194 protein-coding genes, 5 tRNA genes, 3 rRNA genes and 14 pseudogenes (1 of these 216 only partly in view) are annotated in these 230,686 nt (G+C 58.4%); 112 read left to right on the top strand and 104 right to left on the bottom strand.

Annotation, left to right across the window (positions count from 1 at the left end; all coding sequences use genetic code 11):
* Nucleotides 1-2,456, bottom strand: partial view of a DUF3472 domain-containing protein gene (locus PVA48_RS03460; protein ID WP_180975220.1) — the 5' portion only. 919 nt of this gene lie to the left of the window's left edge; only the first 2,456 of its 3,375 coding nucleotides appear in the window; it begins with the start codon at nt 2,454-2,456; the stop codon falls past the left edge of the window.
* Nucleotides 2,457-2,639: 183 nt separating this feature from the next.
* Here PVA48_RS03460 and PVA48_RS03455 point away from each other — a divergent pair.
* The 3 genes and pseudogenes from PVA48_RS03455 to PVA48_RS03445 all read left to right on the top strand — a co-directional run bounded on the left by PVA48_RS03455 (nt 2,640) and on the right by PVA48_RS03445 (nt 5,388).
* Nucleotides 2,640-3,724: pseudogene (locus tag PVA48_RS03455) on the top strand (FAD:protein FMN transferase).
* 63 nt (nt 3,725-3,787) lie between these two features.
* Entirely contained in the window at nt 3,788-4,591 is an 804-nt protein-coding gene (locus tag PVA48_RS03450; protein WP_423232235.1) for a putative Ig domain-containing protein, read from the top strand.
* Entirely contained in the window at nt 4,564-5,388 is an 825-nt protein-coding gene (locus tag PVA48_RS03445; protein WP_423232234.1) for a glycoside hydrolase family 27 protein, read from the top strand. The genes PVA48_RS03450 and PVA48_RS03445 overlap by 28 nt, the downstream gene beginning before the upstream one ends.
* A gap of 334 nt (nt 5,389-5,722) precedes the next feature.
* On the opposite strand, the gene PVA48_RS03440 is transcribed toward PVA48_RS03445, so the two are convergent.
* Complete coding sequence (locus PVA48_RS03440; protein ID WP_012420228.1) at nt 5,723-5,947, bottom strand: hypothetical protein; 225 nt, start codon at nt 5,945-5,947, stop codon at nt 5,723-5,725.
* Nucleotides 5,948-6,147: 200 nt separating this feature from the next.
* Nucleotides 6,148-6,411: a 50S ribosomal protein L28 gene (gene rpmB / locus PVA48_RS03435; RefSeq protein ID WP_012420229.1), complete on the bottom strand. Its 264-nt coding sequence runs from the start codon at nt 6,409-6,411 to the stop codon at nt 6,148-6,150.
* Between the two features lie 258 nt (nt 6,412-6,669).
* Here rpmB and PVA48_RS03430 point away from each other — a divergent pair, with 258 nt between their 5' ends.
* Complete coding sequence (locus tag PVA48_RS03430) at nt 6,670-7,671, top strand: MDR family NADPH-dependent oxidoreductase (RefSeq protein WP_102728685.1); 1,002 nt, start codon at nt 6,670-6,672, stop codon at nt 7,669-7,671.
* Complete coding sequence (locus PVA48_RS03425) at nt 7,664-8,215, top strand: DUF3592 domain-containing protein (protein WP_423232233.1); 552 nt, start codon at nt 7,664-7,666, stop codon at nt 8,213-8,215. Before PVA48_RS03430 ends, PVA48_RS03425 begins: the two co-directional genes overlap by 8 nt.
* 38 nt (nt 8,216-8,253) lie before the next feature.
* Here the strand turns inward: PVA48_RS03425 and ruvX are convergent, their stop codons facing one another.
* From ruvX to PVA48_RS03400, 5 genes and pseudogenes are all read right to left on the bottom strand, one after another.
* The gene (gene ruvX / locus PVA48_RS03420; protein ID WP_102721270.1) at nt 8,254-8,679 is read right to left on the bottom strand and encodes a Holliday junction resolvase RuvX; all 426 of its coding nucleotides are present in this window, start codon (nt 8,677-8,679) and stop codon (nt 8,254-8,256) included.
* On the bottom strand, nt 8,676-8,801 hold the full coding sequence (locus PVA48_RS03415) for a hypothetical protein (RefSeq protein WP_423232232.1): 126 nt from the start codon (nt 8,799-8,801) through the stop codon (nt 8,676-8,678). Before PVA48_RS03415 ends, ruvX begins: the two co-directional genes overlap by 4 nt.
* Complete coding sequence (locus PVA48_RS03410; protein WP_423232231.1) at nt 8,774-9,733, bottom strand: mannose-1-phosphate guanylyltransferase; 960 nt, start codon at nt 9,731-9,733, stop codon at nt 8,774-8,776. Before PVA48_RS03410 ends, PVA48_RS03415 begins: the two co-directional genes overlap by 28 nt.
* A gap of 34 nt (nt 9,734-9,767) precedes the next feature.
* Entirely contained in the window at nt 9,768-10,484 is a 717-nt protein-coding gene (locus PVA48_RS03405; RefSeq protein ID WP_102721271.1) for an isoprenyl transferase, read from the bottom strand.
* A 22-nt stretch (nt 10,485-10,506) separates the two neighbouring features.
* Nucleotides 10,507-12,349, bottom strand: a pseudogene (locus PVA48_RS03400) (DNA topoisomerase IV subunit B).
* A 125-nt stretch (nt 12,350-12,474) separates the two neighbouring features.
* Between PVA48_RS03400 and ispE the strand changes: the two are divergent.
* The 3 genes from ispE to PVA48_RS03385 all read left to right on the top strand — a co-directional run bounded on the left by ispE (nt 12,475) and on the right by PVA48_RS03385 (nt 15,953).
* A complete protein-coding gene (ispE, locus tag PVA48_RS03395) occupies nt 12,475-13,323 on the top strand; it encodes a 4-(cytidine 5'-diphospho)-2-C-methyl-D-erythritol kinase (RefSeq protein ID WP_102728687.1) in 849 nt (282 codons plus the stop codon).
* A 63-nt stretch (nt 13,324-13,386) separates the two neighbouring features.
* Nucleotides 13,387-13,953, top strand: coding sequence for a hypothetical protein (locus PVA48_RS03390; protein ID WP_146018182.1), 567 nt, complete (start codon nt 13,387-13,389; stop codon nt 13,951-13,953).
* Between the two features lie 14 nt (nt 13,954-13,967).
* Nucleotides 13,968-15,953, top strand: coding sequence for an ATP-dependent DNA helicase (locus tag PVA48_RS03385; protein ID WP_102728688.1), 1,986 nt, complete (start codon nt 13,968-13,970; stop codon nt 15,951-15,953).
* Between the two features lie 13 nt (nt 15,954-15,966).
* Here PVA48_RS03385 and PVA48_RS03380 read toward each other — a convergent pair whose 3' ends face one another.
* The 4 genes and pseudogenes from PVA48_RS03380 to PVA48_RS03365 all read right to left on the bottom strand — a co-directional run bounded on the left by PVA48_RS03380 (nt 15,967) and on the right by PVA48_RS03365 (nt 18,597).
* On the bottom strand, nt 15,967-16,737 hold the full coding sequence (locus PVA48_RS03380; RefSeq protein ID WP_102728689.1) for an energy-coupling factor ABC transporter ATP-binding protein: 771 nt from the start codon (nt 16,735-16,737) through the stop codon (nt 15,967-15,969).
* Nucleotides 16,734-17,303, bottom strand: coding sequence for an energy-coupling factor transporter transmembrane component T (locus tag PVA48_RS03375; RefSeq protein ID WP_423232490.1), 570 nt, complete (start codon nt 17,301-17,303; stop codon nt 16,734-16,736). Before PVA48_RS03375 ends, PVA48_RS03380 begins: the two co-directional genes overlap by 4 nt.
* A gap of 14 nt (nt 17,304-17,317) precedes the next feature.
* Nucleotides 17,318-17,545, bottom strand: coding sequence for a hypothetical protein (locus PVA48_RS03370; RefSeq protein WP_423232230.1), 228 nt, complete (start codon nt 17,543-17,545; stop codon nt 17,318-17,320).
* Nucleotides 17,546-17,551: 6 nt separating this feature from the next.
* A pseudogene (locus tag PVA48_RS03365) lies at nt 17,552-18,597 on the bottom strand (energy-coupling factor ABC transporter permease).
* A gap of 339 nt (nt 18,598-18,936) precedes the next feature.
* On the opposite strand from PVA48_RS03365, the gene PVA48_RS03360 reads away from it, so the two are divergent.
* Nucleotides 18,937-19,221: a hypothetical protein gene (locus tag PVA48_RS03360; protein ID WP_022398122.1), complete on the top strand. Its 285-nt coding sequence runs from the start codon at nt 18,937-18,939 to the stop codon at nt 19,219-19,221.
* Nucleotides 19,222-19,239: 18 nt separating this feature from the next.
* Here the strand turns inward: PVA48_RS03360 and PVA48_RS03355 are convergent, their stop codons facing one another.
* From PVA48_RS03355 to rplI, 5 genes are all read right to left on the bottom strand, one after another.
* Nucleotides 19,240-19,605 carry a lipocalin family protein gene (locus PVA48_RS03355; protein ID WP_102728692.1) on the bottom strand — a complete coding sequence of 122 codons (366 nt, stop codon included), beginning with the start codon at nt 19,603-19,605 and terminating at the stop codon, nt 19,240-19,242.
* 12 nt (nt 19,606-19,617) lie between these two features.
* Nucleotides 19,618-19,944, bottom strand: a complete 327-nt coding sequence (locus tag PVA48_RS03350; RefSeq protein WP_423232229.1) for a hypothetical protein — start codon at nt 19,942-19,944, stop codon at nt 19,618-19,620.
* Nucleotides 19,941-20,519, bottom strand: a complete 579-nt coding sequence (locus tag PVA48_RS03345) for a hypothetical protein (protein ID WP_423232228.1) — start codon at nt 20,517-20,519, stop codon at nt 19,941-19,943. Before PVA48_RS03345 ends, PVA48_RS03350 begins: the two co-directional genes overlap by 4 nt.
* Nucleotides 20,520-20,575: 56 nt before the next feature.
* Nucleotides 20,576-21,568, bottom strand: coding sequence for a magnesium transporter CorA family protein (locus PVA48_RS03340; RefSeq protein WP_022398119.1), 993 nt, complete (start codon nt 21,566-21,568; stop codon nt 20,576-20,578).
* 173 nt (nt 21,569-21,741) lie between these two features.
* Nucleotides 21,742-22,197 (bottom strand): 50S ribosomal protein L9, encoded by a 456-nt coding sequence (gene rplI, locus PVA48_RS03335; protein ID WP_022398118.1) that lies wholly within the window; start codon nt 22,195-22,197, stop codon nt 21,742-21,744.
* A 245-nt stretch (nt 22,198-22,442) separates the two neighbouring features.
* On the opposite strand from rplI, the gene purH reads away from it, so the two are divergent.
* From purH to acpS, 3 genes are read left to right on the top strand one after another with little or no spacing between them, the layout of a single operon-like run.
* Nucleotides 22,443-23,990: a bifunctional phosphoribosylaminoimidazolecarboxamide formyltransferase/IMP cyclohydrolase gene (gene purH / locus PVA48_RS03330; protein ID WP_022398117.1), complete on the top strand. Its 1,548-nt coding sequence runs from the start codon at nt 22,443-22,445 to the stop codon at nt 23,988-23,990.
* Between the two features lie 39 nt (nt 23,991-24,029).
* Nucleotides 24,030-24,770 (top strand): pyridoxine 5'-phosphate synthase, encoded by a 741-nt coding sequence (locus PVA48_RS03325; protein WP_022398116.1) that lies wholly within the window; start codon nt 24,030-24,032, stop codon nt 24,768-24,770.
* 37 nt (nt 24,771-24,807) lie between these two features.
* Nucleotides 24,808-25,209 carry a holo-ACP synthase gene (gene acpS / locus PVA48_RS03320; protein WP_215442325.1) on the top strand — a complete coding sequence of 134 codons (402 nt, stop codon included), beginning with the start codon at nt 24,808-24,810 and terminating at the stop codon, nt 25,207-25,209.
* A 138-nt stretch (nt 25,210-25,347) separates the two neighbouring features.
* Here acpS and PVA48_RS03315 read toward each other — a convergent pair whose 3' ends face one another.
* The 4 genes and pseudogenes from PVA48_RS03315 to PVA48_RS03300 form a co-directional block, all read right to left on the bottom strand.
* Complete coding sequence (locus PVA48_RS03315; RefSeq protein WP_102728693.1) at nt 25,348-26,418, bottom strand: hypothetical protein; 1,071 nt, start codon at nt 26,416-26,418, stop codon at nt 25,348-25,350.
* 2 nt (nt 26,419-26,420) lie between these two features.
* Entirely contained in the window at nt 26,421-29,828 is a 3,408-nt protein-coding gene (locus PVA48_RS03310) for a hypothetical protein (protein WP_423232227.1), read from the bottom strand.
* A 24-nt stretch (nt 29,829-29,852) separates the two neighbouring features.
* Complete coding sequence (locus PVA48_RS03305; RefSeq protein ID WP_102728695.1) at nt 29,853-30,902, bottom strand: carbohydrate-binding family 9-like protein; 1,050 nt, start codon at nt 30,900-30,902, stop codon at nt 29,853-29,855.
* 686 nt (nt 30,903-31,588) lie between these two features.
* Nucleotides 31,589-33,414 (bottom strand): annotated as a pseudogene (locus PVA48_RS03300) (phosphoenolpyruvate carboxykinase (GTP)).
* A 383-nt stretch (nt 33,415-33,797) separates the two neighbouring features.
* Between PVA48_RS03300 and PVA48_RS03295 the strand changes: the two are divergent.
* The 4 genes from PVA48_RS03295 to PVA48_RS03280 all read left to right on the top strand — a co-directional run bounded on the left by PVA48_RS03295 (nt 33,798) and on the right by PVA48_RS03280 (nt 37,031).
* The gene (locus PVA48_RS03295) at nt 33,798-34,337 is read left to right on the top strand and encodes an N-acetylmuramoyl-L-alanine amidase family protein (protein ID WP_423232226.1); all 540 of its coding nucleotides are present in this window, start codon (nt 33,798-33,800) and stop codon (nt 34,335-34,337) included.
* A gap of 13 nt (nt 34,338-34,350) precedes the next feature.
* Nucleotides 34,351-35,001, top strand: a complete 651-nt coding sequence (locus PVA48_RS03290; protein WP_423232225.1) for a hypothetical protein — start codon at nt 34,351-34,353, stop codon at nt 34,999-35,001.
* Nucleotides 34,971-36,449, top strand: coding sequence for an ATP-dependent DNA helicase RecG (locus PVA48_RS03285; RefSeq protein WP_423232224.1), 1,479 nt, complete (start codon nt 34,971-34,973; stop codon nt 36,447-36,449). The genes PVA48_RS03290 and PVA48_RS03285 overlap by 31 nt, the downstream gene beginning before the upstream one ends.
* A gap of 138 nt (nt 36,450-36,587) precedes the next feature.
* Entirely contained in the window at nt 36,588-37,031 is a 444-nt protein-coding gene (locus PVA48_RS03280; protein ID WP_102721285.1) for a hypothetical protein, read from the top strand.
* 104 nt (nt 37,032-37,135) lie between these two features.
* Here the strand turns inward: PVA48_RS03280 and PVA48_RS03275 are convergent, their stop codons facing one another.
* From PVA48_RS03275 to PVA48_RS03255, 5 genes are all read right to left on the bottom strand, one after another.
* Nucleotides 37,136-37,879 (bottom strand): 4Fe-4S dicluster domain-containing protein, encoded by a 744-nt coding sequence (locus PVA48_RS03275; RefSeq protein ID WP_423232489.1) that lies wholly within the window; start codon nt 37,877-37,879, stop codon nt 37,136-37,138.
* A gap of 416 nt (nt 37,880-38,295) precedes the next feature.
* Nucleotides 38,296-40,104: a hypothetical protein gene (locus tag PVA48_RS03270; RefSeq protein WP_423232223.1), complete on the bottom strand. Its 1,809-nt coding sequence runs from the start codon at nt 40,102-40,104 to the stop codon at nt 38,296-38,298.
* Nucleotides 40,105-40,181: 77 nt separating this feature from the next.
* Nucleotides 40,182-40,760: a DUF6714 family protein gene (locus tag PVA48_RS03265; protein WP_102728700.1), complete on the bottom strand. Its 579-nt coding sequence runs from the start codon at nt 40,758-40,760 to the stop codon at nt 40,182-40,184.
* Nucleotides 40,761-40,862: 102 nt separating this feature from the next.
* On the bottom strand, nt 40,863-41,567 hold the full coding sequence (locus tag PVA48_RS03260; protein ID WP_102728701.1) for a cytochrome c3 family protein: 705 nt from the start codon (nt 41,565-41,567) through the stop codon (nt 40,863-40,865).
* A 32-nt stretch (nt 41,568-41,599) separates the two neighbouring features.
* Nucleotides 41,600-42,805 (bottom strand): Gfo/Idh/MocA family protein, encoded by a 1,206-nt coding sequence (locus PVA48_RS03255; RefSeq protein ID WP_180971644.1) that lies wholly within the window; start codon nt 42,803-42,805, stop codon nt 41,600-41,602.
* A 370-nt stretch (nt 42,806-43,175) separates the two neighbouring features.
* Here PVA48_RS03255 and PVA48_RS03250 point away from each other — a divergent pair, with 370 nt between their 5' ends.
* Nucleotides 43,176-43,598 carry a hypothetical protein gene (locus PVA48_RS03250; RefSeq protein WP_022398103.1) on the top strand — a complete coding sequence of 141 codons (423 nt, stop codon included), beginning with the start codon at nt 43,176-43,178 and terminating at the stop codon, nt 43,596-43,598.
* A 280-nt stretch (nt 43,599-43,878) separates the two neighbouring features.
* On the opposite strand, the gene aroB is transcribed toward PVA48_RS03250, so the two are convergent.
* Entirely contained in the window at nt 43,879-44,991 is a 1,113-nt protein-coding gene (gene aroB / locus PVA48_RS03245) for a 3-dehydroquinate synthase (protein WP_022398102.1), read from the bottom strand.
* Nucleotides 44,992-45,066: 75 nt separating this feature from the next.
* Nucleotides 45,067-45,630 carry a hypothetical protein gene (locus tag PVA48_RS03240; protein ID WP_022398101.1) on the bottom strand — a complete coding sequence of 188 codons (564 nt, stop codon included), beginning with the start codon at nt 45,628-45,630 and terminating at the stop codon, nt 45,067-45,069.
* A gap of 891 nt (nt 45,631-46,521) precedes the next feature.
* Here PVA48_RS03240 and PVA48_RS03235 point away from each other — a divergent pair.
* The 7 genes from PVA48_RS03235 to PVA48_RS03205 all read left to right on the top strand — a co-directional run bounded on the left by PVA48_RS03235 (nt 46,522) and on the right by PVA48_RS03205 (nt 54,649).
* Nucleotides 46,522-48,033, top strand: a 16S ribosomal RNA gene (locus tag PVA48_RS03235).
* 170 nt (nt 48,034-48,203) lie between these two features.
* Nucleotides 48,204-48,279 (top strand) — tRNA-Ala (locus PVA48_RS03230).
* Between the two features lie 82 nt (nt 48,280-48,361).
* Nucleotides 48,362-48,438, top strand: a tRNA-Ile gene (locus tag PVA48_RS03225).
* A 210-nt stretch (nt 48,439-48,648) separates the two neighbouring features.
* A 23S ribosomal RNA gene (locus tag PVA48_RS03220) occupies nt 48,649-51,484 on the top strand.
* A 237-nt stretch (nt 51,485-51,721) separates the two neighbouring features.
* Nucleotides 51,722-51,837 (top strand): 5S ribosomal RNA (gene rrf, locus PVA48_RS03215).
* Together the 16S, 23S and 5S rRNA genes with 2 tRNA genes alongside form the textbook arrangement of a ribosomal RNA operon.
* A gap of 300 nt (nt 51,838-52,137) precedes the next feature.
* Nucleotides 52,138-54,102, top strand: a complete 1,965-nt coding sequence (locus tag PVA48_RS03210) for an alpha-N-acetylglucosaminidase (protein WP_423232222.1) — start codon at nt 52,138-52,140, stop codon at nt 54,100-54,102.
* Between the two features lie 13 nt (nt 54,103-54,115).
* Nucleotides 54,116-54,649: a hypothetical protein gene (locus tag PVA48_RS03205; protein WP_423232221.1), complete on the top strand. Its 534-nt coding sequence runs from the start codon at nt 54,116-54,118 to the stop codon at nt 54,647-54,649.
* A 70-nt stretch (nt 54,650-54,719) separates the two neighbouring features.
* Here the strand turns inward: PVA48_RS03205 and PVA48_RS03200 are convergent, their stop codons facing one another.
* Nucleotides 54,720-56,588 carry an OPT family oligopeptide transporter gene (locus PVA48_RS03200; protein WP_180975178.1) on the bottom strand — a complete coding sequence of 623 codons (1,869 nt, stop codon included), beginning with the start codon at nt 56,586-56,588 and terminating at the stop codon, nt 54,720-54,722.
* Nucleotides 56,589-56,709: 121 nt separating this feature from the next.
* Here PVA48_RS03200 and pyrF point away from each other — a divergent pair, with 121 nt between their 5' ends.
* From pyrF to PVA48_RS03185, 3 genes are all read left to right on the top strand, one after another.
* Nucleotides 56,710-57,393, top strand: coding sequence for an orotidine-5'-phosphate decarboxylase (gene pyrF / locus PVA48_RS03195; RefSeq protein ID WP_309557220.1), 684 nt, complete (start codon nt 56,710-56,712; stop codon nt 57,391-57,393).
* Between the two features lie 226 nt (nt 57,394-57,619).
* Nucleotides 57,620-58,393, top strand: a complete 774-nt coding sequence (locus PVA48_RS03190) for an energy transducer TonB (RefSeq protein ID WP_022395974.1) — start codon at nt 57,620-57,622, stop codon at nt 58,391-58,393.
* Nucleotides 58,394-58,414: 21 nt separating this feature from the next.
* The gene (locus PVA48_RS03185) at nt 58,415-60,106 is read left to right on the top strand and encodes a putative manganese-dependent inorganic diphosphatase (protein WP_102722913.1); all 1,692 of its coding nucleotides are present in this window, start codon (nt 58,415-58,417) and stop codon (nt 60,104-60,106) included.
* A 110-nt stretch (nt 60,107-60,216) separates the two neighbouring features.
* Here the strand turns inward: PVA48_RS03185 and PVA48_RS03180 are convergent, their stop codons facing one another.
* The 4 genes from PVA48_RS03180 to dnaX form a co-directional block, all read right to left on the bottom strand.
* The gene (locus tag PVA48_RS03180; protein WP_022395972.1) at nt 60,217-61,257 is read right to left on the bottom strand and encodes an endonuclease/exonuclease/phosphatase family protein; all 1,041 of its coding nucleotides are present in this window, start codon (nt 61,255-61,257) and stop codon (nt 60,217-60,219) included.
* A gap of 12 nt (nt 61,258-61,269) precedes the next feature.
* Nucleotides 61,270-61,584, bottom strand: coding sequence for a YbaB/EbfC family nucleoid-associated protein (locus PVA48_RS03175; protein WP_102728367.1), 315 nt, complete (start codon nt 61,582-61,584; stop codon nt 61,270-61,272).
* Between the two features lie 110 nt (nt 61,585-61,694).
* On the bottom strand, nt 61,695-62,225 hold the full coding sequence (locus tag PVA48_RS03170) for a hypothetical protein (RefSeq protein ID WP_423232220.1): 531 nt from the start codon (nt 62,223-62,225) through the stop codon (nt 61,695-61,697).
* 313 nt (nt 62,226-62,538) lie between these two features.
* Nucleotides 62,539-63,828 (bottom strand): DNA polymerase III subunit gamma/tau, encoded by a 1,290-nt coding sequence (gene dnaX, locus PVA48_RS03165; RefSeq protein ID WP_423232219.1) that lies wholly within the window; start codon nt 63,826-63,828, stop codon nt 62,539-62,541.
* Between the two features lie 246 nt (nt 63,829-64,074).
* On the opposite strand from dnaX, the gene PVA48_RS03160 reads away from it, so the two are divergent.
* The 4 genes from PVA48_RS03160 to PVA48_RS03145 all read left to right on the top strand — a co-directional run bounded on the left by PVA48_RS03160 (nt 64,075) and on the right by PVA48_RS03145 (nt 66,142).
* Nucleotides 64,075-64,824, top strand: coding sequence for a hypothetical protein (locus PVA48_RS03160; RefSeq protein ID WP_102722916.1), 750 nt, complete (start codon nt 64,075-64,077; stop codon nt 64,822-64,824).
* A gap of 47 nt (nt 64,825-64,871) precedes the next feature.
* Nucleotides 64,872-65,687: a hypothetical protein gene (locus PVA48_RS03155; RefSeq protein ID WP_022395968.1), complete on the top strand. Its 816-nt coding sequence runs from the start codon at nt 64,872-64,874 to the stop codon at nt 65,685-65,687.
* Nucleotides 65,688-65,760: 73 nt separating this feature from the next.
* Entirely contained in the window at nt 65,761-65,967 is a 207-nt protein-coding gene (locus PVA48_RS03150) for a hypothetical protein (RefSeq protein WP_146018184.1), read from the top strand.
* Nucleotides 65,968-66,049: 82 nt separating this feature from the next.
* Nucleotides 66,050-66,142, top strand: a tRNA-Ser gene (locus tag PVA48_RS03145).
* An 87-nt stretch (nt 66,143-66,229) separates the two neighbouring features.
* Here PVA48_RS03145 and radC read toward each other — a convergent pair.
* From radC to infA, 3 genes are all read right to left on the bottom strand, one after another.
* Nucleotides 66,230-66,970, bottom strand: coding sequence for a RadC family protein (gene radC / locus PVA48_RS03140; protein WP_102728369.1), 741 nt, complete (start codon nt 66,968-66,970; stop codon nt 66,230-66,232).
* Nucleotide 66,971: 1 nt separating this feature from the next.
* Nucleotides 66,972-68,462, bottom strand: coding sequence for an NAD(P)H-hydrate dehydratase (locus PVA48_RS03135; RefSeq protein ID WP_102728370.1), 1,491 nt, complete (start codon nt 68,460-68,462; stop codon nt 66,972-66,974).
* A gap of 95 nt (nt 68,463-68,557) precedes the next feature.
* Nucleotides 68,558-68,758, bottom strand: coding sequence for a translation initiation factor IF-1 (gene infA, locus PVA48_RS03130; RefSeq protein WP_031930865.1), 201 nt, complete (start codon nt 68,756-68,758; stop codon nt 68,558-68,560).
* A gap of 584 nt (nt 68,759-69,342) precedes the next feature.
* On the opposite strand from infA, the gene rplM reads away from it, so the two are divergent.
* The 3 genes from rplM (at nt 69,343) to PVA48_RS03115 (ending at nt 70,734) form a co-directional block, all read left to right on the top strand.
* Nucleotides 69,343-69,771: a 50S ribosomal protein L13 gene (rplM, locus tag PVA48_RS03125; RefSeq protein WP_022396002.1), complete on the top strand. Its 429-nt coding sequence runs from the start codon at nt 69,343-69,345 to the stop codon at nt 69,769-69,771.
* A gap of 15 nt (nt 69,772-69,786) precedes the next feature.
* On the top strand, nt 69,787-70,182 hold the full coding sequence (gene rpsI, locus PVA48_RS03120) for a 30S ribosomal protein S9 (RefSeq protein WP_022396003.1): 396 nt from the start codon (nt 69,787-69,789) through the stop codon (nt 70,180-70,182).
* 291 nt (nt 70,183-70,473) lie between these two features.
* A complete protein-coding gene (locus PVA48_RS03115) occupies nt 70,474-70,734 on the top strand; it encodes a hypothetical protein (protein WP_146021118.1) in 261 nt (86 codons plus the stop codon).
* A 4-nt stretch (nt 70,735-70,738) separates the two neighbouring features.
* Here the strand turns inward: PVA48_RS03115 and PVA48_RS03110 are convergent, their stop codons facing one another.
* The 3 genes and pseudogenes from PVA48_RS03110 to PVA48_RS03100 form a co-directional block, all read right to left on the bottom strand.
* A complete protein-coding gene (locus PVA48_RS03110; RefSeq protein ID WP_022396005.1) occupies nt 70,739-71,176 on the bottom strand; it encodes a 23S rRNA (pseudouridine(1915)-N(3))-methyltransferase RlmH in 438 nt (145 codons plus the stop codon).
* 6 nt (nt 71,177-71,182) lie between these two features.
* Nucleotides 71,183-71,338 carry a hypothetical protein gene (locus tag PVA48_RS03105; RefSeq protein WP_423232488.1) on the bottom strand — a complete coding sequence of 52 codons (156 nt, stop codon included), beginning with the start codon at nt 71,336-71,338 and terminating at the stop codon, nt 71,183-71,185.
* Nucleotides 71,339-71,464: 126 nt separating this feature from the next.
* Nucleotides 71,465-72,678 (bottom strand): annotated as a pseudogene (locus PVA48_RS03100) (GIY-YIG nuclease family protein); the annotation flags it as partial.
* Between the two features lie 184 nt (nt 72,679-72,862).
* On the opposite strand from PVA48_RS03100, the gene PVA48_RS03095 reads away from it, so the two are divergent.
* Genes PVA48_RS03095 through ispF form a run of 9 tightly spaced genes read left to right on the top strand, consistent with a single transcriptional unit; the run spans nt 72,863 to nt 79,709 of the window.
* Nucleotides 72,863-73,654, top strand: a complete 792-nt coding sequence (locus PVA48_RS03095; RefSeq protein WP_022396007.1) for a MotA/TolQ/ExbB proton channel family protein — start codon at nt 72,863-72,865, stop codon at nt 73,652-73,654.
* Between the two features lie 36 nt (nt 73,655-73,690).
* Entirely contained in the window at nt 73,691-74,137 is a 447-nt protein-coding gene (locus PVA48_RS03090; RefSeq protein ID WP_022396008.1) for an ExbD/TolR family protein, read from the top strand.
* Nucleotides 74,134-76,566: a tetratricopeptide repeat protein gene (locus PVA48_RS03085; RefSeq protein ID WP_102728372.1), complete on the top strand. Its 2,433-nt coding sequence runs from the start codon at nt 74,134-74,136 to the stop codon at nt 76,564-76,566. The genes PVA48_RS03090 and PVA48_RS03085 overlap by 4 nt, the downstream gene beginning before the upstream one ends.
* Before the next feature lie 24 nt (nt 76,567-76,590).
* Entirely contained in the window at nt 76,591-77,073 is a 483-nt protein-coding gene (locus tag PVA48_RS03080; RefSeq protein WP_423232218.1) for a transglycosylase domain-containing protein, read from the top strand.
* Nucleotides 77,058-77,603, top strand: coding sequence for a transglycosylase domain-containing protein (locus PVA48_RS03075; protein ID WP_423232217.1), 546 nt, complete (start codon nt 77,058-77,060; stop codon nt 77,601-77,603). The genes PVA48_RS03080 and PVA48_RS03075 overlap by 16 nt, the downstream gene beginning before the upstream one ends.
* The gene (locus PVA48_RS03070) at nt 77,564-77,716 is read left to right on the top strand and encodes a hypothetical protein (RefSeq protein ID WP_423232216.1); all 153 of its coding nucleotides are present in this window, start codon (nt 77,564-77,566) and stop codon (nt 77,714-77,716) included. Before PVA48_RS03075 ends, PVA48_RS03070 begins: the two co-directional genes overlap by 40 nt.
* Nucleotides 77,692-78,378, top strand: coding sequence for a hypothetical protein (locus PVA48_RS03065; protein ID WP_215840627.1), 687 nt, complete (start codon nt 77,692-77,694; stop codon nt 78,376-78,378). Before PVA48_RS03070 ends, PVA48_RS03065 begins: the two co-directional genes overlap by 25 nt.
* A 30-nt stretch (nt 78,379-78,408) precedes the next feature.
* Entirely contained in the window at nt 78,409-79,173 is a 765-nt protein-coding gene (locus tag PVA48_RS03060) for an inositol monophosphatase family protein (RefSeq protein ID WP_102722791.1), read from the top strand.
* Nucleotides 79,174-79,199: 26 nt separating this feature from the next.
* A complete protein-coding gene (gene ispF, locus PVA48_RS03055; protein WP_102728374.1) occupies nt 79,200-79,709 on the top strand; it encodes a 2-C-methyl-D-erythritol 2,4-cyclodiphosphate synthase in 510 nt (169 codons plus the stop codon).
* An 865-nt stretch (nt 79,710-80,574) separates the two neighbouring features.
* On the opposite strand, the gene yidC is transcribed toward ispF, so the two are convergent.
* The 19 genes and pseudogenes from yidC to PVA48_RS02960 all read right to left on the bottom strand — a co-directional run bounded on the left by yidC (nt 80,575) and on the right by PVA48_RS02960 (nt 96,507).
* Entirely contained in the window at nt 80,575-82,470 is a 1,896-nt protein-coding gene (gene yidC / locus PVA48_RS03050; protein ID WP_102726372.1) for a membrane protein insertase YidC, read from the bottom strand.
* A 54-nt stretch (nt 82,471-82,524) separates the two neighbouring features.
* On the bottom strand, nt 82,525-82,773 hold the full coding sequence (gene yidD, locus PVA48_RS03045) for a membrane protein insertion efficiency factor YidD (RefSeq protein WP_022396015.1): 249 nt from the start codon (nt 82,771-82,773) through the stop codon (nt 82,525-82,527).
* Nucleotides 82,770-82,898, bottom strand: a complete 129-nt coding sequence (locus PVA48_RS03040) for a hypothetical protein (protein ID WP_423232215.1) — start codon at nt 82,896-82,898, stop codon at nt 82,770-82,772. The genes yidD and PVA48_RS03040 overlap by 4 nt, the downstream gene beginning before the upstream one ends.
* 20 nt (nt 82,899-82,918) lie before the next feature.
* Nucleotides 82,919-83,140, bottom strand: a pseudogene (locus tag PVA48_RS03035) (ribonuclease P protein component); the annotation flags it as partial.
* A gap of 62 nt (nt 83,141-83,202) precedes the next feature.
* A complete protein-coding gene (gene rpmH, locus PVA48_RS03030) occupies nt 83,203-83,388 on the bottom strand; it encodes a 50S ribosomal protein L34 (protein ID WP_012420297.1) in 186 nt (61 codons plus the stop codon).
* A gap of 210 nt (nt 83,389-83,598) precedes the next feature.
* Nucleotides 83,599-85,710: a glutamine synthetase III gene (locus tag PVA48_RS03025; protein WP_102728440.1), complete on the bottom strand. Its 2,112-nt coding sequence runs from the start codon at nt 85,708-85,710 to the stop codon at nt 83,599-83,601.
* Between the two features lie 283 nt (nt 85,711-85,993).
* The gene (locus PVA48_RS03020; RefSeq protein ID WP_102728375.1) at nt 85,994-86,830 is read right to left on the bottom strand and encodes a D-hexose-6-phosphate mutarotase; all 837 of its coding nucleotides are present in this window, start codon (nt 86,828-86,830) and stop codon (nt 85,994-85,996) included.
* Nucleotides 86,827-87,465 carry a pyridoxamine 5'-phosphate oxidase gene (gene pdxH, locus PVA48_RS03015; RefSeq protein ID WP_022396019.1) on the bottom strand — a complete coding sequence of 213 codons (639 nt, stop codon included), beginning with the start codon at nt 87,463-87,465 and terminating at the stop codon, nt 86,827-86,829. The genes PVA48_RS03020 and pdxH overlap by 4 nt, the downstream gene beginning before the upstream one ends.
* A gap of 20 nt (nt 87,466-87,485) precedes the next feature.
* Complete coding sequence (gene nadC / locus PVA48_RS03010) at nt 87,486-88,349, bottom strand: carboxylating nicotinate-nucleotide diphosphorylase (protein ID WP_102728376.1); 864 nt, start codon at nt 88,347-88,349, stop codon at nt 87,486-87,488.
* A gap of 15 nt (nt 88,350-88,364) precedes the next feature.
* The gene (locus PVA48_RS03005; RefSeq protein WP_022396021.1) at nt 88,365-89,261 is read right to left on the bottom strand and encodes a polyprenyl synthetase family protein; all 897 of its coding nucleotides are present in this window, start codon (nt 89,259-89,261) and stop codon (nt 88,365-88,367) included.
* 37 nt (nt 89,262-89,298) lie between these two features.
* On the bottom strand, nt 89,299-90,309 hold the full coding sequence (locus PVA48_RS03000) for an aspartate-semialdehyde dehydrogenase (RefSeq protein WP_022396022.1): 1,011 nt from the start codon (nt 90,307-90,309) through the stop codon (nt 89,299-89,301).
* A gap of 155 nt (nt 90,310-90,464) precedes the next feature.
* A complete protein-coding gene (locus tag PVA48_RS02995; protein ID WP_022396023.1) occupies nt 90,465-91,154 on the bottom strand; it encodes a hypothetical protein in 690 nt (229 codons plus the stop codon).
* A gap of 101 nt (nt 91,155-91,255) precedes the next feature.
* Nucleotides 91,256-92,635, bottom strand: a complete 1,380-nt coding sequence (locus PVA48_RS02990; RefSeq protein WP_022396024.1) for an L-serine ammonia-lyase — start codon at nt 92,633-92,635, stop codon at nt 91,256-91,258.
* Between the two features lie 69 nt (nt 92,636-92,704).
* A complete protein-coding gene (gene trxB, locus PVA48_RS02985; protein WP_022396025.1) occupies nt 92,705-93,634 on the bottom strand; it encodes a thioredoxin-disulfide reductase in 930 nt (309 codons plus the stop codon).
* An 87-nt stretch (nt 93,635-93,721) separates the two neighbouring features.
* Entirely contained in the window at nt 93,722-94,543 is an 822-nt protein-coding gene (locus PVA48_RS02980; protein WP_146021119.1) for an SGNH/GDSL hydrolase family protein, read from the bottom strand.
* A 131-nt stretch (nt 94,544-94,674) separates the two neighbouring features.
* Entirely contained in the window at nt 94,675-94,974 is a 300-nt protein-coding gene (locus PVA48_RS02975; RefSeq protein ID WP_423232214.1) for a hypothetical protein, read from the bottom strand.
* A 77-nt stretch (nt 94,975-95,051) separates the two neighbouring features.
* Nucleotides 95,052-95,258 (bottom strand): hypothetical protein, encoded by a 207-nt coding sequence (locus tag PVA48_RS02970; protein WP_423232213.1) that lies wholly within the window; start codon nt 95,256-95,258, stop codon nt 95,052-95,054.
* On the bottom strand, nt 95,255-95,503 hold the full coding sequence (locus PVA48_RS02965) for a hypothetical protein (RefSeq protein ID WP_102728378.1): 249 nt from the start codon (nt 95,501-95,503) through the stop codon (nt 95,255-95,257). The genes PVA48_RS02970 and PVA48_RS02965 overlap by 4 nt, the downstream gene beginning before the upstream one ends.
* Before the next feature lie 23 nt (nt 95,504-95,526).
* Entirely contained in the window at nt 95,527-96,507 is a 981-nt protein-coding gene (locus PVA48_RS02960; protein ID WP_102728379.1) for a hypothetical protein, read from the bottom strand.
* Nucleotides 96,508-96,707: 200 nt separating this feature from the next.
* On the opposite strand from PVA48_RS02960, the gene PVA48_RS02955 reads away from it, so the two are divergent.
* Nucleotides 96,708-97,253, top strand: a complete 546-nt coding sequence (locus PVA48_RS02955) for a GNAT family N-acetyltransferase (RefSeq protein WP_180973164.1) — start codon at nt 96,708-96,710, stop codon at nt 97,251-97,253.
* A 361-nt stretch (nt 97,254-97,614) separates the two neighbouring features.
* The gene (locus PVA48_RS02950; protein ID WP_102728381.1) at nt 97,615-98,415 is read left to right on the top strand and encodes a LamG-like jellyroll fold domain-containing protein; all 801 of its coding nucleotides are present in this window, start codon (nt 97,615-97,617) and stop codon (nt 98,413-98,415) included.
* A gap of 101 nt (nt 98,416-98,516) precedes the next feature.
* Here PVA48_RS02950 and PVA48_RS02945 read toward each other — a convergent pair whose 3' ends face one another.
* The 6 genes and pseudogenes from PVA48_RS02945 to PVA48_RS02920 form a co-directional block, all read right to left on the bottom strand.
* Nucleotides 98,517-99,353 (bottom strand): hypothetical protein, encoded by an 837-nt coding sequence (locus PVA48_RS02945; protein WP_102749493.1) that lies wholly within the window; start codon nt 99,351-99,353, stop codon nt 98,517-98,519.
* A 94-nt stretch (nt 99,354-99,447) separates the two neighbouring features.
* A complete protein-coding gene (locus PVA48_RS02940; protein ID WP_423232549.1) occupies nt 99,448-99,756 on the bottom strand; it encodes a hypothetical protein in 309 nt (102 codons plus the stop codon).
* Nucleotides 99,714-100,120 (bottom strand): annotated as a pseudogene (locus PVA48_RS02935) (TatD family hydrolase). Before PVA48_RS02935 ends, PVA48_RS02940 begins: the two are co-directional and overlap by 43 nt.
* 3 nt (nt 100,121-100,123) lie before the next feature.
* A complete protein-coding gene (locus PVA48_RS02930; protein WP_022396032.1) occupies nt 100,124-101,851 on the bottom strand; it encodes a cation:proton antiporter in 1,728 nt (575 codons plus the stop codon).
* Between the two features lie 18 nt (nt 101,852-101,869).
* Entirely contained in the window at nt 101,870-102,724 is an 855-nt protein-coding gene (yaeI, locus tag PVA48_RS02925; RefSeq protein WP_102722754.1) for a phosphodiesterase YaeI, read from the bottom strand.
* A complete protein-coding gene (locus PVA48_RS02920; RefSeq protein ID WP_022396034.1) occupies nt 102,721-103,830 on the bottom strand; it encodes an aminopeptidase in 1,110 nt (369 codons plus the stop codon). Before PVA48_RS02920 ends, yaeI begins: the two co-directional genes overlap by 4 nt.
* A gap of 81 nt (nt 103,831-103,911) precedes the next feature.
* Between PVA48_RS02920 and purN the strand changes: the two genes are divergently transcribed.
* The 13 genes from purN to PVA48_RS02855 all read left to right on the top strand — a co-directional run bounded on the left by purN (nt 103,912) and on the right by PVA48_RS02855 (nt 130,039).
* Complete coding sequence (gene purN, locus PVA48_RS02915) at nt 103,912-104,499, top strand: phosphoribosylglycinamide formyltransferase (RefSeq protein WP_102726386.1); 588 nt, start codon at nt 103,912-103,914, stop codon at nt 104,497-104,499.
* Between the two features lie 280 nt (nt 104,500-104,779).
* Nucleotides 104,780-105,472 (top strand): FKBP-type peptidyl-prolyl cis-trans isomerase N-terminal domain-containing protein, encoded by a 693-nt coding sequence (locus PVA48_RS02910; protein WP_423232212.1) that lies wholly within the window; start codon nt 104,780-104,782, stop codon nt 105,470-105,472.
* A 306-nt stretch (nt 105,473-105,778) separates the two neighbouring features.
* Nucleotides 105,779-107,071 carry a hypothetical protein gene (locus tag PVA48_RS02905; RefSeq protein ID WP_423232211.1) on the top strand — a complete coding sequence of 431 codons (1,293 nt, stop codon included), beginning with the start codon at nt 105,779-105,781 and terminating at the stop codon, nt 107,069-107,071.
* Nucleotides 107,072-107,094: 23 nt separating this feature from the next.
* Entirely contained in the window at nt 107,095-114,954 is a 7,860-nt protein-coding gene (locus PVA48_RS02900) for an autotransporter-associated beta strand repeat-containing protein (protein ID WP_423232210.1), read from the top strand.
* A 444-nt stretch (nt 114,955-115,398) separates the two neighbouring features.
* Entirely contained in the window at nt 115,399-117,957 is a 2,559-nt protein-coding gene (gene gyrB, locus PVA48_RS02895) for a DNA topoisomerase (ATP-hydrolyzing) subunit B (protein WP_423232209.1), read from the top strand.
* Nucleotides 117,958-117,980: 23 nt separating this feature from the next.
* Nucleotides 117,981-120,602, top strand: coding sequence for a DNA gyrase subunit A (gene gyrA, locus PVA48_RS02890; RefSeq protein ID WP_022397204.1), 2,622 nt, complete (start codon nt 117,981-117,983; stop codon nt 120,600-120,602).
* Nucleotides 120,603-120,661: 59 nt separating this feature from the next.
* Nucleotides 120,662-121,294: a lactate utilization protein gene (locus PVA48_RS02885; protein WP_102721756.1), complete on the top strand. Its 633-nt coding sequence runs from the start codon at nt 120,662-120,664 to the stop codon at nt 121,292-121,294.
* Nucleotides 121,295-121,305: 11 nt separating this feature from the next.
* Nucleotides 121,306-122,577: a peptidase U32 family protein gene (locus tag PVA48_RS02880; RefSeq protein WP_102726390.1), complete on the top strand. Its 1,272-nt coding sequence runs from the start codon at nt 121,306-121,308 to the stop codon at nt 122,575-122,577.
* A gap of 443 nt (nt 122,578-123,020) precedes the next feature.
* Nucleotides 123,021-123,965 (top strand): hypothetical protein, encoded by a 945-nt coding sequence (locus tag PVA48_RS02875; RefSeq protein ID WP_423232208.1) that lies wholly within the window; start codon nt 123,021-123,023, stop codon nt 123,963-123,965.
* Nucleotides 123,860-126,565, top strand: a complete 2,706-nt coding sequence (locus PVA48_RS02870; RefSeq protein ID WP_423232207.1) for an SUMF1/EgtB/PvdO family nonheme iron enzyme — start codon at nt 123,860-123,862, stop codon at nt 126,563-126,565. The genes PVA48_RS02875 and PVA48_RS02870 overlap by 106 nt, the downstream gene beginning before the upstream one ends.
* Before the next feature lie 13 nt (nt 126,566-126,578).
* A complete protein-coding gene (locus PVA48_RS02865; RefSeq protein ID WP_180975181.1) occupies nt 126,579-128,441 on the top strand; it encodes a c-type cytochrome in 1,863 nt (620 codons plus the stop codon).
* Nucleotides 128,442-128,452: 11 nt separating this feature from the next.
* Entirely contained in the window at nt 128,453-129,577 is a 1,125-nt protein-coding gene (locus tag PVA48_RS02860) for a Rid family hydrolase (RefSeq protein ID WP_102728391.1), read from the top strand.
* A 78-nt stretch (nt 129,578-129,655) separates the two neighbouring features.
* A complete protein-coding gene (locus tag PVA48_RS02855) occupies nt 129,656-130,039 on the top strand; it encodes a hypothetical protein (RefSeq protein ID WP_102728392.1) in 384 nt (127 codons plus the stop codon).
* 31 nt (nt 130,040-130,070) lie between these two features.
* Here PVA48_RS02855 and PVA48_RS02850 read toward each other — a convergent pair whose 3' ends face one another.
* From PVA48_RS02850 to PVA48_RS02825, 6 genes and pseudogenes are all read right to left on the bottom strand, one after another.
* Nucleotides 130,071-130,745, bottom strand: a complete 675-nt coding sequence (locus PVA48_RS02850; RefSeq protein ID WP_022397210.1) for a phosphate signaling complex PhoU family protein — start codon at nt 130,743-130,745, stop codon at nt 130,071-130,073.
* A 28-nt stretch (nt 130,746-130,773) separates the two neighbouring features.
* A complete protein-coding gene (gene pstB / locus PVA48_RS02845; RefSeq protein WP_022397211.1) occupies nt 130,774-131,553 on the bottom strand; it encodes a phosphate ABC transporter ATP-binding protein PstB in 780 nt (259 codons plus the stop codon).
* A gap of 22 nt (nt 131,554-131,575) precedes the next feature.
* On the bottom strand, nt 131,576-133,330 hold the full coding sequence (gene pstA, locus PVA48_RS02840; RefSeq protein WP_102728393.1) for a phosphate ABC transporter permease PstA: 1,755 nt from the start codon (nt 133,328-133,330) through the stop codon (nt 131,576-131,578).
* A 19-nt stretch (nt 133,331-133,349) separates the two neighbouring features.
* Nucleotides 133,350-134,252, bottom strand: a complete 903-nt coding sequence (locus tag PVA48_RS02835; protein ID WP_423232487.1) for an ABC transporter permease subunit — start codon at nt 134,250-134,252, stop codon at nt 133,350-133,352.
* 68 nt (nt 134,253-134,320) lie between these two features.
* On the bottom strand, nt 134,321-135,703 hold the full coding sequence (locus PVA48_RS02830) for a hypothetical protein (protein ID WP_423232206.1): 1,383 nt from the start codon (nt 135,701-135,703) through the stop codon (nt 134,321-134,323).
* A gap of 96 nt (nt 135,704-135,799) precedes the next feature.
* Nucleotides 135,800-136,761 (bottom strand): annotated as a pseudogene (locus tag PVA48_RS02825) (PstS family phosphate ABC transporter substrate-binding protein).
* Between the two features lie 90 nt (nt 136,762-136,851).
* On the opposite strand from PVA48_RS02825, the gene PVA48_RS02820 reads away from it, so the two are divergent.
* Nucleotides 136,852-137,037, top strand: a complete 186-nt coding sequence (locus tag PVA48_RS02820) for a hypothetical protein (protein ID WP_215458552.1) — start codon at nt 136,852-136,854, stop codon at nt 137,035-137,037.
* Between the two features lie 112 nt (nt 137,038-137,149).
* Here PVA48_RS02820 and PVA48_RS02815 read toward each other — a convergent pair whose 3' ends face one another.
* The gene (locus tag PVA48_RS02815; protein WP_423232205.1) at nt 137,150-139,831 is read right to left on the bottom strand and encodes a hypothetical protein; all 2,682 of its coding nucleotides are present in this window, start codon (nt 139,829-139,831) and stop codon (nt 137,150-137,152) included.
* Between the two features lie 23 nt (nt 139,832-139,854).
* On the bottom strand, nt 139,855-141,066 hold the full coding sequence (locus tag PVA48_RS02810) for a hypothetical protein (RefSeq protein WP_423232204.1): 1,212 nt from the start codon (nt 141,064-141,066) through the stop codon (nt 139,855-139,857).
* A gap of 360 nt (nt 141,067-141,426) precedes the next feature.
* Between PVA48_RS02810 and pstB (PVA48_RS02805) the strand changes: the two genes are divergently transcribed.
* Together pstB (PVA48_RS02805) and PVA48_RS02800 are read left to right on the top strand one after the other, a co-directional pair.
* Complete coding sequence (gene pstB, locus PVA48_RS02805) at nt 141,427-142,209, top strand: phosphate ABC transporter ATP-binding protein PstB (protein WP_102721019.1); 783 nt, start codon at nt 141,427-141,429, stop codon at nt 142,207-142,209.
* 185 nt (nt 142,210-142,394) lie between these two features.
* The gene (locus tag PVA48_RS02800; RefSeq protein ID WP_180970978.1) at nt 142,395-143,042 is read left to right on the top strand and encodes a phosphate signaling complex PhoU family protein; all 648 of its coding nucleotides are present in this window, start codon (nt 142,395-142,397) and stop codon (nt 143,040-143,042) included.
* Nucleotides 143,043-143,138: 96 nt separating this feature from the next.
* On the opposite strand, the gene PVA48_RS02795 is transcribed toward PVA48_RS02800, so the two are convergent.
* The 3 genes from PVA48_RS02795 to PVA48_RS02785 form a co-directional block, all read right to left on the bottom strand.
* Nucleotides 143,139-144,098, bottom strand: a complete 960-nt coding sequence (locus PVA48_RS02795) for an aldose epimerase family protein (RefSeq protein ID WP_022396304.1) — start codon at nt 144,096-144,098, stop codon at nt 143,139-143,141.
* Between the two features lie 34 nt (nt 144,099-144,132).
* On the bottom strand, nt 144,133-144,612 hold the full coding sequence (locus PVA48_RS02790; RefSeq protein WP_022396303.1) for a glycine zipper 2TM domain-containing protein: 480 nt from the start codon (nt 144,610-144,612) through the stop codon (nt 144,133-144,135).
* A 147-nt stretch (nt 144,613-144,759) separates the two neighbouring features.
* Nucleotides 144,760-145,002, bottom strand: coding sequence for a hypothetical protein (locus PVA48_RS02785; RefSeq protein WP_022396302.1), 243 nt, complete (start codon nt 145,000-145,002; stop codon nt 144,760-144,762).
* A 236-nt stretch (nt 145,003-145,238) separates the two neighbouring features.
* On the opposite strand from PVA48_RS02785, the gene PVA48_RS02780 reads away from it, so the two are divergent.
* A complete protein-coding gene (locus PVA48_RS02780) occupies nt 145,239-147,758 on the top strand; it encodes a M16 family metallopeptidase (RefSeq protein WP_102721017.1) in 2,520 nt (839 codons plus the stop codon).
* Nucleotides 147,759-148,126: 368 nt separating this feature from the next.
* On the opposite strand, the gene PVA48_RS02775 is transcribed toward PVA48_RS02780, so the two are convergent.
* The 6 genes and pseudogenes from PVA48_RS02775 to PVA48_RS02750 form a co-directional block, all read right to left on the bottom strand.
* Nucleotides 148,127-148,447 (bottom strand): bactofilin family protein, encoded by a 321-nt coding sequence (locus PVA48_RS02775; protein ID WP_012420356.1) that lies wholly within the window; start codon nt 148,445-148,447, stop codon nt 148,127-148,129.
* Between the two features lie 34 nt (nt 148,448-148,481).
* Complete coding sequence (frr, locus tag PVA48_RS02770) at nt 148,482-149,048, bottom strand: ribosome recycling factor (protein WP_022396300.1); 567 nt, start codon at nt 149,046-149,048, stop codon at nt 148,482-148,484.
* A gap of 55 nt (nt 149,049-149,103) precedes the next feature.
* On the bottom strand, nt 149,104-149,829 hold the full coding sequence (pyrH, locus tag PVA48_RS02765; RefSeq protein ID WP_022396299.1) for a UMP kinase: 726 nt from the start codon (nt 149,827-149,829) through the stop codon (nt 149,104-149,106).
* A gap of 66 nt (nt 149,830-149,895) precedes the next feature.
* Nucleotides 149,896-150,804, bottom strand: coding sequence for a mechanosensitive ion channel family protein (locus tag PVA48_RS02760; RefSeq protein WP_102721015.1), 909 nt, complete (start codon nt 150,802-150,804; stop codon nt 149,896-149,898).
* A gap of 144 nt (nt 150,805-150,948) precedes the next feature.
* Nucleotides 150,949-151,992, bottom strand: coding sequence for a hypothetical protein (locus PVA48_RS02755; RefSeq protein ID WP_102721014.1), 1,044 nt, complete (start codon nt 151,990-151,992; stop codon nt 150,949-150,951).
* A 112-nt stretch (nt 151,993-152,104) separates the two neighbouring features.
* A pseudogene (locus PVA48_RS02750) lies at nt 152,105-152,727 on the bottom strand (peroxiredoxin).
* Nucleotides 152,728-152,862: 135 nt separating this feature from the next.
* On the opposite strand from PVA48_RS02750, the gene PVA48_RS02745 reads away from it, so the two are divergent.
* The 3 genes from PVA48_RS02745 to PVA48_RS02735 all read left to right on the top strand — a co-directional run bounded on the left by PVA48_RS02745 (nt 152,863) and on the right by PVA48_RS02735 (nt 156,474).
* Entirely contained in the window at nt 152,863-154,572 is a 1,710-nt protein-coding gene (locus tag PVA48_RS02745) for a sodium:calcium symporter (protein WP_180971681.1), read from the top strand.
* 103 nt (nt 154,573-154,675) lie between these two features.
* Nucleotides 154,676-156,235, top strand: coding sequence for a hypothetical protein (locus PVA48_RS02740; RefSeq protein WP_102721012.1), 1,560 nt, complete (start codon nt 154,676-154,678; stop codon nt 156,233-156,235).
* Between the two features lie 14 nt (nt 156,236-156,249).
* The gene (locus PVA48_RS02735) at nt 156,250-156,474 is read left to right on the top strand and encodes a translation initiation factor IF-1 (protein ID WP_022396293.1); all 225 of its coding nucleotides are present in this window, start codon (nt 156,250-156,252) and stop codon (nt 156,472-156,474) included.
* Nucleotides 156,475-156,889: 415 nt separating this feature from the next.
* On the opposite strand, the gene PVA48_RS02730 is transcribed toward PVA48_RS02735, so the two are convergent.
* From PVA48_RS02730 to PVA48_RS02720, 3 genes are read right to left on the bottom strand one after another with little or no spacing between them, the layout of a single operon-like run.
* Nucleotides 156,890-157,744 carry an acyltransferase family protein gene (locus PVA48_RS02730; RefSeq protein WP_102749524.1) on the bottom strand — a complete coding sequence of 285 codons (855 nt, stop codon included), beginning with the start codon at nt 157,742-157,744 and terminating at the stop codon, nt 156,890-156,892.
* A gap of 30 nt (nt 157,745-157,774) precedes the next feature.
* Nucleotides 157,775-158,383: a recombination mediator RecR gene (recR, locus tag PVA48_RS02725; protein ID WP_102721010.1), complete on the bottom strand. Its 609-nt coding sequence runs from the start codon at nt 158,381-158,383 to the stop codon at nt 157,775-157,777.
* Nucleotides 158,376-158,663, bottom strand: a complete 288-nt coding sequence (locus PVA48_RS02720) for a hypothetical protein (RefSeq protein WP_423232203.1) — start codon at nt 158,661-158,663, stop codon at nt 158,376-158,378. The genes recR and PVA48_RS02720 overlap by 8 nt, the downstream gene beginning before the upstream one ends.
* Nucleotides 158,664-158,692: 29 nt before the next feature.
* On the opposite strand from PVA48_RS02720, the gene PVA48_RS02715 reads away from it, so the two are divergent.
* On the top strand, nt 158,693-158,839 hold the full coding sequence (locus PVA48_RS02715) for a hypothetical protein (protein ID WP_423232202.1): 147 nt from the start codon (nt 158,693-158,695) through the stop codon (nt 158,837-158,839).
* Between the two features lie 74 nt (nt 158,840-158,913).
* Here the strand turns inward: PVA48_RS02715 and fabF are convergent, their stop codons facing one another.
* The 5 genes and pseudogenes from fabF to dinB all read right to left on the bottom strand — a co-directional run bounded on the left by fabF (nt 158,914) and on the right by dinB (nt 163,769).
* A complete protein-coding gene (gene fabF / locus PVA48_RS02710) occupies nt 158,914-160,161 on the bottom strand; it encodes a beta-ketoacyl-ACP synthase II (RefSeq protein ID WP_423232201.1) in 1,248 nt (415 codons plus the stop codon).
* 64 nt (nt 160,162-160,225) lie between these two features.
* A complete protein-coding gene (locus PVA48_RS02705) occupies nt 160,226-160,873 on the bottom strand; it encodes a prolyl oligopeptidase family serine peptidase (RefSeq protein WP_423232486.1) in 648 nt (215 codons plus the stop codon).
* Between the two features lie 398 nt (nt 160,874-161,271).
* Nucleotides 161,272-161,934 carry a hypothetical protein gene (locus PVA48_RS02700; protein WP_423232200.1) on the bottom strand — a complete coding sequence of 221 codons (663 nt, stop codon included), beginning with the start codon at nt 161,932-161,934 and terminating at the stop codon, nt 161,272-161,274.
* A gap of 129 nt (nt 161,935-162,063) precedes the next feature.
* A complete protein-coding gene (locus PVA48_RS02695) occupies nt 162,064-162,579 on the bottom strand; it encodes a peptide-methionine (R)-S-oxide reductase (protein WP_022396287.1) in 516 nt (171 codons plus the stop codon).
* 111 nt (nt 162,580-162,690) lie between these two features.
* Nucleotides 162,691-163,769: pseudogene (dinB, locus tag PVA48_RS02690) on the bottom strand (DNA polymerase IV).
* Between the two features lie 131 nt (nt 163,770-163,900).
* Between dinB and PVA48_RS02685 the strand changes: the two are divergent.
* From PVA48_RS02685 to PVA48_RS02675, 3 genes are all read left to right on the top strand, one after another.
* On the top strand, nt 163,901-164,128 hold the full coding sequence (locus PVA48_RS02685) for a hypothetical protein (RefSeq protein WP_102721004.1): 228 nt from the start codon (nt 163,901-163,903) through the stop codon (nt 164,126-164,128).
* A 76-nt stretch (nt 164,129-164,204) separates the two neighbouring features.
* Entirely contained in the window at nt 164,205-164,408 is a 204-nt protein-coding gene (locus PVA48_RS02680; RefSeq protein ID WP_102721003.1) for a hypothetical protein, read from the top strand.
* A gap of 45 nt (nt 164,409-164,453) precedes the next feature.
* Complete coding sequence (locus PVA48_RS02675; protein WP_102729159.1) at nt 164,454-164,741, top strand: hypothetical protein; 288 nt, start codon at nt 164,454-164,456, stop codon at nt 164,739-164,741.
* A gap of 71 nt (nt 164,742-164,812) precedes the next feature.
* On the opposite strand, the gene PVA48_RS02670 is transcribed toward PVA48_RS02675, so the two are convergent.
* Complete coding sequence (locus PVA48_RS02670; RefSeq protein WP_102729186.1) at nt 164,813-165,766, bottom strand: bifunctional helix-turn-helix transcriptional regulator/GNAT family N-acetyltransferase; 954 nt, start codon at nt 165,764-165,766, stop codon at nt 164,813-164,815.
* Nucleotides 165,767-165,930: 164 nt separating this feature from the next.
* On the opposite strand from PVA48_RS02670, the gene PVA48_RS02665 reads away from it, so the two are divergent.
* The 3 genes and pseudogenes from PVA48_RS02665 to PVA48_RS02655 all read left to right on the top strand — a co-directional run bounded on the left by PVA48_RS02665 (nt 165,931) and on the right by PVA48_RS02655 (nt 167,956).
* Nucleotides 165,931-166,521 (top strand): bifunctional transcriptional activator/DNA repair enzyme AdaA, encoded by a 591-nt coding sequence (locus tag PVA48_RS02665; RefSeq protein WP_423232199.1) that lies wholly within the window; start codon nt 165,931-165,933, stop codon nt 166,519-166,521.
* Entirely contained in the window at nt 166,437-167,402 is a 966-nt protein-coding gene (locus PVA48_RS02660; protein WP_423232485.1) for a DNA-3-methyladenine glycosylase family protein, read from the top strand. Before PVA48_RS02665 ends, PVA48_RS02660 begins: the two co-directional genes overlap by 85 nt.
* A 15-nt stretch (nt 167,403-167,417) precedes the next feature.
* Nucleotides 167,418-167,956, top strand: a pseudogene (locus PVA48_RS02655) (methylated-DNA--[protein]-cysteine S-methyltransferase).
* A 144-nt stretch (nt 167,957-168,100) separates the two neighbouring features.
* Here the strand turns inward: PVA48_RS02655 and PVA48_RS02650 are convergent.
* The 5 genes from PVA48_RS02650 to PVA48_RS02630 all read right to left on the bottom strand — a co-directional run bounded on the left by PVA48_RS02650 (nt 168,101) and on the right by PVA48_RS02630 (nt 173,337).
* A tRNA-Arg gene (locus PVA48_RS02650) sits at nt 168,101-168,175 on the bottom strand.
* Nucleotides 168,176-168,334: 159 nt separating this feature from the next.
* Nucleotides 168,335-169,447, bottom strand: a complete 1,113-nt coding sequence (locus PVA48_RS02645; RefSeq protein WP_102729161.1) for an ABC transporter permease — start codon at nt 169,445-169,447, stop codon at nt 168,335-168,337.
* A 4-nt stretch (nt 169,448-169,451) separates the two neighbouring features.
* Nucleotides 169,452-170,558, bottom strand: a complete 1,107-nt coding sequence (locus PVA48_RS02640) for an ABC transporter permease (RefSeq protein ID WP_102729162.1) — start codon at nt 170,556-170,558, stop codon at nt 169,452-169,454.
* Nucleotides 170,555-172,318: an ATP-binding cassette domain-containing protein gene (locus tag PVA48_RS02635; protein WP_102729163.1), complete on the bottom strand. Its 1,764-nt coding sequence runs from the start codon at nt 172,316-172,318 to the stop codon at nt 170,555-170,557. Before PVA48_RS02635 ends, PVA48_RS02640 begins: the two co-directional genes overlap by 4 nt.
* Complete coding sequence (locus tag PVA48_RS02630) at nt 172,315-173,337, bottom strand: efflux RND transporter periplasmic adaptor subunit (protein WP_102729164.1); 1,023 nt, start codon at nt 173,335-173,337, stop codon at nt 172,315-172,317. The genes PVA48_RS02635 and PVA48_RS02630 overlap by 4 nt, the downstream gene beginning before the upstream one ends.
* Before the next feature lie 131 nt (nt 173,338-173,468).
* Between PVA48_RS02630 and alaS the strand changes: the two genes are divergently transcribed.
* The 3 genes from alaS to pssA are packed head-to-tail and all read left to right on the top strand — an operon-like array spanning nt 173,469 to nt 177,154.
* A complete protein-coding gene (alaS, locus tag PVA48_RS02625) occupies nt 173,469-175,094 on the top strand; it encodes an alanine--tRNA ligase (protein ID WP_423232198.1) in 1,626 nt (541 codons plus the stop codon).
* Nucleotides 175,094-176,296, top strand: a complete 1,203-nt coding sequence (locus PVA48_RS02620) for a DHHA1 domain-containing protein (RefSeq protein ID WP_423232484.1) — start codon at nt 175,094-175,096, stop codon at nt 176,294-176,296. The genes alaS and PVA48_RS02620 overlap by 1 nt, the downstream gene beginning before the upstream one ends.
* A 33-nt stretch (nt 176,297-176,329) precedes the next feature.
* Nucleotides 176,330-177,154, top strand: coding sequence for a CDP-diacylglycerol--serine O-phosphatidyltransferase (gene pssA / locus PVA48_RS02615; protein WP_102729166.1), 825 nt, complete (start codon nt 176,330-176,332; stop codon nt 177,152-177,154).
* Between the two features lie 279 nt (nt 177,155-177,433).
* Here pssA and PVA48_RS02610 read toward each other — a convergent pair whose 3' ends face one another.
* On the bottom strand, nt 177,434-177,949 hold the full coding sequence (locus tag PVA48_RS02610) for a hypothetical protein (RefSeq protein WP_102720996.1): 516 nt from the start codon (nt 177,947-177,949) through the stop codon (nt 177,434-177,436).
* A gap of 64 nt (nt 177,950-178,013) precedes the next feature.
* On the opposite strand from PVA48_RS02610, the pseudogene folP reads away from it, so the two are divergent.
* The 7 genes and pseudogenes from folP to PVA48_RS02575 all read left to right on the top strand — a co-directional run bounded on the left by folP (nt 178,014) and on the right by PVA48_RS02575 (nt 187,530).
* Nucleotides 178,014-178,852 (top strand): annotated as a pseudogene (folP, locus tag PVA48_RS02605) (dihydropteroate synthase).
* A 7-nt stretch (nt 178,853-178,859) separates the two neighbouring features.
* Entirely contained in the window at nt 178,860-181,451 is a 2,592-nt protein-coding gene (locus tag PVA48_RS02600) for a YfhO family protein (protein ID WP_102729167.1), read from the top strand.
* Between the two features lie 190 nt (nt 181,452-181,641).
* Nucleotides 181,642-181,866 carry a hypothetical protein gene (locus tag PVA48_RS02595; protein ID WP_102729168.1) on the top strand — a complete coding sequence of 75 codons (225 nt, stop codon included), beginning with the start codon at nt 181,642-181,644 and terminating at the stop codon, nt 181,864-181,866.
* A 339-nt stretch (nt 181,867-182,205) separates the two neighbouring features.
* Nucleotides 182,206-184,653, top strand: coding sequence for a ligand-binding sensor domain-containing protein (locus PVA48_RS02590; RefSeq protein WP_180973133.1), 2,448 nt, complete (start codon nt 182,206-182,208; stop codon nt 184,651-184,653).
* The gene (locus tag PVA48_RS02585; RefSeq protein WP_423232197.1) at nt 184,653-185,096 is read left to right on the top strand and encodes a hypothetical protein; all 444 of its coding nucleotides are present in this window, start codon (nt 184,653-184,655) and stop codon (nt 185,094-185,096) included. The genes PVA48_RS02590 and PVA48_RS02585 overlap by 1 nt, the downstream gene beginning before the upstream one ends.
* Nucleotides 185,069-186,097, top strand: a complete 1,029-nt coding sequence (locus PVA48_RS02580) for a hypothetical protein (protein ID WP_423232196.1) — start codon at nt 185,069-185,071, stop codon at nt 186,095-186,097. The genes PVA48_RS02585 and PVA48_RS02580 overlap by 28 nt, the downstream gene beginning before the upstream one ends.
* Nucleotides 186,098-186,120: 23 nt before the next feature.
* Nucleotides 186,121-187,530, top strand: a complete 1,410-nt coding sequence (locus PVA48_RS02575; RefSeq protein ID WP_423232195.1) for a hypothetical protein — start codon at nt 186,121-186,123, stop codon at nt 187,528-187,530.
* 364 nt (nt 187,531-187,894) lie between these two features.
* Here the strand turns inward: PVA48_RS02575 and PVA48_RS02570 are convergent, their stop codons facing one another.
* Entirely contained in the window at nt 187,895-188,047 is a 153-nt protein-coding gene (locus PVA48_RS02570) for a hypothetical protein (protein ID WP_180975283.1), read from the bottom strand.
* Nucleotides 188,048-188,209: 162 nt separating this feature from the next.
* Here PVA48_RS02570 and ispG point away from each other — a divergent pair, with 162 nt between their 5' ends.
* The 3 genes from ispG to PVA48_RS02555 all read left to right on the top strand — a co-directional run bounded on the left by ispG (nt 188,210) and on the right by PVA48_RS02555 (nt 192,165).
* Nucleotides 188,210-189,970, top strand: a complete 1,761-nt coding sequence (gene ispG / locus PVA48_RS02565) for a (E)-4-hydroxy-3-methylbut-2-enyl-diphosphate synthase (protein ID WP_102729171.1) — start codon at nt 188,210-188,212, stop codon at nt 189,968-189,970.
* 30 nt (nt 189,971-190,000) lie between these two features.
* Nucleotides 190,001-190,651 (top strand): SDR family NAD(P)-dependent oxidoreductase, encoded by a 651-nt coding sequence (locus PVA48_RS02560; protein WP_102729172.1) that lies wholly within the window; start codon nt 190,001-190,003, stop codon nt 190,649-190,651.
* A gap of 329 nt (nt 190,652-190,980) precedes the next feature.
* Complete coding sequence (locus tag PVA48_RS02555) at nt 190,981-192,165, top strand: acyltransferase (protein ID WP_102729173.1); 1,185 nt, start codon at nt 190,981-190,983, stop codon at nt 192,163-192,165.
* A gap of 68 nt (nt 192,166-192,233) precedes the next feature.
* Here PVA48_RS02555 and PVA48_RS02550 read toward each other — a convergent pair whose 3' ends face one another.
* Entirely contained in the window at nt 192,234-193,511 is a 1,278-nt protein-coding gene (locus PVA48_RS02550; RefSeq protein ID WP_102729174.1) for an alpha/beta hydrolase family protein, read from the bottom strand.
* A gap of 84 nt (nt 193,512-193,595) precedes the next feature.
* Here PVA48_RS02550 and PVA48_RS02545 point away from each other — a divergent pair, with 84 nt between their 5' ends.
* From PVA48_RS02545 to PVA48_RS02525, 5 genes are all read left to right on the top strand, one after another.
* Nucleotides 193,596-193,739: a hypothetical protein gene (locus PVA48_RS02545; RefSeq protein WP_423232194.1), complete on the top strand. Its 144-nt coding sequence runs from the start codon at nt 193,596-193,598 to the stop codon at nt 193,737-193,739.
* Nucleotides 193,709-194,809, top strand: coding sequence for a beta-ketoacyl synthase N-terminal-like domain-containing protein (locus PVA48_RS02540; protein ID WP_423232193.1), 1,101 nt, complete (start codon nt 193,709-193,711; stop codon nt 194,807-194,809). Before PVA48_RS02545 ends, PVA48_RS02540 begins: the two co-directional genes overlap by 31 nt.
* 24 nt (nt 194,810-194,833) lie before the next feature.
* Nucleotides 194,834-195,994, top strand: coding sequence for an aminotransferase class I/II-fold pyridoxal phosphate-dependent enzyme (locus PVA48_RS02535; protein WP_022396263.1), 1,161 nt, complete (start codon nt 194,834-194,836; stop codon nt 195,992-195,994).
* 19 nt (nt 195,995-196,013) lie between these two features.
* Nucleotides 196,014-196,547: a hypothetical protein gene (locus tag PVA48_RS02530; RefSeq protein ID WP_022396262.1), complete on the top strand. Its 534-nt coding sequence runs from the start codon at nt 196,014-196,016 to the stop codon at nt 196,545-196,547.
* A gap of 126 nt (nt 196,548-196,673) precedes the next feature.
* Nucleotides 196,674-197,135 (top strand): hypothetical protein, encoded by a 462-nt coding sequence (locus PVA48_RS02525; protein WP_423232192.1) that lies wholly within the window; start codon nt 196,674-196,676, stop codon nt 197,133-197,135.
* Nucleotides 197,136-197,142: 7 nt separating this feature from the next.
* Here the strand turns inward: PVA48_RS02525 and PVA48_RS02520 are convergent, their stop codons facing one another.
* Complete coding sequence (locus PVA48_RS02520) at nt 197,143-197,355, bottom strand: hypothetical protein (protein WP_180975284.1); 213 nt, start codon at nt 197,353-197,355, stop codon at nt 197,143-197,145.
* A 45-nt stretch (nt 197,356-197,400) separates the two neighbouring features.
* On the opposite strand from PVA48_RS02520, the gene PVA48_RS02515 reads away from it, so the two are divergent.
* The 8 genes from PVA48_RS02515 to PVA48_RS02480 all read left to right on the top strand — a co-directional run bounded on the left by PVA48_RS02515 (nt 197,401) and on the right by PVA48_RS02480 (nt 209,643).
* Complete coding sequence (locus PVA48_RS02515) at nt 197,401-197,625, top strand: hypothetical protein (protein WP_423232548.1); 225 nt, start codon at nt 197,401-197,403, stop codon at nt 197,623-197,625.
* 221 nt (nt 197,626-197,846) lie between these two features.
* The gene (locus PVA48_RS02510) at nt 197,847-198,398 is read left to right on the top strand and encodes a hypothetical protein (RefSeq protein ID WP_022396259.1); all 552 of its coding nucleotides are present in this window, start codon (nt 197,847-197,849) and stop codon (nt 198,396-198,398) included.
* A 577-nt stretch (nt 198,399-198,975) separates the two neighbouring features.
* Nucleotides 198,976-199,761 carry a hypothetical protein gene (locus PVA48_RS02505; RefSeq protein ID WP_102729178.1) on the top strand — a complete coding sequence of 262 codons (786 nt, stop codon included), beginning with the start codon at nt 198,976-198,978 and terminating at the stop codon, nt 199,759-199,761.
* 95 nt (nt 199,762-199,856) lie between these two features.
* The gene (locus PVA48_RS02500) at nt 199,857-201,308 is read left to right on the top strand and encodes a hypothetical protein (RefSeq protein ID WP_423232191.1); all 1,452 of its coding nucleotides are present in this window, start codon (nt 199,857-199,859) and stop codon (nt 201,306-201,308) included.
* The gene (locus tag PVA48_RS02495; RefSeq protein WP_423232190.1) at nt 201,194-205,450 is read left to right on the top strand and encodes an RHS repeat-associated core domain-containing protein; all 4,257 of its coding nucleotides are present in this window, start codon (nt 201,194-201,196) and stop codon (nt 205,448-205,450) included. Before PVA48_RS02500 ends, PVA48_RS02495 begins: the two co-directional genes overlap by 115 nt.
* A gap of 6 nt (nt 205,451-205,456) precedes the next feature.
* Nucleotides 205,457-206,005, top strand: a complete 549-nt coding sequence (locus PVA48_RS02490) for a hypothetical protein (protein WP_146021215.1) — start codon at nt 205,457-205,459, stop codon at nt 206,003-206,005.
* Between the two features lie 2,292 nt (nt 206,006-208,297).
* Nucleotides 208,298-208,864, top strand: coding sequence for a SufE family protein (locus PVA48_RS02485; protein WP_102729181.1), 567 nt, complete (start codon nt 208,298-208,300; stop codon nt 208,862-208,864).
* Between the two features lie 8 nt (nt 208,865-208,872).
* Nucleotides 208,873-209,643 carry a hypothetical protein gene (locus PVA48_RS02480; RefSeq protein ID WP_022396253.1) on the top strand — a complete coding sequence of 257 codons (771 nt, stop codon included), beginning with the start codon at nt 208,873-208,875 and terminating at the stop codon, nt 209,641-209,643.
* Between the two features lie 110 nt (nt 209,644-209,753).
* Here PVA48_RS02480 and aspS read toward each other — a convergent pair whose 3' ends face one another.
* The 3 genes from aspS to PVA48_RS02465 form a co-directional block, all read right to left on the bottom strand.
* On the bottom strand, nt 209,754-211,547 hold the full coding sequence (gene aspS / locus PVA48_RS02475; RefSeq protein WP_102720981.1) for an aspartate--tRNA ligase: 1,794 nt from the start codon (nt 211,545-211,547) through the stop codon (nt 209,754-209,756).
* A 33-nt stretch (nt 211,548-211,580) separates the two neighbouring features.
* The gene (locus PVA48_RS02470) at nt 211,581-212,744 is read right to left on the bottom strand and encodes a histidine--tRNA ligase (RefSeq protein ID WP_423232189.1); all 1,164 of its coding nucleotides are present in this window, start codon (nt 212,742-212,744) and stop codon (nt 211,581-211,583) included.
* A 353-nt stretch (nt 212,745-213,097) separates the two neighbouring features.
* Nucleotides 213,098-213,517: a pyridoxamine 5'-phosphate oxidase family protein gene (locus PVA48_RS02465; RefSeq protein ID WP_102729183.1), complete on the bottom strand. Its 420-nt coding sequence runs from the start codon at nt 213,515-213,517 to the stop codon at nt 213,098-213,100.
* A 292-nt stretch (nt 213,518-213,809) separates the two neighbouring features.
* Here PVA48_RS02465 and PVA48_RS02460 point away from each other — a divergent pair, with 292 nt between their 5' ends.
* From PVA48_RS02460 to hypE, 6 genes and pseudogenes are all read left to right on the top strand, one after another.
* Nucleotides 213,810-214,028: a hypothetical protein gene (locus tag PVA48_RS02460; RefSeq protein ID WP_423232188.1), complete on the top strand. Its 219-nt coding sequence runs from the start codon at nt 213,810-213,812 to the stop codon at nt 214,026-214,028.
* A 17-nt stretch (nt 214,029-214,045) separates the two neighbouring features.
* Nucleotides 214,046-214,492 carry a hydrogenase nickel incorporation protein HypB gene (gene hypB, locus PVA48_RS02455; protein WP_423232187.1) on the top strand — a complete coding sequence of 149 codons (447 nt, stop codon included), beginning with the start codon at nt 214,046-214,048 and terminating at the stop codon, nt 214,490-214,492.
* A pseudogene (gene hypF, locus PVA48_RS02450) lies at nt 214,473-216,799 on the top strand (carbamoyltransferase HypF). The gene hypB and the pseudogene hypF overlap by 20 nt, the downstream one beginning before the upstream one ends.
* A 4-nt stretch (nt 216,800-216,803) precedes the next feature.
* Nucleotides 216,804-217,046: a HypC/HybG/HupF family hydrogenase formation chaperone gene (locus PVA48_RS02445; protein WP_102729184.1), complete on the top strand. Its 243-nt coding sequence runs from the start codon at nt 216,804-216,806 to the stop codon at nt 217,044-217,046.
* Nucleotides 217,047-217,086: 40 nt separating this feature from the next.
* The gene (hypD, locus tag PVA48_RS02440) at nt 217,087-218,154 is read left to right on the top strand and encodes a hydrogenase formation protein HypD (protein WP_102729185.1); all 1,068 of its coding nucleotides are present in this window, start codon (nt 217,087-217,089) and stop codon (nt 218,152-218,154) included.
* 4 nt (nt 218,155-218,158) lie between these two features.
* Nucleotides 218,159-219,193, top strand: a complete 1,035-nt coding sequence (gene hypE / locus PVA48_RS02435; protein WP_102727363.1) for a hydrogenase expression/formation protein HypE — start codon at nt 218,159-218,161, stop codon at nt 219,191-219,193.
* 172 nt (nt 219,194-219,365) lie between these two features.
* Here hypE and PVA48_RS02430 read toward each other — a convergent pair whose 3' ends face one another.
* A complete protein-coding gene (locus tag PVA48_RS02430; RefSeq protein ID WP_022396244.1) occupies nt 219,366-220,487 on the bottom strand; it encodes a tetratricopeptide repeat protein in 1,122 nt (373 codons plus the stop codon).
* A 916-nt stretch (nt 220,488-221,403) separates the two neighbouring features.
* Here PVA48_RS02430 and PVA48_RS02425 point away from each other — a divergent pair.
* The 8 genes and pseudogenes from PVA48_RS02425 to PVA48_RS02390 all read left to right on the top strand — a co-directional run bounded on the left by PVA48_RS02425 (nt 221,404) and on the right by PVA48_RS02390 (nt 230,290).
* Nucleotides 221,404-222,645 carry a glycosyltransferase family 4 protein gene (locus PVA48_RS02425; RefSeq protein ID WP_423232186.1) on the top strand — a complete coding sequence of 414 codons (1,242 nt, stop codon included), beginning with the start codon at nt 221,404-221,406 and terminating at the stop codon, nt 222,643-222,645.
* Entirely contained in the window at nt 222,585-223,370 is a 786-nt protein-coding gene (locus tag PVA48_RS02420; RefSeq protein ID WP_423232185.1) for a UDP-2,3-diacylglucosamine diphosphatase, read from the top strand. The genes PVA48_RS02425 and PVA48_RS02420 overlap by 61 nt, the downstream gene beginning before the upstream one ends.
* A gap of 302 nt (nt 223,371-223,672) precedes the next feature.
* On the top strand, nt 223,673-225,601 hold the full coding sequence (gene dnaK, locus PVA48_RS02415; protein WP_423232184.1) for a molecular chaperone DnaK: 1,929 nt from the start codon (nt 223,673-223,675) through the stop codon (nt 225,599-225,601).
* A 92-nt stretch (nt 225,602-225,693) separates the two neighbouring features.
* On the top strand, nt 225,694-225,984 hold the full coding sequence (groES, locus tag PVA48_RS02410) for a co-chaperone GroES (RefSeq protein WP_022396241.1): 291 nt from the start codon (nt 225,694-225,696) through the stop codon (nt 225,982-225,984).
* A gap of 44 nt (nt 225,985-226,028) precedes the next feature.
* Nucleotides 226,029-227,683, top strand: a pseudogene (gene groL / locus PVA48_RS02405) (chaperonin GroEL).
* Between the two features lie 377 nt (nt 227,684-228,060).
* The gene (locus tag PVA48_RS02400) at nt 228,061-229,179 is read left to right on the top strand and encodes an inorganic phosphate transporter (RefSeq protein WP_423232183.1); all 1,119 of its coding nucleotides are present in this window, start codon (nt 228,061-228,063) and stop codon (nt 229,177-229,179) included.
* Nucleotides 229,158-229,703, top strand: coding sequence for a hypothetical protein (locus tag PVA48_RS02395; RefSeq protein ID WP_423232182.1), 546 nt, complete (start codon nt 229,158-229,160; stop codon nt 229,701-229,703). Before PVA48_RS02400 ends, PVA48_RS02395 begins: the two co-directional genes overlap by 22 nt.
* Complete coding sequence (locus tag PVA48_RS02390; RefSeq protein ID WP_423232181.1) at nt 229,643-230,290, top strand: hypothetical protein; 648 nt, start codon at nt 229,643-229,645, stop codon at nt 230,288-230,290. The genes PVA48_RS02395 and PVA48_RS02390 overlap by 61 nt, the downstream gene beginning before the upstream one ends.
* A gap of 215 nt (nt 230,291-230,505) precedes the next feature.
* On the opposite strand, the gene PVA48_RS02385 is transcribed toward PVA48_RS02390, so the two are convergent.
* A tRNA-Gly gene (locus PVA48_RS02385) sits at nt 230,506-230,579 on the bottom strand.
* Nucleotides 230,580-230,686: the final 107 nt, after the last annotated feature.

The following is a 230,686-nucleotide window of genomic DNA, read 5'->3' as shown; positions in this document are numbered from 1 at the left end:
AGCAGGGAATAGCCGATGATTTTTCCGGCAGGCATGGCGGCGGTTATCTTGTGCGGCTGGAGTTTGACGGGTTTGATGGAGATTCCGTCCATGGCGGCGGAGAAGATGCCCTTGCCCTTGCCCGGAATGGTCCTGAACGTGATGCCGGCGATGGCTTCCTCCTTCATCGGGATGATGCGCTGCATGCCCATTTCCCATTTTTTCATGTCCGGGGAGGTGAAGCAGGTGAATTCATTGCCGCGCCGCATGATGCGCACCCAGGAGTGGTCCTTGTTCAGGGTGAAGGTGGATTGGCGCCCCGTTCCGTAGTCGCTGAAGTCCGCGCTGCACCGGAGGCCGCGGCCCACAGTCCGGAAGACGGCGATTTCATCGTCGTAGTTGGTGGCTCCCGTGTCCTTGCGCACCATGATACCGGCCCAGCAGTCGTCCCCGGTGTCCAGCGCCTTGTCGCTGATGGAGCTGATGTGGGCTGTCAGCATGAAGTCACCCTTGATTTTTTTGCTGACCAGGTATTCCCCTTCCCCCACGAAGCGAAAGGCGTTTCCCGCGCCGCTGATGGAGTGGGGCAGCCCCGGTTCCCCGCGCAGCATGGCTTCCCAGCCGGGGGTGATGCGGCTCTGGGAATGGACGGGGACGACGGGGGTGTCCACCGTATGGGAACCGTTGTAGAAGACGCGCGCCCACAGTTTGTTTTCTCCGTCAAAGAGCATGAGGGGAGCGGTGAAGGGGGCTGCGTCCGCGGCGGCGGCCAGCTTGGCGCCGTTGTAGTATTCCACCTTGTTCACCCGTCCGGAGGAGATGGCTGTTTTCAGCACGCGTTCCGGTCCCTTGCCGCCCACTTCCAGCCTGGCTTCCGGTATGTCCGCCCGTTTGGGGCGCATGAGGCTGGCGAGCGGTATTTCCTCCATGGGGCGGTTGCCATACTGCCAGCCCACCCACGCCACGGTGAATTCGTGTTCCGGCTTTTTCTTGAAGTAGGTCAGCTTGATGGGAGTGACGCCTTTTTCCAGAAAGACGGAGGCGCGCTTTTCCGACGTGCTGTGCAGTCCGTCGTTGTCAATAACGGTTTTTCCGCCGACGTCCAGGCGGCTTCCGTCACAGGTTTGGAGGGCGAAGGTGTAGGCCCCCGTCTGGGGGACGACCAGGAAGCCTTCATATTCAAAGGCGAATCGTCCTTCCCTGGCTCCGCGCAGGGCCGTGTCAAATCCATGGGAGACGCCGGTCCGCAACGGCTTGGAGAAGTCCAGTTCCGCCAGTTTGGACCATCCGTCCTTGTTTTCCAGGTATTTGTATTCCAGTCCGCTGGACAGGTCTTTTTTGCCGGGCAGCCTTTTGAGGGGAGTTTCCGCAGCGGCCTTGGCGAGTTTCAGGGTTTTCTGCTGGTCAAAGATGTCCGTGATGGTGAGCCTGACGAAGCATTGGGGGATGTCCCGGGGGAGCGCGACAGCTTTGGTGCGTACGTGCGGGATTTGTTCCTCCACCGTGTAAATGGGAGTTCCGGAGTATTGCGGATTGTCAAAGACCTCTATCTTGTACCCGAACTGCGGGGAGGACGTTTCCGCCAGCGTCCAGTCCACGATCACCTGGCTGCCGTCGTGGCGCGCGTTGCCTTCCGCCGCGATGGCGTCCATCACGGGCTTGTCCGGCTGGTTCAGCTTGAACGTGTGCTTGCGGCCCGGCTCCAGGTTTCTGGGAAATTGCCTGTTTTCCGTATAGGACATGGTCAGGATGGAGTCGTTTTCCGTCTGGTGGACCGTCCAGCCGCTGTATTTCATGCCTCCTTCCTTGGGAACGTTGATGGAAACGGTATCACATTTTTCCCACGCGCCGTTGTGCCTGTAGAAGCCCTTGCCGCGCCACAGTTCCCTCTGCTTGCGGCCCCCGTGCCCGAAGTCCTCCAGAAAGCCGCCGTTCCCCTTGAAGCCGGTGGCCGCATAGGGAATGCGGAAGGTGGCGATGTGGTGCCACCGGTTGCCGGCCTGGTCTTTCATCCACCAGCCGGCGTAGCATTCCTTCCTGGCTTCGTCCGCGCCCCAGGTCCGCATGAGCATGGTGTACCACTGCTTGGTCTTGATCCACGGGACGTCGCGCCCCCCGGCCTTTCCGGAAGCTCCTTCACCCACGTATTGCTGGGCGTAGACGTGCGGATTGACGTACACGTTGCGCACCTGCCGCCCTTCGTAAACGGGAGCGGGCCAGAAGGACCATACGGTGGAGGGGCGGTAGGTTTCCAGGTTCGTGTTGTCGTTGGCGTTGGCCGCCACGCCGGCATAGAAGTAGCCGCCCTTGGGGAACATGTCCAGGTTCCAGCAGGAAAAGTAGGTGGATTCCGGCCAGTAGGGGTAGAGCAGGTCCACCATGATGATGTCGGAACCGGCTTTTACTTCGTCACCGTACCAGCTGGCGGAAACGGGAAGCGTTAAAAGAAGCCACAGGGAGAGCAGGAATCTGGTCATGACGATGAAGAGGGGAAAATTTGCAAAAACGTGGAACCGTTCCATTTATCATGAAAAGGGGGGCGTGCGCCAGCTTCAAATGAAATAACGTCATCCCGGTTTTGTCAGCGGATGGGATGACGGCGTCTCCATGGCGCACTCGGTCCTTGCTCCTGTTTGTTTGTGCGGAGTAGGTTTTGGAACATGATCCCGCAGGTGCGCATGAGTTCTTTTTTCCGGCTGGCCGTTGTTTCTGCGTGCTGTTCCTGCCTGCTGGCTGCTGCGGGGACAAGCCGGGGGCAGGAGAGGGAAACGGCTTCCGCCCCGCCGGAGCCGCTTTCCTGCGTTCATGCTCCGGATGGAAGGGTAACGGTGCGGGGTACGGCCATGGGAACGGTGTTTACGGTGCGCGCCTATCCCGGGCACGGGATGGATGCGGCGCAGACGGAGAAGGCCTGCATGGAGTCTCTTGCCTGCGCCGTCCGCTGGGAGAAGGTGATGTCCGCCATGGATGCGGGGAGCGGTCTGGCCCGGTTGAATGCCGCGGAAAACGGCGTTTCCGTCCCCGTTTCCCTGGAGCTGGAAAAGGCTCTTCTGCTGGCCCTGGATTATGCCCGGCTGACAAAGGGCGCCTTTGACCCCACGCTCGGTCCCTGTATCCGCCTGTGGAAGAAGAGCCGCCGCCACGGCGTTCTCCCGTCCGGCGGGGAACTGGAACGTGCGCGCCGGGCGTCCGGATGGGAAAAGCTGTACGTTGGCAAGGGGGCCGCGGTCAAAACGGTTCCCGGAATGAGGGTGGACCTGGGAGGCATGGGCAAGGGGTTTGCCGTGGACCGGATGGCGGAGATTTTGAGAAAAAGAGGAATCCGTTCCTTCTTTATTGACAGCACCAGCGACGTTATGGCCGGCGCCCCCCCACCGGGGAGCGGGGATGGCGGCTGCTGGTGGATGAAGGTAATGGGAAGAATACGGTGCTGCTGTTGAGCCATGCCGCCGTCTCCACCTCCGGGAGCGCCCGCCAGATGGCGAAGATCGGCGGTGCGGAGTATTCCCATGTGCTGGACCCCCGCACGGGGCTGGGCATGACGGAGGGCAGGCAGGTGAGCGTGCAGGCGCCTTCCGCGGCGCTGGCGGATGCCCTGGCGACGGCGGGGAACGTGATGCGTGAAGAGGATTTCCGCTCCCTGGCGGCACGGTTGCCGGGAGTGTCCGTCCCGGCTTTTTTCCGGAGTTCCTCACGTTTTGCGGAAGGAACGCAGGAACAGGATGGCGCACGGAGGCCGAGATAGACAGCATGATGAAAGAAACGGGGAGCGGACGCGTTTTTTAAGGTACACCTCCATAGACCATTTATGAAATTGTACCGTTTTTTCCTGCCTGCCGTGCTTGGCGCCGCCGTATCCTCCTCATTTGGCACGGAGTTCCCGAATCCTTATCCGGCTCCCCCTCCCGGCGTGCGCCTGACTCCTGAAACCCCGCTTTCCCCCTCCGTCAACGGCGCCCGCATTGTTGGCGCCACTCCCGGCGCGCGGGTGCTGTTCCAGGTTCCCGTTTCCGGGGAGCGTCCCATGAAGATTCAGGCGGCTGGGCTTCCCTCCGGCCTGAGGATGGATTCGCGCGGGCTGGTTACGGGTACCGCCCCGGCGAAGAAGGGGGAATACAAGGTGAAGATCCAGGCTTCCAACAGGCATGGAAAAGATGCGAAGGAGTGGATTCTGAAGGTGGGGGATGAGTTGTGCCTGACCCCGCCCATGGGTTGGAGCAGCTGGTATTCCTACAGTGAGGCCGTGGGGCAGGAGAATGTGCTGAAGACGGCCCGGCTTTTTGTGGAGCGGGGGCTTGTCAACCATGGCTGGACCTATATCAATATTGACGATTGCTGGCAGGGCGAGCGAGGCGGACGGAATTTCTCCATCCAGCCCAACAAGCGCTTTCCGGACATGAAGGCCATGTGCGATTCCATTCATGCCATGGGGATGAAGGCGGGCATTTATTCCACGCCCTGGATGGGGACGTATGCCGGGTTCATCGGAGGAAGCTCGCCCAATGCGAAGGCGGATTACGGGGAAATGGCCATTCCGGAGAAGGACCGCAAGCAGAAGAATCAAATTTTGGGAGTTACCCCGGCGTGCATCGCAGGAAGGCGGACCGTGTAGGCGCCGTCTGGCTGTTTGACCGTGACGCCAGGCAATGGGCGGACTGGGGGTTCGATTACGTGAAGGTGGACTGGAACCCCAATGACGTGCCGACGACGGAACGCATCCGCCAGGCTCTGGACGATTCCGGGCGGGATATTGTGCTCAGCATATCCAATGCCGCCCCGTATAAACAGGTGGAAGAGCTGGGGAAGCTGGCCAATTTGTGGAGGACGACGGGGGATATCCAGGACCACTGGGGCAGCGTCAGCGGCATCGGCTTTTCCCAGGAACGCTGGCAGAAGCACATGCGCCCGGGCCACTGGAATGATCCGGACATTCTCCAGATCGGGAAGCTGGGCAAGCCCAACCAGCCCAATACCACGTTTGTCCAGACGCAGCTGACGCCGGATGAACAGTACACCCATGTGACCCTGTGGTGCCTCCTGTCCGCTCCGCTCATCATTTCCTGTGACCTGGAGCATATTGATTCATTCACGATGGGGCTCCTGACCAACGACGAGGTGATTGCCGTGGACCAGGACCCTGCCGCCCGTCCCGCCCGCAAGGCGTGGCACCGAGGGGATTTCCAGGTCTGGACGAAGGAGCTGTCCGACGGTTCCCTAGCGGCGGGGTTTTTCAATACCGGGAAAGAGAAGGGCGTAGTGAAGGTGAACCTGAGGGAGCTGGGGCTCTCCGGCGCGTATGAAGCCAGGGACCTCTGGAAACGCGCCGACCAGGGAACGGTGAAGGGAGATATGGCCGTGGAGTTGAACAGCCATGGAGCGGCCATGTTCCGGTTCAGCAAAAAGAATTGACGGCAGGGGCAGGAATGGATGCTTTCAAGGACGGCATCCTTTTTTGCCGGCCAGCGGGTCCGTGAATGCCGCGTTTTACCGCCTGTCCATTATTATAGGAATAAAGGGTGAAATGGATAGCCGGCTTTGCAAGGATAGCCTGATGGGGCGGCGGCTTTAAGAAACGGGCTGTTTCAGCCTTGTTTGCAGGGGGCTTGTGTTGCGGCAAATCCGCTGCCGCCCTTTCCGAGTGAAAGTCTTTATTTTTTCCATAAAAAAGAACCGTTCCGGTTAACCGGAACGGTTCTTATAAAGAGATTGATGTGACTTGCCTTAATCTCTCCGTACAGCTTCCTTAAGCGGCGATGCCGAAGTGCTGCTGGATGGAGGCGAAAATCTTGTCGCGGCGGGCGCGGGCTTTTTCGATGTCACGGGTCTTCAGAGAGAATCTCAGGCGTTCCGCCGTGGAGTCAGGCTTGTGAACCGTGACGTGGCACCACCAAACCCCCCTGTTGTTCCACAGGTGATGGTTGGGGTTGTCATCATTAATTCTAAGAGCGATTTTGGTTTGGGCTTTCATCTGTGTGATCTTTTTCCAGTAGGGGACGTCTTATTTACGTCCGTTGGTATATTAATGTTTCAATAAAACCTTCAACTTGGAGGCGCCTCACTTAAGCAGATGATCCCTTGTCTTTTTGGACATCTTTTTCTGCCAGTTGCTCACCTCGTTGAAGCCTTAGAGTTCAAGTGGTGTAACAACGTTCAAAAAAAGAATCTTTTTTACAGGAGACCTACCTTTTTAAGAGTGTTGTAAGCACCGTTCTTGTTGATCGTACGCAGGGCCTTGGCGGAAATCTTCATTTTCACGAATTGACCGAGTTCGGGAACCCAGATGCGCTTTTCCTGAAGGTTGGGGAAAACGGTACGATTGACAGTCTTAGTGACGTGACGACCAATACCGCCCTTTTTCTTGGCAAGACCGGAGCGATGGATACGACGACCTTTGTGAGGCATGGTACCTCTGATGATGCAAATTCGGGACATGGCAATCGAAGTTATTTGTTAATGCGAGAGAGGTAGTCTAGCGTATTTTCGCCTAAGGTCAAGAACAACCGAACAAAAGACTCGGAATTTGTGCCGGCCCGGCGGAAGCGCTGCCGGGCTTTCCTGCGGTCTGGTTCCCTCCGTTCATGGCCGGGGGGCAGGCGCCGGGGAAAGGCGCGCGCGGCCGGATGGCTTGTTTGCCCGTGTAAAACGTATCCGGCGCTTGCACGGAGGGAGGCGGCGTGAGAGATTGAAAGCATGAGTGAGAATCATTATGCAGAGTTTTCCGAATGCAGCATGAAACCCCAGGACGTGCTGGAGTATGTTTCCGGTCCCATGCCGGTTCCGGCGGAGGGGGAGGTGCTGATCCGGATGAAGGCGGCCCCGATCAATCCGGCGGACATCAATTTTGTGCAGGGCGTTTACGGCGTGAAGCCCGTGCTGCCCCATTCACGCGCCGGACTGGAAGGCTGCGGCGTGGTGCAGGAGTCCCGCGCAGAAGGCTTCCGCAAGGACGATGAAGTGATTCTGCTGCGCGGCGTGGGTTCCTGGAGCGAGTATGTGGCGGTTCCCGCCGTGAACGTGATGAAGCTCCCCGTGAAGGTGGATCCCGTGCAGGCGGCCATGCTGAAGGTGAACCCCCTGACCGCCCTGCGCATGCTGGAAGGGTTCGTTTCCCTGACTCCGGGAGACTGGGTGGTGCAGAACGCCTCCAATTCCGGCGTGGGAAGGTGCATTATTCAACTGGCCCGGGAGATGGGCGTGAAGACGGTGAATTTTGTAAGAAGGCCGGATGAATTGAGGGATGAATTGACCGCGCTGGGCGCCGACCTGGTAGTGGGAGAGGATGACGAGGATGTGGTGAAGAATACCCTGGCCCGGCTGGACGGAAAGAGGCCCGTGCTGGCCTCCAACGCCGTGGGCGGGGAAAGCGCCCTGCGCCTGATGGACATGCTGGCTCCCGGCGGAAGCATGGTGACGTACGGCGCCATGAGCAGGAAGAGCATCAAGGTGCCGAACGGTTTCCTGATTTTCAAGGGCATTAAATTGGAAGGCCTGTGGGTGACGCAGTGGCTCAAGAATGCCCCCGTTCCGGAGATTGAGGCCGCTTATGACAAGCTGGCGCGCCTGATGGCGGACGGCAGGCTGAAGCAGGCCGTGGATACCGTTTATCCGTTGAGCGACGTGCGCCGGGCCGTGGAGAAGGCCCAGGAAGAGTTCCGCAGCGGCAAGGTGGTGCTGAGCATGGAGCGTGTCTGATGCATGGGGGAGAGAGTTTTTGTTTTCCCGGGCTGCGGAGCGCTGGAGGGATTTTTTCAGCGTTCCGTGGTTCGGTTGGTATTGGCTGCTGGCCTGGGTGATGGCGGGGCTGAGCCTTTATTCCATATGGCAGGCCGGTGATTTTTTTCTGGAAAAGAGCCGTTTTGCCCGGGAGGGCCTGTGTACGGAAGGGACGGTGCGGAACATCACGGAGGATACGGTGAAGTTGTGGAGCCGTTCGCGGGTCATGGGGACGTCCGGTCCCTCTCTGGACGTCTGGGCGCCGGAAGTGCGGTTCCTGCCGCAGACCGGGGAGAGGGAAGTGGTATTCCAGTCCCCCGCTTTTCTTTTCTGGTCTTCCTATTCCAGGGGGGACCGGGTGACGGTCTGCTACCCGCCGGAACGCCCGGAAGACGCCCGTGTGGCGGACAGCTTCATCTGGTGGCCGGAAACGCGCCGGGCCCTGTGGCTGATGGCGTTTCTGCTTGCCGGCGGAACGGTCCTGCTGAGGAAGAGGGAAGTGCGGAGTTCCGTAGGCGCGTAAAGCAGGGATTGCGCCGCGGCACGGCGCCGTTTGCCGTTTCAGCCCAGCGTGGAATCAAGCCACGTGTTGAGGATTTCCACGGCGGCCACCTGGTCGATGATGGGGCGGAAGCTTTTCTCCTTTTTGCCGGCGGCGTGCAGTTTTTCCTGGGCGATGACGGTGGTGAGGCATTCATCCATGAATACCATGGGAAGGCCGGGAAGGGCGGCGGCCAGTTCCCTGCCGAACGCGCGCACCTTGGCGGCGGCGGTTCCTTCCGTGCCGTCCATGCGGACAGGGATGCCCAGCACCAGGGTGCGTATCCCCCGCTCCTGGACGAGCTGGACGATGCGGGTGACGCCGTCCGTTTTGTGCCTGTGGATGGTTTCCACAGGGTGCGCCATGATGCCCACGGGGTCCGTGGCGGCGATGCCGATTCGGGCTTCTCCGTAGTCAATGCCCAGGGCCGGATGCTGGCTGGTCATCTGAGTTCGTCCGGAAGCTGGTTGACGATTTTTTTAATTTCGTCCGCCTTGTTTTTATCCGCAATCAGGATGGCGTCCGCCGTTTCCACCACGATCAGGTTTTCCACGCCCAGCAGGGCCACGTGCTTGTCCCCCGCTGGGAGAAGACGATGTTGCCGGAGGCGTCCTGCACGGTGATGTCCGTATTGGTGGTGTTTTTGTTGTGGGTTTCCAGATAGTTGGCTACGGATATCCAGGAGCCTACGTCGTCCCAGTCAAAGGTGGCTTCAATGTTCAGCACCCGGTCCGCGTTTTCCATCAGCGCGAAGTCGATGGAGATGGGCGTGAGCGCCGGGAATTCCTCCCGGATGGTTTCCTGCGGGTCCGGGGATTCCGCGATGTGCTCCACGAAGGAGGCCAGCTCCGGGCAGTGCTTGTCAAGCTGTTCGCACACGGTTGGAATGCTCCAGACGAACATGCCGGCGTTCCAGCAGAAGTTGCCCTGGCTCAGGTAGGCGGCGGCCGTGGCCGTGTCAGGCTTTTCGCGGAATTGGATGACTTCGCGGCAGGAGCAGCCCGGTGCGGAAGCGATTTCCTTCCCGCGTTCGATGTAGCCGTAGGAGGGGCAGGGCCAGGTGGGCTTGATGCCCACGGTGACGAGCGCCTTTTCCCGCGCCGCCGTGTCCATGGCGGCTTTCATCAGGGAGCGGAAGGACGCCTGGTCCTGGATGAGCTGGTCGGAAGGGATGACAAGCATGACCCCGTGCGGGTCCGCCGCCTTGATGAGGCCGATGCCCAGGGCGATGGCGGGCGCCGTGTCCCGGCGCACGGGTTCGGAGATGATGTTGTCCACGGGGATGTCGTGGGCCTGGCGGCGCACTTCCGCCTCCTGCAGGTGGTTGGTCAGGATGAAGATGTTCTGCCGGGGCACCAGGCCGTCCAGCCTGTCGATGGCCTGGCGGAGGAGGGTGCCTTCCCCGAACATGTTCAGGAGCTGCTTGGGACGGTGGTCGCGGGAGAGGGGCCAGAAACGGGTGCCGCTGCCGCCGGCCAGAATGAGAGCGTATTGGTTCATGGCGATTCCGTAGGAATGTGGTTTAAAAAAGGAGTCAAAGTGCGCCGAAGCGGCGTTTTCTGCGGGAGTAGTCCAGCAGCGCCGCTTCCATGTCACGGTCGCTGAAGTCCGGCCACAGCGTTTCCGTTACATAGAGTTCCGCATAGCTGATCTGCCACAGCAGGAAGTTGGAGACGCGCATTTCCCCGGAGGTGCGGATGAGCAGGTCCGGTTCCGGCATGCCGGCAGTGTCCAGATGCTGGTTGAAGAGGTCTTCCGTGACGGCGTCCGGGTGGAGTTCCCCGCGGGAGGCTTTCTCCGCGATTTTTCTGGCGGCGGCGGCGATTTCCGCCCTGCTTCCGTAGGAGAGGGCCAGAACCAGGTTGAGCCTGGTATTTCCCGCCGTGGCTTCCAGGCTGGATTGCAGCAGTTTCTGGGTTCGCTTGGGAAGGCGTGAAAGGTCGCCTATGGCGTGAAGGCGCACGCCTTTTTCCTGCATCTGGCTGAGGCGTTTTTTCAGGAATTCGTGCAGCAGCAGCATCAGCGCGTGCACCTCCGTCTTGGGGCGGTTCCAGTTTTCCGAGGAGAAGGCGTAAAGCGTGAGCCAGGGAATATCATGGTCAATGCAGAAGTCCACACAGCGCTCCACCGTATCCGCTCCCGCCCGGTGGCCGGCCTGGCGCGGCAGATGGCGGCTGTGCGCCCAGCGGCCGTTGCCGTCCATGATGCAGGCAATATGAACCGGCAGTTTTTCCTTGGGAATGGTAAGCATAGATAGATGGGGCTCCGCTACTCTAGTCCATGACCGGGTCCAGTTCAACACGCAAGTTTTTCAGGATGTATTCCTGTCTTTCCCTAGTGTTTTTGCCCATGTAGAAGGAGAGCAGGTCCTTCACCTTGTGTGAGTCTTCCAGGCGAACGCGGTCCAGGCGCATTCCTTCCCCGATGAAGGCCTTGAATTCCTGGGGGGAGATTTCGCCCAGGCCCTTGAACCGCGTTATTTCCGGGTTTTTGCCCAGCAGGGCGATGGCCGCTTCCCGCTCCGCGTCCGAGTAGCAGTAGATGGTCTGCTGCTTGTTGCGCACGCGGAAGAGGGGAGTTTGGAGGATGAAGAGGTGGCCCTCCCGGATCAGCTCCGGGAAGAACTGGATGAAGAAGGTCATCAGCAGGATGCGGATGTGCATGCCGTCGTCATCGGCGTCCGTGGCGATGACCACCTTGTCGTAGCGCAGGTCTTCCAGCCCGTTTTCAATGTTCAGGGCATGCTGGAGGAAGTTGAATTCCTCGTTTTCATAGACGACCTTGCGGCTCATGCCGAAGGAGTTCAGCGGCTTGCCGCGCAGGGAGAAGACCGCCTGGATTTCCGCATCCCGCGCCGTGGTGATGGAGCCGGAGGCGGAGATGCCTTCCGTGATGAAGAGGGTGGTTTCCCCCGCGCGGGCGTGCTTGGAGTTGTAGTGCACGCGGCAGTCCCGGAGGTTCTTGTTGTGGATTTTGGCCTTGCGGGCGTTTTCCTTCGCCAGCTTCTGGATGCCGGAGAGTTCCTTGCGGTCCCGCTCGGAGTCTTTGATCTCTGGCTTCCAGGGCTTTGGCCGTCTCCGGGTTTTTGTGCAGGTAGTTGTCCAGCTCCCTGGCGATGAAGTTGCCTACGAAGGTGCGGATGGTTTCCCCTTCCGGGCTGATGGTATTGGATCCCAGCTTGGTCTTGGTCTGGGATTCGAAGACGGGTTCCTTTACCTTGATGGAGATGGCGGCCACGAGGGAGGAACGGATGTCCCCGGCCTCATAGTTTTTCTTGAAAAAGTCCCTCAGGGTTTTGACGATGGCCTCCCGGAAGGCCGTCTGGTGGGTGCCCCCCTGCGTGGTGTGCTGCCCGTTGACGAAGGAGTAGTGCTCCTCCCCATACTGGCCGCCATGGGTGAAGGCCACCTCGATGTCGTGCCCTTCCAGATGGATGATGGGGTACAGCGGTTCCTCGCTCATTGCCTCCGTAAGCAGGTCCAGCAGGCCGTTTTTGGAGACGTAGCGGCGTCCGTTGAAGTGCAGGGCCAGCCCCTTGTTGAGGTAGGAGTAGTACCGGCACATTTTTTCAATGTATTCCGGACGGAACTGCGTGGTTACGGGGAAAATGTCCGGGTCTGCGTGGAACGCCGTGCGGGTGCCGTTGGGCTCCTCCGTGGCGCCGTCCTTCCGTCCTTTGGGGAGTTCCTTCCCGCGGCAGAACTGGTAGGAGCGCGTTTCCCCGTCGCGGTAGGCCTGGATTTCAAAAAAGTCGGAAAGGGCGTTCACCGCCTTGATGCCTACGCCGTTAAGCCCTACGGATTTCTTGAAGGCGTCGCTGTCGTACTTGGCTCCGGTATTGATTTTCGCGGCGCAGTCCAGCAGTTTGCCCAGCGGAATGCCGCGTCCGAAGTCGCGCACCTCGCACAGGCCGTCCGGAGTCACGTCAATGGTGATTTTTTTGCCGAAGCCCATGACGAATTCGTCAATCGAGTTGTCAATGACTTCCTTCAGCAGGACGTAAATGCCGTCATCCGGAGAGGTTCCGTCGCCCAGTTTGCCGATGTACATCCCCGGACGCATGCGGATATGCTCCCTCCAGTCCAGGGTTTTAATGCTGTTTTCGTCGTAGGCCATGTGCAGCGGGGTCGCGCCTATTATAGCGGAGCCCCCGGAATTTGCGAAGAAAAAATGCGTGCCCGTCCATTTGCGCCCAATGGGGGCTTGACCCGGAGGCCGTCCCTTGGTGGAATCCATGGCGTATGATCAGTTGCAAGGCTCCGTGCAAGGTGAACGTTTCCCTCCGCGTTCTGGGTAAGAGGGCGGACGGTTTCCATGAAGTGGATACCGTGATGGTTCCCCTGGAATTGTGCGACGTGCTGGAGTTTTTCCCGGCGGACGGCCTGGAAATGAGCTGCGACGCCCCGGGAGTTCCGCTGGATGAAAGCAACCTGGTCATGAAGGCGGGGCGGCTGATGGAGCGGGAGCTGGGACGGCCCATGCCGTGGCATGTGCGCCTGGTCAAGAACGTGCCCCATGGCGCGGGGCTGGGCGGCGGCAGCAGCGACGCCGCGTGCGTGCTGTCCGCCCTGAATGAGCTGGAACACGGCGGCCTGTCCCGGAGGCGTCTGGCGGAGCTGGCCGGGGAGATTGGTTCCGATGTGGGATTTTTCATTTATGGAATGGCGTGCCGCTGCACCGGACGCGGGGAAAAGGTGGAGCCCCTGCCGGAATGGAGGGAATGGCGCCCCTGGATCGTTCTGCTGAAGCCGTCGTTCGGCGTTTCCACGCCGGACGCCTACCGCCGCTGGGCGGGTTCACGGGAATTGCCGGGCATACCGTACGGGGAGCAGCGGGTGGACGGCCATGTGCTGGTGAATGATCTGGAAAGGCCCGTGTTTGAGAAGCATTTGTTCCTGGCGGAGATGAAGCGATGGCTGCTGGAGAGGCCCGGCGTGCGCGGCGCCATGATGTCCGGCTCCGGCTCCACCATGTTCGCCGTGGCGGAGGATGAAGAAGCGGCCTGCAAGTTGATGGAGGACGCCGCGCGGGAACTGGACCCCACGCTGTGGATGTGGTCCGGGCTTGTGATGCGGGAGGGCGCCCGGTAAAAACATGGTTGTGCAGGAGGCCTTGCCTTGACGGCGGGGGATGCATGCCGTTACACTCCGTCCATGATTAAAAGTTTGTTTGCAGGTGTGATGGTGGCGGCTGCGTGCGCCGTCCAGGCCGGTGAATACGGAGACAGCGCCGTCCAGGCCGCCCGGGAGCTTTCCGGAGCGGTGAAAACGGGGGACATGATGTGGATGATTGAGAAGATGTACGCTCCCATGAAGAAGCAGCTTGTTTCTTCCTTCCCGGGAGGGGAGGCCGCCTTCATGAAGACCATGAGGGAAAAGATGCAGGGAGCCGCCGCCGTGATGAAAGAGCGCGGCATGGTGGTGGAGACGTATGAAATAGGCCAGCCTACGGCGGAACATCTGGTGAAGAATGGAGACGAGGTGCTGGTGGTGCTCCCCACGCGGATGGTCATTTCCATGAAGCGTCCGGACGGGATGCCTGTAAAGATAGAGAATACAGGCGTTCTGGTGCTGGTGAAGGATTTGAAGGACAAGGGGCCCTGGACGTTCATTGATGCTTCCAAGATGAATGCGAATGCCCTGCGCTCCATGTTCTATGACCTGCCGGAAAAGGTGAATCTGCCGCCGGTTTCCTCCCGCCAGCTTCCCGTGGGCCAGTAGGGAAGCGTTCCCGTATGAATGGCGCCGGGGCAGATGACGTGGAAGGCGTTAGCGCCTTTGAGGCTTATGTCCACCGGGCATTTGCCCCGGACGGGTTGTTCTCCCGCGCCAGGGATTTTGAATACCGGGCGGAGCAGCAGAATATGGCCCTGGCCGTAGCGAGGGCTCTCCAGGTGGACGCCCCGCTGCTGGTGGAGGCCGGAACGGGCGTAGGCAAGTCCCTGGGCTATCTGCTGCCGGCCGTGAAGTTTGCGCTGGATTTTGACCGGAAAGCGGTCATTTCCACGCATACCATCAATTTGCAGGAGCAGTTGTTCAACAAGGATATTCCGCTGCTGCGCGCCGCCCTGGGGATTGATTTTTCCGCCGCCCTGCTGAAAGGCAGGCAGAATTACCTGTGCCATACCCGCCTGCGGCGCGCGCTGGCCCAGATGGATTCCCTGTTTACGCAGGGGGAAGCCGCGGAGCTGACGCGGATTCAGGACTGGGCGCTGAGAACGCAGGACGGCACCCTGAGCGACATGGCGTTCCGTCCGTCTCCCAAGGTATGGGCCATGGTGTGCAGTGAACCGCATGCGTGCAGTATGCGCCATTGCGGCCCCTCCTGTCCGTACCAGGTGGCCCGCAAGAGGGTGCTGGAGGCCAAGGTGGTGGTGCTGAACCATACCCTGTTTTTCGGCCTGATGGCCCAGGCGGAGGATTCCGAGGAGGCGGGGTTCGTTTTTCCCGGGGATTTTGTGGTTCTGGATGAGGCCCACATGATTGAGAACATCGCTGCCCGGCAGCTGGGCGTGCAGCTCTCGGAACCGCATCTCAATTATGAACTGCTGCGGATGTTCAATCCGCGCACGCACAAGGGCCTGCTGAAACCGCTGAACAATCCGGCCCTGTTCCAGCGGGTGCAGGACGTGATTGACGCTTCAGGCCTGTTTTTCCAGAATGCGCGGGATGACCTGGGGTTTGCGGGTTCCGGCAAGATTGTCCGCATTCTCCAGCCGGAATGGTCCCAGGACATTCTTTCCCTGCCTCTGGCGGAATTGATTGGAGAATTGAAGAGGGAGGGCGCGAAGCAGGAGGAAAACGTGGCCGTGAAGGATGAACTGGCGGACATGGCCGCCCGCATGGAGGAGGCGCAGGCCTCCCTGAAGGTGCTGATGGACATGACGGAGGAGGGGCACGTGTACTGGGCGGAGCGGTCCGGTCCGGAGGGAAGGAACATGAGCGTGTGCTCCGCCCCCGTGGAGGTGGGCGATATCCTGAGGGAGCGCCTGTTTTCCGCCGGGCGTTCCGCCATTCTGACCTCCGCTACGCTGGGGACGGGGGATGCGGACATGGGCTACTTTGCGGGGCGCGTGGGTGCGGAAAGCGTCCGGAAGCTCCAGATAGGCAGTCCGTTCAATTACCGGGAGCAGATGAGGCTGATCGTGGCCCGCTCCATGCCGGAGCCGGACCAGCCGGAGTATGCGGAAGTGCTGCCGGAATGGATTAAAAGGTATCTGGCGGAGTCCCGCGGCAGGGCCTTCGTGCTGTTCACCAGCTACCGGCTGATGGTGCAGGTGGCGGAAAAGGTGCGCCCGTTCTGTGAAGAACAGGGATGGTCCTTGTACGTGCAGGGGCAGGACATGCAGCGGCATGCCATGCTGGAGGCGTTCCGGAAGGATGTGAACAGCGTGCTCTTCGGCACGGACAGTTTCTGGACCGGGGTGGACGTGCCCGGAGAGGCCCTTTCCAATGTTATTGTGACGCGCCTGCCGTTTGAGGTGCCGGACCACCCGCTGGTGGAATCCCGCTTTGAGAGCATCAGGGCGCGCGGGGGGAACCCGTTTTACGAGTATTCCGTGCCCGTAGCCATTCTGAAGCTGCGGCAGGGGGTGGGGCGGCTGATCCGCACCAGGAGCGATTCCGGCATGGTGGTGATCCTGGACCCCCGCGTAGCCACCAAGAGGTACGGGGCGCGGTTCATCAAGTCCCTGCCGGATGCCCGTCTGGAGTTTGTGTAAGGAGTTTTCCTCCTTAAAATTGGCCGGAGTTCTCCCTCTCCCTGCCGTACTGCATCAGGCGGTAGCTGAGGGGTTGTTCCAGGCGCGCTTCTTCCAGCAAAGCGCAGTCGGCGAAAATGTCCGGAACGGGCGCGTCCGCCAGAATGGATCCATCCTTCATCACGATGCAGCGGGTGCACAGGTCCATGACCATGTCCAGGTCATGGGTGGCGATGATTTTGGTATGGGAGAATTGGCGCAGGAGGCTGATGAGGGTGCGGCGGGAGGCCGGGTCCAGGTTCGCGCTGGGTTCGTCCAGAACCAGGATGTCCGGGGTCATGGAGAGGACGGTGGCGATGGAGACGGCGCGTTTTTCCCCGCCGGAAAGGTGGTGGGTCATCTTGTCCGCCAGGGCTTCCGCATGGACGTCCCGCAGAGCCTGCCGCACGCGGCGGCTGACTTCTTCCGGAGGGAGGCCCATGTTGAGCGGGCCGAAGGCCACGTCCTCCCGGACGGTAGGCATGAAAAGCTGGTCGTCCGCCTGCTGGAATACCATTCCCACGCTTTCCCGGACGCGGGCGACGGTTTTGGGCGTGACGGGGATGTCCCCCACCCGCACCTGTCCGGAGGAGGGCTCCAGCAGGCCGTTGAGGTGCAGGAGCAGGGTGGATTTTCCCGCTCCGTTCCCGCCCACGACGGCAACGGATTCCCCGTGGGTGATGCGCAGGGAGACGCGGTTCAGCGCCGGAGGAGAATCGGGGTAGCTGAAGCACAGGTCGATGGTTTCTACAAGGTGGTGGCTCATGAGAGGAGGCTGCGGGCGCACTGGCCCGCCAGCATGGTGACGTTAAAGCAGCGGAACAGGATGACGAGGGCGCAGAAGAGAATGCCGCCCGCCACGCCGCGCATGGTGATGACGCCGGGGGCGCTGACGAATTCGGGGTCTTCCCCTCCCCGGCACAGGACGGCCTGGTAAATGCGTTCCGCGCGACCGAAGGTGCGCAGCAGGAGCTGGCCGGTCATGGCCCCCCAGGTGGAAAGGGGGACGGAACCGGAGCCTCCCCTCCGGGAGCGGAACGCCATCAGCATGTTCTGGAATTCATCCATCAGGATGAAGGCGTACCGGTACAGGAAGGCCAGGAGCGTGATCAGGATGCGCGGCGCGCCGAGCTGCCTCAGGCCCCGGCAGAGCGGAGCGAAGCCCGTGGAGGCCAGCAGCGTGAAGGCTCCCAGGATGGTGAGCATGCACCGCAGGATGATGGAGATGAAGGAGATGATGCCCTGTGTGACGGGAATGCCGAACCATTCTCCCGCCGGCGTCCTGTCCACCAGCGGGTTGAAGAGGCCGATCATGACGGCGACGGGCAGCAGCCACAGGGTGCGCTTCAGCAGGTAGCCCGGGGGAGCCCCGCCATGCGGATGACGCAGACCGGGAACAGGAAGAAGGGCAGCAGCCCCGTGATTTCCTGCGGCGGCCAGGAGAGCACGCAGATTTGAAAGACGAGGAAGGCCCCTATTTTAATACGGGCGTCCAGACGGTGGAATCCGGTGTTTCCGCAGGAAAACCGGTCCATCTGGCGGAATTGCCGCGCGGCGTCCGTGAACAGGGGCATGGGGGGTCAGCGGGGGCAGTGGCTGTGCGGTTTTCTGCCGAACAGGAAGCCGGCCGCAAAGACCAGGGCGGCAATGATGACGCTCCCCAGCACGCCGGCCAGGCTGGTTTCAGGGTTGACGATGGAGGAGGCTCTCTCCGTCTCTCCGGAGGAGGCTGTTTCCTCCGCGGCGGGGAGGGCGTAGTCCGGCATGATGGCGGTGGATGCCTGTACGGATTCCAGGCTGCGGTGGAGGGAGGAAGGCTCCGCCAGGCTGGTTTCTTCCGACCCGGTGACGCCGGCCACGGACCATTCCAGGCCGTCCGGGTAGGCGGAGGCGAACCAGGAAAGGGCCGCCCCGCAGAGCAGGGCCGCTACCGCAAAGATGCCCAGAACGGTGAAGGAGGCTTTTTTGACGGGGCCGGTTTCCAGATCAGCCGGGCGCAGCAGGGAGGGCTGGGCCTTGCTGATGAAGATGACGATGGCCGCCGTGGCGAGTCCTTCCACCACGCCGATGGCCAGATGGATGGGAAGCATCAGTTCCACGAACTGGGCGAAGGGCAGCGCGGAGATGCCGGAGGCCGTCGTTTCCAGCACGACGGAGAAGGCCCCCAGCTGGAGCCCGATGACGGCGGCGGTGATGCTGGCCAGCGTGATTCGGCCCGTGCCGGGGTTTTTCCGGCCAGGGGCCTGTAAATGAAGGGGTAGGCTACCAGGCAGGAGAAGAAGCCCATGTTGAAGATGTTGCAGCCCAGGGCCAGCAGCCCTCCGTCCGCAAAGAAAAGCGCCTGCACCGCCAGGATGGCCGCCATGACCAGGAAGCCCGCATACGGCCCCAGCAGGACCGCCAGGATGAGGCCGCCGCCCAGATGGCCGCTGGACCCGGTGCCCGGAATGGTGAAGTTCAGCATCTGGCAGGCGAAGATGAAGGCTCCCAGAACGCCCATGAGCGGGACGAGCCGCACTTCCTTTTCCTGCCTGACCTTGCGCGCGCAGAGCGCCGTGATCGCGGCGGAAGCCGCCCACATGGTGCAGCCTACCGCCGGTGAAATGAAGCCGTCCGCCATATGCATGATGTTTGTGTCTTTCTATTGGATGAAGTGAAGTATTGGTAAGAGCCCCGGACCGGGCAGATTGGCGCCACTTTAGCACAAACACCGCAAAGCCGAAGAAGGAAATGCGGCAACGGGTATAAGTATTTTCCCCGCGCCGCGCGGCCTTGCTCCCTGCGCGGGTCCGGTGGACCGTGTTCCCCGGCAATAGCGCCTTTCCGGGGGAGGGGGAGCGCGTTTTCTCCGAGTGTATCCGGCGGGAATTTGGCTGCCGCGCCGTGCCGCCCAGGCGTGCCGCGCGGCGGATGTGGACGGATTGGGCGTGATGCAGACGGGGAAGCGGTTTGCTAGACGGAACCCATGATGAATTTTTCCATAGCTAAGTGCTTGTTTTCCATAGGCGGGTGCACGACGATCCTGGGCAATATTTCCGCAGATACGGCCGTATCTTCCGCCGGAGCCATCGGCGGCCTGGGCGTTCTGACGATTGCCGTGAATTATACGCTGAACCTGCTCAAGAAGAAGGATGAGCAGTTGATGGCGAAGGACGCCCGCATTGAAGCCCTGATGGACCGCCTGATTGACAAATGCCCGAATTGCGAGCTGGCGAAAGCGGCCAACAAGTCCCTTCTGGAGGATGAATAGCGGAAGGCGCCGGGATGCTTACCTTCCGGCCGCGTCCGGCGTGCGGGTGTAGACCTCCCGGTTTCCGTCCGTGTTCAGAATCAGCGTGGTTCTGCTGAGTCTGTCAATGGTGGAGGTTGTGGTGAAGAGGGAGGAGTTCCCGTTGCCTATGCTTTTCCCCGTCAGGGTCAGGCGCTTGCCGTCCAGTTGCCAGCTCCGGTAGAGAAGCGTGCGCATGTTGATGGATCTCGCCCTGCCGTCCGGCAGGAGCTGCATTCCCTGCACGTGCCCCGGCTGTCCGGGGACGGGCTGGGTCCAGGAGCCGGAAAGGCTGGACGGAGTGGGCTGCATGGAGCAGGAGGCCGCCGCCAGTGAGAGGGCCGGAAGAAGGAGGAAAAGGCGCATGGCGGCGGGTGGTCAGCGCTGTTCCCTGATGACTTCCGTACCGATGCCGTCCGGAGTGAAGATTTCCAGCAGCAGGGTGTGGGGCAGGCGTCCGTCAATGAAGTGCACCTTGCGCACGCCCGCGTTCAGGGCGTCAATGGCGGAGTGGATTTTGGGAATCATGCCGCCGGAAACGGTGCCGTCTTCAATGAGGTCCAGGGCTTCCGTGCGCGTGACGGATTTGATGAGGGTGGACGGGTCCGCGGGGTCCTTCATGATGCCGGGAACGTCGGAAATGTAGATAAGCTTGACCGGCTTGAGCTCCTTGGCAAGGGCCGCCGCCGCCAGGTCCGCGTTCACGTTGAGCGGCTTGTGGGTGCCCAGCTCTTTCGCCAGGGGGAGACGATGGGGGTGATCTGGAGTTCCAGCGCTTCCGTGATGCGGTCTGTCAGGCAGCCGATGACGTTGCCTACTTCACCGATGTCCACGGGGTTGCCCTGTTCGTCCTTTTCCTGGATGCGTTCCCCCACGAAGATTTCCGTGCCGGGAATGCCTACGCCCTTGCCTCCGTAGTCGCGGAACATCTGGACGAGGCCGGGATTGATGGTTCCGGAGAGGGTGCGTTCCACGATGGAAATGGCTTCCGGCGTCGTGACGCGCAGACCGTTGATGAAGCGGGCCTCCAGCCCGGCTTCCGCCATGGCCTTGGAGATGGCCTTGCCGCCGCCGTGGACGATCACGGGGTTGAAGCCCAGGACTTCCAGCAGAACGATGTCGCGCATGAGCTTCTTGACCAGGCGGGCGTCGTCCATGGCGCTGCCGCCGAATTTGATGAGGAATGTCTTGTCCCGGTAGGCCTGGAGGTAGGGGAGGGCGCCGACAATGACGGAGGCCTGTTCAATCAGGCGGGTGATTTTGGAGTCCATATCAATCATGAAACGGTAGGAGTGGTTGACAAAAAGAGAGGGAGGGAGTCCGCGGCAGGGGCCGTTCAAAGCAGGCGCCTGCTCCTGAAATAAACCAGGGGAAGAATGATGGAAACGAGCATGACGACCAGGGAGATGTAATAGCCGTATTCGTTTTCCAGGCCGGGCATGTGGGAGAAGTTCATTCCGTAGATGCTGGCGATGAGGGTGGGGGGCATGAAGACCACGGCCGCCACGGTGAAGATTTTGACGATTTCGTTCTGCTCGATGTTGATGAGGCCCAGAACGGCGTCCAGCATGAAGTTCACGTTGCTGGAAAGAAAGTTGGCGTATTCCGAGAGGGACGTGACGTCGCGGCTCAGGGGGCGCAGCTTGATGTACAGGGTGGAGTTGGTGTCGTCCAGGGCCTCTTCATTGCTGGCGTACGTGAGCAGGCGCAGAAGGTTGACCAGGCAGTCCCGCTGGCGGGTGAGCAGGTCCCCCACGCGGCCCAGGTCCTGGAGCGTGAGGCGCAGGGCGCTGGAGACGGGTACGCGCTTGCTGGCCTTGCCTTCCGGTTCGTCCCTGCGGAAGATGTTTTTGGAAAGGCGGTCCAGTTCCGCGCCGAAGCGTTCCAGGACGTCCGCCTGGCGGTCCACGATGGTTTCCAGCAGTCCGGTGAAAACCTGGTCCCGGCTGATCTGCTTCTGGCGCAGGAGCTGGTGGGAGAAGACACGGAAGGAGTAGGAGTCCGAGTGGCGGATGGTGATGATCTTGGCCCCCATGAGGACGAAGGTGATTTCCGACAAGGAGGGGGATTCCGTATCCACGCGGCTGAGCACCGTGGTGGTCATGAAGCGGGCGCCGTCTTCCGTGTACAGGCGGCTGGTGGCCTCAATTTCCCTCATCTCGTCGTAGGTGGGCATCTCCAGCCCGCAGAGGCGTTCCACAAACTTGATTTCCGCCGGTTCAGGGGTAAGGAGGTCAATCCAGAAGACGGAGTCCAAGTTCTGTTCAGCCGCATCCACCTGGGTGGTGCGCTCAATGCCTTCCGGGGTTTGACGATAGAGTCGAATCATGCCGTTGATTTCGGTGGGGGGATGGAACGATGCCGTGCATGATGTCGAGTGACACCCAACGCGGGCATGATGCCTTGTTTGTACAGGGAAGGGAAGTAAAAAGGGTGACAAAAAGAGGCCCGGTTCCCAAGGTGGGAACCGGGCCTGCCGAAAAAGAAAGGGATGCGCGCCGCTTAGGCGTTTTCCTTGACGACCACCTTGAGCGTGGCTTCCACCTGGGGATGCACCTTGATGGCGACTTCGTGTTCGCCTTCGCTCTTGATCGGCTTTTCAAGCTCAATCGCGCGGCGGTCCACTTCCACTCCCTGAGCGGTCAGGGCATCGTGAATGTTCTGGTTGGTGATGGCGCCGAACGCCTTGCCGCCCTGACCCACTTCAAGGGTAAGGTCTACGGTCAATCCGTTGATTTTGGCGGCCACTTCCTGGGCGGCGCTGAGTTCTTCCGCTTCACGCTTGGCGCGGGCGGCCTGAAGATTGGCGATGAAACGGCGGTTGGAGGCCGTTGCTTCGTGGGCGAGACCCTGGGGGATGAGGTAGTTGCGGCCATAGCCAGCCTTAACGGTCACCAGGTCGGCTTCCGCGCCGAGTCCTTCAATTTTTGTTGCGAGAATTACTTCCATCGTTGCCATGGCTAAAAAGAAATGGTTATTTGTGAGCGGTTGAAGTAGTAAGTATTCGCCCGAATGTCAAGACAAGAGCGATAAAAAGGGCGTTTTTTTATGTTTTGGGAGGAAAAAATCCCCCCGGCTGTCATGATAGGTGACATTGCGCTTGCTTCACGGGGCGGTAGTATGTAGGGAAAGGAACCGCATTTGTCGCGTTCGCTCCCGGAGAGGAGGGTTCGCCCGCGGGTACATTACAGATATTTGATCTTATGGCTATTCAGCGCGCATTGATATCCGTTTCCGACAAGACCGGCCTGGAGGAGTTTGCCAAGGGCCTGCACGAGTTTGGAGTAGAGCTTATTTCCACCGGCGGCACCGCCGCTTTCCTGAAAGGCCTGGGCCTTCCGGTGATTGAAATTTCCGACTATACCGGGGAACCGGAATTGTTTGAAGGACGCCTGAAGACGCTTCACCCCATGGTGCACGGGGGCCTGCTGCACCGCCGCGACAATGAAGAGCATGTGCGCCAGGCGAAGGAAAACGGCATCAAGCCCATTGACCTGGTCTGCGTGAACCTGTACCCCTTTGAGGAAACCGTCGCCAAGCCGGACGTCACGCTGGAAGAAGCGATTGAAAAGATCGACATCGGCGGCCCGTCCATGCTCCGTTCCGCCGCCAAGAACTACGCCTCCGTCACCGTCGTGTCCGATCCCGCGGACTACGCGCGCATTCTGGATGAAATGCAGACCCACAAGGGAGACACGACCCTGAAAACCCGCGAAAACCTGGCAGTGAAGGTGTTCATGCGCACCTCCAATTACGACAACGCCATTACCAACTACCTGGGCCACCAAAGCGCGGAAAGCACCAAGGGCAGCTTCTGCATCTGCGCGCCCCTGTACCAGGAACTGCGCTACGGGGACAACCCCCACCAGGAAGCCAGCCTGTACGGCAGCTTCGGGGACATTTTCAACCAGCTCCAGGGCAAGGAGCTTTCCTACACGAACGTGCTGGACATCGAAGGCGCCGCCGAGCTGATCACCCAGTTCCGCCGCCCGACGGTGGGCATCCTGAAGCACACGAACCCCTGCGGCGTGGGCCAGGATGACGAGGACCTGCGCAACGCCTGGCAGAAAGCCTTTGAAACGGACACGCAGGCCCCCTTCGGCGGCGTGATCGTGGTCAACCGTCCGATGACGGAAGGCCTGGCCCGCGTGCTGAGCGCCATTTTCACGGACGTCATCATCGCCCCGGAATACGATGCGGAAGCCCGCGCCCTTCTCCAGAAGAAGAAAAACTGCCGCATCATCCGCATGAACACGGAAGCCTGGATGAAGGCGCGCCGCGAACCCATCATCCGCTCCGCTCCCGGCGGCTTCATGACCATGAAGCGGGATACGGACGTGATGGGCCTGGACAATCTGGAAGCCAAGGTTGTGACCAAGCGCCCCCCGACGGAAGAAGAACTTACCGCCATGCGCTTCAACTGGCGCGTCGTGAAGCAGGTGCACTCCAACGCCATCGTCTTCGGCGGCACGGACCGCACGCTCGGCATCGGCGCCGGGCAGATGAGCCGGGTGGATTCCGCCCGCATTGCCGTCTGGAAGGCCGGACAGGCCGGCCTGGACCTGAAGGGCAGCGTGGTGGCTTCCGACGCCATGTTCCCGTTTGCGGACGGCCTCCAGGTAGCCATTGACGCCGGGGCCACCGCCTGCATCCAGCCCGGCGGTTCCATCCGGGACGAGGAAGTGATCGCCGCTGCGGACGCCGCGGGGATTGCCATGGTGTTCACGGGGCACCGCCATTTCCTCCATTAATTTGAATGATCGGCCCCGTCCCCTTGTCTTAAAACCGATATGTTGCTAGGTGTAAATATAGACCACATCGCCACGCTGAGGCAGGCCCGCTATGCGACCATGCTTGATTCCTTCAACGTGGAGCCGAGCGTTTTGGACGCCGCCTACGCGGCGCAAAGGGGCGGGGCGGATTCCATCACCCTCCACGTCCGGGGGGACCGCCGCCACATGCAGGATGCGGACGCCCTGAGCGTCCGTGAGAGCGTGGCCCTTCCCCTGAACCTGGAAATGGGGAATACCCCGGAGATGGTGGACTTTGCCCTTCGGCTGAAACCGGACTATGTCTGCATGGTTCCGGAAAAGCGTGAGGAAATTACTACGGAAGGCGGCCTGGACGCCGTCTTTCATGAAAAGGAACTGGCCCCCACCATGGCAAGAATGGCTGACAACGGCATTCAGGTGAGCCTGTTCATTGATCCGGAGCTGGCCCAGGTGGACGCCGCCGCCCGTCTGGGAGCGCCCATGGTGGAGCTTCATACCGGATGCTTTGCCAACCACGCCGGGAAGGAACGCACGGCGGAGCTGGCCCGTTTGAAACGCGCCGCGGAGCTGGCCCACTCCCTGGGCATCCAGGTGAATGCAGGCCATGGCATCAACTACCAGAATCTGGAACAGCTGATGGACGGCGTGCCTTACCTGCATGAGCTGAACATAGGCCATACGATCGTAGCCCGCGCCCTCTTTGTGGGGATGGAGCAGGCCGTGAGGGAAATGCGCCAGGCGATCGACCGCCTGAGCTGATATTCCCGTTTCAACTTTAACCCCCGGTTGCAGGAACATGAGCCGTATTGCAGGATTGGGAATGGATTTGATCGACCTGGACCGCGTGCGCCAGGCCCTCCAGAAAAACGGGGAGGCATTTGCCCTGCGTATCTGCACCCCGGATGAATGGGCCTATTGCCGGAAGCATGCGGACCCCGTGCCGAGCCTGGCGGCCCGTTTTGCGGCCAAGGAGGCCGTGGCGAAGGCCCTGGGAACGGGAATAGGGGAAAAATGCGCTTTTACGGATGTGGAAGTGGTGCGCAATGATGCGGGCGCTCCCTCCATCCTGCTGCACGGCACAGCCGGAGTGACGGCCCGGGAGCAGGGCGTCACGGGCTGGTTCCTGACCATGACCCATTCCCGCCTGAGCGCCGCAGCCGCCGTCATCGCCCTTGCCGAAGCCCCGGAATTTTCCTGACGCTTCAGAATCGCCGCAAGCCTTGGCCGCTCCCGGGACCGTTTTCCCTGAACCAAAGCCGGCTGGAACATACCGGGTCCTGAGCCCAGGAAATTTCTACAGGATGCCTTGCCAGCGGCGCCGATGAATACCGTGTTCCTACAGGTTTTCAAGGTTCTTCTTGATGACTTCCCTATTCAGTTCGCGGAGGGCGGCCAGAGTTTCAAAACTCGGCGCTTCGGAAAAATCGGTTTCCAGTTCTTTCACTCTCTTTTCATAGTCCGCCGCATGGCCGCCATCCCTTTTCAGGATGGAGATGTTTTTCCGGGTTTCATCCGCAAGCTCTGAAAACGTCTTCCGGTCGGGGATCGGGCTCCAATTGATGGACTTCAGGAAGCTCTCCACCTCCGGAACCGTCACGTTGAAGAATTCCGGGCGCACCTCCTCCGGCTTCCGGTCTTTGAAATAACTTATGGCAAAACTGAAGCTGTCCGACTCCGGCTTCAGCTCAAATTTGATATCATCTCCATGAATCCGGATCTGGCGGAGGGATTCTTTTTCAAAAACGATGAACGTGCCGAACTCCTTGTAAGCATAGCGGTTGAAGTTCATTACCCCGTTTCCCCCGGTTGTTTTCGTCAGAACCCAGTCCGGCTTTCCGCATGGTTTTTCCCCGTCTCCTTCTTTCAGGGCGAATTGCGACTTCAGTTCCGGCTTCCCGTAACCGTGAACCGGCGACGCCCAGACTTCATACAGTTGTCCGGGATAACTGACCTTGACGAACAGCCAGTCCGGGCGATCCTTGAACTGCGCTATCCTGACGTCCAGAACACTGTTTTCCGGGCGGAACGTGAATACGGCCATTTCCATCTTGCCGTTTTCTACGGTGTCAATTTTTTCCGCGACTTTCCGGTCCAGCAGTGTTTTGCCGTCCTTGCCGATCACGGCAAGGAAATTGACGGGACTCCAGCTTCCGGGAGTATTGGGGTTCCTCCAATATTCGATGCCGAATCTGAAATCCCCCCATTCCTGCTGAACCGGCTTGTTGTCATTGGGATTGGTAACGGTGTGGTAATTGATTTTTCCGTTGCCAAGGTTGACGGTATGGCGGGTCACAAGGACGGGAGTTCCCTTGCGGTCAAATTTCTCTTCTTTCTTTTCAATGGAGGGGGCGGCGTACAGCAGTGTGGTGCACAATCCGGCCAGTACGGTCAGGGTGAGTTTCTGCATGATTATTTTACCTCTATTTCGTGTTGGGTATTCAAGCCTGTAGCCGCGTCTTCAATGGTGATGCGGTATGCGCCGGGAAGATCGTTAAAGGCGAAATCCAGCGGGTATTCCGTCTTGCCGTAAATGGTTTTGCTGCGGTGCAGAATTTCCCTGCCGTCCGGGGCCGTTACCGTAATCCGGTACGCGCGTTCCCGGGGATTGGCCGGTCCGGAAATCTTAAGCAGGGCCCGGGCGCCTTTGGCCACCTGGGCCGGAGCGGTTACCACGGGCGGCTGCTGCTCCCGGTCAAACAGGGCAAAGCAGCGGAACGGCGCATTGGAGAATTTAAAGACAAGCTTGTCTGATTTCCCCACCAGTCCTTTGCGGCACTCATAGATGTATTTTTCTTCCGGCAATTTGGCGGTGAATGATTTGCCGAGGTCCTTTTCCTGGCCGAGGGCGCCCAGCAGTTCGAATTCTCCGGCCTTCCGCGGACGGACCATCAGGGTGTCGCTGAAATCGGGGATGACGGCCAGAGGACGGACTCCGGCGTTTTTCACCACCTGGTCAAGGAACGTGTTCAGGGAGGAGCCGGGCAGGGAATTATTTTCCAGAACGGAGAGGGAGGCATTCAGCAGGATGGCGTTTCCTTTGCCGGCCTTGCGGAGCTGCAGGCCCGGATTGCCGTGGACTGCATGGGCCTTTTCTCCCGCCAGGGCCAGGGCTCCGCTTGTGCTTTCATAAGGCTGGATTTCGAGCTCTTTCGCCTGGCCGAACGTCAGGTTCCCGAAAAGTTCGCCCAGGGGGTTCACAGTGCGTTTTTTCAGGTTTTCGTTCAGGATGGCGATATTGGCGTCAGCCAGTACGGTGCCGCCGGATTTGACGAAATCCAGAATGGCCGCGCACTCTTTGTCGCTCAGGGAGGAAGCTTCGCAGAGGAAGAGGAGCCGTGCGTTTTTCAGGCGTTCCAGGGTATTGGGCGAGACGAAATTGAAGCCCAGCCCGCGCTGGTAGCAATACCGGAGCAGCGGATTCATGCTGGCGTCCGGCTTGACGCAGCGGCTGTCCGCCTGGGCGGCGGAATTGGAGGTGTGGCTGTAGTAGAACAGGATGCCGGTATCCGGAAACGGGGTTTTGATCAGCAGCTGTGCGAGGCCGTAGTTCAAGTCATCAAGATAGGGCATGTACTGGCGCAGGTATTCCGCCTCGGAGAGATCGCCGGAATGGCTGGTTTCTCCCAGGGCGGGGTTGATCAGGAACCAGGCGTGGCCGTTGATCGCTCCCTGCAGCAGGTGTTCCCAAAGTTTGTATGGATAGGATGAACGCTCCGAGCAATACCCGCCCCACCAGATGGTCCGGACCCGGTCCGCGCCGAATGCGCGCAATGCCTCGTTCTCCTGCATGCCGCTGTAAGGGCCCCAGAAGTCCAGCCCTTTAATCATTTCTTCAAGGTTGCCGGGAGGGGAGCCTTCCGCGCCTACCCGGGCTCCGGGATGAACCTTTTTGATTTCCGCCGCCAGGAAATGATGCATGTCCACGTACATTTTTTCAATATATTCCCGGTGGTCATTGTAAGCGACCAGATTTCCCGTTTTTTTGGCCGCGTCCAGCCGGAGGTGGGGCACTTCACCGAATCCGGCATAGGAGGCGCCGTATTCAAGGTTCAAGTTTTCCATGGTCTGGTACTTCTGCCGCAGGAAATCGGCGAACGGCTGTTTATCCGATTCTCCGAACCCGGCGTCGTAAGTGTAAAAATTTTCGTCGCCCAGGTTGTACAGCATGGGGCTCAGGTCTTTCAGGTATTCTGCCTGGCGTCGCAGATCGTCGCTCCAAAGTTTCCGGACCAATGGATGGTAGAATGATTCGTCACCGTTCAACGTACCCAGCTGCTCCATATTTTCTTTCTGTTCGGACCACAGCTTGCGCAATACCCTGGTTTCATTGTTCGGCCCGGCTTCCATCCCGATCCGGCAGATGTACGGACACAGTTTTTCGTTCCGCAGGGCGTTTTCAATATCTCCCTTGGTGAAAAATTGCAGGGATACGTTCCAGCCGAGGCGGTCAATGATCCGTTCCCCGAAGGCCGGGTTGAAGGTGCAGCCAACCTGGCCCCAGGTAAGCTGGAGATAATCCTCCAGGGAATAATCCGGGAAAATCACCGGATTTTCAGCATGTGCCGCATTGCCCCGGGCATCGTAAACGGTGCACCGCAGATAACCGCCGATGGTCGGCATCCGGTAATTTTCAAGGTCGAATGAAAGCTCTTTCTTTCCGGCTTCCAAAGGAAGGGTCTTGCTGAACCATACATTGCGGTAGGGAGCGTCCATCAGCTCCACTTTGGCGGAATAACCGTCCTGCGCGGGTGAAGCCAGTTTCAACGTGACGGAGAAGGGGCCGCGGTCCTGCACCAGCCTGGGCGTTTCCACTGATACGGCCCCGAAAGCGGATTCCACCGTAAAGGGAAAGGCGCCGAAGTTGACCAGCGCGCCATCCCGGCGGACCAATACGTCTGCGGTATATCTTCCCGCCGGAAGGTTCGTGAAATCAAGGCTGTTCCGGATGACGGAATTATCCGCCTGCCGGATACGGCCCACAGCAACGGTTTTTTCCGGAGGGGTTACGGCAAATTTGCCGTTGTCCTGCCGTACTGAGAATGCCGGCAGTTCCACTCCGCTGGCGTAATAGAGCACCTGGGCCAGAAAAGCCTGAGACGTTTCATAGAGGAAGAACCAGTCCGTGGTGTAGCTGAAATACGGCGTCAGCCCCACCCCTGGCCGGTAGCCCGCGCCGTAATCGACTTCAACGATCCGGCCATTGCCGAACTGCCAGGCGTTGAAAATACGCGATTCAAAGTTTTTAGGCCTGGTTCCGGGAAGGCTGTTGCTTCCGGCAACCCATTCCGGCCGGGGCAACGGCTTGGCGTACGGTTTTTTATAAGGCAGTTTCTTAAGTTCGGACCAGGGTTCGCCGGATTGAATCCGGACCAGGCCGGTTCCGTTCCGCACCATCGACATCAGGCGGAATTTCTGCTCATCCGGCAGGACCGCAAAATCGACGTTTGCCACGACCACCAGATCATAATCCTTTGCCAGTTTGGCGGCCAGTTCCTGGCGTTTGTCGGCGGTGCTCAGCCCCGCAATCGGATTGCTGTAAATATCGTCCGCTCCGATGCTATGTTCATTGGCTGTGAGAACCACTTCATATTCAAAGCCCGGGAAGCGCTGGACCAGCTCAATGATCTCGCGCGAGGCCGTCTGCTGCATGATAAAAAGTATTTTCTTATGGGGAAGCTCGCCTTTTTCATCCCATGCGGCATGGGGCGTTTTCAGGGTCATTCCGGCCTCATTAATGTAAGTGCCGTCCAGTTTGCCGAATACGGGAGCAACAAGGCCCGTCAGCAGGATGCAGAGCAATAGCGGTAACCGTTTCATCAATTGGTATCTTTCTTTTTTGAGTTAATTCAGGCTTTCTTCCAGGGCAATTTTCCATTTGAGCGCCCGGCAGCGCTCTTTCAGGACGTAAAGGCGCCTTAATCCGCTGACCGTGGTTTTTTCTTTCTCCAGAACACGGCATTCACGGTTGATCGCATCCAGTTCTTCCCGGTACTTTTTAAAAGCGGATTTCCCGCAGGCCCGTGCCAGTTCGGCTGATAGCTTTTCAATTTCCGCGAATTCATTGTTCTTCACCTGGCCGGGTTCCGTAAGGACACTTTTACCTTTATCTCGCAGGATCAGGGTGTCGCCAGCCATGGCGCACCATGGCTCTTCCGCGGAACGCGACAGCAGGGCGGATATCTTTTCCGGCGAGACGGTGTCATTTGCTCCCTGGAAGTAAATATAGCCGAAGTTGCGCGGGCTCGAATATCCGCCCAGCACCGAACTGGCGGCTCCGGCAAAATTTCCGCCGGAGTAGGCATAACGGACGTGGCAGAACATCCAGATATCGGACGTTTCCGCTTTGGCGGGCAGGTCGCTCCAGGGGAAAAACGCTTCAATCGTCCAGCGGTCCTTGCCGATGGAGGTCCGGGCGGTCCAGTCGGTGCCGCTCCAGTCATTCTGATAAACGGCGGCGTCCCGGCGGCGGAAATCGGCGCGCGTTCCGATGCAATTGACCTTGAAACAATGGTAGCTTATTCCATTGGCCCTGGCATCGAAAAAGATTTCGGCGCAGTCGTCGGTCCAAATGGCGGCGTTGTCAAAGTCGGTAATGATCTTCCTCAATTTTTCCGGATGCTCCTCGAAATTGATGATGCCCAGGTAGATTCCTTTTTCATCATACAGCATACGGAATTCCGTCTTGAGTTTTCCCGGAGTCGGCTCCGCGCAATTGTAAACATAATAATGACGGAATACGGCCGCTTTTTCCCAGGCTGCCTCGTTCAGGCAGCCGTCGACCACCGGCGCTTTTCCCTCAACCGGGCTGACGACATAAAAGGAAAGCTCGCGGGGAGGGGCGGAGAGCGCCAGTCCGCTGACCAGGCTCAGTATAATGAAGCTTAATTTCATCTCTTTAACATCCTTGAAATGCCGTTTCCTTATATATCATGACCCTATTGAACCGGGTACTATGCAAGCCGTCCCGGATGAATGCGGAGGGATAAGTGGCCGCGGCATCATGCCGGGAATGACCCAGCAACACATGCCGCGGCCATAAAATTCCATCAAAACACACGGTTGGACATATTCTTACTATACCCGTTTTTCGATTTCTTTCTTTCAGAAGAACCCGGAATAAAAATAGCGGCTCAAGTAAAAATAAAACTGCAACCCACAAGATTGCTGAATATTTTACTCAGGAAGAAAACGATTTTTGCTTTTCTATCCATGCAGTATCATTACAACTCTTTAAGCCCTTCATTTTCCACGTACCCATAACATGGAAAGGACACGGATTTCCACGATCTTTTAATCGGTATCCGATGGCTGTTGGAGATTTTTGACCATGCCGTAAGAGTGAGCTGGCTGCATGGGTGAATCCCCCGGCATCTTCCTGAGCTTCAGGATTCGTACGTGCAGCGTCCCGTCATTCAAATTCCACTTCTTTTTGTAAGCTCCCTGTTTATGCCAGTTGCCGCAAGGGCGCGCGGCGCTCCATGAGCGTGTTTGGAGAAGATGCGGGGGAATAAAAAAGAGGCTGTCCCGCGGATGGGACAGCCTCTGCTGTTGAGTTGACGCTCAGTCAGGAGTTCCGCTTAGGAGAAGCTCTTGATGAGGATCTGGCGCTGTTCTTCCAGTTCGGCCGGGAGCTTTTTGCCCACCTTGTCGAACAGTTCGGTCTGGCTTTCCAGTTCAGCCTTCCATTCGCTCGGGTTGAGAGCCATGTTGGCGTTGAACTGTTCTTCGCTGTAGTCGATGCCGGTCTTGTCCAGTTCGTCGTAGGTCGGGGAGACGCCCAGCACGGTCTTCTGGCCTTCCGCCTTGCCCTTGGCGCGGCGGAGGATCCAGTCGAGGACGCGCATGTTGTCGCCAAAGCCCGGCCAGATGAAGTTGCCGTCCTTGTCCTTGCGGAACCAGTTCACGTTGAAGATCAGCGGAGGATTGGCAACGGTCTTGCCCATGTCCAGCCAGTGCTGCCAGTAGTCGCCCACGTTGTAGCCGATGAAGGGAAGCATGGCCATCGGGTCGCGGCGGACCTGGCCGATGTTGCCGAAGGCGGCGGCGGTCATTTCGGAACCCATCGTAGCGCCGACGTATACGCCGTGCGTCCAGTCGCGGGACTGGAAGACGAGGGGCATGGTGGTGGCGCGGCGGCCGCCGAACAGGATCGCGGAGAGGGAAACGCCTTCCGGGTTCTGCCATTCGGGGTCGATTGTCGGGCACTGGGCGGCGGGAGCGGTGAAGCGTGCGTTCGGGTGAGCGCACTTGCGGCCACAGTCCGGGGTCCAGTCATTGCCCTGCCAGTCGATGGCGTGGGCGGGAGCGGGGCCGTCCATGCCTTCCCACCAGACGTCGCCGTCGTCGGTCAAGCCTACGTTGGTGAAGATGACATTTTCCTTGATGGTGTCCATGGCGATCGGGTTCGTCTTGTAGGACGTGCCGGGAGCCACGCCGAAGTAGCCGTTTTCCGGGTTGATGGCGTGGAAGGTGCCGTCTTCATGGGGCCAGATCCAGGCGATGTCGTCACCGATGATGGAGGTCTTCCAGCCGGCTTCACGGTAGGAGGCGGGGGGAACGAGCATGGCCAGGTTGGTCTTGCCGCAGGCGGACGGGAATGCGCCGCCCACATAGGCCTTCGTGCCGTCCGGGGATTCAATGCCCAGAAGGAGCATGTGTTCGGCCATCCACTTGTTCTTGCGGGCGATGGCGGAGGCGATGCGCAGGGCCAGGCACTTCTTGCCGAGCAGGGCGTTGCCGCCGTAACCGGAACCGAAGGACCAGATTTCTTCCGTTTCCGGGAAGTGGCAGATGTATTTTTCTTCGTTGCAGGGCCACGGCACGTCAATCTGGCCGTCTGCAAGCGGGGCGCCCACGGTGTGGAGGCAGGGAACGAAGGTTCCGTAGCCGTCGCGCTTCGGGTTGCCGCCGCCCTTGACTTCGTCTTCCAGACGCTTGAGAACGGTTTCGCCCATCTTGGTCATGATGCGCATGTTGACCACGACGTAGGGGGAGTCCGTGATTTCAATGCCGATCTTGGCCAGGGGGAGTCCAGGGGACCCATGCAGAAGGGGATCACGTACATGGTACGGCCCTTCATGCAGCCCTTGAAGAAGCCCTTCAGTTTGGCCTTCATTTCAACGGGGTCGGCCCAGTGGTTGGTCGGGCCTGCGTCTTCTTCCTTCTCGCTGCAGATGAACGTGCGGTCTTCCACACGGGCCACATCGGAAGGGGTGGAACGGGCGAGGAAGCATCCGGGGCGCTTCTCGGGGTTCAATTTGATAAAGGTGCCCTTTTCTACCATCATGTTGCAAAGCTCATCATTTTCTTCCTGAGAGCCGTTGCACCAATAGATGGAGTCGGGTTGGCAAAGCTGGGCGATTTCGTCGACCCACTTCTTAGCTGCTTCGTGAGTGGTACTCATGGTGGAAATAGTGTATGCACGGAAATGGCCGTTGGCAAGTCTCCCGTGCGGCTTTTTATGGGGCGGTTTGGTTGCTCCCGGAGGGGAAACCCCGTGCAGGGGAAGGCGTTGCCCTGATTCCGGCGGTGGCCGCTCCGGAGCGTTCCGCGGGGGCTCCCGTTTCCCCGCTGCTGTGCTCCGGGAAGGGTGAAAAAGCCTGTTTTGACTGGAAATCTGCTTGCCAGCTCGCGCCGGATAGTCTAGGGAAGAATCATGAATGTTAGAACGTTGATGGCAAATGCGGTGTTTCTGGTGCTGCCGGCCCTGCTGGCGGCGTGTTCGGACGCCTCGCGCCCGCCCGCCGTCAGCTTCAAGATTCAGAACGTTCCCCCGTGCCGCGCACCATGTCCCAGATGTCCCGGGAAGTGCACATCAGCCGCGATTTCATGTCCCCGCGCTCCCGCGCGCGGCGCGCCTCCCATTCCATGCATCCGCGCTTCATCACCATCCACAGCACGGCCAACCCCACGGGAGACGCCGCGGCGCATGCCCGTGCGCTGAAAAGGGGGGCCATGGGTTCCCTGAACTGGCATTTTACGGTGGACCAGTACCGGGCCATCCAGCATATTCCGCTGAACGAGACGGGGCGCCATGCGGACCGCGGCGGTCCCGGAGACATGTATTCCATCGGGATTGAGATGGGGGAGGTGAGGAGCCACAACCCCATCGTCACCTGGAACCGTTCCGCCAAGCTGACGGCGGTGCTGATGAAGCAGTACAACATTCCCCTCCGCAATGTGGTGCCCCATTATTACTGGACGGGCAAGAACTGCCCGGCCCCGCTGCTGACCAACGGCCGCCCGGGGCATAAATGGAGCTGGTTCGTCTCCCGCGTGGATTATTACAGGCGCTGTCTGGAAACCCGCCCCGCCGCCGCTCTCTGACGGGCGCGCAGGCATGATGCGATCTGTGAGGAATACGCCTGGACCCATGGCCGGAGAGCTGCTTTTAACGTCCCCCCTGGAGGAGTGCGCCTTCATCCGCCCCAGGGAGCTGGCGGCCATGCAGGCGGCGGGAATGGCCTCCGTGCGGGATTTGCTGTTCATGCTGCCGCGCAGGTATGAGGACCGCCGCATGTTTGACCGTTATGATTCCCTGTCATCCGGTGCGCCTGTCTGCCTGAGGGGGCGGGTGGTGGACGTGGGCTGGAAAGGCTGGGGAGGGAAGGGCGGCAAGGGCCGCGGGCGGTATGTGGAAGCCGTGCTGGTGGATGAGCAATCTTTGGGGCAGGCCCGTTTTTCCTGCCTGTGGTTCAGCATGCCGGGCATAGCCAGGATGCTGTGCGCCGGGCAGGAGATGATCGTGTACGGGCGCGTGAAGCCGTATGGGAAGAAGCTCAGCATCGTCCATCCGGATTTTGAGATCATCCGGGAAGGGGACGACCAGTCCATCCATTTGAACCGCATTGTTCCCGTTTACAGCGGCCGCATGGGGATTGCCGTGCGCAGGCTGCGGGAAATCGTGTGGGAGGCTCTGGCCCGGCTTTCCCGGCTCCGGAACCGGAGATTTACGAGTTTGTGCCGGACATCCCGTGCAAAACGGCGTTGAGGGACCTCCATTTTCCGGAGACCGCGGAAGTGCGCGACCGGACCAGGCGGCGGTTTGCGCTGGAGGAGTGCCTGGCGCAGCAGTTGAACGTGGCTTACAGGAGAAGGCGAGCGGATGAAGTGCCCGGCATGCAGACGGCAGGCTCCAGCCATCTGGTGAAGGATTTGGCGGATTCACTGCCGTTTGAGCTGACGGAGGCCCAGAAGCGCTGCGTGAGGGAGATTTACCGGGATATGAAGGCGCCCCGTTCCATGAACCGCCTGCTCCAGGGGGATGTAGGGTCCGGAAAGACGCTGGTGGCCCTGTGCGCGATGCTGCTGGCTGTGGAACACGGGTATTCCGCCGTGATGATGGCCCCCACCCAGATTCTGGCGGAACAGCATTATTTGAAGTTCCGGCAGATGCTGGACAAGCTGGACGTTCCCGTGTCCCTGGTGACGGCGGACAGGAAGGAGGAATCCCACGTATCCTTCGGGAAGCAGGGGGGGATTGTGGTCGGAACGCATGCCCTGCTGTACGGGAAGAACGTGCCGGAACGTGTGGGCCTGGTCGTGATTGACGAGCAGCACAAATTCGGCGTGAACCAGCGGGAAAAGCTGATTGACCGCGAAGAGCGCCCCGACGTGCTGGTGATGACCGCCACCCCCATTCCCCGCACGCTGACGCTGACTTTTTACGGGGAGCTGGACGTTTCCATCCTGGACGGCGTTCCCGGAGGCCGTGGCGCGGTGGTTACGGCCATCCGCACGGAGAAGGACCAGGAAAAGGTATTGAAGTTCGTCCGGAGCCAGTTGGAGGAAGGCAGGCAGGTTTACGTGGTTTCCCCTCTCATTGACGGGGAGGATTCCCGGAAAGGGAAAGCCGTGACAAAGGAGCTGGACGAGTGGAAGGCGCTGCTGCCGCATGTGGATGTGGGACTGCTGCACGGCAGGATGTCCTCCGAGGAAAAGGAGGCGGTGATGAAGGACTTCCGCGCCAACCGCATCAGCGTGCTGGTAGCTACCACGGTGGTGGAGGTGGGGGTGGATGTGCCGAATGCTACGGTCATGATTATCAATAATGCGGAGAGTTTCGGGCTCTCCCAGCTCCACCAGCTCCGCGGGCGCATAGGCCGCGGGGCGCACAAGTCCTACTGCATCCTGATGACGGAGGCCCGGCCGGAGGATGAACAATGGGAAAAGCTGCATATTGTGGAAACCACGGCCAACGGTTTTGACCTGGCGGAACAGGATTTGAAGCTCCGCGGTCCCGGGGACGTGCTGGGCACTTCCCAGAGCGGCCTGAAGGGCGTGCGCTTTGAGGAATGGCTGCTGGACGCGCGCCTGATTCACCGCGGGCGGGAGCTGGCGGAGGCCATTCTGGCGGAGGACCCCAATCTGGAATCCGCCAAGTACCGCCCCCTCCGTTTTCTGCTGGAAAACGGGGAGGAAAAACGTGTGACGGGGTAAGATTGTCTTCCTGCCGTTTGCTGACAGTCAGACGGTAAGGACTGTATGACAGATATGGGGTGCAACGGTTTCTCTCTTGGAATGAATCTAAAGAGGCAAAGAAGATATTTCTTCTTCAACCCGAACACCGATAAAACAATGATTCAAACGTACCAAATACTCCCCGTGGTGGCCATCGTATGCTCCGCCTCCGCTCTTGCTCAGAACGCTGCCGATCCCGTGCAGATGGTTAAGCAGAATGTCGACCTGATTTCGTCCGCCAACAAGGTTCTGGACGACGTGAAGGACAATGCGGCGGTTGAAATCGCCATCAAGCAGCTCAATGCCCTGACCCAGCAGGCCAAGCAATTGGACAAGGCCATGGAAAAAATGAAGCTCACTTCCGAACAGGCCATCCGGATCACCAAACTGAACGGAGATGCCCAGGATACCATCGTGGACATGCTGGAAAATTGCGAACGCATTCAGAAGGACAAGCTCATGACGCCCGCCCTGCTCAAGGCGGTGAACAATTTCGCTGACGCCGCCAACATTGAAGTGGTGGAAACGATTACGACCGTGGAACAAATTGTGGAAGACTAAATGATCAGCTTGTAAAGACCTTTGACTGGTAGGGCCGCTCCCTGAAAGGAGCGGCCTTATTCTTTGGTGGGAAAGGCGTCTTTAACAAGTCTTCCGGCGGGATTTCATGCTTCCATGGCGGGGTTGGGATTCCCGGCCGGGGCCAGGTATCCCGTTCCGGGGTCCGTGCCCAGGGAGGAAAGAAGGCTCCTGTGGCGCGGCAGGGATTTGGCGCGGGAGACGGCGGCGGCGGGGTCCAGCACGTTGCCGAAGGTGATGGCGCCCATAGGGCAGGCGAGCTGGCAGGCTGTTTGCGCCGCGCCGTCCGGCAGGAGCAGGTCTTTCTCCGTCACGTGGATGGAAGTGGAGGGCTGGCCCGGGTGTTCCTTCATCAGGCGGGATTTGTGCCTGATTTTGGCGCGTTCCACCATCTGGACGCAGTAGGTGCATTTTTCCATGACGCCGCGGGAGCGGACGGTCACGTTCGGATTGCGCTGGAGGCGCGTGGCTTCCCCGGAGGCCTTGGCATAATCAAAAAAGTTGAAGCGGCGCGCCTTGTACGGGCAGTTGGTGGCGCAGTACCGGGTACCCCAGCACCGGGCATATACCATGGCGTTCAGGCCCTCCGTGGTATGGACGGTGGCGTTCACGGGGCACACGGACTCGCACGGGGCCTTGCCGCACTGCTGGCAGGCCACGGGAATGGCGGTGAGTGCCCCTGCCTCCGTGAAATACCGGTCAATGCGAATCCAGTCCAGCGCGCGTCCCTTCGCCATCTGGTCACGGCCCACCACGGGAATGTTATTTTCCGCCCGGCAGGCGATCACGCAGGCATTGCAGCCGATGCAGCGGGACGTGTCGATCGCCATCCTCCATTGGTACACGCCCTCCGCGCCGGACGGCGTGAACGGAGCCGGAGAGGCGCCGGACTGAAGGGCGAAGGGGGAGGGCTGCACGACGGGGCTTTGAACAGCTTCCGTACGTTCCGGAAGGGCGCGCAGGGCGGCCTGTTCCGGGGAAATTCCACAGCCTGCCGTTTTTTTCACCTGACTGCGGAATGCATAACCGTCGGAATTCTCCTGCCTCTCCGCTACGTGGTTCATGCCGCCATACCCCAGGGGAAGAACCATCAGATTCTCCGCCACTCCGGGAATGGGGCAAAGGATGGCTTCCATCCGTCCGCCGGGGACGGTCAGAGTGCAGAGCATCGGCCCGGAATCCACGCCTCCCAGCCGCCGGAAGGTGGCGGGGGAAACCTGTGCGGACGCCGCCCAGCTGACGCCCGTTACGGGGTCCGGGCATTCCTGCATCCAGGCGTTGCGCTTCCAGCGGCCGTCCCCGATGGAATAATCCGGGCAGAATTGCAGTTCCAGCAGGCCGTTTTCCAATCCGCTTCCGCCGTTGCCGGAGGGAGCAACGGGCGCTTGCTCCATGGCGGTTCCGAGGGCTGTTTCTTCCTGCGGGGACAGGGGGGATAAGCCGTTTCTTCCGAATAGCCGTGCTGGAGCGCCTGTGTCCAGGCCGCAGTCTTGTTTTCCGGATTCACGGCGCGTTCAAAACATTTGCGCGCCCGGTGGTAAACGGGGGAAAGGTGCGTGGGCGAATTGTCCGCCGTGATGAGGTGTCCCTTGGTGGAAAGCAGCCCGGAAAGCACTTCTTCCGCAGAAATGCCCCCGTACAGGGGAAGAATGACGGGCTGGCGGTAGCAGAATCTGCCGCGGCAGTCCCGTTCCACTCCCCATGATTCCAGAAAATGGGCCGCCGGCAAATGCCATCGGCAGGCGCGTGAGGTTTCATCCTCATACATCCCCAGATGAATGCTCTCCGTTCCGTTCAGGGCTTCCGCCAGTGCGGAGCCGTGCCCGGAATCCAGCACGGGATTTCCCGAATCCAGCAGGAAGGCGATATCCACCTCTTTCTTCCGGATATCCCGGATGAAATCCTCCAGCGTTCCGTGGGGCGGCGTGGACGGAGCCTTCAACAACTGGACGCACGTTCCGATAGAGCCGAGAAGGAGGTTGAGCTTCCAGACGCTTGCGGACAGTTCCGGATGATTGTCCCCCAGCAGGACCACGCTTTCTCCGGGATGGCTGGATAAATCGTCCGCGCAGTGGCGGAGCCAGGTGAATTCCCTTTCCGTCAGGGAGCGGTCCGTCTGCCGGGGAGGCTCTAGCGTCTGAAGGGAGGTTTTTTTACCGGAGAGATAGCGGAACAATTCCTCCAGAAAGACCGCCAGGCGCGCGGGGGAAACGGGCAGCCTGTGGTCGGCATGGGCTCCGGTCAGGGAAACGCGGCCCTCCACGGCGTAAAGGCGCGTGCGGTTCCGGTTTTCTTCCTTGTAATGGAGGCCCTCCGGGGAACGGGCGGCAATGAAATCACGCGTATTGCCGTAGGGATTCTCATGAAGGAAATCGCAATCCAGGGCAAGGATGCGTTTGGCGCGTGCGAAACGCACGCGGAAGCGGGCCTTCTGCGGCAAGCCTGCCTGCATGCCGGAGCCCGGCGTGGGAACGGGAGAATAGCGGTAAATCCGCACGCCGGGGTTTTTCCTGCCGATTTCCTCCAGCATGGAGTGCATCAGGGGAGAATCCGTGGCGGGAAGAAGGATGCCGATATGGCCGCCGTCCCGCAGGTTGCGGGACCAGGAGGAAAAGGCTCCGCGGAATTCGTCCCCGGAAGCCGGCTTGCCGTTAAAGAGGATATGCTTGCTGCGGCCTGGGTCGTAAAGGTCCAGAATGGAAGCCTGGGCCGTGGCCGGCAAGCCCGGGCCTTCCGGATATTGCAGGGAGGGAAGCAGCTTGACGGGACGCCCTTCATAACAGGCGGCCAGCACGGGCAGCGCGCTCCCGCCCATGGCCAGGCAGGTGGCGTAAGCCGTTTCCACGCCGGGCACGGACCATTCCGGTCCTTCATTATAGGGAACCAGGTATTTTTCCACACGGCGGCAGGCCGGAAGCCCCACCCCCACCAGGACTGCGCCCGCGCCCATCCATTTCATGAAGGAGCGCCGTGTCATTTCCCGCTCTTCTTCCGGAAGAAAAGCGGGGTGGCCCTGGGGAGCTTCATTCTGGTGAAATGGGGGAAGGGGAGTCAAACCGGAGGATGATGTGGATTAACGGGAAATGGGAACGGCTTGTTTTAGGCAATCCGGAAGGTGAAATCAAGCGGTGATTACCGGCTGCACCCATCTTCAGGGCAGCGGAAGTCCGTGGAAAAAGGGCATCCGTCCTTTTTTTGACGGTATCCAATGTAATTCATTACGGCCTCAAGCTGGGGATCGTTCAGCAGGATGGCCCTGGATTCATAATCCCCGCAATTTTCCGGAACGAGGGGAAGGTAGTCCATGGCGTCGCAGGTTTCAAGCTGGCCGCGGAGGTCCAGCGTCAGCCATGCCGGCAGGAGAAAACGGTATCCCTTTGGATCGGTAAAAACCAGGGCGTCCCGGCATGCCCGGATCATGGAAGGGGTGATGCGGCGCCAGTCGGTCCGCTCTTCACAGGGACCGATGGCGTCACAGGTTTCCCTGGGGGCGTACATGTCGATGAGTTCCGTCGTCATCAGGCCGATGCCGTCTTCCAGAATGACGCCGTCAAAGGCGGAATCTATTTGTTCCAGGAGAAGTTCTTCTTCATGCGAAACAGGTTTGGGGGCGGGGAAGGGGTTGGAAAATTCCTGCTGAAAATAAGCCAGAATATGCGGGACCGCTTCTTCCGGAGGGCAGGAGTAAACAATGCCGAGGTCCAATTCCATAACTTCATCATACAGTAACGGTCCGGCATTCATCTATCGCGAAAATGGAAGGTATGATGACTGGAAAGGCATGTTTGCCGGGAGCCGGCCTGCGCCCGGTGGTCAATGGTGGCAGGCGGTGCAGTCCATTCTTGGCTGAATCTTCCACTGGTGTTTCAGGAAATCTCCCAATTGAAGCGGAGTTTGGATGCGGTTTCCCTCCCCGTCCCGGATGGAATGCGTGCGAAGGTAATCCGCGGCGGAATAATGGGAGCTGGCCGTCTCCTCCAGCGGGCGCAGGTGCGGGGCGGGGTCGCGGTGGCAGTCCAGGCACCACTGCATGCGGGCATCGCGCGGAGCGCTGATGCGTTCCATGCCTGCCACGTCCCCATGGCAGGAAGTGCAGCCGATGCCGCGGTTCAGGTGGGCCATGTGGTTGAAATAGGCATGGCCGGACAGGCGGTTGACCATGACCCAGCGGACCGGTTCCCCCGTATAGCCGGGAAATTGGGGGTCCGCCGCCGCTCGCAGCGGAGCGATGAGCGGGCTGTCCGGGAGAATATGCTGGTGGCAGCCCAGGCAGGACTTCGTATCCGGAATGCCGGCCCTGGGAGAGCGCTGGGCGGCGCTGTGGCAGGCCGTGCAGCTCATCTTCAGGTCTCCGGCGTGGAGCTTGTGGGAAAAACGCACCGGCTGCACGGGTTCATACTCCGGAATCTGGAAATTGACGTAATACACCCCACCCAGCGCCAGCGCGGCGGCGAGCGCAATCAGCGCGACGCCTCCGTAAAAGCGCCTGTTGGTATTGGGTGGAAAGATGTTGGCCATGGTCCGGTAGAGAGAAAAGGCGGGACCCGCCGTCAGGCCGCTCTGCCCGGCCGCGGAATGCGGGCGGGAGGCAGAGGCGTATCCATCGTCAGGTCTTCAGGCACCAGCCGCGTGGCGCTCTTCTTAATCTGTTCCCAGGTGATGCGCTGCCCGGTATGGGCCGCTTCACGCCCCATGATGGCGACCAGCGTTTTATTGGCCGCGCTTTCCAGCGTTTGTTTCCAGGTTCCGGAGCGGAGGAAACGGTAAAAGGCCACGTGCGTGTCCGCGTACATATTGCCCCGTTCCCCGCGGAAACGCCAGCGCTTATCCGCCTGGATATGGGGGCGGTACGGGGTGACCAGCATCCCTTTTTCACAAACCGTCCGGTCCACAATCTCCCCGTGGCAGCCTACCCACTGCCTGCATGAAATGTGGGCGGCCACGTTGTGGTCGTACTCGAAATAAACGTCGTAATGGTCCCACACGTCGCCGTCGTCCCGGCGCTGGGCGCGTCCTCCGGAGCCGAAGGCCGCCAGCGGAAGCTGCTCGTTCATGGACCATACCATGCCGTCGATCGTGTGGACGATCTGTTCCACGAACTGGCCGCCGCTCAGCCAGTTCCAGGCGGTCCAGTTGCGGAGGGCCCACGCCACGTCCGTATCCGAGGAAGGGCGGGAATCCAGAGCCAGCGGGGATTTGGGGGGCGTGGTGTAATACAGCCCGTCAAAGGAAAGCACGCGTCCCAGTTCTCCGGAGGAAAGCTTGCGGTGGGCTTCCTCATTCGCCTTGTCATAGCGCCAGCAGAACCCGTCCAGAATCACCAGATTTTTAAGCTTTGCCAGACGCGCGGACTCCAGCACGGAAAGCACGCCGGGAACGTCCACCGCCACGGGCTTCTCCGCATAAATGTGCTTGCCGGCGTCAATGGCCGCCGCCAGATGCTCCGGACGGAAGGCGGGAGGCGTGCAGAGCAGCACCACGTCAATATCCGTTTGAAGCAGCTTCTTGTAACCGTCCAGGCCGTCGAACAGGCGGCTCTTGTCCAGCTGGACGCGGCTGCCGTACTGTTCCGTCAGCAAATTGGAGCCGAAATCAATCCGTTCCCGAAACACGTCCGCCAGCGCCCAGACTACCGTTCCGGGGTCGGCGTCCAGCGCGTTCTTCATGGCGCCCAGGCCGCGGCCTCCGCAGCCTACCAGGCCCACCTTGAGCGGTCTTGCGTCCGTCAGGGCTTCCGCGGCGTTCAGACAGGGCATGGCTGCCAGGAACCCGGCCGTTCCAGCGGCGGTTCTCAAAAAACGGCGTCTGTTCCAAATAGGGTAACCCATCTCAGCGGAATTATACGGCGTCAGCCCATGGAATCAAACGCTGTATTGAAATGGTGACGCAAAAAGTAGACGCAACCTCCGTTTCCGGAAATTGCGTCTACTGAGGGAACCAATGAATGCACTATATTCTGGCTATTAGGTTGAACAGGGCTACTCCCCCTGTTCAGAAAGCAAAGCGCACGCTGCGGAATATTTTGTCTGAAAAAACATTTCGTGAGAGTAAAAAACTGATTTGACTCCGGAATCCCCAGTGTTCATGATAAATCCAATGAGGCCTCCGGCTTTCCAACCAATCATCATGATGAAGCAAAATCTCATTCCTTTTACAGCGGTTTTGGCGGCATTTGCCCTTGTTTCCTGTGACGGCGGCAAAAAACAGGATCAATCCCCGGATGCCTCTGCCGCCAGCGAACAGGCCGTTCCCAAAACGCCGGGAGAAAAAATCCTGGCCGTTCTCCTTCTTATTCAGGACCAGGCTACGGCAAACGCCCATGCGGCGGAGGTGAAGGAGCTGGCCGTGGCCCTTCCCAAGGACATTCCCCATCAAGAAAGCGTGAACATCATGAATGAACTGCTCCGTCTGGCCAGCCGGGAATGCTATGGCTCCCTGTCCCTGGAAGACGCCTTGAAGGGCATCCAGTTTGACGCCGGGGAATACACGGGCAGCGTGCCTCTGGACGTGGATGGCTTTGAACCTACCCCGGACGAGCCGAAAAAGTAAATTCCCCGTGCCGGGAAACGATGGACTGTTTCTGCGCCTTTCCCATCCCGTTCTTCCGGGAAGGGAGAGGCGTTGCTTTTCGGGCGCCGGATACGGAAAATAAATGTCCCGGCTTCCAGGCTGTTCCGGAGGGGACGGTTTTTCTGCGGTTCAGGGAAACACTCTGAATCTTTCTCCTGCTGGAAAAACATGCTGGAGGAAAAGGAGCGGAAAGATGCTCCCCTTCCGTTCTCCGGAATTTTTTTGCCCGGCTGATGGGGCAACGCCGTAAAAAGGAAGCTCAGGGCAGGGGGCGGCGCAATTCTTCAATGGCTTCCGCCATATCTTCCCGCGTAATCTTCTTGGAAATGCCTGCTTCCCCCGCCTTGGAAAGCAGAACGAAGCGGATGGTTCCGGCCCGGAACTTCTTGTCGGACGCTGTCTTCTTGAGAACCGTTTCCGTATCAATGTCATCCGGGAGAACCAGGGGAAGTTCCAGAGCCTGGAGGGTGCAAAGAATCTTCTTGGCGTCGGAAGAGCTCAACCCGGCTTTCCGTTCGCTCAGGAACAGGGCGGCGCGCATGCCGAGCGCCACGGCTTCCCCGTGCAGGATGGTGCCGTAGGGAACAGCGGCTTCAATGCCGTGGCCGATGGTATGGCCGAAATTGAGCAGGGCGCGGATATCCAGTGTTTCCAATTCATCATTCTCCACGATGCGGGCCTTGATCGCCACGTTCCGGGCAATTAGATCGGGGAGTTTGGCGATGGTATTCAGGGAAAAGCCGATGGAAAGCTCCGGTCCCAGGCCTTTCAATTCATGGAGCATGGAAGCATCCCGGATGGCCGCGTGCTTGGCGGCTTCCGCCAGGCCTTCCGCCAGCGTGCGGCGGTCCAGGGTCACCAGTGTGGTGGGGTCGATCACGACAACGGCCGGCTGATGGAACGCGCCTGCCAGGTTTTTCCCTTCCGGAATATTGACGGCAGTCTTGCCCCCTACGGAACTGTCCACCTGGGCGACTACCGTCGTAGGAATCTGCATGAAAGGAATGCCGCGGTAATAAATGGAAGCTACGAAGCCGGCCAGGTCTCCCACCACGCCGCCGCCCAGGGCGGCAATGCACCCGGTGCGGTCAATGCCCGCCCGTACCAGCTCGGAACACAGTTCCTGGGCCTGCAGCATATTCTTGGACGCTTCTCCGGCATCCACCACATGCAGGCTGGGCATGAACCCAGCGCTCTCCAGGGACTTCATCACGCGTTCCGCATAAAGCGGGGCTACGCAGGTATCCGTAATAATCGCAATCTTGCCGTCCAGTCCGGCGCGGTAGGCAAACTCACCCACGCGGTCCAGCGCGCCGTTTTCCACGTGGATATCGTAGGAACGTTCCCCGAGAGCAAGAGAAATGGTAGGCATGGGGCCAGTATGAGGCATTCCGGAAGGAAGCTCAAACGGAAAGTGCGAAGGAGGCAAAGAAGATGCAATCCGCCTCTAATGCGTCCTTGTCTTAGGCGCCAGCGGGGAAAGGGTTTCCAGAATAACCTTTAAATGTTCCGCGCGTGCAGGCGTAAAGCCGCCGTCATCCTTCCAGATGATATTGCCGTTGCCGTCCAGCAGTACAATCGCGGTCTCCGCCTTCTTGTGGAGGGAAAGCCTGCGGCGCACGAAAGCCTGGTCGTAATAGGAAATAAGGGAATTGGTCTTCATGTAGAAATCCGGAATATCCCCCAGGGCCTGTGTAAAGGCGGGAACGTCCCCCTCAATGGGAGGCGGCTGCAGGACCAGCAGAATATTGTACTCCACCGGGGTGGGCGTATGCTTGTACTGCTTGCGGAGGTCTTCGCAGAACGGAAGCCACTTCTTCATGCTGTACAGGGTTTCCGGATGAAAAACGGTCAGCATGATATGGAAGCTTTTAGGCACGATGGGTGGAAGGGAAACGTTATCCCCCAGCAAATTCATGCCGTTGATATCCGGAAAACGGTAACGTCCGTTCCCTCCTCCATAAGGATGCTCGGGGTCGGGCGTTGGCAAGTGGATTTCCTGATTCTTCATGCGCGATTAGACAAAATTCAGGCGGGGATTGTTCATGGGAAGGGTTAAGTGAGACAGGTCGCGGAAAAAAGAATCTCCGTCCGTGCGTGGCCTTGGAGAAAAAGAAAGTAAGGGATAGAAATAAAGGTATCGGCAAAGAAGGCGAGCCGTCGGCCCTTGTAAAAGGAAAAAAGAAAACCTCTTCCCCCTTGAGCTGTTGAAACTCCTCGCTCGGCCAGCCCTTCTTCCCTCCTTCTTTTCTCCGGGGCGCCGATATCGTAAAAAGGAAGACCCCCCCTCTCGTTCTCGCCGGCAAAGGGAAGGGCTCCTGGACCTTTGGGAAGACTGCTGCGCCATCTGAAAAGAAAATGTTCAAAAAAATGGCACGAAGAAGGGGGAGTATGACAAAAGCCTAACTATTTTATAAATTGGAAGTTATGAATGGACGTGATAAAATGGGTGAAAGACTCTCACAAAAAACGACTCGAAAAAAATTGACAAGGGAGGTGAAAATGGTAGACTTCTCGGCACGCCAACACGGCGACGGGATGAAAAGCCCGGCGGCAGGAGGGACTCGAAAGAGGGCCTGAATGAAGCCGGGGCCGGCCACCCGGAAGAGCCTCATTAAAGGGGCCGATAAGAAGATTTCAAGGGAATGACTACCGAACCCGCCGAGGGTTTTCCCGAATGCGTCGAGAGACGTGTGAGGGAGAAAAAACCCAAAGGAGCGACCTAGCTCCGAGAGGGGCGGATTGGTAGAAGCAAGGGGAAAGAAAAAAGGTCGTGACGCGCGCCGTGCTTGGCAGAGCGAAGAGGACTTCAAGAGACACAACTTGAGGGAAGAGCTGACTGAAGCATGGCGCAGATGAAATCGAAAGATTCCATTTGGTCCAGCAATTTCAAAAATTATATTTGATGGAGAGTTTGATTCTGGCTCAGAACGAACGCTGGCGGCGTGGATAAGACATGCAAGTCGAACGAGAGAATTGCTAGCTTGCTAATAATTCTCTAGTGGCGCACGGGTGAGTAACACGTGAGTAACCTGCCCCCAAGAGTGGGATAGCCCCGGGAAACTGGGATTAATACCGCATAAAATCGCAAGATTAAAGCAGCAATGCGCTTGGGGATGGGCTCGCGTCCTATTAGTTAGTTGGTGAGGTAACGGCTCACCAAGGCGATGACGGGTAGCCGGTCTGAGAGGATGTCCGGCCACACTGGAACTGAGACACGGTCCAGACACCTACGGGTGGCAGCAGTCGAGAATCATTCACAATGGGGGAAACCCTGATGGTGCGACGCCGCGTGGGGGAATGAAGGTCTTCGGATTGTAAACCCCTGTCATGTGGGAGCAAATTAAAAAGATAGTACCACAAGAGGAAGAGACGGCTAACTCTGTGCCAGCAGCCGCGGTAATACAGAGGTCTCAAGCGTTGTTCGGAATCACTGGGCGTAAAGCGTGCGTAGGCGGTTTCGTAAGTCGTGTGTGAAAGGCGGGGGCTCAACCCCCGGACTGCACATGATACTGCGAGACTAGAGTAATGGAGGGGGAACCGGAATTCTCGGTGTAGCAGTGAAATGCGTAGATATCGAGAGGAACACTCGTGGCGAAGGCGGGTTCCTGGACATTAACTGACGCTGAGGCACGAAGGCCAGGGGAGCGAAAGGGATTAGATACCCCTGTAGTCCTGGCAGTAAACGGTGCACGCTTGGTGTGCGGGGAATCGACCCCCTGCGTGCCGGAGCTAACGCGTTAAGCGTGCCGCCTGGGGAGTACGGTCGCAAGATTAAAACTCAAAGAAATTGACGGGGACCCGCACAAGCGGTGGAGTATGTGGCTTAATTCGATGCAACGCGAAGAACCTTACCTGGGCTTGACATGTAATGAACAACATGTGAAAGCATGCGACTCTTCGGAGGCGTTACACAGGTGCTGCATGGCCGTCGTCAGCTCGTGTCGTGAGATGTTTGGTTAAGTCCAGCAACGAGCGCAACCCCTGTTGCCAGTTACCAGCACGTAAAGGTGGGGACTCTGGCGAGACTGCCCAGATCAACTGGGAGGAAGGTGGGGACGACGTCAGGTCAGTATGGCCCTTATGCCCAGGGCTGCACACGTACTACAATGCCCAGTACAGAGGGGGCCGAAGCCGCGAGGCGGAGGAAATCCTAAAAACTGGGCCCAGTTCGGACTGTAGGCTGCAACCCGCCTACACGAAGCCGGAATCGCTAGTAATGGCGCATCAGCTACGGCGCCGTGAATACGTTCCCGGGTCTTGTACACACCGCCCGTCACATCATGGAAGCCGGTCGCACCCGAAGTATCTGAAGCCAACCGCAAGGAGGCAGGGTCCTAAGGTGAGACTGGTAACTGGGATGAAGTCGTAACAAGGTAGCCGTAGGGGAACCTGCGGCTGGATCACCTCCTTTCTATGGAGAAAGTGCATGAAAAATGCACAGGTCGGATCTCTTCCCGAGGGAAGAGAGAGCGGAACCCGCGAGGGCCCGCAACGAACCAAAGATGTGTAAACAGCCAGTTCGCTTGGAGCGAAACTAGGCACGACGTGCGTGACGACCTTTTTTCAAAAAGAACCGCAACTGGGGGTATAGCTCAGTTGGTAGAGCGCCAGCTTTGCAAGCTGGATGTCCGGGGTTCGAGTCCCCGTGCCTCCACCAGTTTCGGTAAGAAGGCGGGAGCCGGAAAACTTTAGTAACTAAACTTTAGTATTTGGTAACTGTCTCTCAGAGACCCAAAGCCGGGCCTGTAGCTCAGTTGGTTAGAGCACGCGCTTGATAAGCGCGGGGTCACAGGTTCAAGTCCTGTCAGGCCCACCAAAAAAATCGATTATTGAGGGAAAGCGAAAATTGACATCTGCGTGGCAAAGAAAACAATTGCTGAGAAGCAATTGCTTTCCAACAAAGTGGGTAGTTGAAAAACAACTACAATACACAATTTAAAACATGCATACCAAGAAATAAGACAATACAGTAAGTCACGAAAGGGCTTTGTGGTATTGTGGAAGTGGTAAAAAACTTTTGCAATATGATGAAGTAAGTAAGGGCGTACGGTGAATGCCTTGGTGCCAACAGGCGAAGAAGGACGCGGCAAGCTGCGAAAATCCTCGGGAAGCTGCAAGCAAGCGATGATCCGGGGGTATCCGAATGGGGTAACCTGATCGAGGCAATACTCGATCGTTCATACCTGAATACATAGGGTATGAAACGCGAAACCCGCTGAAGTGAAACATCTCAGTAAGCGGAGGAAAAGAAAGAGAAATCGATTCCGTAAGTAGTGGCGAGCGAAAGCGGATGGAGCCCAAACCGAAGGTACTCCTTCGGGGTTGTAGGACCACGAGATATTCGACCATACTGGATAGTAGAACAGCCTGGAAAGGCTGGCCGTAGAAGGTGAAAGCCCTGTAGACGAAATCCAGCGTGGGAATTAGTGGAATCCTGAGTAATACATCACACGTGGAACGATGTATGAATCAGCGCGGACCACCGCGCAAGGCTAAATACTAGTTGGCGACCGATAGTGAACAAGTACCGCGAGGGAAAGGTGAAAAGAACCGCTGTGAGCGGAGTGAAATAGAACCTGAAACCGTATGTCTACAAAGTGTCAGAGCAGAGCAATCTGCGATGGCGTGCCTTTTGTTTAATGAGTCTGCGAGTCAGTGTTTGTGGCAAGACTAAGGGCTTCCGGCCCGGAGTCGCAGCGAAAGCAAGTCCGAATAGGGCGAATTAAGTCGCAGGTACTGGACCCGAAGCGGAGGTGACCTACCCTTGGCCAGGTTGAAGCATGGGTAAAACCATGTGGAGGACCGAACAGGTGAACGTTGAAAAGTTCTCTGATGAGCTGAGGGTAGGAGTGAAAGGCTAATCAAACCCCGTGATAGCTGGTTCTCTTCGAAATGCATTTAGGTGCAGCGTCACGTGCTGATGCGCGGGGGTAGAGCACTGACAAGGCTAGGGGGCACACCCGCTTACCAAACCTTATCAAACTCCGAATACCGTGCAATGGAACGTGGCAGTGAGACAGTGGGGGATAAGCTTCATTGTCGAGAGGGAAACAACCCAGACCAGCAGCTAAGGTGCCTAAATAACGCTCAGTGGAAAGGATGTGGGATTACACAGACAGTGAGGATGTTGGCTTAGAAGCAGCCACCATTTAAAAAATGCGTAATAGCTTACTCATCGAGTGATCCTGCGCCGAAAATGATTGGCGATCAAGCGTTATACCGAAGCTCTGGACTTTACCTTACGGTAGAGTGGTAGAAGAGCGTTGCATGCGCGTTGAAGGGTGATGGCGACTGACCCTGGAGCACATGCAAGTGAGTATGCAGACATGAGTAACGTAAAGCCGGGTGAAATCCCCGGCCGCCGTAAACCCGAGGTTTCCAGGGCAACGTGTTTCGTCCCTGGGTTAGCCGGGACCTAAGCCGAGGCCGAGAGGCGTAGGCGATGGATATCAGGTTAATAATCCTGAGCTCGCGACCCTTAAACTGGGGGGACGCATGAGAAAAGATGACTAGGTTATTGAATTCCGAGTTGAGTCCACGGACTCAGCGCATCATTGGATCGAGTGCCAAGAAAAGCCCCAGCGTATGCTAAGCGACCCGTACCGCAAACCGACACAGGTGGGTGGGTAGAATATACCAAGGCGTAAGAGTGAAACCTGGTTAAGGAACTCGGCAAATTAGCCCCGTAACTTCGGAAGAAGGGGTGCCTGCAGCGATGCAGGCCGCAGAGAAATGGCCCAACCGACTGTTTATCAAAAACACAGCACTCTGCAAAGACGCAAGTCGAAGTATAGGGTGTGACACGTGACCAATGCCGAAAGATTAAGGCAAGGGGTTAGCCGCAAGGCGAAGCTCTGAACCCAAGTCCCGGTGAATGTCGGCCGTAACTATAACGGTCCTAAGGTAGCGAAATTCCTTGTCGGGTAAGTTCCGACCTGCACGAATCGTGAAACGAGTTGGGCACTGTCTCAACCAGGCGCTCAGTGAAATTGTAGTGGCGGTGAAGATGCCGCCTACCCGCAGAAGGACGGAAAGACCCTATAGACCTTAACTGTAAGCTGTCATTGTTTCTTCGGTTTTAATGCTCAGAGTAAGTGGGAGACGCTGAAGACGCCCTTTAGGGGGCGTCGGAGTCATCAATGAGACACCACCCTTTGAAACTGGAGGATCTAACCCTGAGCCGTGAATCCGGCCAGAGGACCGTGTCAGCCGGTCAGTTTTACTGGGGCGGTATCCTCCCAAAGAGTAACGGAGGAGCGCGAAGGTGGGCTCAGCCCGGTTGGCAACCGGGTGTCGAGTGCATGGGCATAAGCCCGCCTAACTGTGAGACCAACAAGTCGAGCAGATGCGAAAGCAGGCCCAAGTGATCCGGCGGTAGAAAGTGGAATTGCCGTCGCTCAACGGATAAAAGGTACCTTAGGGATAACAGGCTGATCACGCCCAAGAGTTCATATCGACGGCGTGGTTTGGCACCTCGATGTCGGCTCGTCGCATCCTGGGGCTGGAGAAGGTCCCAAGGGTCCGGCTGTTCGCCGGTTAAAGCGGCACGCGAGCTGGGTTCAGAACGTCGCGAGACAGTTCGGTCCTCTATCCTCTGTGGGCGTTGGAAAATTGAGGGGTTCAGACCTTAGTACGAGAGGACCGGGTCTGACGCACCACTGGTGCATCGGTTGTACTGTCAAGTGCATGGCCGAGTAGCTAAGTGCGGACGGGATAAGCGCTGAAAGCATCTAAGCGCCAAGCCCATCCCAAGATGAGTTTTCCCTATAGGTTCGTGGAAGACCACCACGTTGATAGGTCGCAGGTGTAAGTGCAGCAATGTATTGAGCCAAGCGATACTAATCACCAATAGACTTCATCATATTACATCACTCCCGTTCGTGAATAACAACTTGCTGTTGTCTTGTTCATTGGATGTATGTTTAAAAGTAACACCACCAGCCACGCAGATGTCAGTTTACGCTGATTCCTTCCCCTCGTAACGAGAGGAAATCTTCTTAGCCACACACACAACAACCCTTAAAAAATCCCCCTCAAAGCCCCCCCAAGGGCTCCCGGGCAGGCAGGATGAAGAAAATGAAAAACTCTTCCCCCTGAAGCCCGGTGGCCAGAGCGCAGTGGTCCCACCCGGTCCCGTTCCGAACCCGGAAGTGAAACGCTGCCGCGCCAATGGTAGTCGGACGATAGGTCCCGCAAGAGTAGGTCGCCGCCGGGATTTTTTTTCATCAGGCCCCGCCAGTTCCTCAACTGGCGGGGCTTGTTCGTTTTCTTGATGGCGCGATCTTGAATCTCCTTCTCTTCCTATACTTTGCTAAAAGGAATATTTGGTACATGCCGCCTGTCCGAGCCGTCGCGCCTTTGCTTCCTCCAAGCTCTTCGGTAGAAAATTAATAGGGGGGCTATCCAGCTTTTCCCGCCATTGCATTACTCCTTGAAAGACGCCGCGGATTTTGCATGTATAGTTGGTGCTATGCTTTCACATGCTTTTGCAGTCGGTTCGGTTCTGGGAACGGTCATGTCCCCGCTTGTTTGCGTCTCTGCCGCGGAAATGTCTCCCGTAGCGGCCGCTGAAAGCGTGGTGGCTCGTGTGACTCCATCTGCAAAAGGCGCCGTGTCGTTCCGCTTGAATCCGGCCATGGGCAACAAGATTACTATTTCTGGCGCTCCTGGTGGCATCCGGGTGGAAGCATCTGACGTGCGCCGTCTGGTAGCGGGGTACGGATGGTATCTGAAAAATATTGCCAAGGTGCATTTTTCATGGAACGGAGACCGCCTGACGCTTCCCTCACCCCTGCCTGCTCCGTCCACCCCTGTCACGATTGAGTCCCCGTGGAATACCGTTTTTGCGTATAATTACTGCACGCTGTCCTATACGGCGGCTTTCTGGGACTGGAACCGCTGGCAGCGCGAGATTGATTTTCTGGCTCTGAGCGGGTTTACGCACGCGCTGGTGACGGCAGGCCTGGAGAAGACCTGGGAGGATTTCCTCATTGGCTTGGGATATCCCCGTGAAAAGGCTCTCCGCTTCATCCCCAATCCCGCTTTTGCCGCCTGGTGGAATATGGGCAACCTGGAAGGACACGGAGGACCGCTGACCCAGCAGCAGATTGACAGGATGGCGCAGCTGGGGAGGCGCATCGTATCCCGCATGGAGCAGCTGGGCATGACGCCCGTGCTTCAGGGTTATGTGGGGTTTGTGCCTGCGGATTTTGCGGAGAACGTGCGGATGAAGGGCCTGAAGCTTATCCCGCAGGGGGAATGGGTCAATTTCAAAAGGCCATGGGTTGTGGACCCCACTTGCGAGGCTTTTCCGAAGCTGTCCGCGGACTGGTACAAGGCTCTCCGCAAGGTATACGGCATTTCCGGAAAGATGTTCGGCGGGGATTTGTTCCATGAAGGCGGCTGCAAGGGCGACATTAACGTGACGCGCGCGGCACAGGCGGTGCAGGGCGCCATGCAGAAGGCTTCACCGGGTTCTTCCTGGGTGATCCAGGCCTGGGGAGGCAATCCTTCCCGCGAGCTGCTGGCCGGTACGGACCCGAAGCATGCTCTTGTGCTGCAGCTCACCAAGGACATGGCTGACGGTGGGAAGAATTTGAGGACTTTTGACGGCATTCCCTGGGTCTGGTGCGAGCTGGCCAACTTCGGCGGCAATACGGGACTATACGGAGGGGTTCCCCTTCTGTCCCGGCTGGGGAGTGATTTGGCCGGCTACAGGGATAAGGGCCTGGTGGGAATGGGCACCTTGTCCGAAGGGCTGGAAACGAATCCCCTGCATTACGCCCTCTTCAGCGACCGTTTATGGACGGCGGAGGATATTCCCGTCCGGGACTGGCTAAGGAAGTATGCGCGCCAGCGTTACGGCGCCGCTCCGGCAGCGGTTGTGCGGGCTTTGGAAATCCTGTCTTCCTCCATTTACAATCCCGCCCGTTCGCAGGAGGGGTGTACGGAGTCCATTATCTGCGCCCGTCCGTCCTGGGACGTCCGCAAGGCCTCCACGTGGTCCAGCGGAGAGAGGTATTACCATTTGGGCGACATCGTTAAAGCGGCCCGCGGTTATTTGAAGGCGGCCAATGACCAGCCGTCCCTGGTGAAGGAGGAGACCTTCCGCTATGATTTGGTGGATGTCGTCCGCCAGGCGCTCGCGGACGCCGCTTTTTACCAGCTCCAGCGGGTCAGGAGCGCTTTTGACGCCGGAGACGTACCTGCCTACAGGAAGCAGGTGAAGCTTTTCCTGTCCCTGGTTTCGGATATGGACGCCCTCCTGGCGACGGACAGCCAGTTCCTGCTGGGAACCTGGCAGAAGAAGGCGCTGGATTGGGGGAGCACCCGGCAGGAGAAGGCCTTGATGGACAAGTCCGCCAAGATGCTTATTACCACGTGGATTGACCAGGCTCCCCGCGCGCTGAATGATTATTCCAACCGCCAGTGGGCCGGGCTTGTGGCCGATTTTTATCTGCCCCGCTGGAAATTTTTTTGAATCCCAGCTGGATGTGCTGACTGGAAAGAAGGACCGTGCCGCCGCCCAGGCCGCCTTCATGGATAAGACGGTCCGGGAGGAATTGGCCTTTGCCGGAAATGGAAAGGTGTATTCCACGAAGTCGTCCGGGGATGCTCTGGCCGTCGCCAACCGCGTGATGAATGCCCACCGGGAAATGCTGGACGCCCTGAGCGCGGAAGAAAGACATTCCACGGGAACTCCGTGGGACCTCCAGCAGGGATCCCCGCTGCAATTTAACGTGACGGACCAGGTAACCGGACCAGGCACGTACACCGCCACCTTCCAGTGGAAGAACGGCCCCAGCGCCCTGAAGATTCATTCCGTCAAGTTGTACGAGGGGAACAGGGAGGTGGCCGCAGATAACCATGAAGGCTGGACCGGCGTGGAGAATAAGGATAATTCCTACAGGCTTGATCTGAAGAAGTACCGCACCAACCTGGATTCCTATATCCTGAAGGCGGAGGTGAGCGGCGTTTCCCCAGGAGATTCCAAGGGGGAAATGACGTTGAAGAAGAAAGCCCGCTGACGCGCCATCGGCCCTGGGCTGGACCTTCGGAATATGCTTTTTTCCGGAGAGCCGGAGTCCGTCAAGGTATTTAGCGTGCCGCCTGGTAAATGCTGAACATCAGGATGGCCATGCCCGTCAGGGCCGCGCCGGCAATGATGCCGGAGGCGGTGGGGATTTTATATTCCTTGGATTTGGCCTTGAAAAAGCGGTCCGCGGCCCAGCCGAGCACGGCCCCTGCAAAGAAGAGGAAGGAGTCGTTCCACTGGATGGCCCAGGCCAGCCCGAAGCCGATGGGGGTGGGGAGCCATTTTCCCGCGGCGGGAAGGTAGCGGGGGACAAGCACCAGAATGAGGCCGAGGATGCCGCCCGCGATGATGGAGAGAACCTTGATGCTGTGCAGGTGGCTGAAGCCCATGCCCAGCGCTTCCGCCGTGGCCGCCCATGTTCTGGCTCCAGGAGCATTGAAGGCCTGAAGCGCGTCCACGTCTGGGACCATGGAGCGGAAGGCCAGCACGGAGACGAGGGTTCCCAGGAAGATTCCGGAAAACTGGGCGATGAATTGCTTGCGGGGATTGGCCCCCAGCAGGTAGCCCACCTTGAGGTCCACGAGCAGGTCTGCCGAAGAACTGGAGGCTCCGGAGGTGATGTTGGCCGCCATCAGGTTGGCCGTCACGTGTCCCGGCGCGATTCCGCCGAAGATGAGCTGCGTGACTTTCCCCATGGCTCCGGTGGGCGTGATGTTGGCCTCCCCGGTGATCCGGCAGACGACCAGCGCCAGGAAGAAGGAGATGACTACTGCAATGCAGCTCATCCAGTACGGAACGTCAAAGGTGACATGGGCCAGGTAGCCGAGGGCCGCCAGGGAGACGAGCTGCCCTGCCAGGAACCAGCTCATGGGCGTTTCTATTTTTTCCACGTCCGTCAGCTCACGCCTTTTGGTCAGGGAAAACATGGCGCCCAGGGAGGAGAAGGAGCGGGCGATGCTTTTCCATTGGAACAGGAAGGCCACGATGCTGGCGACGACCATGCAGGCGGTTCCTCCCCACAGGGTCCAGCCTACGCTATCCCGGTAGCCCGCTCCCGCGGGAAGCAGTCCCTGGCTTTCCAGCCACGGTACGTAAAGCGCCCAGCAGACCGTGCCCCCGATGAAGAGGCTGAGGGAAGTTTTCATGCCTACCAGCGCGCCCGCGCCCACGAACATGAGGTCCCATTTGAAGAAAATGGTGCGCTGGTACCAGTTGCCCAGGATTTGCTGCTGGGCGGCGCCCAGCCATTGTTCCCCTCCCGCCGCCATGGCGATGGCGTTGGCGGAGGCGAAGAGGGCGGAGTAAAGGAGCGCTTTGGCCTGTCCAGCCGCCTTTTTGCCTTCTGAATAGAGCACCTTGAGGGTTTCCGCCGTGGCGATGCTGTCCGGAAACCTGATTTGCTCAATGTTGATCATCTGGCGCTTCATCGGAATGGCCATCGTGACGCCCAGCACGGCAATGAAGAATATCCAGGCGAAGGTGACGCCCAGCGGCATGTGCTGCCCCGTCAGCAGGAGCAGGGCGGCCACGGCGGAGGTGAGCGTGCCTCCCGTGGAGTAGCCCGCGGAGCTGGCGGCGGACTGCATGCACGTGTTTTCCAGAATGGTCATGGGGGATTTGGAGATGCCCAGGCGCACGAAGGCGTTCCACAGGGCAAAGGAGATGATGCCCGCCGTCAGGGCCACCCCGAAGGACCATCCCATCTTAAGGTTGGCGTACAGGTTGGTGAGGGAGAGGATGGAGCCGAGGAGCATTCCTACGATGACGGCTCTCCAGGTAAGCTGCTTCATTCTGTCTCCGGAGCCCAGGTAGACACGGTCATACCATTGCTGTTCGATTTCATCCGGCGTGCCCCGGAAGCCGTCCAGGGGCAGCGGCTTTTCCAGGCAGGAGAGAGGAGCGGGGGAAGACTGGGATTCCGTTGGTGCCATACGGGCCGGAACATAGCATGTGCGGGCGCGGTGGAAAAGCCGTATCTGCCTTTTCCTTTCCTCCGGAACGCCCCCCGCTTGGGGCTTGCCTGCCCGTGGAGCCCGTGGTTTAATGAACGGCATGAGCCAATCTTTTACGGATAAACTTGCCGCCCGCATCAGAAAGACCGGTTCCGCCCTGTGCGTGGGGCTGGACCCGCGCCCCGTCATGGATGATTTGCAGTCGGTTCCCTCCCTGTTGAGGAAGGTCGTGGAAGAAACCGCTCCGTATGCGGCGGCGTTCAAGCCGAATATCGCGTATTTTGAGGCCATGGGCCTGCGCGGCCTGGAGATGCTTGAGGAATTGCTCCCGGATATGCCGGAGGATGTGCCCGTGGTGCTGGACGCCAAGCGCGGCGACATCGGGGAGACGCAGAAGTATTATGCGCAGGCGTATTTTGAACGCCTGGGCGTGGATGCCGTCACATTGAGTCCCTTCATGGGTTATGATACGCTGGAGCCTTTTCTGAATTATGAAGAGAAGGGCATTTATCTGCTGGCGGTCACTTCCAATCCCGGTTCCGCGGACGTGGAGAGGCAGGAGCTGGCCGACGGCCGCAGGGTTTATGAACTGGTGGGGGACATGGTGCGCCGTTCCATGCAGGAAGGGCGCAAAACTTCCGTAGGCATGGTGGTGGGGCTGACCAATGCGGATTCCTCCATTCTGGAGCGCATTCCGGACGCTCCCCTGCTGATTCCCGGCCTGGGAGCCCAGGGCGGCGATCTTTCCAGCCTGAGCGGTTCCGGCCATGCGGCCCCCCCCTGATTAACGTGTCCCGCGGCATCATGTACCAGAATCCGGAGCTTGGCTTTGCGGAAAAGGCCGGCAGATTCGCCCAGAGCATCCGGGAGGCATTGGGTTATTGATGTCCATGCGTTTTTCCGGCAGATAACAAAATGATAACGGGCTGCTTATGGCGGTGCAGGCGCTTGTCAAAGGGAAGGGCGCTGGTATATTGAACGGGCACTGCCCTTCTCCCTGCCCGTTTTTTATGGATGAAAAGCCCGGAATTGTAAGATTCACGCCCCGTTCCACTTCCAAGTCCGCCATGCTGATTGCGGTGGCGGTGGCCGTGGGCGTTCAGGTGGCTTTGTGCGCCGTGCTGGTAGCCATTCATTTTCAGGAGCTGTGGCTGCCCGCCGTGCAGAACGGGGAGGTGGAAATGGAGTTTGTGCCTCCTTCCGAGGAGGTTCTTCAGGAGCTGGCGGAAGTTCAGCCCGTGCCCGTAGAGCCGGTCGCGGCCCCTTCCACGGTCAGCCCCGTTCCGGAAATTTCCGCGGATGAAGACCTGCTTGCGATGAAGCTGCCGGAGAATGAGGATTGTTCCGACATGAAGGATTTTCTTCCGGAGGAGACTCCCACGGAGTATTTGCCGGAGGAGCTTTCCAGCATGCGGATTTCCATGAGGGAGGTAAAGCCCAGGCGTCCCGTGAAGACTCCGGCGGTTTCCCTGCCGGGGCAGCCTAGCCCGGATGAGAACGTGACTCCTGATAAAAAGGTGCGTTATAAACATGCTCCGTCCTTGCCCAATTCCGTCAATTCTTCTAGAGTCGGGAAGGTGAATGCCGTGGTGAAAGTAGTGGTGGGGGTGAATCCCCGTGGCGAACCTTCATCCGTCAATCTCCTTCAATCAACGGGAAATGCGGAACTGGACCGTCTTTTCATGCGCTGGGTGAAAGAGAATTGGACTTTCTATCCGGCAGAAAAAGACGGCGCGCCCATTGCTTCCAAGGTGGTGGTGCCCGTCAGGTTGAATATAGATTAACCTGCGCAGGAGATAAGAGAGATGCTTCCGGAGAAAATAGAGAAAAGGCCCATTTACGTGATCGGCCACCAGAATCCGGATACGGATGCCATTTGTTCCGCCATAGGGAATGCGGAGTTTTTAAGAACCCATGGCGAACCTGACGCGGTTGCCGCCAGATGCGGGGAGATGACGCTGAGGACATCCTGGGTGCTGGAAAAAGCCGGGGTGCCGGAACCGGTGCTGATTCATGACGTGACGCCTACCGCGGGAACCATCTGCCGCCGTGACGTGATCAGCGTGAGTCCGGACGACACGTTCCTGACGGCTTACCGCCGGATGACGGAGAACTCCCTTCAAACCATTCCGGTGATTGACGCGGACCACAATCTTTACGGCCTGCTGCGTTATTTTGATTTGCTGAGCCTGCTGATGCCCCTGAACATGACGGAGATGAATGTGCGCTCCGTTTTTTCCAGCCTGAGCAACATTGCCACCACCATTGACGGCAAGTGCCTGACCGGGGAGACCCTGAGCGAGGAGGAAACGCAGAATATTCTTCTGGTGGGTGCTTCCAGCGAGCCGAGCGTCCGGACGAGGCTTGCCAATTACAAGAGAAAGGGCATCGTCCGCGATCTGATCGTTATCTGCGGGGACCGCCCGAATGTCCAGCTGTATGCCGTGGAGCACGGCGTGCGCGCTCTGGTGACCACGTCCGGGGCTTTCCCTTCCCTGGATATTATTGAGACGGCCCAGACGACGGGTACATGCATTTTAAGCACCCCGTGGGATACGGCCAGCGTGGGGCAGCTTATCCGCTGCTCCCGGAAGGTGAGGGAACAGGTCCACAAGGATTACACGGTTTTCCCGGAGAACATGCCGCTGCCCGAGTTGAGGCAGGCCGCCGTGAAGCGCAAGCAGGCGCTGTTCCCCGTGATGAGCATCAAGACGAACAAGATGATCGGCGTGCTGAGCAAGACGGATCTGGTGGATCCGCCCCGTACGCGCGTGGCCCTGGTGGACCACAATGAGTTTTCACAAGCCGTGAAGGGAGTGGAGGAAGCGGAAATCGTGGAGGTGATGGACCACCACCGCCTGGGCACCCAGCTTTCCACACGGGACCCGATCCGCTTCCTGAATGAACCCGTGGGCTCCACTTCCACCCTGGTGGCGCGCAGGTTTTACCACCGTGATGCGGAGCCTTCGCAGGCGGTGGCGATTTGCCTGTGCGCCGGGATTCTTTCAGATACGCTGAACCTGACGTCTCCCACGACGGCGCGGGCGGACCGGGAAATGCTGGAATGGCTGACCGGCATTGCCAGGATAGACGCCAAGAAGTTCACGGAGGAATTTTTTGCCACCGGTTCCCTGCTGCGTTCCAAAACGGCGCCCTCCGCGATTGTCCAGGCGGACAGGAAAACCTTTACCGAGTACGGGCACAAGATCAGCATTTCACAGATTGAGGAAATAGGCATGTTCGGCCTGAAGGAAGTTCAGGATGATCTGGTGAAGGAGCTTCAGAAGCTGGTGGAAGAGGAAGGATTGAAGCTGGCGTGCCTGTTGGTCACGGACATTGTCACGCATGATTCCATGCTGCTGGCCGTCGGGGATGAAGAGGTGCTGGAGCACATCGAGTACGAGCGGCTGGGCCCCAACTTGTTTTCCGCCGCCGATGTGGTCAGCCGCAAGAAGCAGCTTTTCCCGGCTATTTCCCGTGCGCTGAAAACCTTGTAGGTTTCCGGAGAAATTCTTTCCCCATAAAGTAAAAGCGCCTCCGTTTGGGGAGGCGGATGGAAAAATTCCTTCTGCCGGAGCGGAATGGCGCGACCGTGTGGAAAGGGGAATCAGGGCATGGCAATGTCTGCCAGGATGGAGCGGCGGACGGTGTCCGGTATCAGCACGGTGGCGGCTCGCTCGGGTTTGAGCGGCGGCGTGCAGAAAACACGGTCCAGGCGCAGCAGCGGGAAGTTGACGGGTTGAGTGGCTCCGTATCCGGCTCCCTTCAGTTTGAAGCAATCCTGAAAATCGGCGCTGAGCTTGGCGAAAATAGGGGATTGGGGCGCGGCGCTGAAGTTTCCGGCCAGGATGATGGGCAGTTCACCGTGCTGGCTTCCTACCTCCCGCAGGGTGTCAAACAGGTATTGAAGCTGTTTGCGGTGAATGAACCGGAGCGTGTGGAAGTATTTCCAGCAGGCGGGGGAGTACAAGTCAAAGCGGTGTTCAAAAGGCTCCAGGCTGATGTTGATGAGCCGTATCGCCAGGGAAGAATTTTCCGGTATCCAGTCCACGATGAGTCCGGCTGTGTCCGTGATGCTTTGGGCCGGACCAATCTGCCCGTGCCGCACGATGATGGCACAGCTGCCTATCTGCTTGATGTAGGAAGTGCGTCCGAAAATGCTGTAGGCGAATTTGAGTGTCCGGTTGTGGTTGCTGCATCCCTGGATGAAGATGACGTCTGCGCGGAGTTTGGAGATTTGTTCAATGGGCGGATTTTCCACACAACCCCCGTACAGGGTGAGAACCCTGATTTGCCGGGCATCCGGAGCCGGCGGCATTTTGTAATACTCCATTCCCGTTCTGGAAATGGGAGGAAGAAAGTCCGTAATGACGATGCCGTACGCAAACCAGATAATGACGCCAAGCAGGCCTATCCGGGAACCGAAGACCAGCCATGCAATAAGCGCCGGGAAGGAGAAGATGAGGCAGCATGCCCAAGTGGGCAGTGACGTCATGAAGGCCATCGTGTCCGAACCGGTCCAGAAGATGGTGACGACGATGACCCACAGGCACAGAGAGACGCCGCCCAGCGCTATTCCCAGGTGGTTGACCCCGGATAACGCTGGCAGTGGTTCCGCCAGATGTTTGCGTCTTCTGAGCCGATGCACGGTGGTGGTAGGTTAAAAGCCCATGCCGGGAGGGAGGCCCATGCCGCCCGTCAGTTTTTTCATTTCCGCCGCCGCGGTTTCCTTGCCCTTGGCTATGGCGGCATTGATGGTTTGCAGGAGCAGGTCCTGGAGGAATTCTGAATCGGACGGGTCGATGATGGAGGGATCAATCACCAGCTCCGTGAGGTTTCCGTCACAGGTGGCGGTGACTTTCAGCTTGCCGCCCGCGCCTTCCGTGGCAACGGTCTGGGAGGCCAGCTTTTCCTGGGCGGCGGCAAGTCCGGCCTGCATTTGCTGGACCTGCTTCATCATTTTCATCATGTTCATGGCTGTCGTATTTGGAAGTATGGGTTGATGTTGTTTATTGGGAAATGATGCGGGCGCGGAATATCTCCATGGCGGCGTCAATCAGGGGGTCCGTATAGTAGGAATTATCTTCATCTTTCTCCCGGGCGGGTTCCTGAACGGCTGCGGCGGGTTTTTCCCGCGGCGCCTGGGGTTTGGGAGAAGGTGCGGAGGCCGCGGGGGGGAGGCGCCGGCAGCGGGGCCAGTTCTTCCTGAACCGGCTCCGGCACGGAGGAATCCTGGCGGATGGAAATGGTGACGGGGACTCCGCCGCGTTGGGAAAGGTCCGCTTCCAGGGCCGCCCGCAGGGGGCCGGATCCGAGGCTGTCCATTCCCTGATGGTCGGAGGGATGAAAGGAGATGGCGACGAATGCGCCGTCATGGCCGGAGAAAACGCTGTTGGCCAGAAAGTCCGCCTGGAGGGGGAAGTTGGCGGCGGCACGTTCCAGCGCCGCTTTCCAGTCCTCCTCCGTGATGGTTCTTCCGGATTGCGGGGCAGGGGCTTCCGGTTCCTCTTTTACCATGGGAGCAGGGGTGCGGGAAGGAGCGCTTGCCGTGTCGAACAGGTTGTCAAAGAAGCTGCTGGTGCGCCTTTCCGGCGGGAGGTTTTCTTCAGGGTCCATGAAAGTGGGTTCCGGAGAATCCGGAGGAGCCACCGGGGCATCGGAGATGGCAGAGGCGGGACGTTGAGGCTCTTCCGGGGTGTCGGAAGTGGGCTCCGGCCGCGGTTCAGGTGCGGGACAGGAAGGCTCTTCCTGCGGAATGGCGGGGAGGGGGATTTTGCAGCAGTTACGGGAGGTTCCGGCGCGGGATCAGTGGGCTGCGGTTCGGGTTCTTCTGCGGGAGCCGGGGCTGGTTGCGCACTGGCAGGTTCGCTCGCCTGTACCGCGGGAGCCGGGAATGGGTTGGCCGGGGAAAAGTCCGGAACCGGGTCCATCAGGTGTTCTTCCGGAGCGGGCTCCGGTTTTTCCGCAGGAAGGGGCGGCTGGGCGTTTGCCGGAGGCTCCGGCGCAGGGACCGGAGCGGCGGGCGCGGGCATCTCCTGTTCCTGGCGCGGAGCGGGCGCCGGAGAGGAGGATGGGACGGAGGATGCCGGGGGGCGCCTTCCAGCGCCATGATAATATCGCTGATGCTGGCTTCCGCGAGAGCGTGAACGGCCTTGATCAGGCCCATTTCCAGATGCAGCCTTTTGTTGGTGGACCAGCGCATCTTGTCTTCCGTTTCCGCCAGCACTTCCACCAGGCGCAGGATTTTGTCCGTCTGGGTGCGTTTGACGAGTTCGGAAAGTTCCTCCTTGGAGGATTCCGGCAGGGAATCGAAGCTGGCCTCCGGGTCAACCTTGGAGACCAGGATTTCACGCACGGCGGAGATGATTTCAGAGAGGAACTGGCCCATGTCTCTTCCAGCTTCCGCCTGTTCATGCAGGAGGTGCAGGAGGGAGGGGAGCTCCTTGTTCAGAATCAGCGCCAGCGCATGGGCTACGGTTTCCCGGGACGTGATGCCGAAGATGTGAAGCACCTGCTGTTCTTCAATGTGGTCTCCGCAGAAGGAAACAAGCTGGTCCAGCATGGATTGCGCGTCCCGCATGCCTCCGTCCGCCACCTTGGCGACGGCAAAGGCCGCTTCCCGGCTCAGGCTCACTCCTTCCGCAGAGGCGATGTGAAGCAGGTGTTCCGCAATGATTTCAGAGGGAATGGGGCGCAGGTCGAAGCGCTGGCAGCGCGACAGGATGGTCGGCAGAATCTTGTGGGGTTCCGTAGTCGCAAAAATGAATTTGACGTGGGGGGGCGGCTCCTCCAGCGTTTTCAGCAGGGCGTTGAAGGACTCCTTGGTGAGCATGTGCACTTCATCTATATAGACGATGCGGAAATTGCCCCTGCTGGGAGCGAATCGCACGTTGTCCCTCAGGTCACGGATGTGGTCGATGCCGCGGTTGGATGCGCCGTCTATTTCCAGGACGTCCAGGCTGCGCCCTTCCGCTATTTCCTCGCAGATGTCTTCGTGCGGGTCAAAGTCCACCCTGGGACCGCCGCTGCAATTCAGGGCTTTTGCAAAAATTCTGGCGGTAGATGTTTTTCCCGTTCCGCGGGGGCCTACAAAAAGGTAGGCGTGGGCGAGGCGGTTGTGCTCAATGGCGTTTTTCAACGTCTGGACGACATGATCCTGTCCAAGGACGTCATCGAATGTCAGAGGACGGTATTTTCTGGCAAAGACCTGGTAACTCACGGTTCAGAAAGACTAGAAGATGAGTCCGTGTTTGAAAAGAAAATAGAGCGTAATTGTTTTAAAATGTTGATAAGAGAACTCTTGCGGTATCCTGTTACGGAGCTTCCCTGAAAAAAATATCAAGAAAACAGTGAGGATGACATTTTGATGTTGAAATCTGAAAATGTTCATGCCAATCTCACAAAAGTAACAGGAACCTTCTCATCTCTATTATTTCCTATGTGGGTCAAAGTATCAATAGCAGCCTTGGTCATTGCTCTTCTCGGCGGAGCCATGTATTATCTTGATAACGAGGAAGCTCTAACCAAGGAGCGTAAGGAATGCGTCTCCCGTTATAAGAACCTGAACGGTCTTCGCGGCGAGTTTACGGAAGAAAAGACAAAATATGTCGACTTCCTGGTGAAGAATGAGGCTTTGACGAACGATATCAACGCCCTGACCAAGCAGAAGGACGAGCTGGAAGCCAAGAACCAGGAGCTGGCCGCCGCCAATGAGGCCAAGAAGACGGACCTCCAGGCGCAACAAACAGCCTTGGCGGAACTTCAGTCCAAGAGCAAGGACATGGAAAGTATCCAGGCCATTGCGGACAAGATCAAGGGACTGGAAGAAGAATCCAAGCAGCTGGAAGTAGTCAAGCAGGCGGAGCAGGGCAAGCATGACGCCATCGTTGCTGAAACGGAACAGCTTGTCGTGAACAATGCGGCCCTTCGCCAGCTCAAGGCGGACCAGGATGCGCACCTTTCCCCGCCCAATCTGAAAACGCGGGTTTCCCAGGTGATTAATGATTTCAATGTAGTTGTGATTGACGGCGGTGCTGCCGACCTGGGCGTAGTGCCCGGCTCCAAGCTGGCCGTGATGAGGGACGGCAACAAAATTGCCGAACTTGACGTAAGCGCCGTTGAATCCCGTGTTTCCACGGCCACCATTCTCCCCAGCACGGTAACCGCCGGCGAACGTGTTGAAGCCGGAGACGTCGTTGTATCCGTTCGTCCCTAGTCCTTTCCCGGTTCAATACACACCATACACTCTCACATACATACACAATGAAAACTGTCTTAGTAGTTTTATTGATTCTTGCAGCAGGTGCGGGCGCCTGGTTCTCCGGTCTCAGCGGCCTCTTCGGCGTCAACGGCCAGTATCAGGACTTCAAGGAGATGATCACCTACCGCAAGGTTCTGGACAAGGAAATCCGGAATTGGACGGGATTGCGCAATGACATGATCAAGAACCGCGGTTTGGCTGCGGAGGAAAACCTGAGCCTGACCTCCAACAAGGCCTCCGTGACCCAGCAGCGTGACGAACAGCTCTCCAAGGAAACGGAGCTGAAGGAAGAAGAAGTCCAGCTGAATGCGGACCTGTCCAAGATCAACAAGCAGATGGATGAGCTCAAGGCCAAGCTGAACGACTTCGGCGTTTCCAGCGTGCAGGAAATCCAGGCGAAGATGGAATCCATGGAAGCCTCCAACAAGAAGCTTCAGGAAGACATTGACCAGATCAAGAGCGCTACGGAAGTGGCCGCCAAGAAGCGTGCCGAGCAGGCTACCGAGCTGGCCGGACGCCAGAAGGAACAGGCCGAATACCGCGCCGCCCTCGCCAAGAATGGAGATGAATATCCCGTTCTGTCCGTGGACCCGCAGTGGGGCTTTGTGGTGATTGGCGCCGGGCAGGGCAGCAACATTGATCCGAATACGGTTCTGCTCGTTACCCGTGACGGCCGCAGCATCGGCAAACTGAAGGTGACCTCCCTGGAAAAGAACCAGACGGTGGCTGACATCGTCAAGGACAGCGTGCCTGCCGGCATGAGCATCCAGCCCGGCGACATGGTGCAGCTTCTGCGTCCGTTGCAGTCCGCCAAATAAGGTTTCTGCCGCGTATTTTCCTTGAACCCCGCTGTGCCCTCCGGCATAGTGGGGTTCAACTTTTTAAAAGGAAATGATGAAACGATTCACAGCCTCCCTTTTGCTTACGTCTTTCTCCCTTCTTCTGGTCTCTTCCTGCTCCTGGCTGATGGAGCCGAAGGAACGGGAGCGTGTTCCGCAGCCGCCCCCCGGCCCGGAAAAGAGCGCTCTTCCCCATAACAAGACCCAGAGATTTGAAGCGGAAGCTACGCTGGGACCGCTGGCTTCGCCAAGACGTTAAAGGCGTTCAAATAACGGTTGGCGGTGATTCTGTTCTTTACAGCATCCCGCAAACCGGATACAAACGCTTCCGATTTCCAAGCGGAGAGATGGCTGAGCTGGTCTAAGGCACTCGACTCGAAATCGAACGTGGGCTTTAAAACCCACCGTGGGTTCGAATCCCACTCTCTCCGCCAGTTTTTTTTAAGAGAAAGCCCGTCGCAAGACGGGTTTTTTGTTTTTATCAGGCGTCGTTCCGGAAGGAAATTCGCGGGAACCGTTGTTTAATGATAGAGAGGGAGACCCTTGTCGGCTTCCCGGAGCCGGTCTCCGTTGGGATGATTGTAGCTGTAATAGTTTCTGTGAACGGTTTCGGTAGGTTTTCCGATGATCACGTGGTCCAGGAACCGGACGCCCAATAGCTTGGCGCATTCCCGCACGCGTTCGGTCAGGAGGTCGTCCATACGGCTGGGTGCCGGGTTCCCGCTGGGATGGTTGTGCGCCAGGACGAAGCCGTAGGCATTGTGGATGACGGCGGGACGCAGAATGTCGCGCGGATGGGCGATGGATTCGTTCAGGGTGCCGCTGGAAATTTCCACGGGTTTGATGAGACGGCTTTTGGTATCCAGCAGCAGGACGAGTACCGTCTCCTTGTCCTTCCAGCGCATGGCTGTTACCAGGTAGTCATAGACGTCTTCCGGCGTCTGGATAGGTTGCCGGGCCAGCGTTTCCCGGAGAGCCCGCGCTCCCAGTTCAAAGGCGGCGCTCAGCGTGGCCGCTTTCGCCATGCCTATTCCCTTGCAGATGTCCGCTATTTCTGCGGCCTCCATGTGGGCCAGGGCGTCCAGAGAGCCTGCCGACTGGATCAGGTCCGAGGACATGTCCAGCACGTTTTTTCCCTTGATGCCCATCCGCAGGAAGATGGCGAGCAGTTCCGCATTGCTGAGGCTGTGCCTTCCCTGGCGGAGCAGCTTTTCCCGCGGCAGGGATTGGAAGGGAAGATCCTGGAGTTTTCGGTAGGCCATTTTAGTAACAGAGACGTGAGGTGGAAAGAATGGCGGCGGGCAGATGGCGCAGCGTGTCTCCCGCCGTCAGTGTCTGCTGGGTGGAATCTCCGGCGGAGATGGCTATTTCAGAAGCTCGCCCGCAGAGATAGGTTCCCAGAACGGCGGAGACCAGCAGGGATTCCCCCTGGGCCATGAATCCGCCGCAGACGCCTGCCAGCACGTCTCCCTGGCCGGCGGTAGCCATGCCGGGGCCTCCGGTGATGTTGTAGAAGAGAGGTTTTCCCTGCTGGGTGACGATGGTGCGGGCCCCTTTGTAAATCAGGGCCGCTTCATGCTCCGCCAGGAAGCAGTCTGCGATGTCCGCCCGGATGGCGCAGTTGTCCGCGTCCGGCAGCAGACGGCGGATTTCCCCATGGTGGGGTGTCGCCAGAATATGTTCTCCCAGGCTCCATTGCATGGCGGCGGCCAGATTAAGGCCGTCCGCATCCAGGACGGTGGGAGTGCCGGTTTCCAGAATGAGGCGGATGGCTTCCGCGTCTTCCTCCGATACGGAGCCGATGCCGGGGCCAATGAGAAAGGCGCTGAACGTCCGGATGGAGACGTCCGCATAACTGTCCACGGGTTTGACCATGATTTCCGGCGGCATGGACGGCGCTATGAGGGGATAGACGTTCCGGTGGACGTGGAGCGTCACCAGTCCGGCTCCGGCCCGGAGGGCGGCTTCACAGCAGAGCCTGGCAGCGCCCAGCATTCCTTCCGATCCGGCAATGACGCCGATGTGCCCGCGTTTGTTCTTATAGTCCGTATAGGGTCTTGCAGAGAGGAATTTAGTGAGCCGGGAGGAGGTGATGAGTTCCGTGGCGGGAAGCGCCTGCACATAGAGGCCGGGAAGGTCGATGCAGGCCAGGCGCCCCGCATGCAGGGTGGCGTCGTCATCCAGCAGCCCCTGCTTGACCGCTCCTATGCACATCGTGAAATCCGCCTCTACGGCATTTTCCTGGGGCATCCCCGTATCCGGGTCAACTCCGGTGGGAAGGTCGATCGCCACCGTGCGCACAGCTCCGCAGCGGTCCCGCAGGTAGTTCATTTCCGCGCAGAGGGCGGAGATTTCCTTGCGGAGCAGCCCTTTTGCTCCAATGCCCAGCAGGCCGTCCAGCAGAATCATGGGCTTGCCCGTACGGGGCAGCGGCGCTTCCTGGTATTCCTGGGGCGGAGGAGATATTTCAGCGAGCTGCCGCACGGGCAGTTCCCCCCATTCCGCGCGCGGGTAGGCGGCGCGGAAACCTGTTTCCCAGCCATGCTGTTTCAGGATATTGAGGACGGTGAGGGCGTCTCCGCCGTTGTTGCCTTTCCCCACGTAGGCTATGCATAACCCGGGGACGGGAAAGAACTGCATGACGGCTTCCGCAATGCCGGCGGAAGCCAGCTTCATGAGGGTTCTGGCCGGAGTTCCGTTGATGATGAGCTCGCGTTCCGCGATCTGCATATTTTCCGTGGAGCAAACTTTCATGGCGCGCTGATGGGATCAGTGTGCACTGTACGTTAAAAAACCTTCTCCTGCAAGCCGGAGAAGGTTTTTCGCAAAAGGAGTGAATCCGGGGGCGGTTAACCGATGCGGAACGTGATGCGCGCCTTGGTCATGTCGTAGGGGGACATTTCCATGCGCACCTTGTCGCCCACAACGATTTTGATGAAGCGCTTGCGCATCTTGCCGGAAATGTGGGCCAGCACTTCGTGCCCGTTGGGCAGGCGCACCTTGAACATGGTGCCCGCCAGCACAGCGCAGATGGTGCCTTCCACTTCAATTTCGCTTTCGGAGTTTTCTTCCTTGGGGGCCGATTTGCTGAAATGCCTCCTGCCCTTGGTGTGGCGGCCCCCGCCTCCCTGCGGGCGCGGCCGGTTGGGCCCGCCTCCGGGGCGTGGTCCTCCGCCTGTTCTGGCGCCTCCCGGGCCAGCGGACTGTCCGGCCGGGCGTGCCGGGCCGGTGCCACTCCCGGCGGGCCGGGGCTGTCCGGGACGGCTGGCGTTGCCGGCCGGTCTTGTGCTGCTGCCTGCCGGCCTGGGGCCGGGGCGGGAATTCTGACCGCCGCTGGGGCGGTTGCTGGGTCTTGGATTCGGGCTGATAGGATTCTCCTTGTAAGGTTAAAATGAACGCGCGTGTACGAATTTTCGCGCAGGCGAATAATAGGCCATATTTCCACGAGGGCAAGTCCTGAATGTGGAAACGCCGCAATTAAGCCGCGATTCTGCGGAAGGGACGGAAAAAAGGCCGCAAAAGGGGAGTAAAAGAGAAAAAGTATTTGACATTTACGCGAATAATCATTAGGAATGCGCCCCCGAATTGGAAGATTACGGCAGGATGCCGAAAAACGAGAACGAAGAATTGAACCATGAAGACCTTCTCAGCCAAACCGCAAGAAGTAGAGCGCAAATGGTATGTTATAGACGCTGCCGACAAGGTGCTCGGCCGTGTTGCCGTTGAAGCGGCTAACATTTTGCGTGGCAAGAACAAGACAATTTTCACCCCCCACGTTGATTGTGGCGACTTTGTCATTATCGTGAACGCGGACAAGGTGGTGCTGACCGGCAACAAGGAAAACGCCAAGATTTACACCCGTTTCTCCGGATACGTCGGCGGCAAGCAGGTGGACACTCCGCGGAAAATCCGCGCCCGCCGCCCCGAACTTCTTCTGGAACTGGCCGTCAAGGGCATGGTGCCCCACACCCGCCTGGGCCGTCAGCAAATGACCAAGCTGAAGGTTTATGCCGGCGCCGGTCATCCTCATGAAGCCCAGCAGCCCACTGCCATCACTCTCTAATTGATTTCCCCAGACATGAGTCAGACAACCCCATACAACGCCACCGGCCGCCGCAAGACCGCCATTGCACACGCTTGGCTTACTGAAGGTGCCGGCCGCATCACGATCAATCGTCGCGGTTTTGAAGAATACCTTCCCACCGTCCAGTTGCAGAACGCCGTTCTCCAGCCCTTCCAGGTTACCAACACCATGAACAAATTCGACGTGAACGTCGTCACCAAGGGCGGCGGCATTCACGGCCAGGTGGGCGCCATCCGCATGGCGATTGCCCGCGCTCTGGTTCAGGTTGATGAAGCTTCCCGCGCCCAGCTGCGTGAATTCGGTCTTCTGACCCGTGATTCCCGCATGAAGGAACGTAAAAAGCCCGGTCGTCCCGGCGCCCGCAAGCGTTACCAGTTCTCCAAGCGCTAAGCTTGGCTGGCTGCGAAGGAACTGGCTTTACCATTTCTTTCTCGGAAAAGGAGTGCTCCCTGCGGAGTACTCCTTTTTCGTTGCAGGGGAAGCTGGTTGCTGTTACGATTAATTATTATGGAAGAAGGTCGGCAGCAGGACGGAATTCCGGATTCTTCTCCGGAAGAAGAAAAAACGGAAAGAAGCGTTTTCCCTATTGCTCCTTTACTGCTTGCTCCGCTTTTTCTGGTGATAGCCTCTTTTCTGAAACATTCCCATCGCATGGCGGGCAATGTCTCCGGCCTCAGGAAGGTGGAATACGGTCCCGCTTTCCCTTTGTTTCAATTTGCAGGCGTGGCCTTGTATTTCTATCTGGCTTACGTGGCCTTTAAGAAAGGCTTTCCCGGCTGGGGCTGGGTGTTTGGTTCCCTTGCGGTGGCGTTCAATCCTTTTCCGGCGTTTGCCACGGGAATTGCGGGCGACTCCATGGCATGGGGTGTGGCCGTGCTCGCGGCCGTTTCCGTGACGGTGAAAGCCTTGATGGACTCACCGCGGCAGCAAGGAAAGCTTTAGCCGTTTACCGGTGGTACGGCGTTCCCGCCAGAATGGTATGGCAGCGGTAAAGCTGTTCCAGCAGGACGACGAGCGCCAGCTCATGCTGGAGGGTGAATTTGCTCAGGGCCAGGATATGGCCGCACCGGGAACGCAGTTCTTCCGTGTGGCCGTCCGAGGCCCCGATGAGGAACGCGATGCGGCGCACGGAACGCATCTGCCAGTCCCGCGCCAGTTTGACCAGCTTCTCCGTGGTCCAGAGTTCTCCGCGTTCGTCCATGGCGATGCGCAGGCAGCCCTCGCTGGCGGCCAGCAGGCGTTCTGAAACGTCTTTGGAGCTTCCGTCTTTGACGAGTTTGAGTTCCGTCTTGCCGAAAGGCTTGAGGCGGTTGAGGTAGAGTTCCACGCCTTCCCGGGCATAGCCCAGGGCCGGCTTGCCTGCGGCCAGAATCAGGAATTGCATGAGAAGTCAGGAGTTGGAGGATGAATTGAGGTAGTTCAGCAGGTTGCGGGCCCAGGTTTCCGAAATGCCGCGGATGGCGGCGATGGAAGCCGGGTCCGCCCTTTTGATGGCGGCCACGGACTTGAATTTTTCCAGCAGCATGCTTTTTTTTGCCGCGCTCATGCCCGGGGCGTCGTCCAGGGCGCTTTCCCGCATGCGCTTCCGGTAAAGCAGTTCGTTATAGCCGTTGGCGAAGCGGTGGGCTTCGTCGCGGATGCGCTGCATGAGCTTGAGGGCTCCCGTGCTGTGCGGCAGGCAGAGGGGCTGTGGCTGGTGGGGAAGAAGATTTCCTCCCGCTGCTTGGCGAGGCCGACGATGGGCATGTCACCCAGTCCGATGGCTTCCAGATTGGCCAGGGCGGAGGAGAGCTGGCCTTTGCCGCCGTCCACCACCACCAGGTCCGGAACCTTGATGGGGGCTTTTCCTTCTCCGCTGAGCTTCTTGAGCCACTGGTACAGGGTCATGTCTGCGGGCCGTGAGGCTACGGCGTCGCTCTCCGCCAGAATGCGGGAGTAGCGCCTCCGGATCACTTCAGACATGGAGGCGAAGTCGTTCTGCCCGTCCACCGTGCGGATGCGGTAGCGGCGGTAGGCCTTGTTGTCCGGTTTGCCGTTGGTGAAGCGCACCATGGAGGCCACGATGTGGTTGGAGGAGACGTTGGAAATATCAAAACATTCCATGATGGCTGGAGGCTCTTCCAGGCCCAGGGCCAGCCCCAGTTCCTTCATGTCTTCTTCCGGGCGCACGGTGCCGGGCAGGTTGGGCGTTCCCTTCTGGAACCGCCGCGCGGGCTCCAGAACCTTGACCAGGTTGTCCCGGATGTCCCGCAGGTACGCTGCGCGCTCGAAGTCCAGCTCGTCGGAGGCCTGCATCATTTCCCGGGTGAGCTCGTCCAGAGTGCTTTTTTTGCCGGTCCCCTCCAGCAGGCGCGCCGCCTGGTCGAAGTTCCGGTTATAGTCGCTCACGGAAATGCGCCCGATGCACGGGGCGGAGCAGTTGCGTATCACGTCCGCATGGCAGTGCTTGAACTCGTGGAGACCCGGATTTTTGGCCTTGCAGGTCCGCAGCCGGAAATGCCGGTTCAGCCATTCCTGCGTGGCGTAAAGCGCCTGGGAGTGGACAAAGGGGCCGAAGTAGCGCGCTCCGTCGTCCTTGCGCACCCGCGCCAGCTGGAAGCGCGGCAGTTTTTCCCCCTTGGGAATCTTCAGCAGGGGATAGCGCTTGTCATCCTTCATCTGGATGTTGTAATGCGGGCGGTACTGCTTGATGAGCTTGCTTTCCAGCAGAAAAGCCTCCTGGTCGTTCCTGGTTTCAAAGTAGTCGAATGACGCAATGGCATTGATGAGCGCCCTTGTCTTGTGGTTGGACAGGGTGGCCCCCGTGGGGGAAAAGTAGTTGCCCAGGCGGCGGTGGAGGTCCTTGGCCTTGCCCACGTAAATGGTATTCCCCAGGGCGTCTTTCATGATGTAAACGCCGGGTTTATGCGGAGTTTGCCTCCAGAGTTCCTTCAGAGATGGTTTCTCACGATCTGCCACGGGGATTATTATGCCATATGCGGCAAGAAATGAAACTGCGGAAACGTACTGCATTACGGCTACTTGGCTTGCCTAGGAAGACTTCTTCTGTATAATCCCCTACGTCTTTTGTATGAATCCTGTACCGTTTACCACGCTGGCTGCCGCCATGGACTTTGTGGTGGGAGATAGAAATTATCCCCTCTCCGAGCTGTTTATGAAAGGCGGCTTCATCATGTGGCCGCTGCTCCTGTTATCCATCGCCGGGGTGGTGGTGCTGGTCATGTGCTGTTTTTCCACCCGCGCCTCCGCCGTTCTGCCCACCAAGCTGGTGGAGCAGGCGGAATCCTTCATCCGCAAGAGGGATTATACGGGCCTTTCCATCCTTTGCAAGGATGGGGACTCCTGCTACGCGCGCGTAATGCTGACGGTGGCCAGTTTCATGCTGCGCAATCCTTCCGCCCAGTTTGAGGAGGTGAGGGAAATAGCCGCCGCGGAAGGCGGCCGCCAGGCGGGCTTCCTGAGCCGCCAGATTTCCTGGCTGTCGGACATCGGCGCCCTGGCTCCCATGCTGGGCCTGCTGGGAACCGTAGTCGGGATGATGAAGACCTTTTTTGAGATTGCCAACGGTGATTTCTCCGGCGGCAAGCAGCGCATCGACATGGCGGGCGGCGTGGCGGAAGCCCTGATTACGACCGCGGGCGGCCTGATGCTGGGGATCCCCGCCATCCTGGCCTATGTGTACTTCCGCAGCCGCGTTCACAAGCGCGTGGGGGACCTGGAAGCCGCCGTGACGCACAGCGTTTCCGTAGTAGCCACCCAGCTCCAGAAGCCGCGTGCCGGCGTAGCCGGAGCCTTCCATGAGGAAGAACTTCCCAGGGTTCCCGTTGACCCCACCTCCCTGCGCGACGTGCGCGGGCTTTAGCCGGAAGCGGCCATCCCCACCACACCGGAAGAACGTATGAAATTCCACTATAAAATGCCCAGCCCCATCGGGTTCCAGCTCGCGCCCATGCTGGACATCGTGTTTCTGCTGCTGGTGTTTTTCATCGTGACCCAGACGTTTGAGGATGACGAGCCGGACCTTTCCATCAACCTCCCCTCCGCGGAGACTCCCAAGCCCGGTGAAAACGTTTCCAATGAAATCATCGTGAATATCCGGAAGGACGGCACCGTGGTGATCAACCGCCAGGCGTATACCATGCCGCAGCTGGAGGACAAGCTTCTTTCCGTCGCCCGGCTGGATAAAACCATGCTCGTCCGCATCCGCGTGGATGAGAAGGCGGAATCCGGCGTGGTGGTGCATGTGATGGACGCCTGCCTGAAGGCCGGGCTGAACAATGTTTCCTTCTCCACGCGGCCTCCGGCTCCCTCTTCCGTCAATGTTCCCAACCCCCAGGCTTCATGAAAGCGTTACTTTTCATCAATGCAGGTTTAATGACTTTGGCGGCGTTCGCCGCCGCGCAGGAAAACATTCCGGACGCCGCTCCCATTGCGGACGGTCCGCTGGTCGCCAATCCGGAGCAGGATTCCCTGGACATGGCGGACATGCTGTACAAGCAGGCCCAGGAACCGGCGACGAAGGCAAACCGGCAGGAATATGGCCGCCTGCTTGATTTGAGCCTGCGCAAGTATCTTGAATTTGCCCAGCGTTTCCCCCAGTCCGCCCAGGCTCCCCTGGCGGAGTACCGCGCCGCCATGTGCCTGGAGGAGCTCGGCAGGAAGGAGGACGCGCACACCCTGTTCCGCAGGCTGACCCAGACGGGCGGCCCGGCTCTGGTTGCCGCTTCCGCCTACCGCCTGGCGACGGACGCCTCCGCTGCCGGGGAAACGGACAAGGCTATCCAGTATTACCAGCTCGTGGTCCGCAATGCGGAACAGAATGATTTGAAAGTGGACGCCCAGTACCGCCTGGGACGTCTGTTTCTTGCCAGCGGGAATCCGGACGCCGCCGCCACCATGTTCTGCGCGGTGATAGGCAATCCGGAAGCGGATGCGAAATTTGTTTTGGTGTCCCGGATGGGGTATGCCGCCCTGTGTGCGGATACGGGCCGTCTGGGTGAAGCCTATTCCGAATACCGCAAGGTGCTGGAAACGCCAGGCGTGGATGACAGGAACCGGGGCATCGCCACCCTTCAGGCCGCCATGCTGGCAACCAGGCTGAAAAAGACCGCGGAGGCCCAGAACCTCTATGAACGGCTTTTGAAGGACGAATCCCTGAAGGAAATGGCGCCGGAAGCCCGCATGGGGCTGCTGCTGGGGCTGTACAACATGGGCAAGTACAAGGAGATCCTTTCCCAGCACGAGCAGCAGAAGGACATGAAGATGCCGACCAAGGACGGCCAGGTGCGCCTGCTGATGCTTCTGGGCCAGTCTGCCTACAAGCTGAAGGAGTACCAGAAGGCGGCGGATTTCTTCCTGGAGGCGGAGAAGGCCGTTCCCTATACGCAGGAAGCCATGCAGGCCTCCTTTTACCGTCTGCTGTGCTATAATGAACTCAAGCAGAAGGACCTTCCCCAGCGGGCACAGAGCTTCCTGAACCATTACGCCAAGGCCTTTCCGACCAGCGAACTGCACGACATGGTGCGCCTGATGGCCGCGGAGAACCTGTTCAACACCAATCCGGCGGATGCCGCCCGGTTTTACGCCAGCATTGATTTTGACAAGGTGCCCCCCAGGATGCGCGCGGATATCCTGTACAAGAGCGCGTGGGCGATCGCCCAGGCCGGGAACCGGGGCGTGGCCGCCAAACTGCTGACGGATTTCATCAACGATTTCCCGCGGGACCCGCGCATTTGCGAGGCGCTGACCCTGCGCGGGGACATGTACGCCAAGACCAAGAAGGAAGCGGAGGCCCTGATGGATTTTGACCGGGTGATCGCTCGCTGGCCGAAGGCGGAATCCGCCGCCGCCGCGTGGCAGCGGGCCGCCCAGATTTATGCGGGCCGCCAGGATATGGTGAACATGGCCAAGTATTATGAAGGCCTGATTCAGAATTTCCCGAAGGCGTCCCCCGCCGCTCTGGCGGAAGCTCATTTCCTGCTGGGGCGTGCGGCGTTTGATCAGGGAGACTTCAAATCCTCCATCAGCCACATGGCGGAAGCCAAGACGCTGGACCCCCAGAAGTACGGGGAACAGGTCAATGTGCTTTCCGTTCTGTCCTATCACAAGCTCCAGGACGTGAATAAATTGAAGGAGGCCCTGGAAACCCTGCAAAAGGAAAACCCCTCCGCCGTGGCCCGCGTGCCGGACGTCATCCCCGCATGGCTGGGCCTTCAGGCCTATGGCATGAAGGACCTGGAAACGGCGGACAAGTACATGACCTGGGCTACGCAGAACGACCAGCTTCAAAATGTGAAGAAAGTGATCTGGCGCAACCTGGCGAAGGTGCGCCTGGCGCTCAAGAAGTATGACCGCGCCCTGGTGGCTTCCAACAACTTCCTGAAGGATGAGGACCAGCCCTACCGCCGTGCGGACGGCATGCTGGACAAGGCCTCCATCCTGCTGGGGCTGGGCAAGTACTCGGACGCCCGGAAGACGGCGGAGGAAGCGCTGGCCCTGGGAGTGGAAGGCCCCCTGATGGCCTCCCTGAAAATTGTTCTGGGGGACATTTCCTATGCGGAGAAAAAGTTTGATGAAGCAGCCAAGCATTACGGCGTCACGGCCGAGTTGTTCGTCAATGACGCCGAATTGAAACCCAAGGCCCTGTTCAAGGCGGCGGAAGCGCTGGACAAGGCTGGCCGCAAGTCGGAGGCTTCCCAGTACCGGGCGCGCCTGCAGAAGGAGTTCCCGGATTGGAAGCAGGATGACGAATCACTGCCCCCGGATGCCCGCTAGGCGTCCCCAAGGATCGGAACCGGAATGGAGAACAGGCGTAAAAGATGGTATGATCTGTTCGGATTGCTGCCGCGCAATCTGGGCCGTCTGCTGCTGTGGCTGGGCCTCATTCCTATTGCCTTCATCATCGTCCTGCTCGTTTACGCCTGGAGGGCGGACCAGTATGAACTGGACGAGGTGCTGGCCCCACTGGAAAATTGCGCCGCGTATGACCGCAACGGCCAGTGGATAGGCACCCTGACGGACCACGACCGGGTGTATGTGGCCCGCAATGAACTGCCTGACAACCTGGTGAATGCCTTCATTGCCCGGGAGGACGAAGCCTTTTTCGATCACGGAGGAATCGTGTATTCCTCCATCATCCGCTCCATTTGCCGGAACCTGACCACGCTGTCCTATGCGCAGGGGGCTTCCACCATCACGATGCAGCTGGCGCGGAATTGCTATGAACTGGGGGGAAGACCCTGGACCGCAAGGTTCTGGAAATGGCCGTGGCGCGCCGCATAGAAGGCAAATACTCCAAGGATGAAATTCTGACGGCCTACCTGAACCGCATTTACTTCGGACAGCAGTGCTACGGCATTGCGCAGGCGGCGGATTTGTACTTCGGCAAAAAAGTAGCGGACCTGACGCTGGCGGAATGCGCCACGCTGGCCGGGCTGGTGCGCGGACCTTCCATTTACAACCCGGTTTACAGTCCGGAGGCGGCCGTCAAGGTGCGCAACGCGACGCTGGAAAGGATGTTTGAGTGCGAATTCATCACCCAGGAACAACTATGGCAGGCGTCCCGCGAACCGATGACGGTGGCGGGAGAACGGGAAGCGCGTCCCGGCTCCTATCCCATCCTGGTCATTTCCCGTGAGCTGAGTGACCTGGACTGCTGCGACGAGCAGGAGGGAACTTCCAGCATTTTTGTAATGACTACGCTGGATTTGGAATTCCAGCGGATGGTGGAGGAAATAAGCGAGCCTGCGCTGACCGCGCTGGAAGCTTCCCCGTGTGGGCCGGACTGCCCAGGAGAGTGGACAACCAGTTGAAGAATTGCGTGCAGGCAGCCGTGCTGTGCGTGGATTCCCGCAAAGGGGACCTGCTGGCCGTGACGGGGGGCGCTCTGCGCTGGACGGCGTGGACCGGTGGCAGACGATGGTGATGCCCGGCGACCTGTTTACCCCCGTCGTCAACCTGTGCGCCGTGGACCAGCGCAGGACTGTTATTCGCAGCAGTCCTGAAGTGACCGGGCGCGGGGTAGGGTTCAATACGGTGATAGAAACGGCGCAGAAGGCCGGGTACAAGGGGGACCTTCCCCGTTCCCCGGATTTGTATGCCGGCAGGTTCCGCGCGCCTCTCTCGCATGCCGTCAATGCGCTGTACCTCATCGGCAACGACGGGCGCAACGTGCAGATTTCCTCCGTCAGGCAGGTGGGCACCACCAAGAAAAACCTGGTGATGGTGAACGCTCCCTCTCCGGAAGAAAGCCGCCGGGAAATCCTGCCGCGTGAATCCGCCCACCTGGTAGCGGCCCTTCCTCCCTTCCGTTACGACGAACGCTCCAGGAAGACGTCCGTCAATGTCAGGCTGCCGGAAAACACGGGGCATTTCTCCGCCGTCATGGGGCGTTATTTCACGGTCTTTGTCTGGGTGGGCTTCGACGAGCCGGATGAAGCCGTCTATAAAAAGAAGGGCGTTGCCTCCGCACTGGCGAAGACCTCCGCCGCGCTGGCCGGGGAAGTGTATGACCGGGCGGAGGAAAACCGCCGCAAAGCCGTCCGGGAGCGCCGGGAGAAGGAAGCTCCTGCGGAGCAGGACACCTGATGGCATCCAATTTTCCATTAATAGAATATCATGAACCACTCACCTGAAATGACCGCGGCCATCCTGGCCGCCAAATCCGCCGGAGCCTTCCTGAAAAAGCATTTTTACGACCAGAAGAAGGTGGATGAAGCCAGCCAGAACGACATCAAGCTGGAGCTGGACAAGCTCTCCCAGAAACTGATTACGGAGGAAATCCTCTCCGTGTTCCCCACCCACGCCGTTTTGGGCGAGGAAGGGTATACCGGAGACCGCAACAGTGAATATGAATGGATTGTGGACCCTATTGACGGGACGGTGAATTACTTTTACACCATTCCCTGGTTCTGCGTCTCCATCGCCCTGCGCCGCCGCGGGGAAATAGTGCTGGGCGTGATTTACGATCCCATGATGGACGAATGCTGGCATGTGGAAAAGGGAGGCATTCCGTACATGAATGACCATCCCATGCATTGCAGCCGCCGGGAAAAGATGGCGGAGGCCGTGGTGTTCGTGGGACACGGCAAGACGGACGGTTCCAAGGAAAAGGGAATCGAACGCTTCGCAAAAATCGCCTGGCAGGTACGCAAGGTGCGCAACAACGGTTCCGCGGCCCTGGCTCTGGCGTATATTGCCTGCGGCAGGTTTGACGCCTATGTGGAAAGCGTCATTTCCATCTGGGACATCGCCGCCGGGGTTCTGCTGGTGGAAGCTGCGGGAGGGAAGGTTGTCCTGGAACCAAAGGAGGACAATCCGGAACAATTCGCCATCGTCGCCTGGAACGGCCGCATTCCGATCATGGAAGCGCTGGACGAATAACTTGAACGACATTGCCGCAGTATTGTATGAAAGACATGATTGCACTGACCGGGCTGGGATATGACATCCACCGTTTTGCGGAAGCTCCGCGTCCCCTGATGCTGGGCGGCGTGCACATTCCTTCCGCCCGCGGGCTGGACGGCCATTCCGATGCGGACGTTTTGTGCCACGCCATTGCAGACGCGCTGCTGGGTGCGGCCGGATTGCCGGACATCGGCTACTGGTTCCCGCCGGGAGACCCTGGCTGCAAGGATATTTCTTCCCTGGACATCGTGGCGAAGGCCGTTTCCCTGATTCGTGAGCGCGGCGGCCGCGTGGTGAACGTGGATTCCTCCCTGATTGCGGAAGCTCCGCGCATCTCTCCCTACCTGGAACAGATGAAGGGCGCCCTGGGAACCGCCCTGGGCATCTCTCCGGCGCGCGTGGGGGTGAAGGCCACCACCAATGAACAGCTCGGCGCGCTGGGCCGCCGGGAAGGCATCGCCGCCTTTGCCGTGGCGGCTATTCTGATGCCGGAAGATTTGACTGCGCCGTAAGAAGACGTCCGCCATATTTCCTTTTTTGGGCTCTTTTTTCAGAAGGGGTGCGGGGGCGGCTGTGCCGCAGGCTGGGGTTCAGGCTTTAGAGCGGCAGACGGATTTGGAATCCGGAGTCAAGCCTACAAAACTGAAAGAAAAACGTTTTCAGGGGATTGAACTTGCCAATATCCTGGGAATTGCCATAGGGAGTTCGTGATGTGACGGGCTTTCTTTTCGTTCCGGCAATCATTAATAACCGTCTTTACACTTCGGCGGCGGTAGCCATCAGAGCCGGGTGCCCTGTCTCCCGGACGGTATGCGGCTGTGAAAGGGAACGGTGGAATATTGATGGAGGGCGGTTTTGCGGTTGCGGCGCCTGGGAACGGAAGGCTCCCTCCTTTCGTTGTTGAAACTCTTTCTGTAGCGCAGCGGAAGCTTCTTATCCAATAGCCCCCGGGCCTCTCCACAGGCGGTCCATCAGGACCGGGATGCCCTGTCTCCCGGGGCGATATGCGGCTGTGAAAAGGAGATGGGAGAAATATTGGCGGAGCGTCAATTTGGACCGTTTTGGAGCATAGCGAAGGGCAGTATTTCCGGCTATGGAATCCATACCGGATTCCAAATTCGCTAAGTTGATTCTGGTGGGTGTTTGGCATTTTCTGCCGGGCCGCTCCAATTAGCTACACAAAGAATATATGACGAGGAAAACCGGGCTTCTCCGAATGGAGGAGTCCGGTTTTTTTGAGGGGGCTGCCGTATGGAAATTTCCCTTTTCTTCCAGCGCTTGTCATGGAGGGATTTTCTTTCCATCATCCGCCCCAATAAAAAAGTGCGGCCGTGTGAACAGCCGCACTTGCAGGGAAGAGAGAGTAAAGGCGCGCCCCTACTTCTTGGGCGTTATGTTGCGCATGTTGCGGCCCTTGGCCTTGCGCTGCTGTTCCTCCAGGGCCACGCGCTGCTGGTCCATCATCCTCTGGAAGAAGCCGGGCTTCTTCTTTTTGGCGGCGGAGAGCACGGGCATGGGCAGGCGGCGGATGAGGGCCGTCTGGCCGATGGAAATCAGGTTCTGCGTGGTCCAGTACAGGGCCAGGGCGGAAGCGAAGTTATAACAGAACAGGAAGAACATCAGGGGCATCAGGTTCATGATGATGCGCTGGGAGCGTTCGCCCGCCTGCGGGGTCATCCGCATCTGGACAATCATGGTCACGGCCATGATGAGGGGCAGGATGTTGATCGGGATGCCGAACAGGTGGCCTACGGTGTCGGGCAGGGACAGGTCCGTCATCCACAGGCAGAAGGGCTGGCCCCTCAGCTCCGCGGAATACTGGAGCACGCGGTAGAAGGCGAAGAAGATGGGGATCTGGATGAGCATGGGCACGCAGCCGCTGGCAGGGTTGATGCCGTATTTCTGGTACAGCTTCATCATCTCCATGTTCACCTTCTGGGGGTCGTCCGGATATTTTTCCTTAAGCTTGGCCATCTCCGGCTGAACCAGGGACATGCGCTTCATGGCCATGTAGGATTTCTTGTGCAGCGGCCAGATGAGCGCGCGGACGACGATGGTCATGCAGATGATGGCCACGCCCCAGTTTCCGAACCATCCGTGGAAGAGGTTGAGCAGCCAGTTCATCGGCACGCTCAGGAAGACGAGCCAGCCGTACGCCATGATGTCGCTGATGGCGGGGTAGGTGAGGTTCAGGTCGCGCAGGTAGGCGTTGAATTTGGGACCGGTGTAGATGTCGTAGGTGAGCGTCTTTATTTCGTTGGGCGCCATGGTCAGGTTGGGGATGCCCATGGCTACGGTGACGCCGGGCACCAGCGTGTTGTTTTCATGCGCCAGCGGGAATTCCTGGCGGGTGGCGTACACGGTGGAGCCCTTGGATTCGTTCTGGGGAAGAAGAATGGTGGCGTAGTACTGGCTCATCACGCCGGCATAGGTCAGGTCCTGCAAGGGGCCTTCCAGGACGCGTGCCTTTGCGGTGCTGAAAAAGCCGCCCGTGAAGTAGGAGGGCACTTCCTGTTCCAGGGAACCGTCCGCATGGTAGAAGAAGTGGGTGTAGGTGTCCTTCGGTTCACTCTTGGCGATGGGGTAGGCGCTGCCGCCGAAGATGCCCATGTAGCGCAGATCCTGGACGTTGGGGGATTTGTTGAGCAGGGAGACGGTCAGACGGATGAGGTACTTGCTGCCGGGCAGTACTTTTCCTTCCAGATTCTTGACGGGGTGCAGGGTGTAGGTCTTGGAGATGAAGAGCTGCCGTGCGGGATCATAGCCCTCCAGGGTGACGGAGTCCGCCGTGCGGCTGACTTCCTTGTACACGGTGTTGTCATAGGACGGGTCCTGGGTGGCGTCCATGTTGAAGACGAGCTCGCCAATGCCCCTCTGCTGGGCTTCGTTGATGGTGATGTTGTGGTCCGCGACTTTTTGGGAGTCCACAATGTCGTTGTGGAGGGTAACGGCGCCGATGGAGCCGCCGATGCGGTTGAAGGTGTACGTGATGAAGGGTTCCTGCTTGCCGTCCGCTTCCTGCGTGGCCGTCAGCGTGATCGGGCTGGTCTTGTCTTCTTCAAGGGCCTTGTTGACGGAAGGCTGTTCCGGGGCGCTGGGAGCGGCGGGCGCCTGTGCTCCGGGAGCCGGGACGCTTGCCGGAGCGGCGGCCGTCTGCTGGACGGGAGCGGGGGCGGCGGGGACGGGCTCTTCCTTTTTATTGTTGCCCATGTAAATGTTCAGGCCCAGAAGGGCGGCGCAAACGCCTATGACGATCCATGCTGTGCGATCCATAATGTGATATAGCTTGATTGAAGTTGGTTGGGAGGGAGGGGAGAGAAAGGTAATTTAATGCGGCGTGCGGGCCGGAGGCACGGGATCATACCCTGAACCGCCCCACGGGTTGCATCTTAAAATGCGCCATGAGCCAAGAAGAAAGCCGCGCCAGGCTCCATGGACCCGGACGGCCTGGATGAAGTACTGGGAACAGGAGGGAGTATAGCGGCAGCCGCTGCCGGGGCCCCCCAGCGCATGCAGGGGGGCGCTGATGAAGGTTTGGTAGCCCCGTACCAGGGCAATGAGCAGCCATTTCATCATGCTTTGTCTTGTTCCCGGGAAAGAAGTTGAAGTTTGAGCTTGCGGGCGGCTTTCTGCCAGTCCCGCTCCAGGTCTGCATAGCTGGCTTCCACGGCCCGCCAGCGGAGGACGCACACCAGGTGCACGCCGTGTTCAAGGGGGCTCCGTGCGCCCTCAGGATTTCCCGTACGCGTCTCCGCAGCTTGTTGCGGACGACGGCGCAGCCGATTTTTTTCGTGCAGATGATGCCGAATTTGGAGGGTTCCTCCGGATGTTCCAGCGGGGCTGCACTTAAAACAATAAGCCGACCTGCTACGGATGGTCCCTCGTTGCGCACCCGGGCAAATTGGAATGCCCTGGTCATGCTTTGTTGACGAGTAAGACGCATCTCCCGCGGGTCGGCCCGTGAAAAAGTTCCAAGGAGGCGTTAACCAAGTCCTGGCGGCTGAATTAACGGCCGTGCTGGATGGTATGGCGCTTGTACTGGATTTCGGCTCCCTTGGGAAGCAGGCGCTTGCGGCCTTTGGCGCGGCGGCGGCGAATGATGTCTGCTCCGTTCTTGGTAGCCATGCGTGCACGGAATCCGAACTGACGCTTGCGGCAACGCTTGGATGGTTGATAAGTCCTCTTGCTCATGATGTTGAAAGATGCTTCTTGTGAATTACTAGATTCAGTGCCGTCCGTCTAAGCGGCCTATGCACAACCGGACGGAAAGGATAACTATTTTGGCTGTTTTGTCAATCCGTCAGGCGATTAATTTGCCCTTTTTCTTGGGGAAGGTACTGGAATAAGTGATGTTTATGGTTGATAGCCAGTTATTTTCTGTTCCGGAGGGAGCCCTTTGTTTTACAGAAAGAGCAGTTCCGCATAGGTGGGAACGGGCCACAGGTCTGCGTCCGTCAGGCTTTCCAGCATGTCGATGGTGCTTCTCAGATTGTCCATGCCCGTCTGGATGACCTTCGTCTCGGCTTTGTCCACGGCGCGGCGGAGTTCCTGCACCTGGGTGGGGAGAAGGTCCAGCAGCGTGCCGATCTGGTTGGCGCGGTCCGCGGTGGCTTTCATGCCCGCCTTGATTCCGGCGGCTTTCATCTGGGCTATGGCGGTGGTGAGCTGCGTGAGCTGTTCCGTCACGGCGGGGATGTAGAGGGTTTCCACCATCAGAAGGGCGGTTTCCGCTTCAATGCTGATTTCCTTGTGGAATATTTCCGTCTGGATTTCATGGCGGGCGTGGAGCTCCACGGGGCTGACCACCTTGTATTTTTCAAAGAGGGTCTTGGCCTTGGGCGTTTCCAGCGCGGCCAGGGCTTCAATGGTGCCGGGAACGTTGGGCAGTTTGCGGCGTTCCGCTTCTTCAATCCAGGCTTCCCCGTAGCCGTCTCCGCTGAAAAGGATGCGCTTGTGCTTCTTGATGATGTTCTGAAGCAGCTTGTTCAGCGTGGCATGGAATTCCTCCGGCTTGTCCTTGACGGGTTCCAGGATGGTGCAGATTTCATCCAGGCTTTCCGCCACGATGGTGTTGAGCACCGTCATGGGCCAGGCGCAGGTCTGGGAGGAGCCTACGGCGCGGAATTCGAATTTATTGCCCGTGAAGGCGAAGGGGCTGGTGCGGTTCCTGTCGGAGGCGTCCAGGGGGAACATCGGCAGGGTATCCACGCCGATGTTGATGGTTTTCTGGGTGCACGCCTTTTTGGTGCCGCCCTTTTCAATCTGCTCAATGATTTCATCCAGCAGATCCCCCAGAAAGATGGAGATGATGGCCGGAGGCGCTTCATGGGCACCCAGGCGGTGTTCGTTTCCGGATTTGGCGACGGAGGCGCGCAGCAGGTCCGCGTGTTCGTCCACGGCCTTGATCGTGGCGCAGAGCAGGGTGAGGAAGATGGCGTTTTCCTGCGGGCTGGAACCCGGGTTGAGCAGGCTGCCGTAACCGGGCGCGGAGAGGGACCAGTTGTTGTGCTTGCCGGAGCCGTTCATGCCGGAGAAGGGCTTTTCATGCAGCAGGCAGACCATGTCATGCTTGTTGGCGGTCTTGCGGAGCACTTCCATGACCAGCATGTTGTGGTCCACGGCCAGGTTCTGGCTTTCAAAGATGGGCGCAATTTCAAACTGGCCGGGCGCAACTTCATTGTGGCGCGTTTTGGCCGGAATGCCAAGTTTCCAGAGGGCTTCGTCCACGTCCACCATGAATTCCAGCACGCGGTCCTTGATGGAGCCGAAGTAGTGGTCTTCCATCTGCTGGTGCTTGGGGGGGACGTTGCCGAAGAGGGTGCGGCCGCACATCATCAGGTCCGGGCGCAGGGCGTAAAGCTGCTTGTCCACCAGGAAGTATTCCTGCTCCGCGCCCAGATCGGCGCTGACGTGGATGTTGGACGGGCCGCCGAAGCAGGACAGCAGGCGCCTGGCCTGGCGGGTGACGGCGGTCATGGAGCGGAGAAGGGGAGTCTTTTTGTCCAGCGCCTGTCCCTTATAGGAGCAGAAGGCGGTGGGGATGCAGAGGGTTGCGCCGTTTTCCGTCCGCTTGATGAAGGCGGGGCTGGTGGGATCCCAGGCAGTGTAGCCGCGGGCTTCAAAGGTGGCGCGGAGGCCGCCGGAGGGGAAGCTGGAGGCGTCCGGCTCGCCCTGAACCAGGCTCTTTCCTGAGAATTTGAGTTCCAGGTTTCCTTCCGGGTCCACGTCCACGAAGGAGTCATGCTTTTCCGCCGTGCTTCCGTTGAGGGGCTGGAACCAGTGGGTGTAATGGCTGGCGCCCTTTTCCAGAGCCCACGTCATCATGGCCTGGGCCACTTCATTGGCAATGTCCGGGTCCAGCTTTTCGTCCTTGCGGATGGTAGCCAGCAGTTTCTTGTAGACGGGACGGGGCAGGTAGTTGCGCATGGTCTCCATGTTGAAGACATCCTGACCGTAAATTTCCGCAATGAAGGTTGCGGCGTTGCCAACATCGGAAGGTGGGTTTGTATGCATCTTGGTAGGGAACGCGCCAAAAGGCTCGGAATCTACCAAACCTTAAAAGGGGGGTTTTTGCAAGCCGAATCCTGCCGGAGAGCTCCACGGAGGGATGATTCAGGGAACAAAAGTTCCGGGGGAGTCCAATTTCACCTTTTGAAGGGGAGGACGGAAAGGCTGCCGTTCTTCATGCTCCCCTGTCCGGAAGCGGTACGGAACGGCCTGGGAGGTCATTCCCCGCGCATGGGGTTTCCTGCCAGCCGTCCGTTCATCCGGAGGCGGAAGGGAGGGGGAATGCCTGCTATTCCAGCGGTCCCACCGTGATTTTCTGGCACAGGGTGTGGGATTGTCCGGAGGCGAGGGGAATGCAACGGGAATCGGCATTGCCCATTTCCACGCACAGGAATTTGTTCCAGGATTCCGCGCCCAGATCCGCCATGTTTCCGGCTCCCTGCTGTCCCGGGTTCCAGATGATGACGGAAGAGGCGTGGTCCCGCTCCACGGTGATGGCGCGGTTCAGCACGAAGTCTTCCAGCACGATTTTCCCGGAACAGGCCGGGCAGTCGTAAACGCGGTCCAGGCACCCCAGGGGGGCCAGCGGGCGTTCTCCGTGCTTCATGGGCTGGGCCGCTTCTTCCCGGAACGGTACGTCGTCCAGCCCGTGTACGCGGCATTTGGTCAGGTTGCCGACGGCAAAGTAGTTGTGAAAGGCTTCCGTGAGCTTGCAGGGCTGCATGCGGGCGGTGGTTTCCAGCTTCATGGCCAGCGTGCGGCCCAGCGCCAGGCGCAGGATGGCGGCGGGGTAGGATTCGTCTTCCGGATAGAAGGCCAGGGAAAGCAGGGCGTTCCCCCGCTTGTCCGTCTCCTGGTGATGGAGGCGCCATTCCGAGGTGCGCGCCACGCCGTGGGACGGTTCGCCCTTCCGCGGACCGAACCAGGGCCAGCAGACGGGAATGCCGCCGCGGATGGCTTTGCCGGGCGCAAAGACCGCATTGGGGGAAAGGAAGAGGCATTCTTCCTGCCCCTCCGGCTTCCATGACGTGAGGTGCGCCCCTTGCAGGCACAGGGTGGCTGTACAGAGCGGTGTTTCCACGTCCAGGAAAGTGACTCCCTGGTCTGTTGCTCGCCGGGTAATCATGGCTGGAGGCGTTCGATCGTCCAGGAACCGTTTTCCTGGAGCTTGTACATGAAACGGTCGTGAACGCGGCCGGGACCGCCCTGCCAGAATTCAAAGGTGTCCGGAATGATCCGGTAGCCGCCCCAGAAGGAGGGCAGGGGGATTTCTCCCTTGGAGAATTTGTTTTTCAGCTCCATCAGCTTCATTTCCAGCAGTTTTCTTCCGGAGATGACGGAGCTTTGCTGAGAGACCCACGCGCCAAGCTGGGATTCCTTGGGACGGGTGAGGAAGTATTTCAGGGATTCCGCGCGGGAAACCTTGACGGCCTTCCCGTAAATGATGACCTGGCGTTCCAGCATCACCCATGGCAGCATCATGCAGACCTGCGGGTTTTCTTCAATGTCATGGGCCTTGTGGCTGCCGTAGTTGGTGAAAAAGACGAAGCCTGTCTGGTCAAAGTATTTGAGCAGCACCGTACGCAGGGAGGGCCTGCCGTGGGCGTTCACCGTAGCCAGGGAAAAGGCGTTGGGTTCCGGAATGTCCGCTTTCAGGGCCTGTTCAAACCAGGTCTGGAATTGTTCAAAGGGGTTTTCCGCCAGGTCTTTTCTGTGAAGCTGGCCCTTGAGGTATTCTTCTCTGAAATTGGACAGGTCCATGATAGGGTGAAAGGTAAGTGTTATTCCACGCTGAAATCCAGCCCCAGGTCCAGGGAGGGGGCGGAGTGGGTGACGTAGCCCACGGAAACGAAGTCCACGCCGGATTCCGCAATGGCGGCCACCGTGTCCAGGTTGACGCCCCCGCTGGCTTCTATCAGGGGTGTGGCGCGGTCGCCGCGCATGGCGACGGCCTGCTTCAGCATCTCCGGCGTCATGTTGTCCAGAAGAATGTGGTCCACTCCTTCCAGCTTGAGGAAGGCTTCCACCTGTTCCAGAGTGTCCGCTTCCAGCTGGATTTCCACGCCGGGCTTTTCCGCGCGCAGCCTGTTGATGCACTGCTGGAGGTGTTCCGTGTTGCCGTCCGTCATCAGGTGGTTGTCCTTCACCATGGCGCGGTCATAAAGGCCCATGCGGTGGTTGGTGCCTCCGCCGTGGGCCACGGCTGCCTTTTCCAGCAGGCGGTAGCCGGGAGTGGTCTTGCGGGTGTCCAGGATGCGGGCGCTGGTGTGGGAAACGGCCTTCACGTATTTCCTGGTGAGCGTGGCTACGCCGGAAAGGCGCTGGATGAAGTTGAGCGCAGTGCGTTCCGCTCCCAGGATGGAGCGGGCGGAGCCTTCAATGAGCATCACCACGGCGCCGGGCGCCACGGCCTCCCCGTCATGCAGGTAGACTTCCACCTTCAGGGAGGGGTCCACCTTGCGGAAGACTTCCGCCGCCACGTTGACGCCGGAAAGAACGCCCTTTTTCCGGGGCGTCAGAATGGCTCTGGCGGTCAGGTGTTCCGGGACGAAGTATGTGGAAGTCACATCCCCGGGGCCGAAGTCTTCGGCCAGCGCCAGATTGATCAGGGTTTCCACGTTGTCGGATACGGTTTCTGCGGGCATGAAAGAAAATGCGGCTTAATATTCGCGGTTGAGGAGATAGTTGGCCAGTTCCACCAGGCGGGTGCGGCGTTCTTCCGGGAAGATCATCAGGGCGTCCAGGGCCGCCTGGGTGCGGCATTTCGCTTCGGAACGGGCTCCGTCCATGCCTATCAGGGCCGGGCAGGTGGATTTCTGGGCGTTCACGTCCTTGCCGGCGGTCTTGCCGAGCTTTTCCGTGGAGGCGGTCAGGTCCAGAATGTCATCAATTACCTGGAAGGCGAGGCCAAGGTTGTAGCCGAAGTCCGTGACGGCTTCCAACTGGGCTTCCGTGGCGTTCGCGGACATGGCGCCGAAGCGGAGGGCCGTGGTCAGCAGGGCCGCCGTCTTCCCTTCGTACACGGCGCGCACTTCCGGTTCGGAGAGCTGCTTGTGCTCCCCTTCCAGGTCCAGAATCTGGCCGCCGATGAGCATCGTGCTGCCGCCGGTAGCCGCCAGTTCCCGGACATAATCCCGGACAGTGTAGCGTTCCGTGTCGTCCACCTGGGCAATCACGGCAAAGGCTTCCGTCAGCAGGGCGTCTCCCGCCAGAATGGCTACCCCTTCCCCGAAGGCCTTGTGGCTGGTGGGCTTGCCGCGGCGCAGGTCGTCATTGTCCATGGCCGGCAGGTCGTCATGAATAAGGGAATACGTGTGCATCATTTCCACGGCGCAGGCGGGCACCAGGGCATTCACCGCCAGACCGCCGCAGGCTTCCGCGGCCGCCAGGCAGAGCACGGGGCGCATTCTCTTGCCGCCCGCGAACATGCTGTAGCGCATGGCCTTGTGGATGGTTTCAGGGCTTTCGTCCTCTGCGGGCAGAAGCCTGTCCAGCGCGGCGTCAATCAAGGCGCACTGTTCTGTAATGTAGTCGTTCAGGGATTGTTCTTCACACATGACGTTAAGGAATGGGTGCGGGGATAGTAGATATAGTTCAGCGGCCGACCAGAAGTTCCGCAATCTGTACGGCGTTCAGGGCTGCCCCTTTCCGGACCTGGTCGCCCACGACCCAGAGGGTCAGGGCATTGTCGATCGCCATGTCCATGCGCATGCGCCCCACGTAGCAGGTGTCCCCGTTGGTGCTGTCCAGCGGGGTGGGCCACACGCCTTCCGAGGGATTGTCCATCACGGCGACGCCGGGTTTTCCGTCATAGGCGCGGCGAGCCGTTTCCACATCCACAGGCTGCTCAAACTGGGCAGTCACGGAAATGGAATGGGAGCGGTACACGGGCACGCGCACGCAGGTGCACGTCACCTTGAGGTCGGGAAGGGAAAGGATTTTGCGGCCTTCATTGAGCATTTTAAGCTCTTCCTTCGTGTAGCCGCTTTCCGTGAAGGAGTCGATCTGGGGAAGAAGGTTGAAGGCGATCTGGTGCGGATAAACGTTTTTCACCACGGGATGGCCGTCCACCACGGCGCGCACCTGGGATTCCAGTTCCGCAATGCCGTGCTGCCCGCTTCCGGAAACCGCCTGGTAGCTGGAGGCGATGACGGTTTTCAGCCCGAAGCGCTGGTGCAGGGGGAAGAGGGCCATCAGCGTAATGATGGTGGTGCAGTTCGGGTTGGCGATGATGTTGCGGGGGTGGTTGAGGGCCGCTTCCGGGTTGATTTCCGGCACCACAAGGGGCACGTCCGGGTCCTGGCGGAAGGCGGAGGAATTGTCGATGACCACGCAGCCCGCGGCCGCGGCAATGGGGGCGAACTTCAGGGAAATGCCGCCGCCTGCGCTGAACAGGGCGATGTCCACGCCGTCAAAGGATTTTTCCGTCAATTCTTCCACAGTCAGCATTTCTCCCCGGAAGGCGACCTGTTTTCCGGCGGACCGGGCGGAGGCCAGAAGCTTCAGGGAGCCTACGGGAAAGTTGCGTGTTTCCAGGCAGGACAGGATCTCAACGCCCACCGCTCCGGTGGCGCCGACGATGGCAACATGGGGTGCTTGGTTCATGGTTGTGTCAGAAAATGGCGGAATTCGGTCCGCATGGGTATGATGATAAAGGTTTTTTCCCGGAAAGGCAATACGGGATCGGCAGCAGATGAACAGCGCAGGTCAATATGCAAGGTATAAACAATATTAACTATTCACTGTTAACTATTACATGCCTATTTAACCCATTTGCCCACGCCTTCCGGCAGCCTGCCGTCGGAGACAGGGCCGTAGCGGGTGGATTCCGTGTTGCCCCAGAGGGGAACGCCCACGATGCGCTTCCACCAGCCGGACATGCTGGCCCCCGTGTAGCAGCCGAAGCTCCAGCAGTCGGACCGCGGGGTGAAAATGTCCCGGCGGATGCGGTTCAGGTCTGTTTCGTGAATCCATTCCGTGGAGACGGCCATGATGTTGTTGCCGTAGTCCAGCATCCACGCAAAACAGTTGGAATGGCCGAAGTAGTAGAAGGATTCCACGAAGTCTCCGCGGAAGCGCGGGGAGGAATTCAGCGCCCGGATGGCCTGGTCCGCGCTGTCCACCCAGACGAGCTTGATCTTGTACTTGGAAGCCAGGTCGGCAATCCAGCGGGTATAGGGCTTGCCGTCCTCCCTGCCCCGTGTCGCATAGCCCGGACGGTAAACGATCCAGGTGATTCTGGCGGAGGGGTCCTTCTGCTGGATCTGGGCGATGCGGATGGTGGAGGCCCTTACAAAGTTGGCCCACCAGTTGTCATGCCTGTCAGGCTGTATTCTCAGTCCTTCCCATTGTCTGAGGGCGGGACCGCCGCACATGACGACGTGGACGGCATGGGACAGTCCCGTGCCGCCCGCCAGCAGGGCCAGAGCGAGAAAAAGGCGTGAAAACATGCCCGCACCCTACCTTTGCTCCCCGTGTCTGTCAACCCGCCGGAGTGTTTTTTACCGGAACAGACGCACATGGAATCCCATGGGATGATTTCCGTTTCCCTTTAGCAATTCACCACGTTCACGGCCAGGCCGCCCTGGGCGGTTTCCTTGTATTTGGACTGCATGTCCCTTCCGGTATCCAGCATGGTGCGGATGACTTTGTCCAGAGGGACGAAGTGGGCGCCCGTGCCGCCCAGGGCAATGCGGGCGGCGTTGATGGCCTTGATGGCGGCGATGGCGTTGCGTTCAATGCAGGGTATCTGGACGAGCCCAGCGATCGGGTCGCAGGTGAGGCCCAGATTGTGTTCCATGCCTATTTCCGCGGCGTTTTCCACCTGGTGGGGCGTTCCTCCCAGGTACTCCGCAAGCGCGGCCGCGGCCATGGAGCAGGCCACGCCCACCTCCCCCTGGCAGCCGACGTCCGCGCCGGAGATGGAGGCGTTTTTCTTGTACAGGATGGCGATGCCACCCGCGGTGAGCAGGAAGCGATGCACGGCGTCCGGATACGGTGAAACGCAGAATTTGGTGGCGTAGTTGAGAACCGCCGGAACAATCCCCGCCGCTCCGTTGGTGGGGGCGGTGACGATGCGGCCGCCGGCCGCGTTTTCCTCACTCACGGCAATGGCGTACAGGTTGATCCAGTCCATGATGGAGAGAGGGTCTTTCAGGGCCGATTCTCCATGCACCAGAAGGGATTTGCGGAGCGTCTTGGCGCGGCGGGGCACTTGCAGGACGCCCGGCAGGTTGCCGCGCGCGCTCATGCCGCTGGAAATGGACTGCTTCATGGTGGCCCAGATCAGGTTCAACTTTTCACGGACTTCCCGTTCCGGAAGCAGGGCGCATTCATTGGCCATGACGATGGAGGAGAGGGGGCATTCCCGTTCATCCGCCATGCGCAGCAGTTCTTCCGCGGATTCATAGGGGAGGGGGAACGGCTCCCGGTCCGGTTCCTCCGGATGCAGAAGCTCCTGCTCGGAAGCGACGAAGCCGCCCCCCGTGGAATAAAACACGGCGTCTTCCACCGGTTCTCCCTCCTGGTTGACTGCGGTGAACAGCATCCCGTTCGGGTGCAGGCGCAGAGGCTGGTAGTGGGAAAGGTCCAGGTCGCGGGTGGGGGAGAAACGGACGGTTTTTTCCTCCGTGACAGGGAGCGTTTCCTGCTGGTGCAGGCGGGCGATTTTTCCGGGAATGCTGCGCGGCTCCACCGTGTGGGGCTCTTCCCCCAGCAGGCCCAGCATGATGGCCGTGTCCGTGCCGTGCCCGTGGCCGGTGGCCGCCAGGGAGCCGTAGCATTCACAGCGGATGCCCGTGATTTCCGGCAGCCGGGGGGAATGGCGTATCTGTTCCAGAAAACGGTGCGCCGCCCGCATGGGGCCTACGGTATGGGAGGAGGATGGTCCTATCCCGATGCTGAAAAGCTCAAAAATGCTGTAATGGTGCATGTCCGTTTTCCTGTAGCGGGGCGGGGCGGAATTTCCCGCGGAAACTCCGCCCCGTTCCGGAAGATGGGCTTACAGCCCCAGCAGGTAGCGTTCCGCTTCAATGGCGGCGCCGCAGCCCATGCCGGCGGAGGAAATGGCCTGGCGGTAGTGAGGGTCCGCCACGTCTCCGGCGGCGAACAGGCCCGGCGTCTTGGTCGCCATCAGGCCGGGTTCCCGGATGATGTAGCCGGCGTCGTCCCGGTCTACCAGATCCCCCAGGAAAGACGTATTCGGCGTGTGGCCGATCGCCATGAAGACGCACTTGACGGGCAGTTCCGTTACATCCCCTTCCACCAGGTCCTTCAGCATGACGGCCTCCAGTTCTCCCTTGTCGTCCGTCTTGTAGCTCACGATGGTGGAATTCCACATGGGGAAAATCTTTTCATTGGACAGCGTGCGCTCCGCCATGATTTTGGAGGCGCGGAGCGTGTCCCGGCGGTGGATCAGGTACACCCTGGAGGCGAAGCGCGTCAGGAACATGGCTTCTTCACAGGCGCTGTCTCCTCCGCCCACCACGCACACGGGCACGTCCCGGTAAAAGGCTCCGTCACAGGTAGCGCAGGCGGTGAGGCCGTGGCCTACCAGCCCTTCCTCCCCGGGTATGCCCAGGTAGCGGGCGGAAGCTCCCGTAGCCACGATGATGCTGCGGGCTTCGTAATTCTGGCCGCTGGTCTTCACGGTGAACAGCCCGGTGGCTTCATCCCTGATGACGCTCTTGACGTCTTCATACGCAAACCGGGTGCCGAACTTTTCCGCCTGCTGCTGCATCAGGAACATCAGGTCCGGCCCCATCACGCCGTCCGGAAAGCCCGGGAAATTTTCCACCTCCGTGGTGGTGGTCAGCTGGCCGCCGATCTGGGAGCCCGTAATGAGAAGCGGAGAGAGATTGGCGCGGGCGGTGTAAATGGCCGCCGTGTAGCCTGCGCAGCCTGCGCCGATGATAATGACTTGTTCGCTCATAATATGTGTAAGTGATCGCCGCAAGGTTAAAGGAACGGCGCCCGTTTTGCGAGTAGATTTTGCGCTATGCGGCAGCAGAGCGGCGGCCTATGGCCCTGCGGCTCCGGGGCGGTTTCCGGCAGAAGAGGAAAAGAGCTGTTTGCACGTATCCCTGGCGACGGTTTGCAGTATTTTGGCCCTGTCTGCGGGAAGGCTGCACAGCCGCACTCCTTTCAGGGACAGTTTGGCCGGGAGGCCCAGCGGAGACTTTCCGAACAGGGTGCAGTACATCACGCAGGCCGCCAGGTAGCTTCCCGCCTCCGTTGGGTGCTGGCCGTCCGCCTGGTACAGGGCAATTCCGGGATGGCGTTTGAGGCAGTTTTCCCAGGCAATTCCCACAGGGGCCACGGCGGCTTTTTCCTTCCGGGCGAGATTCAAATACGTGGCGAGGAGGGCTTTTTGCTCCTGCGGGTCCGGAACGCCGGAGGCGTCCTTTCTTCCCCACGTCAGCATCAGGACGGGCGTTCCCTGGGCGGCGCGTACCTGGGAGCACCATTTGCCGCCGAATTCCATGGTCCGCTCCGGGGCCACGACGGGAGTGGCGCTCTGGTCCTGGAGAATGACGAAGTCCCAGGCCGTTCCTTCCAGCTTTTCACGGGCGCGCCCGTCATTCCAGTGGGACTGGAAGGAGGCTGCCGGAGCCGCGTGCATGTGCACGTCCGGCCGCAGTCCTTTGGTGTCAGCCATGGCCTTGACCATGGCGGGCATGCGGTTGAAAAACGTATAGCTGTTTCCCAGGAAAAGAATATGGCTCCCGGAACGTGCAGGGGCACAGCGCGGCCAGGGGCTTTCCCCTTGCGGTTTTTCCTGCGCCTGGAGGGTGCATGGAAAAGCTGCCCAGGTGAAAAACAGCAGCGGGAAAATTTTCATGGGCGGCATCATGGCTTTAGCTGAATTCTGAATGTTTCCGGAATGAAACTTCAAATGGATTTCATGAAGCACGCCACTTCTCTTTATGCATCAGGTAAAACGTGAATTGAATGGAGATGAAGGGGAAGCGTTCAATCCTTCCGTTTCGGCAAACCCTTGTACAGGTACCGGGCTTCAGGAATCCTGCCGACGGTTCTGTCAAGCAGGGCGGGGATATCCTTGTCGCCGTAGCCGGCCATGCGGAGGTATTTTTTGACTTCCACCGCTTTGGTCGGGAAGCACTGCATTAATTCGCGGACGAATATTCTTTCCCTTCTGGGTATGATGTTCTTAAGTTTATTGTTTCTTGCCTCGTTGGTCGCGAGCCTGTTGGCGAATTCGCCGGCTGCTTCCCGGTCGCCGGTGAGCTGGGGGGCATGGTCCAGAAGCATTTCCGAACAGATCCAGGTGGCCTCAAAGGCGTGATCGAAACTGCTCCGGAATTGCTGGAGAACCAGTGCTCTCGCTGTTAGAAAAACCGCAGCGCTTCCTCCTTTTCCGGCAAGGTGGAATGCTTGTCCGTTAAGGCGGCTAGCGGCATGCTCCGGGACATGAAATCTTTAACTTTATAGTCCAGGTTAGTGTGGTTCATCAGCCACATGACGTTGCTGTGCCGGTTAACGTCGATGAATGGCGCGGTCGCAATCAGGCGGCACAGGAAGAGGCCGTCGGTCAATTCCTGTGGAGTGACATTTTTTTTCTGTAAAGGCTGGCCTCCTTCAGCATTTTGTCGGCTTCCTGGTAGAAGGGAATGATGCTGTCCTCGTCGAGCAGTCTTTTAAGTTGGAGCAGTTTCGTGTTCTGCTTGTTAAGGTTCCTGGTGGCTGAGGGAATGGGCAGGCGGATATCGGAGAAAGCGGGAGAATGGAACAAAAGGAGGGCCGTCCAAGCCAGGAGAATAGGTACATAAACAGGGTTCATGGAATGATATGGAAAAGGATTATTTATGAGTTGGTATGAAGCACTTTGCCTGTCGTACTGCGTGTCACGGTGCGGCGGAATTTGGAGACGGTTACTTTGACGTTTTGTAATCCTTTGGTTGGAGAATTCTCATCGGTTTCTTCTCCGTCATAAGTGAAATTAAAATCCTGGGGATAGGGTTTGCCATGAATCAGAAGGCAGCCCTTGTCACCGGAACGGACATGCCAGCCGCATGCCCATGAAAAGGGCTTGGGAAGATTGGAAGCCTGCAATTGGGGCAATCGAATTCCGGGTTTAAACTTCCATCCGATATAGTCACTGGGAATTGCCTTGTTTTTGGCGTTGGGGCGGAACAAAACGGCGCCGGGATCATGTTCCGGTTTGAATCCTTCCGGATCATTCGCCCGTTCAATGAAGGCGATATTACTGAAACTCACTTTTAATGGATGCAGGGTTAAATCCAGGACGGTGGATGCTCCCGCATGGTCTTTTTCTCCATCTGCTGCACACTTGGGCATTCGTTTCCCCGTATGTACTGCCATGATTTCAGATGGAATAAAAATATGAAGAATCAGAGGTTTTCTCTCCGGCAGTTCTTCGTCGAGATTTGTTTTGACTCGGATTGTAAGAATCTTGTTTTCAGTAATATCCTTGTTGAAGGTTAGAATTGCCTGATTATCTCCATCCTCCGATTTTTCAACGGTGGCCAGATTATCCGGTTCCATGGTCCATTCTATGGAATCCAAATCCACCTCTTTTAACCGCTTCCCGGTCACGGTCAGTTCAACTTCTTCTCCAATACCCACATCAGTCCGTTTTTTGTCGTCCTCCTGGTTTCCTCCGTCAATCATGCATTGGGCGGACGCCACATCCGTCTTTGATTCAATATACAGGGAGCAGTCGTCCATGTCTGGAGTTTCTTCCGCATGAAGAACCGTATTGGCGCCTCCCGGAAATATCAGGAACAGCAGAAGAAATAAAAGGCGGAGAATCGGTGTAAACATGGAGGATGGATGAACTATTTCTGCACTCTTATCACTCTATCTTCTTATTTTATTTATTGTCAACGGTTTATATAATATGTTAGAAAAGTGGTGAATCGTCTGGAAGGTGAATGGGTTAAGTCTGGCCACGTTGTTGCATGACTGGGGAAGTTTTTCCGGGAGCCTTGCCGAAGGAAGACGGGTGTGGTTGGATATGGGGCATGAAGCCTGAATCGCTGACCAAGCACCGTGCGACGGGAGTGGATGATCCTCTATTCCTGGATTCCCTGGATATTTACCGGACAAGTTTTCCGGTGCACGAACAGCGGCGCGTCCAGGATTTTCCGCTGGCGTTTCAAGACCCGGGCTTTTGTTATGAGGTATTTTTAAACGGGGCAGGCCGGGTGGTTGCCATGCTGGTGAGCTGGCAGCGTGAGGCATTCGTGTATCTGGAATATTTCGCCGTGGATGCCTCCCTGCGCGGACAGGGCGCCGGCCAAAGGATTCTGGAAGAATTGAGGGACGCTTTTCCCCACAAGGTTATTCTGGAGATTGATCCTCCGGAGGACGGGATTTCACGCCGCCGCCTGGGGTTTTACCAGCGGCACGGCTTTGTGCCCAATCCCCAGTTTGATTACATTCATGCCCCTTATACGGATGAAGGGAAGCCTTTCCCCCTCCTGCTGATGACGCATGAAACCTTGCTGGACGAGGAAACGTACCGGAGCTTTGTTGATTTCCACCACAATCACGTGGTGGCGAGGTAGGCGCATTTCCGGGAAAAGGGCCCGCCAGAAAAAGAGCTGTTGAATCCGGCGTCTTCTTCCTTTCCGTTTTAGCGTATTGGTTTTTATTTCCTGATCCTGTCACATCGTTTCCGTGCGTTCAAAATGCCGGGAGGATTGAGTATGATGGGGAATGATTTGCCAACGGATAACAAATCCGGTGTCAAGCGTGTATTTTTGATAAGTAAAGATTTATATTTCTCTTTTAATAGAGCGGCGGCCTTCCTTAAAAACGCTTCTTTAAGAAAAAGAACAGGCGGTTCCTTGTTCTATTTCAATTTATTTCATCATTTACTGCTTGTTTTTTTCAAATACCGGATTTGTTATCCGTTTCAGTGGACGCATGTTCAATCCCCATGGCCATTTAACTTTCAAGGGAACGGCAGTGGCGGCAGCCTTATGCCTCATTTCCGGCGTACAGGCTTCTTCCCTGTTGTACGGACTGGATTTCAACCAGCTTGGGAGCAATCAGAATTTCATCAATCTGGGAAGCGGTTCCACTGCCATTTCAAAAACGACCGGGTACATCAATTGGAGTAATAGTATTACACCCATGACGGACGGCGGTTATTCCCACTGTCCCAACGGTGGAACGTTCAACATCACCAGCACCAATGGCATTGACGGCCTGAATTTTGCCACCGGTTTCAGCGTGGGCATCCACATGTATTACAGTTCTTCCAGTGCTGACTGGAAGGATGCTTTTTCCATGACGATAGCGGGCACGACGATCAGGGTGGAGATGACGGCCGCCAATAAATGGGTGATTTACAACGGGGGGAATATCGGAATTCCGGACGGAACCGAGTTGTTTGCTGCTTCTGATGATACATGGAACTACCTTGGACTGACGTTCAAGGGAAATGAGATGCAGGTTTACCACGATGGCGAGCTTGTCAAAACGGTCACGACGAGTCTTTCCGGTGATTCCAAGGTTACCAGCATCAAGGGGAGCGGGGATCACAATCCTGGGGCCAACGGCCTTTTCGTCGATAACCTGGCTGTGTACGACAGCGTGTTGAACGGAAACGATTTTGCCTACCTGGATACGCACGGCATGCCCTTGTCCATCCCGGAACCGGCCACCGCTACGCTGGGGCTTCTCGGGCTGACGGCGCTCCTGGTGCGCCGCAAACGTGCCTGAGCTTGGTTTTTCTGAACATTAAAAGAGCCGTTCCTCATTTCCGTGGAACGGCTCTTTTAATTTATAAACGAAGTGGGCCTTGGTCCGCAGGGCGCGGAGAATCAGCTCCATGCCCGGTCAACGGCTTCCTGTTCTTCCGGTCCAAGGCGCCTGGAAAGCCGTTCCCTCATGCGCAGCCGGTATTCGGGAATGCTCCAGGAATGGAGCGGCTGAACGGCGGAGTTGGTGAATTGCCAGGAGGGGATGGGCACCACCACATCCAGGACTTCTCCGGCCCTGGACGGCATTCCGGCCAGTACCGCTGCAATGGCGGAGGAAAGCTCCGGACGTTCGTCCAGAACATCCAGCAGCCATCCGCAGCCCAGGTCCGTGGGAATGGCTTCCGTTCCGGCCAGCAGGTCCGCGAGGCGTTCGGAAGGAAGTTTTTTGGAGATGGAGGCCAGATAAGGGGCAAACCGCATGTCGCCCAGGCTCATCAGGGCGTCCAGCGCTGGGGCCATGCTCGCTTGGCCGGGTAGCGGATTCGCACAGATGATGTCTGCCAGCCCGGCGATTCCGGGAAAGCGTTCCTCCGGTTTGGGGGAGGCCAGCGTGTAAATCAGGAAGGAGGCCTGACGGCGGATGTCCGGGGCCTCATCCGTCATGGAGAAGGGCAGGAGGGCCCGCCATCCGTCCCCCTTGCGCTGGCGGATGAAGGTGGCCAGTTGCAGCGCGCATTTGCGCCGCGCGTCCGGTGCGCAGCAGGACTGGAAGATGTTGTAAATGGTGACGCCTTCTTCTTCCCTGCCCATTTCATTGCAGGTGACCAGCCCATAGGCGATCATGGCCAGGGGCCACTGGTCCGGACCGATTTCATCCCTGCGCGAGGGATCCATGACGAGGGCGGCAAGCCGCTTGATTTCCGACAGAGAACTGGTTTGATCCTGAAAAAGGCCCATGCCCGCATGATAGCCGGCGGCAGGAGCCTGCCAAGGAAAAAAGCCGCTGTTTCCTGCCACCCGCGTTCCGGCAGGGCGTTGCGCCTTCCGGCGGCTAGCGGGCGGAGATTCTCTCCATATTGTCCGCAACCAGGGCGGCCAGTTCTTCCTCTTTCATGGAGAGGGCTTGCGCGGCGTTCCGGTAAAGCTCCGGCAAGGCCTCCGGGTGTTCGTCCGATTCCAGCGCCAGCCGATGGAGCGGGATGGAGGAAAGGAGGCCCGGGCGATCCATTTCACGAGGCCCCACGGAGAGAAGCCAGTTGCCGGAAGGGAGCTGCGCGCCGGGGTTCAGGGCACCCGTCCAGCCGTGCAGCACGGCTTTCAGCCGGGATATCCCTTCAGCATTCCTGCCAGCGTGCCCCACGCGCGGCAGCAGTGCAGGGCGGCGGGGCGGTTCAGGCGCGCGGCCAGCTCCAGGTGCTGTTTCAGCGCTTCCCGCTGTAGGGGCAGCCCCGGAATGCCGCGGCGGCACTTGTCCAGCCCCGTTTCCCCAATGCCCGCACGGGGGAATTTTTCAGGAAGGATTCCAGCAGGCGCATTTCCTCCTTCCATGCAGCCGGGTTCAGGCGCCAGGGATGAATGCCGAAGAAAGGCGTGACGTTTTTATCCCGTTCCGCCAGAAGGGCCACCTGCTCCCAGTCCGCCGGGGAGGTGCCGCAGATGAAGCGCGGCGCCGTGCCGGGTGCGGCAGGAGCGGGGTGGGTGTGGGCGTCCGGAAGATTCGTCATTGTTTAATGGGACAGCGTGGGCGCGTCTGCGGGTTCAATAATATCAAAGCTCAGCTTTGCCAGGCGCACCGCGGCGGCGCCCGTTTCCATTTCATCATGGATGACGTTGGCGATGCCCGCATGATGCAGGGAAGCCACTTCCGAACGGAATTTGGCGCGGGCTATCACCGTGATGTTCGCGTTGGCGCCCTTGATCTGCATGTAGGTGGACAGGGCCGGGGCGGGGTCCGGGAACGTGAAGGCGATCAGCCGTGCGGTGCGGATTCCCGCCAGGTCCATGGTGATCTGGTGCTGGATGTCCCCCAGGAAGGCCAGATGGCCGTCATTGAGCAGGGTCTTGACGGTGTCCGCGTTCAGGTCGATGATGATGCAGGGGATGCCGTACTGGGACAGGCTTTCATGCAGCCTCCTGCCTACGGGACCGTAGCCGCAGATGATGGCGTGGTTCTTGATTCCCTCCACGCGCGTGATCATGGTTTCCACGCTGAGGCGTTCCCTTTTTGTCTTCAGGCCCGGAATGCGCACCAGCAGGGGGGTGAGCTTCCGCGCCGCCTTCATCAGCAGGGGCGTCATGCCCATGGAGACGGCTGCAATGGCGTACACATTGGTGGTCACCAGCGCCGGAATGGGGGTGATTTCCTGCATGAAGGGAATGAGCACCAGGGAGAATTCCCCCACGTTGGTCAGCGCGGTGGAGGCCATGATGCCCATGCGACCGGGGATTTTCAGGAAGCTTGCGGCCACGATGCAGGCCACGAATTTGATCGCGAGGACAAAGGCGGCGAAGGTCGCCACATGGCCGATGTGCTCCCACAGGTCGTCAATGTCAATCAGCAGCCCGGCGGAAACGAAGAAGATGGTCAGGAAAAGGTCCTTGAAGGGGAGCACTTCACTGAGGACGCGGTGGCTGTAGTAGGAGCTGCTGACGAAAAGCCCGGCGGTGAAGGCCCCCAGCGCAATGCTCAGGCCCAGCAGGCTGGCGAGCATGGCGATGCCGGAACAGATGGCGAAGACCATCAGGGTGAAGAGCTCCCGGCTCTTGGTCCGGGCCACGGCCAGCATGATGCGCGGGAGCAGGTAGTGGCCGATCAGCCATGCGGCCCCCAGGAAGACGAGCCCCCGCAGGACGGCCATGCCGATGTTGAGAGCGGTTTCCCAGGAGTCGGGCGTGGCGGCGAAGATCTGCGGCATGATCGCTACCAGCATGATGGCGGCAATGTCCTGGAACAGGGCGATGCCTACCGCCATTTTTGCCCCGGAGGTGCCGCTCAGGCCGAATTCCTGGAAGGATTTCAGCGCCACCGCCGTGGAGGAAAGGCCCATGATGGCCCCGACTGTCAGGGAATGGCTCATATCCATGCCCGTGGCGTAATGGAGCCCCAGGCCGAAGGCGGCGGTGCAGATGAACATCTGAATGCCGCCGCCGACCAGGGCCGTTTTCCGCAGGTGCTTGAGCTCGTCAATGGAAAATTCCAGGCCCAGCGTGAACATGAGCAGGATGATGCCCACCTCGGAAAGGGCCTGGATGCTGACGTCGGAATTGGGGATGTGGTCCAGGATGCCGCAGTTGGCCAGAATCACCCCGCAGATGAAGTAGCCCGCCAGCAGGGACTGCCGGAAATGGGCCAGAATGAGGGCAATCGCAATGATGCCCATGAAGACGACGGTGAGCAGGGTGAAGAAGGGAGGCGCGGCGTTGGGGCCTCCGGAAGCCAGCAGAGAGAGAACCATGGCGGTCGGGAAAAGGGGCTACGGAATGGTGATGAGGTTGATTTCCGGCGGGCAGTTGAAGCGTCCCGGCCCTATGTAGCCTATGCCGCGGGTGACGAAGACCTGCTTGTCTTCATAAGGATGGAAGCCGGAGTACATCGTTTCCCCCTCTGACGTCAGCAGGGGGGTGGAAAAGAAGGGCAGTTTGATCTGGCCGCCGTGCGTATGGCCGGAGAGCATCAGGTTCCAGTGATAGCCGCCCAGCAATTCCCTCCCCTTGGGGTTGTGGCTCAGGACGATGGTGGGCATCACGGATTCTTCCCCCAATTCCCGCGGACTCATGCACCGGTCCGGAAAGAAGTCCCCCTCGCGCAGGTCTCCCAGTCCCACCAGCTTGAACTCCGCGTTCCCCAGCCTGGGGATGGTGACGAAGGCTGCGGAATTCCTCAGCAGGGTGAAACCGCCTTCCTTCAGGATGCGCTCCACGTTGTCCACCAGGGCCATGTCATGGTTGCCCAGGCACGCGTAGGCCGGGGCGATGGAAGAGAGCCGTTTCATCTGCGTGATGTAGTCTCCTGCGTGGGTGGCCCGCAGAAAATCCGTGTACAGGTCTCCCAGGAACACGATCATGTCCGGCCTGGCCTGTTCCGCCATGGCCGCCGCTTTTTCCAGCAGGGGAAGATTGGTGTGGACGTCTGACAGCACCAGGATGCGCAGTCCGGAAAGTCCCGGAACGCAGCCCGCTGGAGCGGTGTTTTCACTGAATTCCAGATGGTTGGCCTCCCAGTTCATGTAGGAGGCCAGCAGGGAACCCAGCAGAATGACTGCCGCGGCTGCGTACAGGAGTTTGCGGAGCAGGGAGCGTTTTTTGGAGGGGGTGGAGTCCGTAGTCATGATTGGGCGGGATTGAGAATAGCCAGTTCCGGCATGGTGAACAAGCCGTTGCGGCGCACCAGGACGCCGTCCAGGTAAATATCGCCTCCGCCGGCTGCTGCCGTCTGGATGCATACCATGTCCCAGTGGATGCGGGACTGGTTGCCGTTGTCCGCCACGTGGTAGGCCTGTCCCGGCGTCAGGTGGAAGGAGCCGGAGATTTTCTCGTCAAACAGGATGTTGCGCATGGGGCGGGTGATGGCCGGATTGACGCCAAAGGCGAATTCCCCCAGCCGCCGCGCGCCGGGGTCCGTATCCAGAATGGAGTTGAGCTCCGCGGTCTTGTCCCCCGCCTCCGCATGCACCACCAGGCCGTTTTCCAGCGTCAGGCTGATGTTGTCAAAGGGAATACCCTGGAACAGGCTCGGGGTGTTGAAGGAAATGCGGCCGTTGGCGCTGTCAATGACGGGTGCGGTGAACACCTCCCCGTCCGGCAGGTTGCATTCCCCCGCGCACGGGATGGCGGGCAGCCCCTTGATGGAAAAGGAAATGTCCGTTCCCGGTCCGGTGATGCGCACGTGTTCCGCCGCCTCCATCATGGCGGCCAGCTTCTGCATGGCGGGGCGCAGGGCGCCGTAATCCATCAGGCAGGTGCGGAAATAGAAATCCTCAAACTCTTCCGTGCTCATGGCGGCCTGCTGGGCCATTCCCTCTGACGGCCAGCGCAGCCCGCACCAGCGCGTGTGGCGGATGCGCCTCTGGGAGACGGGGTTCAGGGCCTTCATGGCAACGGCCATATTCTTCTGGGGAACGGCGGACAGCTCAAAGGCGTTCCCGCCGCCGCGTATTTCTATATAGGCGTCCATCTCCTCCATTTCCGCCAGGCGGTGGCGGCCGATGATGCCGTATTGCTCCTCCGTGGCTCCGGAGAGCATTTCCCGGTTCAGCCGGGACTGGTTCAGGCGAAGGAAGGGCATTGCGCCTGCGGCGCGCACCTCCCGGATAAGGGCTATTCCCATTTCCTCCGGAATATCCGTTAATTCCAGCAAAACCCGGTCTCCGGGACGCAGGGTGGTGGAATACCCTGCAAGCTGGGCCGCCAGGGCCTGAAAACGGGTGTCTCTCATGCCTTTATTAGGCGAATACCGGGGCCTTTTTGTCAAGCCGGAGACTTGCCACGGGCAAAAAACTGTGGTTTCATCCCCCGGATGTCCAAGTTGCCCAAATTAGGAATACTCGGTTCCGGTTCCGGTTCCAACTGCCAGTCCATTTATGACGCCATCCGGTCCGGCTCCCTCCGGGCGGAAATTGCCGTGGTGATGTCTGACAATCCGGACGCCTACATTCTGGAACGCGCCCGTTCCTGGGGCATCCCGGCGGAGGTGATCGACTGCGGGGGATTTAAAACCAAATTCCCGGAGGCGTCCCAGGCCGCCGTCGCCGCGCGCCTGAAGGAATACGGCGTGGACTGCGTTTGCCTGGCCGGATTCATGCGCCTGGTGAAGCATCCGTTGCTGAAGGAATTCCCTTCCCGCATTCTGAACATTCATCCTTCCCTCCTTCCTTCCTTCCCCGGCCTTCATGCCTGGGAGCAGGCCGTGAAGGCCGGTGCGGCGGAAAGCGGCTGCACCGTTCACTACGTGGATGACGGCATGGACACGGGCCCCATCCTGGGGCAGGCGCGCGTGCCCGTGCTGCCGGGGGATACGCCGGAAAGCCTGCACGCCCGCATTCAGGTGCAGGAGCATGCCCTTTATCCCGCCATGATCGCCCGCGTTCTGGAAACGCTCGCATAACCCGCTGCGTCTTTTGACCGGAGGACGTTCCGCCGCTCCTGGAGGAACGGATGACAGGATGACTGATTCTCTTGTCTTGTTCTGTGAACGGAATCCGTTAAAAAGGAGTCCTCTTTTCAAACAAAGGATAAAAAACAACCATGAAGATGAACCCTTCCATCGCCCTGTTTGCCGTTTCCGCCCTTCTGGCGGGTGTGGCGGGCGCGCAAGAAAAGGCTGCCGAGCTCCGGCGGCCGACCAACCCAAACAAGAGAAAGAAATTACTGTGTCTCCCGAACAGATGAAAAAGGACCTGGGCTATTTTCTGGGTTTCCAGAGCGGACAGCAGCTCGGCTCCATTCCCACCCTTACCTTTGACGACCTGGACCAGGAATCCTTCCTTCAGGGCATCAAGGACGGCATGGTCCGCAAGCCCGCCAAGGACCAGGAACAGCTGAAACCCGCCCTGGACGCGTTCCAGAAGCAGATTGACGAACGCATCTCCGCCAAGGCCAAGTCCAATCTGGAAGCCAGCAAGAAGTTCATGGAGGAAAACGGCAAGAAGGCAGGCGTGACCACCACGAAATCCGGCCTCCAGTACAAGGTGGTGAACAAGGGCGGCGAAGAAAAATTTGACGAGAAGAAGTTCAAGAACCCCATGTTCAAGGTGAAGTACAAGGGCACGCTGCTGGACGGCACCGTGTTTGACGACACCAAGGGCAAATCCGTGGAACTTCCCCTCCAGGTCATCCCCGGCTTTGCCGAGGCGCTGACCACCATGCCCGTCGGCTCCAAGTGGATCGTGTACATCCCTTCCGAGCTGGCCTACGGTGAAAACACCCCCGGCGCTCCGATCGAGCCCAATTCCCCGCTCATCTTTGATCTGGAACTGGACGGCATTTCGGAAGCCCCGGCTCCCCAGGGCGGTCCCATGAGCATTTCCCCGGAACAGCTCCAGGAGATGCTCAAGCAGAGCGGCGCCCAGCAGCAATAAGGTAAGATTTCCAAGCCAGGGCCGTTCCCGTGAGGGGACGGCCTTTTTGTTTTTGCAGGTACCGCCTTCATCAGGAGGGTGAACGGTCAATCTGGGAATTTATAATCCTTCTTCTTCTTTAAACTTCCATATCTTGCTTGTATTAAAAGTATTGCATTAATAATTTTTGAAATGGATGGAGAGATAGTTTAAAGAAGCCTGTTTTATTCCCCTTCATGATTTGCTTAAGAAGAGTCATTAACGAAAATAGGCTTGCCAACGGATTATAAATCCGGGTATTACTGGTCATAATATCATTGATACAATATGAGACTTCATCTCCCCCCTTCTTTGCGTTCCGCCCTTCTTGCATCCCTGGTTTCCTTCTCCGGTTTTTACTCTTACTCCCATGCCGCCACATCGGCGGATTTCTGGCAGGCTCCCGCGTTTGGCGGTCCTGATTTTACGTGGACGGGGGCAGGGGGAGGCGATGCCGTAGATACGGCGGGCAACTGGGAAGGGGACGCCGCCCCCTCCCGCCAGGAGAATAAGGGCCCGCATTTGATTTTTAATGATGTAGACGTTACGGTTACGGGCACTCCTCCCAACACTTCGGATGGCGGCGGCATCTCCGTGACGGGGAACAGCAATGTGTCCGTTAGCCTGGGACAATGGGGCGGCAGTGTTTACGTAGGCGCCGGATCCACTCTTTCCACCACCTTCAGCAACCAGATCAAGAGCATGGAGGCAGAGGGGCACGCTAATATTTATGTGGACGGCACGCTGAACCTGACCACTCCGGGAGGCAATCTCAACTTTGACAACGGTACCGGTTCCGGCAGCCACTACTGGCACATCGGGCTTGACGGGATGATCAACCTGTCAAATACCACTACAGTGACCAAGAATGACCGGACGTGGAATGTAGAGGTAGTGGTTGCGGGCGCCATGGAAGCGCTGACGGTTACCAACCGCGAGCTGGTGGACGATGCCCTGCTGACCCGCTATTTCATGTCCACCGGGGCTGATCTGGGGGCTTCCCTGGATTCCCTTCTTATTTGGAAGCAAACCGGGGAGGACACCTATGAGGCATTGACGAGAGTCGATTCCGCCGACCAGCTGGGAGCCGGCAATTTCGTGCTTGTCTCCAACGGTTCCGGCATGTCCGTGCAGTATCAGGGAACAGGCTACAATATGGAAACGCTTGTCTGGAATTCCACTACCGGTACCTGGAGCAACACTGGAACGGGCTGGTACAAGAGTGGAGATGGAGGCAAGACGGATACTTCCTTCCTGAACAATGACTCCGTTATTTTCACGGCTGCGGAAGGGGTTAAAACCATTGCGTTGACCGGCAACATTATCGCCGGTACCGTAACGTTCCAGGACGGGACGAACTACACCTTGAACATGGGAGCCGGGGATTCCCTTCAGGCGGAAGCCCTTTCCCTCGGCAGCCAGGCGACGCTTACGCTTGGGGACGCCGCCATTACGGGGGAACCTTCACGCTCGGCAATAATGCGGGCCTCCTCGTTTCCGAAGGGAAGACCGCAGCGATTGCTTCTTCCATCACCTTCGGCACGGGCAATACCTTCACGCTGGGGAACAACGCTTCCCTGACGCTGGGAGACGCCACGCATCTCATGGAGTCCTTCTCCTCCACCGTCATGGGCGGGACGAACTCCTCCCTTTCCGTCTGGCTCGGCAATACGGACGGGAGCGTCACCCTTTCTCCTGGATCCACGCTGAAGGACATCACCGTATATGGCAATTACGCCGCCAATACGGCCAGCCAGCCTGCGGCGGACACGCTCAACGGAGCAACCCTGCATATCGGCAACGGCGCCAATTTCATCATTCGCCCCGGAGCGGGAACGATTCGTCCTTCGGACCGCATCGTCGTTGAAGGCGGCATGTACGTCCTGATGAACCACAATGCCGCGGATACGGTCACGATCGCCTCCGACATCGTAGGAGGAGCGGGCGTCACCCAGGATAGTTCAATCACCTTCCGCCGCAGTGAAAACCTCAACCTGAATATCTCCGGCAACGTTGACTATGCAGGAACCATGCAGCTGGACCAGGCTTCCGGCGGTTACGGTCCCCGTGTAACCTTCCTGAACAATACGGTTAACCTGGGCGGCTTGGCCGTCAATTACTGCATCGGGGGCTTCACCCTCACCAATTCGCAGGCCACCATCGGAACCCTCAGCATGTCGAGCAACTGGGCGAGCAGTTCCATTCAGGTCAACTCCGGTTCCGTCGTCAACGCTACGAACGTGCGGCTCCTCAAGAACGGGACCCTTTCCATCAACACCGGCGCCGAGTTGAATGTCACGGGCACCAACAGCGACCACGGAACCGGCCGCAGCTTTATCGTGGACAACGGCAGCACCCTTACTCTTAACGGGGGGCTTCTTACCGGCTCCGCTGCGCTGAACCTCGGGTACAGCGGAACGGGGACCTTCCTTGCTTCCAGCGGCACGGCCAACCTGGGCGGCCTGGACTTCTGGGCCAATGGCAATGGAGTATTCCGCGGGAGATTCCAGTTGGGAAGCGCAACGGCCGGAACGGCCCGCGTCAACTTTGGCGGCAACATCGTTAACTTTGCCAGCGGCAGTGAAATTACGCTCGGCATGGGAACGCTGGGAGCCACGGCCAACTGGTCCGTGACCTACAATAACGAGTTCACTCCCTCCTATATCACGCTGGCGGCTTCCAACGGAAGTTATGTGGATACCCTGGACGCCGGGGACAAGACAACCGGAAGAACCATTACCTTTAATACCGGCCTGACCGGCAGCGGCAAGCTCACGAAGATCGGCGCCGGCACCCTGGTGCTCAATGGAGCTGCCAAGGTGCCGGTTCCCGCGGAAGGTGAAACCGCCGCCGTTCCTGGTTTCACCGGCACGGTGGAATTGAGGGAAGGCGCGCTGACCGTGAAGGACTCCAGCGTCATCGGGCAGGGGACCCTTCTTATCAACGGCGGCCTGACCGTAGCCGTGACTTCCGCAGACGGTTATTCCCTGGATGCCGGCTCTACGCTGGGAACCATCAATCTTGACGGGGGCACCGCTACTTTGGCGGCTGCTCTGACCCTGAACGGAGGCTCCCTGAGCTTTGGAGCCCTGAGTACGGATACCGCGGCATTAACCGTCAATTCAGTGGCGGGCACCGGCGCTACGGCTCTCCAGATAGGCCTTTCCTCCGTCACCGCCAATACGGAATATGCCCTCCTGCACGGAACGGGCATGACGGATACGTCCATGTTCACGCTCGGCGGCTCCGCGGCTGAACTTTACAAGGCTACATTCACCGTCAGCGATGATACGCTGTACGTCTCCCTGTCCGACAAGGACGGCTTGCTGAGATGGAAGAGCGGCAACTGGAACACGGACACCTCCAATACCGCCTGGGACCTTGACGGCACTCCCACGGCTTACGCCGATGGACAGACCGTGTACTTCTCCGATGGTGCGGACGTGAACAAGACTGTAACGATCGTCGGGAATGTTGCTCCGGGTAAAATTAATGTTTCCGGCACGGATTTCATTTTTGCTGGTGACGGCTCCATTACCGGGGATACGACGCTGAATCTGCTGGACGGAGCTTCCCTGACCATCAACAATGCCAACTCCTATAGCGGAAACACCGTATTGTATAACGGCAGCAAGCTCGTCGTCGGCAATGCCGGCGCGCTGGGCACAAGCACGGTTCTCCTCCAGGGCAATTCCATTCTGGAGCTGACCACGGGCACGTGGAACGGCTTGGGCACGCGCCTGAATGCCAATTCCACGGGTACGCTGAAGCTGAGCGGGAATGCCTCCGGCACGACGACGGCCGCGCTGACTGGCGTCAAATATGATGTGGGCGCGGGAACTACCCTGACGCTTTCCGCCGGAACTTACGGAAACACGATCACCGGCGCCGGTTCTCTGATATCTGCTGCCGGCACAACGGTTTTACAGGGTGATGTCAATATAACGGGAAGCTATACTTTGATGGCGGGTGCGAATGCGGCTGCTTCCTGGACGCTGGATTCCGGCGCTTCCCTGACGGCTGGAAGTTTCATCGGCCGTAATGAATACAACGGGACGACGACGCTCACTGTCAAGAAGGATGCTTTCATGAACATTACCGGCACCCTGCGGATTTCCCGTGACGGGAAGGGGGTCATGAACATTGAACAAGGCGGCATGGTCCTGGCTCAGACGCTGGATCTGGGGCAGAATTGGGCCGGAGCCGCCGCCAAGGGCGCCACCATTAATCTGAATGGCGGTTCCCTGCTTCTCGGAGCGGGAGGCATGACTGCGTCCGGCAATACCAATACGATTGTCCTGAACATGAATTCCGGGACCCTGGGAACGACGGCGGCGGAAGGCTGGTCCTCCGCCTATAACATGAATCTTGCCGGCAACGTGACGGTTGATACCCGCCAATACGATGCGGGAACCAAATCATACAATGACCAGTCTTCCACCAACATCACCCTCGGGGGCGTCCTTTCCGGCGCCGGCGGTTTGACGAAAGTCGGTTCCGGCACGCTGACCCTCTCCGGACAGAATACCTACACGGGCTTGACGAACGTCCAGGCCGGCACGCTGGCATTCACGAATGCGAACGCCATGACCCTGGGCAGCATCTCCATGGGCGCGGGCGCCAAAATGACCACGGCCTCCGCCCTGACGCTGAACAGCGGCGCTACGCTGACCTTTGACATGACTGGAGTCGTGGCAAACGGCCCGATCATCAATATCCAGGCAGGGGCCCTGGCTCTGACGGATGCCAACTGCACGCTGACCATCAACAACTATGGTGAACTGGAAGCATCCGACTACGTCCTGGCCCAGTGGGCTGCGGCGGGCAGCCTGACCACGGATTCCTTCACCTGGACGCCGGACATCACCCGGGAAGGCTTTGAATACTCCGTCGTGGTGGAAAACAACCAGCTCGTGCTGAAAGTCGTGGACGTCAGCGGAGACAACGGTTTTGTCTGGGACGGCGGAACGGACCGCAAGTGGATCAACACCAGCATTGACGGCTGGACCACCAAGCTGACGGGCGTGGACACGCTGAACGACCAGGAAATCTATTTCTCCGCTGCGGAAGCGGGTGAAGTGAAGGTCTCCGGTACCGTGACTCCCAAGAGCGTCGTCTTCAACAGCGGTACTTACACGCTGGTCAGTGATCCGGACAACGCGGGTTATATTGCGGACTCCGTTGCCCCCACTACGCTCACCGTGAACGGCACGGCCAACGTCACCCTGAACCTGGCGAATACCTACACCGGTGGCACAGTGCTCAACGGAGGCACTCTTACCATCGGAGCGGACGACGCGCTGGGTACGGCGGGTGACATTACCTTTAACGGCGGTACGCTGGCTTATGCGGACTCCGCCGCCGGTAGGGACGTGACGGGATATGACGTTTCCAGCCGCGTCAAGGTTGGAGACGGAGGCGCCCTGAACGTTTCCGTAATCGGGGCAGGGGACACTGTCTCCTGGGCCGGACTGACGGCTGACGTCATGGGCGCGGGCACCACGCTGACCAAGACGGGGGACGGCACGCTGGCGCTGGGATACTCCGGGAATACCCTGGCCCACCTCACCGTGGAAGAGGGAACGCTTGCCTTCACGGGCGGAGCGACCATCGGCGTGAACCCCAATAACGCCACCATCGTCCGCGTAAGTGAAGGCGCCTCTCTGGCCCTCTCCGGCGGAACCGTCAACCTGCACGCCCAGCTTAACGGCGCGGGCACCATCACCATTGGGACGGCGGATGCCGCGGGACAGGTCAACATCTCCAATACGGGCAATACCAATTTCACCGGCCGTCTGGAACTGCTCGGAAACGGGGAAAATATGAGTACCAATGCCAACTGGGCGGCTTTCGGCGCGGGGAATACGCTGGGAGGCGGCACCATTTTCATCGACGGCAAGGGCTTCCATTTCTCCGCGGGCACGACGGCGGCCAACTTTGAAATCGGCGCAACCCACGGCACGGTGCAGAACGGTTCTTCCGGCGCCACGTACACCTTCTCCGGTAATCTTTCCGGTTCAGGCGCATGGGGCATGTCCACGAACGTGCGGATGACCAATATCCTCACGGGCTCCCTCAAGGACTTCACGGGAACCCTGTCCACCGATGAAACCTCCGCCAACAACAGCCGCCAGGTCTGGAACTTCGGCAACGGCGGCGCGAGCGTCACGGGTGCGGGGAATGCCATCTTTGGAGACGGCGCCATCCTGGCGGGCAACACGGGGTCTGCGGACGCCGGGCTGGCCGCACAATACAACGTCAATTACAATAACGCGGAACTGGTGCTGAATGCGCTGGTGCAGGGCAACTCCAACCTGACGCATGCAGGCACGGGCACCCTGATCCTGGATCAGGCCAATACCGCTACGGGAGCCCTCGGCATCACGAATGCCGACGCCGTGGTCCAGCTTGGCACGGCGGACAAGGCCGGCCAGTGGGCCGGCACCGTGCTGAACGGAGCGGGAACGCTGAAAATCGTTAACGGATCACTGACCTCCGCCATGACGCGGGGAGAAGGCGCCACCGCGGGCATCGTGGTGGACTCCGCCGCCGCCATCAACCTGGGGGGCACCAATGGCGACATGCTGAAAGGCATCACCCTGGCTGCCGGAGGCAAGCTCACCAACGTCTCCGGAGACATTACGGTGGGTGCGGGAGCTACGGAAACGCTGAACCTTACCCTGGGCGCGGACAACGTCAACCAGGGAGCGGCCGGTACGGCCATCATTGACCAGGGAGACGGCAAGCTTGTCATCAATGATTCCGCCACGGTCAATCTGGATATTGACGCCATTGTGAACACCCTCGTCGCCCACAAGGACGCCGGGGTGGAAAGCTGGCTGACGCTCACGACCGGAACGCTGGAATGCGCCAATCTGGGCGACATCCAGTTCAGCAAGATCCTTTCCAACTACGGCATCCGCGTCACGGGCACTGACGGCGGCAGCCTGGTCCTCAGCGGACAGGTCAGCGGCCTTTACATGGTGGACGGCACCGCCTCCTCCGATCCCGATACGGTTACGAACTACGGCACGCTGGGCATGTACGCCGGCGTGGTGATCGCCCAGGACAAGACGCTCACCGTCCAGTTGGCGGGAGCTCCCGGAGATACCGACGGCGACGGCGCGGTCATCAACAACCTGCTGGGCGCAACGGGAAGCACGCTGAAGGTGGAAAACACCAATGCGGACGGAGGCAACGCCGTTGTCATCCTCAACAACGAACGCCTGGAAACGGGGCTGCCCGCACCGGACGATTATGCCGGGGCGGACTCCATCATGGGCGGCAGCATCGTTGGGGAAAACGGGGTCACCTTCATCAAGCAGAACGCGGGCAAGCTCACGGTCAACGGCTCCTTTGTGACGGACACCCTCCGCATGGAAGGCGGCACGCTCACCCTGAACGGTGATGGCAGCAGCTTCAACCATGTGGTGCTGGCAGGCACGGCGGAAGGCGTGGTTCTGGATGTCAACCGTAATACCGTCATGGGAGACCTGACGGACAGCGGCGAAGGCGCGGACCTGAACATCGGCAGCGGAGCCACCCTCACCATTAACGATGCCAGCAGCCTTTCCGCCAGCACCATCCAGGGCAGCGGCACGCTTGCCCTTCATGATACGCTTGCCCTTTCCGGAACGGCTTCCCTCCAGGGCGGCGTACTGCTGGACCTGGTAAAGAACGGCGATTCCACGGGAACGCTTGACCTTGGTTCAACCACCGGCAACACCGTTGCCGGAATCAGCGGCCAGGGAACCTTGAAGAGCAATGGCGGCGCTCTGGCCGTCAATACCGGCAATTCGGGCAGCGGTTCCGTCTTCAGCGGCACGCTGGAAGGCCGTGGGCAGCTCAACATCTCCGGCAATGCGGGGCAGACGCTTGAAAACGTCATCACCGCCGCCGGCAGCAACTGGGCCATCAACAACACGGGACGCCTCAATATCAAGATGGGCGGCACGGTAGAAGACCCGAGAGCCAATACGGCTCTTACCCTCAGCAGCCTGACGCTGGGCGACGGGTCCAGCACGAACCTCACCTTCAACACGGACTACGCCGGACCCATCATCAGCGTGACCGGGAATATCAGCATCAGCCAGGGAGCGGAAATAACCCTCAGCTCTACCGGCAAGAATGAACTGACGCTGGGCGCGGACGGCAGCTACACGCTCATGCATGCTGATGGAACCATCGACCTGGGTGGAAGCGACAGGCTGGCTATCCTGCTGGATCCCTCCTCCTCCGCCTTCAAGAAATTTGAAAACGATGCGTACCTGGTGATGGAAAACGGCAACCTCGTTCTGGTGGCTACGGCATCCAAGGACAATAAATACGCCCGTCTTGCGGATACGGTCAATTCCAGGGCCGGTGCGGAACTTCTCTGGAACCTGCCCGGGGACCTGGCCGCAGACTCCATCCTCAAGAAGGTGGATGACGCCGTAGGAGCCCTGACGTCTTCCAACCCCTCGGAAGCGAAGCGGGTGATGGCAGCCGTAGCGGGCAGCACGGTCAACGCGCTGGGAACGGCCCAGAAGGACGCCCTGCGCGACCAGATGGGATGGATCAGGAACCGCACCACCCTCATGGGCGTCAACCCCGCCTACGTCAACGAAGACCTCCCCTACTTCCACATGTGGATGGAAGGCACGGGCTCCTATGCCAAGCTGGACACCAGGGGGGATGAAAGCGGCTACCAGCTCACCACCTGGGGCGGCACCGTGGGCATGGACGTGGACCTCAGCGACCATTTTACCATGGGAGCGGCCTTCACGGCCAACTACGGCGACCTGACGGCCAGCGCGGCGGACTCTGCGGACGGCCACCTGGACAGCTACTACGCCAACCTCTTCGGGCGCTACCAGAGCAAGCGCTGGGCGCACACATTGATCCTGACGGGAGGGTGGAACGACGCGAAGCTCAACCGCACGGTCAACTACGGGGAAGGCAGCTACAGGACGCAGGGCAACACCAGCGGGTGGGGCTTTGGAGCGATGTATGAACTGACCTACGACGTGTACCTCAATGAAGACAAGAGCAGCATCCTGCAGCCCCTGGCCAACGCCTCGGTAGTAACCACGAGAATGGACGGCTACACGGAAACGGGAGCGGGGAACGCGGGCCTGAACGTAGGCAAGCAGGAATGGACGACGGGAACGGTTGCGCTGGGCGGCCGGTGGATGGGGCTCATTGGCAGCAACATCTTCGGTCGAGAAGCGCTGGCTGAGTTCCGGGTGAACGCGGCCCAGGACATGGGCGACCGCCGCGGAGAAACCAATGTGGCGCTGCTGGGCAACCCCGGCTTCACGCAGAGAGTCAGAGGAGCGAAGGTGGGAATGACGGCTCTGCAAATCGGAGCGGGGCTGAGCGTGCCGGTGGGAACGCAGGGAACGGTCTTCATCAACGGGAACGCGGACTTCCGTGACGGAGCCAACTCGGTGAACGGGAGCGTGGGCTACCGGTATGACTTCTAAGGAGAGTTGAAGTTTGAGAGTTGAGAGTGGAGCGGAGACGCTCTGCTCTCCAAACCAGCAGGGTCGTTCCGGCATTGTCCGGGGCGGCCCTGCTTGTGTAAGGAAATAGCGTCCTCCGGAGTAATAGGCCGTGTGGGCTGAAAGGACAGAATGGAAAAAGAAAATGGTGTCCATCCTGTCCATCAAGTCCATTTTGTCCACTACTCTCCCCGTGCCGCTCGCCGCCCTCCACACGGCACGCCCCTTCCGATTCTATAAAACGGCGCAGAATACTCCTGCGCGCCCTCGTCCGCTGTCTGATGTCAGAAAAATCCGGAAGGCGTGGAATAGGGCCTTTTTTATGCGATTGCGGCGGCTTTTCGCGGGGGTTGCCCCTACGCGCGCGCACGCGTTTTCTAACATTAGTCTTGCAAAAAATTAAGATAAGCGTAGTATATTTCAGTTATGTCCGAAGATACCAACGAGGTTGTTGAAACCACCGTTTCCACGACGGCGCAGCATGAATACGGCGCCGCGCAGATTGACAAACTGGAGGGCCTGGAGGCCGTGCGGAAGCGCCCCGGCATGTACATCGGGGACCCTGACGAAAGAGGCTTGCACCACTGCGTATTTGAAGTGCTGGACAACTCCATTGACGAGCATCTGGCCGGCTATTGCAGCAAGATTGACATTGTGATCCATGTGGACGGCTCCATTTCCGTTGTGGACAACGGGCGCGGCATTCCGGTGGAGATCCACCCGAAGTTCGGCATCCCCGCCGTGGAACTGGTGCTGACCAATCTGCACGCGGGCGGCAAGTTCGGCCAGGGCGCCTACAAGTACTCCGGCGGTTTGCACGGGGTGGGCGCCAAGTGCGTGAATGCCCTGTCCGACTGGTTCAGGGCGGAAGTGCGCCGCGACGGCAAGCGCTACCAGATCAAGTTTGAACGCGGCAAGACGATCGAGCCCCTCCGCGCGGTGGGCGCCTGCGCCTGTGAAATCACGGGCACCACGATCACTTTTTTCCCGGACTCCACCATTTTCACGGATACCACGGAGTTCAAATTTGACCGCCTGACGACGCGCCTGCGCGAACTGGCTTTCCTGAACCCCGGCCTGGTCATCGAGCTGATTGACGAGCGGGAGGCCCCGGTGCGCCGGGAAACCTTCTTCTATAAGGAAGGCATTGTGGAATTCGTGCGCCAGCTGGGCCGGAACAAGGAATTGATCAATGAGGAACCCATCTCCATTTCCGGCGTCCGGAAGGTGGAAGTGGAGTACGACGGCAAGAAGATGGAGGATGACGTCCTGGTGGACGTGGTGTTCCAGTACAACAATACGTATGAAACGAACATCCTCTGCTTTGCCAACTCCATTTACAACGGGGACGGCGGAACGCACCTTTCCGGTTTCCGCGGCGCCCTGACGCGCGTCATCAACGGCTACGCGAAGGCGAACGGCCTGCTGAAGGAAAAGGACCCCTCCCTGAGCGGGGAGGACGTGCGCGAAGGCTTGGTGGCGGTCATCTCCGTCAAGATGCCCAACCCGCGCTTCTCCTCCCAGACGAAGGACAAGCTGGTGAACACGGAGATTGAAGGCGTGGTGGGCAACGTCGTGTACGAGGAAATCAAGACGTACTTTGAGGAAAACCCGGCGATGGCCAAGAAGATCATCGAAAAGAGCATCACGGCCGCCCGGGCCCGTGAAGCCGCCCGCAAGGCGCGCGAAACGGTCCGCAAGAGCGCCCTCTCCATCGGCGGCCTTCCCGGCAAGCTGGCGGACTGCTCCGACCGGGACCCCGCCAAGTGCGAACTGTTCATTGTGGAAGGTGACTCCGCCGGCGGCTCCGCCAAGATGGGGCGCGACCGCCGCACGCAGGCCATCCTGCCCCTGCGCGGGAAGGTGCTGAACGTGGAAAAGGCCCGCCTGGACAAAGCGCTGGGGAGCAAGGAAATTCAGAACATGATCACGGCCATCGGCGCCGGGATCGGGGAAGGGGACGATGAAGCCTCCTTCAAGCTGGACCGCGTGCGCTACCACAAGATCATCATCATGACTGACGCCGACGTGGACGGCGCCCACATCCGCACCCTGCTTCTCACCTTCTTCTGCCGCCACATGCCGCAGCTTGTCCGCGCCGGGTACCTGTACATCGCGCAGGCGCCCCTGTACCGCATCATCCGCAGGAAAAAGGAGGAATACGTGCAGGATGACGTAGCCCTGAACCGCAAACTGATTGAACTGGCCGTCAATGACGTGACCCTCCGCTTTGCGGACGGTTCCCGTTCCTTTACGCCGGACGAGCTCTCTGCCATTCTGGAAACGCTGGTCAACCTCCAGCGCTACACGGAATCCATGCAGGCGCAGGGCGGCTCCCTGGAAGACCTGCTCAGCCACCGGGAGGCTAACGGCGATTTCCCCGAATTCCTGGTGAAGGTGCGCAGCGGCAACGAAGAGGAAATCCTCTTCTTCCATGACATGGAAGCCCTCACTGCCTTTTCCGAGGAAAACAGGGACCTCTTCATCTTCGGCATGCCCACGGAAGAGGAACTGCTGGAAAACCCCCTCCCGGACCGGGAAGGGCCCAGCCGCCGCTCCATCACCCATGAACTGCATGAGGCCAAGGCTATTGCGCGCGCCCTGACGCGCCTGGCTGAACTCGGCATCCCCGGGAACATGCTCGTATCCATGGATACGCCCCTGTTTGAACTGGTGGAAGGGGAAGGAGACAAGGAACGGACCACGGCCCTCTTCTCCGTAATGGACATTCTGGAATCCGTCATCTCCATCGGCAAGCGCGGCGTGGAAATCACGCGATTCAAGGGTCTGGGTGAAATGGACGCCAAGGACCTGTTCAAGACGACGATGGACCCGGAACGGCGGGAGCTGCTCCGCGTCATCCTGAATGACGACAACGCCGTCAGGGCTGATGAAATGTTCACCATCCTGATGGGGGACGTGGTGGAGCCCCGCAAGAACTACATCGTGGACCACGCGCTCAACGTCCGCAACCTTGACGTTTAATTCCTACACTTTCTCCCAGAACCATGGAAAACAATAGAATCAAACCGGTGGACGTAGCCAGTGAGCTCTCCACTTCTTTCCTGGACTACTCCATGTCCGTCATCATCTCCCGCGCCCTGCCGGACGTGAGAGACGGCCTCAAGCCCTCCCAGAGGCGTATCCTGTACGCCATGAAGGAACTGAACCTGTCCCCCGGCGGGAAGACCCGCAAATGCTCCAAAATCGTGGGTGACACCATGGGTAACTACCACCCGCACGGGGACGCCGCCATTTACGGCACCCTGGTGAACATGGCGCAGGACTGGTCCATGCGGGACATCCTCGTCATCGGGCAGGGCAACTTCGGCACGCCGGACGGGGACCCCCCCGCCGCCGCCCGATACACGGAAGCCAAGCTCTCCGGCATGGGCGTGGCCCTGATGGCGGACCTGGACAAGGACACCGTGGACTTTGTTCCCACGTACGACAACGAGCACACGGAACCCACCGTGTTTCCCTCCGCCTTCCCGAACCTGTTGGTCAACGGCGGCACGGGCATTGCCGTGGGGATGGCAACCAACATGCCCCCGCACAACCTGGGGGAAGTGGTGGACGGCATCTGCGCCGTGATTGACAACCCGCTCATGACGGTGGATGAACTGCGCCAGTACATCAAGGGACCGGACTTCCCCACCGGGGGCGACGTGCTGGGCTTTTCCGGCATTGACAACTACTTCCGCACCGGGCGCGGCTCCGTGCGCATCCGCGGGAAGATAGACATGGAAATGACGGACTCCGGCAAGGACCTCCTCATCATCCGTGAAGTGCCGTACGGCGTGAACCGCGCCGCCCTCCAGGAACGCATCGCGGAACTGTACAAGGACAAGATCCTGACGGACATTTCCGGCATCCGCGACCTTTCCGACGAGAAAACCTGCATTGAAATCGAACTCAAGCGGGACGCCCGCCCGCAGGTGGTCATGAACCAGCTTTACAAGCTCACCTCCATGGAAACCTCCTTTGCGGTGAACATGCTGGCGATTCACGACAACCGCCCCAAGACGCTCGCGATGCTGGACGCCATCAACTTCTACATCGAGCACCGCCGCGAGGTGGTCGTGCGCCGCACGCGCTACCTGCTGGGGGATGCGGAAAAGGACGCCGAACGCCTGGAAGCCTTCCTGCTGGCCCTTCACCACATGGATGACTTCATCACCATCATCCGCGACTCCAAGAACAGGGAGGAAGCCCGCGAACGCCTCCAGAACTACACCTTCTCCACGCAGACGGCGGAAAGCCTGGGCATCCTGATCCGTTCCCAGGCCTCCGTGCAGGGGGACCGCTACATCTTTACGGAACGCCAGGTAAACTCCATCCTGGACCTGCGCCTGTACCAGCTCACCGCTCTGGAAAACGACAAGATTTCCGGGGAATACGCGGAACTGCTGGTCCGCATCAAGGACTATCTGGACATCCTGGCGAACGAATCCCGCGTGCTGGGAATCGTGAAGGATGAACTCATGGCCATCAAGGACAAGTACGCCACGCCGCGCGTCACGCGCATCATTCCCTTCTCCGGGGACATGGCCATTGAAGACCTGATCCCGAACGACACGATGATCGTCACCATCACGCACAGCGGCTACATCAAGCGCACCAACTCCGCGGAATACCGCGTGCAGGCCCGTGGGGGCAAGGGCGTGAAGGCCGCCACCACCAAGGGGGCCAGAAAGGATGCGGAGGCGGACTTCATCGAGCACCTCTTCGCCGCCCAGAACCACGACTACCTGATGTTCTTCACGAACACCGGGCGCGTGTACGTGGACCGCGTGTATGAAATTGACGAGGCCGCGCGCAGCGCGCAGGGCCGCAACATCAAGAACCTGCTGGACCTCCAGCCGGAGGAAGCCATCGCCGCCATCCTGCGCCTGGAACGCCGGGTGGATGAAAAGGGCAATGACATCACCTTTGCGGAAGGCAGCGGCAACGTGGTCTTCGCGACGAAGGACGGCACGGTGAAGAAAACCAGCCTGAACGACTTTGTCAACTACCGCAAGGCCGGCATCATCGCCATCAACCTGGAGGAAGGCAACACCCTGGTGAACGCGGAACTCACCACCGGAGAAAATGAAATCGTGCTCGTCACGCATGACGGCATGAGCATCCGCTTCCCGGAGGAAGCCCTCCGCACCCAGGGCCGCAACACCATCGGCGTGCGCGGCATCCGTCCGCGCGAGGGAGACTACGTGGTGGCCCTTGCCATTGTGGACCCGCAGAAAACCCTGCTGGTGGCCTCTGAAAACGGCCTTGGCAAGCGCACCTCCTTTGACGAATACCGCACGCAGGGCCGCGGCGGCACCGGCATCAAGACCATGAACTGCACGGACAAGACCGGGAAGGTGGTATCCGCCACGGTCGTTTCCGAGGAGGATGAACTGATGCTCATGACCACGGCGGGGCAGTCCGTCCGCATCAAGGTAGCCACCGTGCGCGAAACGGGCCGCGCCACCCAGGGCGTGAAGCTCATGACGCTGAACGACGGCGAAGCCATCCAGGACATCTCCATCGTCATTCCGGATGATGAAGACGAGGAAGGTGCGGAGGGAGCGGAAGACGCGGAGGCCGGGGAAGATTCCGGTGAAGCGGAAGCCCCTGCGGAAGAATAAAACTACATGGAACCCCGCTCCGGAATCAGCCGGAGCGGGGTTCTTCATCCGCCGTTTTTATGGAAGAAACCCTTTCCCTGCAAAAGTGCGCCGAACGCCTGGAACGGCGCGGATTCAGATGCTTTGTAGTTCCGGGCCTGAAGGAAGCCGCAGGCGTGATGCGCGGCCTGGTGCGGGAGTTCAACCCGGCGTCCGCCTCCTACGGAGACTCCATGACCTTGAAGGCCACGGGAATTCTTGACGACCTGCGGGCCAATCCGGACATTCAATTTTACGACGGCTTTCTTCCGGACATGGACCGGGAGGAAAAATGGGAAATCCGCCGCCGCGGCATGACGGCGGACCTGTTCCTGACCGGAATCAACGCCGTCAGCATGAAGGCAACCCTGCACTGGGTGGACATGGTGGGCAACCGCGTGGCTCCCGTAGCGTTCGGCCCACGGCACGTCATTCTGCTGGCCGGAGCCAACAAGCTGGTGGCCACGCCGGAGGAGGCGCGGGAACGCATCCGCCGCATCGCCCCGCTGAACGCCAAACGCCATGAAGACTTCAAGACGCCCTGCATGTACACGGGAACCTGTGCGGACTGCAACTCCCCGGACCGCCTGTGCAACATCCATATGTCCATTGTCAAATGCTTCCCCAAGGGAAGGATCACTGTCATCCTGACGGAGGAATCCGGAGGACTCTGAGCCGTTCTGCCATGCCCGTTCAATCCCGGATAGAAATCATGGCCCCGGCGGGGTCGTTTGAATCCCTGGCCGCTGCGTTGCAGGGCGGGGCGGACTCCGTCTACTTCGGCGTGGGGAAGCTGAACATGCGTTCCCGCGCCACGGCCAACTTTTCAGAGGAAGACCTGCCGGAAATCGTGGCCCGCTGCCATGAGGCGGGAGCTAAGGCCTACCTGACGCTGAACATCATCGTGTATGATGAAGAGCTGGAGGCGGTGCATGCCCTGTGCGGCTCCGCCCGGAAGGCCGGAGTGGACGCCGTCATCGCCTCCGACCTGGCGGTGATCGCCCATGCCCGCTCCATCGGGCTGGAAGTCCACATGTCCGTGCAGGCCAACGTCTGCAACATGGCCTCCGTCAGGTTCTACGCGCAGTACGCGGATGTGGTGGTGCTGGCACGGGAACTCACTCTGGCGCAAATCCGGCACATCATTGAATCCATCCGGAAGGAGGACGTGAGGGCCCCCTCCGGGGAACTGCTCCGGGTGGAAATCTTTGCCCACGGGGCGCTGTGCGTGGCCGTGTCCGGCAAATGCCACATGAGCCTGGCCGCTTACAACTCTTCCGCCAACCGGGGCGCCTGCTTCCAGAACTGCCGCCGCGCCTACCGCGTGACGGATGAGGAAACGGGCAATGAACTGGTGATAGACAACAAATACGTGATGTCTCCCCGGGACCTGTGCACCGTTCCGGTGCTGGACCAGCTTCTGGACGCGGGCGTCTCCGTGCTGAAGCTGGAGGGGCGCGGCCGCTCCTCGGATTACGTCAGAACGGTCACCTCCGTGTACCGGGAGGCCGCCCAGGCATGCCTGGACGGAACCTTTTCCGCAGCCAGGGCGGAAGCGTGGATGAAACGGCTGGAATCTGTCTTCAACCGCGGATTCTGGCAGGGCGGATATTACCTGGGCGTGAAATGGGGGGAATGGAGCGGTTCCGCCAACAGCCGCGCCGCCCTGCTGAAAATCCACATTGCCAAGGTGGAAAACTTTTATAAAAAGAACGGGGTGGCGGCCCTTTACCTGGAAGCCGGCGGCTTGTCCGCGGGGCAGACCATCCTCATTGCAGGCCCCACCACGGGAGCCGTCCGCGTGGAAGTGGAATCCATGCGGCGGGAGACGGCGGCGGGCATGGAACCCGTGGACGCCGCGCAAAAAGGGGAAACCGTCTACCTGGCGGTTCCGGAACAGGTGCGCCGCCGGGACAAGGTGTACCTGCTGCGCCCCCGCACGCTGGAAGACTCCTGAACTTCCTATTCCGCAGGAATGTAACAACAAGGCCGCCGGAAGAAAGGCAAACGGCTGTTCCCTCTTTCTCCGGCGCTTGTTTTTCCCGGATGCCGGGGATGAACGGAGAAATGCCGCTGCTCATTCTCCCGTTCCCTGTCCGGGAAGACGTTAATTCCCGTCGTCAGGCAGTTGGAGCAATGGGAGAATGAATTCAGGCCTGCCATGAAAAAAATCCTGGGCATGGAGGACGGGCGGTAGGATTCCCCATGCCGCTTTCTGCCGGAGCCGTTTTTCTACAACTTCCTTCCCTTAAAATCAGATATTGAATTCCGGAATTGAGAGTCCGGACGGATTTAATGATGGACTCACCCTCTGCTGATTAGGCAGAAAATTAATCGGTACGGAAATTCCCGTTGAATGAAAAAGAATTTCTCCTGCGTACTAGTGTAAAACTGTACGCCATGTTTGACTCATGTTCCATCCTGCGCCTTCTCTCCTGCGGCTGTGCCGTACTGGGAGCCGGAATACTCCACGCTTCCGGACTGCAGCCCTGGCTGCGGGAATTGTCCGGAATTCCGCTCGCGGCCTCCGCAGAGGGAAGAAACCAATGGATGCAGCAATTATGGGCGCGGACGGCGGAGCATGTATCTTCCCTTTCCGATCCGTCTGCCGCGGATGACTGCGGGGATGCGATGGCGCTGCTGGCTCCCGTGTTCCAGGCATGGCCGGACGGGCAGAAAGCCGGGGCCGCGCTGGCGGAAATCCTTTCCGTTCCGGCGGAGCGGGTGGGAGCCGTTTCTTCCTGGGACGGCCTGATGAAGCATCAGGAAGCCATTCTGGAAAAAGTCCGCTTCCTCCGGCTGAAGAAACTGACGGCTTATTATGATGCGGCCGCCATCCGCCGCGCGGTGAAACGCAACCGGGAAAAATACGGGGAACGGTACCCTGATGCTGAGGTTTTCCTGGCCCGGCTGGATGAGTGGGAGAAGAAGCTGGGGCCGCTGGACCGGTGGGTGGACCGGGCAGGGCCGGAGCAGGCGGACCAACTGCGTGAACTGGTGGAACTGCGGAAAAAGGCCCTTATTGAATCCCTGCCGGAACAGGACTCCCTGCGGGAATGGGTGAGCGTGCGGCGTTTCAACCCGTCCGGAAAAAGCTCCTTCAATCATGACCGCCCGGCCAACTGGCAGGGAATCTCCAGCATGCCGGGTCCGGGCCGCACGTACCGCAGCGGCATCGTGAAATTTAACGGCATCTCCTCTTCCTCCCCGCGGCGCAGCTGCTGGGGGACGACCGCTGGATGGGGCATCTGGAAGTGGACTTTTCCGGGGAAAGGCTCATGTTCACCGGAAACCGCTTCGGCAAGAAGGAAAACAGGCCCTGGGACGTCTTTGAACTGGACCTGAAAACCGGGAAAACGGAAGCCCTCACCGCCCACATGCCGGCGGATACGGACAGCTACAACTCCTGCTACCTGCCGGACGGCCGCGTCATCTTCGTCAACACCTCCGGCATGCAGGGCGTGCCCTGCGTAACCGGGGTGGACTACGTGGGGAACATCCACCTTTACGACCGGGAGAGGAAGACGACCCGGCGGCTCACCTTTGACCAGGACAACAACTGGTTCCCCGCCATGCTGCCGGACGGCCGCGTGATGTTCCTGCGCTGGGAATACACGGAGAGCGCCCACTACTTCAGCCGCGTGCTGATGCACATGAATCCGGACGGCAGCGACCAGAAGGAATACTACGGTTCCAACTCCTACTGGCCCAACAGCCTGTTCAACGCCCGCCCGCTTCCCGGCAGGCCGGGCATGTTCGCGGGCATTGTGAGCGGGCACCATGGTGTCAAGCGGCTTGGGGAACTGGTCATCTTTGACGTGAACCGGGGCCGTACCGCCACGGAGGGCGCCATGCAGAAAATCCCGGGCTACGGAAAACCCGTGGAAAACGTCACCAGGGACCAGTTGGTGGATGGATTGAAAACTCCCTATTTTGCGGAACCGTATCCGCTGAATGAGGAGACCTTCCTGGCCGTCTCCTCCCCCTCCGGAGACAAGGGCGTCACTAATGTGGTCTGGTGCGACATGTACGACAACATTGTCCCTCTGACCGCTTCATCCTATTTCATTTATGCGGACCCCGCGCCGCTGCGCCCGCGCACAAAGCCGCCCGTGCTCCATGACCGCGTGAAGCCGGAAAGCAAGACGGCCACGGTCTATATCTCCGACGTGTACCGGGGCCGCTCCATGGCCGGAGTGCCGAAGGGGGAGGCAAAATTCTTGCGCGTGTTCATGTCCGAGTACAGCCCCCGCAACACCGGAAGCCACTATGCCATGGGCATGGAAAGCAACTGGGACTTGAAGGTGCTGTACGGCACCGTTCCCGTGAATCCGGACGGCTCCGCCATCTTTACGGCTCCGGCCAACCAGCCGCTGACCCTCCAGGTGCTGGACGGGGAGGGACGCGCCCTGGCGCTGATGCGGAGCTGGTTTTCCGCCATGCCGGGGGAAACGTTAAGCTGCATCGGCTGCCATGAACGGCAGAACTACGCGCCGCCCGCCAAGGCGGTCATGGCCTCCCGGCAGAAGCCTGCCGCCATCACCCCGTGGTACGGTCCGGCGCGCACCTTCTCCTTCATGAATGAAGTGCAGCCCGTGCTGGACCGCCACTGCGTCCGCTGCCACACCGCGGAAGACAAGGCCCGCGCGGGAGTCCCGGACTTCATGACATTGGAGGCCGTCAAGGGTGCTCCCGCTCCCGGGTCCGTCGCGTACTGGAACCTGCACCCCTACGTGCGCCGCAACGGTCCGGAGGGGAACTACCTGGGGCTGGCCCCCACGGAGTTCTTCGCGGATACGTCGGAACTCTACCAGCTCCTTAAAAAGGGGCACCACGGCGTGGAGATGCCGCAGGAGGACTGGAACCGCCTGGTCACGTGGATGGACATGAACGCCCCCTACCTGGGCGAATGGCCGGGAGAGCGCAATGAAGGATTGCTGAAACGCCGCTATGACCTGCACAGGCAATTCTCCGGAGCGGAACGGAATTACGTGACGATGAAGGATTCCCTGTTCCGGAGAAACGCCAGCGGACCTGTTTTCAACGGGGAAAGGCCCGTTCCGGGAGCCAGTGAAAAAAGCGTGCCCGTCCCGGAACCGCGGAATGAAACGCTGTCCGTGGATTTGGGGGGTAGCGTAAGCATGACGTTCCGCCGCATTCCCGCGGGAAAATTCAGGATGGGAAGTGAACGGGAAACCCCGGCGGAAAAACCCGCCTCCCCGGTGGAGATTGAACAACCGTTCTGGATGGGAGAGGCGGAAGTGACGCTGGAGCAATACCGCCGCTTTGACCCGGAATACCTCAATGGATGGTACGACATGCACTACAAGGACCAGGTGAGGCCCGGCTACGACATGGATGCCGATCCGCGTTTTCCGGCCGTCCGGGTGCCGTGGACCAGGGCCATGGAATTCTGCCGCTGGCTTTCCGGGAAAACCGGGAAAAAGGTGACGCTGCCCACGGAAGCGCAGTGGGAATACGCGGCCAGGGGCGGAGCGGATACGGACTTCTTCTTCGGGGAACGGGATGCGGACTTCTCCTCATACGCCAACCTGGGGGATGTGACGCTGAAGGAGCTTGCCGTCTCCGGCGTGGACCCCAAGCCGATTAAAAATCCCAACCGTTTCTGGGACTTCGTGCCGCGGGATGAAAAATATAATGACGGGAAGCTTCATCTGGCCCCCGTCAAGAGCTACAAGCCGAATGCCTACGGACTGTACGACATGATCGGAAACGCCGCGGAATGGACCCGTTCCGAATACAGGCCCTACCCGTGGAAGGAAGGGGACGGGCGCAATGAAAGCCTGGACTCCCGCGTTCCCCGTGCCGTGCGCGGCGGTTCCTGGTATGACCGCCCCCGGCGGGCCACGTCCTCCTGGCGCTGGGGGTATCCCAGCTGGCGGCCCGTGTACAACGTGGGGTTCCGCGTGATGATAGAAGACTGAATCTGAAATGGCCATGAAACTGACAAAAACGCTCTGCGCCTCCGCGGCTGCCCTCTGCTGCCTGCTGGCTTTCGCCTCATGCAGGCAGGGACCGGATTCCGTTGCCGGTCCTGCCGCTCCGGTGGATGTGAAGGTTTTTAATCATCTGGTTGCCGTGCTGGGGCATGAAAGCCGGACTCTGGAACTGGTGGACCCCGCTTCCGGAGAAAAGGTGAAAAGCATCCGGCTGGGCCAGCCGCCCAACGGCATGGCGCTTGACGGTGCCACCGCCTATGTGGCGGAAGGCGGACCGCGCGGCGTGGTGGAGGTGGTGGACCTGGAAAGCGGGGCGCTGAAAGGTTCCTTTCCGGCGGGCCATACGCCCATGGCTCCCGTGCTGCGCGGAGGTAAGTTGTATGTGGCGTGCCGGTTTGACTCCCAAATTCTGGAAATGGACGCCGCCACCGGGAACGTGCTGAATTCCTGGAACGTTCCCCGTGAACCGGTGGCGCTGGCCGTCTCTCCGGACGGCAGGAAAATATGGGCCGCCGGCCATTTGCCCGCCGGGAAGGCGGACGGGGATTTCACGGCGGCTGCGCTGACCCTGGTGGAAGACGGGAAGGCGGCTCATTTCCCGCTCTCCAACGGGACGCAGGGCGTGCGCGGCATGGCGATGAGCCCGGATGGCCGTTATCTGGCCGTGGCGCACGTGCTGAGCCGCTACCAGGTGCCCACCACGCAGCTGGACCGCGGCTGGATGAACACGAACGCCGTGACGGTTATTGATACGGAACAGCCGGACAAGCCGCACCCCGTCCTGCTGGACGACCCGGATGCGGGGGCGGCCAACCCCTGGGGCGTCGCCTTTTCCGGGGATGGCGGAAAGCTGTTTGTGACGCACGCGGGAACGCATGAGTTATCCGTGATTGATTTTCCCGGCCTGCTGGACCGCATGAAGCGGGAAAACCGGGAAAACGAACCCGTTTCCGAAAGGCTGGGCTTCCTGCACGGCCTCCGCACCCGCATTCCGCTGCCCCTGAACGGTCCGCGCGCCCTGGCTTCTGACGGGAAAAACGTTTATGTGGCCGGATACTTCTCGGACACGCTGGCGCAAGTCCCTCTCCAGGGGGAAGCGCAACCCCGGAAAATCGCGCTGAATGAAGGATTCCAGCCCTCGCGGGAAAAGCTGGGGGAACAATACTTCAATGATGCCTCCCATTGCTTCCAGGGCTGGCAGAGCTGCGCCACCTGCCACCCGGACGGACGCGTGGACGGCCTGAACTGGGACCTGCTGAATGACGGCATGGGCAACCCGAAAAACACGCGCACCATGTTCCTCTCCCACCGGACAAGCCCGGTGATGACGCTGGGCGTCCGCGCCTCTGCGGAGGTGGCCGTGACGGCGGGCTTCGTGCACATCCAGTTTCTGGAACCTTCCGGGGAACTGGCGGAATGCGTGAATGAATACCTGAAAAACATGAAGGAGGTTCCCAGCCCGTACCTGATGGCGCATATTCCCTCCAGGCAGCAGACGCGGGAGGCTGCCTGTGCCCAGTGCCATGCTCCCGGAGTGGAGCGGGGCTCCTTGTCCGAATCCGCGCGGAGGGGGAAGGAAGTCTTTAAAACGGCCGGGTGCGTGCAGTGCCACCCGCACCCGTACTTCACTACCAAGGAACTGGTGGCTACGGGGACGGCCACGGGGCTGGATGAAGGGAAAAGCATTCTGGTGCCCTCCCTGGTGGAAGTGTGGCGGACCGCCCCTTACCTGCACGACGGCCGGGCGAAGACAATCCGGGAAGCCGTCACGATGCACAACCCGGGGGACATCCGCGGGAAGACAAGTTCTTTAAATGACCGTGAACTGGAGGACCTGGTCAATTACGTACAGTCCCTGTAAAGGAGGACACCATGGCGGCGGATTTACCTGAAAAAACGGAATGGCGCGGAAAAAGCGGCGCGCAGGAACATTTCTTCTGCATGACGGCGGAACCGGGCGCGAGCTTTGAGGCGGAACTGCGTTCCCTGATGGACAGGTACCGTGAACTGGGCGGCGGCGGGGAAGATGAATTCCTGCTGCGCTTCCACGTCAGCGATCCGGTGCGCCAGTCGGAAACGCTGCGCCGGATGGCGGGGGAGCGGAACTCCTACGTCTCCGTGGTGGGGCAGCCCCCGGCGAACGGGGCCCGCGTGGCCCTGGAAGCATGGCACATCGGCGGAATGCTGGAAAAAAGACGGAAAGAGGACCAGTGGGGAACGGTGGTGACGGCCCGGCGTCCGCATTACCGGTTGTTTCTGGCGGGCAGGAAGGAAACCTCCGCTCCGGACAGCCACGGCCAGATGCGGGAGGAATTCCGCTGGCTGGACCGCGCGGCTGCCGCGCAGGGAGGAACCGTGCCGGAGCTGGTTCACCGCACGTGGATTTACTGCCGGGACATTGACAACAACTACCGCGGATTGGTGGAAGGCCGCAATGAATGCTTTGGCCGTTACGGACTGACCCCGGAGAGCCATTTCATCGCCAGCACGGGCATTGAAGGCTGTACGGAAACGCCGGGGCGCCTGCTGCACATGGACAGCCTGGGAATCGTCGGGCTGAAGCCGGGGCAGGTCCGTTACATGGAGGCTCCGGATTACCTGTCCCCCACGCACCTGTACCGGGTGGCCTTTGAACGCGGCGCCCGCATCGTGTACGGGGACCGCTCCCACTACTTCCTTTCCGGCACGGCCAGCATTGACGCGCAGGGAAACATTGTCCATCCGGGAGACGTGGCGCGGCAGACGGACCGCACCCTGGAAAACATGAACGCCCTGATGGAAAGGAGCGGCGGAAGCCTGTGCGACCTGAAGCAGGCTGTGGTGTACCTGCGCGACTGGGCGGACCGGGAAACGGTCAGCCGCCGCCTGATGGAATCCCCGCTGGCCGCCGTCCCCCATCTGCTGTTGAAAGCCCCCGTCTGCCGCCCCGGCTGGCTGGTGGAAATAGACGGAATCGCCGTCAATGGCGCCGGAGACGGTGCATTTGCTCCCCTGTAAAGGAACCGTTCCCGGAACAGCCGGGAGCGGCCGATTTCACTTGTTATCCCATGCACGGAAATGGTACCTTACCCCCGCATGACCTATCGCCTTAATACGGACCGCCTGGTGTTCTTTTCCGTGCTGTTGTGGGCGCTGCTGCCGCCGGGCGTTTTTGCCTGGGAAGGTAATCCCCCCAGTCCGGATAATGTGCGTTGGCTGGAACAATTCTGTTCCAGTTATATTCAGTTCCTCACCATGGGCGGGGTGTTGTGCGTGGTCATCGGCTTTGTATGCGCGGCCTTCATCTGGCTGGTGAACCGCCAGGACTGGGCGCGGAGCCTTAAAATCGGAATCCTGTTTATCGTTTCCGCCCTGTGCCTGGTTTTGTACGGCGGCTCCCTGTCCTTTGCCGTGTTCTACCTCCCCCTGGCCCTGATCAACCCCGCCGTGTACTGCTTCAGCGTGAGCAAGGCGGAATAATCGGGGGAATAATCGGCGGAAAATACGCGGTTTATTTCTCTTTTCCGTGGCGGATGTCCGTGGCTTCCTTCAGGAAGACGACGGTGGCGGCGATGGTTTTGGCAATGTCTCCGATGCGCTCCAGGGAGCGGATGATGAAGAGCAGGTTGACGTTGAGGGAGGGCGTGTTTTCCCTTTCCGGGGATACCAGCAGGGCCAGCGCCTTGCGGTGGGCCTTGTCCAGCTTTTTGTCCCGCAGGCGTATTTCCCGTGCGGCGTCCGCGTCCTGCGTTTCCAGGCACCGTGCGGCGTCCCGGAATTCGGAGACGGCCATGTCCAGCAGGGGGAGCACTATATCCGTGCATAGGGACTCCCGGCGCCTGATGGATGCCTTGGCGTGCCTGGCGATGCCCGTGACTTCCTCCATGCATTCCTGGAGCTTGTCCCCGCAGCGGGAAAAGGTGAGCACAAGCCGCAGGTCGGACCCCAGGGGATGGAACTGGGTGAGCACGGCGGCGCAGAGGGAGAGAACCTGGCGGGTTTCTTCGCTGAGCGGTTCCCCGTCCGCAATGATGCCGTTGGCCCCGTCGCTGTCCGGGCCGGAGATGACCCGTTCCAGGACGTCCATGTGTTTCAGCAGGCTGCCGCAGACGGCGTTGACGCGGGTGCGGATGGCGTTCAGGGCCGCGTCATAGTGGGGGAGGATGTGGTTGCCGGGAGGTGTCATGAGGTGAATGGCTTGGAAGTTGGGCTTTTTAGCTGAAACGGCCCGTGATGTAGGCTTCCGTTTCTTTTTCCGCGGGGTTGGTGAAGATTTGAGACGTTTCCCCGTATTCCACCAGGCGGCCCATGTACATGAAGGCGGTGCGGTCCGCAATGCGCGTGGCCTGCTGCATGTTGTGGGTGACGATGACGATGGTGAGGTCTTTTTTCAGGTCTTCCATCAGGTCTTCTATTTTCAGCGTGGCGATGGGGTCCAGGGCGGCGCAGGGCTCGTCCATCAGCAGGATCTGGGGGCGGTTGGCGATGGCGCGGGCGATGCACAGCCGCTGCTGCTGGCCTCCGGAAAGGCCGTAGGCGCTTTCGTGCAGCTTGTCCTTCACTTCGTCCCACAGGGCGGCGCCTTTCAGGCTGCGTTCCACGGTTTCATCCAGTTCCGCGCGCCTGCTGCGTCCCGCCACGCGGAGGGGGAAGACGATGTTTTCATAAATGCTTTTAGGGAAAGGGTTGTATTTCTGGAAGACCATGCCCACGCGCTTGCGCAGGGAGATGACTTCCACGCGCGGATCGTACAGGCTGGTGCCGTCAATGCGGATGTCCCCCTGGTGGCGGACGTCCGGAACCAGGTCGTTCATGCGGTTGATGTTGCGGAGCAGGGTGGATTTTCCGCAGCCGGAGGGCCCGATGAGGGCCGTCACGCGGTTGGTTTCAAAGGTCATGCCGATGTTGAAGAGAACCTGTTTGCTTCCGTAAAAGAAGGAGAAATCTTCCACTTCAATGATGGGATCGTCGTCTGGGGCGGCTGGTTCAGTCATGGGATGGTGAAGGAGAACGGGGTTAGAAGCTGGAGGCCGCGTATTTTTTGCGCAGGCGGTTGCGGATGAGGATGGCCGTGAGGTTCATGACCACCACCAGCAGGATGAGCAGCAGAGTGGTGGCGAAGACCATGGGCTGGGCGGCGTCCGAGTCCGGCGACTGGAACCCCACGTCATAGATGTGGAAGCCCAGGTGCATGAATTTGCGCTCCAGGTGGATGAAGGGGCCTTCCCCGTCAATGGGCAGGGAAGGGGCCAGCTTCACCACGCCCGTGACCATGAGTGGGGCCACTTCCCCCGCGCCGCGGGCCATGGCCAGAATGAGGCCGGTCATGACGCCCGGCAGGGCGCTGGGAAGGATGATGCGCTTGATCATCTGCCATTTGGAGGCTCCGCAGGCCAGGGCCGCCTCCCGCAGCCCGCGGGGGACGGCGGAGAGGGCTTCCTCCGTGGAGACGATGACGACGGGCAGCGTCATCAGGGCCAGCGTGAGGGAGGCCCACAGGATGCCGGAGGTGCCGAAGGTGGGCGTGTTGTCCACGGCCAGCTTTTTCCAGTAGAAGAGTTCGTCAATCGTTCCGCCCAGGTAGTAGACGAAGAAGCCGAGGCCGAAGACGCCGAAGACGATGGAAGGCACGCCCGCCAGGTTGTTCACGCAGATGCGCACGGCCTGCACCAGGGCTCCCTGCCGGGCGTATTCCCGCAGGTAGATGGCGCCGATGACCCCCACGGGCGTGACCAGCGCGCTCATGAGCAGGGTCATGATGAAGGTGCCGAAGATGGCGGGGAAGATGCCGCCTTCCGTGTTGGCCTCCCGCGGGTCATCCATGATGAAGTGGTACAGGTTGTGGAGGAAGACGCCGCATTTGCCGAAGAAGCCCAGGTCGTTCGGCTGGTAGCCGTAAACGATTTTGTCCATGCCGGTTTCCTTCTTCTCCCCGTCTCCCAGGGCATACACGAGCGTGTCCCGGCCCTGCTGTTCCCTCAGCCTGCCCGCTTCTGCGGTGTACCGGGCGTATTCCGCGTTGAGCTGCTCCACCCTGGCGCGGAGCCGGTCCAGTTCCCCCGCCGGGTCATCCATGCCTGTGAGGATGGGGTTTTCCCTGGGCGTGGCCGTGCGCCGTCCGTTTTCCTCCCGGATGTCATAGGAGCGTTCAATGGCCTTGATGTCCAGCTTGGCGTCCGCCAGCCGGGTGTTGACGGCGCCGATGTCTTTGGCGTCAATGGCCTTGATGTCGTCCCGCAACTCCGCTTCCCGGTCCAGCGCGCGGCGGAAGGCCGTCATGAATTCCGGGGAGGAGGCCGGGACGGTTTCTCCGGAGGCCAGCTTGAGCTCCAGCGGTTTGACCAGGGCTTTTCCTCCCTCCATGCGTTCCAGGCACAGGAGCCCTTTTGGGGTGGAGGAGGCGGTGACGTTGTGCGCGTCCACGTAGCGGTAGGATTGCCCGTAGGCTTCCTTGCTTCCGGTGAAGAGCTGGTATTCCCGCACGTCCTTCGCCATGGAGCCGGGGAGGGCGGGGTCCGCGGGCATGTGGCGCGTCTGGTCCTTCGTGATGCCGGCGTACAGGACAAGGGGTTTTTCCCCCTGTGAAGCGGGGGCGATCGTCAGTTCATGGACGGTTTTGGGCCAGAAGGCCTCCAGGCCGTTGAAGACGATGATGCCCAGCAGGCCGAAGATCATGATGAGGCCCAGGGAGAGCCCGATGGAGGTGAGCCAGATGTTGACTTCCCCCAGGGGGCGTTTGGGAGCGGGCGGAAGGCTGAAGTCCTGTTTCATGGAAGATGGAGAGGAAGTCTCAAATGACGTTGAAGCGTTTGCGGAGCCGCTGGCGCACGATTTCCGCCAGAGTGTTCAGAATGAAAGTCATGGAGAAGAGAATGAGGCCGCCCAGGAAGAGGACGCGGTAGTGGGTGGAGTCCTGCGCCGCCTCCGGCAGTTCCGTGGCGATGTTGGCGGAGAGGGTGCGCATGCCGTTGAAGATGTTCCAGTCCATGATAGGGGTGTTCCCCGTGGCCATCAGCACGATCATGGTTTCCCCCACGGCTCTGCCCAGACCTATCATCAGGGCGGAGAAAATGCCCGCGGAAGCCACCGGAAGGACCACGGTGCGGACCATCTGCCAGCGGCTGGCCCCCAGCGCCTCCGAGGCGGCGATAAGGGAAGGGGGGACGTTGCTCAGGGCATCCTCGGAAATGGTGAAGATGACGGGGATGACGGCAAAGCCCATGATGAACCCCACCACCAGGGAGTTGCGCTGTTCATAGGGCATGCCGAAGCCGTTGCGCCACAGGTCCGCGAAGCTGGCGGCCTGGAAGTCCCCCACGCCCCACAGTCCCATGACGCCGCGGCAGAGGCTGATGAGGGGCTGTTCCAGCCAGTAGCCCAGGTATTCCCAGCAGAACCAGGCGCAGAGCAGGATGACGGGAGTCATGACGATGTATTCCACGCCGCGGCTGAATTTGTTGCGCCAGGCCGCGGGCCGCGTGGTCCAGAACCACGCGATCAGGGCCGCCAGGCCGGGAATGAGGACGGCCATGCAGAGCAGGGCGGGCACCTTGTCCTCCATTCTGGGGGCCAGGTAGAGCGCGCCGAAGAAGCCCAGCACCACGGAGGGCAGGGACGCCATGATTTCCATGACGGGTTTTACCACCCGCTTGACGGAGGGGGCCATGAAGTGGGCCGTGTAAATGGCGGCCATGACCGCTACCGGAACGGCGAAGACGAGGGCGTACAGGGTGCCTTTCAGCGTGCCGAAGACCAGGGGCATCAGGGAGAGCTTGGATTCGTAGTCGTCCGTGCCGCCCACGGATTGCCAGAGCCATTTGGGGGAGTCATACCCTTCATACCAGATTTTCCCGGCCAGGGCTTTGGACCCTGCTTCCGGGTGCCTGTCTTCCATGGAGAAGAAGTGGACCTTTCCCCCGGCGTCCACGGCAATGGCGGAGTTGAATTCCGTGCTGGCCGCCAGCTGGACGGGGGTGAATTCCAGCGGGTCGCTGCTCCAGCGGACGTCAGCCGTGGTTCCGTAGCAGAGCCTGAGCTCACGCGGGGTGGAGACCAGGAAGGAACGGTTGATGCCGGAGGCGGCGTAATGCTGCACCGGGCCGTCCAGGGGGGGAACTGCCTGGTCTGCCCGAAGAGGCGCACGGCGGGGCCGTCCGGGCGGGGGTGGGGATACAGGCTGAAAATTTTAAGGCTTCCCTTGTCGCCGCCTATCACCAGGGACATGTCTCCGAAGAGCCAGTTGACGGAGGTCATTTTTTCTCCGCTTCCCAGGGGGGACGGAATGGTTTGCCGCTTGACCCACGTTTCCCGGTCTTCATCATAGGAGAAGTAGAGGAGTTTGTCCGTGTCCGTAGCGATGACGAGGCTGTCTCCGGAGGCGCCGGGCAGCAGGGCGGCGGGGCGGCCTTCAAGCTGGTCCGTCAGATCATGGAAGCCGGAGGGGGCCAGCTCCCCTTCATGGAGCAGGGAGCGGGATTCCTCCAGCGTCATCAGCAGGAGGCGCGGACCCTGTTCCGTCTCCGCGGTCGCGGTGAAGATTTTCCGTTCCCCCGCGTCCGCGTAGGCTATGCGGGATATTCTGCCGGGAACGGAGCCGCTTTCCGTCAAGGGGTAGAGCGGGCTGGTTTCCGTTCCGGCCTTGTCCGGGCCGTGCGCGTTCGCCTGGCCGTGGATGTTGAGTCCGGAATGGACGGAGATAAGGCCTGCCTTGCCGGATTCCGTGGCGATGGCGTAGGCCGCCAGGGATGAATCATAGGAATGGGCGCAGACGGTTTCCCCGTCCGGCAGGGATACGGGAGCGGGGTTGAGGTTCCCGGTTGCCTTGTCCAGAAAGAAGACGTTTTTGCCGTTGTCATAGACGAAGGGGAACGTGCCGGAAGGGTCCAGGCCCCAGGTCCCCTGGACCGGGGCGGACGGGGAAAGGTGCTGCCGTTCTTCCACGTCCGCGCCCTGGAAGAGGGGAATGGTGACGGCCAGCAGGAAAAAGAGGATGCCGAAAACGGCTACAATGACGGTAAAGCCCCCGCCGATGATGGTTTTAGTCATGATGCGGTCAAACCACAGCGTGGTTTTTGCCACCTGGAAGCGTTCCGGAACGGGCTTGGGCTTCTTGGGGGGCGCGGGAGAAGGGACTTTGGCGCTCATGACGGCAGGCGGTGGAGAGGGGAGTTGGGGGCAGGACTCCGGCGGGAAGGCCGCAGTCCTGCCCCGGCATGTGTTGATGGCGTATGGAAGGGGTGTTTATTCAATGCTCTTGAGGACATCCGCGCTGACCTTGGCGGGAATCGGGTAATAGCCGTCCTTGGTCACGATTTCCTGGCCGTCCTTGGAGACGATGAACTTGATGAATTCCCTGGTCAGGGTGTCCAGGGGTTCGCCGGGCTTCTTGTTGACGTAAATCAGCAGGTAGCGGGAGAGCGGGTATTTGCCGCTGATGCAGTTGTCATAGGAGGGCTGCACGGCCACCTGGCCGCCTTTTTCCGCCAGGGAGAGGGTTTTCACGCCGGAGGTGACGTATCCGATGCCGGAATAGCCGATCCCCTGTTCGTCGGAGCTGATGCCCTGCACGACGGCGGAGGAGCCGGGCTGTTCCTTCACGGAGTTTTTGTAGTCCCCCTTCTTAGGGCGATTTCCTTCACGAAGCCGTTCGTGCCGGAGGCGCTGTTACGGCCGTAGATGGAGATGGCTTTTCCCTTCATGGAGGGGACGCCCGCATCGCCCCAGTCGGAGATGTTGGAGCCCCCGCGCTTGAAGGTGGAGGAGAAGATGGAGTCAATCTGCGACAGGGAAAGGGCCTGGATGGGATTGTTCTTGTTGACGAAGAAGGCCACGGCGTCCAGGGCCACCTTGATTTCCGTCGGCTTGTAGCCGTATTTGGCTTCAAAGGCCGCTATTTCCTCCCGCTTCATCTGGCGGCTCATGGGGGCGAGCTGGGCCGTCCCTGCCGTGAGGGCGGGGGGAGCCGTGGAAGAACCTTTGCCTTCAACGCCTATTTTGACGCTGGGGTACTTCTTGCTGAATCCTTCCGCCCAAAGGGTCATCAGGTTGTTCAGCGTATCGGAACCGACGGCGCTCAGGTTGCCGGAAACGCCGCTGGTGGGCGCATACGGCTTGATGCTGCTGTCAACGGTTACTTTCTCGGCGGCCATGCTCAGGGAGCTGAGAGCGGCTGCGATGGTCAGGATTTTGGCGAGAATTTTCATGGCGTCTTTTCTGTTGTGTTGCGTCTTCCGTTTCCCGGACGGTAGCGCCGTTCATGCCGGAAGACGGGGAAGTGATACCCTCCCGCCCCCATGGTGAGGAAGAGAAACCTGGTTAAGAAATCGTCACAAACTGCAAGGATGTGGTTGTGGGGGCTGTCTTTGGGGGAGATAGGGGAGATAGGGGAGATAGGGGAGATAGGGGAGATAGGGGAGATAGGGGAGATAGGGGAGATAGGGGTGATAGGGGTGATAGGGAAGGCCCCATTACCCCTATAAACCTTATAACCCCTATCTTTCTTTCCCTCCCTCCCGGAGCATAAAAAGAGCCGCTCCCCGTGGATGGGAAGCGGCGCTGGCCGGGAAGAAGAAAAACTCTCTCTCTCTTTTATTACACCTCCTCGGGAGACAGCCAGCGGAAGGAGACGATGTTGAACTTCCTCCCGAACGCCTTGTTCACCGCGCTCAGCTCCGTCTCCTCCAGCGCTCCGCTCTTCATGTTGATCTTCTTGACCGGCGTCTCCGGGCTGTCCACCGGGTCCACGTAGTTGATCCCCCTCTGCACCACCGCCTCGCACCACGCCCGCGACAGCACCACACCCTCGCGGTTGGTCAGCTCCCCGTAGGCCCGGATCGTAAACGTGTCGTCGCGCGTCGTTAAAATATTGCCCAGCACCGCCAGCACGTCGGACTGGATCAGGTAGCCGGGGGCCGCCGTATACACCGACCCCTTGGCCGCGTCCTGGTTCGGGTACCCTCCCTTGGGCGTGATGACCATGTCGGAGAGTTCGTCAAAGGTGCTGTTGATGGAGCTTTCGTCGATGGCCGCCTGAAGCGCCCCCTTCACCCCCATCTCCCCGCTCTGCAGGCGGCGGTTGACGAAGTCGGACATGTTCAGGAAGGGGCCCCTCTTCTTGACCTCCTGGACCATGTTCCGGGCCAGGGACTTGATCTGCGAGTCGCTGAGCGTTCTGAGGTCGGACCACGCCATGGCCTCCCCGTCCGGGATGCCCTGGGTTACGCCCACCGAGCCGTAGTCGTCCACGTGGGACTTGTCGCTGCTGGCCACCCCGAAGCGGGAGAAGGCCGTCTGGCTGTTGTTGAGCACGGAGGGGGTTCCGCTCCGGGAGTAGAGGAGCTTGCGCTTTTTGAGCCCAAGCAGGGTGGCTTCCCAGGCGCGCTGGGAGGTGGAGTTGACGTTGAAGCCCCCGGCCACGGTGAGGTACTTGGAGGCGTGCTTGTAGCCTTCGTCGGTCTTGGAGAGTTCTTCGACGACGGCCTCGGAGGGCTTGCCCTGGAGGTCGGGCACGAAGCGCCTGTTGGCAATGCCGGCGGCCTTGTTGGAGGAGGCGTCCGTGGAGAAGGCCTGTTGAAGCACGGTTTTAAGTTCCTCCCTGCCCGTGCCTCCGATGCTGGAGGGGCGCGCGGCCAGGGAGGAGGCGAACCAGGAGTCCCAGAGGGCGTCGTTGACCATCAGGCCGTGGTCCCAGAAGTCGCCCAGGGAGGCGTCTCCCATGATTTCATTGTGGGAGAAGACCTTGTCGGGCGGGAGCATGGGGTCGGCAAAAGCGTTGCCGATCCCCACGCCCGGCACGCCGGACTGGTAGGCGAAGCGCTTGGCGACGGCCGCCTTGGAGTCGCTCCTGTACCATCCCGGGGTGAGGCGGCAGCCTGCGAAGCCGGCGAGGCTGGAGGGCTGCTGGAAGGGGAGTTCCGCGGCCACGATCTTGTTGACCTGCTCGGCGCCCGGTCCGCCGAAGGGGGAGAGCCTGGTGCCGTCGTTGGAGAGGATGTTGGAGATGGTGATGGGGAAGAAGTCGCTGTTGGCGTTTTTGACTTCAAACTGGTAGGGGCTGTAGAGGCGTCCGAGCTCGGAGGCGGTGGGCATCTGCCCACCCCAGAAGAGAGGGCTGGAGTGCTGCCATGTCTTGGCGCGGTAGTCCTTGCCTTCCGGGTAGGCTCCAATCACCGGAGGCTTGCCCCATTTGACCGATACTCCGTAGTAGGCCACGAAGGTGGAATCCTGGGCCGCACTGCCGTATTTGCCGCGGCGTTTCAGGTTGTCGTCCGGTCCTTCATTGTCCAGGAACATGTCCGCAGGCAGTTTGACCTGGTCAAGCAGGGGTTTTTCCCACGCGCCCCAGTTCAGGTTCAGAATAGAGGGCATGGCTTTGGAGAAAACATTCATGTCTGCTCCGGTGTTTGCGGTTAAATTCCCTGCTTTGCCAATTTGCTTGGGATCCATGATGCCGGAAACCATGACGATGGAACCGAGTTTGTTGGAACTGGAGGAAAATTTGTCTGTATACTTGGTGCAGAGAACAACGCTGTTAGGCGTGTAATTGAGATCGTCCAGCGTTTCCGCAAATTTGATGGACATCATGGCCGTTCCCCTGTCTTCATAACCGCTGCCGGAAAGATACTGGTACTGAATGCCGTCAGCCTGGTTGATAGCATAGGAACTGACCTGTCCGGGGCTCTGGTCCCAGCCTTCCTTGAAAGCAAAGTTGTCCACGCGCACATCGTTCTTGTTTGCCTTGGATTGCGTGACCATGTTGCCGTGTTCGATCCGTTCGACGACGGGATGGGCGAAAATGACGATTTCGCCCGCTTTGAGCGTGGAAGGCTCCCCGGCTTTTCCTACCCCTCCCGAGGTTAATTGCGACGTTTTCCGGAAGGAGGCTCCAAAGTCGGCAATCTGGCGGTTGTTATAGCCGTCGTTGGGGGAATACGGGGAAAAGGGTGATTCTGAATAGGTGGCCGTAGAGGGATCCCAGTTTTCGATCAGATTGCCTTGCATGCGGCCATAATTATTGGTCTGCATGAGCGGCATGTAGCGGTGCTCTCCGAAGAAAGAGCCCCAGGGACCGCCTTCCGCTCCCTGGAATTTCATGTCCACGTTATACGGGTTCCACCAGACATACACCGGGATCACGGAAACGCGCACGTCAATATGGCCTCCGCGGGCTCCGTGCTGGGCCTCGCGTTTGACGTACTGAATCCCTACGAAGGAGTAGAAGCGCAGCAGGATGGGATGGCGCATGTACGTGTAGCGGTTGTCCATCATTTCCATGTTTGCGGCGGCATCAGCCGCAATCAATGTGCTGGGGAGCGGCCGTCCCATTGCAGGGCGGCGGAAGAATCTTGTCCGTCCCTCTTCGTGGAGGAGTCCCACACGTTGGCCCACAGGTAGAGCTGGTTCCAGGAACCGATCGGGCGGTTCTGCTCGGTTGGGCTGCCGTCCTCTGACGTGTACGGGCGGAGGCCGATATCAGAGGTGTCTCCACGGAAATCTTCAGGCAGTTTTTCCTGTGAAAACATGATGTTCAGGTCTTTTTTCAATCCACCGAATTTAGAATCCGTCAAGAGACTGGAAGAAACCAGGGAGATGTCATGGTACACCTCTCCCAAGTCTTTCAGCCGGCCGTTTTTACTGTTAGCCAGTATCGTATCAAGGGAGATGAGTTTTCTGACTGTGGACATGTCGTTTCCGGAACTCGATGCCATCATGGAAGAAAGGTTGAGGGGCTCCAAATCGGGACCGGGCGTGTCCCACGTGGAGCGCATCACCGTCAGGGCATCCGTGCTTTCTTCCGAGGCATGCGGCATCAGGTTGATGCGCGCCTTCTGGTTTTCTCCCGTTACCCACCACGCAATGTATTTACGCACGCTGGAATTTCTTTTAAGGCCAATGGTTTTGGATGAATCGTCCACACGCACCATGCGGGCGTAGATTTCCTTTTTGTCCTGGTTCTTGGCGCCTACGGGCGTTCCCACCGTGCCATGGTCCACCAAGGCGACACTGCGGAAATTCTGGTTGGTAAGGGAACGTTTGCCCAGCAGGCTTTTGCCCGCTTCCAGCGTGCTGAGCCTGCGCAGGTCCGGGTCGGAAATGAGCCAGCGGCGGAACATGGACTTTCTTCCCGTATCGTAGGTGGAAGAAATGTTCATGCCCTGGGAGTTAGTCTTGTTGAGCCAGGTGTCCCAGCTGTTCCAGACGCCCAGGATGTACGGGGCGTTGCCTTCGCTGGCGCCGGAGGAAAGGATGCCCGAGTTGGCGGAAACGCGCTGGTCGGGTCCCAGCTCACACTGGAGCTGCCCGAGGGCCACTTCCAGGGAAAACCTGGCGAGGGATTTGGCCTCCGCGGCAAAGAGCTGTTTTTCGGAAATGCGGACCTGTGAGGATGCAATGGTAAGAAGGCCAACGCTGAGGAGGGCCAGGAGCATCATCAGGGTGATGGTGGCAATCAGGGCAAAACCCTTGCTTATATGTTTAAATCTTTGGGTTTGCGGAATTGTTCTTTTCATCGTAATTTTCCTGAAAATTATTAAAATCTATTATAAAAACTGGGAGACGCAAAGCTGCTGCCAATAGGTTTTCCGGCACGTCATATCAACATACAAAATAGTTCTTTCCGGGCAAGAAAAATAGTTCTCGTTTTGCAAGTAAAAACGTATCTCTAAAAAGAAAAGACCAAACGTGTTTTTGCATTCACACTCATTTAGTTTTATAGTCAATTAAAAGTAAACGGATTCTAAATCCGCTGCGTGTTTTTCTTTTTCTCAAAAAGCCAGGTTAAGAAATTGTCACAAACCCGTAGTAGACCTGGAGCTTCGTTTTTGGGATACCATGCGGTCAACGGCGCAGGACGCGCCATTTGACCGAACATGACTCCGCATCCAGCCGCCGCCGACCAGACCGCCGTAGAGGTGGATTCCCTGGATTTTTGTTATGGGAGCAAGCAATCCCTGTTCCATGTCACCATGAAGGTTCCCAGGAACCGGGTGACGGCGTTCATCGGCCCTTCCGGATGTGGAAAGTCCACGCTGCTGCGCTGCATCAACCGGATGAATGACCGCATTCCGGAGGCCCGCGTCACGGGCGGCTCCATCCGCATTGACGGGGTGGACGTGACTTCCCCGTCCCTGGACCCCATCCATTTGCGCCGGGAGGTGGGGATGGTTTTCCAGAAGTCCAATCCCTTCCCGATGACCATTTATGAGAACGTTTCCTACGGATTGAAGCTGGCGGGGGTAAGGAACCGCGGCATTCTGGATGAAGCGGTGGAGGAAAGCCTGAGGCATGCCGCCTTATGGGATGAAGTGAAGGACCGCCTGCATGCTTCCGCCAACGGCCTTTCCGGGGGACAGCAGCAGCGCCTGTGCATCGCCCGTTCCATTGCCGTGAAGCCTCGCATCCTGCTGATGGACGAACCTTGTTCCGCCCTGGACCCCATTGCCACGGTACGGGTGGAAGAGCTGATGCACCGGCTCAAGGAGGAGTTCACCATCATCGTAGTTACCCACAACATGCAGCAGGCCACCCGCGTTTCCGACCTGACCGGTTTTTTCATGCTGGGAAGGCTGGTGGAGTTTGATTCCACGGAGAAGATTTTTTCCAATCCTTCCATGAAAGAAACGGAGGATTATATCACGGGAAGATTCAGTTAACAGAGAGTTGTTTATGGTTTTTTCAAAGTTTACTTCCAGAAAGGGAGCCGGGCATTTTTCCCTTTCCTCCGGCGTTGTACGGAGGCTGGCCGCATCCTCCGCCAAAAGGAACAGCCTGCGCCGCCAGCACATTTTTTACCATGCCGGCAAAAGCGCCGCCAGTCATCAAGCCAATATTCCTAATCATGAATCACGACGCGCACACCCTGAGGGAGTTTGACGCCGCCCTTTCCTCCCTGAATACGCATTTGCTCCAGATGGCCTACAAGGCGCAGAGCGCCCTTGACCTGGCTGCCGCCGGGCTGCTGCAGCAGAATGAATCCGCCTCCAACCAGGCCATTGCGGAGGATGAGGAGCTGGATGAGCTGGAAATGACGGTGGACCGGGAAGGCCTGCATCTGCTGGCTTTTTTCAGTCCCGTAGCCTCCGATCTCAAGGTGGTGCTGGCTTCCATACGCATGTCTTCCATGTATGAACGGATCGGGGATGAGGCCGTGACGATTGCCAAGAGGGCCAACAAGCTTAACAAGCGCCCCCGCATCCGGGAGGCTGCCCAGGCGGACCCCGTTTACCGGGAGATGGCGGAGCAGTTCAGAGCGGTGAACAAGGCCGTCTCCTCCTGGGACGGGAAGGCTCTGGCGGAGCTGGTTCCCGCGCTGGAGACGCTGGCGGAGCATGCGGCGGCCATGACGGATACGTTCACGCGCCTGCCGGAACAGTATCAGGACAATCTGATTTCCGTGGCGGACCTGATTTTTGTGGGCCGTTCCATGGAACGCATGGCGGAAGGCCTGCAAAAGGTGGTGGCGGAAGCCCTTTATGCGGCGTCTTGACAGCGCACGCCTGAAAAGCTGAAAGACGGGGTTCCGGAGTTTGGCGCGCCGGAACATTTCCTGCCTTTCCCGCGCAGGGGACTGCGGATATGCCTTTTACCTGACGGTCCAGGTGATATTGCGCGTGGCTGACTGGCCGGGACGCAGGATGACGCTGGGGAAGTGGGGCGTGTTGACGGCATTGGGGAAGCCCTGGGCTTCCAGCGCGATTCCCTGGCGCGCCTGGGGCAGGTATTCCCCGGTATACACCTGGAGGCCGGGCGCGTCCGTCGCCACGATCAGGCGGTGGCGGGATTCCGGGTCCAGAAGGATGGCGGCGATTTTGTCGCCGGGTTCGGAATCCAGCACGTAGTTGTGGTCCAGTCCGGCGGCGGTGTCCGGATGGGCGGCGGAGTTGCGTTCTCCCAGCAGGGCTGCCTTCCGCAGGTCAAAGTCCGTTCCTTCCACGGGAAGGATGCGGCCGTCCGGAATGTTGGTGGCGTCCACCGGGGTGTAGGCGGAAGCCCGCACCTCCAGCGTCATGGAGTCAATGGTGGGCTTGCCGGAAAGGTTCCAGTAGGCGTGGTTGGTGAGGTTGACGATGGTGGCCGCGTCCGCGTACGCTTCCAGCCGGAGGTGGAGGGTTTCTTCCACCACGGTATAGGTGGCTACCACTTCCAGATTGCCGGGATAGTTTTCCTCCCCGTCTGCGGAGTGCAGGGTAAGCACCAGCGTGTTGCGCGTGGCTTCCTGCACCTGCCAGATTTTGCTGTCGAAGCCCTGCACGCCTCCGTGCAGGTGGTTGGGGCCGTTGTTGACGGCCACGGAATGGGAGTCTCCGTCAATGGAGAACCTGCCTTTTGCGATGCGATTCGCGACACGGCCGCAAATCGCACCGCAATAACAGGTGTCTTTCAGCATGTCTTCAAAGTGCTTGGGCCCTACGATCATGTCCATGCCGTCCTTGACGACGGAGATGATGCGCCCCCCGTAGTTGCTGATGCGTACCGTCAGCTTGTCGGAAGACAGTTCAAACAGTTCTACTGGAGCGCCGCCGGGTAAGGTGCCGAAGATCATGCCGGTATGTAGCTGGTCAGTGAAGGAGGGCCAATTAGTAGGCCAGCACGCGGGAACCGTTGTTGCCGATGATCACGCGCACGCGCTGTCCGACCTGGATCGGGTTGTTCCTGCTGGCGACCTGCACGACCGTGTAGTTGCGGGTGCCGTTCCTTTTCTGGTCCAGGCGCACGGTGATGCGTTCCCCGGTCGTGTTGTTCACGGCCTTGTCAATCTGGTTGCCGGCGATGCCGCCCAGAATGGCGCCGCCCGCTGCCGTGGCGTACTTGGCGTTGCCGCCGCCGAACATGGCGCCGGTCAGGCCGCCCGCCACTGCACCGATGCCGGTGCCGGTATTGGCGTTATTGGCCTGGATTTTGACGTTTTCCACACTGGTGACCGTACCGGTATAGGTTTCCTGTGCGCCGCCGATTTCGTTCAGGTTGTAGGCGTTCGGGGAACCGAAGTTGGTGCAGGAGGTGATGGACAGCGCGATGGCCGCACAGCCGATGGTAAGAATGGAAGTCGTTTTCATGATGACAATTTATAAAATGGGTTGAAGGTTCAAATCAAGTAATTTCATGGTCAACGGGACGGACGGTTTTACGCCCACCCGGTGGAGAAAATCCTTGCCGAAAGGGTTCGGCAAGGGTTCGCGTTCATTGTGATGGTTTCCGTGAGGTTAGGCCTTGGGAGCTTCTTCCTTTTTGGAGCAGTCGCAGGGCTTTTCACCTTTGCTGCAGGGCTTGTCGCATTTTTTGCCGCACTTGCCTTCCTTGTCGCATTTCTTGTCGCACTTTTTGTCTTTCTTGCAGCACTTCTGAGCAGCGGGGGCGGAGGAATCGGCCGGAGCGGCGGCTTCCTGGGCGTAACCGTTGACACTGAATGCGAAAGCAAAGGCTGCTACAGCGAGGATCTTTTTCATATGATGATGTGTGAGGTTGGTGTTGTTGATGATAAACGGCACATAATCTGCCGTTCTACGACTGATAGAGTAACAGAGTTTAAGATTTGTTCAAAAAAATGTGCAGTCAGCATGTTTTTTTTAGGAAGGTTTTCGATTCAACTGCGTTTTTTAAAACCGGGGTAAGTCTGACAGTGCCGCGGCGTGGACGGAGCGGCGGCTTGCATGGCCTGCCGTCTTAAGGCACGCTAAGAAACATGAGTTCAGCCAAGGAGCCTGTGACGCGCCGTTTCGGAAACGGTTTGACGGTTTTGATCAAGGAGGACAAGTCCCATCCCGTAGTGTCCCTTCAGTACTGGGTGGGCACCGGGTCCATGAATGAGGGCCACTGGCAGGGGAGCGGCCTTTCCCATTTGCTGGAACACCTGGTGTTCAAGGGAACGGAGCATTATTCCGGGCAGGACCTGGCCCGCAAGGTCCAGGAACGCGGCGGCCACTGGAATGCCTATACCAGCGTGAACCGCACTGTGTATTATATAGACGGCCCTGCGGATTCCTGGCAGATTTTCCTGAACCTTCTGACGGAGCTGGTGTTTTTCCCCACGTTCCCGGAGGATGAACTGGAGCGGGAGAAGGGGGTGGTGCGCCGGGAGATGGCCATGTACGCGGACGATCCCGATTCCGTGGCTTACCAGCTTCTGATGCAGACATTGTATCTCAAGCATCCGCGCCGCTGGCCCGTGCTGGGGGAACCCGCCGCGTTTGACTGCCTGACGCGCCAGGACGTGCTGGATTACCATGCCAGCCGCTATGTTCCGAACAATGTGGTGCTTTCCATCGCGGGAGATGTGGATGCCGCGGAGATTTTTTCCCATCTGGAACTGCTGGTGGAGGATTTAAAGTCCCGCCCCCTGAACCGGGAGCTTATTCCCCATGAACCGCACCAGTTCGGTTCCCGCAGGGTGCGCAAGGAATTTGCCGTGCCTTATTCCAAACTGAACCTTGCCTGGCGCCTGCCCTGTTCAGGCCATCCGGATACGCCGGCTCTTTCCGCCCTGGCCAGCATCCTGGGCGGGGGCCGTTCCGCGCGTTTTTATGAAAAGTTCCACGACCGCCTGGGGCTGGTGTACAGCATTGAGGTGCATTCCAACCAGTCCGAGACTGACGAAGGGGCGTTCACCATCAGCATTGACGTGGACCGCGCCCAGCGTGACAAGGTGCGGGACCTGGTGCTCCAGGAACTGCGGAATCTGGCACAGGAGGATTTTACGGAGGATTTGAAGAGAGTTTGCAAGCAGACGCGGGTCAGCCGCCTGCGCCGCAGGAGTTCCGCCGCCGGAGTGGCCTCGGAAATGGGGGCGGACTGGTTCGGGGCGCGCAATTTGAACCTGTCTTCAGAATGGCAGGAAGCCATTGAACGGGTGACCACGGAAGACCTGCACCGCGTGTGCTCCACCTGGCTGTCCTCCCCGAATGTGACGGAAGTCAGCCTGGATCCCGTGGGCAGCAACGCCGCGGAGGAAGACGGTTCCGCCGCCGGGACGGAAACGGCCCTGAGCGAGCATGTGCTTGGCAACGGCATGAAGGTGGTGATTCGTGAGGACCACCGCCTTCCGCTGGCCTATGCCTGCCTGGCCTTCAAGGCCGGCTGCCGTGCGGAGAATGAACATGACGCCGGGGTGACGGATTTGATGTCCGAATGCCTGCTGAAAGGGACCGCCACGCGTTCTGCAGGGGACATAGCGCGTTTTCTGGAGGACATCGGAGGGGCCATCAATACCTCCACAGGCAACAATTCCCTGAGCGTGGGCTGCCAGATTCTGGCGGAAGACCTGGATTCCGGACTGGAGCTGATGGCGGATGTGGTGATGAATCCCTCCTTCCCGGAGGACGCCTTCCTCCGGGAGAAGGAGTCCTTTGTGGCAGATGCGGAGGAGGATTTGGAAGATCCGCTTTCCGTGGCGTTCCGGCAGGAACGGAAGGTGGCCTACGGCCATGTTTCCTACGGGAATTCCCCGTCCGGCACGCCGGAGAGCCTTTCTTCACTGACAGTGCGGGACGTGAAGGAACAGTATGAACGCATCATCTGCGCCTCCAATGCCGTGATATGCATTTCCGGAGATGTCAGGAAGGAGGAGGTTCTCCCTCTTCTGGAAAAGCGTCTTGGCGGAATGAGGGCCGGAATGCCGCCGGTCCTGACTCCCACGCCCGCGCTGCGCGCTGGCCGGGAGGTGTCCGTGCTGGACAAGCAGCAAGCCGTGCTGGTGGTGGGAATGCCGTGCGTGGACGTGGCTTCCCCGGAAATGGCGCAGGCGCTGCTGTTCCAGGCCTGGTGCAGTGACATGGCCGGTCCCGTTTTCACCAACATCCGGGAGGAAGCCGGGCTGGCCTACTATGCCAGCTCCTCCCTGTTCATCGGCATGGACGCCGGAGGCATCTGCTTCTACCTGGGCACCTCTCCGGAACAACTGGAGGAAGCCGGGCGGCGGCTGGAAAAGACTCTGGAGATGATTCATGAGCGCGGCATGACGGAAGAGGAGCTGGAACGCACCAAGGCGTCCGCCCTTTCCTCCCGCCTGCTGGCCATGCAGTCCAACGGAGCCCTGTGCCAGATGCTGGCTCTGGATATCCTGTTCGGGCTGCCCCTGGATGCGTTTGAACGGCAGACAGTCGCCATCAGGAACATGGAGCTGGACCAGGTGAACGCCTTTATCAAGAAGGTGCTGGACCCCGCGCAGCCGCGTTCCTGGTCCATCGTGCGTCCGCCCCTTTCCTGAGGAAGCGGGATAACGGAGCGGCTTTTGCTCCACCTCCCGTTTTTTGCCCTGTTGGCGGCCAGGTTCCACCGGGGGCCTGGCCTGCCTGCCGCAAAAGTGGGAATCGGCGTTCCGCCCGGGAATGAGGGCCTTCCGGTCCTCATCAAGTGCGGCTGCGGGAGAAAGGGAAGAAAGCCCAGCTTTGCTTCGGACGGACGTAAATGCGAAAGGCGGGAGCCTTCCGCTCCCGGATGGGAGTTTTCCGTCTTTACCGGTTTTTCAAGCGGAGTATTCCTCTTTTTCTGCCGGGCTGCCCTGCCACCGGGCGTAAAAAAGCCGTTCCCTCGCGCAGGAAGGAACGGCTTGATGAAAAAATGAGGTTCGCGGTTTTAACCGATTTCCGTGCGGCCCAGCAGGTGGGCGCCTTCTTCCATGGCGAGGCTGCGGGTCTTCATGTCCCCGACGACGCGGGCCTGCTGCTTGAGTTCGCAGCGGTCGGAGGTGACCTTGCCTTCTACGTTGCCGTAGATGCGCACGTCTCCGGCGGTGATGTCGCCCTTGATCTGGGCGGTTTCTCCGATGGTGACTTTTCCCTTGTCGGAAATGATTTCACCTTCGATTTTGCCGTCGATGTGCATGTCGTTCTGGAAACGGATGGTTCCCTTGATTTCAATGCCGGAGGCGAGGAAGTTTGTTACGTTGTCTGTCATTGTCGTAAAATGGTTGGGGATGGATGGTTCTGGCTCAGATGGTCATGATGTCCTTTTCCTTGACGGCCACCAGCTCGTCAATGTCCTTCACGTACTTGTCCGTGAGCTTCTGGATCTGCGTTTCCAGATCGCGCTGGCCGTCTTCCGTGACGATGTTGTCCGCCTTGAGCTTTTTGGCGGAGTCCATGCCGGCCTTGCGGGCGCCGCGTACGCGCACGCGGGCTTCTTCCGCCTGGGATTTGACAAGCTTCACGAGGTCCTTGCGGCGTTCTTCCGTGAGGGCGGGAATGGGCAGGCGGATGGAGCGGCCTTCCACCAGCGGGTTGAGGTTCAACTTGCTTTCATTGATGGCGCGGCCGATGTCATGGACGGTGCTCGGGTCAAAGGGCTGGATGAGGATGAGGCGGGGTTCCGGCGTGCTGATGACGGCCAGGCCCTTCAGCTTCATGACGGAGCCGTAGCTGGAGACGTGCACGTCCAGGTTTTCAACGAGGCCGGGGGAGGCTTTTCCCGTGCGTACGCCGGAGAATTCCTGTTTGGCGAAGTCCACGGCCTTGAGCATGGATTCCTCCGTTTCCAATATTAATGTTTCTGCGTCCATGATTGTGGTGGGTGCTAAGTGTTTTTTGTAGGTTGGAAAAAGGGGCGTGCGGAGTTCAGCTGATGGTGGTGCCGATGGGTTCCCCGAGCAGGGCGCGCGTGATGTTGCCCGGCGTGTGCATGTCGAATACGATGATGGGCTTCTTGTTGTCCATGCACAGGGTGAAGGCCGTGGAGTCCATCACCTTGAGCTGGCGTTCCAGGCATTCCTGGTAGGAAATGGCGTCAAAGCGCTTGGCGTCGGAAACCTTCTTGGGGTCCGCATCATAAACGCCGTCCACGGAGGTGGCCTTCATGACCACTTCCGCATTGATCTCGCTGGCGCGCAGGGCCGCCGTAGTGTCTGTGGAAAAGAACGGATTGCCGGTGCCGGCGGCGAAGATGACGATTTTATTGTTGTCCAGGTAGGTGCGGGCTTTCAGGCGGATGAAGGATTCCGCCACGTTTTTCATTTCAATGGCAGACTGCACCACGCAGGGGACTCCCGCGCGTTCCAGCGCGCTTTGGAGAGCCAGGGCGTTCATCACCGTGGCGAGCATGCCTACGTAGTCCGCCGTGGCGCGGTCCATGCCGCGCACGCTGGCTTTAGCCCCGCGCCAGAAGTTGCCGCCGCCCACGACCAGGCCGATCTGCACGCCGGCGCGGTGCGCCTGGGCGATTTCTTCAGCAATGCGGGCGACGATTTCCGGGGAAATGTTGTCCATGCTGCCGGGGCTGCGCAGGGCTTCTCCGCTGAGTTTCAGGAGGATTCTTTGATAGGCGGGTGCGGATGTGTCAGACATAGATGCGGATTTTACGCAGACAAGATTGAAATTTCACGGGGCAAAAAGAAAGCAAAAAGAGAGCACCTACTGATTTTTCTCCGCCGTGCCGGAGATTTCCACCTGGATGGGGCTTCTGCTCTCCAGACTGCGGGTGGGGAAGGGGAAGGAAATGCCCTCTGCCGCAAAGCGGTGCTTGATGTCGTGGGCAAGCGTTTTCTGGCAGTCCAGAAAGTTGTCCTTCAGGCACCAGGCGCCGATTTTGAATCCCAGGGAGGAATCCTGGAATCCGGTGAACATGATGACGGGAGCCGGGTCGTCCAGGCAGAGCTTGTTCTGTTTGACCACTTCCTGCAATATGCTCACGACGTGTTCAATGTCGCAATTGTAGTCCACGCCCAGGTCCAGGTCACAGCGGCGCGTGGAAAAGCGGGTGATGTTGCTCACCGGGTTTTTGATGATCATTTCATTGGGTATGCGGACCATGGTGTTGTTCGGCAGCCGGAGCTGGACGGACATGAGGTTGATGGAGTCCACATTGCCGGTGATGCCGCCCACTTCAATCATGTCCCCCAGGTTGATTTGCTTTTCCCCCACCAGGAAGAGGCCGCTGATGATGTTGGACAGGGAGGTCTGGGAGGCGAAGCCGACCGCCACGCCGATGATGCTGGCCGCGCCCAGCAGGGTGAGGATGTCGAACCCCATCAGGGCGAAGGCTTCCACGCCGATGATGATGTAGCCTGCCTCCTTGACTATTTTAACGGTCAGGCGGGACGCCTGGGGGGACATTTTCAGGGCGGTGATTTTCCGGAGCACCTGGCAGAGCAGCTTCAGGAGAATCCAGCTGACCACCAGCCATATCACCACATGCAGGATTTTGGCGCCCACGGACTGCACCATCTCCAGCTTGAGCCAGTCCGGCATGTTCAGAAAATCCATGGTTCTTGTCCAGATATCTTCCCTGGAGGATGCGGCTGCCATGAAATCCATATTCATGCCAAGGATGTAGCAAACACCCCTGTGCGGCTCAAGGGGCGTGCGCGTATTCCTCCTGATTTATGACAGTTCCGGCATTTCCGGAAAGGGAGAGGCCGCGGCCGGGGAGGGGGGATAGCCGGGAATGTGCGCCTTAAAGGGCCGTCAGGTACCGGATACGCGCGTCAAGATAGAGAAAAAGCGGGAGGGCCTGTTCGGAATGAGGTACACTTTTCCTCCGGCGGAAAAGAAAATGACTTCCATGCCCTTTTCCGTCCCCCGGTCCACACGAGCCATTTTCCATTCCCCTGCAGGACTGGCGGACGTATAAACCAGATAAAATTTCAGGGAACCGTCCGGGCCTTTCTTGGCCGCTTTTGATTTATTGGAAAAGTCATACAGCTCTCCCGCCTGGTTCTTCCAGATTCCGTTTAACAGCTGGTCCACCGGTCTGCCCTCGGAATTGAATGGCTTCATGTAATTGTGGATGGCGATCGCTTCCTCCATGCTTCCCTGCTGGGCCAGCTGCTTCTGCCTTTTTTCCACGGCGGCCAGATATTTCCGGGTTAACGGCTGGCACGCCTTGGAGTATTCCGTCAGGAATTCCTGATGCAGGTTGTTCAATCCCGGCTCCGGTGATTTGATGATGTTTTGCCTGCCGTCTTGCAGGGTGAGCCAGTCAGTACTGGAGTCCTTGTAAATCTGAATGATGGTGGAGTCGTCTTTTTTAACCCAGATGCGCAGGGGCTCCCCGGTGAAGACCACTATTTCCCGGGAGGATTTTCCGGGGTCCGCCCACTGGTCCTGGGGCTGGAATGCTGTTTGTTTAATGTCTTTTGAGAACCGCCTCAGTCCGGCATCCAGAAACTGCGTGAATTCGTTGCTGTCCCCGTTCTTTTTCCACGCCTTTCCTATGAAGAACGGGTCGATGGTGTTGGAAGAAGGCGGAGAGAGAATATCTTTTTTGATGTTTTGAAGAACGGATTGTATCTGTTTGGCTTTTTCAAAGTCGGATTGATTGACCGCCTGCTGCTGGAGGGCGAGAAGTTTTTTTGAAAATGCGGGAAGAAGAGCTTCCCCGCGCCTGGTGCAGAATTTTTGATAGGCTGTTTCAAGGTCCCTGATGTTTTCAGGCGCTTGGGCATTTGCGGCCCAGACGGAGCCTGCAAGGGCAGAAATCAACAGGAAAGCCGGCATGAAGTAGTTCATTCCGGGTAAATTAGAACGGAAGGATCCGTTGTCAATACTTATATGTTAGAGAAAAGCGGCAAAAAGGCCGTTCCCGGAAAAGGGAACGGCCTTGAAATATTGTCGGGGCAGCTTACTTGCTGAGGTAGGAGGCCACGCCTTCGTGGGACGGGGTCATGGCCGCTTCACCCTTGTGCCAGCCAAGGGGCAGACTTCTCCGTACAGTTCGAAGTGCTGGAGGGCGTCTACCACGCGGATGGCTTCATCAATGGAGCGTCCCAGCGGGAAGTCGTTGATGAGCTGGTGGCGGACGATGCCGTCCTTGTCAATCAGGAAGAGGCCGCGGTAGGCGATCAGTTCCCCGTTGACTTCCACGTTGCCGTCTTCGTCAATTTCCTCGTCTCCGGCCAGAACGCCGTAGTCGGCGGAAATGGTCTTGTTGATGTCGGAAACGATGGGGTAGCTCACGCCCTGGATGCCGCCCTGGTCACGGGGGGTGTTCACCCAGGCCCAGTGGGAGAATTCGCTGTCCGTGGAGCAGCCTACGACGGCTACGTCACGCTTGTCGAATTCGCCCAGGGCTTCCTGGAAGCCGATCAATTCAGTGGGGCACACAAACGTGAAGTCCTTCGGGTAGAAGAACAGGATCACGTACTTTTTGCCTTTGAACTGGTCAAGACTGAAATCCGGTACGATGGTACCGTTTACAACTGCGTTTGCACTGAAATGAGGTGCCGGTTTTCCTATGAGGAGCATGGTCGGTTTTTTGGTTTGGTTCTAAAAGAATGATTCCAAAAAACGAACGAAAGTCAAGTGGCAATGATGCCTTCTCTGTGGCAAAAGGGCCTGTTTTCTCTTGAAAATGAAGCTTTTTTTGTCAGTATTGCCTGCATGTCATCCTCAAAGGCGCAACAAGACGAGTGGTCCGGCAAAATTGGCGTGATTCTTGCTGTGGCCGGGAGCGCCGTGGGGCTGGGCAACTTTCTGCGTTTTCCGGGGCTGGCGGCCCAGTACGGCGGGGGCGCCTTCATGGTGGCGTACGGTCTCATGCTGGTGCTGGTGGGCGTGCCCGTGGCATGGGCGGAGTGGTCCATCGGGCGGCGCGGCGGCCAGATGGGAGCCCACTGCGCCCCCGGCGTATTCTGGTACCTGACCAAGGGGTCCAGGCTGTGGAAGTTCCTGGGGGTGCTCGCGGTTCTGGGCCCTTCCTCCGTGGCCTTTTACTACATGGTGGTGGAGGCGTGGTGCTGCGGCTATTTCTGGAAGATGCTGACCCAGCCGGAGGTATTTGCCACGGCTGAGGGAACGGCGCAGACCTTTTTCAGTTTCACGGGGATGTACGGGGACGGGAGCGCCCTGCTGTCCGACAACGGGCTGCTCTGGATCGTCGGCGGGGTCATCCTGCTGAACCTGGGAATCATTTACCGGGGCATCAGCAAGGGAATCGAGATGTTTTCACGCTGGTTCATGCCGATACTCCTGCTGATTTCCCTGGTGCTGCTGGTGCGCATTTTGTGCATCGGCACGCCGGACCCATCCTATCCGGACCGCAGCATTGAGCAGGGGCTGGGGTATATGTGGAATCCCAGCAAGGTGTTGGTGGAGGAGCAGGACCGGGACAGCGGGGAGTGGAAGACGGTTTCCATGGTGTCCGCCTCCCACCGGGGGGCCATGGATGAAGCCGTGCGGCAGGTGGAAATGTCCGGCGGAACCCGCAGGCTGACCGAGGTGACGTTGTGGGACGGCCTGAAAAACATTGAACTTTGGATAGCGGCGGCCGGGCAGGTGTTCCTGAGCCTTTCCGTAGGGACGGGGCTGATCCTGACTTATGCGAGCTACGTCAGGAAGAAGGAGGACATCGCATTGAGCGGCCTTTCCGCGGCCGCCTCCAACGAGGTGTGCGAGGTGGGCATTGCCGGCATGATGACGGTGCCTGCCGCCGTGGCGTTCCTGGGGGTGGCCGGAGCCGCCGGGCAGGGAACTTTTGCGCTGGGGTTCATGGTGCTTCCGCAGGCCTTTGCCAAGATGGGCTCCAGCGTGATCTTCGGCAGCCTGTTTTTCCTGCTCCTGACCGTGGCGGCGGTTACCAGCTCCATTTCCATGATGCAGGTGGGCCTGTCCTTTATTGAAGAGTTCATGGGGTTGAAACGCAAGATGGCCGTGGTGGTGCAGGGTTTTTTCACGGCCACGGGCACGCTGATCGTCGCCTGGTACAGCGGCAACCTGCTGGCGATGGATACGTATGATTTCTTCCTGGGCACCCTGTGTTTCTTTGTAAGCGCCATGGTGATGATGATTCTGTTCTCCTGGAAGCTGGGAGTGGACCGGGGGCTGATGGATCTGGAAGACGGTTCCGTCATCCGCATTCCCAGAATCTACCGCTTCATCATGAAGTTCGTGACGCCCACGCTGCTGCTGGCGATTTTCCTGACCTGGCTGGCCCAGAACATCTGGGTGAAGCAGGCCGCCCCCATTGAAGCGCTGGGACGCGGGGAGCATGGCGCGGTTATTCCGATGGGCTTTCTGGCGGCCTACACCCTGTTCCTGCTCTTTATCACCATGGCGTCCGGAAGGCACAAGGTGTACCACGGCCCGCGGTAGGCGGGGGAAAACCGGCGCGGATGTCCGTTTATCCGTGGCTTGCGGCAGCCGGAGGTCCAATCCGGAGGCTTGACCGCCGCCGGATTTGATATAGTCTGTTACCATGTCCAGAATGAGGAGGATACGCAGGAAAAAGCCCCGTGCCGGAGGCATTTGGAAAAAGCTGCTGCTGTGGGGCGTGCTGGGGGCTCTGGTGCTGGCTGTGGCGGCGGTAGCCGGCTCCTACCTGTATGTCAGGTCCTATTTGAAGAGTGACGATTTTTTAACCATGCTGGGGCAGTCCGCCGTTGACGACATGAATGTGGATGCCGCCAGGATAGCCCCGCTGGACTGGGACGGTTCCGGCATCCGGTGCGACGGCGTGACGATGGAAGGGCATGAGTTTTTAACCTCCCTCCAGGCAAAAAACATTGAAACGGAGTTCAGCCGCTGGGATTTGCTGAAGCGCGCCTTTGTGATTACCTCCGTGAATATTGCGGAGCTGAAGCTTCAACTGGCCCCGGCGCCCTTCCGTTTCCGGGAAAAGGAAGAGGGACCCAGGAGCTGGGTGGAAAAGAATATCCTGCCGGATACGTTCCGCCTGGAAAAGGGGAGCATTGATTCCCTGTCCGTCTCCTACGGTGTTCCCGGCAGGCTGTACGCCCTGAACGGAACCCGTGTGGAGAGTACCCATGATGCCGGGTCCAGCCAGTACAAGTTTGACGTGCAGGGGGGCAGGCTGCTCCTTCCCTTCAAGGGCTGTCCGGAGTTTTCCCTGATGTCCGGCACGGCGCAGTTCAACCATTCCAGCAGGCGGGTGAACGTTCCCTCCTGTCGCCTGACCACGGATGCCGGCGGCTATGTGGACATCAAGGGGGACTGGGACGGCCTTTCCTCCTCCTGGACGGCGAATATGGTGGTGAACAGCGTTCCCGCCTCTTCCATCCTGGAAAATGACTGGAAGAAGCATGTCCAGGGCAGTGTGAGCGGCGGGGTGGACCTGCGCGGCGGCCGGGACGGCGTGACGCATGTGGCCGGGCTGGTAAGATTGCAGGACGGGATGCTGACCGGGCTTCCCGTCCTGGACAGGCTGGCTCTCTTCTGCGGTTCTTCCAGATTCCGCCAGCTCCCCCTGCACAAGGCGTCCGCCCAGTTCCGCTATAAGGAAGCCGCCTGGCATGTCTCCGACATTCTGGTGGAGAGCGAAAATCTGGTGAGGGTGGAAGGCTGGCTGGAAATCGGAAAAGGAGGCGAGCTTAACGGAAGGTTGCAGGTGGGCCTGCGGTCCGACGGCCTGTGGAGCGCCCTGCCGGGCTTTTCCGACGTGTTTTCCGCTTCCCGCCAGGGAGCCGGAGGCAATCTGGTGTGGGCCAATGTGAACATTGGCGGCACGCTGGACAACCCGTCGGAAGACTTGTCCGCGCGGCTTATCAAGGCGGCGGGAGACCGCCTGACGGAGATCGGCATGGGCAAGGTGGCGGAAGTGGCGGACGTCGCGTCGCGCCTGCTGAACAAGGGGGCCGGGGAAGGCAGGGGGAAGGATGGCACGGAAAAGGGTAACGGGGGGTTCAGGATTCCGGCCGCAGACCAGGTTCCCGCTCCCGTCATGCCCCAGCTTCAGGACGCCGCAGAGAAGGGGCTCAAGACCGGGAGCGACCTGATGAACGGATTGATGAATTTGTAACCTGATTTTTCCAGATGAAACTTTATCCCTACCAGACGGTGCAGGCAGTGGCCGTTATTGCGGAGCGCATCGCGGATACGGCTTTCCGCGCCACCCTGCCGAACGGCAAGACTACTGTGGCTTTTGTGGAGAAAAAGAACGCTCCGTTAAGAGATGTGCTCAAGCCGGGCGACCGGGTGAACGTGACGATTTGCCCGGCGGATTTTGACCGCGCCCGCGTGGACGGCCTGGCGGAATGACGGGGGATTGAGGTTCCAACGGCATATTTCAAGCTGTTTTCATTCCCCTCCTCATATTTGGGAACGTGGACTTTTTGGCACACGGCAGGGGTACGTTTGTGCAGATCCATTTTATTTGCGGGATGGATTCTGCCATGCGGGCTCCGTGGCCCCTCCCTCCGGATTTTTATTCTGTTTTTAGCCGTTATGGCATTTTCATGTGGAAAGGCATATCCATTTTCCCACCGTTTTAAAGCGTCTGAGGATGTTGAATACAAAGACTGAAACAGCAAAGACAAGAACTGGTTCAAAGAATTTCAGGATGGAGTGCAGCGTGCTGTTTTCAATGCTGGCGGGTATGCTGTGATAGAATAGCATAATGCCTATGGGGTGGAAGACATAGACGAAAAAGACGGAAGGCGCCAGGCTGGATAGTTTAGTAGCCGTTTCCGGGGATAGCCGGGTGCAGGCTATGGCGCATACCATGGGGAAAATGACCATGAAGATGTTTTGGACGGATATCAATATGAGGGCGACATGCTGGCTGCCTCCGGCATCCTGCATGGCGTATTTGCCAACTGCGGCGCACAGCAGCATTACCAGCGTCAAGGATGAAACAAGGGCAAGGTGCTCGCAAATCCATGCGTGAAGACGGATGAATGCGCTTCCTGCGCGCGCAAAAAATACCAAGCAGGAACCAGGACATGCCGTACGCTCCCTGTGCTTTAAATAAAAAGGGGATGTCATCTAAACCCGCATGGTAAATTAATTCGGGGGCAGCCCCCAGAATTTGGAAAATGACGGTAAATAACAACAGTGCCGCATCATTCAATTTACTTAACAGAGGGCTGACAAGGCTTAACAGCAGCAGTTCCCTCAAGAACCACAGTATTCCGTAGGCGGGGAAGGTGTTGAAGATATTACAGCCGAAAACGGCAACCATGTTGGCATAGATGGCATGAAGATTGAATTTGAAGTAGATCAACGCTCCAATCAGGCACCAGAGAAGATAAGGAATGAACAGTTTGAGAAAACGGCTGTAATTGAGCGCCTTTTTACTGTCCTGCTTAATAAACAAGGCTGAAATGAAAAAGAAAACGAAGACGGACCAAGCGCCTATTATATTATCGCTGAAATAGTTCCATACATTGGCATGGGATGCTATAATACACAGCATGGTGAGTACCCGGCAAATGTCAATCCAGACAATACGCCCGTGAGATTTAATCTGCTGTATATTAATGAATTGGTTGTCAGCGATGTTGCTACATGCGTGACTGATTGTTTTCAAAGGGAGTCCGGGTTTGTTTTTAGAGCGTTTTCAAAGGGCCGTCCTGCCTTCCAGCGCTTTCATCAGCGTCAGCGTGTCCGCATGGCTGAGGCCGGCGCCGGCGGGCAGGCCCTGGGCGGGGCGGGAAATTTTGCAGTCCAGTTCTTTGAGCAGGTGGTGGAGGTAGGTGGCCGTGGCTTCCCCCTCCACGTCGGAGCCCGTTGCCAGAATGACTTCACAGCCCGGCAGCCGGGTGACGCGTTCCACCAGGGACTGGATATTGAGGTCTTCCGGCTCCACGTCGTCCAGCGGGGAGAGCTTGCCGCCCAGGCAATGGTACAGCCCGCGGTAGGCGCTGCTGCGCTCAATGGGAATGACGTCCGTGGCCTGTTCCACCACGCAGATGAGGCGGCTGTCCCGTTCTTCATCCCGGCAGGCGGCGCAGGGTTCTCCGGCGGTGCTGAAAAAGCCGCAGACGGGGCACGGCGTGACGTGTTCCGCCGCCTGGCCGATGGTGCGGGCAATCGCCTCCGCTTCTCCCATGTGCCCCTGGAGCATCCACAAGGCCATGCGTTCCGCTCCGCGGGTGCCGATGCCCGGAAGCTGTTTGAGGGCGGTTACCAGTTCAAGCACGGGAAGGGGATAGTCCAGATTATTCATGAGTGGGGGGATGTTCGGAATGATGCGGGCCGGGCGACGGCTGGGGCCACAGGATGGCGAGCGCACCCGCGCTCCCCGCGGAGAGCAGGCACGGAACGGCGTTGAAGAAGATGCCCCACAGCCCCAGCACCGGGGTAAAGCAGGCCAGCAGAAGAAGGAAGGCGGCCAGAACGGCCGTTTTACGGAGTGTTCCGCGGATCAGGATCAGGTCGTAAACCAGGGCCAGCGTCAGCGCAATGCACAGCAGGAAGCCCATGCCGGGGGAGAGGGCCGGAAGCATGTGCAGCCAGCAGAAACGGAGCGGAGGCCATGGCTCCCTTCAGGGCTTGCGCCCAGGCGGGGGTGACGCCCAGGGAATACAGCACCACGATCAGGATGATCCCCGCTACGGAGAACAGGGCCCACCGCATGAGCAGAATGTCCTGGTGCGTTTTGGAAGGCATGGCTGTGAAATGAAGAAGGCGGAAGCGCGATGGCTGCGGTGGACACAAACATCAGCGCTTCCGCCGGGAAGGGGTTTCCTGAAAGGGTCAGGCGAATCTCTTCACGATGACGGAGGAGTTATGCCCCCCGAAACCGAAGGAGTTGCTCAGGACGGCGTCCACTTTGGCCTCGCGGGCCTTGTTGGGCACGCAATCCAGGTCGCATTCCGGGTCCTGGTTGTCCACGTTGATGGTGGGCGGGATGATGTTTTCCTGCATGGCCATGAGGCAGGCTGCCAGTTCCACGCCGCCGGCGGCGCCCAGAAGGTGGCCGGTCATGGATTTGGTGGAGCTGATGAGCAGCCCGTTTTTGGCGTGGTCGCCAAAGACGGCCTTGATGGCCTTGATTTCGCAGATGTCCCCCAGCGGGGTGGAGGTGCCGTGCGTGTTGATGTAGTCAATGTCCTCCGGCTTCATGCCTGCGTGTTCCAGGGCCATCTGCATGCAGCGTGCGGCGCCGCGGCCTTCCGGGTCCGGAGCGGTGAGGTGGTGGGCGTCTGCGGAGATGCCGTAGCCGACGAGTTCCCCGTAAATCTTGGCGCCGCGTTTCTGGGCATGTTCCAGCGTTTCCAGAATGACGACGCCGGAGCCTTCGCCCATGACGAAGCCGTCGCGGTCCACATCATACGGGCGGGAGGCGCGCTGGGGTTCGTCATTGCGGGAGCTGAGGGCTTTCATGTTGCTGAATCCGGAGACGCCCGTAGGCAGGATGGTGGCTTCCGCGCCGCCGCAGACCATGACGTCCGCATCGCCGAATTTCATGATGCGCCAGGCTTCCCCGATGTTGTGGTTGGAGGTGGCGCAGGCCGTGACGATGGACATGTTCGGGCCGCCGAATCCGTATTCCATGGAGATGAGGCCGGAGGCGATGTTGCTGATCATGTACGGGATCATGAAGGGGGACACGCGGGCCGGCCCCTTGGAAAGAAGCGTGGCGTGCTGGCTTTCCAGCGTGCCGAGACCGCCGATGCCGCTGCCCACCATGACGCCTATGCGGGTTTTGTCCTCCGCTTCCAGATCCATTCCGGAGTCCTTGAGAGCCATTCCGGCGGCGCCCATGGCAAAGTGCGTGAAGCGGTCCACGCGGCGGGCGTCCTTGGGCGTCTTGAAATACGGGGTGGGATCGAAATCCTTGACTTCACCGGCGATTTTCGTGGAGTAGTCGGTGACATCCATGGACTTGATGGTGTCAATGCCGCTGCGGCCAGCCTTCATGGCTTCCCAGGTGGATGCAAAATCATTGCCCAAGGGGCTGATCACTCCGATGCCGGTGATAACAATTCTGCGGTCGGTCATAATAAGTGTGAGTGGTTGCAAATAATGCTTGAGTCAGAATAGGCGACATTACAGGAAAGTCAAGCTAATCCCCCCCGTTCCCCAGTGCGGGGCGAACGGGGAATGCGGAAGGGGCTTTCCTGCTGGGGGACAAGGGCTTTCCGGATACGGGCGTTCCCTGTTCCGCCGCGGCGGAGCCGGTCCCGCGAACGGATTTCAGGATAAATTCCACAATGGGAGCCGGGTCCGGCAGGCTGTGGGGATGGTGGCCTGCTCCCGGTTTATGGATTACCCGGATGCTGCCGCCCATGGCGCGGTATTTCCGTTCCACTACGGCCATGTTCTCCTCCAGGGGCACCACGTTGTCCGCGTCCCCCACCACGGCGAGTACCGGAATGCGCGCGTTGGCGAGCGGCGCCAGCCTGTTGACGGGGCTCAGCTTTCCGCTCAGGGCTTCCTGTTCCGTAGCGCCGTAAACGTCCAGCAGGCGGAGCCAGTCTTCCGGGGAGCCTGTTCCCTTCCCCCTGCCGCCGGGCCAGCTCGCCACGTCGCAAACGGGGGCGTCCGCATAAATGGCGGCCACCCGGCCGGGATGCAGGGCCGCCCAGTTGAAGGAAAAGAGGCCTCCGCGGCTGAACCCTTCCAGCACCGTTTTTGGGGAAAGGCGGTAGTCCCGGACCAATGTTTCATAAAACCGGTCCATGATGTCCATGGCTGCGGGCGCGCCGTACATGTTCTGCACGTCCACGTAAGCCACATGAAACCCTTCCTTGAGCAGGGCTATGTCCGCCTGCGGCTCGTTCCCGAAGAATTCCTGCCGCCAGATCCACGGCCTGTTTTCCGCCGGGGTTTTGGGGAGAACGAGGGTGGCGTTCCTGCCCGCTACCTTGAAGTGAAGGGACGGGAAGCCGTGCCAGTCCGAGACGGCCACTCCCTCCCGGATGCAGGGAAGAACGGAGACCGGAACCCCCTTCGGGATGCCGGGGCGGCGGTGGCCCGTTTCCGTCAGCCACGCCAGCTTGTACAGGTTGTGGCGCTCCAGGGCTTTCCTGAACTCGTCCCCTTCCGGAAAACGGACGCGGACGGGCACGCGGAGGATGGAGGCGAGGGGAGGCCAAATGGCCCTGGCAATCATGAAGTGGCCCTCCTGCCCGGGATGGACGCCGTCCCCGGCGTAAATGAAGCGGGCATTCCTTTTCTTCGCTTCCCGGATTTGGCGGCCCAGCTCCGGGCGCATGTCCACAACCTTCCAGCCGTCCTTTTTACGGCTGGCGAGCCATGCGGCATAAGTGTCCAGCACCTGGTTGTAACGGGCCGCATCCTTTTCCGGGGTATCCGCCATATAGGGAGGCGGCGTGATGGCGATGAATTGGGCCCCGGCGTCTTCCACTCTTTTTTCAGCCGTTCCATGCCTTGTTGATAGGCCTGGAAGCCTGATTCGGAAAAGGGCTGCATCATGCCGTCGTTCATCCCATAGCAGGCAATGACGAGGGTGGGCGCGTATTTGGAGAGAATGGAATCCAGGCGGTCATGAAGGCACGGGCGGGGGAAGGCGCCCCCGGCGTGGCCCGGTTCCGACAGGCCGGAGACCGTTTCACTGGGGAGCGCCATGCTGACGATTTCCGCGTGCCGGTAGGCCGGAGTCTGCCGCAGGGCCGCTTCCACCAGGGCAGGCCATTGTCCGGAATAGGGGATGCTGTCCCCCAAAATGGCGATTCTGGGCTCCCCGCCCATGGCGTGCGCCAGGAAAAGGGCCAGCAGGACCGGGATGATGCGCAGGGTGGTCATTCTCATGATACCACATTACGCAGGCGCGGGAATGAATGTTTCAGAGGCGCGTTTCTTCCGGAAAATAGAATTTTCCCGGAGCTTTTATCCGGTTCCCGGCTTTTCCGTCCGGTCCTTTTTTCCGTGCCGTGCGCGTCAATGGGGGCTGTTCGCCATGGCCGGCTGCGGCGCAGCCTGGAATTCCAGGGAAAGGGAATTGACGCAGTAGCGCGTGTTTTTCGGCGTCAGGCGTTCTCCGGTGAAGATGTGCCCCAGATGTGCTCCGCACCGGGCGCATGTGATCTCCGTGCGCCGCCCCTGGCCTGCGTTGATGCTTCTGACGGCGTCCGGCAGGGAATCGTCAAAGCAGGGCCAGCCGCATCCGGCGTCGAATTTGTCTTCCGACCGGAACAGGGCTTCCCCGCACTTGCGGCAGCCATAGGTGCCTTGTTCAAAGAAGCTGACGAACTGCCCGGAAAAGGGCGGTTCCGTTCCCTGGTGCTCGATGATGCGCTTTTCCGTTTCCGTGAGGGGACGGCGCGTTCGGGATGGGCCGGGATCAGGCACGCCCTGGGAGGCGGGAATTCCGCCGTCCACAGCCATGACGCCTGCCACCCCTTCCGCAATCGTTCCTATCCATGATGCCCAGTGTCTACGTTCTTCCTGATTCATACGTACCTATGACCAGGTTGGAGCGGATTTCGCTCATTCATACACCAATATCTTGTGGATAAGGTTGATTTTAAGGGGAGAATACTAAAAATATGGGAGTCTGTGGGAGGATTAGTACTCTAAATCCAGCCAAAGCTGCTCCCAGATTCCTTGCCGCTGTTCTTCCTGGGGGTGGGAGACGGACAGCCCCAGAAGGCGGAACGTGCGGTCCCCGGAATCCAGGTCTTCCATCAAAGTCCGGGCCAGGGGCAGGATGTCCTCCTTCTCCGTCAGGGAATCCGGAACGGTCATGCAGCGGGACTTCTGGACGAAGTCCGGGAATTTAACCTTCAGGGTAAGCGTGTTGCCCCGGAAGCCGGAGCGCGCCAGGCGCCCCGTGAGCTCTTCCACCAGCAGGGGAAGGTGTTGTTCCAGGGCCTCCGCCCTGGTGACGTCTGCCCGGTAGGTTTCTTCACAGCCCACGGATTTGCGGATGCGGGAAGGTTCCACGGGGCGGTCGTCCATGCCGCGGGCGAAGTTGTAGAAGATCCCCCTATCTTGCCGAAATGGCGGAGCAGGAAATCCAGGCTGCGTTCCCGGAGCTGCGCCCCGTTGGTGATGGAGAGGGCGCGCATGCGTTCGGCGGTGGCGTGGCCGACGCCCCAGAAGGCCTCAATGGGGAGCCGCGCGATGAATTCCTCCGCGCGGGAGGGATGAATGGTGAACAGGCCGTCCGGCTTGCGGTAGTCGGAAGCGATCTTTGCCAGGAATTTATTGTAGGAAACGCCAGCGGAAGCCGTCAGATGAAGTTCCTGCCTGATTTCCCTCTTGATGCGCCGTGCAATGTCGACGGCCAGCGGAATGCCCGGCTTGTTTTCCGTAACGTCCAGAAAAGCTTCATCCAGGGAAAGGGGTTCCACCAGGTCCGTGTAACGGTGGAAGATGGAGCGTATCTGCGCTGAAACGGATTTGTACACGTCCATGCGGTTGCGGGTGAAAATCAGCTTGGGGCAAAGCTTCATCGCCTTCATGGAAGGCATGGCGGAACGCACGCCGAAGCGGCGCGCCTCATAGCTGGCCGCCGCCACCACGCCGCGCATCTCCGGTCTTCCTACGGCGATGGGCTTGCCGCGGTACTCGGGATGGTCGCGCTGTTCGATGGATGCGTAAAAGGCATCCATGTCCACATGGATGATTTTTCTCTGTTTCATGGGTGCGCTTCATGATCCCGGTTAAAGCGGAAATCATGAGGAAAGGAGCGGCCGCATCATAACGCGATTTGCCTGCCAAGTCCAGTTGGACAGGGTAAAGAAAGGCTTGAAAATGAAAGAAAGGGAGGTTTTTGGAAAAGGCGGCGATTTTGAATGAAACGGTTTGGAGGAAGGTGGTTGAGCACCGGAATTTCCAGAGGAAAATGGAGCGCCGTCAGACTAATAGGGAAAGTATCTCTTTCTCCGGTCGCGCCGTGCTGAAAGGAACTTCTCTTCTTCCTAGTCCGGAGATTCGTTTTTTTGCCGGGAACCCGATAAAAGAGGGAGTGGCTGCACTTGATAAGGAAGCGGAAAAATGAAGGGAACGGGCTGGAGGGAAAAACAGCAGGCAGTTTCCCCTCTGCACGGAGGAAACGGACTTGTTGGCGTTGGGGCATGGAAAAGGCGAAGGACGCGGACGCCTTTGCCTTTTCTCTTGATGGCAGTGCGACTTTCGCCATCGTCCGGAACAAGGGAGATTTTTTAAAAAAGATCAGAGGCTCTGGCTGCCCACATTTTTTTCTTGATCACGGGGTATTTGAGGCGAAGGTGTTATGTTCATGGCATGAAGGAACGGCATGCTCCGGATTTTTTTCCTAAGAAAAAACTGCCGGGCACGGAACCAGTTGGAGAAATGGTGACTTCATGATAAAAACCGAACATCAGGAAACGGCGATGAAGAGGTATTTTTCCGGAGAGGAGATTGAAATAGGCGACCATATCACCACGGACGGGGGCGAGGATCATAACGTGATTCTGAAAATCATCGATTGTCCCGCAGTCAGGGACGATTATGGCCTTGATTGTTTTGGCGCCCTGATGTGCAGCTCTCAAACCGGGGGTATCATCTTCGTGTCTTTTGATGAAGTTTGTTCACCAGATACCAGGCTGCTTCACCGGAAAACGAGTGATGACCATTTGACGGCGATATGAGGGGCATGAATTTCTTGGCCGGAGGAAAGGATAGTGGCCCTTCCTTCGGAATGGGCCGGGATGGCGGCGTGTTACTGGAGCGCCAGTTCCATCTGGATATCCACCCTTTCATAGGACGGGCGGTAAATCTCCACTTCCCTGAATCCCGCCTTCCTGTATAGCTGGATGGCCGGGCGGAGCAGGGTATTGCTTTCCAGAAAGATTTTTTTGCAGCCCAGTTCTTTCGCCTTGGCGATGACGGTCCGGCACAACAGCATGCCGATGCCTTTGCCCTGCGCGCTGGGGCTGACGGCAAGTTTGGCCAGTTCGTACTGATGAACGGGATCGTTCTTCCTGCACAGGGCGCATACGCCGACAGGCTCTTCCCTGTAAAGCGCCACAAAGATGTGGCCGCCCTTGTCCAGAATGTGCTCCTGCGGGTGGTCCAGCGCGTGATGGTCCGGTTCTTCCATCTGCCAGTGCGCCGTAATCCATTCTTCATTGAGCGCCTTGAAAGCGGCCCGGTAGCGGGGATCGTAGGGAATGATGGAGACATCCCTGCCTTCCCGTTCCTTTTTTGCTTCCTTCACCCGTTCCAGCAGCGTTTTTTCCGCCAGCAGCCCTTCCCATTCTTCAATGGCGCGCCACAGGTCGTTCCGGGTTTGGCGGGAAATTTGTTCCACGGCGGCTTCCACGTCGGGATATTGTTCCGCCATGATATCGGACATTTTCTTTCCCTTGGCGGACAGCATGACGAGGTTTCTCCGTCCGTCCGTTTTGTCCTTCTTTTCTTTCACCAGCCCCCTGGCGCCCATTTCCTTGACAATGTTGCTGACGGACGGGTGTGAATGCCCTATTTCCCTGGCAATGGAGGTGATGGTCTTGGCTTCCCCCTCTGACAGGACAAAGAACACGGGAAACCATTTGGGGCGGATGTCCACGCCGTACATGCGGAAGATCAGGGCGGCGTCATTCGTTATTTTATCCGTCAGCATCCGCAGTCTGCTTCCAATGGCCATTTTTCCTGTCCGGTTGAAGAAATCCATATTCCCGTCTCCTGTTGTATTGTTAAAAATGTAACTGATTACGTAATTGGTTATATAATTATTCCCCAATGTCAAAATAATTTTTTTGGATGCATGTCCGAAAATGGCGGGAATCATGTCCGCGGTTTGCTATCATGAGCCTCAACCGTGGAGTTTGCAAAACCATGAAAGGAAATGAAAAGGCCTGGTATGCCGCGTTTAAATCCAAGGATGCCCGTTTTGACGGCCATTTCTTCGTGGGGGTGGCGTCTACGGGCATTTACTGCCGCCCCATATGCCGCGCAAAGCTGCCCAGGGCCGGGAATTGCACCTATTACGCCACAGCGGCTGAAGCGGAACGGGCCGGATTCCGGCCTTGCCTGCAATGCCGCCCGGAGCTGGCGCCCGGAACCGCTCCGGTGGACGCCGCCGCTTCCCTGGCGCGCCGTGCGGCCGGTTTCCTGGAGGAGAATTGCGGAGACATGGAAAGCCTGGAAGAGCTTGCCGCCCACCTTGGCTGCACCGGGCGACATTTGCGCCGGGCTTTTGCCGCGGAGTTCAATGTTTCCCCCATCCAGTATTTGCAGACTCTCCGGCTGCTGCTGGCGAAGAATCTCCTGACAAGCACGAGGCTTTCTGTTCTTGACGTTGCCATGAGCGCGGGGTTCGGCAGTTTGCGGCGCTTCAATGAATTGTTCAAAAAGGAATACAGGCTTTCCCCGGCGGCATTGCGGAAGCTGGGGAAGGGGGAAAAGAGGAGGAGGGTTCCGGAATAACGCTGACGCTGCCTTACCGCCCTCCCTACCGGTGGGAGAGGCTGCTTGAGTTCCTCGCGCTGCGGGCCATTCCCGGCGTGGAGGCCGTACGCGGCGGGGAGTATGGCCGCACCGTGCGTCTTGCAACCAGAAGGGGGAAAGATGTCTATGGCTGGATACGGGTGGGCCATTGCCCCGTGAAAAATGCGCTGATCGTGGTGATCGCGAGGTCTCTGCTTCCCGCCTTGTCCCAGGTTCTTGCAAGGGTACGCCATTTGTTTGACTTGTACTGTGACCCGGCCGCGGTGGATGAAACGCTGGCTTCCATGAACGGCCTGTCTCCGGGACTGTATGTTCCGGGAACCCGTCTGCCCGGCTGTTTTGACCCTTACGAGCTGGCGGTGCGGACAGCGCTGGGACGGCAAATTTCCATGAAAGCCGCGAATGCTCTGGCGGGGAGGCTGGCGCGGAGCCATGGCGAGCCCGTGCGGACGGGGATGGAGGGGCTGACCCATGCGTTTCCTGCGCCGGGGAAGATTCTTTCCCTGAGCGGCCCGGGAAGCGCCGGATGGGACATTCCCGGAATGACCGCATCCAGGGGCAGGGCGGTTGTCGAGCTGGCGCGCGCGTTTGAAGAAGGGAGCATTGATTTCAGTTTCCGGGCCGATCCTGAGGCTGAAATGAAAAAGCTGGCGGGGCTCCCCGGCATCGGAATATGCACGGCGCAGTATATCGCCATGCGGGCCTTTGGATGGACGGATGCCTTTCCTTCAACCGATCCCGGCATTAGAGAGGCGCTCTCCCCGCGCACGCAAAAGGAAATTCTTGCTCTGGCGGAAGGCTGGAGGCCGTGGCGCGGCTATGCTGCCGTCAATTTATGGAATTCACTGAAACAACACTGAAATAATAGAAAGATGATGTATTACTCAACACACTATTCGTCACCCCTTGGTCCGCTCACACTGGCGAGCGATGGGGAACATCTCGCGGGCTTGTGGCTGGAGGGCCAGAAGTATTTTGGAGATACCGTCAGCGGGGACATGGAGGAAAGGGACGGCCTGCCGGTATTTGCCGCGGCAAGAGACTGGCTGGACAGGTATTTTGCGGGCGGCAGGCCTCCGGTAGCCGAATTGCCGCTGGCCCCCGTGGGGGAGAGTTCCGCCAGGCCGTATGGAAGATTCTCTGCGACATTCCCTACGGAGAGGTTACCACTTACGGAGAGATTGCCCGGAAGATGGCCGCGCGCGGGAATAGAAGGAGCATGTCTGCTCAGGCAGTAGGAGGAGCGGTGGGGCATAACCCCATTTCCATCATTATCCCGTGCCACCGGGTGGTGGGCGCAGGCGGGAGCCTGACGGGCTATGCCGGCGGAATTGCCGCGAAAATCAGGCTTCTGAAGCTTGAGGGAGTGGACATGTCCCGCCTTTTTATGCCGAAAAAGGGCACCGCCCTTTAAGGGGGGCAGGGAATGTCCTGCACAGGCGGAACGTTGCCGCCAGACGGTGCGGAGGGGTAATCAAACGCCGTTCCGATGTCTTGCGATTTCAATCAAACAAAAACCGCAAGCACTGATAAACAGCAACTTGCGGTATGAAAAGTCTGGTAGGCCCGGTAGGAATCGAACCTACATCGTCGGTACCGGAAACCGATGTCCTATCCATTGAACGACGAGCCCATGTTCCCAAGGAACGAGAGAGATAGAATAGAAAAAACGGGCCGGATGCAAGTATTTTTATACGGGTGACGGGATTGGCGTGATGAAAATATTAAAGACCAAAGACTAATGGCAAAAGGGCGCCAGAATGTTCCGGGCTCGGGAGAGCAGAGTTTTCCGTCAGGAGATTTTATGGTGGAAGGAGAAGATGGCTGCCAGAACGGCCACCACCGTAACAGTCATGATGGCCGCAAAGAGGGGCCAGAGGTCCAGGAATCCGGCCCCTTCCAGGAAGATGCGCTGGATGAGTTCCAGCCCATACCTCATGGGGTTGAGCAGGGTAAGGTCCTGGAAGATGTCCGGCATGCTGGAGATGGGGGTGGCGAAGCCGGAGAGCATGACCATGGGAACCAGCAGCAGGAAGGTTCCCACAATGGCCTGCTGGAGGGATTGGGCGAAGGAGGAGATGCACAGCCCGATGGCCGCCGCGGTGATGATGAAGAGCAGAATGGCCGCGGCAAGCAGCCAGATGGAGCCCTGGAAGGGGATGCGGAACCAGAACATGGCCACCAGCACCACAAAGACGGCCTGCATGGAGCCGGTGATGACCGTGGCGATGCCTTTGCCCAGCAGGATTTCCCCCGGGTTGTACGGGGCCACCAGGAGCTGGTCGAAGGTGCCTTCCTCCCGTTCCCGGGCGATGGAGAGCGCCCCGGAGAGGATGGAGTTGATCAGGGCCAGGACGGCAATGAGGCCGGGCACGATGAACCAGCGCGTGATGAGGTTGGGGTTGAACCAGGAGCGGGCTTCTATTTCCACCGGGGAGGCGCCGCCGTTTCTGGCGGTCAGGTCCGCGCCGAAGCCGGAGGCGATTTGCTGGGCGTAGCCCAGGGCGATGGCTGCCGTGTTTGCGTTGCGCCCGTCCGCAATGAGCTGGAGGGAGGCGGGGCGGCCCGTCTGGAGGTTGCGGGAGAAGTCCGGAGGAATGGTGAGCCCTACGACGATTTCCCGGTTGTCGATCATGCGGTCGATGTCCTTTTCCGTGGCTGCCGCGGCCTGCCGCCGGAAGATGCCGGTTCCCTCCAGGTCCGCGATGTACTGGGCGGCCGTTTCCCCGCCGTCCTTGTCCAGCACGACATAAGGCACGCGCGTGACGTTCATGGTGGCCGCGTATCCGAAGATGCATATCTGGATGACGGGCGGGATGATCAGGGCCATGCGGCTTTTTTTGTCCCTGAGCACGGCCAGCAGTTCCTTTTTGACGAGGGAGGCTATTCTGACGAAGAAGTCCATGGCGTTATTCGAGGGATTTGGGGGCTTTCAGCCGGGCGATGCCCATGAGGACGACGGCAAAGACGCCCAGCGTGATGCAGCACGGGATGATGACGGAGGGGATGTCCCCTGCCAGGAAGAGGGTCTGGAGCAGGGTGACGTAGTAGCGCGCCGGGATCATGTAGGTAAGGGCGCGCACGGCGGGCGGCATGTTCAGGATGTCGTACAGGAAGCCGGAGAGCATGAGGGCCGGCATGAAGGTGCCCATGATGGCGAACTGGCAGGCCAGGAACTGGTTTTTCGTGGCGGTGGAGATGACGAGTCCCAGCCCCAGGGCCACGATCAGGAACAGGGCGGAGACCGCCAGCAGCAGGGTGAGGGAGCCGCGGATGGGGATGTCAAAGACGAAGGCGGCGAAGATCATGGAGATGGCCAGGCTGACCATGCCCAGCAGGAAGTTGGTGGCCGCCTTGGCGGTGAGGATTTCCCCGCTGCCCACGGGGGTGACAAAGAGGCTTTCCAGCGTGCCCCGTTCATATTCCCGCGCCATGACCAGGGAGGTGAGGAGCGCCCCGATCATGGTCATGATGGTGACGATGACGCCGGGAACCAGGTAGTAGTGGCTGTCGTTGGCTTCATTGAAGCGGGTGCGCGTCTGCACGTCCAGCACGGGGGCGGCCCCGCCGCTCAGGGAGGCCGCCCAGGAACCGACGACGGCCTGGAGGTAGTTGCGTATGAGGGTAGCCTGGTTGGCGTTGACTCCGTTGACCACGATCTGGACTTTCGTAACGCCGCCGTTGAGCGTGTCCGGCGCGTTGCTTTGCAGGGCAATGAAGGCGTCCGCCTGATGGGTGCGCAGCTTTTCCTCCGCCTCGCGGGAGGAGAAGACGCGGGTGGTCTGGAAGTACCTGGAGAGGGTGAGGCGCGTTTCCAGGTTGGTGGATTCGCTGGAGGCCGGAACGGCCAGGTACGCGATGCGCACGTTTTTGATGTCCATGCTCATGCCGTAGCCGAAGAGGAGCAGGAGCACGGCGGGGAGAATGACGGCGATGCCGATGTTGCCGGGGTCCCTCACCACCTGGTGGAGTTCCTTGACGATGAGGGCGCCGATGCGTTTGAGGGAGGCCTTCATGATTCTTCCCCTCCCTTCCGCATGTGTTCTTCCGTGATGGTCAGGAAGGCGTCTTCCAGGGAGGCCGGGGCGCCGTCTTCGCGGGGCGGGGCATATTGGCGTATTTCATCCGGAGAGCCTTCCGCCAGTGTGGTTCCGTCCATCATGATGAGCATGTTGTCGCAGAATTCCGCTTCTCCCAGAAAGTGGGTGGTGATGATGATGGTGACGCCTTTTTCCGCCAGGGAGTTGATGCGCAGCCAGAAGTCGCGCCGGGCCAGGGGGTCCGCGCCGGAGGTGGGTTCGTCCAGGAAGAGGATGTCCGGGGAATGGAGCAGTCCGCACGCCATGCTCAGGCGCTGCTTGTAGCCGCCGGGCAGGTGCGCGGCGGGGGCGTTCATGTACGGGGTGAGGTGGAATTCCTCTTCCATGGAACGGATGGCGTCCCGCCGTTCCTTTCCGGCCATGCCGTAGGCCCCGGCAAAGAATTCCAGGTTCTGCCGCGTGGTGAGCATGCCGTACATGGAGAATTTCTGGGCCACGTACCCCACTTTTCTGCGCGCCCTTGCGGCGGCGGTTCTCAGGTCCGCTCCGGCCACGTTAAGGGTGCCTCCGGTTGCCGGAAGAAGGCCGCAAAGCATGCGGAACGTAGTGCTTTTTCCGGCCCCGTTCGGCCCCAGCAGGCCGAAGACCTGCCCCCGGCTGACGGAGAAGCTGACGTGGTTGACGGCGGTAAAGTTGCCGAATTTGCGTACCAGGTCCGTTACCCGGATGATGGTTTCCCCGCTTGTTCCCTGGCCGGGAGGGGGAGTTTCCGCGGGAACGGGGATGTCCTGCGGGGTGAGGTCCGCCTGTCCGGCCAGCAGGGTCATGAAGCCGTCTGAAAAGTCCGGCTGTCCCGGCTGCGGGTGGTATTCCTCCAGTTTCCGCCGTGTGGGGTGGTCCTGCGGCAGGATGATGCGCACGGTGCCTCCCTGGGGAGTGGCGTTGATAATTCCGGGCAGGGCGGCCAGCCTGCTCTGGAACTGGCGCGCATGGATGCCTTCCGGCGTGCGCACGGTGATGCACATGCCTTCCGCGCGGGCGATGACGTCCGCGGGCGGGGCATCCATCAGCAGGCCCCCCTTGTACATGATGAGGGTGCGGTTGCAGTAGGCGGATTCATCCATGTAGGAGGTGCTGACCAGCACGCCCACGCCTTCCTCATGGGAGAACTGCCCCAGGATGTTCCACAGTTCCCGGCGGGAGAGCGGGTCCACCCCCACGGTGGGTTCATCCAGCAGAATCAGGGGAGGGGAGGAGACCAGGGAACAGCACAGCCCCAGTTTCTGCTTCATGCCGCCGGAGAGCTTGCCCGCCAGGCGCGTGGTGAAGCGTTCCAGGCTGGTCATGGAGAGCAGGCTGCGGAAGCGTTTTTCCCGGTCCTGGCCGGAGACGCCGTGCATGCGGGCGTAAAGCTCCATGTTTTCCTTTACGGTAAGGTCCTCGTAAAGGCCGAATTTCTGAGGCATGTACCCGATGGAGGCCTGAATGGCCCGCGCCTTTTTAACGGAGTCCAAGTTCAGTACGGAAATGGAGCCTTCATGCGGTTTCATCAGCCCCGTGATGAGGCGGATGAGCGTGGTTTTTCCCGCACCGTCCGGCCCCAGCAGTCCCACGATTTCGCCGGCGGAGAGGCGGAAGGAGACGCCGTCCACCGCGGGAAAGGGAACGCCCGCCGGGTCCGGAAACATTTTGCGGACGTTCCGGCAGTCAATCAGGGGCTGGGAGTCCGTAGTCATGGCCTGGGCTGTTCCGGAGGCTGCGTTCCGGCATTCTGGTCCAGGGGGATGGTGACTGTGGCGGGAGCGCCCAGCCGCAGCCGGTTGTCCGGGTCGTCCACGATGATGCGCACTTCATAGACCAGGGCAGTCCGGAGGTCCGGCGTTTCCACATTCTTGGGCGTGAATTCCGCCACGGAGGAGATGAAGCCTACCGTTCCCTTGAAGTCCGTATCCGGGAAGCTGTCGTTGTGCACGGTGGCGGAGAAGCCGGGCTTCACCTTTCCCAGCTGGGATTCGGTCAGATAGGCCCGCACCCATTTGGTGTGGTTCAGGGAGAGGTTATAAACAGGTTTCTGCGGGGAGGCCATGTCCCCCTTTTCCAGAATCCGGTTGCGCACCACGGCGTTGCCCGGCGCGTAAAGCACGGCATCCTTCAGGTTCTGTTCCCTGATGACCAGATTGGCCTTCGCCTGGTTGTACTGGGCCAGGGACTGGGCAATGTCTTCCACGCGGGAGCCCGCCAGCAGCAGTTCCAGCTGTTTTCTGGCTACGTCCAGATTGGCCGCCGCCACTTGCTGGGAGGCTACGGCGTCGTCCGCCTCCTGGCGGGAGATGGATTTGGTGTCGGCCAGCGCCACCAGCCTCTTGCTGCGCACTGCGGCGTTGTTCAGCGTGGCTTCCGCCGCCTGCACGTTTGACCGTGCCTGGGCTATCTCCTCCGCGCGCGGGCCGTTTTTAACGCGGAGGTAGTTCTGCCGCGCGGCCTCCGTTGTCTGCCGCGCTTCATCCACGGCCTGCTGCAGGCGCACCGTTTCCAGCGTGGCGAGTTTCTGCCCGGGGACCACGGTGTCCCCCTCGTCCACCAGCACGGAGTCAATCCGCTCGGAGATCAGGAAGGCCAGGTCCACCTGGCGCAGGTCCACGTTGCCGTAAAGGACGGCTTTATCCTCAGGCCCGGACGGAGCCTCCCGGTAAATGAACCAGGCTGCCGCTCCTGCCGCGCAAAGAAGAATCAGGAGGATCACCAGCTTTTTCATGTCTCTATTTATACATCTGTATAATTTTTTACAAGTAAAATACAGCCGTCATGACGGAGAAGGAATTAGCGGTTTACTAACGGGGTCAGAACAGGCATAATCCGGCGACTTTTACTTTTCCTATTATTGATATGATGACCGCCACCGAGATACGCCAAAGCTTCCTGGACTTTTTCCGCGAGAAACAGCACACGGTCGTGCCCTCTGCTTCTTTGATGCCCCAGAGCCCGGGATTGTTGTTCACTAATGCCGGCATGAACCAGTTTGTTCCGTATTTCCTGGGGGTATGGACTCCGCCGTGGACGCCCGCCCGCGCCACGGACACCCAGAAGTGCATCCGCGCCGGCGGCAAGCACAACGACCTGGAGGATGTGGGTTATGATTCCTACCACCATACGTTTTTTGAAATGCTGGGGAACTGGTCCTTCGGGGATTATTTCAAGAAGGAAGCCATCCGGTGGGCCTGGGAGCTGGTGGTGGAACGGTGGGGGTTCCCGGCGGAACGGCTGTACGCCACCGTATACGCGCCGGACAAGAGCAAGGGCGATCCCGGAGAGTTTGACCAGGAGGCCTGGGATTACTGGGCGGAGCTGTTCCGTTCCCGCGGGCTGGACCCGGACGTGCAGATCGTGCACGGGAACGTGAAGGATAATTTCTGGATGATGGGTGAAACCGGCCCCTGCGGCCCCTGTTCCGAGCTGCACGTGGACCTGACCCCGGAGGGGGATACGAAGGGCAGCCTGGTGAACAAGGATTCCGACCAGTGCATAGAAATCTGGAACCTGGTGTTCATCCAGTATAATGCGGAGAGCGACGGCTCCATGCGCAATCTTCCGGCGTGCCACGTGGATACGGGCATGGGCTTTGAACGCGCGTGCTCCATCATGCAGTGCACGGACGGGTTCAAGGATTTTTCCCGCAAGCCGTCCAATTACGCCACGGACGTGTTCCGCCCCCTGTTTGACCGCCTGGAGGTGCTGAGCGGACGGAAGTATGCGGACGTGTATCCGGCGCCCGGGTCCAAGAAGGTAGGCGCGCAGGATGATTCTCTTCAGGAGGCGATTGCCTTCCGCGTGATTGCGGACCATCTGCGCACGCTCAGTTTTTCCATTGCGGACGGTATTCTGCCGGGCAACAACGGCCGTAATTATGTGCTGCGCCGCATTCTGCGCCGTGCCGTGCGCTATGGCCGCCGCCTGGGCTTCACCCAGCCGTTCCTGGCGGAGCTGGTGGATACGCTCGTGGAGTCTTTCGGACAGGTGTTCCCCGAGCTGGCCGCCCGCGCCTCCACCGTGAAGGAGGTGCTGAACCGTGAAGAGGCCAGCTTTAATGAAACGCTGGATCGCGGCCTGGAATTGTTTGACGCGGAAACGGCTTCCGCCGGAAAGGTGAGCGGGGAGTTTGCCTTCAAGCTGTATGATACGTACGGTTTTCCGATTGACCTGACGGCCCTGCTTGCGGAGGAACGCGGGCTGGAAATTGACATGGACGGGTTCAACAGGCTGATGGACGAGCAGCGGGAACGCGCCCGCGCCGCCCGCAAGAGCGAGGTGGTGCGTGCCCTGGATTTGAAGACGGACGCCGTGACGGAGTTCACGGGGTACGATGTGGACGAATGCGCCGCCACGGTGCTGGAAGTAAGCCGCCAGGGGGATTCCCTGTTCATTATTACGGACAAGACCCCGTTTTACGCGGAGATGGGGGGCCAGGTTTCCGATGCCGGGTTGATTGAAATAGGGGGGACAGCTACCATGTGATGGCCGTCCAGCAGATTGGGAATGCCCGCGCCCATGTGGTGGAAGCCCGCGAAGGGCTGGACGTGAAGCCGGGGGACCGCGTGCATCTGAGCATTGATGCGGAACGCCGCCGCCGTGTGGAGGCGCACCATACCGCCACCCACCTTCTTCACTGCGCCTTGCACCAGGTGGTCAGCCCGGATGCGGCCCAGCAGGGTTCCTTTGTATCGGAAGACCGCCTGCGCTTTGACTTTAACAGCGGCGCCGTCACGCCGGACCAGCTCCGCCGGATTGAGGAGAAGGTAAACGGCTGGATTGAGGAGGCCCTGCCGGTGCACTGCACGGAACGCGCCTATGCGGACGTGAAGGGAAATTCCGCGATTGCCCAGTTTTTCGGCGACAAGTACGGGGACGTGGTGCGCGTGGTCCAGGTGGGCGGCTGCCGGAATGAACTGGACGGCGTTTCCATGGAGTTCTGCGGCGGCACGCACATTGCCAATACAAAGGATATAGGCCTGTTCAAGATCAAGAGCGAGGGGGCCATCGCCTCCGGCGTGCGCCGCATTGAGGCCATGACGGGAGACGCCGCCCTGGAGATGATCCGTCAGCACGTCGTTGCCAGGAGCCTGGAAATCGCCAGGGCGGTGGAAAAGATCAAGGAAGTCAATTATGAGCTGGCGGACATGGGGCTGGAACAGGTTCCGGTTCCCACGATTGAAGACAAGCCGGGGCTGTCCGCCCTGGGCGCTTCCGACATCCGGACGGTGAATGATTCCCTGGCGCGTTTTGACGCTTCCGTGGAGCATTTCAAGCAGACGGCCCTGGATGCGGAAAAGAAGCTTAAGAAGGCCCGCGCCGGGCAGTCCGCCGCCAGGGCTGACGCCCTGCTGAATGAATGGCTTTCCGATGACCCCGCCTCCCTGATCCAGGTGGCGGAGGGTGCCGGGGAATTGCTCCAGGAATTGCTGAACGGGTTGAAAAAGCGCCAGTATGCGGGCGCCGCCTTCCTGCTGTGCGTGGACAGTTCTTCCTTGCTCCTGGGCGCTTATTGTGGCAAAGATGCCATTGCGGACGGATTGTCCGCCGGGGATATGATCCGCGAGGTTTCCGCTCTTGCCGGAGGCAAGGGGGGCGGTCGGCCGGACCAGGCCCGCGGTTCCGCCCCGCAGGATGCCGATCCCCAGGCGCTGGCCGCGGCGGCACGCAACATCATTAACGGGTAAGCCCTTCACGGGGCGCCCCACTGGACACCGACCATGGACAAGAAGATTTTTCCGGACGAACCTGAGATTCCCATTCTGCCGAACCTGTTTACGGCAGGGAACCTGGTGTGCGGGTTTTTCGCCATTCTGACGATTTTTGAAGGGATCAACCAGGCGGACAGCGACGCCGTGGCGGCTTTCTCCTATTACCAGAATGCCACGTTCCTGATTTTCGCGGCGTGCCTGTTTGACTTGTTTGACGGCCGCATTGCGCGCATGCGCGGGCAGGACGGCCCGTTCGGACGGGAGTTTGATTCCCTGGCGGACATTGTCTCCTTCGGCATTGCTCCGGCGCTGCTGGTGGCCAAGGCGGTCCTGTTCCAGCTTTCTCCGCCGGAGGTGGGCTGGGGCATAGGCATCCTGTATCTGCTGTGCGCCGCCCTGCGCCTGGCGCGGTTCAACTGCATGGCCGCCGCTCCCCGGAAGGAGGGGCAGAGCAGCGATTTTGTGGGGCTGCCCGTTCCGATGGCGGCGGGCGCCGTGGTTTCCACCATGTACTTGGTGATGTATCTGGCGGGCAGGGCTCCGGACGGGGCCATGGACCTGGGCGTGTTCAAGTACGTGATTGCCCTGGCGATGGCGGGAGTGTCCGTCCTGATGATGAGCCGTGTGGTTTATCCCAGCTTCAAGCACATCAACATGCGCACGCGGGGGACCATGTACGCGATCGTGCTCATTGTGCTGACGGTCATCTGCATCTTCAAATTCCCGTGGGTGATGCCCGCGGTCATTTTCTCCATTTACCTGCTTTACGGGCTGGTGCGCCCCTGGGTGGCCCGCCGCTGGCGTAACAGGCTGGAAGCCAGCGATGGAGAATAAAAGGGCTTTTTAGGAAGCTGTTCCTCCTTTAAATGGGTCGTCGTGCGCCTGGCCAGGGTGGTTGGCGCGGATTTGCCGTGTTTCAAACCTCGGGCATGCCTTTGGACCAGGTCTTTTTCTGGGGAAAGAAAACGTCCGTCTCCGGAACTCGCCGCAATTTTCCCGCACGGCGGTATAACGTCAAACCGGCCGCGCATCACAGAGACGGCGGCCGGTTGAAAGACGGAGAAAACGGATGGCATGCGCGAAGGGGGAACCATTGCCCCGCGGGTCCGGCGCTTACTTGCTCTTCTTTTTAAAATCGTCGGCAAAGGGGTCCTTTTCCGGAGCGGTGGGAACGGCGTGCGTCTCAATGTCCTTGGTGCTCTTGACCAGCGTGATGCACACGGGCTTGCTGCGGTTGCCCATGTCGTCATATGTGTAAAGGAAGCGGCGCACGAGTTCCTTGCTCTTGGAATCGAACATTTGCTCCTCCCTCAGGTTGGCGTTGCCGTCGTAACCGTAGCGTACGAAAAAGAGTTCGTTCTTCTGCCCGTCAAAGATCAGGCATGAGCGCAGTTCTCCAAAGGGGCCTCTTTTGTAGAGGGTTACGGAAACGAGAACGTTGTGGATGTTGTAAGTGGTTTTTTTCATCCCCTTGCCGTCCCCGGTCTTTTCAAAGTAGCTGCGCGACCCGTCTTCATGCTTGACCATGCGGGAGGAAGCGGTCTGGACGTTGAAATCATCCTGGCTGGCCGCCAGGGCTCCGGCCGTCATGAGCAGGGGGATGATGAGAAGCAGGGGCGTTGTTTTCATGGTGAAAAAAGTGTTTCTGACTTATTAAAGTGATGTATAGTGCCTTTGACAAGAACGTAATTAGATGAACTGGCTTGTAAGGCGAGACATATTGAATGTGGCGCGCGGCGGCGTGCTGATGGGAATTGTAAACGTCACTCCGGATTCCTTTTCCGACGGAGGGCGTTTCCATACGGTGGAACGCGCCGTTTCCCATGCAAAAGAGCTTGAGCGGCAGGGAGCCCTTATTCTGGACATTGGGGGGAATCCACCAGGCCGGGTGCGGCGGAGGTCTCCGTGGAGGAAGAACTGGACCGGGTGCTTCCCGTGGTGCGGGAACTCCGCCCATGCACGGACGCCGTGATTTCCGTGGATACGCGCCATGCCGCCGTGGCGGCGGCTGTGCTGGAAGCGGGAGCGGACGTGATCAATGATATTTCCGGATTGCAGGAGGAGGGAATGGCGGAGCTGTGTGCGGAGGCGCGCTGCGGCGTAGTGGCGATGCACATGCAGGGACGGCCTGAAACGATGCAGAACGCGCCTTTTTATGAAGACGTGGTGCGGGAGGTGCGCGGCTATTTTGAGGAGCGTTATGATTTTCTGCTGGGCCGCGGCCTGGTCCCGGAGCAGATTTGCTGGGACCCTGGCATCGGCTTCGGCAAGACGCTGGAACACAATCTGGCCCTGCTGTCCAATATGGACAGGCTGGAGGTGGCGGGACGTCCGGTATTGTTGGGCCTTTCCCGCAAGCGCATGCTGGGAGCCGTTCTGGGTGATGCGGAGCAGGGGCGTGCGCCGCTGAGCACCGCCGTGATGACGGTATGGGGACATTTGCACGGCGCCCGTATTCACCGTGTTCATGATGTGGAGGAATGCGCCCGCGCCCTGCGCCTGGTCCAGGCCGCCGAACCGTTTGTCCGCTGATTGAGCCATGGAACCCGCTTCTTCCCGCCCGGTATTGACGTCTCTGGCGTCTGTTGCGTTCGCCCTGGCTGTTCTGTTCCTGTTCCTGGCGGTGCGCGGAATTTGGCCGCTTGGCGGCCATTACCTGGAATACATGGATAACGGGCAGATGGTGTATCCCACCTTGAAATATTATGCCTCCGCTCTGATGACCGGAGCGTTGGACGGGTCCTTCTTTTATGATGTCAATGGAGGAGCGGGCATCCGCGTGAGCCCCTCCCTGCCGCACCAGCTGCTGGTTCCCTCCACCTGGATTGTGGTGGCGATGGGAGACTCCTTTCTGTTGAAGGACATGGTATGGGTGATGCTGGCGGACGCGGCCTGCATCTGCCTGACGGCTTCCTGGTTTCTGAGACGCGTCTTCCCCTCCCTGCCCGTATGCTGGACCGTGCTGCTGACGGCGGGTTATGCCCTGGGGGGATTTTTCCAGACCAAGTACGGGTTCATGCAGTTCCTGGACCACGCCGCCATGTTCCCCCTGTTTGCCCTGGGCCTTTACCAGCTGGTGAACGGAGGGAGGGGGTGGCTGTATGCCGTCGGCCTCTTTCTGCTGGCTACCTCCATGTACAGCGCTTTCATGGCCGTCGTGACCGGCTGGCTGTTCGCGTGGGCCTTCACGCTTCCCCTGAAAGGGACGGCAGAACGCCGCGTCCGGCTGGCGCGCGTGTTCTGGTACACGGCGGCGGTGACGCTGGCGACCTGCTATTACTGGCTGCCCATGATGGAGATGAGCCGGGATTCCATGCGGTCCCTGTTCATGACTCCCCCCACTTTTTTTGAACTGTCCTGGCCGTTTGACCCTCCCAAATTCCTGGAACGCCTGTATTCCTGCCTGCCGGGAATGGCGTGCACCGCTTTGGCTGCCGTCTATCTGGTTTACGGGAGGAAGGAGGCCCCGCCGGCGAACAAGGGGAGGCGGCTGTTTCTTCTCCTGCTGGCGGCGTCCGTGCTCCCTGCGTTCATTGAACCCCTTCACCGCGCCGCCCATCTGTGGAGCTACGTGGATTTTCCGGTCCGGTTCGGGTTCATTCCCAATCTGGTGGTGGCGTCGTTCTGCGCCTGGATCCTGTCCGGCGGGAGGCTGCCGCAGCCGGCGGGGCGGCGCTGGGGCTGGGGATGGAGCCTTGGCCTTCCCGTGGCGGCGTTTGCCGTCTCCCTGATTGTCCTTCACGTGACGGATATGGACCTGGTGGCGCGCCTTCTGCCTCTGCTGTTTTTTTCATGCGCGTGGCTGTGCTGGCGGCATGCGGAAGGCAAAAGGCTGGGGTGGTCCATAGCCGCCGTGATTCTGCTGGGGCTGCCCGTGGGGGCTGCCGCGTTCTGGAAGCAGGGAGAAGAGGAAAAGGCCGCTGTACTGGCCCTGAATGCGGAATGGCTGGCGCGCGGAATGGACGGGTACGCCGGGCTTCTGCGCGTGAAAGACAGGGACCGCCTGCTGGTGGACAACGCGGATTGCCTGGGGCCTGTCCCGAGCATCGGCAACTTCCGGCATACCACGAGCATCAGCCATTTCCGTTTTCTGAAAAACCTGGGGTACCGGGATGAATTCACGCGCACGTATGGTCAGGGGGGTACCCTGTTTTCCGATCTGCTGCTGGGCCATGGCTTTTTGCTGGCGTCCCGTCCCGTGGAAGGAATGGAGAGCGTGCTTTCCCGGGAAGGCATGTATTTATACAGGCTTCCGGGCGCCCGCTGGGGGCTGGTGGTTCCCCAGAGCGCGCTGGGGCTGCGGCTGGATGCGGAAGCCGGCGTGTTCAGCAATCTCAATGCCCTGCATGCCGCGCTTTGCCCGTCAGCGGAAGGCCCCCTGTATGCTCCCGTGGAAGTGCGGACGGAGAGGAATGGCAACTTTTACCGGATGAGCGTGCCGGAATATCCCGGCGCGGTGTACGGCTTCCCGCAGACGGATACGGAGGAACTCCGCGTCAATGGCCGCGCGGTGCCCGTCATGGCGGAAGCGCAGAAGGCCCCCGGCGGGACGTGCCGCACCTATAATGGAGCATTGGAATTAAAGCGTGCGGGTGTAACCGGGGAAACCGTGGTGGAGGGAAGGATGCGGCGGCTGGTGGAGGCTCCTCTTCTGGCGGCTGCGGCGCGAATGCCGGAGCAGGATGTTCCGGTTCTGGGGAAAGGCCAGGATCAATACGGGTTGGAGGCGCACGGACGCGGAGGCCATGTGGAAGTGTCCCTCTCTGCCGGAAAGGGGGAGGCGCTGATGGTTCCGGTGGTGCATGACCGTGGATGGAAGGCCACGCGGAACGGGGTGGACGTGCCCGTGGAAAAGGTGGGGGAATTGATGGCGGTGCGCCTTCAGGAGGGGCGGAACAGGGTGGTGTTTGATTATTATCCGCCTCTGTTGAAAGAATCTCTGTTTGTTTCAGCCGGAACGGCTCTGCTTTTTCTGCTGTATGCGTGGTGGGCGCGGCGGCATCCGGAATCCCAGCTCAGAAGGATGGTACTGGCCTGTGGATACAGGCTCTTTCTGTGTTGCGCCGCCGTGGTGCTGGCGGCCGTTTATGTGGGGTCCGTCGTGTTGTTTGTGGTGCAGTCCATGCTGTAACGGTTTCCGGGGAATGGAGAAAGCCGCCTTCAGCCGGTTCATGTACAGGATTTGACCGCTCCTGGCGGTCCCGGGAAGCGTTGCGGGAAGACGGGTAAAACAGCGTGATTGAAGCAGTGGGGCCGGAAACGTATACGTTCCGTGGATTGTTTTCCATGCTGGGAAAGGTGACGGGGCCCGTCGTCCGGTTTTGCCCGTTCCTCCGTGGGCCGCCTATGCCGCCGTCGGCATCATGGGGATGCTTCATCGTGACGTGATGCTGACCAGGGATGAAATCCTCGGGCTGATGGAGGACAGGCCCTGCGTTGAAGGCATTCCGCCTGCCGGCTCCATCCGGCTTTCCGCAGGGGCGGAAAAGCATGCCGCGGATTTGGGAAAAGCTTATGCTTGTGAAATGTCCCGGAGGAATTGTTGATGATGAAATTAATGACTTAAAAACGGCTTAGACTATTTCTCGCGGAGTCAAGTTCGATGTCGTTGACATCTTCTACGTTTATTTCCAATGAATTAATTTTCAACAAACCGGGGGAGGAAGCGTGTTCCTCTTTTCAGGGGTTCATTTTTAGTTTAGTTATTTTTCAGCAGACTGGGCCGGTTTCGTTGAACTGGATCTGTACCAGTGGCTCAGTCATCTTTTTTGCGCTCCTTGGCAATTAGACTTAACAATTGACTTTTTACGTGTTTATTTTACTATTTTTTTATGTTTCTGATTGTTAGATCTTATTTATTTATTTGGATCTATTGTTTTTTATACATGGGCATTCCTTCAAATGGCGGAGAATTGCCTGCTTGTCCAGCTTCCTTTATTACGTCTATCGTTTGCAACCGTTCAGGAGATATTTGGGTTGCGACGGAAGGGAAGGGATTGATGCGCTTGCCATACGGAGGGGAAAAATGGGAGCAGCAAAAAGGAAACGGGCTGCCTGATACAACAAATTTCTATGCTCTTCTCGAAGACAGGCAGGGGCGTATCTGGGTGGGGACAGACAATAAAGGAGTGGCTGTGTGGAATGGGAAATCATGGCAACAGTACAACCAGTCAAATGCCTTGCCGGGGGAGAGGATCTTCGCCATGGCTGTATCTCCTGTCAGTGGAGATGTGGCTATTGCTACTTCCGGCGGCCTGACTGTTTATCAACCGGAAACGGAATCATGGAAAGATTACACAAGGGCGGAAGGTTTGCCGGAGGACCAGATTGCTTCTCTCTCCTTTGATCGAAAAGGAACTCTTTGGGCAGCTTTTCAAACTTCCGGAGTGGCTTCAGCAGAACCTTCCAACGGATATTCACGGTGGAATGTAGTGCAGACAAAGTGGTATTGGGATACGCTGCAGAGAGTTCGCCAACCATTTGAAGCCAGAGGGAAAGGCCTGCCTTCAAATTTTTGCAACGCGATTTGTGCCGAATCGGGCTGGATTTGGGTAGGCACCAATTCCGGACTCGGGTACTCTAAAAATAAAACAGACTGGAACTTTCTGAGGGGCAGGGACTATGGGGCGAAAAATGAAGGACTATGGAAACCGGATGAGAAAACGTCTGTCCGGCATGCTCAAAAACTCTTGAAAATGAACCGTAGGGAAAACAATGACGATTCTCTTTTGCCGGAGGATTATATCACCTGTTTTTATCCGTCTTCCCAAGGGATGTGGATAGGATTCAGGGAAAAGGGCGTTTCTTTTGTGCGGAAAAATTTACAAAAAATTCAGACTGTGGATATGCCCTGTGACGATGAAGTGGAAAAATTGGTCAGCGTGACCAGTTTTGCTTCTCTGCCGGATGGCAGCTTGTATGCCGGAACGTATGGAAAAGGATTATTGCATTTGGGCCATGTAGAGAGAAAACGGATTTTCCCGTTGAATGATGTGAAGCATCCTTCTTTCCCGGGCATTGGACAACTGTCGGAACTTTTAAAAACCAGGACAGCAATTGATGGAATGAAAAAAACAAATCCCCCTGCAAAAGCCCTTTTCTGGTATGAAGACTGGGCTACCCGGGGCGACTGGTGCGAACGCTATGGACGGAGTTACATGCTCCTGTGCGGAGCTGCCGGTCCTATGGGTTCCGTCCTTGAGGCTTTTGACAATGCATACAGATGCGAATCCGTCAAGGGTCCACACGTCAAAGTGGGTGAAAGCGGTGTATCCGGAAAAGTTATCTGGGAAAATGAACGGGGTGACGAAAACATCCTTTACTGCCCCATCAGCACGACCAGAACGCTTGCCCGGTGGAGTGACCGGGGAGAATCCGTAGACAGAGACTTTGACGGTCCGGACCTTGGCGTGCTGATTCAGGTTCCGGACAAAAAACAGCTCCTCTCCTTTTATTTTTATGATCCAACCCCGCTTGCCGACAATGATCTGGACAACAGCCTCAAGGATTACATACTCGAAATCAGAAAACTACCTGCCAATTTTGATTTTGACTCCTTCCTGGGACTTGGAAAAGAGGAGGAAGTTCAGGAAGAAGACTTATTCCGGGAACCTTCCTATGACGGGCTTAAGGATTACATACCCCTGCCTGTTCTGGCGCGAAGCAGGGTTAAATCATTTGCCGGATGTGGAGTTTACAAGAATTTCATCGTCGAAGGCTCAGGGTGGTACTACGTCAGAATATTGAAAAACTACTCAGTTTCTACAACCCTCAACGGAGTATTTATCTCATCCCTGGACGAAACGAAAATTGCTGTCGACAAACTCCTGGAAAGACTAAATCAAAAATCATTCTACTATGGGCTTTGCATACCATCTCCCCCTCCTTTGAACTCCGAGCAGGCAAGTAAACTTTCTTCTAGCCTCTTAAAATTATGGGCTGCCAGCCAAGACATGAGGCTGTTAAACGGGAAAGAAATCTTCTCATCAAGAAAACTTGGAATTTATGCCTACAGACACCTTCTTGCTACCCAGGCTCCAGATGAAATCAAAAAGAACTGGAGATGGAGACTGAAAATATGGGAAACGGAGGACAGGAAGGACTTCCGGCAACAAATGAAAAAAGCGTGGGCCAGTTTGCAGGATACGGTCTATTTCTACAGATCTTCTGAATGGGCTACATTCGCGCCGGATACCACCATTCCCTTTTCAGTCGATGAAGTCAGAAAAATGTCCGCTTTGAAAATTGATTGGAAACAGTATTTGCCGGGTTCAAACAAGAAACCGGAACTTGACGTTCAACAAATGAAAGAATGGTTAAAGAATAAAAAATAATGAGCATTAAATTATTTACTGCCATCTTCTTGCCGGCATTACTGTTTCATCTGATGCCGTTACACGCGGCGGAGGATTACAAGTGCGAAGTAAAAATAACTCCTGGCGAGAATGTCGCCATGTCCGAAGATGGGGATAAAGCCATACTGGACAAGCAGGAAGGCAAAGTTTACAAATTTAAAGCTGTTGCCAAATTTACTCCTGACTCAGAACAGGAATGGGTAGAATACCGATATGGTAAAACAAGAAAGTATATATGGGAACCTGCGCCAATCATGACGAGCGACCCTCCCAGGGGAAAGGGAGGATTTTCTTCTACGGGAATTTGCTCTCCCAGTGAAGAATACTGGGGAACTGAATTCAAGGTCAAAGTTAAGGTGAACATGGGGGTGGTCGGTCCAAAGAGAAAAGAGAGGTGGCCGAAGATGAAATGGATGCCATAGCTCCGTTAATTCAAATACAGTTCGCCAAGTTCAGGGAAAATGCCGGGGGCAATGGTTTCACCATTCACAATCAATTCAGAGGGAAGCCTGTTCCGGTTCCGGAATTCAAAAGGGAGGATAAAACACCGGATGACGATAAATCACCCGTAGGGTACTATGCAGGGGATATTCCTTCCTTTACTGTCACCTTCAAGGCGCTGCCGGACTCCATGAAAACAATCAAGGCAACGTGCACCGACGGAATATTTGCCTCTGAAGCAACTGAATTGTCCATTGCCAATGGAAAAGCCGAGGGTGTCGTCACCGCCAAGGAAGCCGTGGAGAGAAAATGCCGGGGACGCGCAGAAAATGCATCCTGGAGTTTCTCTGTTCTGGGAGTGAAGTTATCCGCCAAGGAACAAATGACCATCAGCAAATGCTATGTTCTTCTTGACAGGGGTAATCTGGACAAGCCTTGGAAAACCCTGCTGAAAACAGCTTTTGGGAAGTGGAACTTCAGCGGAGCGACCACCCATGATCAGCTTATGGACAGGCTTAGTCGCGGTATATCCAACAGTGCTTCTTATTACGATGAATGGAACCCGGAAGTGGGAAAAACCGGCTCCCTGTATGTGGATCAGAAACAAAACCCCATGCCCTTGTCGGTAGCCGGAATGGTAGATGCCATCGACAAAGGAACGGCAAAAATCATCTGTGTGGAAGCTGCCGGTCTTATGGAATATTCTGCGTCGGTTCTCGGCTCGGGCGGAGTCAGTTCCAGAGGAGTCGGGTGGACGGAAACTAGAAAAACAACAAACGCACAAGGACAGGAGGAGACAAAATCCTGGCGCTCCGGCCATGCCTGGTGCCTTTATGGAGGTAAAGTACATAACCCTGTTCCCTACAATGCAGGTCCTACCAACAAATCGGAAAGTGATTACATAAAAGACGATTTGAAATCCGATGAAAACAGGAGTAATTTTACCGAACCTGGCGGCTGCTACTTCTCATTTAACAAATAACCATCATGACTTGCACGCACAGTATGAAAATTCTCCCCTTTTTCTTCATTGCCGTAACCCTCATAGGGCAGATTCTTCATGGGGCGCCTGTTGCAGGGAATGACCTGTATCCCGGCCAAACAGTCTGGGAAATAAAACCGGCCGCAGTATGGAACCAGACCACCATAAAATCCAATCCTGCTGAGCGCAAGGCCCGTCTGTATAACCTGTATGAGGAAATTAAACCAGGCGGGAATCCTGTTCCTGGACAGTCCGAGGCGGCAAAAGACATGGAAGGGCTCAATATATCTCAGTACTACCTGGGATGGGACTATGAGCAGAATTACTGGGTCATTGTCGATATCATGGGAAACGTCTACATGGCCGTCAAAATGTTCTACTCCCCAAACCCCGTCTACAGTCGTCAGAAAGCAGTAGATGAAATGCTTGTCTCACAAAAACAGGGACCTCCGGTCAACCGTAACCGTGAATACCGATGGACCATGTTTGGTGACGGTATAAAAATGGCATTTCTGCAAGTCCCGTTTATTTTAGACGAAGATAAAAAATTATGTGGGGAATTCTTTGCAGAACAGGAGGGGTTTTCCCTCATTGCCGCTGACCACTGGTTCTTTCCGCTTATTAGAAAAGAGCTTAAGGATAAAGAACTTTTTGAAATATCAGAGACCATACTCGCCGCACTTAATGGAAAACGCCAATTCGGGTATTTTCCGAAAAGGACGCGGCAGGCGGTGAAAAAGTGGAAGGATATTTCAAAGATGCCTTATCAAAAGAGGACCAGGCATGAAGAAGAATTAAGGAAATTAACAAAAGGCATGCCCGAGGGCTTATACGACAGGATTGATTGGAATGCTCGTGAGCTGCAACGGAATGATAATATTCTCAACCTGAATATGCCGGACGGGAACGAAGACAAGGGGCCTGAAATGATACCCAATATTAATAGCGGCATCGGAACGGTGCGCTGGCTCAAGAAGCACGTAAATATCCCTTTTATTGCGGAAAAAGGTCATGACGAATCTCATATCAACGGATGTTCCGGTACTTTTAGCGTGAACAAGAATGGACGGGATTATCCCGTCACCTACACGATTCTGCATCTTCATACGAAAGACCAGGCCTTGAGAGCGATGTTCGCGATGCAGGCGGAGCAATCAAAACAACTTATCAAGCCGGATATCCTGAAAAAAATCCTGCAGGTACATCCCGGTCTGGTGGGAGATTACGATGTCTGCCTCAAACCGGTAATCAATGAATTGGGAGTCCCCGTACCCCAGGGAGAATACTCCTCAATTAGTTTCATACGGGGTAATACGGCCGTTATGCTGAAAAACGAGACGATGGATATTTCCGTTTTGCCATTGGCAAAACAAATGGACGAAGCTTTGCTTAAGAATATGCAGTTGTTCATGAAACCCGAAGAAACACGGTAGGTTTCTTGTGATTGAAATTTAATTGCTTAGCGAATATTGGCAAAATAGCTCAAGTTTGGAAGTGCGTCGATTGGTGATTCGAGTCCGGGTAATGGGAAGAAGCGCCAAAGAAATAACGCAGCCCTATGATGTTAAAAGGAACCACTTTATACAATCTGCCCAAACGATGCAGGGAAATAGGGAAGTGTAACCGCATTTCCCAGGTTGTAACCCGGTTCCGGATTCAGAAGGGCTTTTAGTTGCGGAAAAACTTGTCTGATGCCCGCTCTTTTTCCTGATGCCGTTGCCGTTATGGGTAACTTGAGAAGTGACAGGGATTGATGAAATGATGCGATTAGTGGGAACCGGCAGTGCTTTATCTTTTTTAGAGTCCTGCCTTGACTCCCATGGAGGAAATGTGGTCCAGGGTTAATTTTTTGTGTGTCAAGCCAAAGCTTGTTCCCGGTGTTGTTGAGGGGAGTTTTACCTGCTTTTTTTCTGCTATTCGCATGAAGACATTCCTGAGCGGTTCAAACATGATGGTTATTCTTGGTTATAGTTAATTTGCTGTAAAGCGTATCAAGTCTTCGTGCAGCGGGAACGGCTCCGTTCCCTTTTCAATGTTGATGGGTTGACGTGAAAAGGCTTTCCGTTTTTGAAGGATGGTTGACAGGGGAATCTGGCGCGGTAGAGTGGTTTCATGCAGTCTTCCTATTGTCCGAGTCCTTACCGTTATACGCGCCGCGTGACCCGTGAAGTCATGGTGGGGGATGTGGGGGTGGGCGGCTCCAATCCCATCCGGGTCCAGTCCATGCTGACGTCCGATACGCGGGATACGGATGCCTGCGTGAAGGAGGCTCTGGAATTGGCCGCGGCGGGGTGCGAGATTATCCGCCTGACCGCCCAGACCAAGGCGTATGCGGCCAATCTGGAGAATATTTCCCGTGAATTGCGCGCGGCGGGTTGCCATGTGCCGCTGGTAGCTGATATTCATTTCAAGCCGGACGCCGCCATGGAGGCCGCCAAGTGGGTGGAGAAGATACGCATTAATCCTGGCAATTTCATCGACAAGAAGAAGTTTGAAGTGAGGGAGTATTCGGACGCCGAATACCGTGAGGAACTGGACCGCCTGAGGGAGGAGTTTACGCCCCTGGTGCTGTTTTGCCGGGAGCATGGCCGCGCGATGCGCATCGGGTCCAACCACGGCTCCCTGTCCGACCGCATTCTGAACCGCTTTGGCGATACGCCGGAGGGGATGGTGGAGAGCGCGATTGAGTTTGCTCAGATTGCCCGGGACTTGGATTACCATTCCCTGGTGTTTTCCATGAAGGCTTCCAACGTGAAGGTGATGGTGGCCGCCTACCGCCTGCTGGTGGAACGCATGAATGCCTTGGGGCCGGACTGGAATTATCCCATTCATCTGGGGGTGACGGAAGCCGGGGGCGGAGAGGACGGCCGCATCAAGAGCGCGGTGGGCATCGGGTCCCTGCTGACGGACGGCATTGGGGATACCCTGCGCGTTTCCCTGACGGAGGACGCCGTGCGGGAAGTGCCTGTGGCCTACCGCCTGTCCAATCCGTTCCAGCCGTCGGAGCGTTCCGATGATCCCGTTTCTTCCTTCCCCGAACCGGAGTTGAGCTATGATCCCCTGAAGTTTTCCAAAAGGCAGGGAGGGCTGGCGATGTGTTACGGGGTGCGCCTGGGCTGGGAGCAGCCCGTGCGCGTGGTGGTGCCGGATGCGGGGTTTTACGCCCTCCAGACGGAACGGGATGCGATGGGGGACATGATGCCGGAGCTGGCCTTCGGCCAACTGGAGGCCATTGAGGTGGACCCCCGCTGCGGTGACGAGCTGGAGCCGCTGAAGGAACTGGCCGAACCGTCCGTTGTCACCGTGAAGAACGGCCTGGACATGGAACCCGTGTATGCGTTCCGCCTTCTGGCTTCCCGCATGGAAGACAGGCACCTGATTCTGCTGAAGGATACGCTGATGCCCGGTTCCGTTTCCGATGAGGACGTGCCGCTGGTGGCCGCCCGCAATATCGGCTCCCTGCTGAGCGACGGCATTGGAGATGCCGTGCTGATTCAGGGGGAATCGGATCCCCGGCTGGCTTCCTTCCTGGGATTCAATATTTTGCAGGCTACGGGGACGCGCCTGACGCGTGCGGATTACGTTTCCTGCCCGTCCTGCGGACGCACCTTGTACAATATTCAGGAGGCGACGGCCCGCATCCGGAAGGCTACGGAGCATTTGAAGGGCGTGAGGATTGCCGTGATGGGGTGCATCGTGAACGGTCCCGGCGAGATGGCGGACGCCGATTTCGGCTATGTGGGCGGCGCGCCGAACAAGATCAACCTGTACGTGAAGCACACCCCCGTCAAGTTCAACATTCCCCAGGAGGAGGCCGTGGAGCGGCTGGTGGACCTGATCAAGGAGTACGGGCGGTGGGTGAACCCCAAGTGAGGCTTTTAACGATTCCGGAGAGGTTCCAGCATGGGAAGGATGTTTATCAGCGGCGGCCACGGCGGTTTGGCGCGGGCTGCCGTGGAGTGTTTTACCGCCGCAGGATGGGAGGCGGATGCTCCGTCACACGCTGAACTGGACGTAGGGAACCGTTCCGCCGTGCGCCGCTGGTTTGACGAACATGCTCCGTATGACCTGGCGGTGTGCGCCGCCGGAATTACCAGAGACAGGCCATTCCTGAAACAGACGGAGAAGGAGTGGGACGAGGTGATGAACGTGAATGTGACGGGAGCCGCCTGGTGCGCCCGCTGTGCCGCCGCAGCCATGGCGAGGGAGAAGCGGGAGGGGCAGGTGGTAATGGTGGGTTCTTATGCGGCGCTTCGCCCGGCTCCGTCCCAGGCGGCCTATGCCGCTTCCAAGTCTGCGCTGGAAGGCTTGGTGAAGAGCCTGGCGCGGGAATGGGGAAAGGAGGGAATACGCGTTAATCTGGTGCTGCCGGGGTTCATGCTGACGGAGATGACGGCCGGGTTGAGGGAGAGCGTGAAGGAGTCTGCTTTGTCCAGGCATGTTCTGGGCAGGTTTAATACGCCGGAGCAGGCCGCGGCGTTTATTCTGTTTTTGCAGGAAGTCCTCACGGCAGCCTCCGGGCAGGTGTTCGATTTGGATAGCCGGATTGCCTGATCATGGGCAGCGGATTTCTTATCCGCGTTTTCATCAATGATGGAAAGGTTTTCCGAAAGAAAAGCCTTTCTTCACAGGGATGCAGCATGATACGCCATGTGTAAAAAGAATAGGAAATCCCTGGGAACAAGGGCCTCCCGGTCCTTGAAAAGATATATGAACAGGAGGATATGCCGCTTTCTCACTCCTGGGATTTTATGCTTTATCCGAAAGCCGGAAGCCTGCCGTTCCCGGCGGAATACCCTTAAACCAGCGGAGGTTTTTTCTCAAATACTTTTCCCTCAAGCTTGGAACTTGACCACGGATAAGAAATCCGTTGAAATATCCCCATGAGCTTGCTGTCGGCTGGTGATCAGGGAAAAGGAAAGTCTTCTTCCTATGGTAGTCTGGATATTCCCCTGTCGCGGAATTATGGAATAGACGCCTTGCGCATTGTCGCCATGATGCTGGTTTTGGTTCTTCATCTTTTGGCCGCCACTCATGTATTGCCGCTGGACAATCATGATTCCGCTTCCTACCGGGTAGGGTGGCTTCTGGAGATTGCCGCCTATTGCGGGGTGAATTGTTATGCGCTGATTACTGGGTATGTATGCTGTGACGGGACGTTCAGGTATGAACGCGTGGTTACCTTATGGTTCCAGGTGATTTTTTATACGGCGGGCAGTCTGCTGCTGGTGCTGCTGTTTTCCTCCCAGGTGGTTCATTTTAATGACGTCCTGAATTCGTTGTTTCCCGTTTTAACCGTCCAGTATTGGTATGTGACGGCGTATGTAGGGCTGTTTTTCTTTATTCCTTTCCTTAATGTCCTGGGGAACCGGCTTACCAAATCACAGTTCCAGTATCTTCTGGTTACCGTTTTTGTTCTGTTTTCCGTGGTTCCCACCTTGCTTCACAGGGATGTGTTTCCTGTAGAGGGAGGGTATTCCGTCTGGTGGCTGGGCGTTCTCTACATGCTGGGAATGTATATTAAAAAGCATGGCCTGTTGACTGGAATGAGGACGGGCGCCTTATGGATGCTTTATGCCGGGTGTGTATGTTTTGTCTGGGCGTTCAAGATGGTTCTTGACGTGGTGTCCCCGTACCTGATTGGACAGATAAGGGGCGGCGGAACGTTTATTGCCTATAATTCTCCGTTCATTGTAGGAACGGCGGTTGCCCTGTTCCTGATTTTTTCCCGCATGCGTTTTTCATCCCGCAGGACGGTTGCCTGCATTTCATGGCTGGCGGCCGCCTCGTTCAGTGTTTATGTGCTGCATTGCAATGTTTTGATAGGCAAATGGTTTTTATGGGATGTCTTTGAATGGGCCGCGTCTTCTTCCCCTGCGTTGATGGTCGTGAAGGTACTGGCAATGGCTGTTGCGGTGTATGCAGGCTGCTCCCTGGTGGATGCCGTACGGCGTTATTTGTTCAAGACTATGGACGTTAACAGGGAAGCCCGTGCAGTCGTCGGCTTTTTCGGGAAGCTGGGCCGTGCCTTCCGGAAAGTGTGCCGCAGATTGTTTCTGCATTCCTGAAGGCAGGGGAAACGTTCTGTTCCGTTATTCCGCACAACTCGTGTTTGAGAACGGGATGGTTTTCCCGCTTATTGCTGTCCCCTGCCTAAAAGGCCCTTGAGCCAGGGAATGACCAGGTCTTTTTTGAAGAAGTGGTTGCTCGGGTCCACATTGGCGAGGCGGAAAAAGGCGTCTCTGTCCAGCCCTGCGGGCAAATGTTCTCCGTGCCAGCGTTGGGCCGGGTCTGCAAAGCGGGGCTGGTGGCGGTACTGGAAATGGTCCGGCGCTCCGGCTGTGCGGTAGGCCGCGGAGATGAGTTGGAAGTCCCTGTCCAGACCGCCTTCCGTACAGATTACGGGGCGGGGAGCCAAAGCGGCCACAATGTCTGGAAAGTCAAACTGCTTCCAGAAACCCGGAATGAGGTGGCGGATGGAGTTGGGCGCGGAGCGCACTCCCCTGCTGCTGGGCATGGTCATGACTTTGGCGCGTTCCAAGGTACGGCACAGGAAGTCATTGTACACAAAGGCAAAGATGTCCGGATTCAGGACGCCCAGCACCATCATGGGTTCCGTTCCCAGGGAGAAGCCGCTCAGGATGATGCGGTTTTTCTGCACCCAGGGGCGTGTTTTTACCCAGTCCAGAACGCATTGGTCCATATAGGAGGTGTAGCCCAGCCAGCTCCAGTCCATTTCCAGCAGGAAACGGGCCAGGTTTTCATAGTCGTGGGAAGAGCGGCCGGCGGCGTGCTCGGCGTCGCCCTCCTCTCCCGTTCCGGCGTTATCCACCACAACGGCGGCCCAGCCCTGTTTGACGTAGTGGCAGGCCATGGCGTTGCTGCCCGGCTGCGGTACGGGGGGCTGGGCCAGGTCCGGCGACGTTTCCGCCGCCAGTTCTTCCTTGGTTTGATCAGAACCGGGGATGCAGAATAGCACGGGAACCGGATTTTTTTCTGAAGCGGTATCCGGAACAAGTACCAGAAACGGTACCGCAGCGCCCGGGAGGGGATAGGCTTCCCATTTTTCTACCCGGTAGTGTTCCCTCTGCACGGTTTTTACCAGGACGGGTGCGGGAAGGTTGTCATGAAGGGGGAATTTCATCAGTTTTTCCATGGCTTCCCGGACTTTCTTCTGCCAGGCGGGGAAGTCTTCCGGTCTCATGTCCGGAGAGAATGCGCATGCCGGCTGAATGTTTTCCAGCATTGTTTGCACGACGCCGCGGGAGGAGACGTGCCGCTGGTCGTTCCGGGAGGAATGGAGTACCGCCCAGTCAGCCGCCTGGAATTTTCCTTGCGGTGAGGAAAAGGAGAGGGAGGGAAGGCAAATGGCCATGAAGAGAAGAGATAAAAATCCGGCGGTCTGAATGGTCATGGGACTATGATTGCCATAAAAGGAAGCCCGTTGCAAGACGGCAGGGGTACCGTTTTTCCTGGCTGTTCCTGACGTACCGGAAGCTTGAGTTTTTCCGGGTGCGGCAGTAGTCTGGCCGCCGTCATGATTGCGGGGGAAAAAGTCACGGAAGACCGGAGCCGCGGGTATGCGGCCTGGGGCTGGCTTCCGGCTTTGGCATGGGGGCGGCAGCCCATCTCACCGGAGTGAGGGAAGGGCGCAGCGTGTTGAAGCCGTTGAGGGAACTGTGGGGAGCGGGGCATCCGTGGGGCGATGTTTTGAGCGGGTGGATTCCGGACAGGAAGCTTTTATGCAGCCGCAGGAACGGCCCTGCCTCCCAGTTGGCGCTGCTGCTGGCGCGGCAGGCCGTGGAAGAAGCCGGTTGGGGAGAGGAAGAATTGAAGGATGCGGCCCTGATTGTGGGCAGTTCCCGGGGGAACGCCTCCGGCTGGCTGAGCCCGTGGCCCGGACGGCGGTCCATGAAGATTCTGGCCGTTCCCAATTCCCTGCACAGTGAGCTTGCCTCCTGCGTCAGCATTGAACTGGGGATTCGCGGGCCTTACCACGTGCTGGCGAGCGGCTGCGCCGCCGGTCTGGATGCCGTGGGCATGGCGGCCATGCTGATGCGTCAGGGAATTGTCAGGAGGGCGCTGGCTATCGGGCTGGATTTGCCCTTGTGCCGGGAGCTGCTGGGGACGTACTGGGCTTCCGGGATGCTTTCCCGCAACGGAATGAATGATCCCTACGGTCCCCATGCCGACGGCATGTGCATTTCCGAGGGAGGGGCGGCCATGGCGCTGGAGTTGTCTTCCGGCCCCGGCATTTACGTGAAGGATTATCTGGTGAATTCAGATGCCTACAGCCCGCTGGGAATGCCGGAGGACGGAAAGAGCATTGCCGCCCTGCTGGATGCCGCCCTGCGGAATTGGGATGGAAGAGTTCCTTTGACCGTCTGTCCCCATGCCAGTGGAACGGCGGGGAATGCCGCTTCCGAGCGGGCCGCTTTAAAACGGGTTTTTGGAACCGGCATTCCGGATTTAAGGATGATGAAGCCCTGGACGGGTCATGCCATTGGCGGCAGCGGCATTCTGGAACTGGCCCTGATGCTGGCTTTTATCAGGGAGGGGGCTTTGCCACCTAATCCTTTCTGGGTAAGTTCCCCGGCAGGTGCGGCTTGTGTTGCGGAAGAATTGCCTTTGGATGGGAGGCGGATGCTGGTTAAGTCCGCCGCTTCCATGGGCGGCCATAATGTAGTGCTGAGCCTTGACGTGGGCGGCTAACATGTTTCTGGAGCGAGAACGCTTATGAAGAATCCTGGACAGTTTTTATCAGAGTTGAAGTCCGCGGGACTGCTGCGCGTTCTGCGGAATGTGGATTGCCTGCCCGGCGGCATGGCCCGCATGGAGGACGGCCGGGAGGTAGTCAACCTGGCAAGTAATGATTACCTGGGCCTGGCTCATCATCCGGCCCTGGCGGAGGCTTTTTCCCGTGCGGCGCGTGATGGCGGGGCCGGGGCCATGGCTTCCCGCCTGGTCACGGGGACGCGCCGGGCGCATTCCGGTCTAGAGGAGGCCCTGGCTGATCTGAAGGGGACTGAAGCGGCGGTCAGCTTTTCCTCCGGTTACGCAACCTCCCTGGGGGTGATTACCTCCATTGCGGACCGGGAGGATACGGTGCTGATGGACAAGCTGTCCCATGCCAGCCTGATTGACGGGGCGCGGCTGTCCGGTGCCCGCTTGTCCACGTTCCTGCATAACGACATGGAATCATTGAGAAAAAAGCTGGAGCATTTGCGGAGCGCGAATCCTTCCGGCGGAATCCTGGTGGTGACGGAATCCGTTTTCAGCATGGACGGGGACCGCGCGCCTCTTCAGGAAATCGTGCGCCTGAAGGATGAATTCGGCGCTCTGCTGCTGGTGGATGAAGCACACGGATTCGGTGTGCTGGGAGAACACGGGGCGGGATTGGCGGAGGAACTGGGCGTCTCCTCCCGGATAGATTTTCAGATGGGGACCTTGAGCAAGGCCGCCGGGGTGAGCGGCGGTTATGTAGCCTGTTCCCGCGCCTGGGCGGATGTGATGATCAATTCTGCGCGGTCCCTGATCTATTCCACGGCTCCGCCTCCCGCCCTGGCCGCCGCCGCCCTGGCCGCAGTGGAAGTGATCCGGAGCGCAGAGGGGCAGGAACTGCGCCGTCATGTTTCCGTGCTGGCGGATGCCTTGTCCTCCGCGCTGGGAATGCCCGGCAGGCCCGTTTCCTCCATCTTCCCCGTGGTAATGGGAGAGAATGATGCCGCCCTGGCCGCAGCGGGTACGTTGCTGGAACGCGGTTTTCTGGCTCCCGCCATACGTTATCCTACGGTCCCCCGCGGAACGGCCCGTCTGCGCGTTACGGTAACGGCGGCCCATCGGACCGTCCAGATCGGGCGGTTGGGAAAAGCGTTGGCGGAGTTGCTCCACGGATAATAACATAATTACTTGAATAATGATGAAAGCGTTGTCTTCCCATTCCCTTCATTTGGTCCTGAGCCTGTTTTTCCTGCCGATGATCGTGGTGTATGCCGTGACCGGCCTGCTGTACATGGGCGGCGTGGACCAGCACTTCACTTCCCATGTGGAAGTGCATGAGCTGAATGCCGCCGACCAGCCGCCCTATGAGGATTCCTGCAGGGAACTGGAACGCCGTGGAGTAGCATTGCCGGAAGGAAAGGTAAGGCCGTTCAAAGGGAACTACCTCCTGGGTCCTATGACGGATACGCATGTGCTGTTCCTCAGGAAAGGCCATGCCCTCCGGGCGGAAGTGGTGGAGCCTGGCATTTACCCCAATCTGATGCTGGCTCACAAGGGGAAGGCGGGATGGTGGTTTACTGCGTTAGGATACGGGGCGGCTCTTTCCCTGATTATACTGTATGTTACCGGAATTCTGCTGATGTGGAAAAACCGCGGGAAGCGGAAATTAATGCTGGTCAGCGCCTTCTTGGGAACAGCCGCTGTGGTGGTGGGGTATCTGATGCTTTGAGGCGTGGAATGACAGCCGGATGTCCGGAATGGCAGAGCTTGCATCTTGACAGGAATGCTCTCTTCCAGTAAGGGAAGGGATGAAGGTTCCAAAGGGAATTTTCACTGAACTCCATAGAATAACACGATGATGAATGCTCCTGATTCTTCTCCCCCTCCGTCCTGCTGCAGCGGTTCCCCCTCCTGCACGGCTGCTTTGGTCCTCGGCATTATTGCCCTGGTGCTGGCGTTGATCGGATTTTTCCCGTGCCTGGGCTGGATTACCCTGATTCCTGCGGCTCTGCTGGCCATTATTGCCCTCATCATGAGTATTGTGGCTGTGAGCAAGGGCTCTCCCAAGGGCGCTCTTGTCGTCGCCATTATTGCGTTGGCGGCATCTGCCGCAGCAGGCATTGTGCAGGCATGGATGGCCAGCGCGACCGTGACTTACATGGAACAGCACCAGGATTATGTGGAAAAGAAGGCGCAGGAGATCCAGAAAGAGCTTCAACAGATGGAGCAGCAGAACCAGGAGCAATTGAAAAGGCTCAGGGATGCGGAGGATTCCTCCCCGCTGATGAAACGGGTTCCCAGGACCTGTAGTTTCTGAAACGCTTTCAAGGGAGCACGGCGATGAATTGCATGCGCTCTGCGTGGCGTTCATGCCGCAATAGCTGGATGACCAGGAAAGTGTGGCTGCCTGCATGGGCCATCCTGTCCTTACTGTTGTTGGCGCCGTCCCTCATGGCCCTGGCAGTCAGTCCTGCCGGGATGAATTCACTGGCGGCTTCCGTGGCCGTGCCGCACCGGGAATGTCCTTTGTGCGGCATGACGCGCGGGTATGTGGAAATGGCCCGCGGAAATATACGCGCTGCATGGGAGAGGAACCGGGGCGCTCCGGTCTGGTTTATGGCAGGGCTGCTCAATGGAGGAGCTGCCGTGTTTTATCTGGCATGGTGTTGGCGGAGGAGGGCAGGCTTGGGGAAGAAAAATGGTCTTCCGGGATGAAAAACAGCAGGCGGAAAGGGAAAAACAACTTCCTGACCGGTGCAGGGCCATGGATGTGTCATGCGTTTTTTGTCATACTGGCGATGTTCTGAAGAAGGCATGCAACTAGGGAAGCAGTATGATTGACCATGCAATCATGGTATTTATTTTTAGCGCATTGAGAAGCGTTCGGTCTTTGTTTTGACATGAGCCGGGGATGTTGGAACAGGAGAGAGCCGTCAAGGGGCAACAGGGAGGTTCCTTGACAGATTTTACACGCTTTCTTTAACATTAGAGCGTTTCCGTGTCTGGAAATCCAATGAAAAAATGAAAGATGAACAAAATAAACTACTCGGATCCCCGCCGTTCCGTCCCCGATACCGTTTCAACCATTCTTGCATTGGTTCTGGGTATTGTAGGATTGATTCTCGCGTTGCTCGCCTTTCTTCCATGTCTGGGGTGGGTAGCAATTGTCCCCGGCCTTCTCTGTGCCATTCTGGCTATTATTCTGGGAGCGGTAGCGGTAAAGAGGAGTGATGACAGGACGTATGGTTCTGCCAGGGGCGCGCTGACTTGCGGGTGTGTCGGCCTGGTGATCATTATTGGAGCGATCATTTATCAGGGCATGATTCTGGCGCCTGTGATGAAACAGGCGGATGCCCATACGGAGGAATTCACATGGACGGCTTGCAGCGCTGTGAGGGAGGCGCGGAAGGAAATGCACCCCAACGCATGCGAGGCGGTGGACCGTGTTATCTCTTTGATCGACCATCCGGAGGAAAGAAAAGAGACGGTGACGGAGAGGTTCCTGGAGGTAGCGCCACCGGCTCCAAGGGGCGCTACTGCCGTACTGGAAGGCCCGGTGCCTTCTGTTTCCGGTAAATGAGGCGGTAAAATCTTTGAAGGCAGGGCACCCGGTGTTCGTTTACCGGCTGTTTCTTCTGTCATGGAAATCCTGCAGGCAGGGCGGTTTGAAGGGTATTGCATGTCCATTCAAACCGCCCTTCTTCATGCACGCGGCAAAGAGGCTTTGGCTGGCGGAAACGTACGGGGCGGAGAAGGGTCTTTTTATGGGATTCAGCATATTGAGTCTTCCGTCGGATGAGAGGAAAGAGATAATTTGACAGGAGGGGTGGACGGAATGGATGCAGTTGCAGACTTTTTCCGGCAGTCTGAACGGCTGGTTGGAGAAGAGGGTATCTCCTGCTTGTGATAATGTCCATATCGGTGGAAATGGGGCCGGGTATTCATTTTCTTTTCTTGCCGAGGGGCAACGCGGAGGAAGGGCCGGAAGAAACGCATGAGAGGAAAAGACAGACTCATTCCTGCCACCGTGAAAATGCCTCAATTTATTTGAAACCAATGTCCTAGGCCCGTTAAAACAGCGTGCATTCATACAGGGTAATGATGAAGGTTGGAACTGATGCAACGCATCATTTCATTACAACTCAACGATTATCTGTATGAATGAATCCATATCAAATTCTCCGCAGCCTGATCCTGTGGAGCAGCCGGGAATCATCTTTTTCATTCCCTGCAAGGCAAACAACGCTCCTCTGCTGGTGGAAGCTGTACAGGGCATCCGCCGTGCCGTTCCGGAAGCGTCTGTCATTATTCTGGACGATGACCGGGCACGCTGTCCCCAAACCGTCAGGGAAGTGCTGAGGAACATGTCCGTGGAATGGAAAGTGCTGAAGAAAACTGATACGTCCTCCGAACATGCGGCCGCTATTCTGACTCTGATGGCTCAGGCTGTGCGCCATGAACATGATGTGCTGGTGCGCACCAAGCCGGACAATCTCATTCTCCATGCCGGTTTTTTAAGGGAATTTGCCCGTTCCGAAGCGGGATTATCCGGAACCTGTCTTCGGTCCGGCCTGCTGTGCAATGAACTTTATGCCCTGAAGCCTGCTGTGCTTCGGGCCATTCTCCAGCATCTGGAGCAATCCTCCTCCGTGATGAAATGTCCGGAGGGCGCCGTCATCCTGGGGGCGTTTACCGCCCTGTTCCCGGATGGGGCCCCACTCCTCGCCAGAGCATGGACGCGAGGAACCGGAGGTCCCCTGTGGGGGCATTACAACTGGACGACTTTTCCGTCTGCGGAATCCCTGGCGGACATGGACATGGTATCCATGAGCCGGCGTTATCAGGACAAGGTGGCGCGCCGCGCCCGTATCTCCGTCATGAGATGCCTGCGGAACGCCATCTGTAACCGTCCTGTTTCCGTGGACCGTCAACCTGCCGCCTGAACCTGACCCAAAGCATCTGCCGGGAATGGGGCCGGGGAAATTCCATGGCGGCGTTTTCCCTTATTCCCGGCAGGTGCCTCAACGACAATAAAACAATGAAAGAAATTGATAATCAGTTATCCACTCCGGAACAATCCGGAGGAATGCCCAGCCATCCCGTTACATTCGTTTCCAATGATGAACCGTCTCCGATGCCGTGGCCCAATACGTGGTACCCTGTCACTCCCATAGGGCCGGAGACGGAATACCCGTGCCCGTGTTCCGAGGGCGACTCCGGTACGGGAAGTACGGACAACAACAGCGTGGACTTCTCCATAGAATTCGGACGCTTTCCCAAGTGGCCGGAATTGAGTGGAGGCCGCCTGATGCTGAACCTGAACATGATGGATGCCGGGTTATGCTGGGGGACCGCTTTCCAGTACGAGCACATTTCCCAGCGCCGTCTGGAAGTGGCTGAAACCCTCAATGCATCCATCAGCCGCCCGGAAGAACCGGAAGACGTTTCCCGGGCGGTGGTGAAGACGGAAAAAGGATTTCCGCGTTATTACAGCTTTGCCTCTCCAAATGTTTCCGGGGCAGAGGTTCTTGGCGGTAGCCAGATGTTCCAGGACAGGATGCGGCGCGTTGTGGTGGATGGCGTTTCCTATCTGGAAGAAGTTCAGGAAAGCGGCATGACCATGCGCTTCCGCCCCAATTCCGCTATATTTGACCATATCGTGACGCCGCGCGGCGTGAAAATCACCTTTGCTGAACTGGCCGCGGAACTTAAGGTAGTCAGGCAGGACGCCTACGACGAACCCGGCACTGCGGTGGAAACTTTCAACTCCCTTTCCCTGTTCATGCTGAAGCAGGTGTGGAACAAGACGGACGGCTTGCTGGATCTAAGCAATGTTCAGAGCATTAGATGGTATGCCCCCGCAGACGTGACGGGGCGGCACAACGATGGCACGTATATCATCCGCAAAGGAGCCGTTCCGATCAAGACATGGAAGCTGTCCTGGTCGTTCGCGGATACGGAGACGATGGTCGCCAGGGCTGTGGATGAAGAAAATCCGGAAGTGACCCAGATGCTGTTGCAGACATTCCGTATTGAAGAACCGGGAGGTTTTATCAGTGAATGGCGCGCGGGCCTTTACCCGGACGATCTGACCCTGGTGAAAGGAGAGGGGGATGACGCCATCAGCATCGTCACCAGATGCCTTCCGGCGCCCGGCCATGAAAACCTGGTTGCCAAGGATATTAACGGACAGGCCATGGTGGCGGGAGGGTACTATACGGACAAGAAGGAAAAATTCAAGTATGTGTACAGCGGCGTGGCCGGAACCGAGCATGCCGTGCTGTGTTCCGCAGAAAAGGAAGTATACCAGCGCCGTTTGTACGGGGACGTCCTTATCTCCCGCACGGAAGGATATGGAACCCCGCTGGAAAGAACATGGACGTACGGATACGGCAGCGATCCTTCTTCCCCAATTATGGCAAACGCATCAGGGAAACGCGCCCGGACGGAGCCGTGGTGGAGATGGAGTATGATTCCAACGGGAACGTGATTCAACGGACGGAGCCGTGGTATGGGGATATTTCTATGAGGACTTCCTATTCATATGCAGATGAATTGTTCAATGACCGGAGAATTTCTCAGGAGCTTGTAGAACTGGTATCTCCTCAGAGGACCGAATGTCTGGAAAAAACACAGTATGAATACAATAAGACAGAACAGGTTTATTCGAAAACCGCCACACGCACCTATCTGGGTTCTACAAATGTGGGTGTTCTGAATTCGGTAACTACGGTTGAGGAATGGTACACAGCTCATGACTGCGTGTATGCGCCAGGACGGTTGAAATGCAGATATCAATATGAAAACGTGCAAGATGTGGATAATCCTGATATAGTAAATAATGGAGAGGCCAGAAATATTTCACGTCGCGAATATTCTACCTGCAGTGATTATGGCGCTGTTTGGAAATGTACAGAGGATGACTATATAGATGTGGCGGATTCAGAAAAGTCCTCCAGGATAATTCGCTATTATGCAGAGAACGGCGATGAAATTGCTACAGACCATCAAGTTCATTTATATTCGCCGGGATTTGTCTCCATTGACTTTCGCCGGATGTCTTATGATCCTTCACATCGTTTGATCCGGACAGATTACGCCAATGGCTTGTATTCCATGATGGAATGGAGTTGTGCGGGACCGTTGTGGGAAACAGATGTAAGAGGGCTGCAGACGCGTTATACCTATGATGGGGCCAAACGTCTGGTGTGTGTGGAAAGGGATGCTGCCGTGGCTGTGGAAAATTGGAATGATGTAGATATGAATGCCGATTGTCCGGATAGTATAACGGAAACGACATACGATGGGATGGGGAGGATTTTGTCAGTGAGCCACTCCATAGGGGACAGGAAAACGACGGTTTCTTCCCAATATGATTTACTGGGAAGAGTCACTTCCCGGACGGATAAGATGGGGCGAACCTCCCTTTATTCTTATTCCCAAGACGGATTGACAATGACTGAAACAACATCGCCCGGAGCTACGCTGGTGACCAGGAAAGCTCCTTCCGGCCTGGTTGTGGAAGAGTCCGGCACAGGACGGGAGGCGCGTTATTATGAATATAAGGCGGACTGGTCCGGGATTTGGAAATATATACGCCGTCTTTCCTCATCCGGAGATATGATAGAAAATATTCTGGAAAATGCAGATGGCAAGATATTGAGAATTTTACATTCTAACGGCGCTGTGATGGTAGACCAGTATAACGCCGAATATAACGGATTCGGGCAAATAGTATGTGAACAGCAAAAGAATGAATGCCCGTTGTGGTACCATTATAATAACAGAGGAGAACTGACGGGATGGATGAGGAGTTGGAATGACTGGCCTGATAATTCTCCATACAGGTATTCAGTGGTTTCCCGTTATACCCGCCTGTCTTTTCCTCCTCCCGGATTGTCTGCTTCAGCGGTAAATGCTGTCTGGCGTATGGACTACGTACAGGCTATTTGTGAGGGATTGGATGCTGACTTCGAATATACATATACATTAGTCTCCAGAACGGACAGTGCCCTGCAATCTTTGGAGTCAGTCGTTATGAGGGAGAGGCTACCGGAATACCGTTCCATTTGGGAAAAAGTTTACAATGAAAACGGTAATATACGTGTTCTAAGGGGACGGAAGGGATGTGACAGGGAAGAGGAAGAAGTCATCCTGAACGGGGATACCGTACGCCTGATACAAATAGATGGGACAATGACCCAGTACAAGCGTACTTACAGTATGACCGGAGATATGCTTACAATCCGCGATGCCCGTGGTAAAGACATGACCATCGTCAACGATGCCACAGGAAGGGAAACAAGCCGAACGGACCAGGACGGAGAGACGACTACTACCTCCTATGATGCGGTTACAGGGCTGGCAAATTGTATTGTAACTCCTGATGGCAAGCAGACATGGTTTTCCTATGATTTTCGTGGACGCTTAGTGCAGCAGTATGGAACGGCTGTCCAGCCCATCAAATGGGAATATGATGCCATGGACCGTATTGTGGCTCTGCATACCTATCGTGCATCAGGATCTGTTCTGGATGCGATTCCATCCTCGGATTCCGATATCACACGCTGGACTTATGACCCTGTGAGTGGACTTGTGGTGAATAAGACTTATGCGGATGGTTCCATGACTTCGTATTACCATGATGACTGGGGGCGTCTGGGAACTCGTATCCAGTCCCGCGGAGTGACGACGGAATACCAGTATGATACTGTATCAGGAAAAATAGCTTCTATAACGCATAGTGATGGAACTCCGTCTGTGTCATTTTCCTATGATAGGATGGATCGGTTATCTTCCGTCCAGGATGCATCCGGAACACGTTCCTTTTACTATTGGGATCTTGAAGATATTGCCTACGAACAAACTTCTGGCATGGTAGCAAGCCTGCTTGAGTACCAGCGTGATTCTTTGGATCGTTCGTCCGGATATACGTTTTCTCTGAATGGAACAATGGTACAGCAGGTCGCTCTGGAATATGATGTCGCAGACCGCCTTTCTGCAATGTCGCTTAATGGTTCATCCTTTACGTATGGATATGATTCGGCTACGGGCTGGCTCAACAGTTTGACCTATCCGAATGGATTGGTTAGAAACACAGTGTTTCATGCCAATCTTCCTTTGCCGGTGTCCCTGACTTACGTGAAGGGAACTTCCTCCATTCCTGCGCTCAAGCACGCCTATACGTGGGACAGTATGCGGCGTCCTTCCGTACGGGAAGACTATGTGGGTTCAACTGCTCTTTCCCGTCGCCACACATATGGCTACAATGCACGAGGGGAATTGACGGAAGACACCATGAACGCGGGAGGAGCCTTCAGCTATGACTATGACAATATCGGCAACCGCCAGACGGCGGCAGAACAAGGCATTTCCAGTACCTATCGAAGCAATAGTTTGAACCAGTATGCTACTGTGACACATTCAGGAACAGCCTTCGCACCTGTGTATGACTCTGACGGTAATCAAACGAGTGTGAACACTTCCACAGGAATATGGTCTGTCCAGTATAATGCGGACAATCGTCCGGTGGTCTTTACACAGGGAAGCAAAAAGGTGGAATGTGTGTATGACTATCTTGGTCGACGTGTGGAAAAAGTGGAATATGATGGAAATAACTTGACCAGACGTACAAGATTCGCGTATATGGGATATCTAATGGTGGCAAGCATGGACTGCACGCAAAATACCTCCAATCCGCCCTTGCTGGGTACGTGGTTTTGGGATCCCTCTGAATCGGAGTCGACACGGGTATTGGCGATGTGCACGCACAATGCGGACAAGAGCGTGGCCACCACCCGTTATGTGGCGCATGACCTGCTCAAAAGCGTAAGCGCTCTGTTTGACTCCTCGGGAAACCGTCAGGCGAAGTTTGAATACACGCCCTACGGAGAAACCTTGAGTTCGGAAGGAATTAAGACCGCGTCTATGCCATTCCTTTATTCCTGCGAGTACCATGACGAAGACTTAGGTTTAATTTACTACAATTACCGCCATTACAATCCACAAGATGGTCGCTGGATATCCAGAGATCCGATTGGAGAAAAAGGTGGTGTCCATTTATATGGATTTGTAAAAAATAATCCTGTATTAATTAGTGAGTATCTAGGTCTGTCTTTTTCTTCCAGAGAAGAACGGTATGGAGATGGTTGCGTTTTAACACAGGACCCTAGTGATATTACAGTGACTGAGGAGTTTGCTGGAACACGGGAAACCGAAAGATATGTACGTAAAGTGTCTGAAGCAGTAATTGAAAAGCACACTAAACGTCCTAAACTTGTAAAAACCGCAGTTAAAGGATTAGATGCTTTAGGGATGTCTTTCACTACGGCGGCACCCTTTTTGCTTTCTTTACAGGTGAACGTAAAAGTAGAATTTACATGTAGGTGTAAATGCAAGTGTGAAGGTTGGTTAAAAAATGCGCTGTATGGAGAAGCAATTGCTCCAATGACAGGTTCATTTACAATTAATAGCAGAACCTTTGGTAACGGGAATCCATATACTGACGGATTGGGATCTATCAACAAGATACCAAAAAAAGAGGAAATTGAAGAAAAGAAACAAGAAGAATTCAATAAACTTTTTTCGTCAAAATTAAAAGAATGTGAAGAGAAATGTAAAAAGTTAAGATAAACTAGCATGAAATGTAATATAAGTAAATATTTTTTATGGAGTGCAACAGGGGTGCTTTTCGTTGCAAATATTGTTTGGAGTATAATTTTTCTTTCAACCCAGAATTCTGTATGTGATCCGGAACAGGATGATATACAAATGTGTCAGGAACAAATAGACCGACTTTCCTATATTATTTCATTATCTGCTGAAATGGCAGTATTGAGGAAAGAAAAGGGTGATATGAAGGAGCTTGAAATTCTCTTACGGCAAATTGTAGATCAGATAACTGCTAATGTCATAGCAAATTCCATCTATGAATTTGATGGAAAAGGCTTAGTGAAATTTGACTTAATGAATAAAATATTTAAAGGATTAGTAGATGCCGGCTTGATTGATCCGGAAATATTGCAAAGTCCATTAGGCATTTATGAAGATGCAAAAAATCATAAAATAATACATAACTTGTATTCTTTCAATGGTAATACTGTTAAAAAAACTATGACGGTGGATGAATGTAAAAATTTTCAGAAATGGTTTTATGATAAAATAGTGAATCAAGTTGAGAAGGATTAGTTTTAGTTTTTATTGACTTTACATCATTTAATGAGGTTGTTTTATCAAATTAAAGCAACCTCATTTTTTTTAATATCTAAGAGTAACACTGAATGTAGAAATGATCCAAGCTATGGCAATGCAATTTCGCTATTCCTGTGAATGCTATAACGAGAATTTGGGCTTAATATACTACATTAACTAATATATTGATTCTACTGTGTTATTTGATTACTGGCACTCATTTCAGTTCATCTATAGGTTTTGATGTTTTTAGTTATCCGTAATATCAGTATCTCAGCAGATAGTACAGATGTGCTAGACAGCAATAAAAAGGAGCGATGGGACAAGACGTACAAATATACTTAGGTAGATCATTTGGGATTTAAATGCTAACGCAGATGGGATCCCTCAAGAGAGACAAATAGACTAAAGTAGCTACACGCTAGGGAAATTGGAAAATATAAATCCTTCTAAATTTGTAGAAAATTCCTCTTCTTCTTGAAGTAAGTTTCTCGTATTTAAGAGAATAACTGGTTATCGGCCGGATGAATCGACAATACAAAATATGAAATTCGAAGGTTGATTTTCAGAAAAGAAATAACGGTCAATATGCCGGGAAAATTATGCAAGGTCAGATTCAACGGAGCAATATATTGATGCAGTCGTAGATGCCGTTCTTAATATGTATAAGGATAAAAGTAAAATTACTGTTGATAAAAGAGATTGCGATATCATATCTTTATCTAAGTTTTTAATATAAAGTAAATTATACGCCGAGGTACATATGTGCCTCGGTTTTTGTTCATAGGGAGCTCAGTTGATGGGAACGAGCATGGATTGCCTGTCCTACACCTCCAATTCATTTTTATTTGGCAGACAGCTTTGGAGCTTTCTGAACTGGGGGTAAAGCGGGGTTTGGGGTGCAAGGTACAACGCGAACAGGGAAGAAAAGGCAAGTGGTGCCTAATGTTATTCCAGGGGCTACGGGTTATTGGCCATTGTGTCAGGATAGACTATCAATGCTATTGGAAGAGAGGGAGATGAGTATCGATTCCCTTTTTAAATGGTGCTGCCTTTTGAGGAGAGCTGTTTTTGTCCTATTGCCTGTGGTCTTGTGCATGGGATGGTATATATGGACTTCATGGAAGGATTGGTTTCGCTGGCATGGGTCCGATATTTGAAGCGTTTCTTCCGGGGAGCGAATCGTGTGTGAAGATTGAGGACTATTCACGGAAAGCCTGTTTGGTTCTTGAAAAGCGAAGAGGCTTTCGCTGTCTGTTTTTAAAATGGTTTGAGGTTCTTTCTGCTTGTTAGGAAAGAATGTTTTTTTACTTTGGGTGAAAGTGGCCGCGAATAGAAAAAGCAGCTTGACCTGCCTTCTCCGATTGACTATAGGGAGGGGCCAAGTGGAAGCTTCCTTAGAAAGCTTCTTGAGACTGTCTATAAAGGATTGCCGGTTTTTTAAATGCCGGGAGGGGAGGAAAGGTCTGCTGCGCAGGATTCTTCATGAACGCCAGAAGCGTTCCAGATATGGAATATTTTGCTTTTTTTCTTTATTGCATAGTTTTCTAATATTGCTTTTTTTGATGAAGTTGCGCTGTTTTCTAACATTTTTATTCTAGGCCCGTTTGATTTTATATATATAGTTTTTGGATATTGTATGAATATTTGCATGTCCATCTATAGATCAATCGAATTGCGGAAGAATACATCCGGAAGTTATAAGGTCAGACTAACCATTGACCGGGGAGCAAGTTCTGCGGCGCCAGGAAGTCGCTCGGTCTTGGCACCCATCAGGAGGATTGTGCGTTAAGGCGCGCCTACCTGATGCGGTGCTTATTGTTCCATATGGGATGGTTTCCCGGTGGAAAGATTGCCGTCAGGAATTCCGCCGAATGCGGTATTAAGGAGGTTGTGTGGGACAGCATGGACTGCATCGGAGATTCCGGAATGTTCAGGCTCACCGGAAGGGGCTGCCGCGTCGCCACGGATGAAACGATGGTCATCTGGTTTCAAACGAATGGAGATGAGGCAGTGCAGTGTCTTCGTTTGCTTATTTCCGGATGGAGAATAGATGACCGGGCGGGTGACCTGAGGGTTTTGATTCAGGGATTACAGCATTGCGCCTCGGAACAGCGCCAGCATCCCTGCCGGATTTTGAATATTGAAATCGGGTCTGGTTCCATGATGGCAGCGCGGGACGAGTGTGTATTGAAGGGCTAGGGAGCCGGACCGTTCCGGTTAAGTCAATTTTCAAGAGGGTTTTCTGAACGGTCGGAATTGCTTTTAATATATAACGAATAAGAACATATGGATTGTTTTGAAGAACGGCGGCAGGTTCTACTGCAGGAGCTGGCCGCCCTGTCCGGGGAGGGGGCTCTGTACGGTTTTTTAATGCGCCAGGGGGAACAGTTGCCGCCCTTTGCGGAGGAATGGAAAACGGAAGCCTGCCTCCTGCGGGGATGCCAGTACCGGGTATGGCTGCGGCTGGAGCTTGCAGGCGGTCTGGTGCGGATTGATGCCGATAGCGATTCCCTCATCAGCCGAGGTTTGATGGCTCTGTGGGTGCGTCTGTTTTCCGGACTGAGGCCGGGAGAAGTGCTGGCCGCAGAGACGGATTTCCTTCATCAGGGTGTTCTTGGCGGCTGGCTGATTCCTTCCCGGGCGAATGCCCTGGGCAATATGGCCTCCAGAATCAAGTTGGGCGTGCTGCGGTTGAAGCAGGAGGCGCGGAAGGAGGCCGCAGTGTCTGGCTCTCCTTCTTCCCTGCCGGAGCTTTCCTTGGAGCCTGTTGAACAAGGCCCGTTGCGGCAGATGGAGATGTCCGGCAGTTCCTGTCATGATGATCGCAAACAGGAAAAAGAGTTCCAGCGATAGAGTTATTGATGATGAAAAAGAAAGCAAGCATTCACGTTCATTTGTTCGTTTATTCGGGAGACGCCGCCCTGGTCGGGGAGAATCTGCTGTGTGTCCGGCATGCCCTCCCCGGAGCCCATTTGGTCGTGATTGACGACGGGCGCCATCCTTGCCCGGATGAGGTGAAGGCGCAGGCGGAGGAACTGGGGGCGGAATGGCGCGTGTCCTTTTGGGAAAGAGGCGGCAATTTGAGGGGGAAGGCCTGTATTGAAGGGATGCTGGGGGAGATGCTCCGGAGCATGGACGATGAAGGGGATACCCTGGTGAAGATAGATGCGGATACGGTGATGGTGTCGGGAGATGATTTGCTGCGTTTTGCCGACCGGAGGGAGATGGTGTTCTGGGGCAGCGGTTCCGTGGAACAGCGTGTTTACGGCTGCCTGTATGCCTTGAAGGCGTATGCGGCCGTAAAAATCCGGGAGTATGTTCGCAGGCTGGAGCTGCTGCCGGACGCGCCGGAAGATATTGTGATAGGCACCAGCGCTTTTAATTTATATCCTGGAGAGGAACGGCACATGGTTTATGCTCCCTTTGGTCCGGACGCGCCGGACAGCGGGTGGACGGCGTATTACTGGGGACGTTATCCGGAGGTGAAGGGTTACCAGCGTTTCACCATGGTGACGACGGGCAATCCTCCTCCGCAGCCGCTGGACAAGCGTCACCGTTTGCCCGTCATGAAGAATTTACGGCAGATGGCGGATATCCGGCGGCGTCTGACGGGCGCCGGGCACGGTTTATAGGAAGGGATTTCTGTCTTGCCGTTGGCGTGGTTCCGGATGCAGGAAGCTCTTTGAATGAAAGCCCCGGATGGAAGTTTTTCCATCCGGGGGTTTGTGTTTAAAGATTCCGGTTATTTTTTAGCGGGCAGTTTCACCTGGATGTGAATGTCGCGCAATTGCCGCTCTTCCGCAGCGGCGGGGGAGTCGCTCATCAGGTCCGCTCCGCGATTGTTTTTCGGGAACGCGATGACTTCACGGATAGATTCCGCGTTGCAGATCATCATGACCAGGCGGTCCAGGCCCAGCGCAAGGCCGCCGTGGGGCGGAGCGCCGAAGCTGAAGGCGTCCAGGATGTGGCCGAATTGTTCGCGGGCCTGTTCCTCCGTGACGCCGAGCGCCTTGAACATGGCGGATTGCAAGTCGCGTTCATGGATTCGGATGGAGCCGCCGCCCAGTTCCGTCCCGTTGAGCACCACGTCGTAAGCCTGGGCGCGCAGGTCTGAGGAGAGTTCTCCCTTGAGCAGTTTTTCCTCGTCTTCCTTGACGGGGCGGGTGAAGGGGTGATGGATGGCCACCCAGCGCTGTTCTTCCTCATCCCAGCCCACCAGCGGGAATTCGATGACCCACAGGAAGTCGCGTTCCGTGTTGTCCTTAAGCAGTTCCATGAATTCGGCGCATTGCAGACGCACACGGCCCAGGATATCGCAGGAGGGTTCCCACGGACCGGCCGCAAAGAGAACGAGGTCTCCGGTTTCAATGTTGAGGGCTTCCGTGAGTTTTTGCTTTTCTTCGTCGGAAAGGAATTTGGAGATGGGGCTTCTCCAGTCTTCCTCGCGCACCTTGATGTAGGCCAGGCCCTTGGCTCCGGCTTCCACGGCGGTTTTCGTCAGGGCGTCGATTTGTCCGACGGAGGCGGAGCCGAACCCCTTGGCGTTGATGGCCTTGACCACGCCTCCATTGCTTACGGCGGAGGAGAATACCTTGAACCCGCTGTTTTCAAAGATGGAGGAGACGTCCGTCAGCTTCATGCCGAAGCGGCGTTCCGGCTTGTCGGAGCCGTACTGGTCCATGGCCTCCCTCCACGTCATGCGGGGGAAGGGGGTGGGAATGTCCACGTCCAGGGATTCCTTGTACACGCGCTTGAGCAGGCCTTCCACCAGGTTGTAGATGTCTTCAGGCGTGATGAAGGAGGCTTCAATGTCCACCTGGGTGAATTCCAGCTGGCGGTCCGCACGCAGGTCTTCGTCACGGAAGCAGCGGGCGATCTGAAAGTAGCGTTCCATGCCGGCTACCATGAGCAATTGCTTGTACTGTTGCGGGGCCTGGGGGAGGGCATAGAATTTGCCGGGTGCCAGGCGGGAGGGGACCAGGAAGTCGCGCGCGCCTTCAGGCGTGGATTTGGAAAGGATGGGCGTTTCAATTTCCAGGAAGCCGTGTTCATCCAGATAGTCGCGCGTGGTCTTGGTCACGCGGTGGCGTATCTGCATGTTGCGGACCATGGACGGGCGGCGCAGGTCCAGAAAGCGGTACTTGAGGCGCAGGTCTTCATTGGAGAGGGCCCGGTCCAGCTGGAAGGGGAGCACGTCCGCCTTGTTGATGACGTTCAGGGTGTCCGCGGAGACTTCAATTTCCCCGGTCGGAAGGTCCGCATTGGTGGTGTCCACCGTGTCCGTTTTCAGGCGCGCAGCCACGGTGCCGGATATCTGGATCATGTCTTCGGAGCGGAGCTGCTGGGAGGCCTTCGCCACGTCCTGGTTGACTTCCGGGTGAAAGACTACCTGCGTGATGCCGGAGCGGTCGCGCAAGTCGATAAATATGACGCCGCCGTGGTCACGGACGGAATCTACCCAGCCGATGAGGGTGGTCGGCTTGCCGATGTTCGCAGCGCGCAATTCGCTGCAGGTATGAGTGCGGTATGAGTTCATCTTTGTTGAAAATGGAAGGGAGGAAGGAACGTATCAATCACGGCCGGTCAGGGAGGCCAGGGCGTCAAACAGGTTCTCCATGGCGACAGTGGAGGAGGAGCGCGCATGCAGGTCGCGCAGTTCCAGGGCAGGGAATTCGTCTCCCACAATCAGGGCCGCGCGCGCGCCGGATTTGACGGCTTTCTGGAGCTGGCCGTTGATTTTGGTGAGTGTGAGGGGAAGGTCCACGCTGTACCCCTGGTCCCGGAGGGCGGAGGCGATGGAGAGCATTTCCGCGCGGCGGTTTTCGGAGGCCTGCACCATGAAGACGTCGCATCCCGCGGCGGCCAGCGCCGCATCCTTCAGCGCCTTGGCATGGGGGGTCTGGTCAATGAGGTGGGTGATGACGGCATCCCCCATGGCAAACCCGGTGGCCGGCATGTCCACCGCATTGTTGGAGAGGGCGCCTACCAGCGTATCGTAGCGGCCACCGCCAGCCACGGCGCGCAGGCTGCGCTGCGTGTCAAAGATTTCAAAGACCAGCCCGGTGTAGTAGGCCAGGCCGCGCACCACGGAGAGGTCCAGCCTGACGTAGCCGTCCAGTCCGCGGGCTTCCAGGTCTTTCAGCAGGATGTCATAGCGTTCGGAGGCTCCGGCGGGCGGGTTCTCAATGAAGGCCACCAGGTCGCCGCGGCTGATGTGGAAGGAGTCCAGCTTGCGCTGGCATTCTTCCGGACGGTCGCGTTCAAATTTGTCCACAATGCCCAGAAAGGCGGGAATGTCCTGTTCCTGCACGCCGTGTTCCGCGGCAAACCTGATCCAGGCTTCGCGGTCGGAGACGCGTACGATGAAGTCGTTCTGCGTAAAGCCCAGCTCCCTCATGCAGTCGATGGCCAGGGCAATCAGTTCAGAGTCCGCCCACGCGGAGCCTTCCCCAAGAATGTCCGCATTGAATTGGTAGAATTCGCGCAGGCGTCCTTTCTGCGGTTTTTCGTAACGGAAGCAGGAGCCGATTTCAAACCACTTGAGCGGCTTGGTGTATTCCCGCTGGTAGGCGGCGGCGATGCGGCCCAGGGAGGCGGTGAGTTCCGGACGGATGGTGATGTCCCTGTCTCCCTGGTCCGTAAAGCGGAAGAGCTGGGTGGGCAGTTCGCCCGCTCTTTTTAAGGTAAAGCTCCGTGGCTTCCACGGTCGGGCCTTCCCATTCCAGGAATCCATAGCGGTGCGCCACCCTCTTCCATGCGTTAAAGAGATAGTTGCGCACGGCGCAGTCCGCCGGTGCAAAATCACGGAATCCGGGAAGTGGTTGAAAGCGAGCGTCTGGCATAACCTGGGAAAAAGGATGTTGTCTGAGGACGAAACAGTTTACAGAATTCCCATGCCTTGGCAAGTCCACATGCTTACGATGAAGGAATTTCAACGGAAGGCCGTTTATCGGAATATGCCTCCTCAACGTCCATGATTGTTTTTATTTTTCTCTCTTCCAGCGGAGAACCTTTCCGGGAGGACGGCGTTCTGCCTCCATCCCCGGAATCCTTTATAGGAGGTTGGGCCATGTGGCGTGGAAAGCTTTATATGATATTAAAGTTTTCAGAGTTGAAGTTGCTGTAGAATCTGCCCTGCGTGGCGGTAAACCGCAAGACGCAATAATCCGGGTCGGTCACTCCCTCCGGGTAGTACATGGTGTCACCCTCCCTCCAAATCATTTCCTTATAGATGCTGTCCTCCAGCACTTCCATGGAGCCGAGAAGCATGACGCCTCTGAAGAATCTCCGGTCACAAAAGTAAATGCAGGCTTTCGGGTTGTCTTGATATTGCCTTGCACGCATGGAGGAGGTGTTGGTGGTGAAGTAGAAGACCTTGATGCCTTCCCTTTTCCGGGGCGGCAGCATGGCTTTCGTATTCGGATAGCCCTGTTCATCAATAGAGCTGATGAATGCCACTTTCTGATGGTCAATGAGATTTCCCACTGTTGCTTCCGCGTTTTTCATTGCTGTTTTCCTGATTGGGATGGTAGGCCAGAAGAGCCGCATTGTAAACTTGTCTTATTTATTCGGACTGTTTCTTTAAACGGTTTTTCCGGGAATTGTTTGATAGCGTATTCTGCCCCGGGATGTCCGGGCCTGAAATGAGGTTCAAGGGGAGTTTGACCTTGCCGTCTCCAGGATATGACGTAGGATAAATGAGATTTTTTCTCTTTTTTGGAATCTAATATCAGTATTGATTATGTGTAAAGAATGCGGATGCGGAGGTGAGCACACCCATGAAAGTCACGGCCACGGCATGGATGTCCATGTTCCTGTGTTGGACGCCAATGACCGGCTGGCAGAGCGCAACAGAGGTTTTTTCGCAGCAAAGAATCTTCTGGTTATCAATGTTTTTTCTTCCCCCGGGTCCGGCAAGACCTCTCTGCTGCAGAAGACGGCGGAGATGCTCCGCGGCCGTGTGCGCATGGGGGTGATCGTGGGGATCTGGCGACGGATAATGATGCGGAACGCCTGAGCCGTGCGGATATTCCCGTGGTGCAGATTACGACGGGCACCATGTGTCATCTGGACGCCCGCATGATTGCAGAAGCCATGAAGAAGATGCCTCTGAACGATCTTGACGTTCTGATTATTGAGAACGTGGGCAATCTGGTTTGCCCGGCTTCCTATGATCTGGGGGAAGGCATGCGCGTGGTGTTGCTTTCCGTGACGGAAGGGGAGGACAAGCCGTTGAAGTATCCTCCCATGTTCCATTCCGCGGATGTGGCCCTGGTGACCAAGTCCGATCTGGCGGATGCCGTGGATTTTGACCGGGACGCCGCCCTGGCCGCCCTGAACAAGGTAGCCCATCATGCGCACGTGATTGAGTTGTCCTCCAAGACCGGAGAGGGAATGGACGCGTGGTGCGACGAGATTGTGGAACGCGCGCGCCGCGTCCGGGAAGGCAGGATCCAGCACCATGGCCATCACCACCATTGAACAGGCCGCTGCGGCGTTGAAGTTTGAGATAGCCGGCATCGTCCAGGGGGTCGGTTTCCGTCCCCATGTGTACCGTTTGGCTGTGCGGCACGGATTGAAGGGGTTCGTGCGCAATACGGAGTCCGGCGTGGAAATCCATGTGGAGGGGAAGCCCGGCGCTCCGGAACGTTTTTTTGCCGCGCTGATGGATACTTTGCCGGAGCACGCCCGCGTGTATGGCGTGGAGCAGACCGTGTGCGAGCCTGCCGGGTTTGAAGAGTTCCGCATTGTGGAAAGCGATTCTACTCCCGGCGGCGTTCCGATGATGCTGCCGGACCTGGCCCCGTGTCCGGAGTGCCTGAAGGAGATGCGCGACCCCGCCTCCCGACGGTATCATTACCCGTTTACCAATTGCACGCACTGCGGCCCCCGCTATTCCATTATTGAGGAGATGCCGTATGACCGTGCGGGCACCAGCATGAAGAAGTTCCAGATGTGCCCGGAGTGCCTGAGGGAGTACCGGGATGTGGAGGACAGGCGTTTCCATGCCCAGCCCATAGGCTGCCCGTCGTGCGGCCCTTCCATGAAGGTGCTGTTTTCAGATGGTTCCGAACTGGGGTTCGGCCACGGGTTTGACACTCCCGCGGAACAGGTGGCGTGGGTGCTGGCGGACGGCCTGATCGTGGCTCTGCTGGGCGTGGGCGGCTTTCAACTGCTGGCGGACGCTTCTTCGGAAGCCGCCGTCAGGCGTCTCCGCAGGCTGAAGGAGCGGGATGCCAAGCCCTTTGCCGTGATGGTGCCGGATGTGGACGCGGCGGGGAAGCTGTGCCGTTTGTCGGAGGAGGAGAAGCGCCTGCTGGCTTCTCCGGCGGCCCCCATCGTACTGGCTCCCGGAAGGAAGGATGTGGACCTGGCTCCTTCCGTGTGCATGTTCAGCCGTTTTGTGGGGGTGATGCTTCCGTCCTCCCCCCTTCATGCCCTGCTGATGGATGTATGGAGAAAGCCCCTGGTGGTGACCAGCGGCAATCTGAGCGGGGAGCCCCTGTGCATTTCCGTGGAGGAAGGCTTGCAGAAACTGGGCCATGTGGCGGATGTGTTTTTTGTGCATGACCGTCCGGTCGTGCGGCCCGTGGATGATTCCGTGGTCCGCGTCATGGACGGAAGGGCCATGATGGTGCGCCGTGCCCGCGGGTATGCTCCGCGGCCCGTGTGGCGCACGTCTGCAGAGCTTCCCGACGTTCTTGCGCTGGGCTCCGGGTTGAAGAATACCGTTTGCTGGCTGAAGAACGGCGTGGCCGTCATGAGCCAGCATCTGGGCGATCTTGACAGCGCGGCTTCCCTGAACGCGTTTGAACGGACGGTGGAGACGCTGGGGCGCACGCTGGGTGCTGTGCCGCAGGTGATTGCCGTGGACGCCCATCCGGACGGCCCGTCGTTTACCCTGGGCAGGCGTCTGGCGCGGGCATGGAATGTGGAAGTCGTTCCGGTGCAGCATCATCAGGCCCATGTTCTGGCCTGTGCCGTGGAGAATGAGACGCCGTTGCCCGCCCTGGGCGCGGCCTGGGACGGCACGGGATTCGGCACGGACGGGACGGTATGGGGCGGAGAGTTTTTTGTGATGGAGGAGGAAGGCGCTCCCCGCAGAGTGGCGCGGCTCAGGCCGTTTTTGCTGCCCGGGGGGATGAAGCGGTCCGGGAACCTGCCCGGTGCGCCTGTTCCCTGGCGCGGCAGATGGCGCCGTGGCGCACGGATGGGCTTGAACAACGTCTGCAGGGTGGAATGACCTTGCAGAAGCGGGAAGCCCTGGAGGCGATGATGGCCCGTAATATTCAAGCTCCCGCCACTTCATCCATGGGGCGCCTGTTTGACGCCATGGCTTTCTGGTGCGGCTTTGACGGCGTGGCGGGATGCGAAGGGCATGCCGCCATGATGCTGGAGTCATGGGCTGCGGCGGTTTCCGGGGAAGAAATGCCGGGGGAACCGTATGAATGGGTCATGCATGAGGAGGGCGGCCTGCTGGAACTGGATTGGCGCCCGATGCTGAAAGCCGTGGACGATGACCTGCTGAGAGGCGTTTCCCGCGGCTGCATCGCCCGGAAGTTTCATGAGAGCCTGGTGAACCTGGCTTTTGACGTGGCGGAGCGTTTCTCATTGGACAGGCTGGTGCTGGGCGGCGGATGTTTTCAGAATGCCTTTTTGCTTGAAGGCCTGGCGGGAATGGCACAGTCTAGAAGGTGCCAGTTGTCCCTGCCGCAGCGGGTGCCGTGCAATGACGGGGGAATTTCCCTGGGGCAGGCTGCGGCAGTCGTGCGCCAATGGAAAGGATAATAATATGTGTTTGGCTGTTCCCGGAAAGATCGTGAGCATTAATGAGACGGACCCGCTGTTCAGGCTGGGAGTGGTTGATTTCGGCGGCGTGACCCGTGAAGTGAACCTGGCCTGCGTGCCGGAGGCCGTCCTGGGGGATTACGTTATTGTTCATGTAGGGATGGCCCTGAGCGTGCTGGATAAGGAGACCGCGCTTCAAACCCGTAGGGAAATGCGGGAGATCGTGGAGAATACCGATCCCGTGTAAGGGGAGGGTCGTTTGCCGGATTGAACATTTTTAATGGCTTATGCAGGAGGAAGTTCAGCAGTTGCTTGAGGAGCTGCGCCATGCCGTGACGCGTCCGTGGGCGGTGATGGAGGTGTGCGGGGGACAGACGCATGCGATTGCCTCCCTGGGGCTTGAGGAGCTGCTTCCTCCTGGGCTTCGTCTGATTCACGGCCCCGGCTGTCCGGTTTGCGTTACTTCGGTGGATTTGATTGACCAGGCCGTGGAGTTAAGCCTGCGGCCCGGCGTGGTTTTGTGCAGCTACGGGGATATGATGCGGGTGCCGGGCTCCCGCGGAGATTTGTTTTCCGCCAAGGCTCGCGGCGGGGACGTGCTTTTAATGTATTCACCGCTGGAGGCGGTTGCTTTCGCTGGGAGCCATCCGGAAGCGGAAGTGGTATTTTTCGCCGTAGGATTTGAGACGACTGCTCCGGCCACGGCTCTTGCCATGCAGCAGGCCCGCGCGCTGGGTTACGCCAATTTTTCCGTGCTCTGTGCCCATGTGCAGGTTCCCCCCGCACTGGAATGGCTGATGGATCAGGACGAGGGAAGGCCGGACGCCTTTCTGGCCCCCGGCCATGTCTGCGCCATCATGGGGGAGGAGGATTACGGCCGTTTGGCCGCTCGTTACCGGACGCCCATGGCGGTGACGGGGTTTGAGGCTCCGGACCTGCTCCGCGGCATCCTGATGTGCGTCCGCCAGTTGGAGAACGGGGATTGCACGGTTCAGAATGCCTACGGGCGCTATGTGAAGCCGGAGGGGAACAGGGCGGCGCAGGAAAGGATGAAAGAGGTTTTTGAGCCGGAAGACCGCCATTGGCGCGGCCTGGGCCTGATTCCCGGCGGCGGCATGAGGCTGCGCCGGGAGTGGGAGGGCATGGATGCCGCCCTGCGTTTCGAATGCGGAAAAAGCGCCCATGGCGCGGATGAAGCTTCCGGATGCCTGGCCGGCCAGGTGCTGAGGGGGCTGATTCGTCCTGCGGAGTGCCCGTTTTTCGGCACGTCCTGTACGCCGCTGGCTCCCCTGGGCGCGCCCATGGTGTCTGGGGAAGGGGCCTGCGCCGCCTATTACCGTTATAAAAGAAGTTGATTCCATGTTTGAATGTCCTGTTCCGGAACCTGTTTCCGACCGTATCCAGATGGCCCACGGCGGCGGAGGCCGTCTGATGAATGACCTGATCCGTTCCGTCTTTCTGAATGCGTTCGGCACTCCCTCCGGCGGCGTGCAGAATGATGCGGCCGTTCTGGATTTTCCGCCGGGGCGGCTGGCGATGACCACGGATAGCTTTGTGGTGCAGCCTCTGGAGTTTCCGGGAGGGAGCATCGGTTCCCTGGCGGTGCACGGCACGGTGAATGATCTCGCCATGGGCGGCGCGGACCCGTTGTACTTGACGGCAGGCTTTATCCTGGAAGAAGGGCTTCCGCTGGAGGCGCTGAACCGCGTGGTGCAGGATATGGCGGCGGCGGCGCGCGCGGCGGGCGTCCGCATCGTGACGGGAGATACAAAAGTGGTGGAGCGCGGAAAGGGTGACGGCATTTATATTAATACCGCCGGGGCGGGCGTGGTGCGCCATGGGTTGGAAATCAGCCCTTCTTCCGTCCGTCCGGGGGATTCCGTGCTGGTCAGCGGTGATCTGGGGAGGCACGGCATGACGATCATGAGCCTGCGGGCCGGGTTGTCCTTCGGGGAGGGACTGGAAAGTGATTCCGCCCCGCTGCATGAATCCGTGGCTGCCGTCGTCCGGGCCGGAATCCCCGTGCATTGCCTGCGTGACGTGACCCGTGGCGGGTTAACCGCCACGCTCTCGGAAATTGCGGAGTCCTCCGGCCTGACGGTGAAACTGGATGAAGTGTCCATTCCCGTGCGGGAGGATGTCAGAGCAGCCTGCGGCCTGCTGGGGCTGGACCCTCTTCAAGTGGCCTGTGAAGGCCGTTATCTGGCTATTCTTCCCCGGGAGCATGAGGAAGAGGCCCTGCGCCTGATGCGCGGCTGCGGCGTGTCCGCCGGGGCCTGCGCGATAGGCCGTGTGGAAGAGTTTGGAACGGCGCCCCTGCTGATGACGGGGCGGCTGGGGGTGGAACGGGTGCTGGGCATGCCTTCCGGGATGCAGCTGCCCCGCATTTGCTGATGCTTCCCGCGGTTTCCTCCGGCGTTGCATTTCCGGCTTTTTGGCAGGGAAGCGGTTGGGGCCGCCTCCCTGCCGGTCTGGCATTTCATAGGGATTTGCCGGAGCGGCTGCGTGTACTTCCGGAGAAGCTACAGCCGGCTTGGTATTGGGGGAGTTGGTTGTTGGAAGATGGTCAGGAGAGTTCCGCGTTTCCGGCTCCGGCGTCCGGCAGCGTCTTTAATGCCGCTTTGGCCTGGGTATGGTCCTGGGAGGCCGCCTTTTCCAGCCATTCCCTGGCGGTGGCCAGGTTCTTTTCCACGCCGAAGCCGTGCTGGTAGATGATGCCCAGGTTGTATTGTTCGGAGGCATAGCCGGCTCTGGCTGCCCGAAGGTTCCTGTTCTGCCATTCCCTGGCTTCAGCTTCGGTGAAATCCTGGTTCTTGCAGAATTGTTCCCATGTTTTTCCGAATTTCATGGCAGCCCGCGCAAATCCCATCAGGGCCGCTTTTTTAGTGTGTTCATCCGCCAGGCTCGCGTTCTTTTCCACGCCGGCGGGTCCCAGCCGGTACAGGTAGGCCAGTCCCCAGTATCCGTTGGGGCTGCCCAGGTCTGCGGCTTTCTGGAAGAGCTGGAGCGCGTCCTGATATTTTTTATGGGACATGGCGAACACCGCATTGGCCAGGAAGCGTTCCGCCTTGGTGAATTCGTAAAATTCGGGAATGGCGGCCCATTCGGATTTGAGTTTGTCCCTGTCCTTTTTGGACTTGGGCGGCATGCCGGCAGGCGGGGAAATCCGGAAAACGGGAATGTAGCCGGAGGCCCCCATGTTGGCCAGGCCGGCCATCAGGAAGCAGCCCGGCTGAATGCGCCACATGTGCATGTACAGCACGCGTTCCGCGGGCAGGGACTCCTTCTCAATCCAGTCCGGCAGATTCATGGGCGGGCCATAGAGGCCCGTCAGCCCGTTCAGCATGCGCTTGTACAGGGATTTCAGGCGCGTATCGTATTCGTCCTTGCCTGCCTTGGTGCTGGAGTAAAAGGAGACGGCTCTCAGGCCTCCATCCTTGTTGTACTCAAAATGAAGTGAAAAGAAAAGGCCGCCAATGGGCTTTTTCGTTTTGTAGGCGCCGTTCAATCCAGTGCGGCTCAGGTAGGCGTCCGTTCCCGGACCTTCCAGGGATTTGCAGGCTTTCAGGGAACTCAGAAGCTGGGCTTCCTGCAAGCCTGTTTCCAGAGGGCCGTAAAGCGGCGAGGCGGTACAGCAGGCGGATGCATAAAGCATGGCTGCATAGCGATAGCAATCTATCAATTTCATTGGGGGAATGGGGTAGGGGATGGGGGTCGGTTGTTTCAATAGCGAATTAGGAATCCGGATGAAATGGCCGACAGCGCTAAAATAAGATGAACAATCATTATATTCAAGTATTTATGCTTTATTCTAACAAACATATTTTATCAAGGCTTTCGTCTAGGAAAATACTGGATTGATTTGGAGAAACAGGCTTGATATGAAAAACTAGTATTGACGCCGGATTCCTAATCCGGGGTGTTTAAAGCAGGTTGAAGGATAATATGCAAGAGTATCAGGAGCAATGAAGTAGATAACCGGCTGCGGTTTCCGGACCGGGAAAAGGCAGAGATAAGCATCCGGCGTTCCGCCACGTTTTCCCGGCTTTCAGAACATGGGAATCATTATTATTTTTATTAAAAATCTTTCTAAATATTCCTTCATTTCCGTTTTATGTATCCCGTATGCATGCATTTTGGCGGATTATAAATCCGGCTGTCGGGAAGGAATAATTTTTTTAATAAATAATAGAAACATTATCAATGGTTAATAAGAATATCAGATTTCACGGCCTTTGGATTCCATTGTGTTTTTTCCCGTCCTGGATACGATGAAAATCATTTTTTCTCAAAAAATTTGGTTGACGGCGGATTTATAATGCGCGGATGACCGCATGTAGTTTCAGAGCGTCTGATATTCAATGATTCGTCTGTTTTTTTACGGAAATGTGCGGTTTTGGCGGCGGCACCTTCCAAACAGGGAGTGGGGGAGGCCGCCTCCTCTGTTCGGTTTCCCGTGCAGGAAAAGCGGGGGGACATGCCGGAATCTGTCCGGCACGGTTGTTTCTCCTGCTGGGGACGGGGACGGATGACAGCAGCCTGTGACGGTTTCGTTTCCCTCCTCAGCTTGCCTGGGAAGGCCTTTCTGCCCATGGTGCCGCCGCATGAGAATTGATGTGGCAACGGATACGTATGAACCTGACGTGAATGGAGTGGCCCTGACGCTGGAGCGGCTGGTCCGGGGGCTTCGGACGCGGGGGCATCTGGTGCATGTGTTGAGGGCTTCCGGGAGGGACGGAGCTTCCGTTCCCGGAGAGACGGCCATGCCGTCTCTCTCCCTCCCCATGTATCATGAGGTGAAAATAGGGCTGCCTTCCGCAGAAAGGTTCCGCTCCAGATGGATGAAGAAGAGGCCGGATGTGGTTTATGTTGCCACGGAAAGCCCCATGGGGGCCTCCGCCGTGAAGGCCGCTCGCGCTCTGGAGATTCCCGTGGTGATGGGATTCCACACCAATTTTCACCAGTACATGAAGGATTACCATTTCTCCAGGCTGGAAACCGCCGCCGTGAATTACCTGCGCAAGCTCCACAACCGGGCAGGGATGACGGTGGTGCCCACGGAGGAGATGCGCCGCGCGCTGGAGGGGTTGGGATTTGAACGCCTCTCCGTAATGGGGCGCGGGGTGGATGCCGCCTTGTTTGACCCTGCCAGGAGGGATGCCGGCCTGCGCCAGTCATGGGGCGCCTGGCGGGATGAAGTGGTGTTCGGCGTGGTGGGGCGTCTGGCCCGGGAGAAGAACCTGGTGACGGCCCTGGGACTGTACACGCGCCTGCAGCGGGAGTTCCCGGCCTGCGGCATGAAGATGGTCGTGGTGGGGGACGGTCCCATGATGAGCAGCCTGCGCAGTGAGTTTCCGGACGCCGTGTTTTGCGGAATGCGCAGCGGGGAGGACCTCGCGCGCCATTACGCCGCCATGGACGTGCTGCTCTTCGCCAGTGAGACGGAGACCTTCGGGAACGTTCTGCTGGAAGGGATGGCCAGCGGCCTGGCTACGGTCAGCTACCGGTACGCCGCTTCTGCGGATGTGGTGCTGGACGGCATCAACGGCCTTCAGGCGGAGAAGGGGGACGCGGAGGGTTTTTACTCCGCCATGCGCCGTCTGCTGGAGGACAGGGGGATGATCCGGAGACTCGGCGAACAGGCCCGCAGGACCGTGCGCGCCAGAGCGTGGGATTCCATCCATGACAGGTTTGAAGAACTGCTGGCCTCCGTGGCGCGGGAGGAGAATGGAACCGGCTACGCCCGCCCCCGCGGGATGCGGTGCTGGAATGCCGCACGGTCTTTTTGTCAGACCTCCATCTGGGCACGAAGGATTGCAAGGCGGACGAATGCCGGAGGTTCCTGAAGCATGTCCGTGCGGAAAAAATAGTTCTGGTAGGGGATATTGTGGACGCCTGGGCCCTCTCCCGCGGCAGCCGCTGGCGCAGGCGGCATACGCGCCTGATCCGCACCCTGCTGAAAAAGATGGAGCAGGAGGATGTGGAAGTGCTGTACCTGCGCGGGAACCACGACGATATTCTGGAAAAATTCCTTCCCTTTCATCTGGGCGGCCTGAAAATGGCCAAGGAGTACGTGCACCGGGCGGCGGACGGCAGGCGTTACCTGTGCGTGCACGGAGACGGTTTTGACGCCATCTCCACCAACCACCGGTGGCTGGCGATGCTCGGCTCCCTGGGCTACGACGTTCTGCTGACGGTCAACCGGCTTTACAATAAATACCGCGCCTGGCGGGGCAGGGAATATTATTCCGTCTCCCGCGCCATCAAGAGCCGCGTGAAATCCGCCGTCAATTTCATTGGGAAATATGAGGAGCAGCTCCAGAATCTGGCGGTGAAAAGGCAGTGTGACGGTATCATTGCCGGGCATGTGCATCATCCGGCGGATACCATGGTGGGGGAGGTGCGGTACCTGAATTGCGGGGACTGGGTGGAAACCATGAGCGCGGTGGTGGAATACGGGGACGGCCGCATGGAAACGCTGCTTTACAAGGATTTCATGAAACGCCTGGCTTACGGCAAATGCGGAACCGGAGCCGGAGCGGAAGCTTCCTCCTGCAAGGAGGCTTCGTGACGGGCGCCGGGGACAGGCGTCCGGAGGGTGTGGGACAAAATGGCCGCGTGTGACATTTTGTCTCTTTTTGGTGTGACAATATGTCCCATTGCTGCTCGGCAGGAAAAAGAGCGGACGAAATGATGCGATGTTATAATACGATGAATTTATGTTGTTTATGTTTATTTTTCAACAGGGCTTACAAGGCTGGCATGCCATTTGCAGAAAGAAAGGCAAGAACATGAGTTTGCCTGCATGACACTTCAGGTCATGGGGAAATCAAATCTCAACGAAATCCATTTAAAACAATCTAAGATAACGATATGGCTAAAATATTAGGAATCGACTTGGGCACGACCAACTCGTGCATGGCTGTGATGGAAGGCGGTCAGGGTACCGTACTTGAAAACAGCGAAGGTGCGCGCACCACTCCCTCCATTGTTGCCTTCACCAAGAGCGGTGAACGCCTCGTGGGGCAGGCCGCCAAACGTCAGGCGGTGACCAATCCGAAAAACACCGTGTTTTCCTCCAAGCGCCTCATCGGCCGCAAGTACAGCGAGCTGACGGAAGAAGATAAGAAGGTGCCTTATGAAATTGTGGAGGCCCACAACGGGGACGCCTATATCCGCGTGGACGTAGGCGGGGAAAAGAAGACTTTTTCTCCCCAGGAAATCGCCTCCATGGTCCTGGCCAAGCTGAAGGCCGACGCGGAATCCAAGCTGGGTGAGACGATCACGGAAGCCGTGATTACTGTTCCCGCCTATTTCAATGACGCCCAGCGCAACGCGACCAAGGCCGCCGGTGAAATCGCCGGCTTGAAGGTGCGCCGCATCATCAATGAACCGACGGCTGCTGCCCTGGCTTACGGCCTGGACAAGAAGTCCAATGAAAACATTGCCGTGTACGACCTCGGCGGCGGCACCTTCGATATTTCCGTGCTGGAAATCGGTGACGGCGTGTTTGAAGTGAAGGCTTCCGACGGCGACACCCACTTGGGCGGCGACGACTGGGACAACGCGATCATCACCTGGATCATGGACGAGTTCAAGAAGGACTCCGGCATGGATTCTTCCAACCAGCCGGACGCCATCCAGCGCATCAAGGAAGAAGCTGAAAAGGCCAAGATCGCCCTTTCCTCCACCCAGAGCTATGACATCAGCCTGCCGTTCATCACGGCGGACGCTTCCGGACCCAAGCACATCCAGCTGACGCTGAGCCGTCCCAAGCTGGAACAGCTCACGGAAGACCTGCTGGACCGTACCCGCAAGCCCGTGCTGGACTGCATCGCCGCCTCCGGCCTGAAGACCGGGGACATTGACGAACTGGTGCTGGTGGGCGGCATGACCCGCATGCCCGCCGTTCAGGAAATGGCCCATACGCTGGCTGGCAAGGAACCCCACAAGGGCGTGAACCCGGATGAAGTGGTGGCCGTAGGCGCCGCTATCCAGGGCGGCGTGCTCCAGGGGGACGTCAACGATGTGCTTCTGCTGGACGTGACCCCGCTGACCCTGTCCATTGAAACGATGGGCGGCATCGCTACGCCGATGATCGAGCGCAACACGACCATTCCGGTGCGCAAGAGCCAGGTGTTCTCCACCGCCGCGGACAACCAGCCCGCCGTGGACATCCGCATCTGCCAGGGTGAACGCAAGATGTTTGAGGACAACAAGCTTCTCGGCAACTTCAAGCTGGACGGCATCTCCGCCGCTCCGCGCGGCGTGCCGCAGATTGAAGTGACCTTTGACATTGACGCCAACGGCATTCTGCACGTCTCCGCCAAGGACAAGGGCACCGGCAAGGAACAGAAGATTTCCATCCAGGGCTCCAGCGGCCTTTCCAAGGATGAAATCGAACGCGCCAAGCGTGATGCGGAAGCCCATGCGGAAGAAGACAAGAAGCGGGCTGAGGAAATTGACACCGTCAACCAGGCGGACTCCCTCTGCTTCTCCGTGGAACGCCAGCTCAAGGACATGGGGGACAAGATTCCCGCAGACCTCAAGCGCGAGATTGAAGACAAGGTGATGCACCTCAAGGAAGCCATCTCCAAAAAGGAATACACCGCGATCAAGGCCGGGAAGGAAGACCTGGAATCCCGTCTGGAAGCCCTTTACAAGGCAGCGGAAGCCGCCCAGCAGTCCGCCGGTGCAGCCGGCCCCATGCCGGGAGCCGCTCCGGAGGAAGAAGCTTCCGACGGCCCCCGCAAGGCGAAAGGCCGCGTGGTGGACGCCGAAATCGTCGACGACGACAAATAAGCAACCCCTTCCCGCCGGAGGGGGAGCAACTTCCCCTCCGGCGGAACATTACATCCATATATTCATCTATAACAACACAAAAACAACATACTATGGCAAACATCAAACCCCTAGGACAACGTGTGCTGGTCAAGCGCATTGAAGCTGAAACCAAGACGGCCGGCGGCCTGTTCCTGCCGGACACCGCCAAGGAAAAACCCCAGGAAGCCGAAGTGATCTCCGTAGGCACCGGCGGCCGCGATGACAAGGGCGCCTTGATTGAATTCACCGTGAAGCCGGGCGACCACGTTCTTATTTCCAAGTACGGCGGCACGGAAATCAAGCTGGACGGAGAAGACTACCTCATCCTGTCTGAAAACGACATTCTGGCCATCATTGGCTAAATCACACGACACACTCACTCAACATCATTTTAAAATAACCTGATATTATGGCTAAACAAATCCAATTTGACGAAACCGCCCGCCAGGCTCTGCTCCGCGGCGTGGAACAGATTGCCAAGGCTGTCAAGAGCACGCTGGGGCCTGCCGGCCGCAACGTGGTGATCGACAAGAAATTCGGTTCCCCCTCATCACCAAGGACGGCGTGACCGTCGCCAAGGAAATCGAACTGGAAGACCCGTTTGAAAACATGGGCGCCCAGCTTGTCCGGGAAGTCTCCTCCAAGACCAACGACGTGGCCGGGGACGGCACCACCACCGCCACCGTGCTGGCTGAAAGCATTTACCGCGAAGGCCTGCGCAACGTCACCGCCGGCGCCAACCCCATCTCCCTCCAGAGGGGCATCATGAAGGCCGCGGACGCCGTGGTGGAAGAACTCAAGAAGATCAGCAAGCCTGTTGACTCCAGCAAGGAAGTGGCCCAGGTTGCCACCGTTTCCGCCAACTGGGACGCCGAAATCGGCCACATCATCGCGGAAGCCATGGACAAGGTGGGCAAGGACGGCACCATTACCGTGGAAGAAGCCAAGGGCATTGAAACCACGCTGGACGTGGTGGAAGGCATGCAGTTCGACAAGGGCTACCTGTCCCCCTACTTCGTGACCAACGCGGAAACGATGGAAGCGGTGCTGGAAAACCCTTACATCCTCATCCACGAAAAGAAGATCAACAACCTGAAGGACTTCCTTCCGCTGCTTGAAAAAGTGGCCAAGAGCGGCCGTCCCTTCCTGGTCATCGCGGAAGACATTGAAGGCGAAGCTCTCGCTACCCTGGTGGTCAACCGCCTGCGCGGCGTGCTGAACATCTGCGCGGTTAAGGCTCCCGGCTTCGGCGACCGCCGCAAGGCCATGATGGAAGACATTGCCATCCTGACCGGCGGCAAGTGCATCACGGAAGACCTGGGCATCAAGCTGGAAAACGTGGGCATTGAAGACCTCGGCCAGGCCAAGCGCGTGGTCGTCTCCAAGGATGAAACCGTCATCGTGGAAGGCGCCGGCAAGTCTGCGGACATTGAAGGCCGCATCTCCCAGATCCGCCACCAGATCAAGGACACCACGTCCGACTACGACCGTGAAAAACTCCAGGAACGCCTGGCCAAGCTGGCCGGCGGCGTGGCCGTCATCCATGTGGGTGCCGCTACGGAAACGGAAATGAAGGAAAAGAAGGCCCGTGTGGACGACGCCCTGCACGCCACCCGCGCTGCGGTGGAAGAAGGCATCGTTCCCGGCGGCGGCGTGGCCCTGATCCGCGCCCAGAAAGCCATTGACACCCTCAAGCTGGAAGGCGACGAGGAAACCGGCGCTCAAATCGTCTATCGTGCGGTGGAAGCTCCGCTCCGCCAACTGGCCAGCAATGCCGGCCGTGAAGGCGCCCTCATCGTCGCCAAGGTGAAGGGGATGAAGAAAGCGGCCGACGGCTACAACGTAGCCACGGACAAATATGAAGACCTGCTCACCGCTGGTGTGGTGGACCCGACCAAGGTAACCCGTTCCGCCCTGCAGAACGCGGCTTCCATCGCCGGCCTGCTGCTTACCACGGAATGCGTCATTGCCGACAAGCCCGAGAAGAAGGGCTGCGGATGCGGCTCCGGCGCTCCCGACATGGGCGGCATGGGAGGAATGGGCGGCATGGGCATGATGTAAGCCCCCCGTCCGTTTCTGCGAGACACGGCAATCGACTTCAAGGCTCCCCGGTTTTCCGGGGGGCCTTTTTGTATGGAGGGCGCCGGAACCTTCCGTTTTTTTGCTTTTCCCGTATGGGAAACGCTTCTCTTTCGGAAGGCGGCAGCCGCCACTCCGCGGGAAGGGATTTCAGGAAGATGGGCCGTGGCTGCCGGAGAACCGGAGGAAAACCAGGCTCCGGAAGTGCCCGGAAGAAACGGAAGATTTCACGGGAAGCAGGTGTAGCGCTATGGTTTTTATTGAAAATCATATTGTTGCATCAATGTGACGGAATGTTCACGTTTTAAAACGGGCGTGCGGAAGCGGCCTCCTGTAATAGAGGGCCGTTTATTACGCTTATGGACCCAATCTATTACTTCATCATAGGGCTGATTCTGGTGCTCTCCTGCTTTGACCTCGTCGTCGGGGTCTCCAATGACGCCGCCAACTTCCTGAACTCCGCCGTCGGTTCCAAGGCCGCGCCGCGCAGGACGATCATACTGGTGGCCGCCCTGGGCATCATCATCGGCTCCCTGTTCTCCAGCGGCATGATGGAAATCGCCAGAAGCGGCGTATTCATGCCGGCCCAGTTCACCTTCCATGACATCATGCTGATATTCCTGGCGGTGATGCTGACGGACGTGATTCTGCTGGACGTCTTCAACACCTTCGGTCTTCCCACCTCCACCACGGTTTCCATCGTCTTTGAACTGCTGGGCGGCGCCGTGGCGGTTGCCCTGTTCAAAATCTGGTCCGCAGAGCCGGGCGCAGCGCAGGAACTGTCCAGCTACATCAACTCCTCCAAGGCGCTGGCAATCATCTCCGGCATCTTCTCCTCCGTCTTCGTCGCCTTCATTTGCGGGATAACGGTCATGTGGATTTCCCGCCTCATCTTCTCCTTCAACTACAAAAAATCATTCAAATACCTGGGGGCCGTCTGGTGCGGCTTGGCCCTGACGGCCATCACCTACTTCGCCATCTTCAAGGGGCTGAAAGGCAGTACGCTGGTCACCAAGGACATGATCCGCCACCTGGACGCCCACATCTGGCTGTACGTATGCTGCAGCCTGGTATTCTGGACCGTCCTGATGGCCGTTCTCCAGAACATTTGCAAAATCAACATCCTGAAAATATCCGTCCTGGCGGGCACCATGGCCCTGGCGCTCTCCTTTGCCGGAAACGACCTGGTCAACTTCATCGGCGTTTTCATGGCGGGGCAGTCCTCCATGGAGATAGCGTCCGCCGCTGCGGCGCAGGGCGCGGACCTTTCCACCCTCACCATGGGCGGCCTCATGGTCCCCGTCACGGCGGACTGGCGCTACCTGCTGGGCGCGGGCGTCATCATGGTGCTGGCCCTCATGTTCTCCAAAAAGGCGCAGACCGTCACGGATACGGAGGTCAACCTGGCGAGGCAGGGCGGGGGCGTGGAGCGGTTCGGCTCCGTCCCCCGGCCCGCATGGCCGTGCGCTATGCGTTGAACGCCTCCCGCGCGGTGGAAAAAATCATGCCCGCCTGCGTGGGAAGATTCATTGAAAAACGTTTCCAGCCCGTGCCGGACGGCCCGGATAACGGGGCCTCCTTTGACCTGATCCGCGCTTCCGTGAATTTGACGGTCGCCGCCCTGCTGATCTCCCTGGCTACGTCCCTCCGGCTTCCTCTTTCCACCACGTATGTGACGTTCATGGTGGCGATGGGTTCCTCCCTGGCGGACAAAGCCTGGGGACGGGACAGCGCCGTGTACCGCATCACGGGGGTGATTACGGTAATTTCCGGGTGGTTCTTTACGGCCTTTGCCGCATTCACCATGTGCTGCATGGTGGCGGCGTGCATCGTTTACGGAGGCCTGTTCGGCATTGTCGCCATGTGCGCCCTGGCTGCCTTCCTGCTGCTGAAAAGCTCCAGGCTCCATAAAAAAGAACCCAGGACGCGGCGCTGGCGAAGGTGGCCAATTACCGGGATCCGGCCTGCGCCGCCCGCTACAATGAAGAAATCATTGAGCTGATGAAACGCATGGCGGAAATCTATGAAATGAACCTGGAAGCCCTGAACGTGGAGGACCGGAAGCGGCTGAAAAAGCTCCGGAAGGAAGCGCGCGGCATCCGCCGCTCCCTGAGCGACCGGATGGCGATGGAAGTCATGCCCGTCGTCCGGGAACTTCCGGATGAAGAGGCGGACCGCGGCAAGCGTTACGTGCAGATGGTGGAATACGCCACCTCCGTCTTTGAATCCCTCTCCAACATCACCACGGCCAGCCATGCCTACATAGACAACAACCATGAAGGGCTGGACATGGACAGGATAGAGCACTTGAGGGGGATGAACAACCGCGTTTCCTCCCTGTACCCCCGTTTCCGGGAAATGATGGAAAGCAACGACTATGCCGGGCTGGACCAATGCCTGGCCGGCATGGACGCGCTGGATGAGGAATTTGCGGAGGCGGTCAAGCAGCAGATCATCCTGCGGGCGGAGGACGTATCCGACATGCGGCGGGCGCTCCTCTACCTCAACCTCCTTAATGAAACCCGCACGATGATCCGCAAGGTTCTTCTTTTGGCGAAAATTCAGCGGAAATTTGTTCTTGGCTGGTAAAGGCCTGTAATTCACGGCTGCGCCGGAGGCGGCTGCTTCCGGCGCAGCGGAAGAGGGAGCGGCATTTTCTTATCCGGAAATTCTCCCGGAATACCCGGGAAGCGGGAATGGGGAAAATTTATTTTCCGGAAAGCGAAAGCCTCCGGAATGCTCGTCTTTTTAAAGTGTAAAGAAAAACCGCAAGCATTGAGGAACAATTGCTTGCGGTATAAAAGTGGTACGGGCGATGGGAATCGAACCCACGTCTCAAGCTTGGGAAGCTCGCGTCCTACCATTGAACGACGCCCGCATGAAATGCGGATGCCTATTTAGCGGCAGAAGGCAGGTATGTCAAGACCACAGAAAAATCGTGTCTTCTTTTTTGATATTTTAACACAGAAATGAAAAAAAACTTGT

The organism is Akkermansia sp. JRP_AM1 (assembly GCF_049262625.1).
Classification (GTDB): domain Bacteria; phylum Verrucomicrobiota; class Verrucomicrobiia; order Verrucomicrobiales; family Akkermansiaceae; genus Akkermansia; species Akkermansia massiliensis.
The sequence above is the reverse complement of the archived record's forward strand: the minus strand, read 5'-3'. Positions and strand labels throughout refer to the sequence as shown.

Bases quoted from the DNA above. Each gene is read 5' to 3' on its own strand.
- PVA48_RS03450 (WP_423232235.1), top strand. From the start codon at position 3,788: ATGAAATTGTACCGTTTTTTCCTGCCTGCCGTGCTTGGCGCCGCCGTA.
- PVA48_RS03440 (WP_012420228.1), bottom strand. From the start codon at position 5,947: ATGAAAGCCCAAACCAAAATCGCTCTTAGAATTAATGATGACAACCCC.
- rpmB (WP_012420229.1), bottom strand. From the start codon at position 6,411: ATGTCCCGAATTTGCATCATCAGAGGTACCATGCCTCACAAAGGTCGT.
- PVA48_RS03430 (WP_102728685.1), top strand. From the start codon at position 6,670: ATGAGTGAGAATCATTATGCAGAGTTTTCCGAATGCAGCATGAAACCC.
- ruvX (WP_102721270.1), bottom strand. From the start codon at position 8,679: ATGACCAGCCAGCATCCGGCCCTGGGCATTGACTACGGAGAAGCCCGA.
- PVA48_RS03410 (WP_423232231.1), bottom strand. From the start codon at position 9,733: ATGAACCAATACGCTCTCATTCTGGCCGGCGGCAGCGGCACCCGTTTC.
- PVA48_RS03405 (WP_102721271.1), bottom strand. From the start codon at position 10,484: ATGCTTACCATTCCCAAGGAAAAACTGCCGGTTCATATTGCCTGCATC.
- ispE (WP_102728687.1), top strand. From the start codon at position 12,475: ATGATCAGTTGCAAGGCTCCGTGCAAGGTGAACGTTTCCCTCCGCGTT.
- PVA48_RS03390 (WP_146018182.1), top strand. From the start codon at position 13,387: ATGATTAAAAGTTTGTTTGCAGGTGTGATGGTGGCGGCTGCGTGCGCC.
- PVA48_RS03385 (WP_102728688.1), top strand. From the start codon at position 13,968: ATGAATGGCGCCGGGGCAGATGACGTGGAAGGCGTTAGCGCCTTTGAG.
- PVA48_RS03380 (WP_102728689.1), bottom strand. From the start codon at position 16,737: ATGAGCCACCACCTTGTAGAAACCATCGACCTGTGCTTCAGCTACCCC.
- PVA48_RS03370 (WP_423232230.1), bottom strand. From the start codon at position 17,545: ATGCCCCTGTTCACGGACGCCGCGCGGCAATTCCGCCAGATGGACCGG.
- PVA48_RS03360 (WP_022398122.1), top strand. From the start codon at position 18,937: ATGATGAATTTTTCCATAGCTAAGTGCTTGTTTTCCATAGGCGGGTGC.
- PVA48_RS03355 (WP_102728692.1), bottom strand. From the start codon at position 19,605: ATGCGCCTTTTCCTCCTTCTTCCGGCCCTCTCACTGGCGGCGGCCTCC.
- PVA48_RS03345 (WP_423232228.1), bottom strand. From the start codon at position 20,519: ATGATTGATATGGACTCCAAAATCACCCGCCTGATTGAACAGGCCTCC.
- PVA48_RS03340 (WP_022398119.1), bottom strand. From the start codon at position 21,568: ATGATTCGACTCTATCGTCAAACCCCGGAAGGCATTGAGCGCACCACC.
- rplI (WP_022398118.1), bottom strand. From the start codon at position 22,197: ATGGCAACGATGGAAGTAATTCTCGCAACAAAAATTGAAGGACTCGGC.
- purH (WP_022398117.1), top strand. From the start codon at position 22,443: ATGGCTATTCAGCGCGCATTGATATCCGTTTCCGACAAGACCGGCCTG.
- PVA48_RS03325 (WP_022398116.1), top strand. From the start codon at position 24,030: ATGTTGCTAGGTGTAAATATAGACCACATCGCCACGCTGAGGCAGGCC.
- acpS (WP_215442325.1), top strand. From the start codon at position 24,808: ATGAGCCGTATTGCAGGATTGGGAATGGATTTGATCGACCTGGACCGC.
- PVA48_RS03315 (WP_102728693.1), bottom strand. From the start codon at position 26,418: ATGCAGAAACTCACCCTGACCGTACTGGCCGGATTGTGCACCACACTG.
- PVA48_RS03310 (WP_423232227.1), bottom strand. From the start codon at position 29,828: ATGAAACGGTTACCGCTATTGCTCTGCATCCTGCTGACGGGCCTTGTT.
- PVA48_RS03305 (WP_102728695.1), bottom strand. From the start codon at position 30,902: ATGAAATTAAGCTTCATTATACTGAGCCTGGTCAGCGGACTGGCGCTC.
- PVA48_RS03295 (WP_423232226.1), top strand. From the start codon at position 33,798: ATGTCCCAGATGTCCCGGGAAGTGCACATCAGCCGCGATTTCATGTCC.
- PVA48_RS03290 (WP_423232225.1), top strand. From the start codon at position 34,351: ATGATGCGATCTGTGAGGAATACGCCTGGACCCATGGCCGGAGAGCTG.
- PVA48_RS03280 (WP_102721285.1), top strand. From the start codon at position 36,588: ATGATTCAAACGTACCAAATACTCCCCGTGGTGGCCATCGTATGCTCC.
- PVA48_RS03275 (WP_423232489.1), bottom strand. From the start codon at position 37,879: ATGGCGATCGACACGTCCCGCTGCATCGGCTGCAATGCCTGCGTGATC.
- PVA48_RS03265 (WP_102728700.1), bottom strand. From the start codon at position 40,760: ATGGAATTGGACCTCGGCATTGTTTACTCCTGCCCTCCGGAAGAAGCG.
- PVA48_RS03260 (WP_102728701.1), bottom strand. From the start codon at position 41,567: ATGGCCAACATCTTTCCACCCAATACCAACAGGCGCTTTTACGGAGGC.
- PVA48_RS03255 (WP_180971644.1), bottom strand. From the start codon at position 42,805: ATGCCCTGTCTGAACGCCGCGGAAGCCCTGACGGACGCAAGACCGCTC.
- PVA48_RS03250 (WP_022398103.1), top strand. From the start codon at position 43,176: ATGATGAAGCAAAATCTCATTCCTTTTACAGCGGTTTTGGCGGCATTT.
- aroB (WP_022398102.1), bottom strand. From the start codon at position 44,991: ATGCCTACCATTTCTCTTGCTCTCGGGGAACGTTCCTACGATATCCAC.
- PVA48_RS03240 (WP_022398101.1), bottom strand. From the start codon at position 45,630: ATGAAGAATCAGGAAATCCACTTGCCAACGCCCGACCCCGAGCATCCT.
- PVA48_RS03210 (WP_423232222.1), top strand. From the start codon at position 52,138: ATGTCCCCGCTTGTTTGCGTCTCTGCCGCGGAAATGTCTCCCGTAGCG.
- PVA48_RS03200 (WP_180975178.1), bottom strand. From the start codon at position 56,588: ATGGCACCAACGGAATCCCAGTCTTCCCCCGCTCCTCTCTCCTGCCTG.
- pyrF (WP_309557220.1), top strand. From the start codon at position 56,710: ATGAGCCAATCTTTTACGGATAAACTTGCCGCCCGCATCAGAAAGACC.
- PVA48_RS03190 (WP_022395974.1), top strand. From the start codon at position 57,620: ATGGATGAAAAGCCCGGAATTGTAAGATTCACGCCCCGTTCCACTTCC.
- PVA48_RS03185 (WP_102722913.1), top strand. From the start codon at position 58,415: ATGCTTCCGGAGAAAATAGAGAAAAGGCCCATTTACGTGATCGGCCAC.
- PVA48_RS03175 (WP_102728367.1), bottom strand. From the start codon at position 61,584: ATGAACATGATGAAAATGATGAAGCAGGTCCAGCAAATGCAGGCCGGA.
- PVA48_RS03170 (WP_423232220.1), bottom strand. From the start codon at position 62,225: ATGGACCCTGAAGAAAACCTCCCGCCGGAAAGGCGCACCAGCAGCTTC.
- PVA48_RS03155 (WP_022395968.1), top strand. From the start codon at position 64,872: ATGAAAACTGTCTTAGTAGTTTTATTGATTCTTGCAGCAGGTGCGGGC.
- PVA48_RS03150 (WP_146018184.1), top strand. From the start codon at position 65,761: ATGATGAAACGATTCACAGCCTCCCTTTTGCTTACGTCTTTCTCCCTT.
- radC (WP_102728369.1), bottom strand. From the start codon at position 66,970: ATGGCCTACCGAAAACTCCAGGATCTTCCCTTCCAATCCCTGCCGCGG.
- PVA48_RS03135 (WP_102728370.1), bottom strand. From the start codon at position 68,462: ATGAAAGTTTGCTCCACGGAAAATATGCAGATCGCGGAACGCGAGCTC.
- rplM (WP_022396002.1), top strand. From the start codon at position 69,343: ATGAAGACCTTCTCAGCCAAACCGCAAGAAGTAGAGCGCAAATGGTAT.
- rpsI (WP_022396003.1), top strand. From the start codon at position 69,787: ATGAGTCAGACAACCCCATACAACGCCACCGGCCGCCGCAAGACCGCC.
- PVA48_RS03110 (WP_022396005.1), bottom strand. From the start codon at position 71,176: ATGCAATTCCTGATTCTGGCCGCAGGCAAGCCGGCCCTGGGCTATGCC.
- PVA48_RS03105 (WP_423232488.1), bottom strand. From the start codon at position 71,338: ATGAGCGCGGCAAAAAAAAGCATGCTGCTGGAAAAATTCAAGTCCGTG.
- PVA48_RS03095 (WP_022396007.1), top strand. From the start codon at position 72,863: ATGAATCCTGTACCGTTTACCACGCTGGCTGCCGCCATGGACTTTGTG.
- PVA48_RS03090 (WP_022396008.1), top strand. From the start codon at position 73,691: ATGAAATTCCACTATAAAATGCCCAGCCCCATCGGGTTCCAGCTCGCG.
- PVA48_RS03085 (WP_102728372.1), top strand. From the start codon at position 74,134: ATGAAAGCGTTACTTTTCATCAATGCAGGTTTAATGACTTTGGCGGCG.
- PVA48_RS03080 (WP_423232218.1), top strand. From the start codon at position 76,591: ATGGAGAACAGGCGTAAAAGATGGTATGATCTGTTCGGATTGCTGCCG.
- PVA48_RS03060 (WP_102722791.1), top strand. From the start codon at position 78,409: ATGAACCACTCACCTGAAATGACCGCGGCCATCCTGGCCGCCAAATCC.
- ispF (WP_102728374.1), top strand. From the start codon at position 79,200: ATGAAAGACATGATTGCACTGACCGGGCTGGGATATGACATCCACCGT.
- yidC (WP_102726372.1), bottom strand. From the start codon at position 82,470: ATGGATCGCACAGCATGGATCGTCATAGGCGTTTGCGCCGCCCTTCTG.
- yidD (WP_022396015.1), bottom strand. From the start codon at position 82,773: ATGATGAAATGGCTGCTCATTGCCCTGGTACGGGGCTACCAAACCTTC.
- rpmH (WP_012420297.1), bottom strand. From the start codon at position 83,388: ATGAGCAAGAGGACTTATCAACCATCCAAGCGTTGCCGCAAGCGTCAG.
- PVA48_RS03025 (WP_102728440.1), bottom strand. From the start codon at position 85,710: ATGCATACAAACCCACCTTCCGATGTTGGCAACGCCGCAACCTTCATT.
- PVA48_RS03020 (WP_102728375.1), bottom strand. From the start codon at position 86,830: ATGATTACCCGGCGAGCAACAGACCAGGGAGTCACTTTCCTGGACGTG.
- pdxH (WP_022396019.1), bottom strand. From the start codon at position 87,465: ATGGACCTGTCCAATTTCAGAGAAGAATACCTCAAGGGCCAGCTTCAC.
- nadC (WP_102728376.1), bottom strand. From the start codon at position 88,349: ATGCCCGCAGAAACCGTATCCGACAACGTGGAAACCCTGATCAATCTG.
- PVA48_RS03005 (WP_022396021.1), bottom strand. From the start codon at position 89,261: ATGTGTGAAGAACAATCCCTGAACGACTACATTACAGAACAGTGCGCC.
- PVA48_RS03000 (WP_022396022.1), bottom strand. From the start codon at position 90,309: ATGAACCAAGCACCCCATGTTGCCATCGTCGGCGCCACCGGAGCGGTG.
- PVA48_RS02995 (WP_022396023.1), bottom strand. From the start codon at position 91,154: ATGTTTTCACGCCTTTTTCTCGCTCTGGCCCTGCTGGCGGGCGGCACG.
- PVA48_RS02990 (WP_022396024.1), bottom strand. From the start codon at position 92,635: ATGCACCATTACAGCATTTTTGAGCTTTTCAGCATCGGGATAGGACCA.
- trxB (WP_022396025.1), bottom strand. From the start codon at position 93,634: ATGAGCGAACAAGTCATTATCATCGGCGCAGGCTGCGCAGGCTACACG.
- PVA48_RS02980 (WP_146021119.1), bottom strand. From the start codon at position 94,543: ATGAAAATTTTCCCGCTGCTGTTTTTCACCTGGGCAGCTTTTCCATGC.
- PVA48_RS02975 (WP_423232214.1), bottom strand. From the start codon at position 94,974: ATGCTTCTGGACCATGCCCCCCAGCTCACCGGCGACCGGGAAGCAGCC.
- PVA48_RS02965 (WP_102728378.1), bottom strand. From the start codon at position 95,503: ATGAACCCTGTTTATGTACCTATTCTCCTGGCTTGGACGGCCCTCCTT.
- PVA48_RS02960 (WP_102728379.1), bottom strand. From the start codon at position 96,507: ATGTTTACACCGATTCTCCGCCTTTTATTTCTTCTGCTGTTCCTGATA.
- PVA48_RS02955 (WP_180973164.1), top strand. From the start codon at position 96,708: ATGAAGCCTGAATCGCTGACCAAGCACCGTGCGACGGGAGTGGATGAT.
- PVA48_RS02950 (WP_102728381.1), top strand. From the start codon at position 97,615: ATGTTCAATCCCCATGGCCATTTAACTTTCAAGGGAACGGCAGTGGCG.
- PVA48_RS02945 (WP_102749493.1), bottom strand. From the start codon at position 99,353: ATGGGCCTTTTTCAGGATCAAACCAGTTCTCTGTCGGAAATCAAGCGG.
- PVA48_RS02930 (WP_022396032.1), bottom strand. From the start codon at position 101,851: ATGGTTCTCTCTCTGCTGGCTTCCGGAGGCCCCAACGCCGCGCCTCCC.
- yaeI (WP_102722754.1), bottom strand. From the start codon at position 102,724: ATGACTACGGACTCCACCCCCTCCAAAAAACGCTCCCTGCTCCGCAAA.
- PVA48_RS02920 (WP_022396034.1), bottom strand. From the start codon at position 103,830: ATGAGAGACACCCGTTTTCAGGCCCTGGCGGCCCAGCTTGCAGGGTAT.
- purN (WP_102726386.1), top strand. From the start codon at position 103,912: ATGTCCAAGTTGCCCAAATTAGGAATACTCGGTTCCGGTTCCGGTTCC.
- PVA48_RS02910 (WP_423232212.1), top strand. From the start codon at position 104,780: ATGAAAAAGGACCTGGGCTATTTTCTGGGTTTCCAGAGCGGACAGCAG.
- PVA48_RS02905 (WP_423232211.1), top strand. From the start codon at position 105,779: ATGAGACTTCATCTCCCCCCTTCTTTGCGTTCCGCCCTTCTTGCATCC.
- PVA48_RS02900 (WP_423232210.1), top strand. From the start codon at position 107,095: ATGGAGTCCTTCTCCTCCACCGTCATGGGCGGGACGAACTCCTCCCTT.
- gyrB (WP_423232209.1), top strand. From the start codon at position 115,399: ATGTCCGAAGATACCAACGAGGTTGTTGAAACCACCGTTTCCACGACG.
- gyrA (WP_022397204.1), top strand. From the start codon at position 117,981: ATGGAAAACAATAGAATCAAACCGGTGGACGTAGCCAGTGAGCTCTCC.
- PVA48_RS02885 (WP_102721756.1), top strand. From the start codon at position 120,662: ATGGAAGAAACCCTTTCCCTGCAAAAGTGCGCCGAACGCCTGGAACGG.
- PVA48_RS02880 (WP_102726390.1), top strand. From the start codon at position 121,306: ATGCCCGTTCAATCCCGGATAGAAATCATGGCCCCGGCGGGGTCGTTT.
- PVA48_RS02875 (WP_423232208.1), top strand. From the start codon at position 123,021: ATGTTTGACTCATGTTCCATCCTGCGCCTTCTCTCCTGCGGCTGTGCC.
- PVA48_RS02870 (WP_423232207.1), top strand. From the start codon at position 123,860: ATGGGGCATCTGGAAGTGGACTTTTCCGGGGAAAGGCTCATGTTCACC.
- PVA48_RS02865 (WP_180975181.1), top strand. From the start codon at position 126,579: ATGAAACTGACAAAAACGCTCTGCGCCTCCGCGGCTGCCCTCTGCTGC.
- PVA48_RS02860 (WP_102728391.1), top strand. From the start codon at position 128,453: ATGGCGGCGGATTTACCTGAAAAAACGGAATGGCGCGGAAAAAGCGGC.
- PVA48_RS02855 (WP_102728392.1), top strand. From the start codon at position 129,656: ATGACCTATCGCCTTAATACGGACCGCCTGGTGTTCTTTTCCGTGCTG.
- PVA48_RS02850 (WP_022397210.1), bottom strand. From the start codon at position 130,745: ATGACACCTCCCGGCAACCACATCCTCCCCCACTATGACGCGGCCCTG.
- pstB (WP_022397211.1), bottom strand. From the start codon at position 131,553: ATGACTGAACCAGCCGCCCCAGACGACGATCCCATCATTGAAGTGGAA.
- pstA (WP_102728393.1), bottom strand. From the start codon at position 133,330: ATGAAACAGGACTTCAGCCTTCCGCCCGCTCCCAAACGCCCCCTGGGG.
- PVA48_RS02835 (WP_423232487.1), bottom strand. From the start codon at position 134,252: ATGGCCGCCATTTACACGGCCCACTTCATGGCCCCCTCCGTCAAGCGG.
- PVA48_RS02830 (WP_423232206.1), bottom strand. From the start codon at position 135,703: ATGAGCGCCAAAGTCCCTTCTCCCGCGCCCCCCAAGAAGCCCAAGCCC.
- PVA48_RS02820 (WP_215458552.1), top strand. From the start codon at position 136,852: ATGGTGAGGAAGAGAAACCTGGTTAAGAAATCGTCACAAACTGCAAGG.
- PVA48_RS02815 (WP_423232205.1), bottom strand. From the start codon at position 139,831: ATGGAAATGATGGACAACCGCTACACGTACATGCGCCATCCCATCCTG.
- PVA48_RS02810 (WP_423232204.1), bottom strand. From the start codon at position 141,066: ATGAAAAGAACAATTCCGCAAACCCAAAGATTTAAACATATAAGCAAG.
- pstB (WP_102721019.1), top strand. From the start codon at position 141,427: ATGACTCCGCATCCAGCCGCCGCCGACCAGACCGCCGTAGAGGTGGAT.
- PVA48_RS02800 (WP_180970978.1), top strand. From the start codon at position 142,395: ATGAATCACGACGCGCACACCCTGAGGGAGTTTGACGCCGCCCTTTCC.
- PVA48_RS02795 (WP_022396304.1), bottom strand. From the start codon at position 144,098: ATGATCTTCGGCACCTTACCCGGCGGCGCTCCAGTAGAACTGTTTGAA.
- PVA48_RS02790 (WP_022396303.1), bottom strand. From the start codon at position 144,612: ATGAAAACGACTTCCATTCTTACCATCGGCTGTGCGGCCATCGCGCTG.
- PVA48_RS02785 (WP_022396302.1), bottom strand. From the start codon at position 145,002: ATGAAAAAGATCCTCGCTGTAGCAGCCTTTGCTTTCGCATTCAGTGTC.
- PVA48_RS02780 (WP_102721017.1), top strand. From the start codon at position 145,239: ATGAGTTCAGCCAAGGAGCCTGTGACGCGCCGTTTCGGAAACGGTTTG.
- PVA48_RS02775 (WP_012420356.1), bottom strand. From the start codon at position 148,447: ATGACAGACAACGTAACAAACTTCCTCGCCTCCGGCATTGAAATCAAG.
- frr (WP_022396300.1), bottom strand. From the start codon at position 149,048: ATGGACGCAGAAACATTAATATTGGAAACGGAGGAATCCATGCTCAAG.
- pyrH (WP_022396299.1), bottom strand. From the start codon at position 149,829: ATGTCTGACACATCCGCACCCGCCTATCAAAGAATCCTCCTGAAACTC.
- PVA48_RS02760 (WP_102721015.1), bottom strand. From the start codon at position 150,804: ATGAATATGGATTTCATGGCAGCCGCATCCTCCAGGGAAGATATCTGG.
- PVA48_RS02755 (WP_102721014.1), bottom strand. From the start codon at position 151,992: ATGAACTACTTCATGCCGGCTTTCCTGTTGATTTCTGCCCTTGCAGGC.
- PVA48_RS02745 (WP_180971681.1), top strand. From the start codon at position 152,863: ATGTCATCCTCAAAGGCGCAACAAGACGAGTGGTCCGGCAAAATTGGC.
- PVA48_RS02740 (WP_102721012.1), top strand. From the start codon at position 154,676: ATGTCCAGAATGAGGAGGATACGCAGGAAAAAGCCCCGTGCCGGAGGC.
- PVA48_RS02735 (WP_022396293.1), top strand. From the start codon at position 156,250: ATGAAACTTTATCCCTACCAGACGGTGCAGGCAGTGGCCGTTATTGCG.
- recR (WP_102721010.1), bottom strand. From the start codon at position 158,383: ATGAATAATCTGGACTATCCCCTTCCCGTGCTTGAACTGGTAACCGCC.
- PVA48_RS02720 (WP_423232203.1), bottom strand. From the start codon at position 158,663: ATGCTTCCGGCCCTCTCCCCCGGCATGGGCTTCCTGCTGTGCATTGCG.
- PVA48_RS02715 (WP_423232202.1), top strand. From the start codon at position 158,693: ATGGCTCCCTTCAGGGCTTGCGCCCAGGCGGGGGTGACGCCCAGGGAA.
- fabF (WP_423232201.1), bottom strand. From the start codon at position 160,161: ATGACCGACCGCAGAATTGTTATCACCGGCATCGGAGTGATCAGCCCC.
- PVA48_RS02705 (WP_423232486.1), bottom strand. From the start codon at position 160,873: ATGTACGGCGCGCCCGCAGCCATGGACATCATGGACCGGTTTTATGAA.
- PVA48_RS02700 (WP_423232200.1), bottom strand. From the start codon at position 161,934: ATGAGAATGACCACCCTGCGCATCATCCCGGTCCTGCTGGCCCTTTTC.
- PVA48_RS02695 (WP_022396287.1), bottom strand. From the start codon at position 162,579: ATGAATCAGGAAGAACGTAGACACTGGGCATCATGGATAGGAACGATT.
- PVA48_RS02680 (WP_102721003.1), top strand. From the start codon at position 164,205: ATGGAAAAGGCGAAGGACGCGGACGCCTTTGCCTTTTCTCTTGATGGC.
- PVA48_RS02675 (WP_102729159.1), top strand. From the start codon at position 164,454: ATGATAAAAACCGAACATCAGGAAACGGCGATGAAGAGGTATTTTTCC.
- PVA48_RS02670 (WP_102729186.1), bottom strand. From the start codon at position 165,766: ATGGATTTCTTCAACCGGACAGGAAAAATGGCCATTGGAAGCAGACTG.
- PVA48_RS02665 (WP_423232199.1), top strand. From the start codon at position 165,931: ATGAAAGGAAATGAAAAGGCCTGGTATGCCGCGTTTAAATCCAAGGAT.
- PVA48_RS02645 (WP_102729161.1), bottom strand. From the start codon at position 169,447: ATGGACTTCTTCGTCAGAATAGCCTCCCTCGTCAAAAAGGAACTGCTG.
- PVA48_RS02640 (WP_102729162.1), bottom strand. From the start codon at position 170,558: ATGAAGGCCTCCCTCAAACGCATCGGCGCCCTCATCGTCAAGGAACTC.
- PVA48_RS02635 (WP_102729163.1), bottom strand. From the start codon at position 172,318: ATGACTACGGACTCCCAGCCCCTGATTGACTGCCGGAACGTCCGCAAA.
- PVA48_RS02630 (WP_102729164.1), bottom strand. From the start codon at position 173,337: ATGAAAAAGCTGGTGATCCTCCTGATTCTTCTTTGCGCGGCAGGAGCG.
- alaS (WP_423232198.1), top strand. From the start codon at position 173,469: ATGATGACCGCCACCGAGATACGCCAAAGCTTCCTGGACTTTTTCCGC.
- PVA48_RS02620 (WP_423232484.1), top strand. From the start codon at position 175,094: ATGGCCGTCCAGCAGATTGGGAATGCCCGCGCCCATGTGGTGGAAGCC.
- pssA (WP_102729166.1), top strand. From the start codon at position 176,330: ATGGACAAGAAGATTTTTCCGGACGAACCTGAGATTCCCATTCTGCCG.
- PVA48_RS02610 (WP_102720996.1), bottom strand. From the start codon at position 177,949: ATGAAAACAACGCCCCTGCTTCTCATCATCCCCCTGCTCATGACGGCC.
- PVA48_RS02600 (WP_102729167.1), top strand. From the start codon at position 178,860: ATGGAACCCGCTTCTTCCCGCCCGGTATTGACGTCTCTGGCGTCTGTT.
- PVA48_RS02590 (WP_180973133.1), top strand. From the start codon at position 182,206: ATGGGCATTCCTTCAAATGGCGGAGAATTGCCTGCTTGTCCAGCTTCC.
- PVA48_RS02585 (WP_423232197.1), top strand. From the start codon at position 184,653: ATGAGCATTAAATTATTTACTGCCATCTTCTTGCCGGCATTACTGTTT.
- PVA48_RS02575 (WP_423232195.1), top strand. From the start codon at position 186,121: ATGAAAATTCTCCCCTTTTTCTTCATTGCCGTAACCCTCATAGGGCAG.
- PVA48_RS02570 (WP_180975283.1), bottom strand. From the start codon at position 188,047: ATGTTTGAACCGCTCAGGAATGTCTTCATGCGAATAGCAGAAAAAAAG.
- ispG (WP_102729171.1), top strand. From the start codon at position 188,210: ATGCAGTCTTCCTATTGTCCGAGTCCTTACCGTTATACGCGCCGCGTG.
- PVA48_RS02560 (WP_102729172.1), top strand. From the start codon at position 190,001: ATGGGAAGGATGTTTATCAGCGGCGGCCACGGCGGTTTGGCGCGGGCT.
- PVA48_RS02555 (WP_102729173.1), top strand. From the start codon at position 190,981: ATGAGCTTGCTGTCGGCTGGTGATCAGGGAAAAGGAAAGTCTTCTTCC.
- PVA48_RS02550 (WP_102729174.1), bottom strand. From the start codon at position 193,511: ATGACCATTCAGACCGCCGGATTTTTATCTCTTCTCTTCATGGCCATT.
- PVA48_RS02540 (WP_423232193.1), top strand. From the start codon at position 193,709: ATGGGGGCGGCAGCCCATCTCACCGGAGTGAGGGAAGGGCGCAGCGTG.
- PVA48_RS02535 (WP_022396263.1), top strand. From the start codon at position 194,834: ATGAAGAATCCTGGACAGTTTTTATCAGAGTTGAAGTCCGCGGGACTG.
- PVA48_RS02530 (WP_022396262.1), top strand. From the start codon at position 196,014: ATGATGAAAGCGTTGTCTTCCCATTCCCTTCATTTGGTCCTGAGCCTG.
- PVA48_RS02525 (WP_423232192.1), top strand. From the start codon at position 196,674: ATGATGAATGCTCCTGATTCTTCTCCCCCTCCGTCCTGCTGCAGCGGT.
- PVA48_RS02520 (WP_180975284.1), bottom strand. From the start codon at position 197,355: ATGCCGCACAAAGGACATTCCCGGTGCGGCACGGCCACGGAAGCCGCC.
- PVA48_RS02515 (WP_423232548.1), top strand. From the start codon at position 197,401: ATGGGAGAGGAACCGGGGCGCTCCGGTCTGGTTTATGGCAGGGCTGCT.
- PVA48_RS02510 (WP_022396259.1), top strand. From the start codon at position 197,847: ATGAACAAAATAAACTACTCGGATCCCCGCCGTTCCGTCCCCGATACC.
- PVA48_RS02505 (WP_102729178.1), top strand. From the start codon at position 198,976: ATGAATGAATCCATATCAAATTCTCCGCAGCCTGATCCTGTGGAGCAG.
- PVA48_RS02500 (WP_423232191.1), top strand. From the start codon at position 199,857: ATGAAAGAAATTGATAATCAGTTATCCACTCCGGAACAATCCGGAGGA.
- PVA48_RS02495 (WP_423232190.1), top strand. From the start codon at position 201,194: ATGGACGTACGGATACGGCAGCGATCCTTCTTCCCCAATTATGGCAAA.
- PVA48_RS02490 (WP_146021215.1), top strand. From the start codon at position 205,457: ATGAAATGTAATATAAGTAAATATTTTTTATGGAGTGCAACAGGGGTG.
- PVA48_RS02485 (WP_102729181.1), top strand. From the start codon at position 208,298: ATGGATTGTTTTGAAGAACGGCGGCAGGTTCTACTGCAGGAGCTGGCC.
- PVA48_RS02480 (WP_022396253.1), top strand. From the start codon at position 208,873: ATGATGAAAAAGAAAGCAAGCATTCACGTTCATTTGTTCGTTTATTCG.
- aspS (WP_102720981.1), bottom strand. From the start codon at position 211,547: ATGAACTCATACCGCACTCATACCTGCAGCGAATTGCGCGCTGCGAAC.
- PVA48_RS02470 (WP_423232189.1), bottom strand. From the start codon at position 212,744: ATGGATTCCTGGAATGGGAAGGCCCGACCGTGGAAGCCACGGAGCTTT.
- PVA48_RS02465 (WP_102729183.1), bottom strand. From the start codon at position 213,517: ATGAAAAACGCGGAAGCAACAGTGGGAAATCTCATTGACCATCAGAAA.
- PVA48_RS02460 (WP_423232188.1), top strand. From the start codon at position 213,810: ATGGATGTCCATGTTCCTGTGTTGGACGCCAATGACCGGCTGGCAGAG.
- PVA48_RS02445 (WP_102729184.1), top strand. From the start codon at position 216,804: ATGTGTTTGGCTGTTCCCGGAAAGATCGTGAGCATTAATGAGACGGAC.
- hypD (WP_102729185.1), top strand. From the start codon at position 217,087: ATGCAGGAGGAAGTTCAGCAGTTGCTTGAGGAGCTGCGCCATGCCGTG.
- hypE (WP_102727363.1), top strand. From the start codon at position 218,159: ATGTTTGAATGTCCTGTTCCGGAACCTGTTTCCGACCGTATCCAGATG.
- PVA48_RS02430 (WP_022396244.1), bottom strand. From the start codon at position 220,487: ATGAAATTGATAGATTGCTATCGCTATGCAGCCATGCTTTATGCATCC.
- PVA48_RS02425 (WP_423232186.1), top strand. From the start codon at position 221,404: ATGAGAATTGATGTGGCAACGGATACGTATGAACCTGACGTGAATGGA.
- dnaK (WP_423232184.1), top strand. From the start codon at position 223,673: ATGGCTAAAATATTAGGAATCGACTTGGGCACGACCAACTCGTGCATG.
- groES (WP_022396241.1), top strand. From the start codon at position 225,694: ATGGCAAACATCAAACCCCTAGGACAACGTGTGCTGGTCAAGCGCATT.
- PVA48_RS02400 (WP_423232183.1), top strand. From the start codon at position 228,061: ATGGACCCAATCTATTACTTCATCATAGGGCTGATTCTGGTGCTCTCC.
- PVA48_RS02395 (WP_423232182.1), top strand. From the start codon at position 229,158: ATGGCCGTGCGCTATGCGTTGAACGCCTCCCGCGCGGTGGAAAAAATC.